The organism is Paracoccus sp. R12_2 (genome assembly GCF_017744015.1).
Taxonomy (GTDB): domain Bacteria; phylum Pseudomonadota; class Alphaproteobacteria; order Rhodobacterales; family Rhodobacteraceae; genus Paracoccus.
Window position 1 is genome coordinate 56617 of record NZ_JAGHRA010000003.1, and the last position, 230686, is coordinate 287302.

At 63.9% G+C, this 230686-nt stretch carries 209 protein-coding genes, 3 tRNA genes, 1 other RNA gene, 2 pseudogenes and 2 riboswitches (1 of these 217 cut by a window edge); of the genes and pseudogenes, 96 read left to right on the forward strand and 119 right to left on the reverse strand.

All coding sequences use genetic code 11. The annotated features are described in order from the left end of the window. The first annotated feature begins 89 nt into the window (after positions 1-89). The gene (locus J7359_RS04660) at positions 90-1133 is read left to right on the forward strand and encodes a homocysteine S-methyltransferase family protein (protein ID WP_209055388.1); all 1044 of its coding nucleotides are present in this window, start codon (positions 90-92) and stop codon (positions 1131-1133) included. Further along, positions 1126-3834 (forward strand): methionine synthase, encoded by a 2709-nt coding sequence (gene metH, locus J7359_RS04665; protein WP_209055389.1) that lies wholly within the window; start codon positions 1126-1128, stop codon positions 3832-3834. The genes J7359_RS04660 and metH overlap by 8 nt, the downstream gene beginning before the upstream one ends. A 37-nt stretch (positions 3835-3871) precedes the next feature. On the opposite strand, the gene J7359_RS04670 is transcribed toward metH, so the two are convergent. The 5 genes from J7359_RS04670 to xdhA all read right to left on the reverse strand — a co-directional run bounded on the left by J7359_RS04670 (position 3872) and on the right by xdhA (position 11271). After that, positions 3872-5305 (reverse strand): mannose-1-phosphate guanylyltransferase/mannose-6-phosphate isomerase, encoded by a 1434-nt coding sequence (locus J7359_RS04670; RefSeq protein ID WP_209055390.1) that lies wholly within the window; start codon positions 5303-5305, stop codon positions 3872-3874. 197 nt (positions 5306-5502) lie between these two features. Next, complete coding sequence (gene guaD, locus J7359_RS04675; protein ID WP_209055391.1) at positions 5503-6786, reverse strand: guanine deaminase; 1284 nt, start codon at positions 6784-6786, stop codon at positions 5503-5505. Next, positions 6774-7514, reverse strand: coding sequence for a xanthine dehydrogenase accessory protein XdhC (gene xdhC, locus J7359_RS04680; RefSeq protein WP_209055392.1), 741 nt, complete (start codon positions 7512-7514; stop codon positions 6774-6776). The genes guaD and xdhC overlap by 13 nt, the downstream gene beginning before the upstream one ends. Continuing rightward, entirely contained in the window at positions 7511-9817 is a 2307-nt protein-coding gene (xdhB, locus tag J7359_RS04685) for a xanthine dehydrogenase molybdopterin binding subunit (protein ID WP_209055393.1), read from the reverse strand. Before xdhB ends, xdhC begins: the two co-directional genes overlap by 4 nt. Before the next feature lie 2 nt (positions 9818-9819). Further along, positions 9820-11271, reverse strand: coding sequence for a xanthine dehydrogenase small subunit (xdhA, locus tag J7359_RS04690; protein WP_209055394.1), 1452 nt, complete (start codon positions 11269-11271; stop codon positions 9820-9822). Between the two features lie 112 nt (positions 11272-11383). On the opposite strand from xdhA, the gene J7359_RS04695 reads away from it, so the two are divergent. After that, positions 11384-12277, forward strand: a complete 894-nt coding sequence (locus tag J7359_RS04695) for a LysR family transcriptional regulator (protein ID WP_209055395.1) — start codon at positions 11384-11386, stop codon at positions 12275-12277. Between the two features lie 40 nt (positions 12278-12317). Here J7359_RS04695 and J7359_RS04700 read toward each other — a convergent pair whose 3' ends face one another. The 10 genes from J7359_RS04700 to bhcA form a co-directional block, all read right to left on the reverse strand. Then, entirely contained in the window at positions 12318-13748 is a 1431-nt protein-coding gene (locus J7359_RS04700; protein WP_209055396.1) for a PepSY domain-containing protein, read from the reverse strand. Positions 13749-13823: 75 nt separating this feature from the next. Continuing rightward, a complete protein-coding gene (locus J7359_RS04705; RefSeq protein WP_209055397.1) occupies positions 13824-14183 on the reverse strand; it encodes a hypothetical protein in 360 nt (119 codons plus the stop codon). 58 nt (positions 14184-14241) lie between these two features. After that, positions 14242-15492: a urate hydroxylase PuuD gene (locus J7359_RS04710; RefSeq protein WP_209055636.1), complete on the reverse strand. Its 1251-nt coding sequence runs from the start codon at positions 15490-15492 to the stop codon at positions 14242-14244. Positions 15493-15498: 6 nt separating this feature from the next. Further along, the gene (uraH, locus tag J7359_RS04715) at positions 15499-15852 is read right to left on the reverse strand and encodes a hydroxyisourate hydrolase (protein WP_209055398.1); all 354 of its coding nucleotides are present in this window, start codon (positions 15850-15852) and stop codon (positions 15499-15501) included. A 242-nt stretch (positions 15853-16094) separates the two neighbouring features. Beyond that, positions 16095-17447, reverse strand: coding sequence for an 8-oxoguanine deaminase (locus J7359_RS04720; RefSeq protein WP_209055399.1), 1353 nt, complete (start codon positions 17445-17447; stop codon positions 16095-16097). Further along, positions 17431-18921 (reverse strand): nucleobase:cation symporter-2 family protein, encoded by a 1491-nt coding sequence (locus J7359_RS04725; protein WP_209055400.1) that lies wholly within the window; start codon positions 18919-18921, stop codon positions 17431-17433. The genes J7359_RS04720 and J7359_RS04725 overlap by 17 nt, the downstream gene beginning before the upstream one ends. Positions 18922-18956: 35 nt before the next feature. After that, a complete protein-coding gene (bhcD, locus tag J7359_RS04730; protein ID WP_209055401.1) occupies positions 18957-19919 on the reverse strand; it encodes an iminosuccinate reductase BhcD in 963 nt (320 codons plus the stop codon). Beyond that, positions 19919-21082 (reverse strand): 3-hydroxy-D-aspartate aldolase BhcC, encoded by a 1164-nt coding sequence (bhcC, locus tag J7359_RS04735; RefSeq protein ID WP_209055402.1) that lies wholly within the window; start codon positions 21080-21082, stop codon positions 19919-19921. Before bhcC ends, bhcD begins: the two co-directional genes overlap by 1 nt. 12 nt (positions 21083-21094) lie before the next feature. Then, entirely contained in the window at positions 21095-22057 is a 963-nt protein-coding gene (bhcB, locus tag J7359_RS04740) for a beta-hydroxyaspartate dehydratase BhcB (RefSeq protein ID WP_209055637.1), read from the reverse strand. Further along, on the reverse strand, positions 22057-23247 hold the full coding sequence (gene bhcA / locus J7359_RS04745) for an L-aspartate--glyoxylate aminotransferase BhcA (RefSeq protein ID WP_209055403.1): 1191 nt from the start codon (positions 23245-23247) through the stop codon (positions 22057-22059). The genes bhcB and bhcA overlap by 1 nt, the downstream gene beginning before the upstream one ends. A 187-nt stretch (positions 23248-23434) precedes the next feature. On the opposite strand from bhcA, the gene bhcR reads away from it, so the two are divergent. After that, a complete protein-coding gene (gene bhcR / locus J7359_RS04750; protein ID WP_209055404.1) occupies positions 23435-24241 on the forward strand; it encodes an HTH-type transcriptional regulator BhcR in 807 nt (268 codons plus the stop codon). Between the two features lie 111 nt (positions 24242-24352). Here bhcR and J7359_RS04755 read toward each other — a convergent pair whose 3' ends face one another. Continuing rightward, positions 24353-25654, reverse strand: coding sequence for an NCS2 family permease (locus tag J7359_RS04755; RefSeq protein WP_209055405.1), 1302 nt, complete (start codon positions 25652-25654; stop codon positions 24353-24355). Between the two features lie 219 nt (positions 25655-25873). Between J7359_RS04755 and puuE the strand changes: the two genes are divergently transcribed. Together puuE and J7359_RS04765 are read left to right on the forward strand one after the other, a co-directional pair. After that, positions 25874-27280, forward strand: a complete 1407-nt coding sequence (gene puuE / locus J7359_RS04760) for an allantoinase PuuE (protein WP_209055406.1) — start codon at positions 25874-25876, stop codon at positions 27278-27280. A gap of 43 nt (positions 27281-27323) precedes the next feature. Then, entirely contained in the window at positions 27324-28217 is an 894-nt protein-coding gene (locus J7359_RS04765) for a bifunctional allantoicase/(S)-ureidoglycine aminohydrolase (protein ID WP_209055407.1), read from the forward strand. A gap of 260 nt (positions 28218-28477) precedes the next feature. Here J7359_RS04765 and J7359_RS04770 read toward each other — a convergent pair whose 3' ends face one another. From J7359_RS04770 to J7359_RS04810, 9 genes are all read right to left on the reverse strand, one after another. Further along, positions 28478-28906: a hypothetical protein gene (locus J7359_RS04770; RefSeq protein WP_209055408.1), complete on the reverse strand. Its 429-nt coding sequence runs from the start codon at positions 28904-28906 to the stop codon at positions 28478-28480. Between the two features lie 16 nt (positions 28907-28922). After that, positions 28923-29213 carry a YrhK family protein gene (locus J7359_RS19865; RefSeq protein ID WP_247740198.1) on the reverse strand — a complete coding sequence of 97 codons (291 nt, stop codon included), beginning with the start codon at positions 29211-29213 and terminating at the stop codon, positions 28923-28925. Further along, the gene (pheS, locus tag J7359_RS04780; protein ID WP_209055639.1) at positions 29210-30289 is read right to left on the reverse strand and encodes a phenylalanine--tRNA ligase subunit alpha; all 1080 of its coding nucleotides are present in this window, start codon (positions 30287-30289) and stop codon (positions 29210-29212) included. The genes J7359_RS19865 and pheS overlap by 4 nt, the downstream gene beginning before the upstream one ends. A 102-nt stretch (positions 30290-30391) precedes the next feature. Further along, on the reverse strand, positions 30392-31798 hold the full coding sequence (locus J7359_RS04785) for an alanine/glycine:cation symporter family protein (protein ID WP_209055409.1): 1407 nt from the start codon (positions 31796-31798) through the stop codon (positions 30392-30394). A gap of 81 nt (positions 31799-31879) precedes the next feature. Then, entirely contained in the window at positions 31880-33229 is a 1350-nt protein-coding gene (locus J7359_RS04790) for a cytochrome P450 (protein ID WP_209055410.1), read from the reverse strand. An 80-nt stretch (positions 33230-33309) separates the two neighbouring features. After that, positions 33310-33981, reverse strand: a complete 672-nt coding sequence (locus tag J7359_RS04795; RefSeq protein WP_209055411.1) for a DUF1523 family protein — start codon at positions 33979-33981, stop codon at positions 33310-33312. 13 nt (positions 33982-33994) lie between these two features. Then, positions 33995-34276, reverse strand: a complete 282-nt coding sequence (locus J7359_RS04800) for a hypothetical protein (RefSeq protein WP_209055412.1) — start codon at positions 34274-34276, stop codon at positions 33995-33997. Positions 34277-34374: 98 nt separating this feature from the next. After that, positions 34375-36294 carry an ATP-binding protein gene (locus J7359_RS04805; RefSeq protein WP_209055413.1) on the reverse strand — a complete coding sequence of 640 codons (1920 nt, stop codon included), beginning with the start codon at positions 36292-36294 and terminating at the stop codon, positions 34375-34377. Further along, entirely contained in the window at positions 36295-36831 is a 537-nt protein-coding gene (locus J7359_RS04810) for a putative glycolipid-binding domain-containing protein (protein WP_209055414.1), read from the reverse strand. Positions 36832-37047: 216 nt separating this feature from the next. Between J7359_RS04810 and J7359_RS04815 the strand changes: the two genes are divergently transcribed. Continuing rightward, a complete protein-coding gene (locus J7359_RS04815; protein ID WP_209055415.1) occupies positions 37048-38325 on the forward strand; it encodes an acetylornithine deacetylase/succinyl-diaminopimelate desuccinylase family protein in 1278 nt (425 codons plus the stop codon). An 88-nt stretch (positions 38326-38413) separates the two neighbouring features. After that, positions 38414-40612, forward strand: a complete 2199-nt coding sequence (locus J7359_RS04820; protein WP_209055416.1) for a hypothetical protein — start codon at positions 38414-38416, stop codon at positions 40610-40612. Positions 40613-40615: 3 nt separating this feature from the next. On the opposite strand, the gene J7359_RS04825 is transcribed toward J7359_RS04820, so the two are convergent. From J7359_RS04825 to metZ, 4 genes are all read right to left on the reverse strand, one after another. After that, positions 40616-41677: an STAS/SEC14 domain-containing protein gene (locus tag J7359_RS04825; RefSeq protein WP_209055417.1), complete on the reverse strand. Its 1062-nt coding sequence runs from the start codon at positions 41675-41677 to the stop codon at positions 40616-40618. A 31-nt stretch (positions 41678-41708) separates the two neighbouring features. Then, positions 41709-44087, reverse strand: a complete 2379-nt coding sequence (locus J7359_RS04830) for a UvrD-helicase domain-containing protein (RefSeq protein WP_209055418.1) — start codon at positions 44085-44087, stop codon at positions 41709-41711. Between the two features lie 139 nt (positions 44088-44226). Further along, the gene (folE2, locus tag J7359_RS04835; RefSeq protein ID WP_247740210.1) at positions 44227-45186 is read right to left on the reverse strand and encodes a GTP cyclohydrolase FolE2; all 960 of its coding nucleotides are present in this window, start codon (positions 45184-45186) and stop codon (positions 44227-44229) included. A gap of 135 nt (positions 45187-45321) precedes the next feature. Further along, complete coding sequence (gene metZ, locus J7359_RS04840; protein WP_209055420.1) at positions 45322-46509, reverse strand: O-succinylhomoserine sulfhydrylase; 1188 nt, start codon at positions 46507-46509, stop codon at positions 45322-45324. A 319-nt stretch (positions 46510-46828) separates the two neighbouring features. On the opposite strand from metZ, the gene J7359_RS04845 reads away from it, so the two are divergent. Next, positions 46829-47863 carry a hypothetical protein gene (locus tag J7359_RS04845; RefSeq protein WP_209055421.1) on the forward strand — a complete coding sequence of 345 codons (1035 nt, stop codon included), beginning with the start codon at positions 46829-46831 and terminating at the stop codon, positions 47861-47863. 80 nt (positions 47864-47943) lie between these two features. Here J7359_RS04845 and J7359_RS04850 read toward each other — a convergent pair whose 3' ends face one another. The 4 genes from J7359_RS04850 to J7359_RS04865 all read right to left on the reverse strand — a co-directional run bounded on the left by J7359_RS04850 (position 47944) and on the right by J7359_RS04865 (position 52101). Further along, positions 47944-49269, reverse strand: coding sequence for a sigma-54 dependent transcriptional regulator (locus J7359_RS04850; protein ID WP_209055422.1), 1326 nt, complete (start codon positions 49267-49269; stop codon positions 47944-47946). 21 nt (positions 49270-49290) lie between these two features. Next, positions 49291-51006, reverse strand: a complete 1716-nt coding sequence (locus J7359_RS04855) for an ATP-binding protein (protein ID WP_247740211.1) — start codon at positions 51004-51006, stop codon at positions 49291-49293. Between the two features lie 141 nt (positions 51007-51147). Next, positions 51148-51816, reverse strand: a complete 669-nt coding sequence (gene purQ, locus J7359_RS04860; protein WP_209055423.1) for a phosphoribosylformylglycinamidine synthase subunit PurQ — start codon at positions 51814-51816, stop codon at positions 51148-51150. Between the two features lie 78 nt (positions 51817-51894). Then, positions 51895-52101, reverse strand: coding sequence for a DUF2061 domain-containing protein (locus tag J7359_RS04865; RefSeq protein ID WP_209055424.1), 207 nt, complete (start codon positions 52099-52101; stop codon positions 51895-51897). 114 nt (positions 52102-52215) lie between these two features. Here J7359_RS04865 and J7359_RS04870 point away from each other — a divergent pair, with 114 nt between their 5' ends. After that, a complete protein-coding gene (locus J7359_RS04870; protein ID WP_209055425.1) occupies positions 52216-53070 on the forward strand; it encodes a helix-turn-helix transcriptional regulator in 855 nt (284 codons plus the stop codon). A 68-nt stretch (positions 53071-53138) separates the two neighbouring features. Here J7359_RS04870 and J7359_RS04875 read toward each other — a convergent pair whose 3' ends face one another. Beyond that, entirely contained in the window at positions 53139-54350 is a 1212-nt protein-coding gene (locus J7359_RS04875) for an NADP-dependent isocitrate dehydrogenase (protein ID WP_209055426.1), read from the reverse strand. A 212-nt stretch (positions 54351-54562) separates the two neighbouring features. Between J7359_RS04875 and J7359_RS04880 the strand changes: the two genes are divergently transcribed. Beyond that, positions 54563-55714 (forward strand): Hint domain-containing protein, encoded by a 1152-nt coding sequence (locus J7359_RS04880; protein WP_247740199.1) that lies wholly within the window; start codon positions 54563-54565, stop codon positions 55712-55714. A 90-nt stretch (positions 55715-55804) separates the two neighbouring features. Here J7359_RS04880 and J7359_RS04885 read toward each other — a convergent pair whose 3' ends face one another. The 3 genes from J7359_RS04885 to J7359_RS04895 form a co-directional block, all read right to left on the reverse strand. After that, positions 55805-56248, reverse strand: coding sequence for a hypothetical protein (locus J7359_RS04885; protein ID WP_209055427.1), 444 nt, complete (start codon positions 56246-56248; stop codon positions 55805-55807). Positions 56249-56342: 94 nt separating this feature from the next. Then, positions 56343-57470: an HD domain-containing protein gene (locus J7359_RS04890; RefSeq protein WP_209055428.1), complete on the reverse strand. Its 1128-nt coding sequence runs from the start codon at positions 57468-57470 to the stop codon at positions 56343-56345. Between the two features lie 3 nt (positions 57471-57473). Then, complete coding sequence (locus J7359_RS04895; RefSeq protein WP_209055429.1) at positions 57474-58136, reverse strand: alpha/beta hydrolase; 663 nt, start codon at positions 58134-58136, stop codon at positions 57474-57476. A 168-nt stretch (positions 58137-58304) separates the two neighbouring features. Between J7359_RS04895 and J7359_RS04900 the strand changes: the two genes are divergently transcribed. The 5 genes from J7359_RS04900 to nrdF all read left to right on the forward strand — a co-directional run bounded on the left by J7359_RS04900 (position 58305) and on the right by nrdF (position 62892). After that, positions 58305-58763: an Rrf2 family transcriptional regulator gene (locus tag J7359_RS04900; RefSeq protein WP_209055430.1), complete on the forward strand. Its 459-nt coding sequence runs from the start codon at positions 58305-58307 to the stop codon at positions 58761-58763. Positions 58764-58816: 53 nt separating this feature from the next. Then, positions 58817-59003: riboswitch (cobalamin riboswitch) on the forward strand. 93 nt (positions 59004-59096) lie between these two features. After that, complete coding sequence (gene nrdH / locus J7359_RS04905) at positions 59097-59318, forward strand: glutaredoxin-like protein NrdH (RefSeq protein ID WP_209055642.1); 222 nt, start codon at positions 59097-59099, stop codon at positions 59316-59318. Between the two features lie 7 nt (positions 59319-59325). Continuing rightward, on the forward strand, positions 59326-59739 hold the full coding sequence (nrdI, locus tag J7359_RS04910; protein ID WP_209055431.1) for a class Ib ribonucleoside-diphosphate reductase assembly flavoprotein NrdI: 414 nt from the start codon (positions 59326-59328) through the stop codon (positions 59737-59739). Continuing rightward, the gene (nrdE, locus tag J7359_RS04915; protein ID WP_209055432.1) at positions 59724-61847 is read left to right on the forward strand and encodes a class 1b ribonucleoside-diphosphate reductase subunit alpha; all 2124 of its coding nucleotides are present in this window, start codon (positions 59724-59726) and stop codon (positions 61845-61847) included. Before nrdI ends, nrdE begins: the two co-directional genes overlap by 16 nt. A gap of 76 nt (positions 61848-61923) precedes the next feature. Beyond that, entirely contained in the window at positions 61924-62892 is a 969-nt protein-coding gene (nrdF, locus tag J7359_RS04920; RefSeq protein ID WP_209055433.1) for a class 1b ribonucleoside-diphosphate reductase subunit beta, read from the forward strand. A 15-nt stretch (positions 62893-62907) separates the two neighbouring features. Here the strand turns inward: nrdF and J7359_RS04925 are convergent, their stop codons facing one another. Genes J7359_RS04925 through J7359_RS04945 form a run of 5 tightly spaced genes read right to left on the reverse strand, consistent with a single transcriptional unit; the run spans position 62908 to position 70340 of the window. After that, entirely contained in the window at positions 62908-64608 is a 1701-nt protein-coding gene (locus J7359_RS04925; protein WP_209055434.1) for an ABC transporter ATP-binding protein, read from the reverse strand. A gap of 8 nt (positions 64609-64616) precedes the next feature. Then, positions 64617-65384 (reverse strand): ATP-binding cassette domain-containing protein, encoded by a 768-nt coding sequence (locus J7359_RS04930; RefSeq protein ID WP_209055435.1) that lies wholly within the window; start codon positions 65382-65384, stop codon positions 64617-64619. Further along, on the reverse strand, positions 65381-67357 hold the full coding sequence (gene fhuB, locus J7359_RS04935) for a Fe(3+)-hydroxamate ABC transporter permease FhuB (RefSeq protein ID WP_209055436.1): 1977 nt from the start codon (positions 67355-67357) through the stop codon (positions 65381-65383). The genes J7359_RS04930 and fhuB overlap by 4 nt, the downstream gene beginning before the upstream one ends. Then, positions 67354-68259, reverse strand: coding sequence for an iron-siderophore ABC transporter substrate-binding protein (locus J7359_RS04940; protein ID WP_209055437.1), 906 nt, complete (start codon positions 68257-68259; stop codon positions 67354-67356). Before J7359_RS04940 ends, fhuB begins: the two co-directional genes overlap by 4 nt. Then, a complete protein-coding gene (locus tag J7359_RS04945) occupies positions 68256-70340 on the reverse strand; it encodes a TonB-dependent siderophore receptor (protein WP_209055438.1) in 2085 nt (694 codons plus the stop codon). The genes J7359_RS04940 and J7359_RS04945 overlap by 4 nt, the downstream gene beginning before the upstream one ends. Positions 70341-70863: 523 nt before the next feature. Here J7359_RS04945 and J7359_RS04950 point away from each other — a divergent pair. Both J7359_RS04950 and J7359_RS04955 read left to right on the forward strand, forming a co-directional pair. Then, a complete protein-coding gene (locus tag J7359_RS04950) occupies positions 70864-72939 on the forward strand; it encodes a hypothetical protein (protein ID WP_209055439.1) in 2076 nt (691 codons plus the stop codon). A gap of 33 nt (positions 72940-72972) precedes the next feature. Further along, positions 72973-74016 (forward strand): TAXI family TRAP transporter solute-binding subunit, encoded by a 1044-nt coding sequence (locus tag J7359_RS04955; protein ID WP_209055440.1) that lies wholly within the window; start codon positions 72973-72975, stop codon positions 74014-74016. Here the strand turns inward: J7359_RS04955 and J7359_RS04960 are convergent, their stop codons facing one another. After that, on the reverse strand, positions 74017-75846 hold the full coding sequence (locus tag J7359_RS04960) for an AAA family ATPase (RefSeq protein ID WP_209055441.1): 1830 nt from the start codon (positions 75844-75846) through the stop codon (positions 74017-74019). Between the two features lie 39 nt (positions 75847-75885). Here J7359_RS04960 and J7359_RS04965 point away from each other — a divergent pair, with 39 nt between their 5' ends. The 6 genes from J7359_RS04965 to gndA all read left to right on the forward strand — a co-directional run bounded on the left by J7359_RS04965 (position 75886) and on the right by gndA (position 80427). Then, the gene (locus tag J7359_RS04965; RefSeq protein ID WP_209055442.1) at positions 75886-76098 is read left to right on the forward strand and encodes a hypothetical protein; all 213 of its coding nucleotides are present in this window, start codon (positions 75886-75888) and stop codon (positions 76096-76098) included. Positions 76099-76272: 174 nt separating this feature from the next. Then, positions 76273-76827: a biotin transporter BioY gene (locus tag J7359_RS04970; RefSeq protein WP_209055443.1), complete on the forward strand. Its 555-nt coding sequence runs from the start codon at positions 76273-76275 to the stop codon at positions 76825-76827. 78 nt (positions 76828-76905) lie between these two features. Further along, on the forward strand, positions 76906-77586 hold the full coding sequence (locus tag J7359_RS04975; protein WP_209055643.1) for an MOSC domain-containing protein: 681 nt from the start codon (positions 76906-76908) through the stop codon (positions 77584-77586). After that, complete coding sequence (gene pdxY / locus J7359_RS04980) at positions 77583-78431, forward strand: pyridoxal kinase (protein WP_209055444.1); 849 nt, start codon at positions 77583-77585, stop codon at positions 78429-78431. Before J7359_RS04975 ends, pdxY begins: the two co-directional genes overlap by 4 nt. Positions 78432-78502: 71 nt before the next feature. Further along, positions 78503-78964 carry a PaaI family thioesterase gene (locus tag J7359_RS04985; protein WP_247740200.1) on the forward strand — a complete coding sequence of 154 codons (462 nt, stop codon included), beginning with the start codon at positions 78503-78505 and terminating at the stop codon, positions 78962-78964. Between the two features lie 68 nt (positions 78965-79032). Continuing rightward, complete coding sequence (gene gndA / locus J7359_RS04990; RefSeq protein WP_209055645.1) at positions 79033-80427, forward strand: NADP-dependent phosphogluconate dehydrogenase; 1395 nt, start codon at positions 79033-79035, stop codon at positions 80425-80427. Positions 80428-80449: 22 nt separating this feature from the next. On the opposite strand, the gene J7359_RS04995 is transcribed toward gndA, so the two are convergent. Beyond that, positions 80450-80956: a MarR family transcriptional regulator gene (locus tag J7359_RS04995; RefSeq protein WP_209055445.1), complete on the reverse strand. Its 507-nt coding sequence runs from the start codon at positions 80954-80956 to the stop codon at positions 80450-80452. Between the two features lie 236 nt (positions 80957-81192). On the opposite strand from J7359_RS04995, the gene ectA reads away from it, so the two are divergent. Genes ectA through J7359_RS05015 form a run of 4 tightly spaced genes read left to right on the forward strand, consistent with a single transcriptional unit; the run spans position 81193 to position 84912 of the window. Further along, complete coding sequence (ectA, locus tag J7359_RS05000) at positions 81193-81729, forward strand: diaminobutyrate acetyltransferase (protein ID WP_247740201.1); 537 nt, start codon at positions 81193-81195, stop codon at positions 81727-81729. A gap of 55 nt (positions 81730-81784) precedes the next feature. Continuing rightward, positions 81785-83071 carry a diaminobutyrate--2-oxoglutarate transaminase gene (gene ectB, locus J7359_RS05005; protein WP_209055447.1) on the forward strand — a complete coding sequence of 429 codons (1287 nt, stop codon included), beginning with the start codon at positions 81785-81787 and terminating at the stop codon, positions 83069-83071. A 5-nt stretch (positions 83072-83076) separates the two neighbouring features. Continuing rightward, on the forward strand, positions 83077-83469 hold the full coding sequence (locus tag J7359_RS05010) for an ectoine synthase (RefSeq protein WP_209055448.1): 393 nt from the start codon (positions 83077-83079) through the stop codon (positions 83467-83469). 3 nt (positions 83470-83472) lie between these two features. Next, entirely contained in the window at positions 83473-84912 is a 1440-nt protein-coding gene (locus J7359_RS05015; protein ID WP_209055449.1) for an aspartate kinase, read from the forward strand. A 220-nt stretch (positions 84913-85132) separates the two neighbouring features. Here J7359_RS05015 and J7359_RS05020 read toward each other — a convergent pair whose 3' ends face one another. Further along, a complete protein-coding gene (locus J7359_RS05020) occupies positions 85133-85819 on the reverse strand; it encodes a fumarylacetoacetate hydrolase family protein (protein ID WP_209055646.1) in 687 nt (228 codons plus the stop codon). Then, complete coding sequence (locus tag J7359_RS05025) at positions 85819-86232, reverse strand: VOC family protein (protein WP_209055450.1); 414 nt, start codon at positions 86230-86232, stop codon at positions 85819-85821. The genes J7359_RS05020 and J7359_RS05025 overlap by 1 nt, the downstream gene beginning before the upstream one ends. Before the next feature lie 112 nt (positions 86233-86344). Between J7359_RS05025 and J7359_RS05030 the strand changes: the two genes are divergently transcribed. The 4 genes from J7359_RS05030 to J7359_RS05045 all read left to right on the forward strand — a co-directional run bounded on the left by J7359_RS05030 (position 86345) and on the right by J7359_RS05045 (position 88419). Beyond that, positions 86345-86800 (forward strand): DsrE family protein, encoded by a 456-nt coding sequence (locus tag J7359_RS05030; protein WP_209055451.1) that lies wholly within the window; start codon positions 86345-86347, stop codon positions 86798-86800. Positions 86801-86803: 3 nt separating this feature from the next. Next, positions 86804-87159: a transfer-messenger RNA gene (ssrA, locus tag J7359_RS05035) on the forward strand. 141 nt (positions 87160-87300) lie between these two features. Then, entirely contained in the window at positions 87301-87786 is a 486-nt protein-coding gene (locus tag J7359_RS05040) for a ClpXP protease specificity-enhancing factor SspB (RefSeq protein WP_209055452.1), read from the forward strand. 63 nt (positions 87787-87849) lie between these two features. Beyond that, positions 87850-88419: a methyltransferase type 12 gene (locus J7359_RS05045; RefSeq protein ID WP_209055453.1), complete on the forward strand. Its 570-nt coding sequence runs from the start codon at positions 87850-87852 to the stop codon at positions 88417-88419. On the opposite strand, the gene J7359_RS20225 is transcribed toward J7359_RS05045, so the two are convergent. Beyond that, positions 88414-89193, reverse strand: coding sequence for a LytTR family DNA-binding domain-containing protein (locus J7359_RS20225; protein WP_209055454.1), 780 nt, complete (start codon positions 89191-89193; stop codon positions 88414-88416). The genes J7359_RS05045 and J7359_RS20225 overlap by 6 nt on opposite strands. A 104-nt stretch (positions 89194-89297) precedes the next feature. On the opposite strand from J7359_RS20225, the gene J7359_RS05055 reads away from it, so the two are divergent. The 8 genes from J7359_RS05055 to J7359_RS05090 all read left to right on the forward strand — a co-directional run bounded on the left by J7359_RS05055 (position 89298) and on the right by J7359_RS05090 (position 94491). Then, the gene (locus J7359_RS05055; RefSeq protein WP_209055455.1) at positions 89298-89783 is read left to right on the forward strand and encodes a DUF2306 domain-containing protein; all 486 of its coding nucleotides are present in this window, start codon (positions 89298-89300) and stop codon (positions 89781-89783) included. A 70-nt stretch (positions 89784-89853) separates the two neighbouring features. After that, positions 89854-90747: a dihydrodipicolinate synthase family protein gene (locus tag J7359_RS05060; RefSeq protein ID WP_209055456.1), complete on the forward strand. Its 894-nt coding sequence runs from the start codon at positions 89854-89856 to the stop codon at positions 90745-90747. 79 nt (positions 90748-90826) lie between these two features. Then, positions 90827-92221 carry a class II fumarate hydratase gene (gene fumC, locus J7359_RS05065; protein ID WP_209055457.1) on the forward strand — a complete coding sequence of 465 codons (1395 nt, stop codon included), beginning with the start codon at positions 90827-90829 and terminating at the stop codon, positions 92219-92221. A 35-nt stretch (positions 92222-92256) separates the two neighbouring features. Continuing rightward, positions 92257-92601 (forward strand): VOC family protein, encoded by a 345-nt coding sequence (locus J7359_RS05070; protein WP_209055458.1) that lies wholly within the window; start codon positions 92257-92259, stop codon positions 92599-92601. Further along, positions 92598-92777, forward strand: coding sequence for a DUF4169 family protein (locus tag J7359_RS05075; protein WP_209055459.1), 180 nt, complete (start codon positions 92598-92600; stop codon positions 92775-92777). Before J7359_RS05070 ends, J7359_RS05075 begins: the two co-directional genes overlap by 4 nt. A gap of 10 nt (positions 92778-92787) precedes the next feature. Beyond that, the gene (locus J7359_RS05080; RefSeq protein WP_209055460.1) at positions 92788-93051 is read left to right on the forward strand and encodes a ribbon-helix-helix domain-containing protein; all 264 of its coding nucleotides are present in this window, start codon (positions 92788-92790) and stop codon (positions 93049-93051) included. 15 nt (positions 93052-93066) lie between these two features. Continuing rightward, positions 93067-93516 (forward strand): acyl-CoA thioesterase, encoded by a 450-nt coding sequence (locus tag J7359_RS05085; protein WP_209055461.1) that lies wholly within the window; start codon positions 93067-93069, stop codon positions 93514-93516. 96 nt (positions 93517-93612) lie between these two features. Then, a complete protein-coding gene (locus J7359_RS05090; protein WP_209055462.1) occupies positions 93613-94491 on the forward strand; it encodes a CHAD domain-containing protein in 879 nt (292 codons plus the stop codon). Between the two features lie 23 nt (positions 94492-94514). Here J7359_RS05090 and J7359_RS05095 read toward each other — a convergent pair whose 3' ends face one another. The 3 genes from J7359_RS05095 to J7359_RS05105 form a co-directional block, all read right to left on the reverse strand. Then, complete coding sequence (locus tag J7359_RS05095) at positions 94515-96137, reverse strand: long-chain fatty acid--CoA ligase (RefSeq protein ID WP_209055463.1); 1623 nt, start codon at positions 96135-96137, stop codon at positions 94515-94517. A 66-nt stretch (positions 96138-96203) separates the two neighbouring features. Continuing rightward, on the reverse strand, positions 96204-96590 hold the full coding sequence (locus J7359_RS05100) for a PaaI family thioesterase (RefSeq protein WP_209055464.1): 387 nt from the start codon (positions 96588-96590) through the stop codon (positions 96204-96206). A 144-nt stretch (positions 96591-96734) separates the two neighbouring features. Continuing rightward, positions 96735-97601 carry an NAD(P)-dependent oxidoreductase gene (locus J7359_RS05105; protein ID WP_209055465.1) on the reverse strand — a complete coding sequence of 289 codons (867 nt, stop codon included), beginning with the start codon at positions 97599-97601 and terminating at the stop codon, positions 96735-96737. Between the two features lie 182 nt (positions 97602-97783). Here J7359_RS05105 and J7359_RS05110 point away from each other — a divergent pair, with 182 nt between their 5' ends. Continuing rightward, a complete protein-coding gene (locus J7359_RS05110; RefSeq protein WP_209055466.1) occupies positions 97784-100198 on the forward strand; it encodes a penicillin acylase family protein in 2415 nt (804 codons plus the stop codon). Between the two features lie 550 nt (positions 100199-100748). Here J7359_RS05110 and lpdA read toward each other — a convergent pair. The 3 genes from lpdA to queA all read right to left on the reverse strand — a co-directional run bounded on the left by lpdA (position 100749) and on the right by queA (position 104619). Next, entirely contained in the window at positions 100749-102140 is a 1392-nt protein-coding gene (lpdA, locus tag J7359_RS05115; RefSeq protein WP_209055467.1) for a dihydrolipoyl dehydrogenase, read from the reverse strand. A gap of 79 nt (positions 102141-102219) precedes the next feature. After that, on the reverse strand, positions 102220-103482 hold the full coding sequence (locus tag J7359_RS05120) for an MFS transporter (protein ID WP_209055468.1): 1263 nt from the start codon (positions 103480-103482) through the stop codon (positions 102220-102222). Between the two features lie 90 nt (positions 103483-103572). Next, positions 103573-104619 (reverse strand): tRNA preQ1(34) S-adenosylmethionine ribosyltransferase-isomerase QueA, encoded by a 1047-nt coding sequence (gene queA / locus J7359_RS05125; RefSeq protein ID WP_209055469.1) that lies wholly within the window; start codon positions 104617-104619, stop codon positions 103573-103575. Positions 104620-104762: 143 nt separating this feature from the next. On the opposite strand from queA, the gene J7359_RS05130 reads away from it, so the two are divergent. Together J7359_RS05130 and bfr are read left to right on the forward strand one after the other, a co-directional pair. Further along, a complete protein-coding gene (locus tag J7359_RS05130; protein WP_209055470.1) occupies positions 104763-105056 on the forward strand; it encodes a (2Fe-2S)-binding protein in 294 nt (97 codons plus the stop codon). Then, on the forward strand, positions 105004-105489 hold the full coding sequence (gene bfr, locus J7359_RS05135) for a bacterioferritin (protein ID WP_209055471.1): 486 nt from the start codon (positions 105004-105006) through the stop codon (positions 105487-105489). The genes J7359_RS05130 and bfr overlap by 53 nt, the downstream gene beginning before the upstream one ends. A 205-nt stretch (positions 105490-105694) precedes the next feature. On the opposite strand, the gene J7359_RS05140 is transcribed toward bfr, so the two are convergent. Further along, positions 105695-106408: an HAD hydrolase-like protein gene (locus J7359_RS05140; RefSeq protein ID WP_209055472.1), complete on the reverse strand. Its 714-nt coding sequence runs from the start codon at positions 106406-106408 to the stop codon at positions 105695-105697. A 129-nt stretch (positions 106409-106537) separates the two neighbouring features. Between J7359_RS05140 and glmU the strand changes: the two genes are divergently transcribed. The 5 genes from glmU to J7359_RS05165 all read left to right on the forward strand — a co-directional run bounded on the left by glmU (position 106538) and on the right by J7359_RS05165 (position 113353). Next, positions 106538-107881, forward strand: coding sequence for a bifunctional UDP-N-acetylglucosamine diphosphorylase/glucosamine-1-phosphate N-acetyltransferase GlmU (glmU, locus tag J7359_RS05145; protein WP_209055473.1), 1344 nt, complete (start codon positions 106538-106540; stop codon positions 107879-107881). Continuing rightward, entirely contained in the window at positions 107881-109698 is a 1818-nt protein-coding gene (gene glmS / locus J7359_RS05150; RefSeq protein WP_209055474.1) for a glutamine--fructose-6-phosphate transaminase (isomerizing), read from the forward strand. The genes glmU and glmS overlap by 1 nt, the downstream gene beginning before the upstream one ends. Before the next feature lie 115 nt (positions 109699-109813). After that, positions 109814-110473 carry a glutathione S-transferase family protein gene (locus J7359_RS05155; protein WP_209055475.1) on the forward strand — a complete coding sequence of 220 codons (660 nt, stop codon included), beginning with the start codon at positions 109814-109816 and terminating at the stop codon, positions 110471-110473. 121 nt (positions 110474-110594) lie between these two features. Then, positions 110595-112556 carry a DNA topoisomerase IV subunit B gene (parE, locus tag J7359_RS05160; protein ID WP_209055476.1) on the forward strand — a complete coding sequence of 654 codons (1962 nt, stop codon included), beginning with the start codon at positions 110595-110597 and terminating at the stop codon, positions 112554-112556. A 14-nt stretch (positions 112557-112570) separates the two neighbouring features. Next, on the forward strand, positions 112571-113353 hold the full coding sequence (locus J7359_RS05165) for a hypothetical protein (protein WP_209055477.1): 783 nt from the start codon (positions 112571-112573) through the stop codon (positions 113351-113353). An 11-nt stretch (positions 113354-113364) separates the two neighbouring features. Here the strand turns inward: J7359_RS05165 and J7359_RS05170 are convergent, their stop codons facing one another. The 3 genes from J7359_RS05170 to J7359_RS05180 are packed head-to-tail and all read right to left on the reverse strand — an operon-like array spanning position 113365 to position 115790. Further along, on the reverse strand, positions 113365-113772 hold the full coding sequence (locus tag J7359_RS05170; RefSeq protein WP_209055478.1) for a cytochrome c: 408 nt from the start codon (positions 113770-113772) through the stop codon (positions 113365-113367). 49 nt (positions 113773-113821) lie between these two features. After that, positions 113822-114496: an ABC transporter ATP-binding protein gene (locus J7359_RS05175; RefSeq protein ID WP_209055479.1), complete on the reverse strand. Its 675-nt coding sequence runs from the start codon at positions 114494-114496 to the stop codon at positions 113822-113824. After that, positions 114489-115790 carry a lipoprotein-releasing ABC transporter permease subunit gene (locus tag J7359_RS05180; RefSeq protein ID WP_209055480.1) on the reverse strand — a complete coding sequence of 434 codons (1302 nt, stop codon included), beginning with the start codon at positions 115788-115790 and terminating at the stop codon, positions 114489-114491. Before J7359_RS05180 ends, J7359_RS05175 begins: the two co-directional genes overlap by 8 nt. Positions 115791-115915: 125 nt before the next feature. Here J7359_RS05180 and trpC point away from each other — a divergent pair, with 125 nt between their 5' ends. The 4 genes from trpC to lexA all read left to right on the forward strand — a co-directional run bounded on the left by trpC (position 115916) and on the right by lexA (position 119191). Next, on the forward strand, positions 115916-116719 hold the full coding sequence (trpC, locus tag J7359_RS05185; RefSeq protein ID WP_209055481.1) for an indole-3-glycerol phosphate synthase TrpC: 804 nt from the start codon (positions 115916-115918) through the stop codon (positions 116717-116719). Further along, a complete protein-coding gene (gene moaC, locus J7359_RS05190) occupies positions 116716-117189 on the forward strand; it encodes a cyclic pyranopterin monophosphate synthase MoaC (protein ID WP_209055482.1) in 474 nt (157 codons plus the stop codon). Before trpC ends, moaC begins: the two co-directional genes overlap by 4 nt. Beyond that, on the forward strand, positions 117186-118370 hold the full coding sequence (gene glp, locus J7359_RS05195; protein WP_209055483.1) for a gephyrin-like molybdotransferase Glp: 1185 nt from the start codon (positions 117186-117188) through the stop codon (positions 118368-118370). The genes moaC and glp overlap by 4 nt, the downstream gene beginning before the upstream one ends. Positions 118371-118459: 89 nt before the next feature. Then, the gene (gene lexA / locus J7359_RS05200) at positions 118460-119191 is read left to right on the forward strand and encodes a transcriptional repressor LexA (RefSeq protein WP_209055484.1); all 732 of its coding nucleotides are present in this window, start codon (positions 118460-118462) and stop codon (positions 119189-119191) included. Between the two features lie 207 nt (positions 119192-119398). Here the strand turns inward: lexA and hemC are convergent, their stop codons facing one another. After that, positions 119399-120340: a hydroxymethylbilane synthase gene (gene hemC / locus J7359_RS05205; protein WP_209055647.1), complete on the reverse strand. Its 942-nt coding sequence runs from the start codon at positions 120338-120340 to the stop codon at positions 119399-119401. Positions 120341-120416: 76 nt separating this feature from the next. Between hemC and hemE the strand changes: the two genes are divergently transcribed. Further along, positions 120417-121445: a uroporphyrinogen decarboxylase gene (gene hemE, locus J7359_RS05210; protein ID WP_209055485.1), complete on the forward strand. Its 1029-nt coding sequence runs from the start codon at positions 120417-120419 to the stop codon at positions 121443-121445. Beyond that, complete coding sequence (locus tag J7359_RS05215; protein WP_209055486.1) at positions 121442-122320, forward strand: DMT family transporter; 879 nt, start codon at positions 121442-121444, stop codon at positions 122318-122320. The genes hemE and J7359_RS05215 overlap by 4 nt, the downstream gene beginning before the upstream one ends. A gap of 18 nt (positions 122321-122338) precedes the next feature. Here the strand turns inward: J7359_RS05215 and hemF are convergent, their stop codons facing one another. Then, positions 122339-123193, reverse strand: a complete 855-nt coding sequence (gene hemF, locus J7359_RS05220) for an oxygen-dependent coproporphyrinogen oxidase (RefSeq protein ID WP_209055487.1) — start codon at positions 123191-123193, stop codon at positions 122339-122341. Between the two features lie 74 nt (positions 123194-123267). Between hemF and J7359_RS05225 the strand changes: the two genes are divergently transcribed. Beyond that, positions 123268-123684 (forward strand): hypothetical protein, encoded by a 417-nt coding sequence (locus J7359_RS05225; protein ID WP_209055488.1) that lies wholly within the window; start codon positions 123268-123270, stop codon positions 123682-123684. A 3-nt stretch (positions 123685-123687) separates the two neighbouring features. On the opposite strand, the gene J7359_RS05230 is transcribed toward J7359_RS05225, so the two are convergent. Genes J7359_RS05230 through clpS form a run of 3 tightly spaced genes read right to left on the reverse strand, consistent with a single transcriptional unit; the run spans position 123688 to position 125831 of the window. Beyond that, on the reverse strand, positions 123688-124494 hold the full coding sequence (locus J7359_RS05230) for an SDR family oxidoreductase (RefSeq protein WP_209055489.1): 807 nt from the start codon (positions 124492-124494) through the stop codon (positions 123688-123690). Then, entirely contained in the window at positions 124491-125498 is a 1008-nt protein-coding gene (locus J7359_RS05235; RefSeq protein ID WP_209055490.1) for a class I SAM-dependent methyltransferase, read from the reverse strand. Before J7359_RS05235 ends, J7359_RS05230 begins: the two co-directional genes overlap by 4 nt. A gap of 3 nt (positions 125499-125501) precedes the next feature. After that, a complete protein-coding gene (clpS, locus tag J7359_RS05240; RefSeq protein ID WP_209055491.1) occupies positions 125502-125831 on the reverse strand; it encodes an ATP-dependent Clp protease adapter ClpS in 330 nt (109 codons plus the stop codon). A gap of 299 nt (positions 125832-126130) precedes the next feature. Between clpS and J7359_RS05245 the strand changes: the two genes are divergently transcribed. Then, complete coding sequence (locus J7359_RS05245) at positions 126131-127795, forward strand: D-alanyl-D-alanine carboxypeptidase family protein (protein ID WP_209055648.1); 1665 nt, start codon at positions 126131-126133, stop codon at positions 127793-127795. Between the two features lie 77 nt (positions 127796-127872). After that, on the forward strand, positions 127873-128031 hold the full coding sequence (locus tag J7359_RS05250; protein ID WP_209055492.1) for a hypothetical protein: 159 nt from the start codon (positions 127873-127875) through the stop codon (positions 128029-128031). 190 nt (positions 128032-128221) lie between these two features. On the opposite strand, the gene J7359_RS05255 is transcribed toward J7359_RS05250, so the two are convergent. After that, a tRNA-Tyr gene (locus J7359_RS05255) sits at positions 128222-128305 on the reverse strand. A 122-nt stretch (positions 128306-128427) separates the two neighbouring features. On the opposite strand from J7359_RS05255, the gene rlmB reads away from it, so the two are divergent. From rlmB to J7359_RS05270, 3 genes are all read left to right on the forward strand, one after another. After that, positions 128428-129231 carry a 23S rRNA (guanosine(2251)-2'-O)-methyltransferase RlmB gene (rlmB, locus tag J7359_RS05260; protein WP_209055493.1) on the forward strand — a complete coding sequence of 268 codons (804 nt, stop codon included), beginning with the start codon at positions 128428-128430 and terminating at the stop codon, positions 129229-129231. An 85-nt stretch (positions 129232-129316) separates the two neighbouring features. Continuing rightward, the gene (locus J7359_RS05265) at positions 129317-129730 is read left to right on the forward strand and encodes a YHS domain-containing (seleno)protein (RefSeq protein ID WP_209055494.1); all 414 of its coding nucleotides are present in this window, start codon (positions 129317-129319) and stop codon (positions 129728-129730) included. 214 nt (positions 129731-129944) lie between these two features. Beyond that, positions 129945-130376: a CoA-binding protein gene (locus J7359_RS05270; RefSeq protein ID WP_209055495.1), complete on the forward strand. Its 432-nt coding sequence runs from the start codon at positions 129945-129947 to the stop codon at positions 130374-130376. An 81-nt stretch (positions 130377-130457) separates the two neighbouring features. On the opposite strand, the gene J7359_RS05275 is transcribed toward J7359_RS05270, so the two are convergent. The 6 genes from J7359_RS05275 to J7359_RS05300 form a co-directional block, all read right to left on the reverse strand. Continuing rightward, positions 130458-132485 carry an OmpA family protein gene (locus J7359_RS05275; RefSeq protein WP_209055496.1) on the reverse strand — a complete coding sequence of 676 codons (2028 nt, stop codon included), beginning with the start codon at positions 132483-132485 and terminating at the stop codon, positions 130458-130460. A 200-nt stretch (positions 132486-132685) separates the two neighbouring features. Next, positions 132686-133528: a ferredoxin--NADP reductase gene (locus tag J7359_RS05280; RefSeq protein WP_209055497.1), complete on the reverse strand. Its 843-nt coding sequence runs from the start codon at positions 133526-133528 to the stop codon at positions 132686-132688. 52 nt (positions 133529-133580) lie between these two features. Next, positions 133581-133967: a DUF934 domain-containing protein gene (locus J7359_RS05285; RefSeq protein ID WP_209055498.1), complete on the reverse strand. Its 387-nt coding sequence runs from the start codon at positions 133965-133967 to the stop codon at positions 133581-133583. Next, complete coding sequence (locus J7359_RS05290) at positions 133964-134695, reverse strand: phosphoadenylyl-sulfate reductase (RefSeq protein WP_209055499.1); 732 nt, start codon at positions 134693-134695, stop codon at positions 133964-133966. Before J7359_RS05290 ends, J7359_RS05285 begins: the two co-directional genes overlap by 4 nt. Next, positions 134688-136346 (reverse strand): nitrite/sulfite reductase, encoded by a 1659-nt coding sequence (locus tag J7359_RS05295; RefSeq protein WP_209055500.1) that lies wholly within the window; start codon positions 136344-136346, stop codon positions 134688-134690. The genes J7359_RS05290 and J7359_RS05295 overlap by 8 nt, the downstream gene beginning before the upstream one ends. Next, a complete protein-coding gene (locus J7359_RS05300) occupies positions 136339-136668 on the reverse strand; it encodes a DUF2849 domain-containing protein (protein ID WP_209055501.1) in 330 nt (109 codons plus the stop codon). Before J7359_RS05300 ends, J7359_RS05295 begins: the two co-directional genes overlap by 8 nt. A gap of 100 nt (positions 136669-136768) precedes the next feature. Here J7359_RS05300 and J7359_RS05305 point away from each other — a divergent pair, with 100 nt between their 5' ends. Both J7359_RS05305 and J7359_RS05310 read left to right on the forward strand, forming a co-directional pair. After that, a complete protein-coding gene (locus tag J7359_RS05305; protein ID WP_209055502.1) occupies positions 136769-137287 on the forward strand; it encodes an Lrp/AsnC family transcriptional regulator in 519 nt (172 codons plus the stop codon). 292 nt (positions 137288-137579) lie between these two features. Beyond that, complete coding sequence (locus J7359_RS05310; protein ID WP_209055503.1) at positions 137580-138911, forward strand: integrase family protein; 1332 nt, start codon at positions 137580-137582, stop codon at positions 138909-138911. Positions 138912-138925: 14 nt separating this feature from the next. Here J7359_RS05310 and J7359_RS05315 read toward each other — a convergent pair whose 3' ends face one another. Both J7359_RS05315 and J7359_RS05320 read right to left on the reverse strand, forming a co-directional pair. Next, positions 138926-139408 carry a hypothetical protein gene (locus tag J7359_RS05315; RefSeq protein WP_209055504.1) on the reverse strand — a complete coding sequence of 161 codons (483 nt, stop codon included), beginning with the start codon at positions 139406-139408 and terminating at the stop codon, positions 138926-138928. A gap of 53 nt (positions 139409-139461) precedes the next feature. Continuing rightward, the gene (locus J7359_RS05320; protein WP_209055505.1) at positions 139462-139773 is read right to left on the reverse strand and encodes a hypothetical protein; all 312 of its coding nucleotides are present in this window, start codon (positions 139771-139773) and stop codon (positions 139462-139464) included. Between the two features lie 411 nt (positions 139774-140184). Between J7359_RS05320 and J7359_RS05325 the strand changes: the two genes are divergently transcribed. Both J7359_RS05325 and J7359_RS05330 read left to right on the forward strand, forming a co-directional pair. Beyond that, positions 140185-141201 (forward strand): NotI family restriction endonuclease, encoded by a 1017-nt coding sequence (locus J7359_RS05325; protein ID WP_247740202.1) that lies wholly within the window; start codon positions 140185-140187, stop codon positions 141199-141201. Positions 141202-141279: 78 nt separating this feature from the next. Further along, the gene (locus J7359_RS05330) at positions 141280-142407 is read left to right on the forward strand and encodes a DNA cytosine methyltransferase (RefSeq protein WP_209055506.1); all 1128 of its coding nucleotides are present in this window, start codon (positions 141280-141282) and stop codon (positions 142405-142407) included. Positions 142408-143127: 720 nt separating this feature from the next. Here the strand turns inward: J7359_RS05330 and J7359_RS05335 are convergent. The 3 genes from J7359_RS05335 to J7359_RS05345 form a co-directional block, all read right to left on the reverse strand. Continuing rightward, entirely contained in the window at positions 143128-145122 is a 1995-nt protein-coding gene (locus J7359_RS05335) for an ATP-dependent helicase (RefSeq protein ID WP_209055507.1), read from the reverse strand. Between the two features lie 225 nt (positions 145123-145347). Beyond that, positions 145348-145680 (reverse strand): hypothetical protein, encoded by a 333-nt coding sequence (locus tag J7359_RS05340; RefSeq protein ID WP_209055508.1) that lies wholly within the window; start codon positions 145678-145680, stop codon positions 145348-145350. Further along, positions 145680-146327 (reverse strand): SOS response-associated peptidase family protein, encoded by a 648-nt coding sequence (locus tag J7359_RS05345; protein WP_209055509.1) that lies wholly within the window; start codon positions 146325-146327, stop codon positions 145680-145682. The genes J7359_RS05340 and J7359_RS05345 overlap by 1 nt, the downstream gene beginning before the upstream one ends. A gap of 153 nt (positions 146328-146480) precedes the next feature. On the opposite strand from J7359_RS05345, the gene J7359_RS05350 reads away from it, so the two are divergent. From J7359_RS05350 to J7359_RS05370, 5 genes are all read left to right on the forward strand, one after another. Further along, complete coding sequence (locus J7359_RS05350) at positions 146481-147236, forward strand: damage-inducible protein (RefSeq protein WP_209055510.1); 756 nt, start codon at positions 146481-146483, stop codon at positions 147234-147236. After that, positions 147157-148626 carry a DNA polymerase Y family protein gene (locus J7359_RS05355; protein WP_209055511.1) on the forward strand — a complete coding sequence of 490 codons (1470 nt, stop codon included), beginning with the start codon at positions 147157-147159 and terminating at the stop codon, positions 148624-148626. Before J7359_RS05350 ends, J7359_RS05355 begins: the two co-directional genes overlap by 80 nt. Beyond that, positions 148623-151844, forward strand: a complete 3222-nt coding sequence (locus tag J7359_RS05360) for an error-prone DNA polymerase (RefSeq protein WP_209055512.1) — start codon at positions 148623-148625, stop codon at positions 151842-151844. The genes J7359_RS05355 and J7359_RS05360 overlap by 4 nt, the downstream gene beginning before the upstream one ends. 599 nt (positions 151845-152443) lie before the next feature. Then, positions 152444-154339 carry a DUF927 domain-containing protein gene (locus tag J7359_RS05365; RefSeq protein WP_209055513.1) on the forward strand — a complete coding sequence of 632 codons (1896 nt, stop codon included), beginning with the start codon at positions 152444-152446 and terminating at the stop codon, positions 154337-154339. 151 nt (positions 154340-154490) lie between these two features. Then, entirely contained in the window at positions 154491-155537 is a 1047-nt protein-coding gene (locus tag J7359_RS05370) for an IS5 family transposase (RefSeq protein ID WP_209055650.1), read from the forward strand. 209 nt (positions 155538-155746) lie between these two features. On the opposite strand, the gene J7359_RS05375 is transcribed toward J7359_RS05370, so the two are convergent. After that, positions 155747-156070, reverse strand: coding sequence for a septum formation initiator family protein (locus J7359_RS05375; RefSeq protein WP_209055651.1), 324 nt, complete (start codon positions 156068-156070; stop codon positions 155747-155749). A gap of 224 nt (positions 156071-156294) precedes the next feature. On the opposite strand from J7359_RS05375, the gene J7359_RS05380 reads away from it, so the two are divergent. Beyond that, a complete protein-coding gene (locus tag J7359_RS05380) occupies positions 156295-156930 on the forward strand; it encodes a hypothetical protein (RefSeq protein ID WP_247740203.1) in 636 nt (211 codons plus the stop codon). A gap of 366 nt (positions 156931-157296) precedes the next feature. Here J7359_RS05380 and chrA read toward each other — a convergent pair whose 3' ends face one another. Continuing rightward, on the reverse strand, positions 157297-158664 hold the full coding sequence (gene chrA, locus J7359_RS05385) for a chromate efflux transporter (protein ID WP_209055515.1): 1368 nt from the start codon (positions 158662-158664) through the stop codon (positions 157297-157299). Further along, the gene (locus J7359_RS05390) at positions 158664-159485 is read right to left on the reverse strand and encodes a sulfurtransferase/chromate resistance protein (RefSeq protein WP_209055516.1); all 822 of its coding nucleotides are present in this window, start codon (positions 159483-159485) and stop codon (positions 158664-158666) included. Before J7359_RS05390 ends, chrA begins: the two co-directional genes overlap by 1 nt. Positions 159486-159884: 399 nt before the next feature. On the opposite strand from J7359_RS05390, the pseudogene J7359_RS19875 reads away from it, so the two are divergent. The 3 genes and pseudogenes from J7359_RS19875 to J7359_RS05405 form a co-directional block, all read left to right on the forward strand. After that, positions 159885-160010: pseudogene (locus tag J7359_RS19875) on the forward strand (transposase domain-containing protein); the annotation flags it as partial. 83 nt (positions 160011-160093) lie between these two features. Beyond that, positions 160094-160297: a hypothetical protein gene (locus J7359_RS05400; protein ID WP_209055518.1), complete on the forward strand. Its 204-nt coding sequence runs from the start codon at positions 160094-160096 to the stop codon at positions 160295-160297. Beyond that, a complete protein-coding gene (locus tag J7359_RS05405) occupies positions 160290-161009 on the forward strand; it encodes a hypothetical protein (RefSeq protein ID WP_209055519.1) in 720 nt (239 codons plus the stop codon). The genes J7359_RS05400 and J7359_RS05405 overlap by 8 nt, the downstream gene beginning before the upstream one ends. Before the next feature lie 218 nt (positions 161010-161227). Here the strand turns inward: J7359_RS05405 and J7359_RS05410 are convergent, their stop codons facing one another. From J7359_RS05410 to J7359_RS05425, 4 genes and pseudogenes are all read right to left on the reverse strand, one after another. Next, positions 161228-167062, reverse strand: coding sequence for a DEAD/DEAH box helicase (locus J7359_RS05410; RefSeq protein WP_209055520.1), 5835 nt, complete (start codon positions 167060-167062; stop codon positions 161228-161230). Next, positions 167055-169094, reverse strand: coding sequence for a hypothetical protein (locus J7359_RS05415; protein ID WP_209055521.1), 2040 nt, complete (start codon positions 169092-169094; stop codon positions 167055-167057). The genes J7359_RS05410 and J7359_RS05415 overlap by 8 nt, the downstream gene beginning before the upstream one ends. A gap of 2 nt (positions 169095-169096) precedes the next feature. Next, the gene (locus J7359_RS05420; RefSeq protein WP_209055522.1) at positions 169097-171715 is read right to left on the reverse strand and encodes a hypothetical protein; all 2619 of its coding nucleotides are present in this window, start codon (positions 171713-171715) and stop codon (positions 169097-169099) included. 252 nt (positions 171716-171967) lie between these two features. Then, positions 171968-172447: pseudogene (locus tag J7359_RS05425) on the reverse strand (IS3 family transposase); the annotation flags it as partial. Positions 172448-172896: 449 nt separating this feature from the next. Here J7359_RS05425 and J7359_RS05430 point away from each other — a divergent pair. Further along, positions 172897-173208: a hypothetical protein gene (locus tag J7359_RS05430; protein ID WP_209055523.1), complete on the forward strand. Its 312-nt coding sequence runs from the start codon at positions 172897-172899 to the stop codon at positions 173206-173208. 394 nt (positions 173209-173602) lie between these two features. Here J7359_RS05430 and J7359_RS05435 read toward each other — a convergent pair whose 3' ends face one another. From J7359_RS05435 to J7359_RS05520, 18 genes are all read right to left on the reverse strand, one after another. Further along, the gene (locus J7359_RS05435) at positions 173603-174097 is read right to left on the reverse strand and encodes a hypothetical protein (RefSeq protein ID WP_209055524.1); all 495 of its coding nucleotides are present in this window, start codon (positions 174095-174097) and stop codon (positions 173603-173605) included. Between the two features lie 15 nt (positions 174098-174112). Beyond that, on the reverse strand, positions 174113-175636 hold the full coding sequence (locus J7359_RS05440) for an AAA family ATPase (protein WP_209055525.1): 1524 nt from the start codon (positions 175634-175636) through the stop codon (positions 174113-174115). Between the two features lie 416 nt (positions 175637-176052). Continuing rightward, positions 176053-176144, reverse strand: a tRNA-Ile gene (locus J7359_RS05445). A gap of 16 nt (positions 176145-176160) precedes the next feature. After that, complete coding sequence (locus J7359_RS05450) at positions 176161-176424, reverse strand: hypothetical protein (protein WP_209055526.1); 264 nt, start codon at positions 176422-176424, stop codon at positions 176161-176163. A gap of 353 nt (positions 176425-176777) precedes the next feature. After that, a tRNA-Phe gene (locus J7359_RS05455) sits at positions 176778-176853 on the reverse strand. A gap of 85 nt (positions 176854-176938) precedes the next feature. Next, positions 176939-177106, reverse strand: coding sequence for a DNA gyrase inhibitor YacG (yacG, locus tag J7359_RS05460; RefSeq protein ID WP_209055527.1), 168 nt, complete (start codon positions 177104-177106; stop codon positions 176939-176941). Next, positions 177103-178155, reverse strand: a complete 1053-nt coding sequence (locus J7359_RS05465; protein ID WP_209055528.1) for a ribonuclease E/G — start codon at positions 178153-178155, stop codon at positions 177103-177105. The genes yacG and J7359_RS05465 overlap by 4 nt, the downstream gene beginning before the upstream one ends. 2 nt (positions 178156-178157) lie before the next feature. Continuing rightward, the gene (locus J7359_RS05470; RefSeq protein WP_348524336.1) at positions 178158-178727 is read right to left on the reverse strand and encodes a nucleoside triphosphate pyrophosphatase; all 570 of its coding nucleotides are present in this window, start codon (positions 178725-178727) and stop codon (positions 178158-178160) included. A gap of 58 nt (positions 178728-178785) precedes the next feature. Next, complete coding sequence (gene infA, locus J7359_RS05475; protein ID WP_010397442.1) at positions 178786-179004, reverse strand: translation initiation factor IF-1; 219 nt, start codon at positions 179002-179004, stop codon at positions 178786-178788. Positions 179005-179092: 88 nt separating this feature from the next. Continuing rightward, positions 179093-180295 carry a FliM/FliN family flagellar motor C-terminal domain-containing protein gene (locus J7359_RS05480; protein ID WP_209055530.1) on the reverse strand — a complete coding sequence of 401 codons (1203 nt, stop codon included), beginning with the start codon at positions 180293-180295 and terminating at the stop codon, positions 179093-179095. 60 nt (positions 180296-180355) lie between these two features. Beyond that, positions 180356-183028 carry an ATP-binding protein gene (locus J7359_RS05485; protein WP_209055531.1) on the reverse strand — a complete coding sequence of 891 codons (2673 nt, stop codon included), beginning with the start codon at positions 183026-183028 and terminating at the stop codon, positions 180356-180358. Beyond that, the gene (locus J7359_RS05490; RefSeq protein ID WP_209055532.1) at positions 183018-183341 is read right to left on the reverse strand and encodes a hypothetical protein; all 324 of its coding nucleotides are present in this window, start codon (positions 183339-183341) and stop codon (positions 183018-183020) included. Before J7359_RS05490 ends, J7359_RS05485 begins: the two co-directional genes overlap by 11 nt. Before the next feature lie 31 nt (positions 183342-183372). Then, positions 183373-183732, reverse strand: a complete 360-nt coding sequence (locus J7359_RS05495) for a response regulator (RefSeq protein WP_209055533.1) — start codon at positions 183730-183732, stop codon at positions 183373-183375. Between the two features lie 102 nt (positions 183733-183834). Beyond that, entirely contained in the window at positions 183835-185109 is a 1275-nt protein-coding gene (locus J7359_RS05500; RefSeq protein ID WP_209055534.1) for a helix-turn-helix transcriptional regulator, read from the reverse strand. A gap of 163 nt (positions 185110-185272) precedes the next feature. Beyond that, positions 185273-186130 carry an ATP-binding protein gene (locus tag J7359_RS05505; protein ID WP_209055535.1) on the reverse strand — a complete coding sequence of 286 codons (858 nt, stop codon included), beginning with the start codon at positions 186128-186130 and terminating at the stop codon, positions 185273-185275. Continuing rightward, positions 186127-187014 carry a twin-arginine translocase subunit TatC gene (tatC, locus tag J7359_RS05510; RefSeq protein WP_209055536.1) on the reverse strand — a complete coding sequence of 296 codons (888 nt, stop codon included), beginning with the start codon at positions 187012-187014 and terminating at the stop codon, positions 186127-186129. Before tatC ends, J7359_RS05505 begins: the two co-directional genes overlap by 4 nt. 1 nt (position 187015) lies before the next feature. Then, positions 187016-187531 carry a Sec-independent protein translocase protein TatB gene (gene tatB / locus J7359_RS05515; RefSeq protein WP_209055537.1) on the reverse strand — a complete coding sequence of 172 codons (516 nt, stop codon included), beginning with the start codon at positions 187529-187531 and terminating at the stop codon, positions 187016-187018. 22 nt (positions 187532-187553) lie between these two features. Further along, on the reverse strand, positions 187554-187793 hold the full coding sequence (locus J7359_RS05520; protein ID WP_209055538.1) for a twin-arginine translocase TatA/TatE family subunit: 240 nt from the start codon (positions 187791-187793) through the stop codon (positions 187554-187556). Between the two features lie 157 nt (positions 187794-187950). Here J7359_RS05520 and J7359_RS05525 point away from each other — a divergent pair, with 157 nt between their 5' ends. The 8 genes from J7359_RS05525 to J7359_RS05560 all read left to right on the forward strand — a co-directional run bounded on the left by J7359_RS05525 (position 187951) and on the right by J7359_RS05560 (position 193599). Beyond that, positions 187951-188568 carry a MarC family protein gene (locus J7359_RS05525; RefSeq protein ID WP_209055652.1) on the forward strand — a complete coding sequence of 206 codons (618 nt, stop codon included), beginning with the start codon at positions 187951-187953 and terminating at the stop codon, positions 188566-188568. Then, positions 188568-189137 (forward strand): TIGR02281 family clan AA aspartic protease, encoded by a 570-nt coding sequence (locus J7359_RS05530; RefSeq protein ID WP_209055539.1) that lies wholly within the window; start codon positions 188568-188570, stop codon positions 189135-189137. Before J7359_RS05525 ends, J7359_RS05530 begins: the two co-directional genes overlap by 1 nt. 33 nt (positions 189138-189170) lie before the next feature. After that, positions 189171-189275, forward strand: a riboswitch (TPP riboswitch). Between the two features lie 47 nt (positions 189276-189322). Beyond that, entirely contained in the window at positions 189323-190126 is an 804-nt protein-coding gene (gene thiD / locus J7359_RS05535; protein ID WP_209055540.1) for a bifunctional hydroxymethylpyrimidine kinase/phosphomethylpyrimidine kinase, read from the forward strand. After that, on the forward strand, positions 190123-191115 hold the full coding sequence (gene thiO / locus J7359_RS05540; protein ID WP_209055541.1) for a glycine oxidase ThiO: 993 nt from the start codon (positions 190123-190125) through the stop codon (positions 191113-191115). The genes thiD and thiO overlap by 4 nt, the downstream gene beginning before the upstream one ends. Continuing rightward, a complete protein-coding gene (thiS, locus tag J7359_RS05545; RefSeq protein WP_209055542.1) occupies positions 191084-191281 on the forward strand; it encodes a sulfur carrier protein ThiS in 198 nt (65 codons plus the stop codon). The genes thiO and thiS overlap by 32 nt, the downstream gene beginning before the upstream one ends. A 1-nt stretch (position 191282) precedes the next feature. Next, positions 191283-192053 (forward strand): thiazole synthase, encoded by a 771-nt coding sequence (locus tag J7359_RS05550; protein WP_209055543.1) that lies wholly within the window; start codon positions 191283-191285, stop codon positions 192051-192053. Beyond that, on the forward strand, positions 192050-192646 hold the full coding sequence (locus tag J7359_RS05555; RefSeq protein ID WP_209055544.1) for a thiamine phosphate synthase: 597 nt from the start codon (positions 192050-192052) through the stop codon (positions 192644-192646). Before J7359_RS05550 ends, J7359_RS05555 begins: the two co-directional genes overlap by 4 nt. Then, positions 192643-193599 (forward strand): HesA/MoeB/ThiF family protein, encoded by a 957-nt coding sequence (locus tag J7359_RS05560; protein ID WP_209055545.1) that lies wholly within the window; start codon positions 192643-192645, stop codon positions 193597-193599. The genes J7359_RS05555 and J7359_RS05560 overlap by 4 nt, the downstream gene beginning before the upstream one ends. Before the next feature lie 83 nt (positions 193600-193682). On the opposite strand, the gene J7359_RS05565 is transcribed toward J7359_RS05560, so the two are convergent. From J7359_RS05565 to J7359_RS05600, 8 genes are all read right to left on the reverse strand, one after another. Then, positions 193683-195104 carry an alkaline phosphatase D family protein gene (locus tag J7359_RS05565; protein ID WP_209055546.1) on the reverse strand — a complete coding sequence of 474 codons (1422 nt, stop codon included), beginning with the start codon at positions 195102-195104 and terminating at the stop codon, positions 193683-193685. Between the two features lie 107 nt (positions 195105-195211). Beyond that, positions 195212-196693, reverse strand: coding sequence for a phospholipase D-like domain-containing protein (locus J7359_RS05570; RefSeq protein WP_209055547.1), 1482 nt, complete (start codon positions 196691-196693; stop codon positions 195212-195214). 86 nt (positions 196694-196779) lie between these two features. After that, positions 196780-197733 carry an ABC transporter permease gene (locus J7359_RS05575; protein WP_209055548.1) on the reverse strand — a complete coding sequence of 318 codons (954 nt, stop codon included), beginning with the start codon at positions 197731-197733 and terminating at the stop codon, positions 196780-196782. A 6-nt stretch (positions 197734-197739) separates the two neighbouring features. Next, on the reverse strand, positions 197740-199038 hold the full coding sequence (locus tag J7359_RS05580; RefSeq protein WP_209055549.1) for an ABC transporter permease: 1299 nt from the start codon (positions 199036-199038) through the stop codon (positions 197740-197742). Between the two features lie 56 nt (positions 199039-199094). Continuing rightward, the gene (locus J7359_RS05585; protein WP_209055550.1) at positions 199095-200177 is read right to left on the reverse strand and encodes an ABC transporter substrate-binding protein; all 1083 of its coding nucleotides are present in this window, start codon (positions 200175-200177) and stop codon (positions 199095-199097) included. A gap of 96 nt (positions 200178-200273) precedes the next feature. Beyond that, positions 200274-201344, reverse strand: a complete 1071-nt coding sequence (locus tag J7359_RS05590; protein WP_209055551.1) for an ABC transporter substrate-binding protein — start codon at positions 201342-201344, stop codon at positions 200274-200276. 95 nt (positions 201345-201439) lie between these two features. After that, positions 201440-202513 carry an ABC transporter substrate-binding protein gene (locus J7359_RS05595; RefSeq protein ID WP_209055552.1) on the reverse strand — a complete coding sequence of 358 codons (1074 nt, stop codon included), beginning with the start codon at positions 202511-202513 and terminating at the stop codon, positions 201440-201442. An 18-nt stretch (positions 202514-202531) separates the two neighbouring features. Next, a complete protein-coding gene (locus J7359_RS05600) occupies positions 202532-203632 on the reverse strand; it encodes an ABC transporter ATP-binding protein (RefSeq protein ID WP_209055653.1) in 1101 nt (366 codons plus the stop codon). Positions 203633-203657: 25 nt separating this feature from the next. On the opposite strand from J7359_RS05600, the gene J7359_RS05605 reads away from it, so the two are divergent. Continuing rightward, positions 203658-203900: a hypothetical protein gene (locus J7359_RS05605; protein WP_209055553.1), complete on the forward strand. Its 243-nt coding sequence runs from the start codon at positions 203658-203660 to the stop codon at positions 203898-203900. 49 nt (positions 203901-203949) lie between these two features. Here J7359_RS05605 and J7359_RS05610 read toward each other — a convergent pair whose 3' ends face one another. After that, positions 203950-204963, reverse strand: coding sequence for a substrate-binding domain-containing protein (locus J7359_RS05610; protein WP_348524337.1), 1014 nt, complete (start codon positions 204961-204963; stop codon positions 203950-203952). Positions 204964-205144: 181 nt separating this feature from the next. Here J7359_RS05610 and iolG point away from each other — a divergent pair, with 181 nt between their 5' ends. The 10 genes from iolG (at position 205145) to J7359_RS05660 (ending at position 216661) form a co-directional block, all read left to right on the forward strand. Beyond that, the gene (iolG, locus tag J7359_RS05615; protein ID WP_209055554.1) at positions 205145-206137 is read left to right on the forward strand and encodes an inositol 2-dehydrogenase; all 993 of its coding nucleotides are present in this window, start codon (positions 205145-205147) and stop codon (positions 206135-206137) included. Between the two features lie 133 nt (positions 206138-206270). After that, positions 206271-207191, forward strand: a complete 921-nt coding sequence (locus J7359_RS05620; protein WP_209055555.1) for a sugar ABC transporter substrate-binding protein — start codon at positions 206271-206273, stop codon at positions 207189-207191. 58 nt (positions 207192-207249) lie between these two features. After that, positions 207250-208356 carry an ABC transporter permease gene (locus tag J7359_RS05625; RefSeq protein WP_209055556.1) on the forward strand — a complete coding sequence of 369 codons (1107 nt, stop codon included), beginning with the start codon at positions 207250-207252 and terminating at the stop codon, positions 208354-208356. Position 208357: 1 nt separating this feature from the next. Further along, positions 208358-209137, forward strand: coding sequence for an ATP-binding cassette domain-containing protein (locus J7359_RS05630; protein WP_209055557.1), 780 nt, complete (start codon positions 208358-208360; stop codon positions 209135-209137). 68 nt (positions 209138-209205) lie between these two features. Continuing rightward, entirely contained in the window at positions 209206-210336 is a 1131-nt protein-coding gene (locus J7359_RS05635; RefSeq protein ID WP_209055558.1) for a Gfo/Idh/MocA family oxidoreductase, read from the forward strand. After that, a complete protein-coding gene (iolC, locus tag J7359_RS05640; protein ID WP_209055559.1) occupies positions 210323-212242 on the forward strand; it encodes a 5-dehydro-2-deoxygluconokinase in 1920 nt (639 codons plus the stop codon). Before J7359_RS05635 ends, iolC begins: the two co-directional genes overlap by 14 nt. A 56-nt stretch (positions 212243-212298) precedes the next feature. After that, positions 212299-214137, forward strand: a complete 1839-nt coding sequence (gene iolD, locus J7359_RS05645; RefSeq protein WP_209055560.1) for a 3D-(3,5/4)-trihydroxycyclohexane-1,2-dione acylhydrolase (decyclizing) — start codon at positions 212299-212301, stop codon at positions 214135-214137. Positions 214138-214144: 7 nt separating this feature from the next. Next, on the forward strand, positions 214145-215041 hold the full coding sequence (iolE, locus tag J7359_RS05650; protein WP_209055561.1) for a myo-inosose-2 dehydratase: 897 nt from the start codon (positions 214145-214147) through the stop codon (positions 215039-215041). An 11-nt stretch (positions 215042-215052) separates the two neighbouring features. Beyond that, the gene (iolB, locus tag J7359_RS05655; protein WP_209055562.1) at positions 215053-215847 is read left to right on the forward strand and encodes a 5-deoxy-glucuronate isomerase; all 795 of its coding nucleotides are present in this window, start codon (positions 215053-215055) and stop codon (positions 215845-215847) included. Between the two features lie 34 nt (positions 215848-215881). After that, positions 215882-216661 carry a TIM barrel protein gene (locus tag J7359_RS05660; protein ID WP_348524338.1) on the forward strand — a complete coding sequence of 260 codons (780 nt, stop codon included), beginning with the start codon at positions 215882-215884 and terminating at the stop codon, positions 216659-216661. Positions 216662-216678: 17 nt separating this feature from the next. Here J7359_RS05660 and J7359_RS05665 read toward each other — a convergent pair whose 3' ends face one another. The 11 genes from J7359_RS05665 to coxB form a co-directional block, all read right to left on the reverse strand. After that, positions 216679-218319 carry an FMN-binding glutamate synthase family protein gene (locus J7359_RS05665; RefSeq protein WP_209055563.1) on the reverse strand — a complete coding sequence of 547 codons (1641 nt, stop codon included), beginning with the start codon at positions 218317-218319 and terminating at the stop codon, positions 216679-216681. Positions 218320-218391: 72 nt separating this feature from the next. Next, a complete protein-coding gene (locus J7359_RS05670; protein ID WP_209055564.1) occupies positions 218392-219801 on the reverse strand; it encodes an FAD-binding oxidoreductase in 1410 nt (469 codons plus the stop codon). Positions 219802-219867: 66 nt separating this feature from the next. Beyond that, positions 219868-220449, reverse strand: coding sequence for a GNAT family protein (locus J7359_RS05675; protein ID WP_209055565.1), 582 nt, complete (start codon positions 220447-220449; stop codon positions 219868-219870). Beyond that, on the reverse strand, positions 220449-221726 hold the full coding sequence (locus J7359_RS05680; RefSeq protein WP_280637483.1) for a pitrilysin family protein: 1278 nt from the start codon (positions 221724-221726) through the stop codon (positions 220449-220451). The genes J7359_RS05675 and J7359_RS05680 overlap by 1 nt, the downstream gene beginning before the upstream one ends. Next, a complete protein-coding gene (thrC, locus tag J7359_RS05685) occupies positions 221723-223099 on the reverse strand; it encodes a threonine synthase (protein WP_209055657.1) in 1377 nt (458 codons plus the stop codon). Before thrC ends, J7359_RS05680 begins: the two co-directional genes overlap by 4 nt. A 10-nt stretch (positions 223100-223109) precedes the next feature. Further along, positions 223110-223781 (reverse strand): SURF1 family protein, encoded by a 672-nt coding sequence (locus J7359_RS05690; protein WP_209055566.1) that lies wholly within the window; start codon positions 223779-223781, stop codon positions 223110-223112. A gap of 71 nt (positions 223782-223852) precedes the next feature. Continuing rightward, positions 223853-224683, reverse strand: coding sequence for a cytochrome c oxidase subunit 3 (locus J7359_RS05695; RefSeq protein WP_209055567.1), 831 nt, complete (start codon positions 224681-224683; stop codon positions 223853-223855). A gap of 37 nt (positions 224684-224720) precedes the next feature. Then, on the reverse strand, positions 224721-225284 hold the full coding sequence (locus tag J7359_RS05700; protein ID WP_209055568.1) for a cytochrome c oxidase assembly protein: 564 nt from the start codon (positions 225282-225284) through the stop codon (positions 224721-224723). Further along, the gene (locus tag J7359_RS05705; protein WP_209055569.1) at positions 225281-225508 is read right to left on the reverse strand and encodes a hypothetical protein; all 228 of its coding nucleotides are present in this window, start codon (positions 225506-225508) and stop codon (positions 225281-225283) included. Before J7359_RS05705 ends, J7359_RS05700 begins: the two co-directional genes overlap by 4 nt. 5 nt (positions 225509-225513) lie before the next feature. Then, entirely contained in the window at positions 225514-226434 is a 921-nt protein-coding gene (gene cyoE / locus J7359_RS05710) for a heme o synthase (RefSeq protein ID WP_209055570.1), read from the reverse strand. Positions 226435-226461: 27 nt separating this feature from the next. Next, positions 226462-227367 carry a cytochrome c oxidase subunit II gene (gene coxB, locus J7359_RS05715; protein WP_209055571.1) on the reverse strand — a complete coding sequence of 302 codons (906 nt, stop codon included), beginning with the start codon at positions 227365-227367 and terminating at the stop codon, positions 226462-226464. A 197-nt stretch (positions 227368-227564) separates the two neighbouring features. Between coxB and tldD the strand changes: the two genes are divergently transcribed. The 3 genes from tldD to topA form a co-directional block, all read left to right on the forward strand. Then, the gene (tldD, locus tag J7359_RS05720; RefSeq protein WP_209055572.1) at positions 227565-228986 is read left to right on the forward strand and encodes a metalloprotease TldD; all 1422 of its coding nucleotides are present in this window, start codon (positions 227565-227567) and stop codon (positions 228984-228986) included. 73 nt (positions 228987-229059) lie between these two features. Beyond that, entirely contained in the window at positions 229060-230238 is a 1179-nt protein-coding gene (dprA, locus tag J7359_RS05725; protein ID WP_209055573.1) for a DNA-processing protein DprA, read from the forward strand. An 82-nt stretch (positions 230239-230320) separates the two neighbouring features. Beyond that, positions 230321-230686, forward strand: partial view of a type I DNA topoisomerase gene (gene topA / locus J7359_RS05730; protein WP_209055574.1) — the 5' end (the start) only. 2295 nt of this gene lie beyond the right edge of the window; the window shows 366 of its 2661 coding nt (coding positions 1-366); it begins with the start codon at positions 230321-230323; its stop codon lies beyond the right edge, outside the window.

Below are 230686 nucleotides of genomic sequence, written 5' to 3' on the forward strand. Positions count from 1 at the left end.
GAAATGGCTCATCATCTTCTGGAAAATTATGAATTTGCGCACAGCGCCGCCGATCTCTATGTTCCGGCTTTCCCAGCAAGAGTGTGACCATGACCGGCAAACTGAAACAATCCGCTGCCTTTCGGGACCTGAATAGGCTTGCCGCCGAACGCATCCTGATCCTAGACGGCGCGATGGGCACGCAGATCCAGAATCTTGGGCTGGACGAGGACGACTATACCGGGCGCGGATCCGGCCATGCCTGTCGGCATCATTCCGAGCACCCGCAAAAGGGCAACAACGATCTTCTGATCCTGACCCAGCCCGAGGCCGTCGAGCAGATCCACTACAACTATGCCATCGCCGGGGCGGATATCGTCGAGACCAACACGTTCTCCTCGACGACGATCGCGCAGGCCGACTACGGGCTTGAACAGGCAGTCCACGACCTGAACGCCGAAGGCGCGCGGGTGGTCCGGCGCGCCCTGGACCGTGCCACGGCAGAGGATGGCCGGCCGCGTTTCGTCGCGGGCGCGCTTGGCCCAACGAACCGGACCGCGTCGATCAGTCCGGATGTGAACAATCCCGGCTACCGTGCCGTCACGTTCGAGGAATTGCGCGTCGCCTATCTGCAGCAGGCGACCGGGCTGATCGAAGGCGGCGCGGATATCCTGCTGATCGAGACAATCTTCGACACGCTGAATGCAAAGGCTGCGATCTTTGCCTGCCTGCAGGCGATGCAGGCGCATGGTCAGGCGCTGCCCCTGATGATCTCGGGCACGATCACTGATGCATCGGGCCGTACCCTGTCCGGTCAGACGCCGACCGCATTCTGGCATTCTGTCCGCCACGCGCGGCCCTGGACGGTCGGTCTGAACTGCGCACTTGGCGCCGCGGCGATGCGCCCACATTTGGCGGAACTCTCGGGTGTGGCTGACACGCTGATCTGCGCCTATCCGAATGCCGGCCTGCCCAATGCGTTTGGCGAATATGACGAGGGTCCGCAGGACACCGCCGTTCAGGTCGCCGAATTCGCCCGCGAGGGTCTGGTGAACGTGGTCGGCGGCTGTTGCGGCACGACGCCCGACCATATCCGCGCCATCGCCGAGGCGGTGGCCGAATTCAGCCCGCGAAAGGTGCCCGAATATGCCTGAACGTCAGCTTCGCCTGTCCGGCCTGGAACCCTTTGTGCTGACCTCCGACATTCCTTTCGTGAATGTGGGTGAACGCACGAACGTCACCGGCAGCGCCCGGTTTCGCAAGCTGGTCAAGAACCGCGACTACGCCGCCGCGCTGGAAGTGGCGCGCGATCAGGTCGAGAACGGTGCCCAGATCATCGACATCAACATGGATGAGGGCTTGATCGACAGCCGCGCCGCCATGGTCGAATTCCTGAACCTGGTCGCTGCCGAACCAGACATCGCGCGGGTCCCGATCATGCTCGACAGCTCAAAATGGGAGGTGATCGAGGCTGGTCTGCAATGCGTGCAAGGCAAGCCGGTCGTGAATTCGATCAGCATGAAAGAAGGCGAGGACCAGTTCCGCGAACAGGCCGGGCTTTGTCTGGCCTATGGCGCCGCAGTCGTGGTCATGGCCTTCGACGAACAGGGTCAGGCCGACACGGCGGAACGCAAGATCCAGATCTGCGCCCGCGCCTACAAGATCCTGACCGAAGAGGTGGGCTTCCCCCCCGAGGACATCATCTTCGACCCGAATATCTTCGCCGTCGCCACCGGGATTGAGGAACACAACAACTACGGCGTCGATTTCATCGAGGCGACGCGCTGGATCCGCCAGAACCTGCCCCACGCCCATGTCTCGGGCGGGGTGTCGAACCTGTCCTTCAGTTTTCGCGGCAACGAACCCGTGCGCGAGGCGATGCATGCGGTGTTCCTGTATCACGCCATCCAGGCGGGCATGGACATGGGCATCGTCAATGCCGGGCAGCTGGCGGTCTATGACCAGATCGATCAGGAACTGCGCGACGCCTGTGAAGACGTGGTTCTGAACCGCCGCGACGATGCGACCGAACGGCTGCTGGAGATCGCCGAAAGGTTCCGGGGCGATGGCAGTGGACAAAAGCGAGAAAAGGACCTGTCCTGGCGCGAACTGCCGGTCGAAAAGCGGCTTGAACACGCGCTGGTCAACGGCATCACCGAGTATATCGAGGCCGACACCGAAGAGGCCCGTCAGCAGGCCGACCGCCCGCTGCACGTCATCGAGGGACCGCTGATGGCTGGGATGAACGTCGTCGGTGACCTGTTCGGCGCCGGCAAGATGTTCCTGCCGCAGGTGGTCAAGTCCGCGCGCGTGATGAAACAGGCCGTCGCGGTGTTGCTGCCTTACATGGAAGAGGAAAAACGCCTGAATGGCGGGACGGAACGTGAAAGTGCCGGAAAGGTACTGATGGCCACGGTCAAAGGCGATGTCCATGACATCGGCAAGAACATCGTCGGCGTCGTTCTGGCCTGCAACAATTACGAGGTGATCGACCTTGGCGTGATGGTGCCACCGCAGAAGATCCTGGAAACCGCGCGGGCGGAAAATGTCGATGTGATCGGTCTGTCCGGACTGATCACGCCATCGCTGGACGAGATGGTTCACGTCGCCGCGGAAATGGAACGCGAAGGCTTTGTCTTGCCTTTGCTGATCGGCGGTGCGACGACCTCGAAGATCCATACCGCAGTCAAGATCGCGCCGCGATATCACAAGGGCGCCGCCGTCTATGTCACCGATGCCAGCCGTGCCGTCGGGGTCGTGTCCTCGCTGCTCAGCCCGGCGCAGCAACAGGCCTATGTTGACGGAATCCGTGCCGATTACGCCGATGTCGCGGATCGCCATGAACGCGCCGAGGCCGCGAAAAGCCGACTGTCCCTGCAGGCGGCGCGCGACAATGCCTACAAGGTGGACTGGACCGGCTGGCAGGCGCAGACGCCACGATTCCTGGGAAGTCGCGTCATCGACGACTGGGATCTGGCCACGATCGCGGACTATATCGACTGGACACCGTTCTTTCAGACATGGGAGCTGAAAGGCGTCTATCCGCGTATCCTGGACGACGAGAAACAGGGCGAGGCTGCGCGCAACCTTTTCAGCGACGCCCAGGACATGCTGGCCCGCATCATCGAGGGCAAGTGGTTCCGTCCGCGCGCGGTTGTCGGTTTCTGGCCCGCCAATACGGTGGGCGACGACATCCGGCTTTTCACCGGCGACGACCGCAACGAACCGCTGGCCACGCTGCACACTTTGCGCCAGCAGGTGACCAAGCGCGGTGGCCGGCCGAATGTCGCGCTGTCCGATTTCGTGGCGCCCATAGGCAGCCGCGACTATGTCGGGGCGTTCGTCGTGACCGCAGGCCCCGAGGAAAACGAAATCTCGGCACGCTACGAACGCGCAAACGACGATTACGGTGCGATCATGGTCAAGGCGCTGGCAGACCGCTTTGCCGAAGCGATGGCCGAGATGCTGCATGAACGTGTGCGCCGCGAATACTGGGGATATGCCCCGCAAGAACGGTTCAGCCCATCGGAGCTAATCGCCGAGCCCTATGACGGAATCCGCCCCGCACCCGGCTATCCTGCGCAGCCGGATCACACGGAAAAGACCACCCTGTTCCATCTGCTGGACGCCGAGGCCGCGACCGGAGTCACCCTGACGGAAAGCATGGCGATGTGGCCGGGCAGTTCGGTCTCGGGTCTCTATATCGGTCACCCCGAGGCGTATTACTTTGGTGTGGCCAAGATCGAAGAGGATCAGGCCCGCGATTACGCCGCGCGCAAGGGAATGACGCTGGAAGAGACCGAGCGCTGGCTGGCACCGGTGCTGAACTATACCAGGACGGTCAGCGCGGCCTGATCGCCGCGCACCGCCTGGCCCGTCATCCTTTCAGGGACTAGTCCTTGCTGTCGCGGGCATAGACATCCTCATAGCGGATGATGTCGTCCTCGCCCAGATAGCTGCCGGTCTGCACCTCGATCAGGACCATCGGAACCTTGCCGGGGTTTTCCATCCGATGAACGGCCCCAAGGGGCACGTAGATCGACTGGTTTTCCGTCACCAGTGTCACGGTTTCGTCCACCGTGACCCGTGCGGTGCCGCTGACCACGATCCAGTGTTCCGACCTGTGCACATGGCTTTGCAGCGACAGCGCCGCGCCGGGTTTTACAACGATCCGCTTGACCTGGAATCGGTCGGCCAGGGCCAGCGTCTCGAACCAGCCCCAGGGGCGGTGATCGCGCGGAAACGCCACGGCCTGTTTGCGGTTCTTCTTCTTTAGTGCGGTCACCGCCTGACGCACATCCTGCGCACGCGACCTGTCCGCAACCAGCACCGCATCGCCGGTCGCCACCACCATCACATCCCGCAACCCGATGCCGACGACCTGCAGATCATCGCTGTCCGAACGAAGCAAGACATCGTTGCAATCGATGGCGGTCGAGTTCTGATCCGCAACCACGCCCTCGTCGGACGGATGGCGACCCAACTCCTCGCGCCAGACCGCATCCCAGCCGCCCAAGTCCGACCAGCGCCCGGAAAACCGCACGACGGTCAGGTTGTCGGCCTTTTCCATCACCGCGTAGTCGATAGAATTGTCCGGCAGCTTGTCCCAGGGATCGCGCGCCAACCGCAGGAACCCGATATCGGTTCTTGCCTGGTCAAGCGCCGCTTGCACCAGATCCAGGTATTCCGGCGCATGAGCCCGAAACGCGTCGATCATCGCCTTGGCGCTGAACAGGAAGATCCCCGCGTTCCACAGGAAATTACCCTGATCCAGCATTTCGGCCGCGCGTGCGGCATCGGGTTTTTCGACGAAACGGGCAAGAGGTTGCGGCCCTTCGCCCTGACCGGCCAGTTCCAGATAGCCGTAACCCGTCTCGGGCCTGTCGGGCGCGATTCCAAAGGTCACGATCCGCCCTTCAAGGGCCGGCGTCGCCCCGGCCTCGACCGCGGCGGCAAACGCCTCGGCATCGGGAATGACGTGATCGGAAGGCGCGACCAGAAGCAGCCTGTCCGGATCCTCGGCGGCGACCATCAACGCGGCGGCCAGAACCGCGGGCGCGGTGTTGCGACCGGAAGGCTCGATCGCGATCGCGCCCGGCGCAATGCCGATCTGGTCCAACTGCTCGGCGACGATGAAGCGGAAATCGGCATTGGTCATGACGATCGGATCGGTATAGCCCGCACCCGACAACCGCTTGGCCGAGGCCTGGAACAATGTTTCCTCGCCGATCAGCGGGGCGAACTGCTTGGGAAAGCTTTTGCGCGAAACGGGCCACAGACGGGTGCCAGACCCGCCCGCCATCAGAACCGGTGTAATCTTACTCATTCAAAGACCCCTCGAACACGCCCCGCGCGCCCCCTTTTGCCACACGCCGCCGATTCCGACGACATTCCCAAGGACGATTCGCCTGCAGGCTGTGCGATCCGTCGTGCCAATGCACGACGCGCCCCGCATGCCTTGTCCCGTTTCAGGGATAGCCGATGCAACGGGACCCGCCAAGAGAGAGGCGCGCGCGATTTGATCTAGTCGGGTTTTTTCATGGGCTTGCCGGCCACATAGGTCTGCGCGACGGCGCGATCGTCGCCCATGATCTGAAGAATGAACAATTCCTCGGCAAGGGTTTCAGCACGTTCGGAACGCAGGGCCATCGCCGGTGTGGCGCGCGCGTCCAGAACCACCAGATCGGCGTCGCTGCCTGGCGCAAGCGTGCCGATCCGATCCGCCATGCCCAGTGTCAGCGCATTTCCTCGCGTGGCCCAGTGCAACGCCGTCAGGGGATGCAGTTTCTGGTTGCGCAGCTGCAGGATCTTGTAGCCTTCGTTCAGGGTCTGCAGCATCGAATAGCTGGACCCGCCACCGACATCGGTGGCGATGCCGCTGATGATGCCCGCCGCACGCAACCCGGCCTCGTCGAACAGGCCCGATCCCAGAAACAGGTTCGAGGTCGGGCAGAACACGGCCCGGCTGCCGGATTCCGACATGCGGGCGATTTCGCGTTCGCGCAGATGGATGCAGTGCCCCAACAGCAACCTGTCCGAAAGCAGACCGTATGATTCGTAGATATCCAGGTAGTCCCGTGCCTTGGGATAAAGGCTCAGGGTGAAATCGATCTCGTCCAGATTTTCCGACATATGGGTCTGGACATGGCAATCGGGATGCTCGCGAACCAGCGCGCCGGTCGCCTCCATCTGTTCGGGGGTCGAGGTGATCGCGAAGCGCGGGGTGATTGCATAACGCTGGCGGCCGCGCCCATGCCATGTCTGCAAAAGGCGCTTGCTGTCGTCATAGCCCTGCTGCGGTGTATCCTGAACCTCGGGAATGGCGTTGCGATCCATCATCACCTTGCCCGCCACCATCGCCATGTCGCGTGCCTCGGCAGCCGCAAACAGGGCCTCGACCGAAGTCGCGTGGACCGAGCAGAAGGCGACGGCCGTGGTCGTGCCATGCGCCGTCAACTGGTCAAGAAACAGGCCCGCCATCCGGCTCGCATGTGCGGGATCGGCAAATCGTGCCTCTTCGGGAAAGGTATAGGTGTTCAGCCAGTCCAAAAGCTGCGCACCCCAGCTGGCGATGACCTGCACCTGCGGAAAATGGATATGCGGGTCGATGAACCCCGGCAGGATAAGGTTCGGCCGGTGGTCGATCTCGGCCAGATCAGGCCGCGCCAGCGTGGTGTAGTCATCCACCGCAAGGATCTTGCCATCCTCGATCAGGATTGCCCCGTCCTCAAGGAAGCGATGATTGTCCTGCGTTTCGGCAGGATCGGCGTGAAAGTCGAGGACGCGGCCCCGGATCAGTTGTTGCATGTCTGCTTCTTTGACGAAATCGTTGCGGTCAGCCGGGCCATCAGCTCGGCGGCGGTATAGGCGGCGATCACCGCCGGGCGTTTGTCGGGTGAAAACCCCGCGCCGATCGGGGAGGTCAATGGCGCGGGGTCAAGGCCACGTTCACGCGCGAAACGGGCAAATTGCGCGCGCTTGGTGGCACTGCCGATCATGCCCACATAGGCCAGATCGTTTCGGGCAAGGGCTTCGGCGGTCAGCAAGAAATCCAGCGCGTGATCATGGGTCACGATCACCACCGCGCTGCCGGGGGCGACCTCGCGGATCTGGGCCTCGGGCAAGGCGGTAAGCAGCGTGTCCAACCCCGGCGCCGCCTGGGCCAGTTCCTCGGGGCGGGTATCGATCAGCCGGGCATGCACGGGCAATGGTTGCAACGCCAGCGCCAGCGCGCGTCCGACATGACCTGCGCCGAAGACCAGCACCTTGGGGTGCGCTTCGGGTGTCGGCCCCTGGCGGTCCAGCAGCAACTGCACCCGGCCGCCGCAGCACTGGCCGATCTCGGGGCCAAGCGGGATGTCCATGCTTGCCTCGGCCTCGCCGCGCGCCAGCATCTGCCGGGCGCGGTCGATGGCCATGTATTCCAGCTGGCCGCCACCGATGGTGCCGGTCACCCGGTCTGCCGCAACGAACATTTCGGCGCCGGCGTCGCGCGGGGTCGACCCGCGCGCCGATATGACCCGGACCCGGATCATCCCTTCAGCCGGTTCACGGCCATCAGGACCCGCTCAGGCGTGGCGGGCGCATCCAGACGCGCGGGTTCGCGGTAATCCGCGACCGAAGCGACCGCCATGTTGATCGCCTCGAACACCGAGATCCCCAACATGAAGGGCGGCTCGCCCACCGCCTTGCTGCGCTTGATCGTGCGCTCGGCGTTTTCGGACCAGTCGGCAAGATTGACGTTGAAGATGCGCGGCTTGTCCGAGGCCAGCGGGATCTTGTAGGTCGAGGGCGCATGGGTGCGCAGCCGGCCCTTGTCGTCCCACCACAATTCCTCGCAGGTCAGCCAGCCGGTGCCCTGCACGAAGGCGCCCTCGACCTGTCCCCGGTCGATCGCCGGGTTCAGGCTGCGTCCGACATCATGCAGCACATCGGCCCGGTCGATGACATATTCGCCGGTCAGCGTGTCGACCGAAACCTCGGCGACCGCCGCGCCATAGGCATAGTAATAGAACGGCCGGCCCCGACCCGTCGCGCGGTCCCAATGGATCTTGGGCGTCTTGTAAAAGCCCGCCGCCGACAGATGGATCCGCGCCATATAGGCCGCCTTGATGACTTCGTCGAAGGGAATCTCGTGATCGCCAGCGCGGATATGGCCGGGCACGAATTTGACCTCGTCGCGCGGCGCCTGCCAGCGTTCGGCGACGAAGTCGATCAGCCGCGCCTTGATCTGGTCGGCCGCGTCCAGCGCCGCCATGCCGTTTAGGTCGGTCCCCGACGATGCCGCCGTGGCCGAGGTGTTTGGCACCTTCTCGGTGGTGGTGCGGGTGATCTTGATGCGGCTGATGTCGCACTGGAACGCCTCGGCCACGACCTGCGCGACCTTGGTGTTCAGCCCCTGCCCCATCTCGGTTCCGCCATGGTTCAGCGCGATCGAGCCGTCGGAATAGATATGGATCAGAGAGCCGGCCTGATTGTACCAGGTGGCGGTAAAGCTGATGCCGAACTTCACCGGGGTCAGTGCGATGCCTTTGCGGATCGTGCCGCCCTTCGCGTTCCAGTCCAGCACCGCCTGACGGCGGGCGTGGTAGTCGCTGCTGGCTTCCAGATCCTCGAAGATGCGCGGCAGGATCTGATCCTCGACCTCCTGATGATAGGGGGTCAGCTGGCCGTTCTGGTAGAGGTTCAGCTTGCGGATCTCCAGCGGATCGCGGCCAAGCGCATAGCCGATCTCCTCGACGATCCGTTCGGCAACGATCACCCCCTGCGGACCGCCAAAGCCCCGGAACGCGGTGTTTGAGACGGTGTTGGTCCGCATCGGATGGCTGCGCAATTCGACATCGGGATAGAAATAGGCGTTGTCGGCATGGAACAGCGCGCGGTCGGTCACCGGTCCCGACAGGTCCGAGGAAAAGCCGCAACGCGCATACCAGTCGCCCGAGACCGCGAGGATCCGGCCGTCATCATCAAAGCCGACCTCGTAATCGACCACGAAATCATGGCGCTTGCCGGTCGCGGTCATGTCGTCGTCGCGGTCGGGGCGGATCTTGACGGCGCGGTTCCAGCGTTTCGCCGCGGCCGCCGCCACGCAGGCGAACAGGTTCATCTGCGTTTCCTTGCCGCCAAACCCGCCGCCCATCCGCCGGACATTCACGACGACCGAATGGCTGGGCACGCCAAGGACGTGCGCGACCATGTGCTGCACCTCGGTCGGGTGCTGGGTCGAGACGTTGATCAGGACATCCTCGTCCTCGCCCGGCACGGCCATGGCGATCTGGCCTTCCAGATAGAAGTGATCCTGCCCGCCGATCTCGAAGCGTCGCTTGATCCGATGGGGCGCCTTGTCCATGGCCGAGGCCGCATCGCCGCGCCGCAGGGTCAACGGTTCGGTGACATAGCCATGCCCGGCCTCGCGCGCGGCGATCGGGTCCAGCGCGTGGGGCAGCGCGTCATAGCTGATCTTGGCCTTGTGCGCGCCCCGGCGGGCCTGGTCGCGGGTCTCAGCGATCACGGCAAAGACCGGCTGGCCCCAGAAATGCACCTCGCCATCGGCAAAGACCGGCTCGTCATGCTTGCCGGTGGGCGAGACATCGTTGACGCCCGGCAGATCCTCGGCGGTCAGCACGCCCAGAACGCCGGGTTGTGCCAGCGTGTCAGTGAAATCCATACCGGTGATGCGGCCATGGGCACATTGCGACAGGCCCAGATAGGCGTGGATCAGCCCCGAAGGTTCGGCCAGATCGTCGGTATATTCGGCCCGACCGGTGACATGCTTGATGGCGCTGTCATGGATGGTGTCGCTGTGGGCGACGCCGCGAATGATGGTTTCGTCTTTCATGGTCATTCTCCCACCGCGTATTTCAGCCGCACGGGCAGATCGGGATCGGATTGTTCCAGCCAGAAACGCCGGAACAGGTTCGCAGCCACCGCGCTGCGATATTCGGCGCTGGCCCGCCAGTCGGAAAGCGGCGTGAAATCATCCGCGACGGCACGCGCCGCAGCCTCGAAGCTTTCGGCGGCAAAGGGCTGGCCGGTCAACGCGGCTTCGGCCCTGGCCGCGCGTTTGGGCGTCGCGGCCATTCCGCCAAAGGCCACCCGCGCCTCGGTGATGGTGCCGTTCTCGATACTCAGGCAGAAGCCCGCGGCAACCGCCGTGATGTCGCTGTCGCGGCGCTTGCTGATCTTGTAGGCGGCAACAATGGCGTTCTGCGGGATCGGAATGATCAGCTGTTCGACGAACTCGCCCGGTGCCCGGTCCTGCTTGCCATAGTCGATGAAGAAATCCTGCAATGCCACCTCGCGCCGCACGTCGCCCTTGCGCAGCACGATCCGCGCACCAAGCGCGATCAGCAACGGCGGCGTGTCGCCGATGGGCGAACCATTGGCGATATTCGCGCCGACCGTGCCCATGTTGCGCACCTGCCAGCCACCGATTCGCAGCCAATAATCCAGCGCGGCCGGGATATGTTCGGCGATCAGCGGCGCGGCCTCGCTGTAGGTGACGCCCGCGCCAAGGCGGATCTCGCCGTCGCGGACCTCGACGCCTTTCATCAGATGGCCGATGAATACCGCCGGAGAGATGTCGCGCATGAATTTCGTCACCCACAGCCCGACATCGGTTGCGCCGGCAACGATCGTCGCCTTGGGATTGTCGGCCAGCACGGCGGCCAGCTCGTCCGCATCGGCGGGAATGATGGCGCGTTCGTCGCCCTTGCGCAATTCGACCCGCTGGCCCTGCATCGCGCGCAGCCGGGCAGCGACGGCGTCGCGTTCCGCAGCCAGCGCGTCCTGCGCCTGCCCGCCCGCGCGGCCGGCGGCCAGTGCCGCCTTGATGATCGGCTCGTAGCCGGTGCAGCGGCACAGATTGCCCTGCAGCGCCTCTTCGATCTGGGTCACCCCGGCGTCGGGGTTGGTCATCCACAGCCCGTACAGCGACATCACGATACCCGGCGTGCAGAAGCCGCACTGGCTGCCGTGATGTTCGACCATCGCCGCCTGGATCGGATGCAGCCCGCCATCGGGGCCCCGCAGATGTTCGACCGTGACGACATGGCAGCCGTGGCACGAGGCCAGAAAGCGGATGCAGGCATTGATCGGCTCGTAGACCAGACCCTTCTCGGTCACCCGACCCAACAGGACCGTGCAGGCGCCGCAATCACCCTCGGCACACCCTTCTTTGGTGCCGGTCAGGCGGCGGTCGATGCGCAGGAAATCCAGCAACGTATCGGCGGCGCCGACCTCGGTCAGCCGGATTTCCCGGTCATTCAGCAGAAAGCGCAACTCGGGCGTCATGGCATTCCCTCTTGGCTGTGAACCCGTCTGGAAGAGTAGGTTGTAAAAAAGGATTGCGAAATCGGTCGCGACACGGAAGACTTTACACGAAACATTGAAAGCGGGGGAGAAAATGTCTTATCTGGAAAGCCTGCGGGTCTTCGTCCGGGTGGTCGAACTGGGGTCGATCACCGCCGGAGGGCGGGATCTGCGGCTGTCCCCCGCCGTGGCGTCAAACCGCATCAAGGATCTTGAAAATCGCTTCGGGGTCCGGCTGCTGAACCGGACCACCCGCAAGCTGACACCGACCGAGATCGGGCGCGCCTTCTATGACCATGCCCGGCGCGTCATCGACACGCTGGACGAGGCCGAGGCGATGGTCAGCAGCTTTTCGGGCAAGCCGCAGGGCGTGATCCGCCTGACAGCGCCGCTGGGGTTGGGCCGACGACTGATCGCACCGCTGATCCCGCCTTTTTGCGACGCGAATCCCGGCGTGGATTTCAGGCTGCGATTATCCGACCGCAACGTGAACATCGTCGAAGATGCCATCGACCTCGCCTTTTTTCTGGGAGAGCCGGCCGATTCCGCGTTGAAATGGCGCAAGATCGCGGATGCGCCGCGCGTCCTGGTCGCCTCGCCGGAATATCTTGCCGAACACGGAACGCCGCGCAAACCCGAGGAACTGGCGGATCACAACTGCCTGCTGCTGCGCTATCCCCGCAGCCCCGAATATTTCTGGGTACTGCAGACCGATCAGGGACAGCAGAAGATGATGATCAACGGTCGCTATGACACCGATGACGGCGATGTGCTGCGGTCCTGGGCACTTGGCGGACATGGCATCGCCAATCGCCCTTTGTATGAAGTGTCCGAGGATCTGGCCTCGGGCAGACTGATAAAGATCCTGCCCGAGGCGCCGCCCCTGCCCGCGCAGTTCGGTTGCCTGACGCCGCATCGCAGGCTGCAGGATCCGAAGGTGCGCATGTTCGCAGATTTCGCGGTCCGCGAGTTGAAGAAGATCTTCTAGTTCAGGTCATGCCGCGATCCCGGGATCACGGCATGACCGATCAGGCAAATGCCCGTTTCAGCGCCGGCACCCGCGACAGGATCAACCAGTCAACCAGCAGAACGGCTGCAAGCGTGATCCCGGCCATCGGGAAGGCCAGCGACACCACCAGACCGACCGCCACGGCGCCCTGCCACAACGGCATGTCGGCAGGCATCGGGGGGGCGGCCAGACGCAGCTGTCCCGCCGGGCGGCGCTTCCACCACATGACCACGCCCGACATGCACAGGAAGATCACCGACAGGCAGAACGCGGTGTTCGCCAGCACGCTCCACAGTCCCAGCGTGCCCATATGCAGGGCAATTCCGACCGCCATCGCCTTGCCCATCCAGGAATAGTCGGAAAAGCGGATATCGGCCAGCACCTTGCCGCTGAACTGATCGACATGCACCACGCGGTCGCTGGTCGGATCGACGCTGTCGGTGCTCATCGAATCGCGGCTGAGGGTCCAGACGCCGGTGTCGCCTTGCGGAAGGTTCAACTGGTATCGTCCGTCATATCCAATCCGGCGGGCCAGCGCATCGACGCCGTCGATATCGACCGTGCCAGTGACACCGGACTGTCCCGCTTCGGATCCCGACGCGGGCATCGGCGTCTGTTCCAGGGCCCAGGGCACTTCTTTCGGACCGTGGTTCATGGTCGCATGAACGTCGTCGGACAGCGGAATATCGCCATACTTTCCCGGAGGAAAGCTGGACCATGCCTGCACCAGCTTTTCACCCCAGACGCCCGACCATGACAGACCCGAAATCAGGAAGAACAGCAAGAAGACCGAGATCCAGATGCCGACCGTCCCGTGCAAGGATTTCCAGAACGCGCGCCCCTTCGCCTGCAAGCGTGGCACGAAGGCGCGTGCAGCCCCGCCGTCGCGCGGCCACCACAGATACAATCCGGTCGCCAGCAGGACGATCCCAAGCGACGCGGCGGTCTCGACCACCCGATCGCCCATGACACCCAGCCGCAGGCCGCCATGCATCTGATCGGCCCAGTCATACCAGCCGCTGCGGCGGGGAAACTGTTCAAGCACGGCGGCGCGATACGGATCGACCACGACCATCTGCGCGGCACCGTCGGCATCATCGACGCGGAAGATCGCGGCAAGGTCGGGGGATCGCGGCGCGACATACTGAACCAGTTGCCCGCCCGGAACCGCAGCAACCGCAGTATCGGCCTGAACCGACACCGCAACCGGTGCGCCCTGCGGGACCACGGCGGTCCTTTCGCCATCGCGACCATCGATCCATGCAATCCACAGCATCATCATGCCGGTCACCGCAAGGATAAGGAAAAACGGGATCACGAAGACCCCGGCATAGAAATGCCAGCGCCACGCGGCGCGATACAGCCTTGTCGCCCGGCCGGGATCGGCCGCGGACGCCGCGCCCCCGGTCGTGGCCGCCGCAGACTGCGGCGCAGAAGTTTCATATGTCATCATTCATCTCCGGTCACACCCGAAGCCGCCTCATGCGGCAGGTGCAGGTTTCGCTGTTCTTGATCGTGAGAAGGATCAGCCGCGCGGTGGTGCGCGGGCGAAACAGGTCGGCGCGTGATGATCGCCCGACCAGAGATGGGTGGTTTCAACGTGGTGAAACTCGCGCGCTAGTGTGATCCACACCGGCAGCGCAGCCTGGGACACACTGTCCAGCGCGTGCACCAGAAGACAGGGCGCTTCCTCATGCGGCGCCGGCGCCTTCGCGGGTGTTCCTTCGGAGGACAGCGAAATCTCTTGCAGGCCGTGGCCGGTGCAGATCACCACTGTCTCGCCGCCGGACAATCCCAGATCGGCCAGTGCCGCCGATGTTTTCGGCAGCACCACGCCAAGGATCACCCCCAGCAACAGGACAAGGCGCAGGATTCGCATCGACATCGCGATCCTGTTACCGATTCGCGCGTGATCCGTTAAGCGAAAAAATTCCGACCGGCATCTACATGCCGGCCAGATCGGCCCCGCCGGCCTCGCGGAACCAGCGGATCACCTGCCGCCGTTCGTCGGCTTCCATGAAGCTGACATTCGCGGGCGGCATTGCATCGGTCAGTCCGGCCTGCACATAGATTTCGCGCGCGGCGCGCGCGATGTCGGCGGGGGTCTCGAGGAAGACCCCCTTCGGCGCATGATAGATGCCTTCGTACACCGGTTCGCGCGCATGGCACATCGAACAGCGCCCCATGACGATGTCACTGACCTGATCAAACCCCTCTGCGTCGGCAAAGCGCTGCTCGATCGGCGACAGGACACGCGCCTCGGATTCCTCGTAGCTGTCCTGGTTGAGACCGATCGAGCTGAGCCACATCACCATGATGAACAGCACCGCCGTCACCGCCCATGTCCACCAAAGGTCGCCCTTGCGGGCATGCATGGTGTTGAAGAAGTGCCGGATCGTCACGCCCATCAGGAAGATCAGCGCCGCGATCAGCCAATTGTACTGGCTGGCGAAGGCAAGCGGATAGTGGTTCGACAGCATGAGGAACACGACCGGCAGGGTCAGGTAGTTGTTATGCGTCGAGCGCAGCTTGGCGATCTTGCCGTATTTCGGATCGGGCGCCCGCCCGGCCTTCAGATCGGCAACGACGATCCGCTGGTTCGGCATGATGACCAGAAACACGTTGGCGGTCATGATCGTCGCGGTGAACGCACCCAGATGCAGCAGCGCGGCGCGTCCGGTGAAGACCTGGTCGTACCCCCAGCCCATCACGACCAGCGCGACGAACAAAAGCAGCATCAGCGTGGTCGGCGTCTCGCCCAGCTTGGACTTGCACAGCGTGTCATAGATCAGCCAGCCGATCGCCAGCGATCCGCCCGAGATCGCGATCGCCTGCCAGGTCGCCAGGTCCATCTTGGCCGGGTCGATCAGATACAGGTTCGCGCCGGCCCAGTAGGTGACCATCAGCAGCGCCGCGCCCGACAGCCAGGTGGCATAGCTTTCCCATTTGAACCAGGTCAGATGCTCGGGCATCCGTTCGGGCGCGACCAGGTATTTCTGGATGTGATAGAAGCCGCCGCCATGGACCTGCCATTCCTCGCCATGCGCGCCCTTGGGCATGTTGGGGGCCTTGGTCAGACCAAGATCCAGCGCGACGAAGTAGAAGGAACTGCCGATCCACGCGATGGCGGTGATGACATGCAGCCAGCGGATCGCGAAGGCCAGCCATTCCCAGATGACGACATAATCGGGAATCATCGCTCAGCTCCCCCGATAGGTCGAAAACCCGAACGGCGAAATCAGCAGCGGGACGTGATAATGGTCCTGCTGCGACATGCCGAAGCGGATCGGGATGATATCCAGGAAACGCGGAGTTTCGGCCGGCACGCCGGTCTTGTCCATCCACGCGCCGGCATGGAATTCCAACTCGTATGTGCCGGTCCGGAACTGGTCTTCCGGCAGGATCTGCCGGTCGGTGCGGCCATCGGCATTGGTCGTAAGCCGCGCCAGTTCGGTGCGGTTGTCGCCGTCGCGGCGGTACAGGACCACCTCCATGCCCTCGGCAGGTGTGCCGCGGGCGGTATCAAGAACATGGGTTGTCAGGTAACCCGGCATCTGCGCCTCCCCTGATTATCGCTGCCAGATTGATAACCGATCCGTGGCCACAGGCGAGATAGCCCGTAAGCAAGGCAGTCTTAAGATTTCGTGGAAAATCCCGTCTGGCAACGGATGGAATTGCCGCCTGTTGTCGCGAAACAGCAAGACCCCCGCCAATGGCGAGGGTCTGTCGTGCCATGATCCGTGGGCAGCAAAGATCGTCGGTCGGTGCGGTCGCGATAGGGCGCCGCATCTGCATTTCAGCCTGCCAGCCGTGCGACCGCGCTTTTCGCGCGGCGTTGAAGATCGCGGGTATCGGCGGTCAGAAGACGATGATCATCGACCACCGCCCTGCCCCGCACATAGACCGCACGCGGGCGAACCGGGGCACAGAAGACCAGAGCGGCGACGGGGTCCCATTGGCCGGCGGCCGCAAGTTCGCCGACATCCCACAGCACCAGATCGGCCTGCATTCCGGGCATCAAGGCACCGATATCGCGGCGCCCCAGGACGCGTGCCCCGCCGCGCGTCGCGATCTCCAGCGCCTCGCGCGCACCAAGTGCGCCGGGCCCGTCGCGCAGACGCGCAACCAGCATCGCCTGCCGAGCCTCCAGCCCCAGATGGCTGCAATCATTGCTGGCCGATCCATCCACGCCCAACCCGACCGGCACACCCGCATCGCGCATCGCGCGGACCGGGGCGATGCCGCTGGCCAGACGCGAATTGGAACAGGGGCAATGCGCGACACCGGTGCCCGTCCGCGCGAACAGGCCGATCTCGTCGCCCGACAGCTTGACACAGTGGGCATGCCAGACATCCTCGCCGGTCCAGCCCAGGCTTTCGGCGTAATCGCCCGGCAGCATGCCGAAATTCTCCAGCGAATAGCGGATATCCTCGTCATTCTCGGCCAGATGGGTGTGCAACCGCACGCCCTTCTCGCGCGCCAGAACGGCGGCGTCACGCATCAGTTCGCGGCTGACCGAGAACGGCGAGCACGGGGCCAGCCCGACCTGAACCATCGCCCCCTCGGCTGCATCGTGATAGGCATCGACGACACGTTCGCTGTCCTTCAGGATCGCGGTCTCGTCCTCGACCAGTTGATCGGGGGGCAAGCCGCCCTTGCTTTCGCCGATCGACATCGCGCCGCGCGTGGCGGTGAAGCGGATGCCGATATTCGCGGCCGCCTCGATGCTGTCATCCAGCCGCGACCCGTTGGGGTACATGTAGAGATGATCCGACGAGCAGGTGCAGCCTGACATCGCCAGTTCTGCCAGCCCGATTTCAGCGGACAGGCGGATGTCGTCGGGCGTCATCCGCGCCCAGATCGGGTACAGCGTCTTCAGCCAGCCGAACAATGCCGCATCCTGCGCCGCAGGGACCGCGCGGGTGAGGGTCTGGAACAGATGATGATGCGTGTTGACCAGTCCGGGCGTCACCACGCAGCCCTCGGCCTCGACCACCTGCGCATTGTCGCGCGGCAGGCCCTGGCCCGCCGCGACGATCTTTCCGTTCTGGATCAGGACATCGCCATTCGCGATCTCGCGGCGGTCGTCGTCCATGGTAACGACGACCTCGGCGCCCCTTATCAGCAGCCGATCAGATGTCGGCTGCATGACCCGCCTCGCGCATTTCGGCCTCATCGACACTTGGTGCGCCATTGTAGAACCAGTTCAGCAGCACCGCAGTGATCGCGGCCAGCAGGATGCCCGAATGGATCAGCGGATGGATCGCGTGCGGCATCCACTGGTTGAAATGCGGCGCGATCATCGGGATCATGCCCATTCCGATCGAGATCGCCACGATGAACAGGTTGTGGCGGTTGCCCGCGAAATCCACGCGGCTGAGGATGCGCACCCCGGTCGCCGCAACCATGCCGAACATCACCAGCCCGGCGCCGCCCAGAACGGTGGTCGGCAGGCTTTCGACCAGCGCCCCCATCTTCGGGATCAGTCCCAGCACGATCATGATCGCGCCCCCCGCCACGCAGACATAGCGCGAGCGGATGCCGGTCACCCCGACCAGCCCGACATTCTGGCTGAAGGACGTATAGGGAAAGGTGTTGAACAACCCACCGATGGCCGTCCCCAAGCCGTCCGCCCGCAGACCGGCGGCCAGCGATTTCTGGGTGATGGGTTTCTTGCACATGTCGCCAAGCGCCAGGAACATCCCGGTGGATTCGATCATCGTGACCAGCATGACCAGAAGCATGGTCAGGATCATGATCGGATCAAAGGTCGGCATCCCGAAATGCAGCGGCTTGATCAGCGCGAACCATTGCGCCGAGGCCACCTTGTCGAAATGCATCATGCCCAGCATTGCCGCCGCCACGCCGCCGACCGCGATACCGACCAGAACGGCGATATTGGCAAGAAAGCCCTTGGCATAGCGCGACACGACCAGAATCGTGCCCAGCACCAGCAACGCGATCAGGATATTGCGGCCCGACGCGTAAAGCGGGTTCGGTACCGTCGCGGCCAAGGCCACGCTGGCGGGCACGTCGCCTGCAGCACGCGCGCTTTCCAGCCATGCGGCGGCTTCCGGATCGACGACATTTGGCGCGGTGGGACCGACCTGAAGCCCGAAGATCCAGTTGATGCCGATCGGCATCAGGCTGATCCCGATCGTCAGGATCAGCGTGCCTGTCACGACCGGCGGAAAGAACCGCAGCATCTTGCTGATGACCGGGGCGATCAGGATGCCGATGATCCCTGCCGCGATGATCGATCCGAACAGCGCCCGCGCGCCCTCGTGACCGGGCATCGAGGTGGCGATGGCCACCATAGGCCCGACCGACGCGAAGGTCACACCCATCATCACCGGAAGCTTGATGCCGAAATACTGCGTCGCGCCAAAGCTTTGGATGATCGACACGATTCCGCAGACGAACAGGTCTGCCGAGATCAGGAACGCGACCTCCTCGGGGGGCAGGTTCAGCGCCCGCCCGACGATCAGCGGAACCGCGATCGCGCCCGCATACATGACCAGCACGTGCTGGAAACCAAGGGTGATGAGCTTGGGTGCCGGCAGCACCTCATCGACGGCGTGAACCGTCGCCTCTCTACCGGCGTCATAGCTTGCATCAGACATAGCGGACCTCCCTTTCCACGAATGTCGGATTGAAATCAGATCTCGACTTCGATGGCCTTTCCCTGTTGTTTCGCCAGTTCGACAACAGCGCCCGCGACCGCAAGATCCTGCAGACCGACGCCGGTGCCGTCAAAGATGGTGACTTCCGCATCGCCACGCCCCTCGTGATCGCCGGTGATAACCCGGCCTATCGCGGTGACGTCGCTGTCGGAAATCGTTTTCTGCGCCGCGGCGTGCTGGAATTCACCGATGCTGACCGATTGGGCAACCTCGTCAGTGAACAGCCGCGCCCGCCCGACCAGCGCCGGGTCAAGTTCCTGCTTGCCCTTGGTGTCGGTGCCCATGGCCGCGATATGGGTCGAACCCTCTACATGCGCGTCCATCAGCAGCGGTTCGAACGCCGAGGTGATCGAGATGATCACGTCGGCCTCGGCCCCCAGGCGAGGCAGTTCGACCGCCTCGAAAGGCAGGCCCAGATCAGCCGCCGTATCGGCAAGGCGGGACAGCATCTCGGGATGCGGATTCCAGCCGATGACCTTCTCGAAGGTGCCGGTGCGGGCGGCTGCCCGCATCTGGAACGCGGACTGGTGTCCCGCGCCGATCATGCCCAGCACCTTGGCGCCCTTGGGTGCCAGATGCTTGATCGACACGGCACTGGCCGCCGCCGTGCGCAAGGCTGTCAGCAGGTTGCCCCCCACCGCTGCCGCGACACGACCGGTGTCGGGATCGAACAGGAACACGGTGGACTGATGGTTGATCAGCCCGTGTTTCTGGTTGTTCGGCCAATAGCCGCCCGCCTTCAGCCCCAGCGTCTTGCCCGCGCGGTCGAAACCGCCCTTGAAGCCATACAGCGCGTCTTCATACCCGATGGCCTCGCGGACCACCGGGAAGTTGTAGGCGTCATCCGAGGCCATGGCGGCGAAGACCCGCTCGACCGCGTCGAATGCCGCTTCGGGCGTCATCAGCCCGGCGATTTCCTTCTCAGGGACGACCCACATCAGTAAGCCTTCCCGCGCGCGCTGACCGGCCACAGGGTCTCGACCTTGCCGTTGCGCACGCCGACATACCAGTCGTGCACATTGCAGGTCGGGTCACAATGGCCCGGCACCAGCCGCAGCTTGTCATTGACCTGCAACACGCCCTGCGGATCGTCCACGACGCCGTGTTCGTCGCTGCACTTGATGTATTTCACGTCGTCACGGCCATAGATGAAGGGCAGCCCGCTATCGACCGACTGGGCCTTCAGACCGGCGTCGACGATGGCCTTGTCGGCCTTCGCATGGCTCATCACCGAGGTCAGGATGAACAGCGCGTTTTCCCATTCGCCCTGGTCGATGCGGTTGCCGTCCTTGTCCAGGATGCGGCCATAGTCGGCATCCATGAAGGCATAGCTGCCGCACTGCAATTCGTTGTAAACGCCCGAATTGCTTTCAAAGTAATAGCTGCCGGTGCCACCGCCCGAGACCAGTTCCGGCTCCAGCCCGGCAGCCTTCAGCGCGTCCACGGCTTCCTTGACTTGCGCGATGGCAGCGTCCAGCTTGGCCTTGCGGTCGTCAAAGCTGTCCATGTGCTGCATCGCGCCCTGATAGGCTTGGATGCCGGTGAATTTCAGCCCCGGCGCCGCATCGACGGCACGCGCGATCTCGACGACCGCATCGGCTGTCTTGACCCCGCATCGACCTGCGCCGCAGTCGATTTCCACGAACACCTCGATCTGGGTGCCGTGCTTTTCCGCCGCCGCCGACAGATCGGCGACATTGGCCACATCGTCCACGCAGACGATGATGCGGCTGCCCAGCTTGGGCAGGCGGGCCAGACGGTCGATCTTCGCCGGGTCGCGGACCTGGTTGCTGACCAGCACATCCTTGATGCCGCCGCGCACGAAAACCTCGGCCTCGCTGACCTTCTGGCAGCAGACGCCAATGGCGCCGCCCAGGGATTCCTGCAGCTTCTGGACATCGACAGATTTGTGCATCTTGCCGTGGCTGCGGTGACGCATGCCGTGGGCCTTGGCATAATCGCCCATCTTCCTGACGTTCCGCTCCAGCGCGTCCAGGTCCAGGATCAGGCAGGGCGTCTGGATGTCCTTTTCATCCATGCCCGGCAGCGCGGGCACGTCGAAGCCGACCTCGAGACCTTCGAAATTGGTGGGTGCGTTCATGGATAGCCCTCCTCAGATCCAGGGCAGCTTGTCGAGATCGACATTGCCGCCGGTGATGATGATGCCGACACGTTTGCCGGCGAATGCGTCGCGGTTCTTCAGGATCGTGGCCAGCGGCACTGCGCTGCTGGGTTCCATCACCACGCGCAGATGTTTCCAGGTCAGTTTCATCGCCTCGATGATCTCGGCATCCGAGGCGGTGTAGATCTCGGACACGTGGTTGCTGACGAAATGCCAGGTCAGGTCCTTCAGCGGCACCAGCAGACCGTCGGCGATGGTCTTGGGCGCGTCATCGGCGATGATGTGCCCGGCCTTGAAGCTGCGATAGGCGTCGTCCGCCTGTTCGGGTTCAGCCGCGATCACCTGCGTTTCGGGGGCCAGCGTCGCCAGCGTCAGGCAGGTGCCCGAGATCATCCCGCCACCGCCGATCGGGGCTACGACCATGTCCAGACCGTCGGTCTGTTCCATGAATTCCTTGGCGCAGGTGCCCTGCCCCGCAATCACGCGCGGGTCGTTATAGGGATGCACGAAATCGCCGCCGGTCTCGGCCTGGACCTGCGCAAATGTCGCCTCGCGCGAACTGGTCGAGGGATCGCATTCGGTGATCTTGCCGCCATAGCGGCGAACCGTGTCCTTCTTGGCCTGTGGGGCAGTGCGCGGCATCACGACGTTGCAGGGAATGCCCCGCCGCATCGCCGCATAGGACAGGCAGGACGCGTGGTTGCCCGAGGAATGCGTCGCCACACCCTTGGCGGCCTGCGCCTCATCCAGCCCGAACACCGCATTGCTGGCGCCGCGGACCTTGAAGGCCCCAGGCTCCTGGAAGTTTTCGCATTTGAAGAACAGCTGCGCACCGGTCAGATCGTTGAGGTAGTCCGACACGCGCACCGGGGTCCGCCGGATATGCGGCTTGATCCGTTCATGCGCGGCCAGCATGTCCTGGTAGGTGGGAATATACATCTCGGCGTCCTTCATCACGCGGCGGCCCGTTCTGCGCCCGCAACGCTTTGGCGGTAATGTTCCTGCGCGGCGGCAACGCCGCTGCCCAGGGTGATCGGCAGGCCCAGATCGGCCATGACCATTTCCGCCGTGGCGATCCCCGACAGCGCCATGACATCGGTCAGGCTGCCCAGATGGCCGATGCGGAACACCTTGCCGGCGACATCGCCCAACCCGGTGCCGAATGCCACGCCATAGCTGTTCAGCGCGTGGCTGACGATCTTGTTGGCGTCAAAGCCCTCGGGGACGCGGATCGCGCTGACGCTGTCGGAATAGAGGTCGGGCCGGACGGCGCACAGCGACAGCCCCCAGGCGCCGACCGCCTTGCGCACACCCTCGGCGATGCGGTGATGACGGGCAAAGACGTTTTCCAGCCCCTCGTCCAGCAGCATGTCGCAGGCGACGTTCAGCCCGTTCAGCAGGCCGACCGGCGGCGTATAGGGAAAGCCGTTGGCGGCATAGCCCTTGGCCATGTCGCGAATGTCGAAGAAGGTGCGCGGCAGCTTGGCCGTCTCGACCGCGGCCATCGCCTTGGGCGAAAAGCCGACGATGGCCAGTCCCGGCGGCAGCATGAAGCCCTTCTGACTGCCGGTCACGGCGATATCGACACCCCATTCATCCATGCGGAAATCATAGCAGGCGATCGAGCTGACGCCGTCCACGAACAGCAGCGCCGGATGACCGGCTGCGTCCAGCGCGCGGCGGACCGCGGCGATGTCGCTGCGAACGCCGGTCGCGGTCTCGTTATGCGTGGCCAGAACGACCTTGATCTCGTGGTTCTTGTCGGCGGTCAGGATTTCCTCGAAGCGGTCGGCGGGAACGCCGTCGCCCCATTCTGCCATGACGACCTGCACGTCCAACCCGTGGCGCTGGCACATGTCGATCCAGCGATGGCTGAACATGCCGTTGCGCGCGGCCAGAACCTTGTCGCCGGGCGACAACGTGTTGGTCAGCGCGGTTTCCCAGCCGCCGGTGCCGGTCGAGGGGAACACGAAGACCTGGCCGTCGGTGGTTTTCAGGACCTTCTTGACGCCTTCCAGCGCTGGATGAAGGATCTTGCCGAACACCGGGCTGCGATGGTCGATCGTGGGCATGTCCACGGCCTTGCGCAGCACTTCGGGAATGTTGGTCGGGCCGGGAATGAAAACGGGATTCTGGCTGGTCATGGCGACTCCTCCTGCGGGTTATTGACGAATTTACGCGCTGCGGCGCAATGTCACAATTTTTCTGGAAACGTTTTTCGATAAGCGGAAAGATGCTGGAAAATCACGCCTAAACATGGGCTTGCGTTTTTCCACTTGCGATCCGGCATTTTCGCTGGAATCAGGATGCATTCTTAACCGGGGGGATAAAATGGCTGAACCTCAACGCAAACGCGGCCGCCCGCGCAGTGCGCCCGAGGCAGCGGGCACCATCCAGGCATTGGATCGCGCGCTGGATATCCTCGACCTGCTGGCCGCGCATCCCGGCCTGACGCTGTCCGAGATCGCCGAAAAGATGCAGCAGTCGCCATCGACCGTGCATCGCGTCCTGCACACCTTGGCCGCGCGCGGCGTGGCCGAAACTGATCTGGCCACGCAGACCTGGCATATCGGCCCGGCGACCTTCCGGCTGGGATCCGCCTTCATGCGCCGGTCTGGCATCGTGGAACGCGCCCGCCCGGTGCTGCGCGCCTTGATGGAACACACCGGCGAGACGGCCAATCTGGGCATCCTGAATGGCGATGCCGTGCTGTTCGTCAGTCAGGCCGAAACGCACGAGACGATCCGAGCGTTCTTTCCGCCCGGCACCCGCTCGCCTCTGCATGCCTCGGGGATCGGCAAGGCGTTGCTGGCGTTCGGTCGTGCCGATACGCTGCGAATGTTGCTGGACCATGTGCCGCTGAAACGGTTCACCGACCGGACCCTGACAACGGCCGAGGCGTTGCAGGAAGACCTGTCGCGGATCAGGCATCGCGGCTTTTCCTTCGACGACGAGGAAAAGACCCGCGGCATGCGCTGCATCGCGGCCCCGGTCTTTGACCTGACCGGCGAGGCCGTCGCCGGGATCAGCGTCAGCGGCCCCAGCCACCGGATCGGGCATGAACATGTCAAGACGCTGGGGGCGGCGGTGGCCGCTGCGGCGGGCGAGCTGTCACAGGCGTTGGGCGGACAGGGCTGAGGCTGGTCGTCAGGCCGGATCGCAAGGATCCTGCCACGCCCTTCCGAAAACGATAAGGGCCGCCGGAACAACCGGCGGCCCGAACTATTGCCTGGATCGCAGTCCTGGGTGTCAGTGGCCGCCGAAGAAGGCGAACTTGACGACGAACAGGGCAGCCACGATCCACGTCGCCGCGTGAACCTCGCGGGCGCGGCCGGTCAGCAGCTTGATCAGCGCATAGCTGATGAAACCGAACGCAAGTCCCGTGGCGATCGAGTAGGTGAACGGCATGGCCAGCGCGGTCAGCACGGCGGGTGCCGTCTCGGTCACATCGTCCCATTTGATCTCTGCCAGTTCGCGCACCATCAGCGTGGCCACATACAGCAGTGCAGGCGCCGTCGCATATGCGGGCACCGCACCGGCAAGCGGCGCGAAGAATGTCGCCAGCAGGAACAGGCCTGCGACGACCAGCGCGGTCAGACCGGTCCGACCGCCCGCCTGAACGCCCGAGGCGCTTTCGACATAGGCGGTGGTCGAGGAGGTGCCCAGAAGCGAACCGGCGGTGATCGCGGTGGAATCCGCCATCAGGGCGCGCGACAGCCCCTTGTTCTGATGGACCGGCCCCTCGGTCAGCAGCCCGGCCCGCTTGGCCACGCCGATCAGCGTGCCGGTGGCGTCGAACACCTCGACCAGCACCATCACCAGGATGACGTGGAAGATGCCGTAATGCAGCGCCCCCAGCAGATCCATCTGCAGGAAGGTCGGCGCGATCGAGGGCGGCATCGACATCACGCCCCTGAACTCGCTGACGCCAAGCAAAATCGAGGCGATGGTGATGACGAGAATACCGATCAGGATGGATCCCTTCACCTTCAGCGCGTCCAGCGCCACGATGATGAAGAAACCGGCGATGGTCAGCAGCGTGCCCGTATTGGTCAGATCACCCAGCCCGACCAGCGTCGCAGGGTTGTCCACCACCAGCCCCGAGCTTTGCATCGCGATGATGCCCAGGAACATCCCGATCCCGGCGGCAACCCCGCTGCGCATCGACATCGGAATGCCGGCGATCAGCCAGCGACGGATGCCGGTGGCGGACAGGAACAGGAAGATCAGGCCGCTGATGAAGACGGCACCCAGCGCCTGTTGCCAGGTAAAGCCCATCGCACCGACCACGGTGAACGCGAAAAACGCGTTCAGGCCCATCCCCGGCGCCATGCCGATCGGCCAGTTCGCCCAGAGCCCCATGATGGCCGAGCCGATGGCGGCGGCCAGGCAAGTGGCAATGAAGACGGCATCCCGATCCATCCCGGTCGAGGACAGGATGTCGGGGTTTACGAAAATGATATAGGCCATGGTCAGGAAAGTCGTGATCCCGGCGATCACTTCCGTCCGGACATTGCTGCCATGCTCGGCAAGCTTGAAGTAGCGTTCCATTGATAATCCTCCGCGCGGCTCTCCCTTGCCGCCATTGCCAAACCTTATGGGCGACGAGAGCCCGCTCACAATCAGCGCCAACCCGCAAGTCTTTCAATGGCAAATTGAAACAACGCCGGATCTTCGTCGATTCGTTGATACAGAATTTTGCTTCTGCCCGCTTGCCCGGCAAGCCCTTGCGCGGTTTGCTGTCATCGAACAAAGCCGGAGGAGAGGCAGATGCGCTACAGCCGCGACATGCGAGGATATGGCGAAACCACCCCGGACCCGAAATGGCCCGGCGGTGCGAAGATCGCCGTGCAGATCGTCATGAACTACGAGGAAGGCGGTGAGAACAGCATCGAGCACGGCGACAAGGCGTCCGAGGCTTTCCTGTCCGAAATCATCGGCGCCCAGCCCTGGCCCGGTCAGCGCCACTGGAACATGGAATCGATCTACGATTACGGCGCACGGTCGGGGTTCTGGCGGCTGCACCGGATGCTGAAGGATATTCCGATCACGGTCTACGGCGTCGCGACCGCATTGGAGCGCGCGCCCGAGCAGGTCGCCGCGATGCAGGATGCAGGCTGGGAAATCGCGACTCATGGCCTGAAATGGATCGACTACAAGGACGTCCCGCGCGAGGTCGAGGCCGATCATATCGCGCAGGCGGTCGCGCTGCACACACAGATCACCGGCGAACGACCCTATGGATTCTATCAGGGCCGCACCTCGATGAACACGGTCGAACTGGGCTGCGAGGAAGGCGGCTTTGCCTATCTGGCCGACACCATCGCCGACGACCTGCCCTATTGGCATGTTCATCAGGGCCGGCCGCAGTTGATGGTGCCCTATACGATGGACGCCAACGACATGCGGTTTTCCAGCGGCCAGGGCTTCGGGACCGGTGTCGAGTTCTTCGACTATCTGTGCGACAGCTTCGACATTCTTTATGCGGAAGGTCAGGCGGGCGCACCCAAGATGATGTCCATCGGGCTGCATTGCCGCCTGGCGGGGCGACCGGGCCGGGCGATGGCGATCCAGCGGTTCCTGGACCACTGCCGCGCGCATGAGGGGGTCTGGTTCGCCTCGCGCCTCGACATCGCGCGGCACTGGGCCGAAACGCATCCGCACCGCGAACGGCTGCAACCCTCGAAGATGGATCGCGATGATTTCGTGGCCAAGTTCGGCGGCGTCTATGAGCATTCGCCCTGGGTTGCCGAACGGGTCTGGGATGCCGAAATGGGCGCCGTTCACGACAGCGCCAAGGGGCTTGCCCGGCGGATGGCGCAGATCTTCCGCAGCGCCGACGATCAGGACCGTCTGGGCGTGCTGGTCGCTCACCCCGATCTGGCGGGCAAGCTGGCCGCGGCAAAGCAGCTGACGGCTGAAAGCACGTCCGAACAGGCCAGCGCCGGGCTGGATGCGTTGACCGATGAGGAACGCGCCGAATTCACCCGCCTGAACGACGCCTACACGGCCAAGCACGGCTTCCCGTTCATCATCGCGGTGCGCGACTATGACAAGCGCGGCATCCAGGATGCCATGCAGGCGCGGATCGACAACGACACCACGACGGAACGCGGCAAGGCCGAACAGCAGGTCACGCGCATCGCGGAACTGCGGCTGAACGACATCCTGAAATGAACGGTCCATCCCGCAGGGATCGTTGCCAGAATCGAGGTTAACCATGACCCATACTCCGCCGCATGGCGCCCCGACCGGCGATCCTGCATCCGTCACCACGGCCCCGCAGCAGGCAGGCTCTTACGCGGGTCCGGTTGCCGGACTGCCGCCGCAGACCGGGCTGACGACCGATACCGCCGTCTTCACCGAGGCCTATGCCGTCATCCCGCGCACCGTCATGCGCGACATCGTGACCAGCTATCTGCCCGGCTGGACCGGCATGCGGATGTGGATGCTGGCCCGGCCGCTGTCGGGCTTTGCCGAGACGTTCAGCCAATACATCGTGGAACTGGCCGAGGGCGGCGGCAGCGACGCGCCCGACGACGACCCGCAGATCCAGCACGCGATCTTCGTGACCGGCGGCGAACTGCGCGTTACCATCGCCGGCAAGCAGCATCTGCTGCGTCCGGGCGGCTTCGCCTATGTGCCGGCGGGCACCGAATGGTCGGTCCGCAACACCACTCCGGGCGAGACCGGCTTTCACTGGTGGCGCAAGCGCTGGCAGCCTTGCGCGGGCGTGGACAAGCCCGATCCGATCGTCGCGCAGGAACAGGACATCGCGCCGTCGCCGATGGTCGACACCGACGGGGCATGGGCCACGACGCGGTTCATGGATCCCGCCGATCTGCGCCACGACATGCATATCACCGTGGTCACGTTCAAGCCGGGCGGGTCGATCCCGTTTGCCGAAACGCATGTGATGGAACACGGGCTGTTCGTCATCGAGGGCAAGGCGGTCTATCGGCTGAACCGCGACTGGGTCGAGGTCGGTCCGGGCGATTTCATGTGGCTGCGCGCGTTCTGCCCGCAGGCCTGCTATGCGGGCGGGCCGGGGCCGTTCCGGTATCTGCTCTACAAGGACGTGAATCGGCACGCGCCGATGTGGCCCAACCGGTGATCCGTTAATCCCTGCCCCGCCGCCCCCGCGCAACGCCTGCGCAACGCCACCGTGCGTTGCGCGAGGACGCTGCGCGGGGGCAAAGCCGTTTCGGCCAGCAAATGCTTCAAGTTCGGCTGCACAGCGCGTGCACCGAGGCGGCACCGGCCGTGCACAGCGCGTACACAGCTTGCGAACCGTCGGGTAAGGGATGTTGCACGCAGGCTCAGGCAGAACCAATTTGAACCAAGTGGCTTTCTCGGATCCCGACGCTAACTCTCTCAGCTAATCGGAAGAAGATTGCTATACTCGTGCCGGTCAATCGCCGTGCTCTCAAAAACATCCTCGCGCATCGCCCTTAAGACATCGGCTAACAACAAATTATACTGCCTCGGATCACGGGGATTTCCAGTTCCGCTATTGGTAGAGGCGCAGTATTGATTGTACGGTCCTAAAGCGCGCAGGACTGCATCAGACGCGATGACCCCTGCCTCGATCCGACTTCTCAAATGTGCTTCTCCATCGCTGCCTACAGGATCAACGATGCTCAGCAAAAACTGCTGGTACAGGCGCCGTCGCTCGTGACGCAACGCGTTTCGTTCATCGGCCTCTTTCTGCCTTCTGTAAGCTATCGAACCACCGATTACCGTGATTAGTGCCGCGACAATCGTTGCAAGGCCACCAACTAGTGGAGCGTATTGCGCCAACATATGTGCAACTCCCTAGTCAACCCAACCGATCCGCCAGCGTCTCGGTCTTGCCCATCCGGTACAGCCGGATCTCTCGCCACAGTTTCAGGGTCGGCTTCATCGCGAAGAACACCGAACCGATGGTAAAGAACCATGTGGCGGGGGTCATCCAGGCGTCGGAAAAGAACATGATCGATCCGATGATGAAGCACAGCGCCGCCATGAAATCGACGACGGTGTGGGCAATCTCGAACCGGGCATAGAGACGGCGCGAGGCGGGGGTCGCCTCGCGGCGGTGGTGAGAGAATGCGCCGCGCCAGAAGCTCAACGGTTCAGGCCGCCCGCGACGCTTGGCACGTCGCCCGGCATGAAGCCGAAATGCCTGAGCCAGCGCAGGTCGGATTCGAAGAAGGCGCGCAGGTCGGGGATGCCGTATTTCAGCATCGCGATCCGGTCGATGCCCATGCCGAAGGCAAAGCCCTGCCATTCATCCGGGTCGATCCCGCCCGAGCGCAACACATGCGGGTGGACCATGCCCGAGCCCAGCACCTCGAGCCAGCCGTCGCCCTCGCCCACCTTCAGCGTGCCGCCTTGCCAGGAACACTGGATATCGACCTCGGCCGAGGGTTCGGTGAAGGGGAAATGGCTGGCGCGGAACCGGGTCTTCACGCGGGTGCCGAAATAGGCCGAGAAGAATTCTTCCAGCGTCCATTTCAGCTGCGCCATGGAAATGTCGCGGTCGATGGCCAGCCCCTCGATCTGGTGGAACATCGGCGTGTGGGTCTGGTCCATGTCCATCCGGTAGACGCGGCCCGGCGCGATGACGCGGATCGGCGCGCCCTGATCCTGCATGGCGCGGATCTGCACGGGGCTGGTATGGGTGCGCAGCACATGCGGCGGGCGGTCGTCGCCCGGCGCGCGGTGCATGAAGAAGGTGTCGTGTTCCTGCCGCGCAGGATGTTCGGGGGCAATGTTCAGCGCGTCGAAATTATACCAGTCGGTTTCGACCTGCGGTCCTTCGGCGACGGCAAAGCCCATATCGGCGAAGATCGCGTTCACCTCGTCCATGACCTGGCTGACCGGGTGGATGGTCCCCTGCGGGCGCGGCCGGCCGGGCAGTGTCACGTCCAGCCATTCGCCCGCCAGCCGGGCTTCCAGCGCGGCATCGTCCAGCGACGCCTTGCGGGCGCGCAGGGCTGTGTCGATTTCGTCGCGCAGGGCATTCAGCGCCTTGCCGGTGGTCTGGCGTTCCTCGGGGCTCATCTTGCCCAGTTCGCGCATCTTCAGGCTGATCTCGCCCTTCTTGCCAAGCGCGGCAAGGCGCACCTCTTCGATGGCGGCCGGGTCGGCGGCGTCCTTGATGCGGTCAAGCCATTGCTGGCGCAGGGGGGTCAGATCGTCCATCGTCATGCCTTCGGGTGCCGTGTCGGCGCCTGACTTAGCATTGTGGCGCGCGTTCGGAAAGGCCGTGAAAAAGGGGGCGATTGCCCCCTTCCCCGTTTGTCGTCAGTTCCAGATGTCGCGGTTCACGCCCGGCGCGATGTCGGGATGTTCCGAGATGTGGAAACGCGGTTCCTGCCCGGCCTTGCGCTGCCGGATATAGTCGCGCGTCACATAGGCGATGGTTCCCGACAGCAGCACGATGGCGATCAGGTTGATCGTGGCCATCAGCCCCATGCTGGCATCGGCGAAGTTGAACACCGTCGACACGGCCTGCATCGCGCCCCAGATCACCATCGCCAGCGCCGCGACCCGCAGCACCAGAATGCCGGTCGTGCCGCCGCCCAGAAACACCACCGCGTTCTCGGCATAGGAATAATTGCCGATGATCGAGGTGAAGGCGAAGAAGAAGATCGCGATGGCCACGAAGATGCCGCCGAACCCGCCGAAATGGTCGGTCAGCGCGGCCTGGGTCAGGTTCACCCCGGTCAGTTCCGCGGATGGAATGACATCGGCCAGCAGGATCATCACCGCCGTCGCCGTGCAGATCAGCAGCGTATCGATGAAGACGCCAAGCGCCTGCACGAAGCCCTGCGAGCTGGGGTGATGCGGGTCGGGCGTGGCCACCGCCGCGATGTTGGGGGCCGACCCCATCCCGGCCTCGTTCGCGAACAGGCCGCGCTTGATGCCGTTCAGCATCGCCGCCATGACGCCGCCGGCGACGCCGCCCACTGCCTCTTGCAGGCCGAATGCGGATTTGACGATGCCGATCAGGATGCCCGGCACCTCGCCGATATTCATGATCAGCACGATGATCGCCGCCAGCAGATACAGCCCCGCCATCGCCGGGACGACCTTTTCGGCCACGCGCGCGATCTGCGGGATGCCGCCGAAGATGATGATCCCCGCCAGAACCGCCAGCACGACGCCGACGATCGCCTTGTTGATCCCGAACGAGCGTTCGACGGCCTCGGCGATCGAGTTGGCCTGGACTGCGTTGAAGATCAGCCCGAAGGACGCGATCAGCGCCACCGAGAACAGCGCCGCCAGCCATGGCTGTTTCAGCCCGTGGGCGATGTAATAGGCCGGGCCGCCACGATACATGCCGCCGGGGCCGTGGATCTTGTAAAGCTGGGCCAGCGTCGATTCGGCATAGGCCGTGGCCATGCCGACCAGCGCGACCATCCACATCCAGAAGATCGCCCCCGGCCCACCCAGGGTCAGCGCGACCGCGACGCCGGCGATGTTGCCGGTGCCCACCCGGCTGGCAAGGCTGACGGTCAGCGCCTGAAACGGCGAGATCCCGTCGCGGTCGGTTTCACCCGACCCGATGACGCAGCGCCACATCTCGGCGAAATGGCGGAACTGGATGAAGCCCAGCTTGATGGTAAAATAGATGCCGACGGCCAGAAGGCCGTAGATCAGCACGTATCCCCAGAAGATGTTGTTGAGAAAATCAATGATCGCGTTCATGCGTCAGCCTCCTGAAAGCGCAGTGGCCTCAGACTGTAACGGAAGCGTGACCACCGCAAGCGCGAAGAACGCGGCCCCGCCTCAGCGGGCTGCGACATCCAGAACGACGCCGCCATGCGGGCGCAATGTCAGAATCATGCGCGGTTCCGGCGCGCGACCGGGCAGTGCGCGAAAACGGAACCGGACCAGCAGGGTGGCGAGGATGACCACCGCCTCTTGCAGGGCGAAGCTGGCGCCGATGCAGATGCGGGGGCCGGCCCCGAAGGGCAGGAAGGCATAGCGGTCGGGCGCGGTCCCGAAGCGGTCGGGGTCGAAGGCGTCGGGGCGATCCCATAGCAGGTGGTGGCGGTGCAGCGCATAGATCGGCAGCATCACCGTGTCGCCGGGCCGCACCTCGCGCCCGCAAAGACGGTCATGCGCCTGCGCGGTGCGCGACAGGAAGGCGGCGGGCGGATAGAGGCGCAGCGTCTCGTTCACGATCCGGGTGACAAGCGGCAGCGCGCCCATATCGTCCGCGGTCGCCGCGCGGTCGCCCAGTGCGGCCTGCGCCTCGGCCGCGGCGCGTTCCTGGATATCGGGATCGAAGGCGCACAGGTAAAGCGCCCATGCCAGCGTCAGGGCGGTCGTCTCGTGCCCCGCGACGATGAAGGTCAGCAGGTTGTCGCGCAGTTCCTGACGGCTCATGCTGCGACCGGTTTCGGGATCTGCGGCGTCCAGCAGCAGGTCCAGCAGGTCGGGCGCGCCCGACCGCGCCGCGCCGGCACGCGCCGCGATGGCCTGATCGGCGACGCGCTTCATCCGCCCCAGATCGCGACCCGAAACGACCCTGCCCGGCCGCGGCAGCCATGCCGGCAGGCCCAGCACGTCCAGCAGCGAGACCCTGGCCGTCTGCGAGATATAGCCGTTGATGGCGTGGTGCACCGCCGCCCGGTCAAAGCTGTCATCGCCGGACAGGGTCACGTCCGAAATGACCTCGAAGGTCGCGGCCACGGTTTCCTCGAACATGTCGACCGGACCAGTGGCGGCGGCCAGACGGCGGCAGGACGCCTGGGCGGCGGCGGTCATCACCGGGCCCAGCGCGGTGACATGGCGGTGAGCGAAGGCGGGCGCCAGCGCGCGCCGCTGCCAGCGCCAGTTCGCGCCCTCGGCGATGAACAGGCTGTCGCCGATGGCGGGTTCAAGGATCAGCTTGGTGGTGACCGATTTCGGATAGTCCTCGACCCGGTCCTTCAGGATGCGGCGCAGGCTTTCGGGGTCCATGACCATGTGCCAGCGGATGCCGGTCTTGCCCGACACGATCGGCTGTCGCAGCGCCAGTTCGGGAATGATGCCCAGAACGTTGCGTCGCGCGATCATCACGGTCTGCAGGATGCCCGCCGGCTGGGTGGCCAGCGCGACCTTGGCGGGTTCGCGATGCGGCAGGTCGGGCATGCAATCTCCTGTTATATGGGCTCCTGTGACATGGGCACAGGCTGGTGATCGCGCGCGCCCGGTTCAAGCCTGCCCGACCGCTACTTGCGCGGCCTGCCCGCCAGTTTCTGCCACCAGCTGCCGATCCGGCCGCGCGCCTGGGCCGAGCTTGCGCCGACGCGGTCGGTGGTGCGGTCCCAGCCGTCATCGACCGACTTGATCGCCGGATCGATCGTGCGTTCGCGGAACTGCGCCCACATCCGCCAGATCAGCGCCAGAAGGATCAGCAGCACGCCGCAGATCACCATCGCCGCCCAGTTGCGCGGGCGTTCGTTCGGATTGGCCAGCGTGTCGATGGAGATGGCGTTGGGATAGGCGGTCAGCCACGGCAGACGCCAGCCATAGGCGGTCACGCTGACCCATGTCGGGGCGGCCGAGGTCGATTGCAGGTTCGTCGCCTCGGCATGCAGGTTGGCGCTGTCATATTTGAAATAGGGCGGCCAGATCCAGCCGGTATCCTCGTTGCGATAGACGAAGACCTTACCGTTGGGGCGCACCGTCTCGATGAAGCGCACGTCACGCTGACCGGCCGCGTTTTCCACCGTTCCGGCATCCTCGGACGCATAGAAGATCGAATTGGACGAGGTGACGGCCGTCAGCCGGTTATAGGTGTTGGTGATCCGGACGGTGTTCTTGGACGGCAGCGAATAGTCCAGAAACAGGAACACCACCAACCCCAGCAGCACCCCCAGAACGACCTTGACGTAATACATGTGCGGCGGCCCCTTACTGCCAGTTGACCCAATAGACGATCCCCATGATCGCCAATGTCGGGATGATGAAGACCAACCACAAGAGCCGTGACTTCAGCGACTTATCGAACCCGACCATCGACTTGCGGACAAACTCGTCCCTGGCGCGGTTGTTCCCCGCCATGTCGGGATGGCGTTCGTCCCAGATCTCTTCCAGCCTCTCGCGCCTGAGCGAGCGGATATAGATCCGCAGCAGCAGGTAGAACATCACCTCGACCAGAAAGACCAGCACGATCAGGCGCAACAACGCAGCCATGTTTTCCCCTTTTCCCGCGTCACGATCCTTGGGGATTAAAGCCTAGCACGCAGCGGGGACGAAGGCACCCGGCGGCCGGACGGGCCGGGGACACCGCCTTAGTCGCCACGTTCGAAGCGGCGTTTCGCCTCGGCCATGCGCTGCATGCCGCGCACCGTATCGGTGATGGCGGTTTCATCCGCGCTTTCGGAATAGCGCCATTCGCTGTCGGCGTATCGGTTGATCTCTTGCAGGACCATTTCGGGCGTGATGGGGCGGCGCAGTTCCTCGATCATGTCGATCTTGCGCTGATAGGGCTGGTGCAGGAACGTGCCGGGCCGGTCGAACCAGTCATCCGGCATGTCGAAATCCATCGCGCGGGCCTTCACCGCATCGGTGATGTTCTTGATCGCGCGGCCCGTGAAACGCGGATCGGCCTGCGCGATGGCAAACAGATAGCTGCCCAGATCCGAGATATTCTGCAGCGGCCCGTGCCGATACGAGACGTCTGCGAAGATGGCGCTGATCGCCGGGGCCTCGGGGCGTGCATGGCCGGCATAGCTGTCGGACACCGCCTGCTGCAGGATGCGGCCGCGGGATGCATCGTGAGTGCCGAACGGGATGTCGTGCCGGCGTCCCATGAGCAGGCCCAGTATCTCGATATAGTCGGCCTGCGTGCGCGGCCCCTCGATCAGCAGCCGCGCGCCGGCGCGCTGGCGCAGCGCGTCGTCGATATTCTCGGCGTGGTTCGAGAACATGCCGAAGGTCGCATTGCCGCGCACCACGGTCGAGGCACCGGCGAAGGCCTCCATCAGCACGGCGGTGATTTCCTGCTGCCCGGACGAGGATTGCCGGTCGCCGCGCCGCCCGGCGATCTGGTCGATGTCGTCGATGGTGCCGAAGCCGATCACCCGAGGGTCGATGATCGCGTTGACGAAGGCCCGCGCGTTCTGGCCCGACTTGCCCTGATAGCTGTCCACATTGTCGACCGACAGGTTGCGATAGCGGAAGGGATAGCCCGCAACCCCGCAATAGTCGTGGATCAGCCCGGCCATCATCTGGATCAGCGTGGTCTTGCCGGTGCCGGGACGGCCATCGCCCAGGAAGGTGAAGGCAAAGCCGCCAAGTTCGACGAACGGGTTCATCATCCGGTCGAAATCATAGGCGACCAGCATCCGCGCCAGCCGCATCGCCTGATGCTTGGCGATGGTGTTGCCGATCACCTCCTCGGGGCGCTTGAATTCCATCGCGGCGGGACCGCCCTTGGCGCGGGTCGGCGGGGCGAAGCCCGCGATCGGCAGATCGTCGGCGGCCACGCGCCAGGCGGCACCGGTAAAGGCGCGAGCCATCGGCGCCTGCTCGCCTTGCGCCGAGACCGCGGCCGACAGCGATTCGGCCCAGGCCATCGCGGTGGCGATCAGGCTGTCGTCATCCTTGGCGTGCTGCGCAAGATTCCGGTCCAGTTCCCACAGCGCGCCCTGCAGCGCGACGATCGGATTGTCGGTCAGGATCTCGTCCGCACTGGCGTCGGCCACCGATCGTGCCCCGGCATGTTCGGACAGCAGAAACGCCGTCGCATTGGCCAGCACCGACAGCGCGGCCAGCGATTCCACCGCGACAAGCTGGGCGAAATCGTCGTGACGGTCATGGGGCAGATGATGTTCGGTATTGCGGCGCTTCAGCGTGGCTGCGCCCGAACGCGCGGCGACCTCGTCGGCGACGGCCAGCGCGATGGCGGTGGCGCGGCGCAGCACCCGCGCCATGGTCGCCGCCGCCGGGGTCAGCAGATCATCGCCGCCCGCATTCTCGATCCGTTCAAGCAGCCGCACCCGGTCGGTCCGCGTCGTCGCGCCATGGGCGAAACCGGTGGCGGACTGGCGGCCCGCAGGCCGCGCCGGCGCATCGTCGCCGCCGGTCCCGGACTCTGCCTCACGGACCAGCCGGGGCGCGTGGTCAAACCCGCTGAGCAGCGACAGCGCCTGCCGATAATGGCGCCGGATCGCATCTTCGGGCAGTTCCATCTCGTTGCGGGCGTCCATTCAGTCCTCTTGCATCCAAAGGCCGGGATAGTCGGTCACGAAGCCGTGCCGGTTCACGGTCAGCGTTGTCTGAAAATCGGTCTCGGCGCTGCGATAGCACCATGAGCCGTCGGGGGCGAGGCGATAGCCCTGATGCAGCGGCTTCAGCGTCCAGTCCCCATCGTCAAGCCACAGCGCGGCGCTGTCGCCGCCACCGTGGGGCCCGAAGCGGTTCAGCGGGATGGTGTTGGTGGCGGGCGTGAAGCCCAGATCCAGATCCATAAGCCGGTGGCTGTCGGGAACCTCGTCCCCGTTCGCGCGCCATTCCCCGCCGGCACCGCGCCGGATCGACAGGCTGATGGCGCGGCCGCCGACATTGCCCTGCAGCCGCGCGGATCGCGCGACCCAGTCCTGATCGCAGATGATGTCATAGCCGATCCGCGCGGGGCCGCGCCGGTCGCCCCAGACCGCCGCGCCCTGAAGATGCCACTGGCCCGCGTCAAGATGCAGCGCGCAGGCATCGTGACCGGGCATGTCCAGCCGACGCCACAGGATCATCTGGCGCGACATCGCATCCCCCCGCCGTCTTGCAAGGGCGCCGCCAGCATCCGCACTGACTGATCGTCCCTGCCCTGGTGATCGCGCGCCGCCATTTCGGTCCCCTCTGTCTCGGTGCCGAATGTTAGGGCCCGTGCCGATCCGCGCAAGTGGTTGAACTGCCTATGCCGCGTGAACCCCGTTGCCAGCCTTCGCCGCACCGCCTAGCATCGGCACATGAACAGACTTCGCGACGCCATCGACGACCGCCGCGATCAACTGGTCGCGCTGACCCAGGACCTGATACGCATTCCGACCCTGAACCCGCCGGGGCGGCATTATCTGGACATCTGCGAATATCTGCAGGCACGCCTGTCCCGACAGGGCTGGCGCTGCGAGATGGTTCGCGCCACCGGCAGCCCCGGCGACAGTGAAACCTATCCGCGCTGGAACATCGTTGCGCGCAGGCAGGGGGCGCGGCGTGGCGACTGCGTGCATTTCAACAGCCATCACGACGTGGTCGAGGTGGGGCACGGCTGGACCCGCGATCCGTTTGGCGCCCAGCTTGACGGCGACCGCATCTATGGCCGCGGTTCCTGCGACATGAAAGGCGGGCTGGCGGCCAGCATCATCGCCGCCGAGGCCTTCGTCGCCACCTATCCCGACCATGCCGGCAGCATCGAGATCAGCGCAACGGCGGACGAGGAATCGGGCGGCTATGGCGGTGTGGCCTATCTGGCGCAGCAGGGCGCCTTCGCCCATGTCGATCACGTCATCATCCCCGAACCGCTGCACAAGGACCGGATCTGCCTGGGCCATCGCGGCGTGTGGTGGGCCGAGATCGAGACGCAGGGCCGCATCGCCCATGGCTCGATGCCGTTTCTGGGCGATTGCGCGGTCCGCCACATGGGCGCGGTTCTGGCCGAGATGGAGGCGACGCTGTGGCCGCTGCTGTCGGGCAAGCACACCGAGATGCCGGTGATCCCGGAAGGGGCGCGGTCCTCGACCCTGAACATCAACAGCCTGCATGGCGGCGCGGCCGAGCAGGATACGGGCTATACCGGCCTGCCCACACCCTGCGTGCCGGACCGATGCCGGATCGTGATCGACCGGCGTTTCCTGATCGAGGAAGACCTGACCGAGGTGAAGGCCGAGGTGACCGCGCTGCTGGAACGGGTGAAGGCGCAGCGGCCCAGCTTTCGCTATGAGGTGCGCGACCTGTTCGAGGTCGTGCCTTCGATGACCGACAAGGACGCGCCGGTCGTCACGACCACGGCCCGCGCGATTCAGAACGTTCTGGGCCGCGAGGCAGGCTATGTCGTCAGCCCCGGCACCTATGACCAGAAACACATCGACAGGATCGGCAAGCTGAAGAACTGCATCGCCTATGGCCCCGGCGTGCTGGACCTTGCGCATCAGCCGGATGAATGGATCGGCGTGCAGGACATGCTGGACAGTGCCAAGGTGATGGCGCTGGTTCTTGAGGAACTGCTGACCGGACAGCCGCCGGGCTGACGGCTGGCGACCGGTCAGGTCCGATGGCTCAGACAATCGCGCGGATCGTGCTATTGTCGGGATCAATCAACGAGTTCGGGACAGGTCGGTGCAGCGCAATCTGGTACTAGTCGTTCACGGGATCGGCGAACAGACCCCTGGTCAGACGATCGACGCGCTGACCGGCGGTGCGATCCGCGAGCTGGGCCTGCCGGGCCCGGTCGAAAGCCGGACCGAGATGATCGCCGAGGACCGCCCCGGCGACAGGCAGTTGCGACTGTTTCCCTGCCATATCCGGCGCACCACCCTGCCCGCAGGCCATGTGGGTCAGGCCGAGGAACAGGAGGTTCTGGCCGGCGAGGTCTATTGGTCCGACCTGTCGCCCGCCCCGCGCGGCGCGGTCGCGACCGGGCTGGACCTGCTGCGCACCGTGCTGACGCTTGGCTATCTGGCGCTGGACAATGTCTCGCAAAGCGTCGAACCCGCGCATCGCTGGATCCGCGCCCTGGTACATCTGTTCGTCTGGATCTTCTATGCGCTGATCGCGCCGATGAACGCGCTGCTGCTGCTGGGGTCGATCCTGATGCTGACCGACAGCTTCATCATCCGGCTTGGCCCCGACACGCTGCAGGGGGCGACGCTGATGGCCATGCTTGGCGCGATCGCGGTGGCCCTGCATCTGGTGTGGCGATACCGGCTGCGGCGGCCCGAAAGCTCTTACCTCGAACGCTGCTTCATGGCGGGCATCGGCGGGCTGGGCGCGCTGACGCTGATCGCGGGGCTGATGGTGCGGCTGGCCTTGCCCGACCGGCCGGAACTGGCGGTGATCGACCTGAACAACCCGCAGGCCTACATGCCCGCGATCCCGCGCGAGCCGCCATTCTGGCTGGACTGGCTGCGCAAGGCATCCTGCGGGTCGGTCGATCTGACGGCCTGCTGGAACCCGGCCTATCAGGACATCGCGGCCTTGCTGTGGGCGTTCACGATGCTGATGGCGCTGACCTGGCTTGCGGCGGTGGCGGTTCTGCTGGCGATGTTCGTGATCTCGGCCGTGACCGATATCGGCGGGCTGCGCACGGCGGCGCTGGCGGGGGTGCCGCTGTCGGTGATCCTTGCCATCCAGCTTTCGCCTGACCTGCCCCGGTTGCTGCTGTTGCTGGCGCTGCTGATCGTGGCGGGGGCGGTCTTCGCGGCCTGGGTCGCGCGTCAGGGCGGCGACGCGCTTGGCCGGATGACGCGGCTGTTCGGACGGCGCGCGCGGATCTATCTGCCGATCTGCAACGCGATGCTGTTCCTGTGGATGCTGATTTCGGCGGCGATCTGGTCGATCTTCGCGGAACTGATCCACAAGCTTGACGGTCCGCAGGGCGGCCAGACCCTGCTGAGCCAGCTTTATGCCGATTATTCCGGACTCGCGACCAGCACCATGTCCTATATCGTCTTCGGGGTCGCGGGGCTGATCGTCGCGGGCGTGGTGCCGCTGCTGATCCGCCAGCGCCGGAAAGAGGCGCTGGCGCTGGACCCCGACAGTTGGCTGGACGTGTGGTGCGGACGGATCATCCTGAACCCGGTGCTGAACCTGCTGTTGATGTTCCTGATCCTGTGGATCGCCTTTGGCGGCGCGCTGCAAGCGGTGCGGACCGGGTTCGACGTGCTGGGCATCGCCTATCGGCCCTGGAACAGCGACACGCTGATCGGCGGGCTGATCCGGTTCCACGAGACGATCAAGACCTATAACCCGATGGCCATCGCGCTGGTCGGCATGGCCGGGGTGGCGGCCTATCGCGCCGCCGATTTCGTGTCATCGGCGCTGGGGGTGGCGCGCGACATCTCGGTCTATTCGGCGCGCACGCTGGCCTACAGCCCGGACACCCCCGAGGGGCGCAGCGCCTATGCGTCGCGGCAGCGGATCAAGGCGCGGTTCCACACCGTGCTGGCGCATCTGTCGCGGCAATATCCGCATGACCGGCTGATCGTCATCGCCCATTCGCAGGGCACCGTGATCGCCGCGCAGGCGCTGCAAGAGGTTGGGCCGACCGAAACGCCCACCTTTCTGGTCACCATGGGATCGCCCCTGACGCATATCTATGGCCAGTATTTCGCGAACGGCTTCGACATGGCCGACCTGCCCCGGCAGACCCGCCGCTGGATCAATATCTATCGCTGCGACGACTTCGTGGGCACCGAGGTTCGGCTGCCCGGCGACAGGGTCGAGAACCACCGCGTCGCGCCGGGTGGCCATACCGGCTACTGGACCGACGCCCATGTCTGGATGACGGTCCGCAAGATCCTTGGCATCACCGGCTAGGCGTCAGTTGTCCGGCGTATCCGACGACCGCGGCGCGGCCTTCGCCGATGGTTTGCGCCGTGTTGCAGGTTTTGAGGTCGCGGCTTTCGGGGCGGCAGCGGACTTGGCCGTGGCGGCTTTCGCCGGGGCAGACCCCGACGCCGAGGCGCCACCCGCCTTGCGCGATGCAGATCCTGTCGCAGCCCTGGATTTCGCGGAGGGCTTGGCCGCAGGCTTCGGCCGTTCCGGCGTGGGCTTCCGGTCGGGTGCGGCCGCAGCAGGCTGTGATCCGGCCTGCGGGGGCGCATCGGCCCGTGCCTCGGGCGGGGGCGCGGCATCCGCACCGCCTTCGCAGATCCATGCCCTGGCCGCATCCATCGCGTCCGTGGGGAATACCGCGACCTCGCCCGGCATCAGCGGCGCGAACATCTTCATCCCCCGCGTGATCCAGCCGATATCGCTGACCACCGCCACGCGGTCGAAGCTGCGCCAATGGGTCAGTCCCAGCCGCGCATCGTCCCACATCGCACCGGCGGTGTAATTCTCGAAATCGGGGCCAAGCTGCATCAGCAACCGCAGGCTGCCATGCGCGGCCTCTCTCTTGCGCACCAGCGGGATCAGCCGATCCTCGTAATCGCGCGAGGTCACCTCGCCCACCGCGCGGATCGCGATGACATTGTCGGGATAGCCGTCCAGAAGCACATATCCTTCGGGTTCCTTCTCGGGCGATCCGGCCCATGCAATCGCCTCGTCCTCTTGCCGGACGTCGAAATGGCGCACGCGGGCGCGCACGAAGATGTCGGCAAGATTCGGCAACATCGCCAGCCCCATCCGATCGGTCACGATCGCGACGCGCGGCAGGACCATCGCATGTTTCCGCACGACATCGAAATGCGCCTTCATCGCGGAAAGACCCTGCCAGTGCGGCAGCCCCTTCAGATGCACGACCAGCCCCGGCATCCGGTCATGGTCGTTCGCATAGTCGTCGATGGTCTGTCCCATCGCCTCGAACTCCGAGGCCGGGATCGTTCCCTCGGGCCGGGCCGTGACGACGTTTCTGGTGGCGTCCACTTGGATATTCAGCATTGGCTTGCTCCGCTTGCGGCCGCCCCGAAGATCAGAACGGCACGTCGTGGTCCTCTTCCGCCGGCCGAACATAACCGGCCTTGATGGTCTTGAAACCCGCCGCGAACTGCACGGTCAGCGTATCTTCGGCGATGCCCATGATCTGACCTTCACCGAACTTGGCGTGCACGACCTTGTCGCCGACCTTGAACGTCGTCGAGGGGGTCGCGTCGATGGTGACGGGGGCGCGGTGGACGGGGGGCTTTCGTTCGGCGGCGCGCGCCTGCATCCGCTTCCATCCAGGCGAGTTGTAGACATCGGCCTTGGCCGCGCGATCATGCATGTCGGTGCCGGCATTGGCCCCCGCGAAAGCCATCGCGGCACCGTAGCCGCCGCCGTAAAGACCGGGCGGCGTCAGCACCTCGACATGCTCCTCGGGCAGTTCATCGACGAAGCGCGACGGCATGCTGGATTGCCACTGGCCATAAAGCCGCCGGTTGCCCGCAAAGCTGATCGTCGCCAGCCGTTCGGCGCGGGTGATGCCGACATAGGCCAGCCGGCGTTCCTCCTCCAGCCCCCGGGTGCCCTGTTCGTCCATGGCCCGCTGGTTGGGAAACAGCCCGTCTTCCCATCCCGGCAGGAAGACGACCGGGAATTCCAGCCCTTTGGCGGCATGCAGGGTCATGATGCTGACCTGATCGACCGTCTCGCCCTCGTCGCGGTCCATGACCAGCGCGACATGTTCCAGAAAGCCCTGCAGGTTGTCGAATTCCTCCAGCGCCTTGACCAGTTCCTTGAGGTTGTCCAGTCGCCCCGGCGCATCCGGGGATTTTTCGTTCTGCCACATCGCCGTATAGCCGGATTCGTCCAGCAGGCGTTCGGCCAGTTCGACGTGACTGACGGTGCTGTCCAGCGCATCGGCATGCCAGCGCCCGACCCCGTTCACGAAGTCGCGCAGATTGGCCAGGCCCTTGCCGCCCAGTTGCTTGTCCTCGACCACGATCCGCGCGCCTTCCAGCAGGCTGACGCCATTCTGCCGCGCCACTGTCTGGATCGTCTTCAGGGCCTTGTCGCCCAGGCCACGCTTGGGCGTGTTCACGATCCGCTCGAACGCCAGATCGTCTTCGGGGCCGACGACCAGCCGGAAATAGGCCATCGCGTCGCGGATTTCCTGCCGTTCGTAGAAGCGTGGGCCGCCGATCACGCGGTATGGCAGGCCGATGGTCATGAAGCGATCCTCGAAGGCGCGCATCTGGTGCGAGGCGCGGACAAGGATGGCGATGTCGTTCAACCCGACCTGCCCCAGCGCGGCGCGATGCCCGCCGTGGAACGCCTCGATCTCTTCGCCGATCCAGCGCGCCTCGGCCTCGCTGTCCCAGTGCCCGATCAGGCGCAGCTTCTCGCCCGCCTCGGCATCGGTCCACAAGGTCTTGCCCAGCCGCCCCTGATTGGTCGCGATCAGCCCCGATGCCGCCGACAGGATCTGCGGGGTGGACCGGTAATTCTGTTCCAGCCGGATCACCTGCGCACCGGGGAAGTCGGTCTCGAAACGCAGGATGTTGCCCACCTCGGCACCGCGCCAGCCATAGATCGACTGGTCGTCATCGCCCACGCAGCAGATGTTCCTGTGCGCCTGCGCCAGCAGCCGCAGCCACATGTACTGCGCCACGTTGGTGTCCTGATACTCGTCCACCAGGATATAGCGGAACCGGTCCTGCCAGGTTTTCAGCACATCGGGATGGGCCTGGAACAAGGTGACGCAATGCATCAGCAGATCGCCGAAATCGACGGCATTCAGCGCCAGCAAGCGGTCCTGATAGGCCTGATAAAGACGCCCGCCCCAGCCGTCGAAGGCCGCGGCCTCGCCCTTGGGCAGCTTGCCGGGTGTCAGGCAGCGGTTCTTCCAGCCGTCGATCAGATGCGCCAGCTGCCGGGCGGGCCAACGCTTCTCGTCCAGGTTTTCGGCCTGGATCAGCTGTTTCATCAGCCGGATCTGGTCGTCCTTGTCCAGAATGGTGAAGCCGGGTTTCAGATGCAGTTCACCATTGCCGATCAATTCGGCATGGCGCCGCAGGATCTTGACGCTGATCGAATGGAACGTGCCCAGCCACGGCATCCCCTCGACCGTCTCGCCCAGAAGCCGCCCGATCCGGGTCTTCATCTCGCGCGCGGCCTTGTTCGTGAAGGTCACGGCCAGGATCTGCCCCGGCCGCGCCTTTCCCAGCATCAGCAGATGCACGATCCGCGTGGTCAGCGCGCGGGTCTTGCCGGTCCCGGCCCCCGCCAGCATCAGCACCGGCCCGTCCAGAACCTCGACCGCGGCGCGCTGCGCGGCGTTCAGCCCGTCCAGATACGGCGCGGGCCGTGCGGACATGGCCCGCTGCGACAGGGGCACGCCATCGAAATCGTCGGAATCGTCCAGAAGCTCCATCCCGTCAATCTAGGCGTGAAAGGCGAACAAGGGAAGTCTTCGTTCCCGCTTCGTTCCGATCCGGTCGATTTTCTTCTTGGCCCGAATACCCCGCGGGGGTCCGGGGGCAGCCAGCCCCCGGCCGTCGCGGGACGCAATCTCAGGCGCGCAGCCCCGCGAAGGTCATCGGGTCCAGCGAGGCCTGCGCAAAGGTCGGACCATCGACCAGCAGGCTGACCGCGTCGTGGGAATGCAGCGATTCCTGATGGCTGGCGATGACGCGGAAATCGCCGATCCGCGGATCGGCCTGCAATTCATGCGCAAAGGCGCGGACAGCGTCCTCGACGAAAATCGGGTTCGAGGCATTCAGTTCGGCAAAGGCCTGTTCGTCCTCGCGCTTGACCATCACCTGCGTCTCGGTCGGAACGGCGCGGCGGCACAGTTCGACCAGATCCTCGAACCAGATCTTGTCGGGGCCCTTCATCACCGCCGAAATCCGCGCGACCGAACGCTGGCTGTGGGGCGTCGCCAGCCGCGACCGCGTTTCGCGGGCATGTTCGGAAAGTTCCAGCGAACAGGGGCAGGTCGAGGAATAGACATAGTCGAAATGCACGATCCGCAGCCGGGCCCCGCGATGTTCGACCACCTCTTGCGCGATGTCGTAATATTGCCAGCCCGACAGGCCCGAGCGCAGCGAATCGACCCGGATCGGATAGGAAAACCGCATCTGGATGCGTGCGTCGAAGGCATCCAGATCGGCCTTGTAGTCGTCCAGCGCCGCCTCGAGCACCTTCAGGCTGAACAGGTGATCGGAATGGGCATAAAAGGACCGCATGATCCGGGACATGTTGATGCCCTTGCGGTCGGCGTCCAGGCTGACCGTGCCGGTCACGCTGGTCTCCAGCGCGATCTCGCCCCCGCGATGAGAGGAATCGGGGCGGGTCTGGTACCGGATCGGCAGCCGGAAATTCGAGATCCCGACATGCTGGATCGGCGCCCGCGCGCCGACGATCAGGCTGGCCGGCCCGTTCTGAAGATCGGGCAGCCCGGCGCGATAGGATTCGTCTGCGCGGAACTGGGAATCATAGTCGCGGATCAGCGCCGGATAGGCCGGGACCATCGGACGGGCTTCGGTCATGCGGTCATCCTCCATGGGACAGCGGACGCCAATATGGGGGCGTTTCGGCTGTTTCTAAAGAACAGGACCGCACAAATCATCCCAAAATACGGCGCAAGCCCACGCTTTTGCGCCGCCCTAGCCCGCCAGCGCCCCGGTCAGATCGTCGATCAGATCCTGAGCATCCTCGAGCCCGATCGAGATCCGCAGCAACCCCGGCGTGATTCCCAGATGCGCCTTGGCCTCGTCCGACAGGCGCTGATGGGTGGTTGTCGCGGGGTGGGTGACGATCGACTTGGCGTCGCCCAGATTGTTCGAGATCCGGATGATCCGCAGCCGGTCCAGCGCGGCGAAGGCCGCATCCTTGCCGCCCGCGACCTCGACCGCGATCATCGTGCCGCCCGAACCCATCTGCGCCATCGCCAGATCGTGCTGGGGATGGTCCGGCAGTCCCGGATAGATCACCCGAGACAGCCCCGGATGGTCCTGCAGCGCGCGGGCGATCGTCAGCGCGCTGTCGGCCTGTGCCCGGACCCGCAGATCCATTGTCGCCAGCCCGTTCAGCATGATCCAGCTGTGGAACGGGCTGATCGCGCCGCCGGTATGCTTCAGATACGGCTCGACCGTGTTGCGGATATAGTCGCGGGTGCCGCAGATCACGCCAGCCAGCGCGCGACCGCCGCCATCGATATGCTTGGTGGCGGAATAGACGATCACATCCGCGCCCTGATCGACCGCGCGCGAAAAGACCGGCGTGGCGAAGACATTGTCCACCACGACCGTAGCGCCGACGGCATGGGCCATGTCGGCCACCGATTTCAGGTCGATCACCTCAAGCCCCGGATTGGACACCGATTCGAAGAACACGGCCCTGGTGCCGGGGCGCAGCGCGGCCCGCCACTGGTCCAGGTCGGTGCCGTCCACATAGGACACCTCGACCCCGAATTTCGCCAACAGGTCCAGAACATAGAGGCAGGAGCCGAACAGGGCCCGTGCCGCCACGACGTGATCGCCGGGCGCGCACATGGAGAACATGGCGCCGTTGACGGCCGCCATGCCGCTGGCCGTCGCGAACGCATCCTCGGTCCCCTCCAGCGCGGCGATCCGATCCTCGAACATGCGGCTGGTGGGGTTGCCGTAGCGGGCATAGATGAATTCGTCGTCGCCCGTTCCCTGGAACCGAGCCTCGGCCTGTTCGGCGCTGTCATAGACGAAACCCTGCGTGAGAAAGATCGCTTCGGCCATCTCGCCATACTGGCTGCGGCGGGTGCCGTGATGGACGGCCTGCGTGCGGGGGTGAAGACCCTTGGCGGATGTCACGCTCATTCCTGAAGTCCCTTTCTGCGGTGGCAGAGGGTTAAACCTGCGGCAAACGCCGCGCAAGCCTTTGGCGGCCGCAAAGGGCCTGGATGCACGTCGCCCGACCATGCGCGAAAGATTGCCAACGCTTGCGAGAACCCGACGCCAACGACCATCATGCTGCGTCAGAAAATCGCGTTAATTCGCCCAAAAGTATTGCGGAAACGTCATAAAAACAATAATAATCAAAGCGATATCAATCGCCCAAAACTGACCAAAAGGACAAGTTGCCCGGAAAGGCTGTGGCGGTATTTTGCCGATCACCTGCATTTTGAGGAGATTGGTAATGAGTTTCGGCCGCTATTTCGCGTCTTTCGGTAACAAGTTTTCTTCGCATCACAACCGCCATGATTCCTGGTGGGGTCACGGTCGTGATCGCGATCACTGCGCGGACGATGACACCGCGCCGCAGCCATCGGTGGATGGCGGGCAGGTGAACTGGACCCTCAGCGGCAAGGGCGTGACCGTCAATGTCAGCGCCACGCAGAACGCCGACGGCAAGATCGTCTTCACCTACGAACAGGTCAAGGGACATGCGGATCTGACCGGTTTCTTCGTGGATGCGGGCAATGACGGCGGCAAGATCGGATCGGCCGGCCTGTTCAACAGCATGCGGGGCCGCGACACCGACGGCGACAAGTTGGACGGTTTCGACTTCGCGCAGAAGATCGGGTCCGTGCATGGCTGGGATGCCGACAATCGGGACGGCGAAGTGACCGTTTCGCTGAAGGATCTGGGCGTCAGCAGCCTTGCAGAGCTGGCAGAGGCCGAAATCGGCATTCGTGCCGGTGGGATCGGCTGGTGCGGCCTGGAAAGCGCCAAGCTGGCCGGAACCGGCACCTACACGCCGCCCGCATCGACCCTGCCCGACGAGCAGATCGACCTGAATTTCCCCGGCACCGGTGCCGGAGCGTCCTCGCTGACGCTGGTATTCGGGGCGACCTACGACGCCGCGACCAACACCTGGAACCAGCCCGAGGGGGACGTGAACGCCGACTGGCTTTACAGCGTCAAGCTGGACACCGGCACGGCCAATCTGCCGACGGATCTGGACAGCTATATCGACACGCTGCTGGCGGACCTGATCGAAGCCGATCCCAACGTGTCCGCCGGATCATCGCTGAAAGGTGTCTTCATCCAGGCCGAGGGCGAAGAGACCCAGTTCTATTATCACAGCGAATTCAATGCCAACGGCGAGATGCCGGACGAGATCCCCGGCGATTTCGAGGTCGATCCGATCACCGGCGACCTGACGCCGCCGGAAGCCATCGACATGGCCTACAACACGACGATCAGCGGCGACGAATTCATGTTCGCCTGATTGATCAGACACGACAGGAAAAGAAAGGGCGGCCGCCATCCGATGATGGCGGCCGCCTTGTTCATTCCCGGCGATGATCGTTACAGATAGTCGCTGCGCTGCAGACCGTATTTCGCCATCTTCTCGTTCAGGGTCCGGCGCGGCAGGCAAAGCTCTTCCATGACGGCGGCGATGCTGCCCTTGTGCCGGCGCATGGTGTTGTCGATCAACATCTTCTCGAAGCTTTCGACATATTCCTTCAGCGGCTTGCCCTCGGTGGTCGTGGCTTGCTGATTGTCCTCGCCATCCGCCATCAGAAGCGAGGCGATGGACCCCGATCCGCGGCGGTTCTGCAGCACCGCGCGTTCGGCCACGTTGATAAGCTGGCGGATATTGCCCGGCCAGGGCGCCTGCAGAAGCTGCGCGGCCTCTTGCGCGCTGACCTGAGGCGGCTCGCAGCCATATTCCTCGGAGAATTGTTCGGACATCCGGGTGAACAGCGCCAGGATATCCTCGCCCCGCGCCCGCAGGGGTGGCAGCGTGATCTTCAGCGCGGACAGGCGATAGAACAGATCCGGCCGCAGCGAATCCTCGGCCTTGCGCCCCTCGCCCCGCGCATTCGAGATGGCGATGATCCGGGTTTCGGCGGGCGTGCCCTGATCGCTGATGAAGGCCAGAAGCCGGGCCTGCAGCGGCTCGGACATGGCCTCGACATCTTCCATGCACAAGGTGCCGCCGCGGGCTTCCTCGACCGCCGGCAGGCCTTCTTCGATGGGACCGAAGAGGCGCGCGGACAAGGCCTCGTCGTTATAGGCCGCGCAGGACACGGGCACGAATTTCTTGGTCGCGCGGGGGCCGACCGCGTGCAGGGCATGGGCGACCAGGGTCTTGCCGGTGCCGGTCTCGCCGTCGATCAGGACGTGACCATCGGCCTGCCCCAGATCCAGGATATCCTCGCGCAGGCGATCCATCACCGGGCTTTGGCCGATCAGCTTGGACATCACCTGCTGCCCCTCGGACAGGTCGCGACGAAGCGTGCGGTTGTCCAGCGTCATCCGGCGCGCCTGTGTCGCCTTCTTGGCAAGCTGGGTCATCTTGTCGGGATTGAAGGGCTTTTCCATGAAATCCATGGCCCCAAGGCGCATCGCCTCGACCGCCATCGGCACATCGCCGTGGCCGGTGATCAGGATGACGGGCAAGGCGGAATCAAGTCCCATCAGGCGCTTGAGCAGCGCGATCCCGTCCATTCCCGGCATCCGGATATCCGACACGACAACACCCGGCCAGTCCGGTCCGATCACCTTCAGCGCGTCTTCTGCGCTGGCGAAGGTCTCGGTCTCGAATCCGGACAGGACCAGCCACTGGCTGATCGATTCCCGCATATCCGGTTCGTCGTCGACAATCGCGATCTTCAGCTTGCGGGACATTCTTCTAACCTCTCTCGATAATCATTCCGCGGCCAGTGCCTCGCGGGTTTCGCCGGGCCGGTGTAGCGGCAGTTCGACATGGAAGACGGCCCCGCCTTCGGTTGCGTTATGGGCGGTCAGGCGACCTCCGAAATCCGCCACGATGCTGGACGAGATCGCCAGCCCAAGTCCGGTGCCCTCGCCGGGCTTCTTCGTGGTCCAGAAGGGTTCAAACAGTTTTTCCAGATCGGAAACACCCGGACCGTTGTCGCGGACGGACACATGGGCGTGAGCCCCGGCCTCGACGGTGATCTCGATGGCGGCATCGCGACGATCCTTGACCGCATCGACCGCGTTCCGCAACAGGTTGATGATCACCTGCTCAAGACGGATGCGATCGGCAAGGACCATGATCCGGCCGCGCGGCGCGTTGCGGCTGACGCGGATCGTGCGGCTGCGCAGCTGCGGCTCCATCATGGTCAGGGCGGAACTGACGGCCGCGCGCAGATCGACGGGTTCGACCGCATCCCCGCCCTTGCGGGCATAGGATTTCAGCTGTCGGGTAATCGCCCCCATCCGTTCGATCAGGTCGTCGATCCGCTGAAAGCTGGACAGTGCCTCTTCGGGCCGGTTGCGCTGCAGCAGCAGCCGCGCGCCGGCCAGATAGGTCTTCATCGCGGCCAGCGGCTGGTTCAACTCGTGGCTGACGCCCGCGGACATTTCGCCCAGAGCGGCCAGTTTCGAGGATTGCTGCACCGTCTGTTCGGCAACACGCAGTTCCTTCTGGACGCGTTCGCGTTCGGCGATCTCGCTGGTCAGACGCGCATTCAGCGCGCGCAGATCCGCAGACTCGCGCATGTAGGCCGCCGATTGCATCCGCGCACGCCGCGACAACAGCCAGAACGCGCCCGCCAGAAGGATCGCGAACCCCATGATCTCCAGCGCCAGGACCGCGTTCACCCGTTCCCGGGTCGAGGCATAGGTGGTGAACCCGACCATCTTCCAGCCCCGGAAGGTGATGCGATATTCGCTGCGCATCACCGCGCGCCCCTTCAGATAGGCGTCGGCGGGCGGCGCGGCCCAGTCGGTGGTGACCTGAAAGGCGCGCTGGATCGCGGAGGGGGCGGATCGCACCTCAAGCGCTTCGGGAATGGTCAGGCCGCGCCAGCGCGGTTCGGTCGACAGGATGATCCTGCCTTCGCTGTCGGTCACCACGACGGCATCGGCGATGCCCGACCATCGCCGTTCCAACTGGCTGAGATCGGCCCCGACCACGATGATCCCAAGGGTCTTGCCGTCGGCGACGATGGCGCGGGAATGATTGAACTCATAGGCGCCCGCGTCGTTGGTCGAGACCGTGAACACCGTATCCCGAGAGCGAAGCGCCTCGACGAAATAGGGCGATGACACGACATTGGCGCCGATCTGGTAACGATCGGTGGACCCCACGGTCCGCCCCGATGCGTCCAGAAGCCGGATCGAGGCCGCGCCGATCTCTTTCTGGGCGGCGATCAGACGTGCTGATGTGGTCGAGAAATCGCCGCTGCTCAGCGCTCCGATCAGCGCCGGGTCGCGCGCCAGCAGAAGCGGCACGACCTCGTTTCGATCCAGCTCGGCGCGCAGGTTTCCGGTATAAAGCTCAAGCCGAAGCTCGGCATGGACGCGGGTATTTTCCGCGAACCGCTCGGTCAGCCAGGCGTTGGTGATCCAGATCGCCGCAAGGGCGCCCACGAAGATCAGCCCGATGGCAGAGCGCAGCCACCAGGGACTGGCCGGTTGCGGCCCTGCCCGCCCGGTCCGTGCCGATCTGCCGTGTTGCCCCTGATCCTCGATCACCCCGTCAACCCGAAATAATCCGTCAACTGACGCAATCTAGGCCCGGAATCATATTCGCTCAAGTCAGGCGTTCTGCAAGCTGCCGACCAGCGCAGAAAACAGCGGCGCACCATCGCTGCCGCCAAGCGCCGGATCTGCGGCCCGTTCCGGATGCGGCATCATCCCCAGAACCCGACGGTTCTGGGACAGGACACCGGCAATGTCGGCGACCGATCCGTTGATCGACGGGGCATAGGTGAATGCGATCCGGTCCTGATCGCGCAGCCGCGCCAGGTCGTTCTGCGTGACCTGATAGTTGCCGTCGTGATGGGCGACGGGAATGGTGATCTTCTGGCCCCGCCCATAGCCACGGGTAAAGTCGCTGGCGTCGGTCGCGACGCACATCGAGACCGGGCGGCAGATGAAGGTCAGTCCCTGGTTGCGCATCAGCGCACCGGGCAACAGCTTCAGCTCGGTCAGCACTTGAAACCCGTTGCAGATCCCCAGGACATAGCCTCCCTTTTGCGCATGCGCGCGCAGCGGGCCGGCGATCGGCGAATGGGCCGCGATCGCGCCGCAGCGCAGGTAATCGCCATAGGAAAACCCGCCCGGAACAGCCACCAGATCGATGCCCACGGGCAGCGCGTCATCCTTGTGCCAGACGCGTGTGACCTGTGCGCCAGCCTGTTCCAGCGCGACGGCCAGATCACGGTCGCAATTCGATCCGGGAAAGGTGATGACGGCGGCTTTCATGGCGCGGGCTCCGGCGGCAGGGAATGCTTGTGCCGCCGATAGCCGATTCCACCGGGTTTGGAAAGCGCCCGCAGCCGCTCAACCCGCGATGCGGCCCCAGCGGATATGCTGCCACAGCCTTTCATAGCCCAGATACAGCACCAGCCCCAGCGCGGCGTTGATCAACGCCATGCCGCCGCCCACCCGAACCGATCCCGTCAGCGCGAAGCCGACCAGCGTCATCACGACAAGACCAAGTATCTGCCACAGAACAGCCTTGAGAACCGATCGCTTGCGGGTGTCCATCCTGCCCTTTCCTCTTGCTGACGGGAAACTGGGCCTTTGCTATCAGAACCAACTGCTGCGCAGAATTCTGAACATCGTTAGCAATTTCGCGCATGTGATGATAAATATCACCGTATGAGAGAAATTAACGACAAGCGCGATCTTGCGGCCGGGCTTCGCGACCGGCTTTCGCAGATCATGGCCGACAGCGGCGAAACCCAGTCCGGGCTTGCCCGCGCGATCGGCGTGGACCGCTCGACCGTATCGCAGCTTCTGACCGATGCCGGCGGACGGATGCCCGGTGCGCATCTGGTCGCCGCCGCCGCGCGACATTTCGATGTCAGCGCCGACTGGCTGCTGGGTCTCAGCGAACATCAACAGATGGCCAGCGATCTGGTCGACGCCTCGCTGCAGGTCACCGCGGCCACGCGCGCGCTGATCGACGACCAGTTGTTCCAGTGGCATCAGCAAGCGGCCGGCTACAAGATACGTCACGTTCCGACCGGCCTGCCCGACATGCTGAAGACCCACCAGGTGCTGCGCTGGGAATACGCCAACCACCGCAACCGCAGCACCGAACAGGCGATCGATGCATCGGAACGTCGGCTGGACTGGATGCGCCAGACAAGTTCGGATCTGGAGATCGCCCTGCCCCGGCAAGAGATCGAATTGCTGGCCAGCGGCGAAGGCTATTACCGTGACCTGCCCGCCGACCTGCGCCGCGCGCAGCTGGATCACTTTGCCCAGGTCACGGATCAGCTTTATCCGGCGCTGCGGGTCTGCCTGTACGATGCGCGGCAGCTGTTTTCGGCGCCGCTTACGGTGTTCGGGCCGCTGATGGCGGCGATCTATATCGGGCAGAACTACCTGGTCTTCCGCGACAGCGATCGGGTCCGGATTCTGACTGCGCATTTCGACCAGCTTGTCCGGCAGGCCGAGACCGGCGCGCGGGAACTGCCCGCCCTGCTGAGCAAGCTTCAGAATGGATGAAGCCGCGCGGGGCGACCGCGCGGCTTCCTCTTAGCCTAGAATACAGGCCGGGGCCGGCCTTCGACGACTCAGGCCAGGGCCTTGTTCAGATATTCGTCGACCTTTTCCAGATAGCCCATCGTGGTTAGCCATTTCTGGTCCGGCCCGACCAGCAGCGCCAGATCCTTGGTCATGAAACCGTCCTCGACGGCCTGCACAGTGACTTTTTCCAGCGTGGTGGCAAAGGTCATCAGCGCATCGTTGCCGTCCAGTTTCGCGCGGTGCTTCAGACCGCCCGTCCAGGCAAAGATCGACGCGATCGAGTTGGTCGAGGTCGCGTTGCCCTTCTGGTGTTCGCGGTAGTGGCGCGTGACGGTGCCGTGGGCGGCCTCGGATTCGACGATCTTCCCGTCCGGGGTCATCAGGACCGAGGTCATCAGCCCCAGGCTGCCGAAGCCCTGCGCGACGGTGTCCGACTGCACGTCGCCGTCATAGTTCTTGCAGGCCCAGACATAGCCGCCCGACCACTTCATTGCACTGGCCACCATGTCGTCGATCAGGCGGTGTTCATAGGTGATGCCTGCCTTCTTGAACTTGTCGGCAAACTCGGCGTCGAAGACCTCCTGGAACAGATCCTTGAAGCGGCCGTCATAGGCCTTGAGGATGGTGTTCTTGGTGGACAGATACACCGGCACGCCGCGCGACAGGCCATAGTTCATGCTGGCACGGGCAAAGTCGCGGATCGAGTCGTCCAGATTGTACATCGCCATGGCGACACCTGCGCCGGGCGACTGGAACACCTCATGCTCGATCGTCTCGCCGTCATCGCCGACGAACTTGATGGTCAGCTTGCCCTTGCCGGGAAACTTGAAATCGGTGGCGCGATACTGGTCGCCGAAGGCGTGGCGGCCGACGATGATCGGCTGGGTCCAGCCCGGAACCAGGCGCGGCACGTTCTTGCAGATGATCGGCTCGCGGAAGATCACCCCGCCGAGGATGTTGCGGATGGTGCCGTTGGGCGACCGCCACATCTTCTTCAGGCCGAACTCTTCGACGCGGGCCTCGTCGGGGGTGATGGTCGCGCATTTGACGCCGACACCGTATTGCTTGATCGCCTCGGCGGCATCCACGGTGATCTGGTCGTCGGTGCGGTCACGCTCTTCGATCCCGAGGTCGTAGTATTTCAGGTCGATGTCCAGATAGGGCAGGATCAGCTTCTGCTTGATGAAATCCCAGATGATCCGCGTCATCTCGTCGCCGTCAAGCTCGACGACGGGGTTCTCTACCTTGATCTTCGACATGGTGGTTCCCTTGGCGTTGGTTGCGTGCTGACCGGGCTATATCCGCATTCGGCGCGGAATGAAAGACAGTATGCCATGGTATGCACTGCTGAATTGTCAGCGCGTCCGGATCGGCCGGATTCGATTAAAATTGACCAAATGAACAACTTCTCCGATCACTGAAACTCGGCTATCGAACTTGCGTAGCCTTTTCAGTTTGCTGGATTTTTCAGATGCCCATTTATCGCATGATCTACCTCGGCAATTACGCCGATATCGACCCCAATGAATCGACGATCAATTCCGAGGCCTCGACCGGAATTTTCGCGAATCGCAGCATCGGCGGTACCGATCAGCCGCTGCATGCACAGGTGCTTGAGGTGTCGATGAACGACACCAATGGCGACGGCATGATCTATCACAACAACTACAGTGGTACGCAGGAACGCATCAGCTATGAGCTGGGCGATCCACCGGTCGGTCACAGCCACGAAATCGACGGTGCCTTCCTTGCAAGCGGCACCCAGGTCACGCGGCTGCTGCCGGATGGCAGCACCGATACCGTGACCACGACCGTGCGCGTCTTCCAGGACACCTCGGGCAATACGTTCATGATCCCGCCACCCGTCAGCGGGGGCGTACCGGGCGAGGTCGATGCCGTCACCAGCCATCCGATCATCGGGATTCGCTTGCCCCCGGCGCAGAATTTCACAACCGAACTGGGTGTCGCAAGTTCGAACCGCTTTGATCTTCAGGGCTTTGTTCCCTGTTTCGCCCTCGGGACGATGATCCTGACCGAATCCGGAGAGCGCGCGGTCGAGGAACTGTCGGTCGGCGACAGGGTCTGGACGCGCGACAACGGCTTTCAACCGATCCGCTGGTGCGGAAGGCGCCGCCTGTCGGCGACCGATCTTGCCAGCAATCCCAAGCTTCGTCCCATTCGCATTCGTGCCGGCGCCCTTGGCAAGAACCATCCGCAGAGTGACCTGACCGTTTCGCCGCAGCATCGGATCCTGATCTGCTCGAAAATCGCTCAGCGGATGTTCGGAACACAGGAATTGCTGATCGCGGCACGCCACCTGACAGAGATCGAGGGTATCGACGAAGTCTTCGACGCCAGCGAAGTGACCTATCTTCACCTGATGTTCGACCGCCACGAGGTCGTGATGTCCAACGGCGCCGAGACCGAGTCGCTTTATCCCGGCCCACAGGCGCTTGCGGCGCTGGGTGCGGCTGCGAGGGACGAGATTTTCACGCTGTTCCCCGAACTGCGCGAGGGCGTCACAAGCTTTCCCGGTGCGCGACCGTTTGCGCCCGGCAAGCGTGCCCGCGCCATGGCGCATCGCCATTTCCTGAAGGGCCAGCCGCTGATGTTGTCTCACTGACAAGAAAACGCCGGACGACCCGTCCGGCGTTTCCTTTTTTGCAGAGGTAGCGCTGCGACAACAACTATCGTGCCACATCTGGTGCGATGATCACATTCCGGCTGCTTCGCAATCGGCCAAGGTGATCTGCTGCAGATTGACCGACGGAACATCCGTCTCGGCGTCGGGATTGCCCGAGTTACCCTCAGGTTCAAGTTCGGTCTCGGATACCATGCCTTCGGCAGCCTGGTTCTCATCCGTCTCGCCGGCGTCGGGATTCCCCGCGTTGCCGGCAACAGCGTCTTCGTTGGACGCAGAACCGAAATCGGTCGCATCAGGCTTGGGTTCCATGCCGTCCGTATCGGGATTGCCCGAATTCCCCATCGTCGCCATGTCGCTTTCCGTGCCGCCCGAAGCAAGCATTTCGCAATGTGCCTGAACAAACGCAACGTCGGACTTCGACACCTCTTGTTCACCGATCATCGTCTGGCCGAAGGCCGTTCCGCCGATTGTCATGGCCATTGCGGTCGTCATCGCCAAAGCTTTGAATTTCATCACATTTCCTCCTCGGATATGTCTGTTTCCAGTATGGCATCCCAACACGCGAGCGAGACGATCGTTCCAGAAGCACGACGATTTTTTTCTGGCCTCAGCGGAAATGATCTCGCAGCCGCAGGTCCAGCCAGTCCCACAGCGCCGGTGCGCCGGGGCGGACGCGTGCCCCGACCCGCGTCACCAGATCCGCGTAGTTGACGGAATATTCGCGCCAGCCGACGCCGCCCGAACGAAGATTCTGCACGGCGGGCTGACAGCGATCCAGCGATTTGGCGAAGATCGCATCCGGTGTCTGCGCTGTCTCGAACTCTTGCCACAGCGACAGGTAATCCGCCCCTTGCGAGGTCGGAAGCAGGCCGAAGATGCGTCGCGCCGCCCGCGCCTCGGCAGCCTGGATGCTGGCCGAGCCATGCGCCTGCCCCTGCGCGGAATGCAGCGGCACGTCACCGACATCGATCTCGACCAGATCGTGCAGCAACAGCATCCGGATCACGCGGCCGATATCCACCCCGTCCTGCGCATGTTCGCGCAGGACCAGCGCGTACAACGCCAGATGCCAAATATGTTCGGCGCTGTTCTCGCGCCGGGACGCGTCGATCAGCACATTCGCGCGGATCACGGATTTCAGTGCGTCCGCCTCGGCCAGAAAGCCCAGTCGCGCGCCAAGATCACCGGTCGGCGCGGTTCCCTGATCCAGAAGCGACCGGGCCGCATGTATCGCCTCGGGCCATTCCGCGTGCAATCGGGCCGCGCGTCCCCGGTCCAGATTGTCGCGCACGATCTGAACATGCTGCGGCAGGGGGTCGCGCGTCAGCAAGACCTGAAACAGCGGCTGGCAGTGATCCATCCGCTTGGCGAAGCGGGCATCCGGTGTCAGACCGGCCTCGAATTCGCGCCAGAGGCCCAGCCAGGTGCCGCCCTCGGGCAGCAGGCCGAAGATGCGCGTGGCCGCCCGCAATTCGGCCTGCATCAGGGCGTCGGCATCGTGGGCCAGGTGAATGGGCTGATCGCCGACATCGATCTCGACCAGATCGTGCAGCAGCAGCATGGCGATGGTCCGGTCCGAAGCACCGAAAACCATCGCCCATAACGCCACGTGCCAACTGTGTTCGGCGCTGTTTTCGGCGCGCGACAGATCCATCAGCACATTCGCGCGATCGACCGATTTCAGCCGGTCGGCCTCGCACAGAAAATCGATCTGTGCCGCAACCCGGTCCGTCATGGATCAGCGCGTGCTTTCGGTCAGCCGCCGCCGGACATAGTTCTGAACCATGCCGATCATCGGCTTCATATGCGCCTCGTCGTCGCGGAAGAAATGGTCCGCGCCGTCGATTTCCTCGTGGGTGATGGTGATGCCCTTCTGTTCGCGCAGCTTGGAGACCAGCGAATGCGTATCCTTTGGCGGCGCGACGCGATCGGCAGTTCCGTTGATGATCAGCCCCGAGCTTGGGCAGGGCGCAAGGAAGCTGAAATCATACATGTTGGCGGGCGGCGACACGCTGATGAAGCCGGTGATCTCGGGGCGGCGCATCAGCAACTGCATCCCGATCCACGCGCCGAAGCTGAAACCGGCGACCCAGCAATGCTTCGAATTGGGGTTCATCGCCTGCAGGTAATCCAGCGCCGAGGCGGCATCGGACAATTCGCCCACACCCTGATCGAACTCTCCCTGGCTGCGTCCCACACCGCGGAAATTGAACCGCATCACCGTGAAACCCATGTTGTGAAACGCGTAGTGCAGATTATACACCACGCGATTGTTCATCGTGCCACCGTACTGGGGATGGGGGTGCAGGACGATGGCGATGGGGGCGTCGGGCTTGCCCGGCTGGGGGTGATAGCGGCCTTCGAGGCGGCCTTCTGGACCGGGAAAAATAAGCTCTGGCATCGTCGTCCTTCACAGCTTGTTGGTTGCTTGACGAGGTCGCGTCAGGCTTCTAGACCATCTGATCTGGGAAGCTGGCGCCGATTACGCAAGAAACGGGCCTCGGCGGCATAGCGCAGCCACGCGCCGCCCGTCAATGCGACGCGAGATGCGCAGACAGGGGGATGTGCGATGAAACTGTCGACCAAGGGCCGCTACGCGATCATCGCGCTGACCGATCTGGCCATCGCCAAGCAGGGTGAACTGACATCTCTGGCCGAAATCTCGAAGCGTCAGGATATCTCGCTGCCCTATCTGGAGCAGTTGTTCGTGCGCCTGCGCCGCGCCGAACTTGTGGCGTCTGTCCGGGGACCGGGCGGCGGCTACAGGCTGGCCCGCGCACCCGAAACCATCCGCGTCTCGGAAATCCTTGAGGCGGTCGATGAAACCGTCAGCGCCATGCATGTTGGCGCAGGTGCGTCGGGCGGCATATCCGGATCGCGTGCGCAGACCCTGTCGAACCGGTTGTGGGAAAGCCTGTCGGCCCACGTCTATGTGTTCCTGCACAATCATTCCCTGGCTGACGTGGCCCGCAACCAGTTGCTGCCCTGCCCGGCATTGCCGAAAATCCTGAATGTCGTAGACGACTGAAGAAATCTTCACGGCAGTCGACACCACATATTGACGCCGCTTGACCTAATATGCCTAAATGATGTGGCTATGGTGCCGCTGACTCGGGTCAGGGTGAATAGGGAAGCCGGTGAAGATCCGGCGCTGCCCCCGCAACTGTAAGCGGTGTGCACGGCTGAACATGCCACTGGAGCGTTCCGGGAAGGCCAGCCGCGCAAGACACCGCAAGCCAGGAGACCTGCCATGGCGACGACGACGACACCGGGCGGTGGGTCCGGCGGCGTGGCGCCTTCGCAGGATCATGCGCAGGGCCATTCCGCGCCCTCTGCCGCCCAAACGACAGGAGCAGAGGCCATGACAATCACCGTTTATTCCAAACCTGCCTGCGTGCAATGCACCGCCACCACCCGTGCGCTGGACGCGCGCGGCCTGGATTACAGCATTATCGACCTGACCCAGGACGAGGATGCGATGCAGCGCGTAACCGCGCTTGGCTATCGGCAGGTGCCGGTGGTGGTCGCGGGCGAGGATCACTGGGCGGGCTTCCGGCCCGACATGATCGGTCGCTTGGCCTGAGCAGGTCATGGCGGGTCTGGTCTATTTTTCATCGGCCTCGGGCAACACGGCGCGGTTCGTCGCGGCGCTGGGGCTGGCGGCGGATCGCATTCCGATCCGTCCGGACGAGCCGATGCCCCGCCCCGCCGCGGACCACGTGCTGATCTGCCCGACCTATGCCGACGGCATGGGACGGGGCGCGGTCCCCAAGCAGGTGATCCGCTATCTGAACGATCCTGATCGTCGCGCCGGGTTGCGCGGCGTCATCGGCGCGGGAAATCGCAATTTCGGCGCGACCTTCGCGCTGGCGGCCCGCGTCATCTCTGAAAAATGCCATGTTCCGGTTCTGTATCGCTTTGAACTGGCGGGAACCGAAACCGATCTGGCCCGCGTGCGGTCGGGGCTTGCAAAATTGATGGGGCTGGAATGCTTGACGCCATAAAACCGGATCTCGACTATCACGCGCTGAACGCGATGCTGAATCTGTATGATGCGGATGGCCGGATCCGGTTCGACGCCGACCGCATGGCCGCGCGCCAGTATTTCCTGCAGCATGTGAACCAGAACACGGTCTTCTTCCACAATCTGGATGAAAAGCTGCGTTATCTGGTCGATGAGGGCTATTACGAGGCCGCCGTGCTGGACCAGTATTCCCGTAACTTCCAGCGCGAGATCTGGGACGCCGCCTATGCGCGAAAATTCCGCTTTCCGACATTCCTCGGCGCGTTCAAATACTATACCAGCTACACGCTGAAGACCCGCGACGGCCATCGCTATCTTGAGCGTTACGAGGATCGGGTCGTGATGGTCGCCCTGGCCCTTGCGCGCGGCGACGAGGCGCTGGCCCTGCGTTTCATGGATGAAATGCTGTCGGGCCGTTTCCAGCCCGCCACGCCGACCTTCCTGAACGCGGGCAAGAAATCGCGGGGCGAGCTGATTTCCTGTTTCCTTCTGCGGATCGAGGACAACATGGAATCGATCGGCAGAGCCATCAATTCCTCGCTGCAATTGTCCAAGCGCGGCGGCGGGGTCGCCCTGATGCTGACCAATATCCGCGAATCCGGCGCACCGATCAAAGGCATCGAGAACCAGTCCTCGGGCGTCATCCCGGTGATGAAACTGCTGGAGGACAGCTTCAGTTATGCCAACCAGTTGGGGGCGCGGCAGGGCGCGGGGGCGGTCTATCTGAACGCCCATCACCCCGACATCCTGCGCTTTCTGGATACCAAGCGCGAGAACGCGGACGAAAAGATCCGCATCAAGACGCTGTCGCTTGGCGTGGTGATCCCCGACATCACCTTCGATCTGGCCAAGCGCAACGAGGATATGTACCTGTTCTCGCCCCACGACATCCAGAGGGTCTATGGCGTGCCTTTCTCGGACATTTCCGTGACCGAGAAATATGCCGAGATGGTCGATGACAAGCGCATCCGCAAGAAGAAGATCAACGCCCGCGAATTCTTCCAGACGCTGGCCGAGATCCAATTCGAAAGCGGCTATCCCTATATCATGTTCGAGGACACGGTGAACCGCGCCAACCCGATCGACGGGCGCATCACCATGTCGAACCTGTGTTCCGAAATCCTGCAGGTGAACGAGGCGTCGCAGTTCAACGACGATCTCAGCTATGCACATATGGGCACCGATATTTCCTGCAACCTGGGATCGCTGAACATCGCGAAGACGATGGACGGGCCCGATTTCGGCGCCACCGTCGAGGCCGCGATCCGCGCCCTGACCGCCGTTTCGGAAATGTCGGCCATCGATTCCGTGCCCTCGATCCGCAAGGGCAACGACGAGGCGCATGCCGTGGGTCTGGGGCAGATGAACCTGCACGGGTTTCTGGCGCGCGAGCATATCCATTACGGCAGCCCGGAGGGCGTCGAATTCACCAGCGTCTATTTCGCCGCGATCGCCTATCACGCGATCCGCGCCTCGATGCTGCTGGCGCGTGAAAAGGGCGCAACCTTCAAGGGCTTCGAGAAATCGACCTATGCCGATGGCAGCTTCTTCGACAAATATACCGACCGTGACTGGCTGCCCGGCCTGCCCGATGTGGCCCGTTTCTTTGACCACATCACCCTGCCCACACGCGACGACTGGGCCGCGCTGAAGGTTCAGGTGATGGAACACGGGCTTTACAACCGCAACCTGCAGGCCGTGCCGCCGACAGGGTCGATCAGCTATATCAACAACTCGACCAGTTCGATCCACCCCATCGTCAGCAAGATCGAGATCCGCAAGGAGGGCAAGATCGGCCGCGTCTATTACCCGGCCGCCTATATGTCGAACGAGAATCTGGAATATTACCGCGACGCATACGAGATCGGCCCCGAGGCAATCATCGACACCTATGCAGCAGCGACCGAGCATGTCGATCAGGGCCTGTCCCTGACCCTGTTCTTCCCCGCCGAGGCGACGACCCGCGACATCAACCGCGCCCAGATCCATGCGTGGAAGAAGGGTATCAAGACGATCTATTACATCCGGCTGCGGCAAACCGCGCTGGAGGGCACCGAGGTGCAGGGCTGCGTGTCCTGCACGTTGTAGGCAGGCGATGACCGGGGGTTTCACACCTCGGACCCCCGTGGGGGGGATCTGGACAAAGAAGAAGGGGATTGGCGCGATGCGGGACATGGTGACGGGTGTGGCCAGGGCGATCAACTGGAACCGGCTGGAAGACGAGAAGGATCTTGAGGTCTGGAACCGGCTGACGGTGAATTTCTGGCTGCCCGAAAAGGTGCCGTTGTCGAATGATGTTCAAAGCTGGGCGACATTGCGCCCCGAGGAACGGCAACTGACCATCCGGGTCTTCACCGGGCTGACATTGCTGGACACGCTGCAGAACAGCGTCGGCGCGCCGGTGATGATGCCCGACGCGATCACCCCGCACGAAGAGGCGGTGCTGTCCAACATTGCCTTCATGGAGGCGGTTCATGCGCGGTCCTATTCGTCGATCTTCTCGACGCTGTGTTCCACGAAAGAGGTCGACGAGGCGTTCCGCTGGTCCGAGGAAAACCCGCATCTGCAACACAAGGCCCGGCTGGTCCTTGACGAATACAAGGCGGACGCCGATCCGATGCGGCGCAAGATCGCCAGCGTGTTCCTGGAAAGCTTCCTGTTCTATTCCGGCTTCTATCTGCCGATGTACTGGTCCAGCCGCGCCAAGCTGACCAACACCGCGGACCTGATCCGGCTGATCATCCGCGACGAGGCGGTGCATGGCTACTATATCGGCTACAAATACCAGCGCGGGCTTGAGAAACTGGACGAGGCCGAGCGCGCGGCGCTGAAGGATTTCGCCTTCTCGCTGATCTTCGATCTCTACGACATCGAAGCAAGGTACACGGCCGAGCTGTATGACGGGATCGGGCTGACCGAGGATGTGAAGGCGTTCCTGCACTATAATGCCAACAAGGCGCTGCAGAATCTGGGCTATGAGGCGCTGTTCCCCGCCGCCGCCTGCGAGGTCAATCCGGCGATCCTTGCCGCCCTGTCCCCCGACAGCGAGAACCATGATTTCTTCTCGGGATCGGGGTCGTCCTATGTGATCGGCAAGGCGGTCGCCACCGAAGACGAGGACTGGGATTTCTAGGCGGCAGACGCCCGGTCAGGCCGCAAGCGCCGCATAGATGCCGCCCTGCGACAGAAGCTGGGCGTGGCTTCCGATTTCCGCGATGCGACCGTCTTGCATGACCACGATCCGGTCGGCGTTGCGGATCGTGCCCAGTCGATGCGCGATGATCAGCGTCGTGCGCCCGACCGCCAGCGCATCCAGCGCCGACTGGATCTCGCGTTCGGTCTGGCTGTCCAGCGCGCTGGTCGCCTCGTCCAGGATCAGGATCGGCGGGTTCTTCAGGAAGGCACGCGCGATGGCGACGCGCTGTTTCTGACCGCCCGACAGCATCACGCCGCGTTCGCCGACCACCGTGTCCAGCCCTTCGGGCAAAGACGCGATCAGCGATGTCAGCTGCGCCTGTGCAGCGGCCTTGCGTATCTCGTCTTCGCTGGCGCCAAGGCGACCATAGGCGATGTTCTCGCGCAGCGTGCCGCCGAACAGGAAGACATCCTGGCTGACCAGCCCGATCTGACGCCGCAGGCTGTTCAGCCGCATCCGGTCCAGCGGCATCCCGTCCACGATGATGCGCCCCTCGGTCGGCTCGTAGAAGCGCGGCAACAGCGCCAGAAGGGTCGTCTTGCCGGCACCGGAATGGCCGACAAAGGCGACCGTCTCGCCGGCCCGAACGGACAGGTCGATGCCCTGCAGGATCGGGCGGCCCTGATCATAGGCGAAGCCCACCCGGTCAAAGTGGATATCGCCGCGCAGCACGGGTGCCTCGGTCGCTTCGGGCGCGTCGGCGATTTCGGGATCGGTGGCCAGCAGTTCCTGATAGCGGCGGAACCCGGCGATGCCGCGCGGATAGGTTTCGATCACGGCGGCGATCTTTTCCAGTGGGCGGTAGAATACGCCCACCAGCAACAGAAAGCCGACGAAGCCCCCGGTGGACAGGCTGCCTGACAGCACGAAACCGGCGCCCACGACCATCACGATCACCTGCACCAGCCGCAGGCCCATATATTGCAAGGCCGACGACGCCGCCATGACCCGATAGGCGTCAAGCTTGGCCTGCCGGTAACGCGCGTTATCACCGGCAAAGAGATGGCTTTCATGGCTTTCATTGCCGAACGCCTGCACGACGCGGACGCCGCCAAGGGCCTCTTCCAGGCGAACATTGAAATCGCCGACACGCGAATAGATCGCGCGCCATGTCCGCGTCATCCGCCCGCCATAGACGATCACAAGCGCCAGCATCGCCGGCACGATCAGCGCGACGATCAGCGCCAGTTGCGGGTTGATCCAGAACATCAGCGTAAAGGCCCCGACAAAGGTCATGATCGCGACCACGGCATCCTCGGGACCGTGATGGGCGACCTCGCCGATCTCTTCCAGGTCGCGGGTCACGCGGGCGACCAGCTTGCCGGTGCGGGCGCGGTCATACCAGCGCCAGGAAAGCCGGGTCAGGTGGTCGAAGGCGCGGGCCCGCATCTCGGTCTCGATGTTGATGCCCAGCTTGTGCCCCCAGTAGATCACCACCGTCAGCAGGCCCGCATTGATCGCATACAACAGCAGCAACCCGACGGCAGCGGCGATGGTCAGCGACCAGTCGCCCTGCGGCAGCAGATGGTCGATGAAGCCGGTGATCGCCAGCGGAAAGGCAAGTTCCAGCAGTCCCGACAGAACCGCGCACCCGAAATCCAGCCAGAACAGGCCCATGAACGGGCGGTAATAGGAAAAGAATTCGCGCAGCATCGGTATCCTCAGGCAGGAATGGCAATGGGGGTGCCGTCATCACGGGTCAGCACCTGCATCGGCAGGCCGTATATGTCTTGCAGCGTGGCAGGACGCATCAGGTCGGCGGGACTGCCCTGCATCGCCAGACGTCCGCCCTTCAGGGCAACGACATGGTCGCAGAACCGGGCCGCCATGTTCACCTCGTGCAGCACGATCACCGCGCTGCGGTTTTCGGCATGGCACATGCGACGAACCAACGCCAGCACCTCGACCTGATGGGCGATGTCCAGCGCGCTGATCGGTTCATCCAGAAGCAGCGTCCCGGCCTCTTGCGCGACCATCATCGCAAGCCAGACCCGCTGCCGCTCGCCGCCGGACAGGGTATCCACCAGCCGGTCCGCAAGGGCCGCGACCCCGCATTCGGCCATGGCGCCAGCAACCGCCGCGTGATCCTGCGGCCCGAAGCGCCCCAGCGCACCGTGCCAGGGATAGCGGCCAAGCGCGACCAGTTCGCGCACCAGCATCCCCTCGGCCGGGGGGGTAGTCTGGGGAAGAAACGCCAGGCGGCGGGCATAGTCGCGAGCATGCCAGTCGCCAAGCGCGCGACCTTCGAATGCGACACGGCCAGAGGCAGTGATCTGCCGTGCCAGCACCTTCAGCAGGGTCGATTTTCCCGACCCGTTATGGCCGATCAGCGCGATCACCCTGCCCGCGGGCAGGTCCAGCGTGATCCCGTCCAGAAGTCGGCGGCCGGGAACATCCACGACCAGATCTTCGATAGCGAACAGGCTCATCGCACGGACCTCATCATCAGCCAGATCAACCATGGCGCACCGATCAGTGACGCGAACAGGCCAAGCGGCAGTTCATAGGGAAACCCGGCCATCCGGGCGCCGAAATCCGCGGCCAGCATCAGCGCGGCCCCGATCAGCGCCGTCCCGGTCACATGATCCCGGGGACGGGCCAGGCCCACACGCCGGGCAAGATGCGGGGCCATCAGCCCGACGAAGGATAGCGGGCCGACCAGAACGGTCGCCGCGCCGGTCGCCACCCCCGCCAGCAGGATCAGTATCAGTCGCGCCCGCCGCAGCGGCAGGCCAAGCCCCCCCGCGACGTCCGCACCAAGCGGCAACACCCCAAGCCATCGCCGCGCCGCCAGCGTGAATCCCAGCAAGGCGGCGGCCAGCGCCGCCAGAGCCATCGCCGCCGGCATCGTCACCGCCGAGGACGACCCGCTGAGCCAGTTCAGGATCGCCCAGGATCGCGCATCGCCCACCGCCATCATCGCCGACAGCACCGCCGAAGCCAGCGCCGACACCGCGATCCCCGCCAGCAGGATCCGTTCGGCCGGCATGTCGCGGCGACTGACGAAGGACGCGACCAGCGCCAGCGCAACGGCGCCGCCCGCCATCGTGCCAATCGCAAGCAGCGCGGCGCCCGGCGCGGTCGCAAGAAAGATCACCGCCGCATAGCCAAGCGACGCGCCACCCGACACGCCCAGCACCTCGGGCGAGGCCAGCGGGTTCGCGGTCAGTCGCTGCAGGATCGCACCGGCCAGTGCCAGCGCCGCCCCGGCAGAGGCAGCGGCGATCAGCCGCGGCGCCCGCATCGGCAGGAAGGCGCGAAAACTATCCCAGTCCAGCACCGCCCATCCCCCCGGCACCCGGCCGATCCAGATCAGCACCAGCGCGGCCAGCACCAGCCCGATGCCAAGCGCCACCAGCAACCGGCCCGGCCGCACAAGGCGTGGCGCCGGTCCTTCGGCGGCCTCGGTTCCGGGCGGGGTCGAGCCGCGCAGACGTGGCAGAAGCCAGATCAGCAGCGGACCACCGATCAGGCCGGTCAGGGCGCCGGTGGGAAACATCTCGCCGCCCTGCCCCGCGATGGCCAGCACCAGCCCGTCGCAGACCGACAGGATCAGCGCGCCGATCGGCGGCGACAGCGCCAGCAATTGCCCGATCCCGCGCGCGCCCGCCGTCCGCGCCAGGGCAGGTGCGGCAAGCCCGACAAAGGCGATCAGCCCCAGCTCGGCCGAGACGCTGGCGGCGATCCAGACGGCCAGCGCGACCGCGGTGACACGCACCACCGCCACGTTCAGCCCCAAACCACCCGCGCCTTCGACGCCAAGCGACAGCACCCGCAGAGGCCGGGCCAGCAGCGCAGCGCCGATCCCGCCCGCCGCCAGCACCAGCGCCAGGGCTTGTACCCCCGACCAGTCCTGCTGGACCAGAGATCCGCCATTCCAGATCACCAGCGACAGAAGATACTGCCCCTGGGACAGCGTGACAGCGGTCGCGATGGCGCTGGCGGTCATGCCGACCAGCATCCCGGCGATCACCATCGTGACCGGCGCGAATCCCCGCCTTGCACCGATGGCAAGAACCAGCGCGGCCGCCAGTCCGGCACCGGCCATCGCCACCGGCCATCGTCCCCACGTCAGCAGACCCGGTGCAAGGATCGTCGCCAGCACCAGCGTCAGCTGCGCCCCCGCCGAAATCCCCAGCGTCGTCGGATCGGCCACCGGATTGCGCAGCACGGCCTGAAGGATTGCCCCCGACAGACCCAGCGCAGCCCCTGCCAACAGCGCGATCACACCGCGCGGCATCATGCCGAAAGCCATCAGGATCTGATCCAGGCTCATTGCCTGAGGATCAAAGGGCGGCGCGGGCCATTGTGCCACTGGCAGCATCCGCGCGGCCAGCGCCAGCCACAACGCGACGCTGAAGACCGCCGCAAGCGGCAACCACAGGCGCAGCACGGGCCTCATGACCAGCCGATCGGTCCGGACGCGAATGCCCCGGCCAGCAACCGGGCGAAACGCAGGGCGGCCGGGATGCCGCCAAAGGCATTCACATCGGGCAATTGATACAGGCGGCCCTCGGCGACGGGGGCAAGCGCCTGCCACAGGATGCTGCGCCGCAGGGCGCGGTGCGCCGCGACGGGGATATCGCCGACAACCACCAGCCGCGCCTCGGGCATGGTGGCAAGCCGCTCGATCGGAACCGGCGCCAGAAAGCTGAACCGGGTGCCCTCGGTCCAGGCATTGCGCAGGCCAAGCCGGGCCAGAGTGCTGCCGAACAGGCTGTCAAAGCCAAAGGCCCGCAGATGCCGGGCATCGCCGATATTGACCAGCGCGACAGGCCGATCCGAGAAGCCACGAAGACGCGCGGCCAGATCGTCCAGCTCGGCCTCGGCCCGTGCCGTCGCCTGCCCGCCTGCATCCGGATCGCCGACCGCAGCCGACAGCGCATCAACCGCGGCGAATGCCTTGGGCAGCGGCGCTTCACCGGGAATATAGAATGGCAGGTTCAGCACCGGCGCCAGCGACTCCAGACGGTCCTGATAGCGCGTGTAGTAGGGCGAGGTCAGGATCAGGTCGGGGCGGGTCAGTTGCAGCAGTTCGAAATTCGGCGCACCGCGCAGCCCCAGGTCGACGACCTTCGCCGGGACCTTCGGCTGTATCGCATCCTCGCGATAGCGGATCAGTTCGCAGGCCGCGACGGGCATGTGGCCGATCAGGATCGCGGTCTCCAGCATCGCCCAGTCGATCGCCGCAAGCCGCGGCTGCGAGGGCAAGGCCCGCAACGGCGATGCCGCCGCCAGCCACAGGCCGGCGGCGGTCAGGATGGCACGGCGATCAGGCCCGGACTTTGCGGCCCGTCCGGTCACCACTTGTAAGTGACTTTTGCGCTGACGGTGCGCCCCTCGCCGTAGGAGCAATATGAAAATCCGCAGGCACTGACATAGACTTCATCGGTGATGTTGGTCAGGTTCAACGACATCTCGACATTGTCGCGGCTGTAGGCGGCACCCAGATCCACCAGGGTCACGCTGTCCAGTTCGGCCGAGTTGGCCGCATCGATGAAGCGTTCCCCGATGTAGCGAACACCGCCTCCGACACGCAGGCCATTCGCAAATTCGCGATCAAGCCAGATACTGGCGATATGGTTCGGGGCGTCCGCCAGCTGGTTGCCATTCAGCGGATCGCCCTCAGGTGCGACCTGCTCGGTCTTGTTGTAGGCGTAGCCGGCGCGCAGCTTCCAGGCATCTGCGATTTCGGCGGTCGCCTCGATCTCAAGGCCGCGCGACTTGACCTCACCGATCTGCCGGATGCCGGAGATCCCGCCTTCCAGCACAGACCTGTTCACATTCTTCTGGCGCAGATCATACAGCGACGCGGTGATCAGCCCGTCAAACGCCGTCGGCTGGTATTTTACCCCAAGCTCCCACTGCTCGCCCTCGGTCGGACGCAAGGCGTTTCCATCAATATCCTGCCCAGCCTGCGGATCGAAGGATGTCGAATAGCTGGCATATGGCGTAAGGCCATTGGCCATGACATATCCAAGGCCGATGCGACCGGTTACCTTGTTGTCCTTGTACTCGGACACGGTTCCGTAACGTTCGCCGGTCTGTTCCACCCAGTCATAGCGCAGGCCAAGGGAACCGCGCCAGTTCCCGTACTCGACCTCGTCCTGGGCATAGATGCCGACCTGACGCAGCTTCGAGTCACCCGCATTCGGATCGCCTGGGAACGTGCGCCCACCGGCATAATAGTCTGGATCGCGCCAATTCAGATCGCTGGCGGTGCCAAACTGGCTGCTTTCATAGGCGTCGTACTGTCGAACATCCACGCCGAACAACAGCTTGTGCAGGGCTTGACCAGTCATGGCCTCGCCCGACAAGCGGGTGTCGAGGCTGATCGTTTCGCTGTCTTCTTCTTGGCGACTGGAGCCCCGGCTGAACGTGTCCGCCCCGGTGACCGCAATGGCGTAGGTACTGCGATAGTCCCAGTCCAACTTCTCATAGCGGAACCCTTGACTAAGCCTCCAGCCATTGTCGAACTCGTGGCTCAGTTCAAGGCTGAAGCTGGACGATGTTCGGTCGCTGTCGTCCCAATCCTTCTGACCCGTGTACAGGTCGCGCAGGTAATCGCCATCCGCGCTTTGTGTCAGTGCGAAAGGCACTCCGGTCGGGGACAGGGGCGAATCCTTGGTGTAGTTCGCCATGATGTCGATGGTCGTCGCGGCATCGGGCGACCACCGGACCGCACCTGCCAGATAGCCGCGCTTGTTGGTCAGGTCATCGATCTGCGTGTTGTCGTCGCGGCCGATCCCGGTAAGCCGCCAGGATAGCGTTTCGGACGGCGCACGATTGACATCGAAGAACAACTGCCTGCTTTGGTTGCTGTCATAGCCGACACCGGCTTCACCGAAATCATAGGCTTGGGCACGCTTCTGCACCTGATTGATCACACCTAGCGGAGAACCTGCTCCGTAAAGCGAGGATGACGGCCCGCGCAGTACCTCGATCTGCTGCATGCCGTAGAGTTCTTGGCCAATCGCGCCGAAATATCGTCCCTGGCGCAGTCCGTTCACATACTGGGCGTTGTCGGCCCGGAAGCCGCGGATATAGGGCGTGTCGAACCGCGGATCTATTCCGAACGGCTGCGCGTGGACACCCGCCGTATAACCCAATGCCTGACCCAGATTCTCTGCACCCTGATCCTTGACCTGATCCGTCGTGACAACGGACACGGATTGCTGCATCTCGGCTATCGGCGTGTCTGATTTGGTAGCCGCCTGAGAGTATTCACTGACATACCCCTCGGGCTGGACGCTGACATCCGTCGTCGCGGTCAGCGTGATCGCATCCAGAACGATGGGCTGCTGCGCCTCTTGTGCAAAGGCGGATGCCGACAGGGCGAGAACGCTTGCGCTGGCAAGCCATGTGATTCTGAATGCGGTTTTCATGATTGCCTGCTGAGTTCTGTTCGCGACCAGAAGGTGCCTGACTTAATCAGTCGGAATTGTCAATCGCCATCAGACCAACCCGCATTCCAGAAATAACCGACGCGACATCGCGGCGGCACGCTGCAACGTCGGAAGGAGATTTTCGCGATGAAGTTAAATCGCGCGACGCGGCGAGAAATATCCGAGGGAACGCTGAGCAGGCTCAGAAGAAATCACACCGACTCTTGGAGGGACAAAGATCAACAAAACATCTTTGGGTTGCATTCAAAGGTGAAAAGCAACCCTGTGGGATATTGGAGAACTCGCCCAGAGCGTACCTGAAAGGCTTTCCCTCCAACCGTCCACGGTAAAAAATGGAACGAATCAGGGGCCTTCACCAAGCCAGATTGTACCATTCGGCGATTTTGATAAGCATTATCGAGGACCGACCTGGATCGATCGCAGATTATTGTGATTCAATTCGCTGAAAAGTTGACAAGAAGTCCTGAATCAGCATCCTTGATATTACTGCAAGGAGAAATCCGTGGCACGTTTTATCTGGTCAGTTTGTTCAGCGATCGTTTTGCTTGTGGTTGCCATTTCGGCGCCTGTTTCGGCGCGCGCACAGCAAGACGAGACGCAGCGCGCGCATGCCTTGCGTCAGATCATCGCGACGATGGATGCAGAGGTCGCGCAGCTTGAAGCCCGTTCGGAACAGGCACAGACCAAGCTGGACGAACTGAACGCGGACATTCCCCAGGCCGAAACAAGATTGCAGGGCTTGCGGTCCGAGATTGACGATCTGACCGCGCGGCGCGACGAACTGGACGCGCGAATCGGTCAGGCGGACGCGCAGGACGAACAGCAGCAGCAACTGGACGCCGACATCGCCGAGAAGCAGGCATCGGCCGAGGCGCTGGCAGAAACCCTGTCTGCCCGACAGGCCGAACTGGACGCCTTGCAGCGCCAGATCGACGACGCCGCGGCGAAGCGTCAGGCATTGCAGTCCGACATGGCCGAGGCCGAGGACATGAAGGCGCAGCGCGACAGTCTTGCGGCAGAACTGGACCAGCAGCAGCAAGAAGCCGAGACGCTGCAACAGATGATCGCGACGCGGCGCGAGGAGGCCGAGGCGCTGAACGCCCAGGCGACCAGCCTTCGCGCCGAGATCGAAAAGCTTGGCGCCGAACGCGAAAGCCTGCAGGCCGACATCGACACCGCACGCAGCTCTGCCGAGGCTGAGAAAGCGACGCTCGGCGAACTGACCGCGCAGGCCGGGGCAATGCGGACGCAGATCGCAGAACTGACGTCGGAACGTGACGAGGTGACGGCGGCGCAGCAGACCGCGCAAGCCGCCTTGCAGGATTTGCAGCAGCAGGCGGACCAGCAACGCGCCGATATTGAGAACCTGACCGCGCGCCGGGACGAGTTGCAGGCCGAAATTTCCGAGGGTGGCGAGATCGCCGACCAAAAACAGCTTGCTGCCAGTCTGGCGGAAACCATCGCCGCACGCCGTCAGGAATTGACCGATCTGGAAGCCGGAACCGCCAAGCTTGCGGAACTTGAACAGTCCATCGCCACGCGGCAAGGCGAGATGGACGAACTGACAGGCCAGGCGCAGCAACTGCGCGACGAGGTGGCGTCACTGAGCGAACGCCGCGACACGCTGCAATCTCAGACCGAACAGGGCGAGGACGCAGTACAGCAACAGGCCGACGCCGACGCGCTTGCCCAGACGATCGCGGAGCGCCGCGAGGAAATCGCCCGGCTTGATGCACAAAGCACCGAGCTTCGCGACGGGATCGCAGAGATGACCACGCGGCAGCAGGATCTGGAAAGCAGCGTCGCGCAGCAGACCGAGTTGGCTGAGAAGCTGCAGGATCAGCAGGCAAGTTCGGCGCGTCTGGATGAGGAACTGGCCGGCCGCCGCGCGGAACTAGCTCAGATGACCGAGCGTGCGCGCGAGCTTGAAGAGCAACTGGCCCAGATGTCCGAGGAACGTCAGTCACTGCAGTCCGAGACCGAAGCCGCCCAAAGCGCCCGCGCCCAGATGTCCGACAGCATCGAACAACTGCAGGCTGAACAGGCCGAGGGCGAGGACACACTCGCAGATCTTCGCGCCGAGATCGAAGCGATCACGGAGCAACGCCGGGAACTGTCGCAAGAGGTCGAAAGCCTGGCGGAGTTGCAGGCCGAGCGCGAACGTGTCGCGCAGGCTGTCAGCGAACAGCAGTCCGCCCGCGATGCACTGGCATCCGAGGCCGAAAGCCTGCGCGCCGAGATCGCGACCTTGCGTGATCAACGCGAGGCACTGACGGCCACCCAGTCGGAAGCTGCGGAATCTGCCCCTGTCGCGGCGGCGCAGGCGGCAGACCCGATACAATCGGAAATCCAGCCCGAACCAGCGGCAGCCCCCGCTGCATCCCGACCCCGCGACGCGGCGGATGTTGATGCGGCGCTTGCTTCGGCGCCGGGGCTTCCGCCCGATGCGGCGCAGCTTTCCCGCCTGCGCATCCTGCTGATCGAAGGCGCATGCGCGCCCGACGCGCTGCGCCAGGTGCAGAACCCGATCAACCGGCAGACGCTGCTGGCCCTGATGTCACGCCTGGAGCGTTGCTGAATGGCCCCACGTCGTTTCCAAGGAGAGAGTATCATGCGTTTGTCCAAGATCTTGCGGGGCGCCGCGCTTGTCGCAGGCTTCATCGGGGCGGCGGCCCTGCCCGGCCTAGCGCAGGAACCGCGTATCAACATCATGACCGGCTCGGCGACGGGCACGTATATTCAGTTCGGTCGCGACATGCAGAACCTGATGGCAGGTTGCGGCCAGCAGATGGGCGTGGTCGAATCGGCCGGTTCCCTCGAGAATTTCCTTGCGGTGCGTCAGCGGCGGCACACCCAGTTCGGCATCGTCCAGAACGACGTGCTGGAATACATGCAGACGTTTGCAAGCCAGGATCCTGTCGTCGCGCGGGCCATTCAGGGCGTCCGCATCGCCTTTCCCCTGTATGAGGAAGAGGTCCATATCCTTGCCAAGAAGGACATCACCAGCCTTGCCGATCTGGCCGGAAAGCGGGTCGGCGTCGGGGACGAGGACAGCGGGACGTTCCTGACATCGTCCCTGATGCTGTCGCTCAGTGGGATAGAGCCTGCGGAACGTCTGCCGCTGGGACCGAAGGAAGGGCTGGATGCGCTGAATGCGGACCGCGTCGATGCCTTCATCTATGTCGCAGGCGCGCCCGCTTCGCTGTATTCCGAAGGCAACATCGACGGCGACCGCTTTCACCTTGTCCCGATCTCGGATGACACGCTGACCAGCGTCTATACGCCCTCGACCCTTCCCGCCAACACCTATCCGTTTCAGACCGAGCCCGTCGAGCTGGTCGCGGTAAAGGCGGTCTTGATGACCTACGAATACAACATGCGCGGCAACAGCTATCACCGCGATGCCTGTACCGCCGTCTCGGACCTGTCGTCCCTGATCCTGACGCAATTGGAACAGTTGAAGGCACGCGGCCATCCGAAATGGCAGGATGTGGATCTTGATGCGATCCCGCCGGGTTGGAGCATCGGCGCCTGCGTCAATCGCGGCATCAGTCCAGATTACGTCGCGAACTGCACCGCACCGACGATGAGCGATCCCGAAAGCGACGCGAACGCCGCCTATCGCCGCAGCATCTGTGCCGTCATGGGGTGCTGATCAACCGTCGGAATCGGGGGCCGCGAACCAGTCGGTCGCGGCCACATCCTCTCCATCGGCGCCGATCGTGACAAAGCGCCACCGCGCCGGCACATTTTCCAGCAGAACGGCGGAACGATCCGTGATGATCCGCTGTATCCGTGCGACACCCTGATCTGTGACGTCATCGGATTCGGTTTCGATCGCGAAGGTCGCGGGGCTTTCGCCCTCGGCCGCCCGCCAGTGCAGCTCCAGCTGTCCCGAGGGCAGGATCGCCTGCAGGACCGGGACGGGTGCCGATGCCGCAGCCTGCACCACGGGTTGGTCCGACAGACCTTCCAGACGGTCTGTCGCACCCCAGATACCCTCTGCCGTGTCATACCAGCTTCGCGCCCGGTTCGGATCGGCATTCACGCCTTCGCCGATCTCGAAAGCCTGCCCCAGATAATAGGCCGCGCGCGCACTGCCGTGGATCGCCGCACGTTCATACAGCAGCGCCGCATCTTCCGGTTCATCCTGCCCGATGGAAAGGGCCTCTGCCATCAAAGCTGCGGGGTCGGGCATGGACACCATCCGTTCGACCTGTGCGACCGGCGGCAGCTCCGGATTCTGGGCGAACTGGGTAAATGCACTGGGCGGCAGGTCGTCCGGGTCCGGACGCAACTGCGCGGGCTGTGTGTCGGTGTCGGCAATGGTCGTCAGGTCCGGATTGCGTTCACGGATCTGCCACCAATACAGCGCCCCCGCAGCGCCGGCGATCGCCAGCACGAAGGCCGCGCGCGAAAGGCCCGGCGAAGATGATGCCGATTTTTCCGCCCGTACCGGCTGCGAGGTCAGGACCGGCAGGCTGCGCGTCGTGGACACCGGCTGGTCCCCATCGATCACCGGCGGCATCTCGTGGCGCGGCACAGTCGATGATGGGGGGGCGGTGGTCGGCGGCGGCGCTGCACGTACAGGCAGTTCCACGACGGGCTGTCCCGGTTCCACCGAAGGCACGTCCTGCCTGTCGGCCACGCCCGCGCCCGGCCGCGCCTTCAGGCCACGCTCTCGCAGGCAGGTATCGACAAACTCCGCGTCCAGCCTGTCGCGGCCAGCGGCCTGCGCCTGACGCAGGCATTGCCGGGCCATTTCGTTCATCGCCTCGGGAACGCCGCCGGCCCAATGGTGCAGCACCCTGACACTGCCATGTTCAAAGGGCGATACACCTGCGTGGCATTCGCAGCCCGCGACGGCAAACCGGTGGTCGATATAGGCCCGTGCCTCGTCCACGCCCAAGGGCGGAAGGTCGAAATATCCCGAGATCAGCCGATACAATCCACGATGCTGCGGATCTGTCAGTCGGGCACGAAGATACGGCGCACCCGCCATCAGCAACGGCATCGTGTCCGCGCCACGCCCGCCCGGATCGCTTAGCCCGCGCAGATCCTCAAGGGCGTCGGGACGACACAGATGCGCGTCGTCCACGAACAGGATCGCCGGTCGGCCCTGACGGTTCTGATCGCCAAGAAATTCCTGCATGCGCAGCAGGACATCTCCCGCGCCGGCCCCGGGAATTTTCAAGCCGAACGCCGCGGGAACACTGGCAAGCGGATCACGCAAGGCACCCTTGGTTGCGTCAATCCAGCCCACGGTGAATTCGTTGCGCAGTTCCGCGGCGACGACCCGCATCGACAGCGTCTTGCCGGTGCCCGTGTCGCCCGTCAGAAGGGTCAGCCGATGGCTGGATTCGGCACCGTGAAACAGCACCCTGACGGCCTGACTGTGCCCGGCCGATGGAAAGAACCAAGCCGGGTCGTGAACCGCGCGAAACGCGGGACAGGGCTTGCCCGAGGCTGGTCTGTTTTCGATCATCGGCCCGGCCGGTCAAGCGTATCGGCAAGCCGCAGACAGATGGCTGGCGGCGCGACGGGCGGAGCTGCGATCACTGAGCGGGAAATCCTCATCGGCGTTACCATGCCACGGTCAACAGACTACACCCATCACGCTATCCGCTTCGTCGATGCCGTTCAAGGAAACACGCCGGAAACCGGACCGAGTCGTTTCGATTCGGACAATCCATGGTGCAACCGGACAAGAAACCTGTGGGCGATCACCTGCCTCTGATGCCGAACAAGGCTGCTGGTGCAGCGCACTGCCGCAAGTCGCGGCACCGCGGCGGCACCGGACGAGCGTCAAGGTTGCACCCATCATCGAAGCCGGTCCATAACCTCGGTATCGAGATATATGCGCGAAGGGCAGACCCGGTTCTGATTCGCGATCCATCCGGAGGGATTTCCCATGCAGCTTACCAATCGTCAGACACTTGGCCTCAGCCCGGCCCGCGCCATCGGCATCAGCCTGGTCGCCGCCGCCCTGATCACGCTGAGCGCCAAGACCCAGGTTCCGTTCTGGCCGGTCCCGATGACGCTGCAAACCATGGCGGTCATGGCGATCGCGGCGGCGCTGGGGCCACGGCTGGGGCTTGCCGCCTATCTGACCTATCTGGGCGCGGGGCTTGCGGGCTTGCCGGTCTTCGCCGGATCGCCCGAACGCGGCATCGGGCTGGCATATGCGCTGGGTCCGACGGGCGGCTTCCTGATCGGCATGGCGCTGATGGCGTTGGTGACCGGGTGGCTGGCGCAGGGCCGCGCATTGGTCGGGTGCATGGTCGCGATGCTGGCCGGGATCGCGTTGGTCTATGCCTGCGGGCTTGCATGGCTGTCGGCCTTTGTTCCCGCCGACAAGCTGCTGGCCGCAGGCTTTACCCCGTTCATTCTGGGCGATCTGGTCAAGATCGTGCTGGCCGCCCTGCTGATCGAAGGCGGGCTGCGCCTGCGCGCCCTGCGCCGCTGATCCCGCAATCAGGCGATGGCAGTCAGGCGCGGGTCCGATCGGCCCGCGCCTTTTTATTGACCAGCCCCGGAACACATGATGGCATCCCCGACCCTGCTGACCGGCAAGGCCAGCCCGCTGCCCGGAAGCAGACTTCTCAGCGGAATCGCGAAGATCCCCGCAACTGCGCCGCTGACACTGACCCCGACAGGGTTCGAGGGCGATCAGCAGGCAGACCTTCGCGTGCATGGCGGCCCCGAAAAGGCGCTGCACCACTATCCACGCGATCACTATGCGACATGGAACGACGAGATCGGCCCCCTGCCCCTGTTGAACGCAACGGGCGCCTTCGGCGAAAACATCTCGCTGACAGGGATGACCGAGGCCGATGTGGCAGTGGGCGACATCTTCCGGATAGGCACAGCGCTGGTGCAGGTCAGTCAGGGGCGGCAGCCTTGCTGGAAGCTGAACCTGCGTTTCGGGGTTCCCGACATGGCCCGCAGGGTCCAGCGCACAGGACGGACGGGCTGGTATTACCGGGTGCTGCAATCCGGAATCGTTGCACCGGGCGATCGGCTGAAACTGGTCGACCGGCTTGCGCCAGACTGGTCCATCGCGCGACTGTGGCGGGTGATGTATGTCGACCGGATAAACGCGCAGGATCTGGCCGCGATGGCGGATCTGGATGTTCTGGCCGATGGCTGGCGCCGCCATGCCGCCAGACGCCTTGAACGCGGCCGCGTCGAGGACTGGACTGCAAGGCTTGAGGGACCGCAATGACCGACCATGACCGCCCGCCGCTGGTGATCTCGATTCAAAGTCAGGTGGTGCACGGCCATGTCGGCAACTCGGCCGCGGTGTTTCCGATGCAGGCCGCGGGCCTTGAGGTCGCGGCAATCCCCACGGTGCTGTTCTCGAACACCCCGGATTACGAGACGCTGCGCGGCGCGCCGCTGCCTCCCGATCTGTTCGCGGACCTGCTGCGTGGCGCGGAAGAACGCGGGTTGCCGGATCGCGCGGCATGGCTGGTCACAGGCTATATCGGATCGGTGGACGTGGCCTTGATGACGGTCGAGTTCGTTGCGCGGTGCAAGACCCGCAATCCCGCGCTGCGCTATCTGTGCGACCCGGTGATGGGCGACCACGCGCCGGGGCTGTACGTTCCACAGGCAATCGCGGAAGTCCTGCGCAAGCGGCTATTACCGCTGGCCGATCTGGCCACGCCGAATTCCTTCGAACTGGGGTATCTGACAGATCAACCGATCGACACGTTGGACGATCTTCACGCGGCAGCGCGGTCCCTGTCATTGGCTGAACGCGCCCAGCTGGTCGCCACGGGGTGCGAATTGCGCGATACCGCAGCCGGACAACTGGAAAGCGTGATCCTGGGGCCAGAGGGCTTCAGCCGGCATCCGACGTCGATGTTGCCCGTGTCCCTCCCCGGAACCGGAGATCTGTTCGCGGGGCTGATCGTGGCGGCACTGGGGCGCGGATACACGCTGATGCAGGCTGTTGATCAGGCGCAGGCGCTGACCGGGATGGCGATGTCGCATGCCGCCCGCATCGGCGCGCGAGAGGTCGTCCTGTCCGCGCCCGAATTTCGTGGCGCCCTGCTGCGGATGTGACCCTGCGTCACGCTTTGCATCATCCAGGCCGACCGCCACACTTCTCCAAGGAACAGGGGGGACACATCGGCATGACGGACACCGAACTGGACCGGGCGGTCATCCGCAAGATCCGCGAAAGCTTCGATCGCCAGGGCCTGATGCGCCATCTTGGCGCGCGGATCGCGGAAATCAGCGCCGGGGTTGTGACCCTGCACCTGCCCTTTCGGAAGGAACTGACCCAGCAGCACGGTTTCTTCCATGCGGGTGCGACATCGGCCATCGCGGATTCGGCTGGCGGATATGCCGGTTTCACGCTTTTCCCCGAAAACACCGAGGTTCTGACGACCGAATTCAAGCTGAACCTCATCAACCCGGCACGCGGCGATCTGCTGGAGGCCACGGGGCGCGTCATCAAGGCCGGTCGTACGCTGACAATCTGCCAGCTTGATGTCTGGGGCGTGACGGGCACCGCCAGAACGCATTGCGCGACAGGCCTTCAGACATTGATCCGGGTGCAGGCGAACCCGCCGGGCGGCGCAGATCGCGGCTGACCCCGTGACAGCGCCCGGCCGGTGGCCTATGGATGGCGCTAACACAATCAAGGCACGAGGCGCAGGATATGGGCGAGGCAAGGATCGGATTGATCGGGCTGGGAACGATGGGCGCGGCGTTGGCGATGAACATCGCAGAGAAGGGCTTTCCCATCGCCGTCTGGAACCGCACGTCCAGCGTCACGCAGGATTTCCATTCTAATGCCGGCGATCTGGCCGACCGGATCGTGCCGACCCGGACGCTGGCCGAGTTGGTGGATGCGATTGCGGCACCGCGCACCATCATCCTGATGGTGCCCGCCGGACAGCCAGTGGATGAACAGCTGGAGGCCCTGTCACCGCTGCTTGGCGCCGATGATCTGGTCATCGACGCGGGCAATGCCGATTTTCATGACACCACGCGCCGCGCGAATTCGGATCTGCCCTTCGGCTTCATGGGCATGGGCGTGTCTGGGGGTGAGGAAGGGGCGCGGCACGGCCCGTCGATCATGGCAGGCGGCACACCGGAACAATGGGATCGCGTCGCGCCCGTCCTGACCGCCATCGCCGCCAAGGCCGAGGACGGGACAGCCTGCGCCGCGCGGATGGGCGTCGAGGGCGCAGGCCATTTCGTCAAGATGGTGCATAATGGCATCGAATACGCCGACATGCAGATGATCGCCGAAATCTATGGGCTAATGCGTGACGGCATGACGATGGATGCGGCCGCGATCTCGAAGGTCTTTGACGGCTGGAACGACGGCCCGCTGCAGTCCTATCTGATCGAGATTTCGGCCAAGGTCACGGCTGCGAAGGATCCCCATGGCGACATGCCGATGGTGGACATGATCCTGGATCGTGCGGGGCAGAAAGGCACCGGGCGCTGGACCGCCATCGAGGCGCAGCATCTGGCGGCGCCGATCCCGGTGATCGAGGCGGCGGTGATGGCCCGCAACGTTTCGGCCCGGCTGGAGGATCGGCGGGCGGGCGAAGACCGGTTCGGCGCCGCGCCCGGCCCGTGCGGCTTTGCCCCCGCGACGATGGAACAGGCGCTGATCGCCGGGAAGATCCTATGCTATGCGCAGGGCTTTTCCATGATCGCCGCGGCGTCCGACAAGTTCGACTGGTCGCTGCCGCTGCCGGAAATCGCGCGGATCTGGCGGGCGGGATGCATCATCCGGTCGGCGATGCTGAACGACATGGCTGACGCGCTGGCCGATCATCCCGACCGAAATCTGGTGATGGCGCCGCATTTCGCCGAACTGGTCGAGGCCGCGCTGCCGGCGCTGCGGCAGGTCGTGTCGCAAGGACTGGCCGCGGGCCATGCCCTGCCCGCCCTGGCAAACGGCCTGATGTGGTTCGACATGATGCGCACCGCACGCGGCACCGCCAACATGATCCAGGCACAGCGCGACTTCTTCGGTGCCCACGGTTTCGAACGAACGGACGGAAACCCGGACAAGCACGGCCCCTGGAGCGCGTGACGGACGGACCGCTTGCCCCCGGTCAGGCCCGGGGGCGGCCCATTCGGATATCGCCGGTCGCCAGCACCGGCGCCGCGTCGATGCCTTCGGCGTTCAGCATCGCCGCGACACGTTCCAGACTGGCGATCATCATGGCCTGTTCCCAATCGGCCATCGCCCCGAAGCCTTGGACGAACTGCTGCTGCAGCGCATTCGGCGCAGTCCGCAACGCCTCGGCACCCTCGGGCGTGATCACCACATCTGTCTGCCTGCGGTCGGATGCGGACCGATGCCGCGCGACATAACCGCGCCTGACGAGTTGATCGACCAGCGCGGTGACGGTCGCCTGACTGACCCCCATCTGATGGGCCAGCGCCGTGGGCGTCGCACCGTCGCGATCACGCAGGGCCAACAGCTGCAGGACACGCAGCTTCGCCGGCGTCAGACCCACCGACTGCGCCAGATCGCGTTCATACAGCTCGGTCGCGCGCAGGATACGCCTTAGCGCAATCAGCGCGTCGTCAATGCGATCAGGATCGGTCTTGCTCATGCCGGAATGATGCCCATGACGCGAATTTAGTTCAATCCACAAAGCAAACCGGGGCAAATAATTTGCTTGACTAAGCGATTTTTCGGCACTCTCGGCGCCAAACAGCTACAAAACCCTTTTGTTCATAGCTATTTAGCTGATTTAGGGCATTATTTCACGATTCGGTTGCAACCTGAGGGCGGCTTTACTAGTTAGTTAGCCGAAGCAATTGAGGATCAGATCGCATGCCCAAGGACATGGCTGACATTGAAACGCTGCGCCCCCGGACGCTGACACTTCGCAAACCAACCAGCGAGGACGGCTCTGCAATCTGGGATCTTGTTCGTTCCTGCAAGCCGCTGGACGAAAATTCCATGTACTGCAATATCGTGCAGGCCGAGCATTTCAGCGACACCTGTGTCGTCGCCGAACTGGAAGGCGACATCGTCGGCTGGATCTCGGGACACATGATCCCGAACGAGGACGCATTGTTCGTATGGCAGGTGGCCGTCAGCCCCAAGGCGCGTGGTCTTGGTCTGGGCCGCAGAATGCTGCAACATCTGATCGGCCGCGAGGCCTGCGCCGAAGCCAACCAGCTGAACACGACGATCACCAAGGATAATGAGGCATCGTGGGCGCTGTTCCGCAGCTTTGCCAAGCATGTTGGCGGCGATCTGTCCGATGAGGCGCATTACAAGCGCGAAGAGCATTTCGACGGCAAGCACGCCACCGAACACATGGTGACGATCACGCTGCCCGAAGAGGATGATACCGATAGCGCGGACGCCGCCTGATCGATCCTCGAACCACTGAAATTCTAGAACGCACCACGGTGCGAAAGGAAAACCTATGCCTAAGGACATGGTTGACATGACCGACATCTTCACTCGACGCGAAAGCGAAGCGCGATCCTATTGCCGCGGCATTCCCGCCGTCTTCACCAAGGCAAGCGGGTCTGTTCTGACCGGCAATGACGGCACGGAATACATCGACTTTCTGGCCGGCTGTTCCTCGTTGAACTACGGTCACAACGACCCCGACATGAAATCGGCGCTGGTCGAGCACATCACCGGTGACGGCATCGCCCACGGGCTGGACCTTCACACGACCACCAAGGCCGACTTCCTGAGTGCATTCGACAGTCACATCCTGACACCGCGCAACATGGACCACCGGGTCATGTTCATGGGGCCGACCGGTGCGAACGCGGTCGAGGCCGCGATGAAGATCGCCCGGAAGAAGACCGGACGCACGAATATCGTCGCCTTCACCAACGGCTTCCACGGCGTCACCATGGGCGCGCTTGCGGCGACCGGCAATGGATATCACCGCGGCGGCGCCGGCATGGATACGCAAGGCGTGACCCGCATGCCCTATGACGGCTTTGCCGACGGGGTGGACGGCGCGGAACTGCTGGACCTGATGCTGTCGGACGCCTCGGGCGGGATCGACGCACCGGCTGCGATCATGCTGGAAACCATCCAGGGCGAAGGCGGGCTGAACGCCGCCTCCGGCGACTTCGTGCGCAAGATCGCCGACATCGCCAAGAAACACGGCGCCCTGCTGATCATCGATGACATTCAGGCCGGTTGCGGACGCTCTGGCACGTTCTTTTCCTTCGAGGAGATGGGCGTGACGCCGGACATCGTCACCATGGCGAAATCAATCTCGGGCTTTGGCCTGCCCCTGGCCCTGCTGCTGGTGCGTCCCGAACATGACGTGTTCGGCCCGGCGGAACACAACGGCACCTTCCGTGGCAACACCCATGCCTTCGTGACGGCCCGCGTCGCGATCGAGAAATTCTGGGCCGATGACGCGTTCCAGAAGGAACTGGCCAACAAGGCCAAGCTGATCGAACGTCGCCTGACCGAGTTGGCGGGTCTGATCCCCGGCGCCTATCTGAAGGGCCGCGGCCTGATGCGGGGCGTCGACGTCGGGTCCGGCGAGTTGGCCGAAAAGATCTGCGGCCGCGCCTATGACAAGGGTCTGATCATCGAGACCTCGGGCAGCGAGGACGAGGTGGTCAAGGTTCTGGCACCACTGACAACACCGGTCGAGACCTTCGAGAAGGGCTTCGACATCCTGATGGATGCGGCCCGCGAAGTTCTTGCAACCACCAATATCGCTGCGGAGTAACAGACATGATCGTTCGTGATTTCAACAAACTGAAAGACACCGACCGGTCGGTGTCGGATGCGAAATGGAATTCGGTGCGGATGCTGCTGGCCGATGATGGAATGGGCTTTTCGTTCCACATCACCACGCTGCAGGCCGGGTCGGAACATACCTTCCACTACAAGCATCACTTCGAAAGCGTTTATTGCATGTCCGGACGCGGCTCGATCACCGATCTGGCCACCGGCCAGACCCACGAGATCAAGCCGGGTGTGATGTACGCACTGAACCTGAATGACAAGCACACGCTGCGGGCCGAAGAAGAACTGGTCATGGCCTGCTGCTTCAACCCGCCCGTGACCGGCAACGAAGTCCACCGCGAAGACGGCTCTTATGCCCCGGTGGAAGAAACGGCGTAAGACATGGCAGACACCCAGAAACATCATACGGTCGAGAAGATCGGCGGCACGACGATGTCGCGGGTGGACGAACTGCGTGACACGCTGCTGATCGGCGATCGTGAGGGCAGCGACCTGTATAACCGGATCTTCGTCGTATCGGCGTTCGGTGGCATCACCAATTTGCTGCTGGAACACAAGAAATCCGGGGAAGCGGGCGTTTATGCCGCCTTCGCAAATTCTGACGGCGACCATTCCTGGCATCAGGCGCTGGACCGTGTCGAGGCCGAGATGATCGCGGCGCACAAGGCGGTGCTGGATCATCCGGGCGACATCGAACGCGCCGATGCGTTTGTCCGCGACCGCCTGCTTGGCGCACGCAACTGCCTGATCGACCTTCAGCGCCTGTGTTCCTATGGCCATTTCCGTCTGTCAGAGCACATGCTGCAAACGCGTGAACTGTTGTCCGGGCTGGGCGAGGCGCATTCAGCCTTCGTCACATCGCTGATGCTTCAGCGTGCCGGCGTGAATGCCCGATTCGTCGATCTGTCGGGCTGGCGCGACGAGGGCGACGTGACCCTGGACCAGCGGATCGAAGGCGCCATGTCGGGCGTCGATCCCGCGACCGAGATGCCTATCGTCACCGGATATGCGCAATGTGCCGAAGGTCTGATGCGTGAATTCGACCGCGGCTATTCCGAGGTGACGTTCTCGCGTCTGGCCGCCCTGACCGGCGCGCGCGAGGCGATCATCCACAAGGAATTCCATCTCAGCTCGGCGGATCCGAACCTGGTCGGTCAGGATGCGGTGCGCAAGCTGGGTCGCACGAACTATGACGTGGCCGACCAGTTGTCGAATCTGGGGATGGAGGCGATCCACCCGAAAGCCGCCAAGACCCTGCGTCAATCGGGCGTTCCGCTGCGCGTGACCAACGCATTCGAACCCCACGATCCGGGCACGTTGATCGACGACCAGCCGGCCGAGAGCCCGGCCGTCGAAATCGTCACCGGGCTGGAACTGTTCGCGCTGGAAGTGTTCGAACAGGACATGGTGGGCGTGAAAGGCTACGACGCGACGATCATCGACATCCTGACGCGTCACGATGTACGCATCGTGTCGAAGGTGTCGAACGCCAATACGATCACGCACTATGTCGACAGCAGCCTGAAAGTGCTTCGCCGGGTCGAGAAGGATCTGCAGGCGAAATACCCGTCTGCCGTCATCACCTCGCGCTCGATCGCGATGGTGGCCGCTGTTGGGCGCGATCTGGACACGCTGGCCGTTCTCAGCCGTGGCCTCAACGCTCTGGCCGAGAACGGGCTGGAGGCGATCGGCGCCACGCAGGGCCCTCGCCCGGTCGATGTCCAGTTCATCGTCGAACGCGAGATCATGAAGCCGGCGATCAAGGCGCTGCATCGCGCGCTGGTCGAATCCGACGCGCGGACGGTGCAGAAAGCCGCCTGATCGCAAAGGACGCAAGATGCGGAAAAGGCCCCGGCGACGGGGCCTTTTTCATCCGACCAGAGGTCGGGGTTCACTTGGTCCACGACGTCAAGCACGCAAGTTCTGCTGGTTGGGGCGGCGAGCCGCAAAGGATACCCGAACGACCACACGGCGTTGTATGCCATATCGTGAATGTTGCGAAGTTCGCGGCTCGTGATACCCGCGGTCGACGGTCGCCGCCTCAGACGATCCGCGTCTCCAGCGGGGACAGCCCGTCGATCTCGACCCGCACAACCTGCCCTCGTTTCACCGCACCGACACCTGCCGGGGTGCCGGTATAGATCAGATCGCCCGGCGTCAGCGCGACCAGTGACGACAGATGCCCGACCACCTCGGGCACCGACCAGATCATCTGCGCCAGATCGCCATCTTGGCGGATGATCCCATCCACCGTCAGCCGGATCGCGCCGCTGTCACGCGCTCCGATGCTGGACACCGGATGGAGAATGCCACAGCCCGCCGATTGATCGAATCCCTTCGCCATGTCCCAGGGCCGACCGGCCTTCTTCGCCTGCGCCTGCAGGTCCCGTCGGGTGAAGTCGTTGCCGGTCGCATAGCCCCAGACATGGCCCTGCGCGTCAGCCGGCGCGATGTCGCGACCGCCGTGGCCAATCGCCACGACCAGCTCCGCCTCGAAATGCAGATCGGCGGTCTGCGGCGGATAGCGCAGATCGCCGCTATCCGTCAGCAGTGCATCGGCGGGCTTGGTAAAGAAGAACGGCGGCTCGCGGTCGGGGTCATGGCCCATCTCGCGCGCATGTTCGGCATAGTTGCGGCCCACGCAAAAGATCCGCCGCACCGGAAAACGCGCAGCCTGCCCCGCGACCGGCACAGACGGCAGCGAGTTTGGGGCAAAGACATAGTCCATCATGATGCGAACAGCCCGTCGAAGTCTCGGAAACCCTTGATCTCGATCGGGTTTCCGGACGGATCGAAGAAGAACATCGTGCGCTGTTCGCCCGGCTGATCCTGGAACCGGATCACGGGCGGAATGTCGAAGGCGACCCCCTTCGCTGCAAGCCGGTCGGCCAGGGCCAGCCAATCTGGCAGCGGCAGGACCACGCCCATATGCGGCATCATCACCATGTGGTCGCCGACCTTGCCGGTGCGGCTGGTGCCGAACGGCCGGCCCAGATGCAGAGAAAGCTGGTGTCCGAAGAAATCGAAATCGATCCAGCTATCGGTCGAGCGTCCCTCGGCGCAGCCCAGAACCTCGCCGTAGAACTGACGCGCCGCCTCCAGGTCGGTGACATGAATTGCCAGATGAAACAGTGATCGCATGGTGTCCTCCTGTGCATCAGCTAGCCGATCGATTCGCCCTGCGCCATGGAAAAGCTTGCATCACACCCCTTCGACATGCCGATAATGGAATGCGAACAGGAGGAGACGCGCAATGAAACTGATCGGAACACTCATCGTGGCGGCTGCCGCGATCTGGGCGCTGGCGAGCGGCCCGGTCGTCGCACAGGACGGCTATGCGCCCCAGAAGGTCGTCTATCACATCAATGAAACCGGCGGCGATGACGGCAGCGGCTACAAGGGTGCGCTTGGCAATATCCGCAATCACATCAAGGCCGTCGGAAAGGACAATCTGGACCTGCGCGTCGTCATGCATGGGGATGGGTTGGACCTGCTGGCGAAGGCCAGGGACAACCAGCAACTGCAGGGCCTGATCTCGGGCCTCAAGAATGATGGCGTACGTTTTCTTGTCTGTAACAACACCCTGGAAGGTCGCGACATCGACGCAGAGACAGATCTGTTCGATGTCTGGCCGGAAGACATCGTGCCGTCCGGGGTGGCGGAACTGGGCAAGCTGCAAATGGAAGGTTTTGCCTATATCAAACCCTGACACCGCCTTGCGGCGCACCGGGTCCGCCCCTATATTGAGAATGTTCGGCGCAAGCCGGACTATGGACATAAACGCGCTCGTAATAAGCGGATCGGACCCGGGGGCGGTACCCGGCGGCTCCACCAAAAATCACCTCGTTGGGGGATCATGGGGCCGAAACAGGATCGACGAACGTCTAAAGGGGTTTGCTTTGTCCCGGTGAGCTACCACCGTTATCGGTGCGAAATGTACAGTTGCCAACGACAACCGTGCTCCGGTCGCTCTGGCTGCGTAAGCAGCTCGGGTAACCGAAACCTAACTCCTTGCGCCTAGCAGCGTAAGGCGGGGCCCGCAGGAGCCTTGCAACAGAATCCTGCACCTTCACCCCTTTTATCGATTGGCTTGCAGCCGCCGCGACAGATCGCGGCCGGTCGGCACATTTGCCCGGCAGGCGCGAACACGCCCCCTTTTCATCGCCCGTCAGATCCCTATGCTTGGCGCCAATCAGCAGAGGTGACGGCATGGCGCGGTCAGGGATCGACTACGGTGGAATGATGCATCGCGCGATGCAGGGACTGATCGCGCGCGTGCTGGAAGGCGTGGCCCGGGACGGGTTGCCTGGCGATCATCATTTCTTCATCACCTTCGATACCCGTGAAGATGGCGTCGAGATGGCCGACTGGCTGCGCGAACGCTATCCCGAAGAAATGACCATCGTCATCCAAAGCTGGTTCGAAAATCTGATCATCGACGATGAGGGTTTCGATATCACGCTGAATTTCGGCAACTCGCCCGAACCCTTGCGGATCCCGTTCGACGCGCTGCGGACCTTTGTCGATCCTTCGGTCGAATTCGGCCTGCGTTTCGAAACGCAGGACAGCGATGACGACGAAGAGGACGAGGACGCCGAGTACCAGCTTGACGACGATCAGGGCAGCGACGACAGCCCCGACGACATTCCCCCCGGCGGTGGCGAGGTCGTTCAGCTGGATCGCTGGCGCAAGTAGCCGTCACACGTCTGTAACCCGTTTGAAATAGGTCGGACTTCGGCATACCAGCAGGAGTCCGCCATGTCAGACCTGTCGTTGTTCTTTCGCCAGTTCATCCGGCACCCATCCGAGATCCGAGCGGTTGCGCCGACCGGACGCGCTGCTGCCCGTGAAATGGCGCGGGTGATCACGCCGGACATGCGTGCGGTGGCCGAGATCGGGGCAGGCACGGGCACCATCACGCGCGCCATCCTTGGGCGTGGTCTGCCGCCAGAGGCGCTGGAACTTTACGAACTGAATGCGGCCTTCTGCGACAGGCTTCGGACCCTGTATCCCGGCACCCGCGTCCACAACCTGCCTGCGCAGGAGATGGTCAATGTCGGGCGCGCGAATCTTGACGCGGTGATCTCGGGTGTGCCGACGCTGCCGATGCCGGATGCGTTGCAGGCGGCCATCGTCGGCGCGGCGCTGCAGATGATGCGGCCGGGCGCGGCCTTCGTGCAGATCACCTATGGCCCGCTGCCGCCGCTGTCGGAAAGCGTGCGGCGCCAGTTCGGGCTGCGCCACGAACGCAGCCGGCGCATATGGGCCAATCTGCCGCCCGCACGTGTCTATGTCTTCCGACAGGACCGTGCGACACCCGGCCTATGATCCCACCCTGCTGCGCACATCTGCCAGGTAGCTGCGGCTGACAGGGATCTGCGCGCCGTCGGCGGTCCTCAGCATCAGCCGGGCGTTCCTGCCGGACGACCGAACCGTCTGAACATCATCTCGCAGCGCGATCCAGTGCGAACGATGCACCCTGATCCCCGGCGCCGGATCGGTTTCGGCGATGGCGTCCGAAAACCGCATCAGCAGCATCTCGCGGCCCCGGTCGGTGACGACGAGGACATAGTGATCCTGCACCTCGATCCGGATCAGCGCGCCGCGCGCCGACGCAGGCAATCGCCACAGCAGCGCGGGCGTTGACACCGTGTCCGAGGATGGTGGTTCCGGTTGGTCCAGCGCCAGCCAGTTCAGCGCGCATACCGCGACACTGACAGGCAGCGCATGCACGACACCCAGCACGATGCCGGGCATGTCGATCATGTCACCAAGGATGACCCGGTCGACCAGCGTCACCATGACCCCGATCGGCAGCGCAGCGATGGCCCCGGCGATCAGAAGGCGGATGAATGCGCCGGGAACGACGCGCTGCAGAAGCGATCCTGACAGGACTGCCGCGGCAAGGGCGAACAGCCACGCCAGCGCCTGCACGATCAGCCAGTATCCCAGCCGTGCGGCGGGGGGCAGCCGGTCATATGTCCCGAACGGTCCGGTCACGGCGAACAGTCCCACCACCACCGCGAACACGATCCACAGACGCGGCAGCGACAAGTTGTGCTGCAACTCGCGAAGCGCGGAATGCAGGTCTTTTGCGTTCACGCATTTCTCCGGTCGGGCGGCGCAGGCCGCGTTGATGATCCGCCCCAAGAATGGCCAGTTGCATGGGCAACCGCAACCGACGCCGCCCGGAAGGAGGCCCGACCATGTTCGACCCGCTGATCCACGCCCCGATTGCGATCCAGATCCATGTCGCGGTGGTCATTCCGGCCGCTTTGCTGGGTGTCGCCCTGCTGCTGGGGCGCAAGGGCACGAACCGGCATCGCTTCTGGGGCAGGATCTGGATCATCCTGATGGTGGTCGCGGCGGTCTCGTCCTTCTGGATCCAGACGATCCGCGTGATCGGGCCCTTCTCGCCGATCCATCTCCTGTCTGCCCTGACGCTGGTCCTGTGCGTGCGTATCCCGATGCTTGCGCGCGCGGGTCGGATCACCGCACACCGCCGCAGTGTGACGCAGCTTTTCTGGTTCGCGCTGGTGGGCGCCGGCGCCTTCACCTTCCTGCCGGGCCGGATCATGCATCACGTCGCGTTTTCGGCGGGGCAGTCCTGGGGCCTGGCGTTTCTGGGCCTTCTTGCGGCAGGGTTGGTCTGGCTGGCGATCCATACCCGCGCCGCGCGGGAATTCAGGTAAAATCGCGGCTGACATCTTGCCTTCCGCGTCCATCCATGGCGATCTTCCCGCGCAAGCGAAGGAACCGCCCATGACCCTTTTCCAAGGCATCTCGGCCTTCCCGATCACCCCGGCAGATGCCGATGGCTGCGCCGATCCTGCCGCGTTGCGGCGGCTTCTGGACCGGCTGGTCGCCGCGCGGGTCGATTCGGTCGGTCTTCTGGGCAGCACGGGCGGATATGCCTATCTTGGGCTGGCCGAACGTCAGCGCGTCCTGGACCTGGCTCTGGCGCGGGCCGGCGGACAGGTTCCGGTTGTCACCGGCGTCGGTGCCCTGCGCACGGCCGATGCCGTGGCATTGGCGCGGCACGCCGAACGCGCCGGTGCCAACGGACTGCTGCTGGCGCCCGTCAGCTATACGCCGCTGACCGAGGATGAAGTGTTCCAGCACTTCGCAACAGTGTCCGAGGCCGCGGGACTGCCGCTGTGCATCTACAACAATCCGTCGACCACGCATTTCAGCTTTTCCGTGCCGCTGCTGGCCCGCCTCGCGCAATTGCCCAATATCTGCGCGGTCAAGATGCCTCTGCTTGTGGATGGCGATTTCGCGGGCGAGATCGGTCGTCTTCGCGCTGCCCTGCCTCCGGATTTCGTCATCGGCTACAGCGGTGACTGGGGTGCGGCGCCCTCATTGCTGGCCGGGGCGGATGCGTTCTTCAGCGTCGCCGCCGGATTGCTGCCCGAACCATTCCTGCGGCTGGGGCGCGCCGCGATGTCGGGCGATGCGCCCCTGACCGGGCGGATCGATGCGGCCTTCGGGCCGCTGTGGTCCCTGTTTCGCGAGTTCGGCAGTCTTCGGGTCGTCTACGCCGCCGCCAATAAGCTGGGACTGTCCGACGCCCAGCCACCCCTGCCGATCCTGCCCCTGCCAGCGACACAACAAGACAGGCTTCGCGACGCGCTGGAGGCGCTGCCGCGGCCGTAACGGCATACGACTGCATACGAATTGCCAATCAGGCCACCGGGCGGTAGAACCGCCGCGAAACCGCGAGGGAGCCATCATCATGACCAAGACCCGCACCGAAACCGACAGCTTCGGCCCGCTGGAGGTGGATGCCAGCAAATATTGGGGCGCCCAGACCCAACGCTCGATCATGAATTTCCCCATCGGCTGGGAACGGCAGCCGGTCGCGATCATTCGCGCGCTGGGGGCGATCAAGCTGGCCGCGGCACGGATCAACATGGCTGAAGGCAAGCTGGACGAACGCATCGGTCGCGCCATGGAACAGGCCGCCACCGAGGTCTTCGAAGGCAAGTTCGACGACAACTTCCCGCTGGTCGTCTGGCAGACCGGGTCGGGCACGCAGTCGAACATGAATGCGAACGAGGTGATCAGCAACCGCGCCATCGAGATCCTCGGCGGCGAGCTGGGCAGCAAGGATCCCGTTCACCCCAACGACCACTGCAATATGGGGCAGTCCTCGAACGACACCTTCCCGACCGCGATGCATGTCGGCATCGGCATGATGGCCCGCGACGTGCTGATCCCCGGCCTGGAAAAGCTGCACAAGGCGCTGGAAGAGAAGTCACGGGAATTCAAGGACATCATCAAGATCGGTCGCACCCATACCCAGGACGCCACACCGCTGACCTTGGGCCAGGAATTCGGCGGCTACGCCCATCAGGTGAAGATGGGGATCGAGCGTGTGCGGATGTGCCTGCCGCAGATCTACGAACTGGCACAGGGCGGCACCGCCGTGGGCACCGGGTTGAACACCAGGAAGGGCTGGGACACCGCCATCGCGGCCGAAATAGCCAAGATCACCGACCTGCCCTTCGTCACCGCGCCGAACAAGTTCGAAGCGCTGGCCGCCCATGATGCGATGGTGTTTTTTTCCGGCGCGCTGAAGACGGTCGCCGCATCACTGTTCAAGATCGCGAACGACATGCGTCTGCTTGGCTCGGGGCCGCGTTCGGGTCTGGGCGAACTGATCCTGCCGGAAAACGAACCGGGATCGTCGATCATGCCCGGCAAGGTGAACCCGACCCAAGCCGAGGCGCTGACCATGGCCTGCGCGCATGTGATGGGCAACGACGCCGCCGTCACGTTTGCGGGATCGCAGGGGCATTTCGAACTGAATGTCTATAACCCGATGATGTCCTATAACGTCATGCAGTCGATGCAGCTTCTGGGCGATGCTGCCAGCAGCTTTACCGACAACATGGTGGTCGGCACCAAGGCCAATATCGAGCGGATCGAAAAGCTGATGAAGGAATCGCTGATGCTGGTCACGGCGTTGGCCCCGACCATAGGCTACGACAACGCCACCAAGGTCGCCAAGACCGCACACAAGAACGGCACCACGCTGCGTCAAGAGGCGATCGCGCTTGGCTTCGTGGATGGCGAAACCTTTGACCGGATCGTGCGCCCCGAGGACATGATCGGTCCAAAGGATTGACGGCGGCTACGCCGCAACTGAAACTTCGGGGCGCGGTGGCTGATGCCGTCGCGCTCTGGTCCCTCGCCTTCCCGGACATGTCGGCCGAACCGGCCGGCGCGGACGACCCGCCGGCGGCGCAGCGGGTCGAGATCGCCGGCCAGCCGCTGATCCTGACCGATGGTACGCCTGAAGACGAACCCGCCGATGCGCGGCCGTTCTGCCTGTTGATCCGCTGCGACAGCGCGACCCGGATGGACCGGATCGCCCGGATCCTGGCGACCGGCGGAGATATACTGATGCCGCTGGGTGAATATCCCTTCGCGCCGCGCTATACTTGGCTGGCCGACAGGTTCGGCGTCAGTTGGCAGATCGCGCTGGCATCAGGGGAAAGCGGATGACCACGATCATAAATCTGCGTCAGGCGCGCAAGCAGCGCGGTCGCATGGCCAAGCGCGCCAAGGCCGACGCGAACGCCGCAAAATTCGGCGAGGCCAAGAACCAGCGTCAGGCACGCGAGGCCGAGGCAAAGCGAAACGACCGTGCCCACGACGCCCACGAGCGCGATGACGGCTGACCTGCCTCCGATGACGCCGCCGATCAAGCGGTCGGTCACCATCGACGGGCATCGCACGTCGGTTTCCCTGGAAGATCCGTTCTGGACGGCGCTGGGTCGCGCCGCGCGCGCCCGTGGCACGACGCGCGCGCTGCTGATCGGGCAGATCGACCATGCCCGACCCGCCAATGTCGGCCTGGCCACCGCCATCCGCCTGTTCGTTCTGGCCGATGTGCAAAAAGCCGAACGGGACAGCCGAGAGACAAGCCTCAACCAGCCCGACCGCAACGACTGAAAGCACCCAGAAAGCATGTCCCCGCGAAAGACCCCGCGCAGCCGCGACGCCTATGCCATATTCCAGCCGATGCAGACCCGCTGGAACGACAACGACCAGTTCGGGCATCTGTATAACGCGACATATATCGCGCTTTTCGACGAAGCGACGAACATGACTTTGATGGGGATGGGCCTGCTTGACCATCGCGGGCCAGGTCCGATCCAGGTCGTGGTCGAAAATGGCTGCACCTATTTCCGCGAGGTCGCCCATCCGGACCGCCTGCAGATCGGACTTCGGGTCGAGGCACTTGGAAACAGCTCGATCCGGATCGAACTGGGGATGTTTCGCGAAACGGATCAGGCCGAATCCGCGCGCGCCTTTTTCGTTCTGGTGACCGTCGACAATGACACCCGCAGACCCATCCCGACACCCGCGCCGCAGCTTGATGCGTTCCGGTCCCTGCAGGCCGCCCCGCAGTACTGACGTCATCGCGACTGCTGAAACCTGCCTGGCTTGCCCACGTTATGCGTTACACTGATGCAAAAGACACCCTGCCCCACCTGACACCACGGATATGACATGACCAGCAAACCCAAGGCGAAGAAGATGGTGAAATCCGCAGGCATTGCGCCCGAGACGACCGGGATCGACGCCTTGCGGCGCCTGTTGCGCGAGGGTGCAGCGATCTACGAGGCGCGCCGTGTGGGCATCCTGGAATCGGACGATCCCGAGCATGTCCATCAGGCACGGGTTGCGCTGCGGCGGCTGCGGTCGCTGGTTCGCGGCTTTTCGGACATGCTGACCGGCAAGACCGCGGATCGGCTGAGCGATCTTCTGAAGTCCCGATTTCAGGCATTGGGGCCGCTGCGCGACGCCGACGTACACGCCGAGGCGCTGAGCCAGACCGACCACGCCGAGGCGGCGTCCCGGGAAGCCGCCAGTCTGCGTGCCGATATTCGTGAACGGCTTTCGTCGGACAAGGCACTGTCCCTGAAGACCGAGATCGAGGCGCTGTTGCACGATACCAACGCTGCGATGCGTGGCGCGCGGCGCCAGCGTCTTGCCGCGTCGCCGGTGGGCGTGATGGCGTCGCGCGCATTGCAGACCGCATGGACCGAGCTTCTGTCCTTCGGCCCCGACCTGCGCCGCCTGCCGCGCGGCGAATTGCACGAATTCCGCAAGCGGGCCAAGGACATGCGCTATCTTTCCGAATTTTTCGGCCCGGTCTTCGCAGATGATCCGAAGACCATGTCGAAAAGGATGGCCGGCATGCAGGACGCACTGGGCATCGTGAACGATATCGACACCATGCGCGCCGCCGAGGCGTCAGACGAGACGGCCCCGGGCCTGCCGCCAGACGCCGATCAGATCGAGGCAGACGCTTTGCGCGACGCCCAGAAGGCCTGGAAGAAGCTGCGGCAGATCCCGCCATGGTGGACGGGTGCGCCTCTCTCCTGAGCCGCAGGCTAAGCTGGCGAAGACTATGGCATCACATGGTCGCGAAACTGTTCGCGCAGCTTCAGCTTGCTGACCTTGCCTGTCGCGGTCAGCGGCAATTCGTCCACGAAAACCAGATCGTCGGGCAATTGCCACTGGGCCAGGTGCGGGGCAAGGACTTCATGGATTTCGCTCAGGTGCGGCCGATCATCAGCGTTCTCGGGTTTGACGATCATCAGCGGACGCTCGCCCCATTTCGGGTGCGGCATGGCGATGACCGCGCACTGTGCCACCTTGGGATGGGCCAGCGCGCAATTCTCGACATCGATCGAGCTGATCCATTCGCCACCCGACTTGATCAGATCCTTCGCCCGGTCGCGCAGGGTCAGATATCCGTCGGGGCTGATCGAGGCGATATCGCCGGTGGCAAACCAGCCCTCGGCATCGATCACCTTCCGACTGGCTTCTTCATTGTTGAAATATCCGCTGGCGATGGTGTTACCACGAACGAACAACTGCCCCATCGCGTTGCCGTCATGGGGCTGTCGCTGGCCGGCATCGTCCACGATCTTCATCTCGACGCCGAAGACCCGACGCCCCTGCGTGGCCTTCAGCGCCATGCGCGCTTCGAAGGGTTCGGCGCGGCTGCTAACGGGTAAGGACCCGTGGCTTCCAAGCGGCGAGGTTTCCGTCATGCCCCAGGCGTGATTCACCTCGATGCCCAGTTGCTCGAAACCTTCGGTCAGGCTGCGCGGCATCGCACTGCCGCCGACGACGATATGGCGCAGCGCGTCGGGCTTGGCGCCGCGGCGACGGATTTCGGCGTAAAGCCCTTGCCAGATCGTCGGCACGCCCCAGGCGCTTTCGACCGCTTCGTCTTCGCAAAGCTGCCACAGGCTGGACCCGTCCAGCTGCGGACCCGGCATCACCAGCGACGCGCCCATCAACGGCCCGGCGAATGGCAGCCCCCAGGCGTTGACGTGAAACAGCGGCACCACCGGCAGGATGCGCGGCTGCGGCCCAAGATCGGCGGACAGGCAGACCACAACGCTCATCGCATGCAGCATGTTGGACCGATGCGAATACAATGTGCCCTTGGGATCCCCCGTCGTGCCCGACGTATAGCACAGCCCCGATGCCGTGGTTTCGGGAAACTCGGGCCAGTCCCGGTCCGAGGGCTGCCCCTGCAGAAGATCTTCGTAGCACAGCGCATCGAGGCTGTTTTCCGGCATGTTGGCCCGATCGGTCATCAACACATAGCGCATTTGCGGCAACTGATCCTTCAGCCGCTCGACAATCGGCAGGAAGGTCAGGTCCAGAAACAAGACCTTGTCGCCCGCGTGGTGCGCAATGAAGATCAGTTGCTCGGCCGACAGGCGCGGATTGATCGTGTGGCAGATCGCGCCAATACCCGGTGCCGCATAATAAATTTCGAAATGCCGATAGCCGTTCCACGCCAAGGTCGCCACGCGGTCGCCCGCGCCAATGCCCATCTGCTGCAGCGCGAAGGACAGCTGGACCGCCCGCATCCTTGCGACACCGTAGGTCTGTCTGTGGAGATCGCCCTCGACCCGTCGCGATACGATCTCGGCGTCGGGAAAGCTGTCGGCGGCATAGTCCAGAAGCCCGCTCTGGATCAGCGGGCGATGCATCATCAGGCCGTCCATCCGTCCTGTCCTCCCTTGGTTCGGATCAGATTGCAGCCAGCGCCCGCGCGGATCAAGTCACGGTGTTCAGCGGTGCGTGCCCAGATGGGTCGAGGTCAGGTCCAGCAGAACCTTGCCGCTTTCATCGGTCACTTGGGTCCGCACGGTCGAGACGCGCCGCCCCCGACGCAGCCAGACGGCCCGCGCAGCAAGGCTGCCCTGCTTCTGATTGGCCAGAAGCTGCGCGTTCAGAGTGATGGCCACCGGAAAGCTGTCCATGCCTTCGGTGACCTGTTCGCCCCCCATGACAAGATTGGTCGCCACGACGTCTGCGAACCAGATCAGCGCACCCGCGTGGACGGTGCCGACGGGGTTCAACATGCCGGGCCCGATCTGCATCTCGCCCTGAGCTTCGGTCTCGGATACAGCTGTGACATCGAACTCGACCTGTCCGGTCAGGGTGCGGTTGGCCATAATGGCCTCCTGTCTGCTAGCGCGCCGAGCAATAGGCCGGCGATTCCTTGTAGCCCATGGTAAACGCGGCGAGACCATCCGGCGTTCCGGCCTTGCGTTGCGATAATCCCGCGCAACGCGTCCAGACCGGACGCCAGAACCGGGCTATCGGGTCAGCCGCGCGATCAGCGACGAGGTGTCCCAACGCCCCCCGCCCATCACCTGCACGTCCTTGTAGAACTGATCGACCAGGGCCGTGACAGGCATCGACGCCCCGACCTCGTCGGCAGCCGCAAGGCAGATCGACAGATCCTTGCGCATCCAGTTGACCGCAAAGCCGTGTTCGAACTGACCTGCGGCCATGGTCTTGTGGCGATTGACCATCTGCCAACTGCCCGCAGCGCCCTGGCTGATGACTTCGACCACCTTCTCGACATCCAGCCCAGCCTTCTGTGCGAAAGCCAGCGATTCGGACAGGCCCTGAACCAGCCCGGCAATGGCGATCTGATTGCACATCTTCGTCATCTGCCCGGCACCGACATCGCCCATCCGGCGGCAGATCTTGGCATAGGCGTCGATAACCGGGGCGGCGCTGTCGAAATCCTGCTGATCGCCGCCACACATCACCGATAGCTGACCGTTTTCGGCGCCGGCCTGTCCGCCCGAGATCGGCGCATCGACATAGCCGATCCCGTGCTCGTGGGCGATACCGGCCAATTCTCGCGTCACAGCGGCGGATACAGTGGTGTGATCGACAAAAATCGCGCCTTTCGCCATGCCCGCGAACGCGCCGTCTTCGCCAAGACAGATCGACCGAAGATCATCGTCGTTGCCGACGCATGCCATCACCAGGTCAGCACCTGACGCCGCCTCGCGCGGGGTCGGCGCCGATGCGCCGCCATGTTGGGCCGCCCAGGATTTCGCCTTTGACTCCGTGCGGTTATAGACCGTGACCTCATGGCCCGCGGCCTTCAGATGCCCGGCCATCGGATACCCCATCACCCCAAGGCCCAGAAACGCCAGTTTCGCCATATTCCATCCTCCAGTGTTGCCGCGCCCCGACAGTCGCAGCGGTTGTGACCTGCGCCACCGCTCGCGCGTTGAAATGACAACGCGGCTGTCCTATGCAACACACCACCATTCAAGCGCGCCATGGTCAAGCACTGGCACGCCCTTTCAAGGCTAGCAGCCCTGCAGATGAACGACGTCCTCTCATGCTGACCCTATTCCGCTGGCTGCTTCGGCTGACCGTCGTTCTGATCGCCCTTCTGGTGCTGGCCGCGCTGCTGGCCTGGTATTTCGCCGTCCGGTCCCTGCCGGACTATGGCGCAAGTTACCGGATGGAGGGTCTGTCCGCCCCGGTCGAGATCGTCCGGTCGACCGAGAATGTCCCGCATGTCTTCGGCCAAAGCGATGCCGACATGTTCTTCGCACTTGGCGTCGCCCACGCGCAGGACCGGCTGTTCCAGATGACAGTGCTGCGCCGCGCCGCACAGGGCCGCCTGTCGGAAATCGTTGGCGCGCGCGCCTTTGGCAGCGACAATCTGGCCCGGCGGCTGGAACTGTACCGCACTGCCTCGGCCTCGCTTGAGGCGCAGGACAGCGACACGCGCGCCGCGCTTGACGCCTATGCCGCCGGGGTGAATCAGTGGATCGCCGAGGTGAACCAGAATGCGCTGGGACGCGGCGCACCCGAATTCTTTCTGGTTCCCGGACAGATCTCCTATTGGCAACCCGAGGATTCGCTGGCGGTCCTGAAACTGTTCGCCGCCGCATCCAGCAACGCCGCAACGGAAGAGGTTCTGCGCGCGCGCCTGTCGCTGGCAGCGCCCGAACACGGAACCGAGGTGCTGGACGGCGCCAGCCTGCCTGGCCTTCCGGCCTATGCGACGCTGTTTCCCGGCACCAGGCTTGGTACGCCGCGCGCGCATGTCGACCCAGATCAATCCCGCGATCCGCTGGCCTTCCTGCGCCCCGGACAGGGCCTTGGCGCGAACGGCTTCGCCGCTGCGTCGGATCGCACGGCGGTCGGCGGCGCATTGCTGGCCAACGACCCGCATGTACCGCTGACGGTGCCGTCGCTGTATTATCTGGCACGGCTGCAACTTTCCTCGGGCGGGGTGATCGGGGCAACCATTCCGGGAATTCCCGCGATCCTGTCAGGGCGCAACCCACGGCTGGCGTGGGGGATAACCCCGGCGCCCGTCGACGATGCCGATCTTTTCATCGAAGAGCTTCAGCCGGGCAACTCGGCCCGGTATCGCGGCAGAAACGGCTGGACCGAGTTCCAGACACGGCAGGAGGTCATTCGCGTTCTGGACGGTCAGGACCAGTCGATCACCCTGCGGCGGACCGAGAACGGGCCGCTGGTCCCCGGCTTCGATCCCGGATTGCCCGATATCACCCCGGCTGGCCATGTCGCGGCCCTGAACTGGACCGGGCTTTCCGACACCGATCGCACCATGTCCGCCCTGATCGGTCTGATGCGCGCGCCCGACACCCAAAGCGCCAGTTCCGCGCTGGCCAAGGTCGTCGCGCCCGCCCTGACGGTAACGCTGGCCGACGAGGACGGCGTGCGGCAGATCACGGCCGGTGCCATGCCGCGCCGTGCCAAAGACCACCCGACCGGCGGGGCTCTGCCGGTGCCGGGTTGGCTGGACAGCACCGGCTGGCAGGGCGCCGAGCCGGTGACCACCGACCTCAGCCCGTCCGATGGCATTCTGATCGCCACCGAGGAACGCGATGCCCCGGCGCTGCGGCGCACGCGGCTAGGCCGGTTGCTGCAGGATCGCGAGGTGCATTCGCGCGACAGTTTCATCGCCACGCAGCTTGATACGGTCAGCCCGGCGGCGCGCGCGCTGTTGCCGCCGGTCGGTGCCGATCTGTGGTTCACGGGCGAGCCCGCAGCGCCCGGCACGCCCGAGCGTCAGCGTCAGGATGCCCTGAATTTGCTGGCCGAATGGGACGGCGAGATGAGCGAGCACCTGCCCGAGCCGCTGATCTATGCGGCGTGGATGCGTGCGTTGCAGGACCGGTTGATCCGGGATGAGCTTGGGCCGCTGGCGGATGACATCACGATGCTGCAGCCGGGCTTCATCGACGCGGTGTTCCGCAACAGGGACGGCGCGGCGCGGTGGTGCGACATTGTGCAAAGCGCGCCGGTCGAGGACTGCACGACCATCGCCCGGCAGGCGCTGGACCGGGCGATCCTGGACCTGACCGAACGCTTTGGCCCGAATGTCACAAGCTGGCGATGGGGCGACGCGCATCAGGCCCGGCACCTGCATCCGGGCCTGGGCGATCTGCCGGCGCTGGGATGGATCGTCAACCTGACGCAATCCGTCTCGGGCGGGGATTTCACCATCGCGGTCAGTGGCTTGCTGGGCGGTGGTGCGGAACCTTTCGAGGCGGCGACGGGCGCGGGATATCGCGGCGTCTATGATCTGGCCGATCCCGACAGTTCGGTCTTCATCACCTCGACCGGCCAATCCGGGCATCCGTTTTCGCGCCATTACGACGACCTGGCGGGGCTGTGGCGGCGGGGCGAATATATCGGCATGTCGCTGGACCCGGAACTGGCACGCGCCGCCGCATTGGGCGTCACGCAGCTGATTCCGGCAGAGGAATAATCTGGCGCAACGGCAACGCGCGTTGCATGAGCACACGCAACAGATGCCACGCCAGGCGCGGCCAGCAAATGCCGGGATTTTCGCTGCACAAGCCGTGCACCGAGGCGGCGCAGCGCGTGCACAGGCTGTACACAGCTTGCGAACGGTGGTGTTGCGTGGGGCGCAGGAAAGGTGCCTGCGACCACGCACCACGAGAGGTGGATTTAACGGGTTTCACCCCACCACCAAGACATGGTGGCCGGTGAGAAAGTGGTCTGAAAACTGACCCTACGATCAACCATGCCCACCAAGCTCAATCGGAAACGCTTCAGATCGCGATTCGGCAGCTTTGCGCCACAGCGACGGCGGTTGCGCCCATTGCGCCCCAAAGCGCACCCAGACCATTCAACCGCGACTGAGCCGACAGGGTATCGACAGCTTCAACAGGTTGGCCATCAGAGTTTTTCGAGCCGATCGCAACAGTGAACCATCCATGCTCTTTAGCAGAATGCTCCTGTTCAGGAACCGGCCCGTGGTGAGGCCGGTTTCCGAATTTTCCCACGCTTCCCGTTCAGAAATGGATCGCCCGGCCATAGGCGTCCAGCACCGCCTCGTGCATCATTTCGGACAGGGTCGGGTGCGGGAAGACGGTTTCCATCAACTCGGCCTCGGTCGTTTCCAGCGTGCGACCGACGATGTAGCCCTGGATCAGTTCGGTCACCTCGGCGCCGATCATGTGGGCGCCCAGAAGCTCGCCGGTCTTGGCGTCGAAGACGGTCTTGATGAAGCCCTCGGGTTCGCCAAGCGCGATGGCCTTGCCGTTGCCGATGAAGGGGAACTTGCCGACCTTGATGTCGTAGCCCTGTTCCTTGGCCTTGGCCTCGGTCAGCCCGACCGAGGCGACCTGCGGCTGGCAATAGGTGCAGCCCGCAATGCTGGACGGCTTGACCGGGTGCGGATGGCCGCCATTGATCAGTTCGGCGATCATCACGCCTTCGTGGCTGGCCTTGTGCGCAAGCCACGGCGCCCCCGCCACATCGCCGATGGCATAGACGCCCTCGACCCCGGTGCGGCAATATTCGTCGGTGACGATATGGGTGCGATCCACCTTGATGCCGGCCTCTTCGAGGCCCAGCCCCTCGGTATTGCCGACGATGCCGACGGCCGAGATCACGGTGTCGAATTCCATCGTGTCGGTCTTGCCCGCTTTCTCGATATGTGCGGTGACCTTGTCGCCCTTGCGGTCCAGCTTCTTGACCGACGCCTTCTCGATGATCTTCATGCCTTGTTTTTCAAAGGCTTTCTTGGCGAAGGCCGACACTTCGGCATCCTCGACCGGCAGGACGCGGTCCATCACCTCGACCACGGTGGTATCGGCACCCAGAGTGTTGAAGAAGCTGGCGAATTCGATGCCGATGGCGCCCGATCCGATGACCAGCAGCTTTTTCGGCATATGCGGCGGCTTCAGCGCATGCTTGTAGTTCCAGACCAGCTTGCCGTCGGGTTCCAGCCCGGGCAATTCGCGGGCCCGCGCGCCGGTGGCGATGACGATGGATTTCGCCGTTACCTCTTCGGTGCCCTTGTCGGTCTTGACGGTGACCTTGCCCTTGCCCGACAGGGTTGCCGCGCCCATGATGGTGGTCACCTTGTTCTTCTTGAACAGGTGACCGATGCCGCCCGACAACTGCTTGGCGACCCCGCGCGACCGATCCACGACCTTGTCCAGGTCATAGCCGATCTTGTCCGCGGACAGGCCGAAATCCTTGGCCCGTTCCATCAGGTGAAAGACCTCGGCCGAGCGCAGCAGCGCCTTGGTGGGGATGCAGCCCCAGTTCAGGCAGATGCCGCCCAGGTGTTCGCGTTCGATGCAGGCCACTTTCAGGCCAAGCTGCGCCCCGCGGATCGCGGCGACATATCCGCCAGGCCCCGCGCCAATCACCACCATGTCGAAATTCTGGGCCATCGCGTCCCCCGCTTGCTGAAGATAGTTCAGCGTTAAACCATTTGACCGGGGTCAGCAAGCAGGGGGCGGAGGGCGCAGATCAGCCTTGCGCGGCAGGTCTTTCGGCGTCGTCAGGGGATTGTGCGTCGTCCAGCGCGGCCTCGACCGCAAGGACCGTCGCGCTGGGGGTGACGACGGCGTAGTTGCCCTGATCGGCGGTGGGCAGCGCGGCGCGGCGCGTCATCCGCCAGCCGGCATAGGCACTGAGCGCGGCCATCAGCACGCCCATATAGACCCAGAACCCGTCCGGGCCGATCAGCCCCATCAGCCAGCCGGTGATCAGCGGCCCGGCCATCGAGCCCAGCCCGTTGATGAACAGCAGCCCCGCCGAGGCGGCGGCCATGTCGGACTGGTCCAGATAGTCGTTGGTATAGGCCAGAAGCAGGCCATAGACCGGGTTGGCGACGCCGCCGATCAGCGCACCCGCGACCGTCAGCCACATGATGCCCGGCTGCAGCGCCACGGTCGCCACGACAACCAGCGTGCCGGCGACAGACAGCGCCAGCACCAACTTGCGCCGGTCCATCCGGTCCGACAGCCAGCCGATCGGGAATTGCAGCAGCAGCCCGCCCGCATAGATCGCCGCGACGAAGATCGAGATGTCGCGGACCGACAATCCCTTGGCCGACCCCCAGACCGAGGACATGCCGAACATCGCCGAAAAGACGCCGCCCATCAGGAAGATGCCGATGCAGCCCAGCGGCGAGGCACGATAGAGACGCCCGAAGGACATCCGCTTGATCGTCTCGAACGCGGGCGCGGGCTGGGCCGACAGCAGGATCGGGGTGAAGGACAGCGACACCAGAACGGACGGGATGATGAACAGCAGAAAGCCCGCCGGATCGCCGGTGTTCAGCAGAAACTGCGCGATGATGATGCCCAGCATCTGCACGATCATGTAGGCGGCCAGCGCCTGTCCGCGCGTCTTGTTGGTGGCGCTGGCGTTCAGCCAGCTTTCCGCGGTGATGTAGACGCCGCAGAACGAGAACCCGATCAGGAACCGCATCACCGACCAGAAGATCCAGTCGGGCGCCACCGCATACAGCACCAGCACCGCCGAGATCAGCGACCCCAGCGCGGCGAACACGCGCACATGGCCGACGCTTTGGATCATGCGCGGCGCGACGAGGCTGCCCAGCAGGAAGCCGCCGAAATAGGCCGCCATCACGACCGACATCTGCGACGTCGGGATCCCCTCGATCCCGCCGCGAATCCCCAGCAGCGTGCCCTGCATCCCGTTGCCGACCATCAGCAACAGAATCCCCAAAAGCAGCGGCCAAGAGCTGCGCATCACCGAAGACATTCGGCACCCCATTCCATCAAGATTTGACTGATCAGTCAGTTTGTCTGCCACTACGTCCGGCAGCGTGCGGATGCCAGCCGGAATCCGCCGTCAGGGTATCAGAAGCGACGCATCGCCGTAACTGAAGAAGCGGTATCGTTCCGCAACGGCATGTGCATAGATCCGTTCGATATTTTCGGATCCCATCAGTGCCGAGACCAGCATCAGCAGCGTCGATTTCGGCAGGTGGAAATTGGTCATCAGCCCGTCGGTCACCCGGAATTGATGGCCGGGATAGATGAAGATGTCGGTGGTCCCTTCAAACGGGCGCATCGTGCCGTCGGCGTCCGCCGCCGATTCGATCAGCCGCAGCGCGGTGGTCCCCACCGGGATCACCCGCCGCCCCTGCGCGCGGGCGGCGTCGATGCGTGCGGCGGCGTCCGGCGTCACCTCGCCCCATTCCGCGTGCATCCGGTGCGTCGTCACATCCTCGACCTTGACGGGCAGGAAGGTGCCGGCGCCGACATGCAGCGTGACATGAACGAATTCGACGCCCCGCGCAGCCAGCGCCTGCAACAGCGGCGCGTCGAAATGCAGGCTGGCGGTGGGCGCGGCCACGGCCCCCTGCCGGTTCGCCCAGACGGTCTGGTAATCGTCGCGGTCCTGCGCGTCGGGCGCACGCAGGCTGGCGATATAGGGCGGCAACGGCATCGCGCCGACCGCGTTCAGCGCCGCATCGAACGCCTCGCCCGTGGCATCGAATCGCAACCGCAGCCCGCCATCGTCGATCCGGGTCACCTCGGCCGACAGCGCATCACCGAAGCGGATCACCTCGCCCTCGCGCAGCTTGCGCAGCGGCTTGGCCAGCGCCTGCCAGCCATCGGCGGCGGGTTCCAGCAGCGTGACCTCGATCCTGGCGACCGCCTCGCCCTGCCCCGTCTGACGGGTTCGCGTTCCGGTCAGCCGTGCCGGGATCACCCGCGTGTCGTTCAGCACCAGCAGATCGCCCGCACGCAGGATCTGCGGCAGGTCGCTGACACGCCGATCCGCGATCGCGCCGCCTTCGGCCAGCAGCAGACGCGCGGAACTGCGCGGCCGCGCCGGGCGGGTGGCGATCAGATGCTCGGGCAGGTGGAAATCGAAATCGGACAGTTTCATGGCCCGGGCTTCTGCGCCCGCGCGCGCGACAGGTCAAGCGAGACTCGTCAGGCGACACTCGCCCACATGTGTTTCCCAATCGAAAACCTTGGTCTTTACTTATCCGACAAATTCGCTAGGGTCCGCCCAGTTCCGGAGGCTTCATGATCGTCTGCCACTGCACCCAGATTTCCGACCACGAGATCCGCGCCGCCATCGACTGGATGCGCGCATCTGACCCGCACACGATCATCACCCCCGGCAAGATCTATCACGCCCTTGGAAAGTCAGCAGATTGTGGCGGCTGCATGCCGCTGTTTCTGGACACCATGCGCGGTTGCGATAGTCTGGGAGTAGCCCCGCCGATCTTGCGGGCGAAAACAGGCAATACGAAAGGCAACCGGAATGAAGGGCGACGCAAAGGTCATCGAATATCTCAACGCGGCACTACGCTCTGAACTAACGGCGGTCAGCCAGTACTGGCTGCATTACCGCCTGCAGGAAGACTGGGGTTATGGCCACGTGGCCGACAAGTCGCGGGCCGAATCCATCGAAGAGATGAACCATGCCGACCGGCTGATCCAGCGAATCATCTTCCTGGAAGGTCATCCGAACCTGCAGAAGCTGGATCCGCTGCGGATCGGCCAGAACCTCAAGGAAGCGCTGGAGGCCGATCTGGCCGGTGAACATGATGCGCGGACCCTGTATGTCGAGGCGCGCGACCACTGCGACAAGGTCGGCGATTATGTCAGCAAGAACCTGTTCGAGGATCTGATCGCGGACGAGGAAGGCCATATCGACTTCCTGGAAACCCAGCTGGAACTGCACGACACGATCGGCGCCCAGCAATACGGCCAGTTGAACGCCAAGCCCGCCAGCGAGGCGGAATAGGCTCAGGATTTGCGTGTCCCGCCCCTGCCGACTGGCAGATCTGGCACGGGCGGGACACGCTGCCTGATTTGCGGGCGGCGCCTCTGACCGCCCGCATCGGAACCGTTAACGCGGAACGGTTAACGAAGGCTTAACGCCGATTTCTTCTTTGCAGGAATATCCTGAAGGGGCAGTCCCGGCACGGGACGGGCTCGGACCGCCCCCTTTACCGCGCGAAACCGTGACCGGGATCCTCCGGCCCCGATGACCGCAGCCAGCGATGCGCCAAGCCGTGCAGCTCGTCGTAATGGCCGATCAGCGCCTCGGGGGCCAGCCGCGCGATTGCCTCGCCCTCGGGGCCAAAGGACACCAGTGCCACCCGAACCCCGGCGGCCTGACCGGTGCGGCGGTCGGTTTCCGTGTCCCCCAGCAGGAAGGACTGTCCGACCTTCCCGCCGGCCGCCTCGACCGCCGCCCGGTAGGGGCGCGGATCGGGCTTGCGGACCGGCAGCGTGTCGGCCCCGATCAGCGCGTGAAACACGCCTGCGATGCCCAGCTCGGCCAGCAGCGTTCGGGCCAGCGCCTCGGGCTTGTTGGTGCAGACGGCAAGCCGGAACCCGTCGTCCTGCAGCCGGTCCAGCGCCGCCGCGACCCCGGGATACAGCCGCGTGTGGACGGCGATGTTGCGTCCGTAGTGATCCAGAAGCCGGGGATAATCCTCATCCTCGGCCGCCGGCGGCAACAGCGTGTCGCCATTGATCCGCCCGTATCCCGCCCGCAACATCGCGCGGCCTCCGTGAAAGGCGATCAGCGCGTCCGCCACCGGGTCCAGCAGCGCGCCAAGGCCGCGCGCCTCGAAACAGGCGTTCGCCGCGGCGACCAGATCGCCCGAGGTATCGGCCAACGTGCCGTCCAGATCGAAGACCACCGTTCCCGTCATGCGCCATCCTGTCTTGCGAAATGTTCCGTAAACAAAGGTGAACGCGCCCGGGCCGACAGGGCCTTTCCAGCGCGCCGTGCCCGGACTAGAACGCTTTGCAAGCAAAATGAACAGGTAATGAGGGCAGAGATGGCGGATGTTCCGATAGCGGTGGTGATCCTGGCGGCGGGTCAGGGCAGCCGGATGCAGTCGGATCTGCCGAAGGTGCTGCACCGTCTGGGCGGGGTGCCGCTGATCGGTCACGCGCTTGCGGGGGCGCGCAGCCTTGATCCGGAACAGGTCATCGTCGTCGCGGGCCATGGCGCCGATCTGGTGCAGGGGGCCGTGGCGAGGCTGGATCCCGAGGCGCGGATCGTGCTGCAGCGCGAACAGCTTGGCACCGGCCACGCGGTGCGCCAGTCCCTGCCCGAGCTGGAGGGGTTCGAGGGCAAGGTCGTCGTGCTTTACGGCGACACGCCCTTTATCGGGGCCGACACGCTGGCCGCGCTGGCCAGCCACCCCGCCGATCTGGTGGTGTTGGGCTTCGAGGCCGAGGATCCGGGTCGCTATGGCCGGCTGGTGGTCGGTGCGCGCGGGCTGGAACGGATCGTCGAATACAAGGACGCGGACGCAGCCACCCGCCAGATCGCCCTGTGCAACAGCGGTGTGATGGCGCTGGACGCGGCGCGGCTGCGGCAACTGATCGGGCGGCTGGGCAACGACAACGCGGCGGGCGAATACTATCTGACCGACCTGGTCGCGCTGGCCCGTGCCGAGGGGCTGCGCGCCGATGTCGTGACCTGCGACGAGGAAGAGACGCTGGGGATCAATACCCGCGCCGAACTGGCCGCCGCCGAGGCCGCGTTCCAGGCCCGCGCCCGCGCCGAGGCCCTGGAGAACGGCGTCACGCTGAGCGATCCGGGCACCGTCTGGTTCGCGCTGGACACCTGTATCGGTCGCGATGCGATCATCGGCCAGAATGTCGTCTTCGGACCGGGCGTGACGATCGAATCCGGCGCCGAGATCCTGCCCTTCTGCCATCTCGAAGGCTGCCATGTCTCGGCCGGGGCGACGGTCGGTCCGTTCGCGCGGCTGCGTCCGGGGGCCGAGCTGGGCGGGGATGCCCATGTCGGCAATTTCGTCGAGATCAAGAACGCGGTGCTGGAAGAGGGCGTCAAGGTCGGCCACCTGACCTATCTGGGCGACGCGCATGTGGGCGAGCACAGCAATATCGGTGCGGGCACGATCACCTGCAATTACGACGGCGTCGGCAAGCACCGCACCGAGATCGGTCCCCGCGCCTTCATCGGCAGCGACACGATGCTGGTCGCGCCGGTGCGTGTCGGCGCCGAGGCGCTGACCGGATCGGGATCGGTGATCACCCAGGACGTGCCGGACGGGGCGCTGGCGGTGGCGCGGGCGCGACAGGCCAACAAGCCCGGCCTTGCGGTGCGGTTGATGGCCAGCCTGCGCGCCGCGAAGGAGAAGAGATAATGTGCGGCATCATCGGCATTCTGGGGAAGCACGAGGTCTCACCGCAGCTGGTCGATGCGCTGCGGCGGCTGGAATATCGCGGCTATGACAGCGCGGGCGTCGCGACCGTGGACGCGGGCGGGCGGCTGGACCGCCGCCGCGCGGTCGGCAAGCTGATCAACCTGTCCGACCGCCTGGTGCACGAGCCGCTGCGCGGTCACGCCGGGATCGGCCACACGCGGTGGGCCACCCACGGCGCCGCGACCGAAGCGAACGCGCATCCGCATCGGCACGGGCCGGTCGCGGTCGTCCATAACGGCATCATCGAGAATTTCCGCGATTTGCGGGACGAACTGATCGCCGCCGGCATTCAGCCGCAATCGCAGACCGATACCGAGACCGTGGCCCTGATGACGGGCCGGCACATGGAACAGGGCCTGTCCCCGGTCGAGGCCGCACGCGCGACGCTGGCCAGGCTGCGCGGCGCCTTCGCGCTGGCCTTCCTGTTCCAGGGCGAGACCGATCTGATGGTCGTCGCCCGCAAGGGCAGCCCGCTGGCCATCGGCCATGGCGCGGACGAGATGTTCGTCGGCTCGGACGCGGTGGCGCTGGCCCCCTTTACCGACCGCATCACCTATCTTGAGGACGGCGACCACGCCGTGCTGACCCGCGCCGGGGCGCAGGTGTTCGACGGCGACGGGAGCCCCGTCGCCCGCCGCGAGACCCGCATCGACGTGGGCGCGACCGCGATCGACAAGGGCGGCTACCGCCATTTCATGGCCAAGGAGATCGCCGAGCAGCCGGTGGTGATCGGCGATGTCCTGAATCACTATGTCAAGGGCGACCGGATCGTGCTGCCCGACGGGCTTGATTTCGCGGGCGTCGACCGTATCGCGCTGGTCGGCTGCGGCACGGCGCATCTGGCCGGACATGTGGCGCGATACTGGTTCGAACAGTTGGCCGGACTGCCCTGCGACATCGACGTGGCGTCCGAGTTCCGCTATCGCGAACCGCCCTTGTCGGCGCAAAGCTGGTTCGTCGCGATCAGCCAGTCGGGCGAGACAGCCGACACGCTGGCCGCGCTGCATTACGCGCGCGACCATGTGGCGCGGACCGTCGGGCTGGTGAATGTCGGCACCTCGGCGATCGCCCGCGACAGCGATATCGCGCTGCCGACGCTTGCCGGGATCGAGGTCAGCGTGGCGTCGTCGAAGGCGTTTACCTGCCAGTTGACGGTGTTGGCGATCCTGGCGCTGAAGGCCGCGCATGACCGGGGCCGGATCGACGATGCGGACCTGGCCCGGCACCTGGCCGACCTGCGCCGCATCCCCGGCCTTCTGCAACAGGCGCTGGACCTGTCGGATGATTGCCGGGTGCTGTCCGAATGGCTGTCGCAGGCTCAGGACGTGCTGTATCTGGGACGCGGCGCCCTGTTCCCGGTGGCGCTGGAAGGCGCGCTGAAGCTGAAGGAGCTAAGCTATATCCACGCCGAGGGATACGCCTCGGGCGAGTTGAAGCACGGCCCCATCGCGCTGATCGACCGCGACGTGCCGGTGATCGTGCTGGCCCCGCATGACGCGCTGTTCGAAAAGACCGTCTCGAACATGCAGGAGGTGATGGCCCGGCACGGCCAGATCCTGCTGCTGTCGGACCGCGCCGGGATCGCGGCTGCGGGCGACGGCCCCCACGCGACGCTGTGCCTGCCCGAAGGCGGCGGGATCTTTCAGCCGATCCTGTATGCCATCCCGATGCAGTATCTGGCCTATCACAGCGCCGTCGCGAAAGGCACCGACGTCGATCAACCCAGAAACCTTGCAAAATCCGTGACGGTCGAATGAACCGGGACGGTCGTACCGGCGCGGGTTCCTGAACCCTACCCGATGATGCCGCTTTTCGTCGCCCCGCCGCGCGGCTAACCTGCGCGCCGCAGATGCTGGACCAAGGAGCCCGCCCATGCTGACCATTCACGGCGTCACCCGATCGCGCGCGTCACGGATCATCTGGCTGTGCCACGAGATCGGGCTGCCGTTCCGCCAGATCCCGGTGATCCAGGCCTATCGCCTGCCCGACCCGATGGCTGCGGATGCGCCGCTGAACACGCGGTCGTCTGCATTCCTGCGGCTGTCGCCGGCAGGTGCGATCCCGGTCATCGAGGATGACGGGCTGCGGCTGAGCGAGTCGATGGCCTGCACCCTGTATCTGGCACGCAAATATGGCCAGCCCTTCGGCCCCGCCGATGCGGCCGAAGACGCGCTGATGATGCAGTGGAGCTTCTACGCCGCGGCGACGATCGAGACCGATGCCCTGACGCTGCTGTTCCTGCATGCGCCCGGCCGGACCCCGTCGGCCAACGAGGCCGCCGCCGTCGAGGTGGCCGCCGAACGCCTGATCCGTCCGCTGAGCGTGGTCGAGGACCACCTGACCACGCAGGGGAACATGGTGGGGCGGCGATTTACCGTCGCCGACATCAACATGGCCGAGGTGCTGCGCTATGCGCAGGGCTACCGGCCATTGCTGGACCGGTTTCCCGCGATCCGGGCATGGCTGGAGGATTGCCAGTCCCGCCCCGCCTTCCGCAAGATGTGGGAAGCGCGGCTGGCCGAACCGGAATAGAGGCAGGCCGGGCCGACGCTAGGGGATGTGGACGTATCTGCGGTCCACCACAAACCCTTGCCGCCGCAGCCTTCGCCATGAGATAGTGCCACCAAAGCGATACAAAGAAAACGAGCAGCCCATGGCCGACGATCTTCTTTCCGCCGCCGACGCCGGTGCAGACAGCTATTCCGCCTCGTCGATCGAGGTTCTGGAAGGGCTGGAACCTGTCCGCAAGCGGCCTGGCATGTATATCGGCGGCACCGATGAACGGGCACTGCATCATCTGGTCGCCGAAATCCTCGACAACTCGATGGACGAGGCCGTGGCCGGTCACGCCAGCCGCATCGAGGTCGAACTGCTGGCCGATTTCAGTGTCGTGGTGCGCGACAACGGGCGCGGCATTCCGATCGACCCGCATCCGAAATTTCCCGGCAAGTCCGCGCTTGAGGTGATCCTGTGCACGCTGCATGCGGGGGGCAAGTTCTCGGGCGATGCCTATGCCACCTCGGGCGGTCTGCACGGCGTCGGCGCGTCAGTCGTCAACGCGCTGTCGGACAGCCTTGTCGTGCAGGTGGCGCGCAACAAGGAATTGTTCGAACAGCGCTTTTCGCGCGGTGTGCCCGAAGGCCCGGTCGCCAGGATCGGCGCGGCGCCGAACCGGCGCGGCACCACCGTCACCTTCCACGCCGATGAAGAGATCTTCGGCCATCACCGCTTCAAGCCCGCGCGGCTGATGAAGATGGTGAAATCCAAGGCCTATCTGTTCTCGGGCGTCGAGATCCGCTGGAAATCCGAGATCGACGACGGCGAGACGCCCGTCGAGGCGGTGTTCCATTTTCCCGGCGGGCTGGCCGACTATCTGTCGGAAACGCTGAATGGCGCAAGCAGCTATGCCGACCGCCCCTTCGCCGGAACGGTCGATTTCAAGCGATTCAACGTGCCGGGCAAGGTCGATTGGGCGATCAACTGGACGCCGTCGCGCGACGGGTTCATCCAGTCCTATTGCAATACCGTGCCGACGCCCGAAGGCGGCACCCACGAGGCGGGGTTCTGGGCCGCGATCCTGAAGGGCGTGCGCGCCTATGGCGAACGGGTCAGCAACAAGAAGGCTGCGCAGATCACCCGCGAGGATCTGCTGACCGGCGGCTGCGCGCTGGTGTCGTGCTTTATCCGCGAGCCGGAATTCGTCGGCCAGACCAAGGACCGGCTGGCCACCAGCGAGGCCGCGCGGCTGGTCGAAAATGCGGTGCGCGACCATTTCGACAACTGGCTGGCCTCGGACACCAAATCGGCGGGGGCGATCCTTGATTTCCTGGTCCTGCGGGCCGAGGAACGTCTGCGCCGCCGCCAGGAAAAGGAAACCGCCCGCAAGACCGCGACCAAGAAGCTGCGCCTGCCGGGCAAGCTGGTCGATTGCAGCGCCACCAACCGCGACGGCACCGAACTGTTCATCGTCGAGGGCGACAGCGCGGGCGGGTCGGCCAAGGCCGCGCGGGAACGCCAGACGCAGGCGCTGCTGCCGCTGCGCGGCAAGATCCTGAACGTGCTGGGCGCGGCCAGTTCGAAACTGGGCCAGAACCAGGAGATCAACGATCTGTGCCAAGCGCTTGGCGTCGGGATGGGATCGCGCTTCAACATCGACGACCTGCGCTATGACAAGGTCATCATCATGACCGACGCGGATGTGGACGGTGCCCATATCGCGTCGCTGCTGATGACGTTCTTCTTCAGCCAGATGCGGCCGATGATCGACAAGGGCCATCTGTATCTGGCCTGCCCGCCGCTTTACCGTCTGACGCAGGGCGCGCATCGCGTCTATGTCGCCGACGATGCCGAAAAGGACCGACTGCTGGCGAAGGGTCTGGGCGGCAAGGGCAAGGTGGACATGCAGCGGTTCAAGGGTCTGGGCGAGATGGACGCCAAGGACCTGAAGGAAACCACCATGAACCCGAAGACGCGCAAGCTGATCCGGGTCAGCATCGACGACGACGAGGGCGGCGAAACCGGCGATCTGGTCGAACGGCTGATGGGCAAGAAACCGGAACTGCGATTCGAGTATATCCAGGAAAACGCCCGGTTCGTGGAAGAGCTGGACGTGTGAGACGGTGAGCGGAGATGATGCAGTCAATTGTCTCCGCCATCATCGAACATCAGCTGCCGATCATTCTGGGCTGCTTTCTCAGCGGGCTTCTTGGCATGGCTGTGGTCATGCGCCACAGCCGTCACAGCCGCTGGTGGCGCATCGCGGATCTGGTCTGGGTCGCGCTTGGCGGTCTGGGTGTGGTCACGGCGCTGCTGGCCGGGGTCTATGCCGATGACAGCAACCGGCTGAAGCGGCAAATCGACCTGAGCTTTTCGGCATCCGACAGCTTTGATCGCGATGCGGCGCGCTTTCGTTTGCGATATTGCGCGGCCCAGCCTGCCCCGGCCGTCCTGATCCTGTGTGACAAGGTCGAGTTCCTGTCGGCCTCGACCGCGATCAACGCCGATCTGCCGTTTTTCGCGGATGTCGCCCATGCCAGCGCACCGCTGCGAGCGTTGCGCCCCCTGATCGGAGAACCGATGCATCCGGACGGCGAAGGCCGGGCGGATTATGCCGACAAGCTGACCCGTGTCCAAGAGTTCGACATGGCAAGGCTGGTCGCCTTTGATCCGCTTGATGCGGAGGTGGTCATGGCGATCAAGACCGCCGAAATCGCAACACCCGAGATCGCCGCCGATTTCCGGGTTCTGGCCATGACATATCGAGATCTGATCGAATCGCTAAGGCGCGTGAAGGCCGACTGGGAATTCCTGCAAAACAATTCGCTGTTCGTGCTGTTTCAGGTGCTTGCACTGTCGCTGATCGCCATTGCGGCGCCTTTCCGGCTGGGAAAGTCGCTGGTCGAGCTGCGCTGAACGGCAACGACCTATTCCTGCAGCCCCTCGACATATTCCAGCATCGCGACCAGACGCGCGGGCGTGGGCGTCGGAATGCCGTCGCCGCTGTCATACATGACCGTCCTGCCGTCCATCAGGTCGCCGAATTGCGGCATCGGCGATTCGCTGCGGCCCGGGGTGAAGCCGTAGATATGGCTCATTACCCGCGCCTTCGGCAGGACGCCGCCATTGTCGCGGGCGATTCGGGTGATGTCCACGGGCCTGGGCGTCATACCCTCGGCCAGCGGGCCGTCGCCCTTGCCGCCGGGGCCATGGCAATCGGCGCACAGCGTCACATAATCCTCGGCCGCGCTGGACGCCTGCGTTTGCGGTGCGCAGGCGGCGATCAGCCCCGCCAGCCCCACACCTGCCAAACCTGCACAGAATAACGGTTTCATCGCTGCCACCTTGGGTTGCCTGTGCGCAAGCTTGCATCGCCAGCAAGCCTCAGGCAAGCCTTTCGTCAAGCCGGATCACCCGGTCCATCCGCGCGGCAAGATCGTGGTTATGCGTCGCGATCAGCGCCGACAGTCCGGTATCGCGCACCAGCCCCATCAGCACGCCGAAGACCCGGTCCGAGGTTTCGGGGTCCAGATTGCCGGTCGGCTCGTCCGCCAGCAGCAGGGCCGGGCTGTTGGCCAGCGCCCGGCAGAACGCCACCCGCTGCTGTTCGCCGCCCGACAGTTCCGCCGGGCGGTGATCGGCACGCGGGCCAAGCCCCACACGATCCAGCAAGTCGGCGGCCCGCAGCCGGGCCTGCCGTGCCGGAACCGCATTCGCCAGTTGCGGCAGAACGATATTCTCGGCCGCGGTGAATTCGGGCAGCAGGTGGTGGAACTGATAGACAAAGCCCAGCTCGCGGCGCCGCGCCTGGGTTCGCGCCTTGTCCCCCAGCCCGGTCATGTCCCGACCGTTCAACACGACCCGCCCCGAATCCGGCGTGTCCAGAAGCCCCGCGATATGCAGCAGCGTGGATTTCCCCGCCCCCGAAGGCGCGACAAGCGCCACGACCTCGCCGCGCGCCACGGTCAGGTCCAGCCCATGCAGCACCTCGACCGGCGCGGGGCCGTCCTTGCCATAGGTCTTGCCGACCGCTTCCAGACGCAGAACCTCGTTACTCATAGCGCAGCGCCTCGACCGGGTTCATGCGCGCGGCACGGCGCGCGGGAAAGATCGTCACGATGAAGGACAGCCCCAGCGACAGCGCCACGGCCCGGAAGATGTCCCAGGCCCGCAGTTCCGCCGGCAGGCGATAGATGCCGCGCACCTCGGGTTGCCAGGCCCCGCCCCCTGTCAGCGCATTGATGCCCGCCATGATGTGATCCACGTTCAGCGCCAGCAGCACACCAAGGATCACCCCGGCGATGGTCCCGATGATGCCGGTGAACGCCCCGCACAGGAAGAACACGCGCAGCACCGCGCCCTGGGTCAGGCCCATCGTGCGCAGGATGCCGATATCGCGGCCCTTGTTCTTGACCAGCATGATCAGCCCCGAGGTGATGTTCATCGACGCGATCAGCACCAGCACCGACAGGATCACGAACATCACGTCGTCTTCCATGTCCAGCGCGGACAGGAAGGAGCCCGAGGCGTCGCGCCAGCTCCAGACCTGGGCGCCCTCGCCCGCTGCGCGCAGCAGTGGCAGCGTCCAGTCATCGACATTTTCGGGATCGTCCACGAAGATCTCGATCTCGTCGGCGACGCCTTCGCGGTTGAAATAGCTTTGCGCCTCGGCCATCGGCATGTAGATGCGCGTGCGGTCGATGTCATAGCGACCGGCGCTGAAGACATAGACCACCTCGTAGGCGTTGACGCGCGGCGTCGTGCCAAAGGCGGTGCGCGCGCCCTCGGGGGCGATCAGCCTGACCTTGTCACCGATCCGAAGGTTCAGTTCGCGCGCGATCCCGGCGCCGATGGCGACGCCGTTGCCGAAATCCGCGATGTCGCCGGTGGCCGTGGAGGGATCAACGATCCGAGGCATTTTCTTTAGGTTTTCAACGGTTATCCCGTAAACTTCAGCGACGTTTGAACTGTCGTTGGCGGTCGCCATGACCTGCCCGCGGATGACCGGCGCGGTCCGTTCCACGCCGGGGATCTGCGCCAGGCTGGCCGCCATCTGATCGTAATCCGCGATCCGGCCCGGCACGACATAGACATCATCGGTGAATTCGTTCTCGACCCGCTGCGGCGCCATGTAGACGGTGGTATGCGCGTTGGCGCCCAGGATCGTGTCCACGAATTCGGCGCGGAAGCCCGCGCGCACCGACAGCGTCGCGATCAGCGCCATCACCCCCAGCGCGATCCCGATCAGGCTGATCCAGGTCATCACGCTGACCCCGCCCTCGGCCCGTCTTGCGCGCAGATAGCGCCAGGCGATCATGAATTCGTATCGAGAGAACGGCGCGGGGCTGGACATGCGTGAACCTTGCGAAAATCGCGCAGACCCTGACCCCGCGCGCCGGGAAGTTCAAGCCGACAATGGCGTGAGCGGCGCGTGCCCGCCCCCTTCCCTCGGCGCGCGCACGGCGCTAGAAACGGGGCATGGATATTCTGGACAAGATCAAGGCCTACAAGCTGGACGAGATCGCCGCCGCCAAGGCCGCGCGCCCTCTGGCGGATATCGAGGCCGCCGCCCGCGCCGCATCCGCGCCGCGCGGCTTTGCCCGCGCGCTGGACGCCAAGGCCGAAACCGGTCCCGCGCTGATCGCCGAGATCAAGAAGGCAAGCCCGTCGAAGGGCCTGATCCGTCCGGATTTCGACCCGCCGTCGCTGGCCCGCGCCTATCAGCAGGGCGGCGCGGCCTGCCTGTCGGTTCTGACCGACGGCCCCAGCTTTCAGGGCGCGCCCGAGTTTCTTGGCGCCGCCCGCGAGGCTTGCGATCTGCCGGCGCTGCGCAAGGATTTCCTGTATGACACCTATCAGGTCGCCGAAGCGCGCGCGTGGGGTGCCGATTGCATCCTGATCATCATGGCGTCGGTCGATGATACTCAGGCGGCCGAGCTTGAGGACGCGGCGCAGCACTGGGGCATGGACGCGCTGATCGAGGTTCACGACGCGGCCGAGCTGGACCGCGCGCTGCGCCTGAAATCGCCGATGATCGGCATAAACAACCGAAATCTCAAGACGTTCGACGTCACTCTTGATGTCACGCGCGAGCTTGCGCCGCGCATTCCGGCCGATCGGCGGATCGTGTGCGAAAGCGGGCTGTTCAGCCCCGATGACCTGACAGCGATGATGCATGTCGGGGCGCGACGTTTCCTGATCGGCGAAAGCCTGATGCGGCAGACCGACGTGGCCGCCGCGACGCGCCGCATCCTTGAAATCGCCCCGGCGGGGGCAGCATGAGCCTGACCCATTTCGACAGCGCCGGTCAGGCACATATGGTCGATGTCTCGACCAAGGACGTGACGACGCGCGAGGCCACTGCTGAAGGCTGTGTCCTGATGACGGCAGAAACCCTTGCGCTGGCGCAAGGCGGCGCGGCCAAGGGCGATGTGCTGGGCGTGGCACGGCTGGCGGGGATCATGGCAGCCAAGCGGACCTCGGACCTGATCCCGCTGTGCCATCCCCTGCCCCTGTCGCGCGTTGCACTGGACCTGACGCCGGATCACGAACTGCCGGGAATTCGCGTGACCGCCACGGTGCGCACGACCGGGCGCACCGGCGTCGAGATGGAGGCCCTGACCGCCGTTTCGGTAGCCTGCCTGACGATCTATGACATGTTGAAGGCGGCGCAGAAATCCATGCGTATCGACGCGATCCGGCTGGTTGCGAAAAGCGGCGGGAAATCGGGCGACTACAGGGCAGAGCCATGATTACTGTCGTCGAGGCCCTTGCCCATGTGCTTGCGCTGGCCGGCGCGCCCCGGCCAGAGACGGTTCGCCTGGATCAGGCAGCGGGACGTGCGCTGCTGCTGCCTGCAACCGCAAGACTGACCCAGCCCCCCTTCGATTCCGCGGCGATGGACGGCTATGCGCTGCGATCCGAGGATCTGAACGGCGGGCTGACCGTCATCGGCGAGGCCGCGGCAGGGCATCCATGGTCGGGCAAGGCCGCGCCCGGCACCGCAATCCGCATCTTCACCGGTGCTCCGGTCCCTGCGGGTTATGATCGGGTGATCATGCAGGAAAATGCCCGACGCGAGGGTGATCGCCTGACCGTGACCGAGCATGGCGAGGCCACTCATATCCGCCCGCGCGGCGGGGATTTCGCCACCGGCGACCAACTTGCCCCCGGACGGCGGCTGAACGCCGCCGATATCGGCCTGCTGGCCGCGATGAACGTGCCCGAGGTCACCGTCGCTCGCCGTCCTCGTGTCGCGATCCTTGCGGGCGGGGACGAACTGATCCGGCCGGGTCAGACGCCGAAGGACGGCCAGATCATCAGTTCCAACGATCTGGCCATCGCGGCACAGGTGGCCGAGGCCGGTGGCATCTCGAAGATCCTGCCGATCGCCCGGGATACGCTGGAAAGCCTGCGCGACGGCTTTGCCGCCGCGTCCGACGCCGACCTGATCGTGACCATCGGCGGCGCCTCGGTCGGCGATCACGATCTGATCGCCAAGGTCGCGTCCGAACTGGGGATGCAGCGCAGCTTCTACAAGATTGCCATGCGTCCCGGCAAACCGCTGATGGCCGGGAAGATCGCCGACCTGCCAATGCTTGGCCTTCCGGGAAACCCCGTTTCGGCAATGGTTTGCGGAATACTGTTCATGCAACCCCTGATCCGCGCGATGCAAGGGCTTGGCGACGGCATCGCGCTGCGGCGCGCACGGCTGGACCGCGATCTTGCTCCCGAAGGGCCGCGCCAGCACTATCTTCGCGCCGGGCTGCGGGACGGCGACGACCTGCCGCTGATCCGGCCTTTCGCGGATCAGGATTCGGCGCGGCTGTCCCTGATGTCGCAGGCAGACGTGTTGCTGGTGCGTCCTGCTGCGGACCCGGCACGCGCTGCGGGCGACATCGTGACCTACCTGCCGCTGCCACGTCAGGCTTAACCGTTTCTTCACCCCGTTTTGTTCTGCTGATTGACGCGATTCGCGATGCAGGCTAGAACATTAACGGAACATATGGTGAGGACAAACCAATGCTGACCAAGAAGCAGATCCAGCTGCTTGAATTCATCCACAAGCGGATGGCGCGCGACGGCGTCCCCCCCTCGTTCGATGAGATGAAGGATGCGCTGGACCTGCGCTCGAAGTCCGGGATCCATCGGTTGGTGACGGCTCTGGAGGAACGCGGCTTCATCCGCCGCCTGCCGCACCGTGCGCGGGCGCTGGAAATCGTTCGCCTGCCCGATGCGCTGTCCGGTCTTGCGGCGCCCGGTCCAAACCCAAAGGATTCCGAACATCATGGCACCGGGTTCCGTCCACGCGTGATCTCGAACGACCGTCCGGCGCGGCCGCGAGGCGCCGTCAGCATCGTCGACAGCCCGGCCGTTGAACTTCCGCTGATGGGCCGCATCGCGGCCGGCGTTCCGATCGAGGCGATTTCCGAGATTTCGCACCATATCTCGGTGCCCGGCACGATGCTGTCCGGGCGCGATCATCACTATGCGCTGGAAGTCCGGGGCGATTCGATGATCGAGGCCGGGATCAATGACGGCGACGTCGTGGTGATCCGTGAACAGAGTACCGCAGACAACGGTGACATCATCGTCGCTTTGGTCGAAGGGCACGAGGCGACACTGAAAAGATATCGCCGCAAGGGTGCGATGATCGCGCTTGAGGCCGCCAATCCCGCCTATGAGACCCGCATCCTGCCCGAAGAAAGCGTGCGTATCCAGGGGCGGCTTGTCGGACTTATCCGCAGCTATTGATCGGGTCGCGGCAGGCGGCCAGCCTGCCCGGCGAACACTGCAATTGCCATTCATGTAAGACTGGTGCGCCGCCTGCGCGCCATGATCGGTCCGCAGTCAACTGCGGCGCAGGATCTTAAGCCGCTGACGACCGGGAAGGCGCAGTCTGAGATGGGAGGGCACCACGATCTGCCAAGATGCCATCGGGTCACGTTTCGCGACGTTGGATCAGATATGGTCGAAGAATCCCGGACCGGCCTTGGCCAGCAATTCCTCTGCCAGATCATGCCCCATCGCCGGCCCGTCGGCGATTTCGCCATCGCGCCGGCCGCTGATCTCGATGGTCCCGTCCGGTAGCAGGATCTGGCCGCGCAACAGCAGCCTTCCGTCGATCAGTTCCGCCAGCGCGCCGATCGGCGTTTCGCATGACCCGTCCAACCTGGCCAGGAACGCCCGTTCGGCGGCAATGCGCTGGCCGGTCTCGACATCATGGATCGGTCGCAGAAGCGCCGCCGTCATCATGTCATCGTCGCGACGCTCGATCCCGATGGCGCCTTGCGCCACGGCAGGCAGCATTTCGGCGGGATCGATGGCGCTGCGCGCCACATGCAGCATGTCCAGCCGGCGCAATCCCGCCATGGCGAGGAAGGTCGCCACCGCCACGCCGTCCTGCAGCTTTTTCAACCGCGTCTGCACATTGCCGCGGAACTCGACCAGTTTCAGATCGGGCCTGCGATGCGCCAGCTGCGCGCGCCGCCGCAGGCTGGACGAACCGACCACGGCGCCTTCAGGTATCTCGGCGATCGAGGCTACATGCGGGCTGACGAAAGCGTCGCGTACATCCTCGCGCGGCAACAGGCAGTCGATCAGCAGGCCGTCCGGCTGGACCGTCGGCATGTCCTTCATCGAATGCACGGCGATGTCGATCTCGCCCTGGGTCAGCGCCTCTTCGATTTCCTTGGTGAAAAGTCCCTTGCCGCCGATTTCCTTCAGGGGGCGGTCGGTCACGCGGTCGCCGGTGGTCTTGATGACCACCACCTCGAACGCCTCGGCAGGCAGGTCATGGGCAGCCATCAGCCGGGCACGCGTCTCGTGCGCCTGCGCCAGCGCCAGGACCGAGCCGCGCGTGCCGATTTTCAGAGGACGGGTGGGATCGGGCATCTGTGTCATGGCCCTGCCATAGCTGGCGGCCGCGTCCTTGACAACGCCTGCCGCCTCGCCTTCATGGGCCGGGCAAGGAGGCCCCATGACGAAACTGCTGCTGCGTGCCCTGGCCGGAGAGACCCTGCCGACGCCCCCGATCTGGATGATGCGCCAGGCCGGACGCTATCTGCCCGAATACCGCGCCACTCGTGAGAAGGCCGGCGACTTCCTGTCGCTGTGCTACAATCCCGAGCTGGCCGCCGAGGTGACGTTGCAACCGATCCGGCGTTTCGGCTTTGATGCCGCCATCCTGTTCGCCGACATCCTGCTGGTTCCGCAGGCGCTGGGGGCGGATCTGTGGTTCGTCAAGGGCGAGGGTCCGCGCCTGTCCACCATCACCGATGCGGCCGGGGTCTCGGAACTGAGACCCGCCGAGGACGTGCACGAGACGCTGTCGCCAATCTACGAAACGGTGCGGATCCTGTCGCGCGAACTGCCCGCAGATGTGCCGCTGATAGGTTTCGCCGGCGCCCCCTGGACGGTCGCGACCTACATGATCGCCGGCCGCGGCACGCCCGATCAGGGCCCCGCGCATCAGTTCAAATCGGCCGACCGTGCAGCATTTTCCGCGCTGATCGACCGCATCACCGAAGCGACGATCCTGTATCTGTCCGCCCAGATCGATGCGGGCGCCGAGGCCGTGAAGCTGTTCGACAGTTGGGCCGGCAGCCTGGTCGGGCGCGATTTCGATGACTTCTCGGTGGCCCCGGCCCGCAAGATCATCGCGACGCTGAAGGCGCGCCATCCTGGCATCCCGATCATCGCGTTCCCGCGAGAGGCGGGCGAACGCTATGTCGGCTTTGCGCAGGCGACGGGGGCAGACTGCGTGGCGCTGGACAATTCGGTCGGCGCGGAATGGGCGGCCAAGAACGTGCAGACCCAAGGCTGCGTGCAGGGAAATCTTGATCCGCGCCACATGGTCACCGGCGGACCCGATCTGGTTTCCGAGGCGCAACGCATCACCCGCGCCCTGCGCGGCGGACCGCATGTCTTCAACCTGGGCCACGGCATCACGCCCGACGCCGATCCCGACAACGTCGCGCGAATGATCGAGGCTGTCCGGACAGCATGATCTGGGTCGCCGCCACCCTGATCGCTGCGGTGGCGCAGACCGCGCGAAACGCCGCGCAGGCCGGTCTGACCGCGCGGATCGGCACGATCGGCGCGACCTCGGTCCGGTTCATCTTCGGGCTGCCCTTCGCGGCGCTGGCCTTGCTGTGCCTGTCGGTCCTTGCCGATCTGCCGCCGATCGGCCCCCGCACGCTTGCCTTCACGGCGCTTGGCGCAGCCGCGCAGATTGCCGCCACGGCATTCATGCTGCTGACCATGCGCGGCCAAAGCTTTGGCATCGCCACCGCCCTGATGAAGACCGAACCCGTGACCCTGGCCATCATTGGCGCGGTCGTGCTGGCCGAGCCGCTTGGCCCGGCACGAATGACCGCCATCGCGATGGCGACGCTGGGGGTGGTTCTTGGCAGTGGCGCCAGATGGTCTCGCGCGGGGCTGGGCCCGGTCCTGACCGGGCTGGTGGCGGGCGCGCTGTTCGGCCTGTCGGCGGTCGGTTTCCGCGGCGCGCTGCTGTCGCTGCCGCCCGGCGGCTATGTCGTGCACGCGCTGACGATCCTGGTCCTGACACTGGCTCTGCAATCGGCGGCGATGCTGATTTGGCTGGTCATGGCTGACCGTGCCGCGTTGCACGGCATCGTCGCGGAATGGCGGGTATCGCTGTCGGCAGGGGCGCTTGGCGCCTTCGCGTCGCTGTTCTGGTTCATCGGTTTCGCGCTGACGCCGGCGGCGAATGTGCGGACGCTGGCGCTGGTCGAGGTGGTGTTCGCGCAGATCGTCTCGGGTCGGGTGTTCCGTGAACGGACCTCGAAGCGGCAACTGGCGGGCATGGCATTGATCGTGGCCGGGGTCGGGTTGCTGCTGGCGGTCGCCACGACCTGATCCCGTCTCACGCGCGCATCAGGTCCATTTCGCCAGCGGGGGCAGGCTCATCAGGACCGCATCCGGATTGTGCCCCGTTTCAAGCCCGAACCGGGTTCCGCGGTCATAGACAAGGTTGTATTCGGCATACAGTCCGCGATGCACAAGCTGCGTCTCGCGGTCGGCGTCGTCCCATGGCTGCGACATGCGTGCCTCGGCCAGCGGCAGGAAGGCCGGCAGGAATGCGGCGCCAACGTCGCGTGTGAAGGCGAAATCCGCCTGCCAGTCGCCGCTGTTCAGATCGTCATAGAAGATCCCGCCGACGCCACGGGCGCGGCCGCGATGCGGGATGAAAAAATACTCGTCGGCCCATGCCTTGAAGCGATCATAGTATTCGCTGCCATACGGCGCGCAGGCATCGCGAAGCGTCTGGTGGAAATGGGCCGTATCCTCGGGGTATTCGATGCAGGGGTTAAGGTCCGATCCGCCGCCGAACCACCAGGCGCCGGGGGTCCAGAACATCCGGGTATTCATGTGCACGGCTGGGGCGTGCGGGTTCTGCATATGCGCCACGAGACTGATCCCCGAGGCCCAGAAGCGCGGATCCGTGTCCATGCCCGGCACACCGCGCGCGGCCATCGCCGCCTGGGCCTTGGGGGCCAGCGTGCCATGGACCTCGGACCAGTTGACACCGACCTTCTCGAAGACCCGGCCGCCGCGCATCACCGACATCAGCCCGCCACCGCCATCCTCGCCGCGCTGCGTCGGCGTGACGACGAAACGGCCGGGCATGCTGGTTCCCGGACCGCGATCCTCCAGCGCCTCGAAGGCCAGCACGATCCGATCGCGAAGTTCCCGAAACCAGCTTGCGGCGTGGCGGCGTTGGTCCAGCATTCAAACCTCATCGTGAGTTGCCAAGCGGGCCGCCCGGCAGATAGCATCCGCTGACACGCTTAATGAGACAGGCCATGCCCCGCAACACCACCCTTGCCGTGATCGTCCTGCCGCTGGTCCTTGCCGCCTGCGGCACACCGCAGGATCGCTGCATCAGCCGCCATACCGGCGAATACCGCACCGTCAGCCGCCTGCTGGCCGAGGTCGAGGGCAATCTGTCGCGCGGCTATGCGTGGGAGGAACGCCAAGTCGTCCGCGACCGTCTGACCCAATGCCGCGACGTGTATCGCGACAAGGACGGGAACGCGCAGGTCAGCTATACACCCTGCTGGCGGGATTATGTCGATACAGAACGCTATCGCGTGCCGATCGATCCGGCGGCCGAACAGCGCAAGCGTGACGGCCTGGCGGCACGCAAGGCCGCGCTGAGCGATCGGGCCGCCGCCTATGTCCGCGCCTGCAAGGTGGCCTTCCCCGAGGATGGGCAATAGCGGCTACAGATCCTGCGCCGTGACCGGGTCGGCAAGGCTGCGCCCGCCATCGACCGTGACGATCTGCCCGGTGATGAAGCGCGCGCCTTCGCTGGCCAGATAATGCACCGTGTCGGCCAGTTCGTCAGCCGACGCGATGCGGCCCAGGGGCGTGCCGTCGATGATCTGCTGACGCATATCGGCGTCCTCCTTCAGCGCACATTTCAGTTCGTGCGACATGATGCTGCTGAAACGCACTCCGTTCACCCGGATCCGGTGCGGCGCCAGCGCCAGCGCCAGCCCGCGCGTCGCCTGTTCCTGCGCCGCGCATGCAATGGAATAGCCCAGCATCGCGGGCACCGGGCGCGACGCCGCCAGCGTCGAGACATTCACGATCGATCCGGCCTGCACGATATCGGGCTGGCCTTCGCTTTGCTTGATCATCCGCTTGGCGACCATCTGCGACAGCCGCAGCCCGGCGATCATGTTCTGGCGCAGCATTTCTTCCAGAATTCCGGGATCGGTGTCCAGCGGGTCCGATCCCTTCACGAAACGATGCGCGTTCACAAGGATATCGACACGATCATAGGCATCCAGCGTCGCCGACAGCAGGTTGGCCATGACCAGTTTTTCACAGATGTCGCCGGGAAAATCCAGAACTTGCGGATTGTCCTTGCCATGGTCCGACACCACCCGGTCCAGACCTTCCTCGTCGGCATCGGTGAAGACGACATTCGCGCCGCGTTCGACAAGGTTCTGGGCGACGGCAAGGCCGATGCCCCGGGCCGCGCCGGTGACGATGGCGGTCTTGCCCTGAATGGACAGGCTCATTTCCGGCCTCCCTTGCGGTTTGCCGGGCGTCCGGCACCGCTGGCTTCGATGACCTTGAAGCGATTGTCGCCGCCGATCTCTGCGATCTGCGCGAAATGATCGGCAAGCACGTTCTCGTACGGCAAGTGACGGTTCGCGACCATCCACAACCGGCCCGCGCCGGTCAGCAATCGCGCCGCCGACGCAATGAACGCGGCGCCCAGTCTGGGATCGGCGTCGCGCCCCAGATGAAACGGCGGGTTCATGATGACCCCGTTCACCGGTTCGGGCAGCACGAAGTCGCGTGCGTCGGCCCAGTGAAACCTGGCGCGCGGATCGTCGATATTGTCGCGCGCAGATTCCAGCGCATCGTGATCGGCCTCGACAAGATGCACGATCTCGACACCGGAATGGGACAGGGCCTGCGCGGCAAGCCAGCCCCAGCCCGCGCCCAGATCGACCAACCGCGTCGGCAGCCTGTCGGGAAGATGCCTCGCCAGCAGCGCCGAACCCGGATCGATGCCGTTTGCCGAGAAGACACCCGGTCGGGTGACAAAGCCCGGCGCGGCCTGATGTGGTTCCGCGGCCCAGTCCGCAGGCAGCCAGTCGCCCTGCGGCACGGTCACCCGGAAGATCTTGCCATGCGCCTTGCTGTGAACCTCATCGACATCGGCAAGCCCGCGCATCTCCTTCAGCATCGAATCGATGCCATCCGTCTTCTGCCCGTCGATCCACAGCGATGCGCCTGCGGGAAGGCCGCTGGCGGCGTCCGCGATCCACGCACGCGCCTGCGACTTGGCGCGGGGCAGCACGACGATGGCCGTGTCGAATTCCCCCTCGACCTGCGGCGACACCTGCCAGCCCTGCGCGGACAGCGCCCGGTGATCCGGGAAGTGTCCCTGCCGGATCCGCGTCGCGGAAGGATCAAGGCCCGCAAGGTCGCTGTCGGCACGGGCGCCAACGACCAGAACCCTGCCCTCGGGGCTGCCGGCCGGGAAGGCCAGCGCGAATCTTGATCCCGACACGGGTTACTCTTTTTCCATGGTGCATTGCAGCGGGTGCTGCTGGCGGCGCGCAAGTTCCATGACCTGAGCCACCTTGGTTTCCGCAATCTCGTGCGAGAACACACCGACCACCGCGACACCCTTGCGATGCACGGTCAGCATGATCTCGATGGCTTGCGCGTGGGTCATGTTGAAAAGCCGTTCAAGAACATGGACGACGAACTCCATCGGTGTGAAGTCATCATTCAGCATCAGCACCTTGTACAGGGGCGGCCGCTGCGGTTTCGTGCGCGGCTTGACGGCCAGTTCGATCTGGTCGTCGGGCTTGTCGCTGTCGGTCATCCAATGCGTCATCGCGTCATGTTCCGGCCGTCTTGGGGCCTGCTGCAAGAATTTCCGGGCCGCGACCAGGGCAGCCCGTTCGCGTTGAAATATAGTCGATTCTGCCGTGGATGAAAGCCCCGCAACTGCCGCAGGCGCCCACGGACGGCACGCAGGCAAAATAAGTCAAATGCAAGGTTTCACGCGCAATATACTCATGCTATTATCGTTTTATCAACGACGGGTGTGCGACAAAAGATACACCTGCACGAGGCAGAGAGACCGCGACAGTGACCCGATTTCCCCTGACAGCCCGGCTGTGGGCATTCATCATGCTGGCCGTCCTGATGCCGGTCAGCCTTTCGGCGGCACCGTTTGCCGCCTATGTGATGGACGCACGCACCGGTCAACCGATCTACAAGCAAAACGCCGATACCAAGCTTCATCCGGCGTCCCTGACAAAGATGATGACCCTGTATCTGGCGTTCACCGCGATCGAACGCGGCCAGGTGCGTCTGGATTCGAAGTTCCCGGTGTCGTCCAACGCCGCGGCCGAGCCGCCCTCGAAGCTGGGCCTCCGGGCCGGGCAGAAGATCGAGCTGCGCTATCTGCTACGCGCCGCCGCGATCAAGTCGGCCAACGACGCAGCGACAGCGATCGGCGAGGGTCTGGCCGGATCCGAAACCGCGTTCGCGCAACAGATGACGGCGATGGCGCGGGCACTTGGAATGCGCAACACGCAATTCAAGAACGCGAACGGCCTGACGCAGGAAGGCCACTATTCGACCGCCCATGACATGAGCATTCTGGGGCGGCACCTGTTCTACGATTTTCCCCAGTATTACAACCTGTTCTCGCGCCGCTCGGCCGATGCAGGGATCGCCAAGGTCTCATCGACGAACAAGCGTTTCCTTGATGCCTATTCCGGCGCGGACGGGATCAAGACAGGCTATACGCGCGCCGCCGGCTTCAACCTGACCGCCTCGGCGCAGCGCGGCAAGAAAAGACTGATCGCAACAGTCTTCGGGGGCACCTCGACCGCGCAGCGCAATCAGACAATGGCGCAGCTGCTGGATTCGGGCTTCAGCCGCGTTCCCAACCGTGTGCGCGAAACCCGCCCCGCCCCGCCCAAGCTTGTGGCGCAGCAGAAGGTCGTGCGTCGTGCGCAGGTCCAGCCGAAACCGGCAGCGACACAACCCCAGACGCAACGCCTGGTCCTGAACTCGTCGGAACCGCCGGCTCCGGCAAGCCGTGGCTCGGCGTCAACGGCTGCGGTTGCGACACGCGACGCACTTGCCGCTGCGATGCGCGAGGCGACGAAGGCCGCGCCGTCGCCTGCAGCATCGGCCAGCCGCCTTGCTCTGGCGTCCAGCATCCGGCCTAGGCTGCGGCCAGCCGCTCAGGGGGCCGCCGTGGACGAAGCGGTTGCCAGCGCGGTTGCCTCGGCCGCTGAGCCTGCTGCACAATCGGCCAGCCTTGCCGCACCCGTGCTGGAAGCGTCGATGCGCCCCGCGCGCGCCCCCCGCAGCCGCGAGTCGCAAGGCTCTGCCAGCGTTGCGGCAGTCCAGCCCCGCGACGACGGGCAGGCGGACGCTGTCGCACAGGCGGTCGCCGAGGCGACCGGGCAGGACAACAATTCCCTGTCGCTTCTGGCATCGCCCGCGCCGAAACCCCGATCCGAGACGGTCATCCTGGCGGCGATGGGCGAAGGCGACATCGCCGAACCCGAAGCGCTGGAGATCGTGTCCCGACCGGCAGACAGCGGGCGGCACTGGGGTGTCAATCTGGGCCTCTACCGGTCGCATACGGAAGCCGAAAAGCTGCTGTTGCAAACCGCCCTGCAAGACGGAACGGTGCTTGAAGGGGCAAATCGCCGCATCGCCGACACGCTGCGCGGTTTCGAGGCGAACTTCGTGAACCTGTCGAAATCTGACGCGCAACTGGCGTGCGAGCGACTGAAGGCCCGTTCGCAGACCTGCCGCGTGGTTGGCCCCTGATCCGACCGGACTGTCGTTCACAAAATCAAAGGGGCGTCGCGATGCAAATGCGCGGCGCCCCTGTCATATAGAAGGCCATGAAGCCTTGGCTGATCATCGCGACGCGACCAGCCGCCTCCAGCCCATCAATCCACGCATTTCCACAAAAACGATGTCTGCAAGTGCCGTGGCATGACCCGCAGCGGATCATGCGAATGCTCGGTGCCGGCTTTGAAAAAAGAGATGCGCGTGCCTGACGAGACGCGGTCGTCCTGACATCTTCGTGCAGCGTTTCGACCCGACATCGGCAGAACGAGATCGAACGTCGATCACCGCCCGCGGAATTGGAAGAACCTGCGATGCTATAGATTGGCCGGGGATAACGCTCTGGCAAGTTGCTGATCTGTGGCGTCAGACCACCAGATTATCCTATCATTTCAAGGATAATGGTGGGCGACCCTGGAATCGAACCAGGCATGGGTCTCCCCGGCGGAGTTACAGTCCGCTGCCGCACCTTGCAGCACGTCGCCCGCCGAACGCCGTCGGCGTGGGGGCGTGATTAGCTGCCTCGGTCGGGGGCGTCAAGCGGATTTCCGGGTCTTGCGCGAACGCGTCTGCACGCGCAGAGAGGAAGGCGACAACAGGAGATTTCGATGGCAGGCAAAGAGTCGAAGCCGCAGAAACCCGCATGGGTGATCGACAAGGAACGAAGCCGGCGCGCTGCGGCCGCCGAGACGGTCTGGATGTTCGGCCTGCACGCGGTTCGCGACGCGCTTGCCAACCCGGCCCGTCAGAAACTGCGCCTGGTCGTGACGCGCAACGCGCTGGACCGGTTGGGCGATCTGTTCGGCATGACGCCCGAAATCACCGATCCGCGCGTCTTCGGCAAGACCGTGCCCCTTGCGCCCGACAGCGTGCATCAGGGCGCGGCGCTTGAGGTGCGGCCGCTGAAATGGGGCAGTCTCAGCGAAGTCGTCCTGCGCGAGGTGCCGGGCGAGACCCGGCCGCTGCTGGTTGCGCTGGATCGCGTCACCGATCCGCACAATATCGGTGCGATCCTGAGATCCGCAGAGGTGTTCGGCGCACGCGCCGTCATCGCGCCCGCGCGGCATTCCGCCCCGGAAACGGGCGCATTGGCCAAGACCGCCTCGGGCGCGCTGGAACGGCAGCCCTATCTGCGGGTGCCCAACCTGGCCGAGGCGCTGTCGCAGCTGAAAGGCATGGGATTCACGCTGATCGGCCTTGATGGCACTGCGACCGACACCCTTCCCGACCTGCTGTCCGACCTGAAGGGGCGCGCGATCTGTCTGGTCATGGGATCCGAGGGGCCGGGAATGCGCGACCTGACGATGAAGAACTGCGATCATCTTGCCCGTATCCCGTTCGCGGCCGATTTCGGGTCGCTGAACGTCTCGAACGCCGCGGCAGTCGCGTTGTATGCCGCCGGCCGATCCTAGCATCACTTCGCTGCGACATCGGCATGGCGACGTTGAGAATCACCTTCGGGCCTGCCATTTAGGCTGATAGCCCGAAAGTACCCGCATGAAGACCGCTGCCCTGTCACTTCTGATCACCCTGCTGAGCCCGCCCGTTGGCGCGATGGCGCAGGATTGGGCGTTAGGCGGCTTTGACGCGGTTGCATCCCGTGGCGCGGGCCACGCGGTTCCCGGCCGAAGCGATGTCGTGACGATGTGGAAGGGAAAGCTGTGGCATTTCGCGACCGAGGACAATCGTGCACGATTCGAAGCAGACCCACGCGCCTACGCGCCCGGATTCGCAGGGTTCTGCCCGATGTCCCTGTCCGAGGGACGGCGCGAAAAGGGCAATCCCCGGCATGTCGTGGTGATCGGCAAACACCTGTATCTGATGCGATCAGAGGCAGCCGCGCGCAGAATACTTGCCGCCCCGCGGAAGACGCTTGAGAAAGCAAAGCAGAACTGGCGAAAACTGAAATGACAATCGTGAACCCGTGATTCAGAATCACGAATTCGCGACAGATCTGGAACTTTGGGCGGGTGATGCTCATTTGTCTAACAGAACATGACCCCGGAACGGTCATGTTCGGATCACTGTCCCTCGTTCCGCGACTTGCGCCCGGCCGGATTTCTGGACCGGGCGCCTTTTCTATGTCAGGTTGCTGCAACCTGTGGATGAGGTAGGGAGGCTCGCCATGGACATTGATCTTGACGACGACGAGGACATCGCGCGGATTGCGAGATCCACGAAAGTCATTGCGATGGTTGGCCTTTCACCCAGGGAAGATCGGCCAAGCTGGGGCGTTGCGCGCTACCTTCAGGCGCAGGGCTATCGGGTCATTCCGGTCAACCCGAATCATGCGGGAACGAACATTCTGGATGAACGGGTCTATGGCGATCTGTCTGACATCCCGGCTGACGCCGGCGTCGAGATGGTAGATATCTTTCGCCGTTCAGAGGCGGTCGCGGGGATCGTGGACGAAGCCCTTGCCTGCCTGCCCGATCTGCGGGTGATCTGGACGCAGTTGGGCGTCCGCGATGACGCAGCCGCCGCCAAGGCGGTCAAGCGGGGCATCACGGTCGTTCAGAATCGCTGCCCGAAGATCGAGTTTCCGCGACACCTCTGACACAACGCCCGATCGCAGATAGAAAAGGCCCCGACAGGATCTGCGGGGCCTTCGTGATGTCTGGGGTCGTTCCCCGTTGCGCTAGCGGCTGTCGGCGACCTGCAGCAGGTCGGTGACGCGCCGCACGGCGACGCGGCGATTGTCCCTGACATCCCCTTCGGCGCGCACCTTGAGAAACTGTTCTCCGTAGCCCTGCACGACAAGGTTTTCCGGCGGGACATCGAAATACTCGGTCAGTGCAAGCGCCACGGATTCGGCGCGCCGATCGGACAGGGCAAGGTTCACGACGTCGGGACCGACGGTATCGGTGTATCCCTCGATCATGAAGATCTCGCGCGGGTTCTCGGCCACCGCGGTGCCGATCGCCGCCCCCAGTGAGGACAGCTGCGCGGCCTGATCGGGACGAAGCGCCGCAGATCCGGTGTCGAACGTGATCGCATCCAGATCAAGCGGCGCGGCAAGCGAACGAACCTCGGGGATGTTCCGGATCTGGCCCAGTGTGAAGCGCCGATCGATCGACGTTTCCCGGCGCAGCGCCTCGCGCAGCGCGGCCTGATCCATGTCGGCATCGTTGCGCGAGGCAGGGGCCGGAACGGGACGCGGCAGAGAGGCGATATCGACGGGTGGAACCGTCTCGGTGTCGTCGATCAGCCGTGTGCTGCGACCATCCGCCGAAATCAGCGTTCGGCGCAGGATACGCAGATCCGCGTCACGGATCGTCACGACCTTGCTGCCATCCGGACGCGTCACGATGGTCCTGGAAGACCCGTCGTCGAAATTCTCGGTCGTCACGTTCGATCCAGGCTGCCGCAGCAGGACCGTTTCGTCCTTGACCACTTCGTGACTGCCGTCAGGACGCGTAAAGACGACCCGATCCGGGCTGCTGAGTGCGACCTGACGATTGTTGTTCAGCATCGATCCGACCGCCAGGGCCCCTGCCCCCAACAGCAACGCCTTGACCAGATCGTTGTCGTCGTCGTCATCCTTGCGCGCGCGATCACGCGGCGCCTGTCCCGAGGTCTGCGCCAAGACATCGCGCAAACTGGTCGAGAAATCCTGAGAGGAACTGCGCCTGTTTTCCCGGGTGATCCGCTGTTCCCTGAAGTCACGCCGTGTCTGCCAGTCATCCAGCGCCTGTGCCAAGGCTGCGCGGGTCTCTCTGGCGGCTTCTTTCGCGGCCTGATTGCCGCGTCGGTCGCTGTCGTTCGACCCGCGCGCCACCATCTTTCCATCGCCTTCGGCGCGATAGGTCTGGGCGTTCTTCGGTGCAAGGCGATAGCCGTCGCCATCCCGTTCCAGAACGACGCCGCGCGGCGTCATGACCCGCGTGCCCCGCGCGCAGGGAAAGCTGCCGCCCGACACGCAGGACAAACGATCCTCGGTCAGACCCGACGCGATTTCCTGATCCAGAACCTTGCTGAGACCGGCCATCTGACCGGCGCGTTGCTTGGCGGACTGCGATCCGGCGCGACCGACCCGGCTGTTCGCCGCGGCAGCCTTTCGCCGATCATCGCGGTCCCGGGCACGTTCCGCTTCGCGGGCCTTTTCCCGGGCCTTGTCTTCCTGACGCTGCGCCTGTTGCTTGCGCTGCTTGGCCTTTCGCGCGGCCTCGACCTGAGCATCTTTCTTCTTTCCCGCAGATGCCTTGTCGCGCCGATCCTCTTTCGGCTTCGTTCCCTTGCCTTCCTTGACCTTCTGGCGTTCGTCGTGCTTCCCGTTGCCCGAATGCTGCTTTGCGGGCTTCGCGTTCTGGTCACGGTCGGGCCGGTCGGCGTGTTTCTTACCCTGGCCTTCGGACTGCTGCTTGGCTTTCTTCTTGCCGCCGTCCTTGTTCTTGTCAGCCTTGCCCTTGTCGCGTGACTTGGCCTTTTCGGCCTTGGCCTTGGCGGCTTCTTCCTTCTTCTTGCGCTCGGCCTTCATCAGCTGCTTGCGCAGATCCTCGTCGATCCCCTGAAGATCCTTCGCCGACTGCGCCAGCAGCACGGGCTCGCCGGCGGCGGTGATCGGCGCCGACGGGGCCGAAGGCCATCCCTGGGCCTGCACAAGCTGCGGCGCGATCATTGAAAGACATGCGGCCAATGCCGTCGTGTTGTGAACAAGCTTGCGCATGGGTCCCCCTGGCCTATCCCGGAAGTCGGCTTCCGCATTCCTGATCTTCATAACAGGTCGGTCTGGCGTAGGTTCCAAACAACTGCGTGAAGCCCACAGGCAGATAAGCGAAAAAGGGCGAGGCCGTTCTGACCACGCCCGCAATCTGGATCATCTCTGCCTGCCGGGACCGGTCCATCGGTCACAACGAGGTCTTCAACTCAAACGCCGTCTCCGACAAACGCCTTTTCGACGACAAATTCCTTTGGGTCCGAGTTCGCGCCCTCGCGCAGCCCGAAACCCTCCAGCACCGCCTTGACATCGACGTTAAAGGCCAGGCTGCCGCAGATCATCGCACGGTCGGTCTCTGGCGAAATCGGCGGCAGACCCAGATCCTCGAAAACCTTGCCCGAGGTCAGGTTATCGGTGATCCGGCCCATGAAGGGCGATTGTCCGCGCGTGGTGGTCGGGTAATACAGCAGCCGCTTGGCGAAATCCTCGCCATACAGCTCACCCAACAGCGGATCGTGCTTCAGGTTCTCGACCAGTTCCCGGCCATAGGTCAGTTCGTCTGCGTTGCGGCAGGTATGCATCATCACGACCTGCTCGTACCGCTCATAGGTCTCGGGGTCGCGCATCAGGCTGGCGAAGGGTGCAACGCCCGTGCCGGTGGCCAGAAACCACAGACGCTTGCCGGGCAGCAGTGCATCAAGGACAAGCGTGCCGACCGGCTTTGGCCGCAGGATGATCTGGTCGCCCGGCTGGATATGCTGCAGGCGGCTGGTCAGCGGCCCGTCCTGAACCTTGATCGAATAGAACTCCAGTTCGTCGTCCCAGTTCGGCGAGGCAATCGAATAGGCCCGCAGGATCGGCTTTCCATTGTCGCCCGGCAGGCCGATCATCACGAATTCACCCGACCGGAAACGCAGACTGGCAGGCCGCGTCACCCGGAACGAGAACAGCTTGTCCGTCCAGTGCGTGACCGAGGTCACGGTCTGCGCGTCGGGAATGGTCTTCTTGGTCGTGTTCGGTGCGGCGTCGGCCACGGTCAGGTCCAGCGTCATGTCTTATTTCCTGAATGTCTTAGGCGATCTGCGGGCGATGTGAAAGGGTCGCTCAGCCGGCAAGGCGCGACCGATGGTCCCACGCCTGCCAGTCGGCACGTGCCAGCCATTGATCCTGCGGCTGGCGTGCGGCGATGTCCGGCGCAACCTCGACCTCGTCGAAACCGACGCGCCGGGCCATTGCATACTGGTCGGCTATCAGCCGGCCGGTGGCACGCAGGCGGCCCCGATACCCCAGTTCACGCAGGCGACGGGCCAGGCTGAATCCGCGCCCGTCCGTGAAGGCCGGGAAGTCAATCGCCAACAGCGCGCAATGCAGATGATCGGCCAGATCCTCGGGCGCCGTGTCCGGGGCAAGGGTGATTTCCGCCTCGCTGTCCAGCGGATGAAACCCGTCATCGCGGACAACGATCCGCTGGCTGTTCAACTGATCGGTCATGCCGAAACCTTTCCGCGGACCATGCGCCCGCCGATGAAATGAATGCCGCATTCGGTCTTGTCGCTGCCACGCCAGCGACCGGCGCGCGGGTCCTCACCCGGCTTCACCGGCGAGGTGCAGGGCGCGCACCCGATCGAAGGATACCCCTTCGCGACCAGCGGATGGCGCGGCAGGTTGTTCTCGATCATGTATTCCTGCACGTCCTCGGGCCGCCAATGGGCCAACGGATTGACGCGCAGGCGAGTGGGCGGCTCGGGCTCAAAGAACTCCAGCGCGGCACGCTGGCCGTTCTGGAACCTCTTGCGGCCGGTGATCCATGCATCGAACCCCGACAGCGCCTGTTCCAGCGGCACCGTCTTGCGCAGGTCGCAGCAGGCATCCTGATTGAACTTGTGCAGCGTGCCATCAGGGTCATGGCGCGCGACCTCGGCCTCATCGGCCCTGATCACGCGCACATCGGTCAGCCCCAGCTTCGCCGCGACCTCGCGCTGATAGGCCAGCGTCTCGGGGAACAGCATCTGCGTGTCGATGAACAGGACCGGCAGCCCGGGTGCCACGACGCTGACCATATGCAGCAGAACCACCGATTCGGATCCGAAAGACGACACCAGCGCGACGCGACCCAGATCCGGGTCGCTGACGGCGCGGCGCAGTACCTCGGTCGCGGCATGATGCCGGTAGCGGTCGTTCAGCCGCCCCGCCCGTGTGTCAAGGCTGCCATCAAGCATCGGTCGTCTCGGGATACAGCGCGGCCTTGAAGGGCGCGGGGCCAAGCCTGCGATAGGCGTCAAGGAAGCGTTCGGATGCATCCTCGCGCACCTCAAGATAGGCACGCAGCAATCGGTCGATGGCAGGCGCGACCTCTTCGGCCGGGAAGCCCGCACCGGCGCGCTGGCCGATGGCCGGGATGTCGTAGCCGTCACCACCAAGCGTGATCTGATAGTTCTCGACCCCGGCGCGATCCAGGCCAAGAATGCCGATATGGCCCAGATGGTGATGCCCGCAGGCATTGATGCAGCCCGAGATGCGGATGTTCAGATTGCCGATCTCGTCCTCCAGGCCGACCGCGCGGAAATGCTCGGCGATCTCTTGCGCGATTGGGATCGACCGTGCGGTCGCCAGCGTGCAGTAATCCATGCCCGGGCAGGCGATGATGTCGCTGGTCAACCCGGCATTCGCAGTCGCCAACCCGGCTTCGCGCAGCGCCAGATACAGCGACGGCAGATCGGATTTGTGCACATGCGGCAGCGCCACGTTCTGGTCATGCATGATGCGCAGATCGTCGTGTCCGTATCTTTCCGCCAGATCTGCCAAAAGCCGCATCTGATCGGCACTTGCATCGCCCGGCGTCGCGCCCGGCGCCTTGAACGTCACGATGACGCTGGCATAGCCGTCGATCCTGTGCGCGTGCAGGTTGGTGTCGGTCCAGCTGCGGAAGGCCGGGTTTGCCTGGCGTTCCGCCTCATAGCCCGCGGCGGGCGCGTTGCGGAACGCCGGGGCGGTGAACCGATCCCTGAAGATCGCCAGCGCCTCGCGGTCCGCACCGTTGAAATCGCGGCGGCGGTGCTGGAATTCCTCTTCGGTCTCGGCCTTGAACACGTCCAGGCCACGTTCGGAGACGGTGATCTTGATGCGCGCCTTGTATTTGTTGTCGCGGCGTCCGGACAGGTTATAGGTGGCGATGATCGCCTCGATATAGGGCAGCAGATCCTCTTCCGGCAGAAAATCCCGGATCACCTGACCCAGCATCGGCGTGCGACCCAGACCGCCCCCGACCCAGACCTCGAACCCGGTCTTTCCGTCCTTTTCGACCAGGCGCACGCCGATATCGTGGGCGGCGACCAGCGCACGGTCGCGCGCACCGCCGGAAATGGCGATCTTGAACTTTCGCGGCAGGAACTGGAATTCGGCGTGGTCCGTGGACCAGCTGCGCAGCAGTTCGGCATAGGGGCGCGGATCGGCAACCTCGTCGGATGCGGCACCGGCGAAGGCGTCGGTCGTCACGTTGCGGATCGTGTTGCCCGAGGTCTGGATGGCGTGCATCCCGACCGAGGCCAGGTCGTCCAGCATGTCCGGGATGTCGACCAGCCGGGGCCAGTTGAACTGGATGTTCTGGCGCGTGGTCCAATGGCCGTAACCCTTGTCGTAGGTCGAGGCCAGATGGGCCAGCATGCGCATCTGATCAGGGCTGATCGTGCCATAGGGAATCGCCACCCGCAGCATGTAGGCATGCAGCTGCAGATAGACCCCGTTCATCAGGCGCAGGGGACGGAATTCCTCTTCCGTAAGGCTACCATCCAGGCGGCGGGCGACCTGGGCGCGGAACTGGGCCGCACGGTGGCGAACATAGTCGGTTTCGACGGGACGGACATCAAACATTGGCGGCCTGCGTTTTGTCGGACTGGATTCCGTGGAAATAGTTGGACGGACCTTTCTGGCGGAAGGCCTCGCGGAAATGGGTGGGCTCGGGACCGTTCGGGCCACGCCGGGCCTCGACGATATAGGGGCCCACGACCCGATCCGATTGCCCGATCGCCTTCAGCATCGCCAGTTCGGCGATGGCTTCGTCCTCGAACAGCGTCGCCTGCGCGGGATCGACCGTCCAGTCATCGTCGCACATCCAGACGTTATGGCCTTCGCGCAGATCGTTCGCGGTGATGACGCCGGGCTTCGCGGCCGTCGGAATGAAGGCTTTGCTCATGGGTTCGGACCTTTCCGTTGGTCCCATCAATATAGAATTTTGTTCTGGCATTTCGCGATAGGGTCAGCAAAATAAGGACAATCAGTCAGAAGAGAGCAGTATGACGGAACAGATTTCGCGCGACGCCACCAGCCCGCAAACGCCTGTCCGCCTTGACGAGGTGGATCGGAAAATCCTGTCCCTGCTGCAGCAGGATGCCAGCCTGTCGCTGGACCAGATCGCCGAGCGTGTCGGCGCATCCAAGACCCCGGTCTGGAACCGCATCCGCAAGCTGCGCGAGGCCGGCGTGATCCGCAGGCAGGTGGCGATTCTGGACCCCGAGGCGCTGGGGCTGGAGGCGTGTTTCTTCGTGCTGATCCGCACCGCCGAGCACGACAAGGATTGGGCAGCGCGCTTTCTGAAGGCCCTGCGCGAACGCCCCGAGGTGATCGAGGCGCATCGGCTGGCGGGCGATATCGACTATATCCTGAAGGTGCAGGTCCGTAACGCCCGCGCCTATGACCGCTTCTACCAGTCACTGATTTCGCAGGTCAGGATCCACAACGTCACCGCCCTGCTGTCGATGGAGGAAATCAAGGCGACATCGGCCCTGCCGATTGGCGAGGCCGGACGAGACTAGAGAATGCGGAGAAATGGTGCCCGGAGGCGGATTCGAACCACCGACACGCGGATTTTCAATCCTGCCATCGCGTTCATGCTGTGGAATGAGAAATCCGGAGGACTCTTTCTAGGGAATGAAAAATATACTTGTAATCAATGCACTACGGATGTTGGTCGCGACGTGTCAAGCGCATCGCCGTGCCGGGTCGGACTGCGGGTGGTTATTTTGGGGACAAAGTCCGGCGCTGTCTGGTGTCCCCACGGTGTCCCCGATATGCTTCCGTCCATAGTGAAGAGCTGAGGGGCAAGGCGTGGCAAAGGTGGATTTGACGGATCACATGATCAGAAGGCTGGTTGTCGAGACCAGGACGGACTACCCGGACGCCAAGGCCCCGGGGCTGTCCCTGCGCGTCACACCGGCAGGCGCGAAGACCTGGGCCGTCCGTGGGACCTCAGCGGACGGAGCGAAGCAACGGTTGACGATCGGCACTTACCCCGACATGTCGCTTCGAGATGCGCGCGTCCGGGCGGCGTCGGTCCTGGCGGAGATCCGAGGTGCATCGGGAAATCTTAATGCCGCGAAGCGCGAGGCGGCGACCGCGCGGTCGGGAGACCCGACATTGGGCGAGTTGATCGCGGAATACGAAGCTGGCCCCGGTGTTAGCAAAGCGACCTGGGCCAGGACAAAACGCGATTTCGATTCCGAAGCCAGAAAGCGCATCAAAGCCGTCTTCGCGGGTCTCCTTGATCGACGAGTGACCGACATTCCTGATGACGATTTCGCCGATGCGATGATGACGTATGCCCCGAAATCGGGGGCGGAAAAGGCAAATGGCCAGGTTTCGAAAGCCCGGGCCTACTTGATGCCGGTCCTTGACTGGTCGGCGGGCCGCGGAAAGTTCCGGGTGGCCGGAAAGCGTAGACGACCGGTGTTGGACGTGGCTGATATAAGGGACACCCTCGACCCGGCATCGGATGATGAAGAGATTACGGGCACGCGCGACCGGGCGCTGCGCGTCGATGAGCTCAAGAGGATCTGGCCTCTGCTCGTCTACCCCGCTCCCGCGGAGCTCGAGATGAAGGCGCATCCGGATCTCGACATCCGGCCGCTCGCCGTCCGGTTCATCCTGTTAACTGGAGCCCGGTTGGCGGAGGTCTGCGCGACTCGCTGGCGGCACATTGACCGCGATGCGAAGACCTGGTTCAAGCCGAGGGTCAAGTCTGTGCGCGGCGGACTCCGGACGCAGCTGCTGCCCATCCCGGACGCGGTCATCCAGCTGCTCGATGAGATCCCAGATCATCTGGGGCAGGATCCAGATGATCTCGTCTTTCCAAGCTTGGCGGGGACCGAGTTGGGCAACTGGTCACGGATCACCAGCGCCATCATGAAAGCCTCAAGGACGGCAGACTGGCATCGGCACGACCTGCGCCGGACCGCCGCGACAATCATGCGCGCGGCCGGAGTTGAGCTGTCCACAATTGACCGGATTCTGGCGCATCAAACGGACCACCGCCGCGAGGAATCGAGTCGCGCGATCGATGCCTACCTTGCAGACATCGACCTGTCCGGCATCGCCGAGGATCCGCAGCGCAAGGCGCTGGAGCGTCTTGCCGACATCTACGATCGGATCAGCCGGAGCTGACCGGTTGATCCTGGTCAGTCTGCGTTGGCGATGGCCTGTCGGACCATCTCCGGGGTCACGTGCAGCAGAACGATCTCGTGCTCCGCCCGGTCATCGCAGCAGAGCGCGACATCCTCGGGCCGCACGGTAATCTCGTAGACGTAGGGGTCATCGTGCCTGACGCCCCGGTGCCCCTGCGCGAAGCCCTCCGCGACCCGCCTGTCCGTGGTCCACGCCAGGCCGAAGGCATCACAGGCGTCCTGGCCACGAAAAATCCGGATTTTCTCAGGAAGGTGCTCGATGAAGCCGGTCGGGCGGCTGGAACGGAATCTACGGAAAAACTGGGCGAAGCGGACGTGATCGATGGCGTCGAAGCCGCTCCATTCCTTCACTAAGGCGGACCAGAAGGCGGATCCGGCGGCTTTCGTGCGCGGCAGGGATTCTGCCCAGGCGGCGAAGGCGGTCGGGCGTTCGGCACTGCTGTAGTGCCGGAGGAAGTCGGGAAGATCGGGCAGCATGTCGGATTCCAGAAAGAGAAAGCCCCGCCAAACTGGCGGGGCCTTGCAGGGGGTCACGCGGCTTCGTCACCTTGGTCGACTTCGCCATGGAACTCGGTCCAGTCGTCATCCCACGCGTCGGCATAGCGCTCGGCCACCTCTTCGGCCTTGCCGTCGCGGATCAACGTGAGATCGCTGGCGGCCTCTTCGCCATTCATCCAGTTCGTCATGCTGTCTTCGTAGCATTCGTAGATCGCGGCGGTCCACCACTCGAAACCATCTTCATCTTCGTGAAGCTGGATGCTGATGTGCGCGTCGTCGGCATCACCATCATAAGCGTCGGCAGCATCAACCAGAGCTTCGGCGAGAAGGGAAACAGCAGTCATTGTATCAATCCTTTCCTGGGCGGCTCCAGTGCCGCTCTCGATGACTCAAAGATACCCCACCGACTCCTCCCAATCAACAACTTTAAGGTTACAAATCTATATCTATCAATGGCTTAGGAAATACTTTATCCGATGACGGTGGTGTTGGATGATCCGTGAAAACTCAATGGTCGCTGGGCATTTCGGACTTGTTCGGGGCGGGTCTGGAAAAAATAATGTGCAAACATGACGCCTCAGCCCCGGAGTAAGAAACCCCGTGAGGGGTTGGTCCGCCGGCATGGCGCCGGTGAAAGGCATATAATCGGTCTGGGAAAATCCGGGAAATTCATGGCTTTCCGCTAGATGGCGTTGACCTCCGCCGTTTCGGCGGGTCAGTTGTGCCTATTGGATTTCGAGCGAGCGAGGATGTGCATGCCAGAATATCACATAGCGGAATGGTATGGTCGTCCTTTCGAGCGAATTACCCCACAGGAGCGAATACGCTTGGCAAATCATAGGGTCACGAAGCCCGCGATCAACAAGCAGGAAATCGAACGACTGATGGTGCTTGAGCAGCGGGAAGCCCTGGGTGCGCTGACTGCGCGCGAGGAGGCACGTCTTGACGTTCTCCGCGAGAAACTGCGCGAGACGATGCATGACCAGCTCCCGTGCCCGTTCAAGACTGGCCCGTATTCGGTTTGCACGAAGCGAAACGGGGTTTGTTCGCTGCGACTCTACGAGGAAGATGCGGGTGCCGTTCAGCCGGTGGTTGGCAATCGCGGTAATATCCGCGCTTTGTGTCCGTTCCGTCTGCACCAGGATGGGGTTGCCTTCAGGCAGATAGGTGAACTGATCCTCGATGATCCGGACCCGCTCATGGCTGGCGAGGTCGGCTTCTTGGAGGGCGACGGCGGGCTGGACATGGATGAAGGCGAAGACGTCGGTCGCATTGACATGATCATCGTGAAGAACAACGCCCCGGTCGGCTGGCCGATGGAATGGGCAGCCGCTGAAGTTCAGGCCGTGTATTTCTCGGGCGCCGAGATGGCCATGGAAGGTCGGCACGTGATCGACAACCACGGCGACCTGGTCATGCCCGTCGGGCGGCGGAAGCCGGACTATCGCAGCAGCGGCGTCAAGAGGCTCATGCCTCAGCTTCAAACGAAGATCCCCGCGCTGCGCCGGTGGGGGAGGAAGATGGCGATCATCGTCGACCGATCATTCTACGAGAACATGGGCGCGATGCGACCGATCGACGAGCTATCGAATGCCGACATTGCGTGGATCTTGATGGATTTCGATTGGGATCCTGCTGCTGATATGTATCGCGCCCGGGTCGGTGAAGTGGTATGCGTCACCCTAGAGAGCGCAATCGAAGGGCTTACCGGAGGCCGACCGGTGTCAAAAGCCGCCTTCGAAGACCGGATACGCGGAAAAATCTTGCCCTGAATCGTTGCATGATTCATGGTCTGGTGATAACGCGCGCGTTTTAAACAAAATAAGAACAAATCGGCATAGGCAGACAGAATGACCCTGACAGCAATCGATCTCTTCTGCGGCGCGGGCGGCCTGTCTGCAGGCTTGGAGATGGCTGGGTTCAAGGTGCTGGCCGGTGTTGATCTCTTCGAAGCGGCCGGGAAGACCTTCGAGAAGACGCACAAGCATGCGACCTTCATTGGCAAGCCCATCGAGGACGTAACCATCGAGGAGCTAATGGCGAAGACCAGCCTGAAGAAGGGTGAACTAACCGTCTTGGCTGGGGGCCCTCCGTGCCAAGCATATTCCGTCTACAATCACCAGCGCGGCATGCACGACGAGCGTGCTGTCCTCTTCAAGCAATACCTGCGGATCGTCGAAGGCATGCAGCCGGAATGGATCGTGATGGAAAACGTCATGGGCATCTATTCGATCGGCGGGGGCGAAGCTGTTCGGGCAATCAAGGCTGAACTGAAGAAGCTGGGCTATGATGTTGAAGAAAAGGTTCTGAAAGCCGAAGAATACGGCGTGCCGCAGGAACGACGCCGGGTCGTCTTTATCGGCAACCGCATCAAAGCGCCTATTCGTCACCCAGAGCCCACTCACGGGCCCGGTCGGGAGCCTTTCACTACGATCCGGGAGGCTATTGGCGACCTGCCTGCGCTGGAGAACGGCGAAGATGGTGGGACCGTGAAATATGCCACGGCCGCACAAGGCTCATTCCAGTCGTATGTTCGCGGCAGGCAAAGGGCGGTTGAGAACCATGGCGCTCCACGCCTTGGGTCGGTTAATGTGGAACGCCTGAAGCACATTCCGCCAGGGGGAAGCTGGCGCGATATCCCGTACGACCTACTGCCCGCGGGCATGAAGCGTGCGAAGCGGTCCGACCATACGAAGCGATATGGCAGGATGACGTGGGACGGCTTGTCCTGCACCGTCCTGACGAAATGTGACATTCACTGGGGTGCCTACATCCACCCCGAACAGGATAGAGCCGTTTCGGTGCGTGAGGCTGCCCGCCTTCAATCATTCCCGGACTCGTTTGAGTTCCTAGGGTCGAAGACCGATCAATATGTCCAGGTCGGCAATGCGGTGCCTCCGCTCTTGGGTCGCGCGATCGGTAGGACGATCCTCGAGATCATCGACGAGCAAGCTCAGCCGAAAATCGCCGTAGCATAACGGGAGCCTCGCTGTTTCGGTCGGGCATTGCTGTGGTTTCGGCGGTCAAGTGGCGCGGGCTCAATTTCCGGGCAATGAGAATCAGGCCCGGGTTGCGAGCGTCGATCATGACTCATGACAAGATCCGCTAATCCTGATTCGAGCTATCCTTGGTTTGGGCGAGGCCCTGCGCGGTCGGGGTTATAGGGTCGTTATGAGCGCTGCCCAGGAAGGGTGGCGCGGTGGAACAGGCAGTCAGGCGTAGCGGTCGTATGCGAGGCCGATCTTAATCTGATGCAGCTCGATGACAAAGGCGACGTCTAGGCGCGCGGCGAGGTCCCGGATCGGGCGTGTCGGCAAATTGACGATCTTGGACCTAATAGTGCAACGGCATCTTCGCCTTGGACGTTGAGCTTTGCGAACAGAAGGGCGCGCCGGTTATCCGATCAGAATAAAACCTGCGCAGGTCCGGTGCATCCTGTCCCCAGCAGGCTGCATAATGCTATTGCATTGGGTCCGAGCCGAAAGACGCAACTTTTGTTGCTCGATTACTGCGAAATAAAATTCAAACACCTTATTATCGAGCCCAGAATAGTCTGTCGGAGGCACGGCTGCATGCCGCCTGAGCCGAGGACGAAACGCTGGGGAATGTGCGTGATTGAGAGCGGCTGGGACTGCGGGCGGTCGAAGAGCAGCTTTCCAGCGTGCATTGCCGACCGGCAGCTATGTTCTTGATTTGCGTCATCCCCACATCCCACGCAACCCTGCCGCGACGTCGACCTTTCCAAGCGCGGGTGCTGCCGTCTGCCCGACTATCGGCGGCGCCCAATGGCTTACATCGAACCGTTCCAACATCCCGCGTGTGATGAACCGCGTCCGTGCGGCAAACATGTGGCGATCACCGCGCTTTGTCTGCTGGATGACGAAGAACCGCAGCGGCACGCCGATGGTCAGCTGGTCCTTTGCGCGGGTCATTGCGACATACAAAAGCCGCCGCTCCTCCTCGATATCCGCCGTCTGGCCGGTGCCGAGGTCCGAGGGGATGCAGCCATCCACTGCGTTGAGCAGGAACACCGCCTTCCACTCCTGACCTTTGGCGGAATGGATCGTGGACAGGATCAGGTAGTCGTCGTCCTTCAGGGGCACGCCCGCCTCGGCGCTGGTGGCATTGGGTGGATCGAGGGTGATGTCGGTCAGGAATGTCTCTCTTGACGGATAGGTCATCGCGATCTGCTCCAGTTGCAGCAGATCGGCACGGCGGAATTCGGCATCCTCGTGGATGCGGTCCAGATGCGGTTCATACCATGCGCGCAGACAACCGAGCGCCTCGGGCCAGCCGGTGGGGGCAAGGGCGGCGACCAGATCGGGCCAGCCTTCGACCTTCGGGGGCACGGTCACTTCGGCCATCGGCATCGTGGCAATCCGGTCCAGCACCTTCGCCGCCGTGCTCGGTCCAAGGCCCGGCAGCACTTGCAGCACCCGGAACCCTGCCACGCGGTCCTTCGGGTTCTGGGCGAACCGCAGCGCCGCCAGCAGGTCCTTCACATGCGCGGTGTCGAGGAACTTCAGCCCGCCGAACTTCACGAAGGGGATATTGCGGCGGGTCAGCTCCACCTCCAACTGCCCCGAATGGCTGGAGGTGCGGAACAGCACCGCCTGCTGCTTCAGGGTCATGCCGGTTTCGCGGTTGGCCAGCACCTGATCGGCGACGAAGCGGGCCTGATCGGTCTCGTTCGGCAGGTTCACGAGGCGGGGTTTTTCGCCCAAGGCGCGGTCGGTCCACAGATCCTTGGTGAACCGCTCCCGCGCCTCGGCGATCACCGCGTTCGCGGCGGCCAGGATCGGCTGGGTGGAGCGGTAGTTGCGGTTCAGCGTCACCACCTGCGCGGGCGGGGCGAAGGCCGCCGGAAAGTCGAGGATGTTGCGCACCGTCGCGGCGCGGAAGGCATAGATCGACTGCGCATCATCGCCCACCACCGTAAGCCCCTGACCCGAGGGCTTCAGCGCCAGCAGGATGCGCGATTGCAGGGCGTTGGTGTCCTGATACTCGTCGATCAGCACATGATCCCACATCGCACCGACATGGGCGGCAAAGCCGGGATCGGCCATCACCTTCGCCCAGGCCAACAGTAGATCGTCGTAATCCAGCACGTTCTGCGCCTGTTTCGCGGCGGCATAGCTGCCGAACAGCCGCTTCAGCTCAGCCTCCCACATCGCGCACCACGGATAGTGATCCCGCAGCACCTCGGCCAATGGCGCGCCGGAGTTCACAGTGCGGGAATAGATCGCAAGGCAGGTGCCCTTTGCCGGAAAGCGCTTCTCGGTTTTGGAGAGCCCCGCATCGTGCCGGCACAGGTTCATCAGGTCGGCGCTGTCCTCGCGGTCGTGGATGGTGAAATCGGGACTCAGGCCGATCTGCAGCGCCAGATCGCGCAGGATGCGCGCGCCGATGCCGTGAAACGTCCCCGCCCATGTCAGCGCCTCGGCCGCATAGCCCGCGCCCATGACGCTCTCGGTGATCCGCGAGACCCGCCGCGTCAGCTCCGCCGCCGCCCTTCGCGAAAAGGTCATCAGCAGCACCCGCCGGGGATCGGCGCCTTGCTTCAGCCGATGCGCCACCCGATGCGCCAGGGTGTTGGTCTTGCCGGACCCGGCACCGGCGATGATCAGGAGCGGTTCCGCCACATGCTCCACCGCGCGGCGCTGCTGGTCGTTCAGGTTCTGAAGATATCCCATGCCATGCCCCCCGAGTGGTCAGGAAGGATTAACGCATCTGGAACACAATGAGAACACGGTATGAGCTAACGGAGCCAACTTCGGTGTATAGAGCCCCGTTAACCCGTTAACATCTTCGAATTTTCGTAAAATTCGACGAACCCCTACATCAGAGGCATCGGATCCGGTTGGTTGCTGTGTATTCACTGGCGAGGTGTTTCACTGTGCCGGATCCGTTAATCCCCCTCAGCTGTCGTCGCGCGCCTCAACGGTGAGGCCGTCATACCACGCGGCATAGCCGGTGTTCCTGACCATCTTGCGGTTCAGATCGGGCGCGCCGTCCGTCCACCATACCGCCCCCCGCTCACCGAGGGCGTGCTTTGCCGCGTCCACTGCGCGATGCGCTGCGTCCTCGGCATCCCTGTCCGACTTTGACCTCGCCGCCTTCACTGCACGGCGGGCATTCATCAAATCCTGCACCAGCCGCTGCCGTTCCTCCTCGGTCAGGTTCGGGTCCGTCGTCCGCCACAGTCGCCCGCGCACGACGATGTAGCGGCCGTCCGGCGTGCGCAGCGGCATCACTCCACCTCGATCAGCACGTCATCGTCCAAAGGACGCTGCAGACGGCGCGCCTCGGACCAATCCGCCGTCAGCCAGATCTCGATCTCCGATTGCTGCGTCAGGATTACCGGCATGGCTTTGGGATGCACCCGACCAACCACAGCGTTGGACTCGCAGGACAGGAAGGCGAAGAGTTCGTGATCGCCGGTGCGTGGTGTGCGCATCGATCCGCGCGTGCCCTGCCACGGTGTCCAGATCCCGGCGAAGAAGAACAGGGGCCGCGTCTCGGCCAGCGCGAACCAGTGCAGCGGCTTGCGCTTCGTCACCGGATCAGGCCGCGCCCCGTATTCAGAGAAGGCTGTCGCCGGCACGATGCAGCGATGGCCGACCCCGAGCCAGGGCCGCCAGTGCGGGCTGGCGGTGTTGCGGATGTTCGTCACACCGGTATCGGGCGCGTCTGGGGCTTTCAGGAATTGCCGCGGCGTCGGCATGCCCCAGGTCAGGGATGCCAGCTCGCGACCTCCTTGGGTATTGCGGATCACGGGTGCCGGCCGGTCCGGATAGACATCCAGAGATGGTTCGAGGTTGCCGAGGCTGTCGGACATCACCTCGACGATGTCGCGGATCGCTTGCTGGTTCGACGTCAGATTATACAAGTTGCACATGAGCTTGGCTCCTCCGTCCGCGTTCATCCCGAACATATGGCTTGCGTCACGCCGATCACAAATGGGGTGCGAGCGATTGACTCATCGCCCGAATAAGAACAAAGAATGAACATATGGCATTGAGTCCCGTCCGAACAGGAGCCCGACACTGCCATGTCCGCGCCTCTCTCCGATCCGGCTCTCGCAGCGCTGCGGCATCGGATCGCGGCGATCGAGGGCGACCATGGCCCGCAGCAAGCGGTGCTGCCTTTCGGTGTGCCCGAACTCGATTGCCGCCTGCCGAGGGGCGGGTTGGCGGTCGGCTGCCTGCACGAGGTTGCAGGCGGCGGCAACGGTGCCGTCGATGGTGCGACGGCGGCCTGCTTCGCGGCGGGGATTGCTGCGCGGCTGCCCGGTCAGGTGCTGTGGTGTGTCACGCAGGCCGATCTGTTTGCGCCGGGGCTGGAACAAGCGGGCCTGCCATCCGACCGGGTCATCCATGTCGAAGCGGGCGACGATACCGCGGTTCTCGCCTGCATGGAGGAGGGTTTGCGACATGGCGGGCTGGCCGCCGTGGTGGCCGATATCGCGCGGCTTTCGATGACCGCCTCGCGACGGCTGCATCTGGCCGCCAAAGGCTCGGGCACCACGGGCATCGCCCTGCGGCGCTGGCGCAGGCAGGCGGAGGCCAGCGACTTCGGCCAGCCGACGGCGGCGATGACGCGCTGGCGGGTCTCGGTGCTGCCTTCCGCGCCGCTGCCGGTGCAGGGTGTGGGCCGCGCGCGCTGGCTGGTGGAACTGCTCCGCGCGCGGGCTGGCGAGAGTTTTGATATCGAACTGGAGGCATGCGATGGCACGGGTCATCTCGGTCTTCCTGCCGATGTGGCCGCTGGATCGGCTGCGACGGCAGGACGACTCGCCTTCGGATAGGCCGCTGGTGCTGGCGGGGCGCATCGGCAACCGCCGCGTGCTGACGGCGGTGGATGCCGGCGCGGCAGGCCTTGGCCTTGCGGCGGGCATGCCGGTCAGCAAGGCGCAGGCGCTGGTGCCGGATCTGCGGATCGAGGCCGGGAACCCGCAGGCGGATCTGGCCAGTCTGGAGCGTTTGGCCTTCTGGGTGCTGCAACGCATCGCACCCATCGTGGCCGTCGATCCGCCGGACGGGATCGTGATCGACAGCACCGGCGCCGACCACCTGCATGGCGGCGAGGAAGCTCTACTGGAGGCGCTGACCGGCCGCCTTGCACTGTCGGCCGTGACGGCGCGGACAGCGGTGGCGGACACTTGGGGCGCGGCGCATGCGCTGGCGCGGTTCGGCGGCGATCTGGCGCAGATGCCGCCCGAGGCGCTTCGTTTGCCCTCCGCCACCGTTGCGGGTCTGCGCGACATGGGCTTTGCCACCATTGGCGACCTCATGACCGCACCCCGCGCCCCGCTGACCCGACGCTTCGGCCCGGAACTGATCCGCCGCATCGACCAGATGTTCGGCGCGGCCTCCGAACCCATCGACGCCCTGCGCCCCGCAGGCCTGATCGAGACCCGCCGGGCTTTTGCTGAACCCATCGGCGCGGCCGAGACCATCGCGCGATACATCGGCAAGCTGGTGACAGCCCTCTGCGCGGAACTGGAAACGCACGGCCTCGGTGTCCGCCGTCTGGACCTGATCTGCCACCGCGTCGACCGCGAGCTGCAGACCGTCCGCATCGGCCTCGCCGTGCCGCAGCGCGATCCGCAGCGTCTGACGCGGCTCCTTTGCGACAAGATCCCCACCATCGCCCCCGGTTTCGGGATCGAGATCATGACCCTGACCGCCACCATCACCGAACCCTTGGCCGTGCGGCAGGTCAGCACCCTCGCGCCCGAGGCACCGGACCTGTCCGGATTGATCGACACCTTGGCCAACCGCGTCGGTCCCCGCGCCATCTACCGCATCGCCCCCGTCGCCAGCGACGTGCCCGAACGCTCCATCCGCCGCATCCCCGCGCTGGCCGAGCCGACCACCGAAGGCTGGCCCGACCACTGGCCCCGCCCCACGCGCCTGTTCGCCCGCCCCGAGCCCATCCAGACAATGGCCTTGCTGCCCGACCAGCCCCCCGTCTGGATCGCATGGAAAGGCATCCGCCGCCGGATCAAACGGGCCGACGGCCCCGAACGCATCTTCGGCGAGTGGTGGACGCGTGAGGCGGAGCGCATCGCCGTGCGCGATTATTTCCGCATCGAGGACGAGGCAGGTGAGCGCCTCTGGATCTTCCGCGCAGGCGATGGCAAGGATGCCGCCACCGGATCACACCGCTGGTTCATCCACGGGGTGTTCGGATGAGATATGCCGAGCTGCAGGTCACCACCGACTTCTCGTTTCTGCGCGGGGCGTCCAGCGCGGAGCACCTGTTCGCTACGGCGGCAACGCTGGGGATCGAGGCGTTGGGCGTGGTGGACCGTAACTCGGTCGCGGGCATCGTGCGGGCATGGGAGGCGGCGAAGACCACCGGCATCCGGCTGGTCGCGGGTTGCCGTCTGGACCTGATCTGCGGCATGTCGGTGCTGGTCTATCCGATGGACAAAGCGGCATGGTCGCGGCTGTGCCGGTTGCTGACCTTGGGCAAGGGCCGCGCAGGCAAAGGCAAATGCCATCTGCACTGGTCCGATCTGACCGACCACGCCGAGGGGCTGATCGCCATCCTGATCCCCGACCAGCCCGACGACACCTGCGCCCTGCACCTGCGCCGGATGCGCGAGACCTTCGGCGACCGCGCCTACCTCGCCCTGACCCTACGCCGCCGCCCGAACGACCAGTTGCGGCTGCACGATCTGGCGCAAATAGCGCAGCAGGCCCGCGTCCCGACGGTCGTCACGAACGACGTCCTGTTCCACGAACCCGCCCGCCGCATCCTTCAGGATGTGGTCACCGCCATCCGTCACAACTGCACCGTCGAGGCGCTCGGCCACCGCCGCGAGCGCCACGCCGACCGCTACCTGAAGCCGCCCGAGGAAATGGCTCGCTTGTTCGCCCGCCACCCCGAGGCGCTGGCCCGCACGGTCGAGATCGCAGAGCGTTGCACCTTCGATCTGAGCCACCTCGAATACCAATACCCCGAGGAGCGCGACGACCCGCGCCTCTCGCCGCAGGACACGCTGGCCCGCCTGACATGGGAGGGCGCAGCAACCCGCTATCCCGAAGGCATTCCGCCCGAGGTCACCAAATCTCTGAACCACGAACTGACCCTGATCGGGCGGCTGGACTACGCCCCCTATTTCCTGACGGTCCACAGCATCGTCCGCTACGCCCGTTCGCAGAACATCCTTTGTCAGGGACGCGGCTCGGCTGCGAACTCGGCGGTCTGTTATGTCCTCGGCATCACCTCCATCGATCCCGGCCGCAACGATCTGCTCTTCGAGCGTTTCGTCAGCGAGGAGCGCCGCGAGCCGCCGGACATCGATGTCGACTTCGAACACGAGCGGCGGGAGGAGGTGATCCAGTGGATCTACAAAGCCTATGGCCGTGACCGCGCCGCCCTGACCGCCACCGTCACCCGCTACCGCGCCAAGGGCGCGCTGCGTGATGTCGGCAAAGCGATGGGCTTGCCCGAGGATCTGATCACCGCATTGTCGTCCCTGATCTGGGCTTGGTCCGAGGAGGGCGTGAGCGACGCCCAGCTGGCCGAACTGAACCTGAACCCCTCCGACCGCCGTCTGCGCCTGACGATCGAGCTGGCCCAGCAGCTGATGGGCGCGCCGCGTCACCTGTCGCAACACCCCGGCGGCTTCGTGCTGACCCATGAACGTCTGGACGATCTGGTGCCCATCGAGCCCGCGGCGATGGAGGATCGCCAGATCATCGAATGGGACAAAGACGACATCGACGCCCTGAAGTTCATGAAGGTCGATATCCTCGCCCTCGGCATGCTGACCTGCATGGCGAAAGGGCTGGCGCTGGTGGCCAAGCACAAGGACGCCCACTACGACCTCGCCAACATCCCCGCCGAAGACCCGCGCACTTATGCGATGATCCGCAAGGCCGACACGCTCGGCACCTTCCAGATCGAGAGCCGCGCGCAAATGGCGATGTTGCCGCGGCTGAAGCCCTACACCTATTACGATCTGGTGGTGCAGGTCGCCATCGTCCGCCCCGGCCCGATCCAGGGCGACATGGTCCATCCCTATCTGCGCCGCCGCGCGGGGCTGGAACCGGTCGAATATCCCAAGCCTGAACTGGAGAAAGTGCTCGGCAAGACCCTCGGTGTGCCGTTGTTTCAGGAACAGGCCATGCGCGTTGCCATCGAATGCGCGGGCTTTACGCCGGGCGAAGCGGATATGCTTAGGAAGAGCATGGCGACCTTTAAGTTCACCGGCGGCGTCTCCGCCTTCCGCGACAAGTTGATCGACGGGATGGAAGAGCGCGGCTATGCTCGCGATTTCGCCGAGCGGACCTTCAAGCAGCTCGAGGGCTTCGGCAGCTACGGCTTTCCCGAAAGCCATGCCGCGAGCTTTGCCCTCATTGCCTATGCCTCATCCTGGCTGAAATGCTGGCACCCTGATGCCTTTTGCGCCGCGCTCTTGAACAGCCAGCCGATGGGGTTCTATGCCCCCGCGCAGATCGTGCGGGACGCCCGCGAACACGGGGTCGAGGTGCGGCCCGTCTGCGTGAACGCCTCGGGATGGGATTGCACGCTGGAAGGGGCGGGAGGGGATCCGGACCAGATGTGCGGGAAATTCGCCGTTCGGCTTGGCCTGCGGATGGTGAAGGGACTGGCCGAGGCGCATGCCGCAGCCATCGCCAAGGCCGCGCCCTTCAGCTCGATCGAGGATCTCTGGCGCCGCGCGCGCGTGCCGACCGCCGCCCTGACCCGCATCGCCGAAGCCGATGGGTTCCACAGCTTCGGCCTGTCGCGCCGTCAGGCCGTCTGGCCGATCAAGGGGCTGCCCGATACCGACCTGCCGCTGTTTGCCGCTGCCGAGGCCATCGAGCCCACCGTGCATCTGCGTCCGATGACCGCAGGGCGTGAGGTGGTCGAGGATTACAGCCGCACCGGCCTGTCTCTGCGCCAGCATCCCGTCGTCTTCCTGCGCGGCGATCTGGCGAAGCGACGCATCCAGACTTGCGCGCAGGCAATGGCGCTGCCGAACCGGCGTTGGGCTGAGGTGGCAGGGCTGGTGCTTGTCCGCCAACGCCCCGGATCGGCCAAGGGCACGATGTTCATCACGCTTGAAGACGAAACCGGCATCGCCAACCTCGTCGTTTGGCCCAAAACCTTCGAGGCCAACCGCCGCACCATCCTCTCCGCCGGCATGATCGCTGCCCGTGGCCGCATCCAGCGCGAGGGCGATGTGGTGCATTTTGTCGTCCAGCATCTGACCGACCTTTCTGCTGCACTCGGCAGCGTCGGAAGCCGCGGCGTCTTCCCGCTGCCGCATGGTCGCGGCGACGAGTTCCATCACGGCAGCCCCACACCCGATCCGCGCCATCCGAAGCCGCGCGACATGTTCATCCGCGATCTGCATCTCGACACGATCCGCGTGGAGACGCGGGATTTTAGGTAAAATCAGATGCCGAAAGGAAAGGATTCTTCAGGGAATAATTATAAATAGCAGCGGCCGCACTCCGCACGTTTCGGCTATGACGCATACAATCACAGGAGGCGTCGACCTGCGCAACTGACCTTTGTTCCCAGTGTTCCAACCGTTCCCTCAGCTCTCGGATGAAAGGCTCTAAGTAGGGAAATGGTCCGAATGTTGATGGATAGTTACTACGCAACCTCTTCTTTCAAAGTTAGGTGGTGGGAACAGTGGGAACATTTTTTCTCTAATAGAATCATAGAAGCCTGAACCTATCAGGTTTCGAGCCAGTGCCGCCGGAGGAAGCGAAGGCTGGGAGGCACGGGGTGGCGAAGGCACGAGCGCAGAAATAACGCGCGCCGGCAGGGGAGGTTATCCACATACTTGATAGTCAGTAGTGTAAAGACCTTTTGCCATTTTCGCCATCAAAAGCGAAAATGGTGCTTGAGACGCTTAGTGCTTGAACCTGAAGCCGCGCGGAAGGCGAAGTCCATCGGCATCAGGTGTAGATGTTACACAAAGCCTTTCGTCTCACAAATTAACCGGCGGCGCAAGCCCACCATGAGTCGAAGAGGAAGATATTTATGAAGCACATCGTGCCGAACGAACACGATGCCGAGCCGTTGCATTTCGATGATGGCCCGACTCCGGAACCCCCCCGTGAAGCTTCGTCCCACAAGCACACGGAGGAACTGATGCTCGAGGTCGAAGAGCCGAATGACCAACTGTTCGAGGGGTTCATGCGCGCGGACGGGCATATCTACAAGCGCGAAACTACCTTTGAGGGCCGCGCAAAAACGCCCAGGACCACGAAAACTTATGTCTGTAGCGACATCAAGCTGCTCGGAAAGGGCGCTACCCCTGATGGTGAATGGGGTAAGTTGATCGGCTTCAAAGACCCCTTCGGGATGCGGCGTCTCATCGTGATCCCGTTCCGCCATCTGGCCGGGGATGGAAAGGATGCTCGCTCGATTTTGCTTTCCAATAGTATCATGACTGCGACCGACAAACCCGGACGTGAAGCGCTGGCTCAGCTTCTGGCGTTCGGTGGGCGGGACACGATCTATTATCTCGCGGATCGTCTGGGCTGGCATCGCGGCCATTTCGTTTTGCCTGCCGGAGTGATTTCGCCGCCTGACCCCGAACACATGGTGGCCTACGACCAGCATGGCGGTGAACACCCTTTCCGCTCGAAGGGTGACCTGGCTGAATGGCAGCGGGTATGCAAAATCGTTCAGAGTATCCCCTATGCTGTTCTGGCGATTTCTGCTGCGTTCGTTGGGCCGCTCTTGCAGCTTATGGATGCGGAATCGGGTGGCATTCATTTCTACGGGCCGTCCTCACGCGGCAAAACCACTTATGCCCGCTTGGCTGGGAGCGTCTGGGGTGCGCCCGACGAAATTGTCCGCCCTTGGAACGCCACGATCAATGGGATTGAGGCAAGGGCGGCGGAAGCCAGTGACACTCTCCTCATTCTTGACGAGATTGGGCAGAGCGACGCCTCGAGCACGAAATCCGATATCGCAAAAATCACTTACATGCTGGCGAACGGCGTAGGTAAAGCGCGCGCAGACAAGAATGGTGGGCTTCAGCACGGATCGTCGTGGCGCGTCCTCGCGATCTCGACCGGAGAGCACCCGATTTCCGATCTGGTCCGGGATCATCATGGCGCCTCAAGGATGACGGGCGGCGTGGGCGTGCGAATGATTGATCTGCCGATTCATCCTAAGAACGCATCCCTCAGCGAAAGTCATGATAATTCCGAGAGTGCCGGACAGGTAATAGACACCGCCCGTTCTGTCATCTCCGACCATTACGGCCACGCCGGACCGGCCTTCGTCCGTCGCCTGATCGCGGAACCCGAAATAGCTATCGAAAAAGTCCAGCGCAGCATTTCCAGATTTATGGAAATGGCCGGTGGGAACGCGGACGATCCTCAAGTTACCCGGGTCGCGAAACGCATAGCGCTTATCGTTGCGGCAGGAGAGCTGGCAGAGGAATATGGAATTCTGACCTGGGAACCTGGATCCTTAGAGGGGTTCGGCCTTATCGCGCTGACGGCGTGGCTCGAGGAGAGGGGATCCCGTTCCTCCCTTGAAGAACTGAATGCAATGAAAACGGTCCGGCTGTTTTTGGAAACGCATGGTGAGGCGCGTTTCCGGCCCGTTAACGCAATCGAGGAAGACGATTGCGATGTTGACGGGCGGGAGGTCGAGCGCCCGATCATCAACCGTGCAGGCTTCCGGACGACGACCAAGGATGGGGATTCCGTTTGGTATATCTTCCCGGAAGTATGGCGTTCCGAGGTCTGCAAAGGACAGAACCCGCAGTTGGTCGCGAAAGTGCTGAAGGAGCGGGGTGTTCTGATGTCCGGCGAAGAACGGCATTACGCGAAGAAGGTTCGCATTCCCGGGATGGCAAACTCATCACGGTTCTATTGCATCTCGGCGAAAATCTTCGAGGAGAGCAATCTGGACTAGTCCTTGCCCGTCGGCCATCCAACAGGATCTTTGGGTGGCCGACGGCCCGAGAGTGATGAACAGGTTCATCTGTTAAGGGCACCTCGAAAAATTGTCCGGACGTGGTCACCGAGGTAAGAAGCTACAGGTGTTTGACAGGCGGAGTGTGACGATGGCACAGCAGATGGGTTTCTTTGATCTTTCAGATCGCTACGCGAGCCTGGACGCCAAGAAGGACCCGTTGGTCGAGATCGATGCCGTCGTGCCCTGGGAAGAATTTCGCCCGGTGCTGGAGCGGGTCTGGCGCAAGCCCGCGGCGGAGCGCAAGTCGCGGGCCGGGCGCAAACCGATGGACGCCGTGGTGATGTTCAAGACGCTCGTTCTGGGGGCGCTCTACAACCTCTCGGACGACCAGATCGAGTATCAGGTGCGCGACCGGCTGTCCTTCATGAGGTTCCTCGGCCTCGGGCTGGCGGACCGGGTGCCCGACGCCAAGACCGTCTGGCTTTATCGCGAGGGGCTGGCGCAGGCGGGCGTGGTCGAGGCGCTGTTCAAGCAGTTCGACGGCCATCTGGCGCGGCAGGGCTATATCGCGCGCGGCGGGCAGATCCTCGATGCGTCCATCGTCGCGGTGCCGAAGAACCACAATACGCGGGACGAGAACAAGGCGATCAAGGCCGGTGAGGAGCCGGAGGGCTGGGCCGACAAGCCCGCCAAGCGGTCGCAGAAGGACATGAATGCCCGTTGGACCAAGAAACACGGGAAATCCCACTACGGCTACAAGAATCATGTGAACGTGGACCGCCAGCACAAGCTGGTCCGCCGCTATCATGTCAGCGATGCGGCGCTGCATGACAGCCAGGCTGTGGATCACCTGCTGATGCGGGGCAACACGGGCTGCGGCGTCTGGGCGGATTCTGCCTACCGGTCCGAGGAGATGGAGGCCAAACTGCGCGCCCGGGGGCTGAAAAGCCGCATCCAGCGGAAAGGCAAGCGGGGCAAACCGCTCAGCGAACAAGCCAAAGGCAGCAATCGGACGAAATCCTCGGTGCGCGTGAGCGTCGAGCATGTTTTCGGCGCACAGGCCAACGACATGGGCGGCACCCTGGTGCGAACGATCGGCGTGGTGCGGGCGACTGCCAAGATCGGGATGAAGAACCTCGCCTACAACATGCGCCGCCTCGTTCAGCTACGCCGCCTGAACCCATGCCCGGCGTGACCCGGGGCCCGAAAGTCAGGCCGGAAGGGCCAAGACACGCCGCGAATTGGCGGAAAGCTCCGCGGTCACACTTCGAAGCACATCAAGGAGCCGCTTCCCGCAGGCGTCAGGCCGCCAAACCGGACCAGAACAGCGGAAACGGTGATAAATCGAGGTGCCCTAAAATGATCAAGCCCGCCAATGTCGCGCGAGGGTGCCGCCCTATGCGCTTAGCCCGCCTTGCCCGGCATGTTCGCGGTACGGTTCAGAGGTTGCATTCGATTATCAGCATTTGGTGTGACCCTCTTATCGATCACGACTTCATCGGGCCTGATCAGGCCAAGGACTTTGCGCGCCCGCTCATCAAGCAGATCAAGGTCGAGGTAGTCGTTGGACAGTCGTTTTGTCAGGTTCTTCAGTCGGTCGACGCGCGCCTGAAGGCCTGCCCTCTCGACCTTCGCGGCCTCGATCTCGTGAAGAACCTGGACACGGACGAGAACACCGTAGGGCCCGTTGATGGCGGCATGCGCAAAGTAGATCGCCAAGCCCGACATGACGAAGATGAAGAGATAGGCCCGAAGCCAATTTCGTCCAGTCACTTCAATACCTTTTATCAGAACCTCCCAAAGTCTCTCATGGAGAAGCTTTTCGCGAAACCCTTCGCCCCCTCAACGCTGCGTGAGAACACGGGTGCGCCAGCCATGCGAACCATTCCGATAAGCGAAGTCGTGCCATGAGGTCGCTGCGCATTCTCATAGGTTGCGAGACCTCGGGCGTGATGCGCCGCGCCTTCTCTGCGCGAGGACATGATGTCTGGTCCTGCGATCTGCTGCCGGCCGAGGATGGCAGCAATCGCCACATCGTGTGTGATGTCCGCGACCTGCTGGATGATGGATGGGATCTGCTCGCCGTCATGCATCCGCCCTGCACCCGGCTGTGCCGGTCCGGCCGGCGCTGGATGTCCGGGCCAGGCAAATGGACGCCGCCCAAGAAGCTGCCCAGGGGCCGGACGGTGGAAGATCTCCGCGCCGAATTCGAGGAAGGCGTCAGCCTGTTCATCGACTGCTGGCGCGCGCCGATCGTGTGCGTGGCCATCGAGAACCCGGTGATGAACGATCTCGCGCGCGACCGGATGCCGGTCGACCTGCCCGCGCCGCAGATCGTCCAACCGTTCTGGTTCGGAGAGCCGGCGTACAAGGCGACGGGCTTCTACCTGCGCGGCCTGCCCGAGCTGACCGAGACCAACCGACTGCCCGAGCCAGAGCGCGGAAGCGACGAATGGAAAGCATGGTCGATCGTCCACCGCGCCCCGCGCACGGCGGATCGCTGGAAGATTCGCAGTCGAACATTCGAGGGCGTTGCCGAGGCCTGCGCCGACCAGTGGGGCGAATATGCGATCAAGGAGGCAGCATGAGCACCCCCCCCGTCCACCAAGTCCCTGTTCCGCGCCATTAGTGGCAAGGGAGCCGCGGATAAAGAGCCGCTGCCGCTGCTGCCCGATGACCTTTATGCCGATATCGGCATAAGACCCATTATGCCGGAAGCCAGATTATGCCGACTTCGCAAGCGCTCTGCTGAAATTGCAGGCCATAGTCCTCTTTGCGCTCGGCATAAACTGACGCCCAAACGAAACTCAAGGGCGCTGAGGAATCCGGTTAGGGGTTAGCGTGCCCACGATCCGATTGTCCGGGTGGGGCTTTGACGAAATGCGGCGTTGTCCCCTTATCAATCTCGTCATGGGCCCTTTGGCTCTCATTTGGATCGCGAGAGCGGATCACCGTTATGCAATGTTGGCCATCCTAAAAACCAGACCAGCCGCTGCGCACCCGGCGAGAACCGTCACTGGGCCGAGCTTGAAGCGAAACACCGCGACAAGCGCGGCAAGGACCAACGCCGCAGCAGACAGGTTCATTGTGGACCAGACGGGCACATCGAGATCGAGGCCGAAAGACGTGATCGTCTGCACCTCATCGAAAACAACATGCAGACCGAACCAGGCCGCAAGATTCATGATCACACCCACGACGGCAGCCGTGATGGCCGTCAGGGCTGCTGTCAGCACTTTGTTGTCGCGCAAGCGCTCGATGAACGGGGCACCTAGGAATATCCAGAGGAAGCAGGGTGTGAACGTAACCCATGTCGTCAGAAGCCCGCCCAGCGTTCCCGCCATCAGCGGCGACAGTCCGCCCGTATCGCGGAAGGCTCCCATGAAGCCCACGAACTGCGTCACCATGATTAGTGGCCCGGGCGTAGTCTCGGCCATGCCGAGCCCGTCCAGCATCTCGCCGGGGACGAGCCAGCCGTAGTTCTGAACTGCTTCCTGCGCGACATAGGCAAGGACCGCATAAGCGCCACCGAAGGTCACCACGGCCATGACGCTGAAGAAGCCTGCGATCTGGGCAAAAACGTTGGCCGGACCGAAGACGGCGAACAGCAGGGCGACCGGGACCAACCAGAGCACGAGGAACGCTGCCGAGACGCGAAACGCCCACCCTCGGTTGACCTGTGTGTGAGCCGGCGACTCTTCGCCGAGCAGGGTATCGGCGTCATCGACCTGGACCTTGCCCACCTTGCCGTGTCCGCCGCCGCCATGAAATGCAGGCAGTCCCGCACGCGCACCGAAGAACCCGATCAAGCCAGCAATCAGGATGATGAGCGGGAAAGGGATGGCGAAGCCAAAGATCGCTACGAAGGCGGCGGCGGCGATGGCGACCATCGCGCCATTCTTCAGTGCACGCGAGCCGATGCGGATGACCGCCTGCACCACAATGGCCAGCACCGCGGCCTTGAGCCCGAAGAACAGCGCCTCGACTGGCCCGACATTGCCGTAAAGCGCATAGATCCAGCTCAGCGCCATGATCGCCACGACGCCGGGCAGCACGAAGAGGACGCCCGCGATGATGCCGCCGAGGGTGCGATGCATCAGCCAGCCGATATAGACGGCGAGTTGCATGGCTTCCGGTCCCGGCAGCAGCATGCAGTAGTTAAGCGCGTGAAGGAACCGCTTCTCGCCCAGCCAGCGCTGCTCTTCGACGAGGATGCGATGCATGAGCGCGATCTGTCCTGCGGGACCGCCAAAGCTCAGCAGGCCAATGCGAGCCCAGATGCGGGTGGCCGAAGCAAGGGTTGGATATGCGCGGTCCTGCATCAGTCTGCCTTCGGCTTGTTGGTGGGCCAGTTGTGGGTCTCGTCGGTCGCGTCCCGTGCCCATCGATAAAAGGCGTCATAGAGGAGCATCCCGGCCTCCAGTTGTTCCAGATCGTCGGAATACATCCGCGACAAGCCGAGCGAAGCGGCAAGCAAACCGGCCGCTTCGGGTGCGAGGTCGAGGCGGGCGGTATCGGCACCGCGAACGATAGCGGCCAGGCGGTCGAGGGCGGGAATGCCTAGTCCGAACTCGGCCAGCATCACGTCGAAGGTGCAGAGTTCGCCCCGATGGCTCCAGAACACGCCCTCGATGTCGAAGGGCGCGGCATTGTAGCGCTCGGCGACACCCACCACTTCGGCGGGGGCAACGAACAGGATGATCGCACGGGGATCGAGAAAGCGCCGGATCAGCCAAGGACAGGCGATGCGGTCGATTTTGGGGCGGGAGCGGGTGACCCAAATGGTGCGGCCCTGCGCGTCGCGCGCGGGAAGCTTCGCCGGATCGATCAACGGCAGTCCGGCCGCTCGCCAAGCGTCGAACCCGCCCTCGAGATATTCCGAGGAGCAGCCTTCGGCGCGAAGCCAGGCAGCCGTGCCCTGACTGCGCCGATGGCCGGCTTGACAGACGGCAATCGACGGCTGCCCGCCGAGTTGCGACGCGAGCGCGGCGAGCGCCTGGTCATCGATCCGGGCGGCGCCAGGGAGCAACCGTGGATCGGTCGCGAAATCCTCCTCGGACCGAACGTCGAGTAAGAGCGGCGCTCGAGGGGTTCCGATGATGCGGGTGAGTTTATCGAACGAAATGGCATTGGGCGCAGGCATGTGCGTTCCTCCGTCGCCGGGGTTGAACAGGAACGCGATCTTCGGCTGGCGCCTCGTGGGGAGCTCGCAATCCCCATAATTTTAGATACGAAAGACCGGGTAGCCACGTCAAGAACTCTATATGCGGGTCAGCGTTGAAGAGGTGACGTCGAAATATTGTCTTGGCCGCGCGTGCCCTCAGATGGAGATCGACTGGTCACAAAGCGGGGATTTGGCGCGAAGTTCATTGCTCCACCAACATGGAGCACAGAAATGGAAAAATCCGATCATACATGCCTTGATCAGTATCTCGCATCATTCGAAGAAAGCCTTGCATCCAGAAACTACAAGCCGGATACGCTGAAAAATTATCGTTATTTGCTTCGGCGCTTCGGTCGCCTGCTCGATGACGAGGCCACCCTGATCGAAACGGCCAAACTCAACACCGTCGATCCCCACGCCTGGCTCGCCAACACCCTCGCCCGCATCCCGGACGACAAGATCACCAAGGTCGGCGACCTGCTGCGTTGGCGCTGGTACGGGTAGCGGTCAGACCGGACGCTTACTTTCGTAATCCTGGACGAACTGGACTATCTGCCCTTCGCCCGGTCGACCGAGGTCGCTCTTTCATGAGCTACGGCTACGCTGATCCTGATATATGGCTGACCCGTGAAAATCCGAAGCGATGCGTTGTAGAATTTTTCTCAAAATGTTCTGCAACCGGACCGGCGGAGCAGGACCCTGAACCAAAATGCCAAGAGATTATCGTTGTAGAAAATTATCGAAAACTGGTGACAATGCCGAAGAGCGGGCACTGGGGGCGACGTGGATAAGATCGACGAATTCTTTGACGACAGAAACAGGGCATGGTGCATTCACTGTAGCGGCGTTCTGGCGAACATGGTGACCACCGAGGACCATGTCCCGACGCAGAGCTTCCTGAGAAAGCCGCGTCCTCATCATTTGCCTAAGGTGACAACGTGTTTTGACTGCAACAACGGCTTCTCTAAGGACGAGCAATATGTCGGGGCGTTCCTCAGCTGTGTCGTGTCCGGCACCATCGACCCTGACAAGCAGTTTAACGCAAGTGCCGCGTCTGCACTTCGGAAAAGCCCGGCTCTTCGGTCAATGATCGATCAGTCCAAGACGGAGAGGCTTACCGAAACCGGTGAGGCCCAGATCGTTTGGATGCCTGACCGCGATAGAGTGAACCGAGTCGTCGTTAAGAACGCAAGGGGACATTCATTCTTCGAACTTGGGGAGCCAATGATGAACGATCCGGACATCGTCTGGACGTATCCTATCGGACTCCTGACGCCTGAGCAGAGGGCCGAGTTTGAGGGGGAGAACGAGGTTGGTGGGCTCTCAGTATTCCCTGAAGTGGGGAGCAAGATGATGACCAGGATCATGACTGGCCAAGATCTGGATGGTAGCTGGGTCATCGTTCAAGATGGCATATACCGATATGAGGTCAATTTTGACGTTGGCGTCCGCGTCAGGACGGTCATCTTCGATTACTTGGCGACTGAGGTTTTCTGGAACTAAAGCGAACAGTGCCGTAAGTGGTGTGCCGATGACCTGACGTCGCTCGAAGCGCGCCTGACGCTTGCGCCACCTGATGCCAACGTGCCCGGCGCGCTTGCCATGACACAGCCCCACGGCTACCAATCTCAAATCGGCAGACTCTGATTATTAGCGAGGGACCCGCGGGGGGGAGGTCACTCGGGGGCCGGCGCGGTTGGCGCGCTTGTTACAGGCTACGTTCACGCATCTGGCGCAAATCGCGTGCGATCCACTGTTGCCAGAAGTCTGCGGGACGCCTCAAACGTATCTATTAGATAGAGTGAACAGCCCGCGTCCAGATGCTCCTTCAGATAGTTGGACAGCATGTTTGGATCCCAGAGGGGATGAACAATGACGAAAGCTTCTCTCCGTCCTTCCTCGCAAAGCACGATGGGCAGGGCATTCGGGCCGATATGATCGATACGCCGAGTTGAAGGCGACAAGCGGTGCAGATCCCCGGCGGCACGGTCCGCAAGTGTCCTCCAATCCAACAGCTCCGGTGCAGAGAAGTCTCCGCTAAAGCCGACATCATGCTCGGGGTCGGTCAGACAGCGCAGGAAGCTCATCCCGAGACGCCAGTCCAGAAGGCCGTGATAGTGTCGGTTCCCATATCTCTGCATGCAATGATAGCAGGCGAGACCGCAGTCTCGTCGGTGGGTGTCGGCGAGGAATCGCGAGGTCAGGGGGTCTTCTGAGTCGTCCAGCATCGATTGGATCAGCGCAGTGACAAGGGGACCCTCTTCGATGATCTCGGCTAGCCGACGACAGAAGCCGGCGCCGTTGACCAGAACATCTGCGATTTGAAGGACCGGGTGACCATCGTTCGATCGCGGTTCCAGAGGCTCAAACTCGTCGGGGTCGATATCGAAGCTCAGGGATGCGCGCTGGATCAACATATGGGTTGCACTGATCGCCGTCGCCCGCAAGCTCGTTCCGGTGACGTCCTTCCGGTTACCGCCAATTCGCTTCAAAGCGAGTCTGGGGTTCACCTGTTGCATCGTAATCGTTAGCGCATCCGTTCTTTTGCGCGAGAAGAGCCTGACGGAACGGGGTGCGAAACCGTCCTGCTCCTCGAACCATGAGCCAGACTGACGCGAGGTGGTCTCTAGGATTGCCTGATGCGGCATATGCGATACTTTCTGTGATCTTCCATCCTCCATTTCAAACCACGTCTGCCCCTGTGTCCGGGAAACCAGCGGATAAGGTTCTGGCGTGCCATCCTTGCCGAGTGGACCACGATTCCGCCGGATGATTTGCGCTTCCGACCCCGAAGAGAGAGTCATGTTGGTGCCTTGAACAGGCCGTAACGTCATAGGTGCAATGATGGAGGCTGTTTCTCGGCGGAGCAGCGGGGGAAACTGCTCCATCCCATCCGATCTCTGCGGCTTGAAATCCGTCCGGAACGCCGCAGGGGAATGATAGGTTTCCATTGCGTCGCCGGAGAGAGGATGGCCGCACTCGGCGCAGGTCAGCTCGGAAGAGACCTGACCTGCTTGGATCATCGTGACGCCATTGCACTGCGCGCAATCCGCAATCGTCTGTATCTCGCTCCACCACTCCTTCGTTGGGGCGGGCGTGATTTCCCATTCTCTCTGCTTACCCTGACGCAGAAGGCCCAGAGGCGAGGTAAATCCGACCGGGGTATGTAACAGCTTGTCTCGCGCCAGCGTCTGACCAGGGGCAAACTCGTAGATCGCGAGATCCATTTCCCGGTCCACGGTGTCCCAGCCGACCGCATCCCGAGACGTTGCCTTCGGGCCAACGTAAAGGTTGCGCACGCGGGTTGGCATGCCGAACATCGGCAACAACCCGGCTTCGGCGAGGTGCTCCGCGAGACCCTCGGACGCAGTCCCCCCTACTGGTGGACGCGTGGCCTCGATGGCGTCGATCAGCTCATCCGGAGACAGGCTCATCAGGAACTCGGATGCGCGGCCTGGGTAGCCGGCGCCGATGCTGGCTGCCAGCCGATCTCGTGTGTCGATGGACCGCTCGAGTGCTTTACGCAGAAGTTTCTGCCAGCCGCCCCCCGTCGCGAAATAGGCAACGACCGGGACATATTCGCCGTGGATGTCGTGCTGCGTGTCACCGGGATAGCCCTCGCCCTGTGCCGCACGCAGGTCCGCGAAAGCCGCGGCAAGCCAGCCCTTTCGTATCAGACGCCGACCGATATCAAGGTGATCCTGTGTCAGAAATGGTGGCGGCGGCGCATCTCCGGTGATGGCCCTCGGATTACGGAAGTAGTGCAGGTCATGGCTGCGCCCACGGCAGAGTGTCAGCGCGATTGAATACGCCTGACCGCGCCGGCCCGCTCTCCCAACTCGCTGCTGGTAATTGAAACGCTGGGGTGGCATGTTGGCCTGATAGACCGCCTGCAGAGAGCCGATATCAATACCGACTTCCATGGTCGTGGTCACCGATAGCATGTCGATCTCTCGCGCCCGCCGCACAAGGCTATCGGGAGCAGCATCAACGAAAATCCCCTTGAAGCGCCTTAACCGGTCAGCAGGCGAGCCGGTTTGACCGGTTAACTCCTCACACCGGAGCCGGAATACGCCCTGATCTTCACGCAGTGCGGTCTCGAGCCTGCGCGAGATGTAATTGCGCTCTCGGATATCCCTCGCGTTTGCATTGGCCGCCTGTGGAAGCGGAGCATGACATCGGGTGCAGATTCCGAATCCTTTATGCAGATGGGCACGATGGCAGGTTTGGCATTCGAAAACCGGCGCATCGGGAGGCACGACCTTTACGAAAAGCCGCTCGATCCGGATGATGCCGCCGCTGTGGCCGAGCCCCTTCAACCCATCCAGTAGCCCTGTGATCTCGTCCTCCGACAGGTCGAGCGCGTCGAGGAAGGCACGAACGCGGCGGCTCCGTATATCCTGGGCCGCGTGCCATTCCTTGACGCCGTCAGGCACCCATTTATTGGCCTGAACCCGGTAGCTGTCGGCAAAGACGCGCAGCAGCGCATCGAGCCGGTCACTATGAGTATCCGCTCTACCCGTCAGGCAAGGAAAGCCAATCCCGGTTTCCTCAAGCGCGAAATAGTTGCGAGAGAAAATTACATCCTCAACCAATGTGCGTTGTTCGCCTGCAACCTGGTTGCGCGCAGCACCCACATCCTGAACGTCCACGTTACGTGCCCAAGTGGGTATACCACCAGGCTCATCGAAAAGCTCGAACCAGTCGTAGAAGCGGCGCGAGCCGTTCTCTCCCCCCTTCAAGCGTTCGATCCCGGTGTCGTCCGTTGGATGCATGCCGATGCGGACCATGCCCGCAAGTAGCCGCCCCGCCGATGATTTGCCGGAGTCGGCGATCTCGATAATCTCGGAAAGCGGGACACGATCGGCATCTCTTGTGTTTCGCGCCTGTCTAATCTGCTCGTTCAGATCATCCACGAGATCGTCATTGCCGGCATCCTCCGCCTCGTCTCGCAACCGGCGTAAGCTCTTAACGTCCAACGCTGGAGTGTTTGCGATGGCCCGCATTTCCTCCACAAGCAGGCGCCTGCGGATGTCATCATGATGCCCACGCTCAACGTTGATGGCCGCGCGCGCTGCATCCTGGCGGCTGTCCGAAAACACAACCGCCTTGGGCTGGGTGCCGGACCGTTTCAGGAGTTCGAGCAGTTCGGAAGCTAGTAGTTGCGAGGTTTTGGCAAACCCCGTGCGGAAGCTACGGATCGGTGACTTACGAAATTTCTCACTGCGGCGGAAATAATCAACTCCACAGCAAGGGCAACCATTGGGGCCGGCGGAGCGGGGGCGTCGGGCAGCCTGCCCATTAAGAACGAAGATGCGACCTGGAATACATCCGTCTTGCGCAGCCGGCGCCGTATCGAGAAGCTGGGCATTGGAAGGATTTAGCCAGGCATCTTGCCACTGCTCATCCCCGTTTTCACCGAATTGCACTTTTGTGCGCCTAGGTAAGAACAGCACAAACTGTTGATGGCTCAGCGCTTCGTAATCTGTTTCGCCGCCGATTTCGGGCAACCCCTCTAGATCGCTCGTCGTCGGTAGAATTTCCGTCCGAGCCGTAAAATCTGATGTCTTTCCACGCCTTCCGCCAATGAATTCGGTGTGGCAGACTTCGCAGTAGTAGAGCTCGAACATCCTCTGCGTTCCGCGCGAGGTCTCCGCATGACTCGCGCCACGCTCGACGGTCAGGTTCTCGTATTTCAACTTGCCCGCATCATTCAGCGTCGGGCTTAGAAAAAGACCTTCAAGATTTCGCAGGAAGAGATGTAGCCGGAAGGCTGGGACATCGCCGGGCATATTGTCGATCTCGTCTCCCATCCCCCGCAAGATGGTCAGTCCGCGCAGAGGCAGCAGACCCGCCACCGGGCCAAAAAGAGACGCGCCGATCTGGCTCGCCGGAGCGGCTTTCAATGCGCCGTTCTTGTTCACACATGCGGCGGCCAGACGCCGTCCCGCCTGCGCGACGACATCGGTGAAGGCGTCGCTCGGAGTCCCCAGGGCTCGTCCGCAGCGGGCTATAATCTCGTCCAGGGCCGGCTTATCGCCCGGCTTGTAACTCAGCGCTCCGGTGAATCGCCCTTCGGGGCAGAGAAGACGTGCGAGATCCGAGAAGGGCACCGGATCAAGCAGCCCGGTCTCACATTCCGCAAGCTGCATCGTGCCGGGCACCACGCAATCGGCCCAGTCTTCGGGGCTCGTCGCTCCGTTCTCGGCCCCGGCGGAATGGGTGCCGAAGGGACCGAAGAAATCAAACAGGTATTTCAGGCTTTGCTCCCGTTCGGCGCCCTCGAGTGGCAGCGACGCGGAAGACGAGAGGATACGCAGTTTGTGCCGGAGCTCTGGCCGGTCCAGCCCGAGCCTGGTGATCAGCAGGCGCATCAGCGCCGCGGTTTCGGTCCCTGCGGAGCCGCGGATAAGATGCAGCTCGTCTAGAACAAGGTAAAAGTATGCATCGTCTTGCTGTGCCAGCCATTCTCGAGTGGCGTCGAAAATTGGTGCCTCAACCTCGCGCGACAGCATTGCGCTGAGCATCGAGACGTTCGTGACCAGGATGTCCGGCGGCGTCTGTTGCATGTCCCAACGGCAAACGAGTTCCGCCCCGTCGATAGAAGGGAACAGGTAGCGCGTAGGATCTTGGTCCGGATTTTGTTTATCGTAGGTGCGGGCGAGTTCCTGATCCGCAGCGATCTGGCGCAGGATTCGCGCAGCCTTGCGTTTGCGGTTCGCTGCAGCGTTTTTCTCACTTTGATCGGTCCGCCGCGGGTGCCTCAGATGGCCAGGAACTGGCGTTGCAGACGTGTAGCGTCCGAAGAAGATCCGGTTGCCGCGCGCTCTTCGGTCCAGCGTCGCCTTCGCCTCCGGGCTATCGAGCATTTTGCGCAGCCGGACCATCTGATCTTCAACCAGAGCATTCATTGGATAGAGCAGCAGCGCGCGCAATGCAGCAGGTCTTCCCGTCCCTTCCGCCGCCCTATGCGGAGTGAAATCGGGAGTCATCTGCCGCGTATTTCCATCTACCTTGCTCGTCTCGTTCCGTGATCCCTCCCACCAATCGGTATGGCAATACCCGACCGCCGGGGCTGGCCAGCGGGTCGCCTCTGCCGTAATGCTGGCGAGGATTGGTAATAGGAAAGACTCTGTCTTACCCGAACCAGTGCCTGAAGTGACGATGCCGGGTTGTCCTGGGCGGACGCCGCGGGTGAGCATCTCTACCTGGTGGGTGTAGGGCGCGAAACGGGAGCGGCGTGCCAATCGGCCATCACTCTCGTCTCCTGGGAAGAGGCCAGAGAGAAACATCTCCACGATCGCCCGACGTTCTTCCTCTGAGAAGCCGCACAACGGGGAACCTGCCCCTGCTGTCACCATTTCCTCGAAGCTCATATCGGATGCACGATAGCGCGGCACCGGCTCCAGAAACGGCTCCGGCATAAGTCCATCCGGTGCTGCAAGCAACTCTCGACGGGCTTCTGTTAGATCAGATCGGCCTATCCGGTAGGCTGTGTCGAGATAGGACAGAAAGAGATTCAGTATCTCGCCGTGGGCGCCGAGGGGATCAAGCATTTTCTTGCTCCTTTAGAAGGCCGTTCAGCCATGTCTCACCAGCGCGGCGCAATCCGCTCAAGCGTGTCACACGCGTCGAAATAGTCTCGTCCGACACGCCAAATAGGCAGGCTGCACGGTGGAGTCCGATCTCGAATGCCAAGTCCACGGGCGTCCCGACTTCATTCTCTGAGATGCGGTCTTCGAGCGCGTCCTTTTCCAGAAGATCGTGGGGTGCGTGGGGCAGGAAATAAAGTTGCCGCGCACGTCCCGAAGCCTCTCGCAGCAAGCTCCCAGCCGCGGCGACCCGGAGAGCCGGAGCGAGACAGAGAGCAGACTGGGGCAATTCGGACCAAGTCATGCTAGGGTCTGCGGGCCGTGCAGAAAGGCTAATTCCGATCAGTAGGTTGCGGGGGCGCTGTGGGCCGCGCAGAATGTCGAGCAGACTAGGCAGCCATAGTTTCATCGGCGCCATGTCGAGCCCATCAAGCCAGAGTATGTGATACCGCTCAGGTGTGCGCCGTGCCGCCGTCCATGCCATCCGCAGCCCACCAGGCTCCCCGTTGCCAGGGCGTGTCCAGAGGTCGTCCAGAGCGATTGTGCCGGGGCCGATCACATCTCGGAAGATCTCTCCCCCAGAAACTAGATGCGCATAGCCAGGCATCATTCTCTCCGCTGCCTGCGTAGGCAACACCGCACATGCCCCCGAACGCAAAGCGAGGTCGAAATACTCGAAATCATCCTCGCTTATGCCGATCTCGTTCGCGGTCCGCTTAAGCTTTTTCCCAAAGGCCTCGACGGAAAGCGGCTCTGCGCCGACGCGACGTGGTGCAATCCAGGGGGGGAGGGTCGGGTCGGTCGGAGTTAGAGTCGCGGCATTGGCACCTACTACCGACCGAAACCGGTCCAACATGGCTTCGAAGGTTTCGTCATGCTCCATGCTCGCATCCTCCAGTGCCCCCCCGAGCGCCACGATCTCTTCAGCGATTTGGCTCCGGAGTGTGGCCTGTTGGTCGCGCAGTTCATCCGCCTCCCGACGACAGAGCTCCAGTAGCGCCTCTTCTTCTGCAAGTAGTCCTTCGATCTCGGCACGACGCGCGGCGAGTCCCGCCTCCGCTTCGACCAGCTGCTCCTCAAGCAAGGCCTTCCGGAACTCGAGATCTGACATTTCAGAGGAGAGGGCCGCCCGGATCTCTATCCTCATCCCATCTTCAAGCTCTTTCGTCCGAGCAATCACGCTGCTTTCCACCTGCGCGCGCACTTCAGGCGTCTCCAGCAGATGTTCTGCGATTAGCGGAATGGTCGTCATATGATCTCGGATTCGCCCAATGAATCCGATCGTCCAGTCGAGCCACTCGGTATCGGCCCACGTTTCTTTCTGGAAGGCTTCCATGGCTACAAGTTGCCGGATGATGTTCTCTTCCTCACGTCGCGACGGACCATTTGAGCTCTTCCGGAATTTCTTCAGCAATTCCTCCAGAAGGCTACGGTCATCCAGCCACTTGATATGCTTAATTTCGATACCGACTGTTTCACCGGGGATTTCTCTCCAACGTCCGTTCAAGCGCTTGCCCTCGAACAGGCGGTCATCGAACATATGGATCTTGAACGTTCCCGGTTGCGCGACAAGCCTGTTCGTCAGCACATCGGGTGCAAGTCGGACGGGAACGCATTCGGTCGGGCTCAGAGCCAGGATGAGCTCTTCGGTGCCGCAGGGTAGATTATCAAATCCGGTAGCGAGAACCTTGAAACGGATTTCTTCCAGAGGCACCCCCCGCATATCGATGACCTCGCGCGGGGTCGAATGCTGGTCGACGATAAACTTGTCGCGCTCCGCGTCGACAGGGCGCGGATTGGGCTTGGCGGTAACGGCGAGATACTGCCCCTTGCGTGCAAGGGGCAAGGATGGCGCAAAGACTTTTCCAAGGGGCGGCAGGAAGCGCTCCATCTCGGCGTTTTGCCAGCCCCCATTCTTTGCAACAGCCTCGCAGATGATCCGCGTGTGATTGCAGGGCTCGTATTCGCAGTAACCGATAAAAAGTAAGTCAGACACGTTCAATGACCTCGAGGAAACAGGTTGGGGCGTAGGCCGCGGCGGCGGGCGTCCCCAAAGGAGTGCAATACGGAACGGCCCGGTCGACCTTGGGACCGGCCGCTGCCAGAAAGGGCAGGTCCATAGACATGGCACAGGGCAGCAAAATCGGTGGTGCTGACAGGATAGTGATAGGTCCACGTTCCGTCCGCTCGCAGGACGGGACCGGTCTGAGCAGCATGCCCTCGCCGCAGGAAGATGGCCAGATCCAAAGGCAGGTGGCCGTCCTTGCAAATCCGCTCCAGCCATTCACCATTTTGTTGGAACAGGGCGATCCTGCTCCGGCGGTGGTGCTCGAGGATCGCCGCCACGCGGGACTCCAACATCAGGTCGGCGCCCGCGCCCGTGAGACGGTAGAGATCCTGATCATCATCGCGCCCGAGACGCTCCAGAACCGGGCCGTTGACAGCAGGGGCTTCCTCTGCAGGCAGGAAATGCCCGTGCTTCGCGGACCATCGACCGACCACCTGATGCCCGATCCCTTCCCGGCGATCCGGCAGCCAGCAGTCCGGGGCCGCGGTGAGGGGCATTTGATCGGGGGCTGTTTCAAAGGCCCATCTGCCAATGGCCGCAAGGCGGTCTAATCCGCGCCCTTCGAGATGGACGAGAGGTGCAGACCAAGGAGCAGACCGAATTTGCGTCATTCTGATGCCGCGTTCGGTCGACAGGGCGTCTAGCTTTTCGAGCTCCGCCTCGCCCCAAGCCCCCTCGCACACCGCGGCATTCTCCGAGATCGCTATAATCTGCGGCGGTAGCAGGCGCCATTTCCGGCCCCGCCAAGTGCGGTTTACATCTCGCTCCAGCCAGCGAGCCTCCTCGAGCGATCGCAGCACGTCCCATAGCATGCGCGCCTCAGGTAGCACCCGGGAGAGTAGATCGACTACCTCTCCCTCGCTCCGCGCTGCCTTGCCACGACAGTAGAGCGCTTCCAGCGCGTGGGTCAGGGGAGACTCTGATCCTTTGCAGTCAGAGACAGATACGACTTTGAATAGCAAAGTCGTCACCGGCTGCGCGACATCTGCCTGCATGTCCTTTAGCTCTCGTGCCGTCTCTGCCCGGGCGGGCCAATCCGCCCTAATCGTGCTGCGAGACATCAGGCGCAGAGGCAGCTCATCCGGCTGTTTGTTCCGGCTCAACGTCCAGATGCCATGTATTGGTTTCGACGAGACGATCCTGAAGACACCGTCTTCCGCAGTCTTCTCGAAGGTTAGGGGTCGCTGCTCCTGCTCTTCCGGCGTCGTGACGGTGGGAGGGAGGCTGCCGGACAGATGCACTGTGGGGAAGAATCCCGGGCGACCGAGCAGGTATCCATCGGGCAGGCGTATCCCGCCCTCTAGACGTAGTGGCGGCTGCGCACTTTCGGCGGCATTCGGCACCATGGCCCGTGGGTCGCGTAGAGCACGCGCTTCCTGTAGTCTCATGGGTCTGGTCGCATGCCAGCCTCCGCCCACAGGTATCGTGTGACAGGCAGAGAGGATGCGGGGAAGTCGTGTGAGTAGCAGCGTCAGAAGGTCTTCGCGCGGAGGGCGGTGCCCGACCGTCCAGGAGGCGCCGCCGGCCTGCTGGAAAAGGACGACACCGGAGTTCCACAGGGCCTGCACACGGCTGTCGGCAGTCATGTATCTGTTCAGGTCGGCTGTGCCGATGTCTCTGGTCCAGACCGGCTTGGCAAGATCCGCCTCCCCCATGCCGCGCGCGAGTTGGAGGTCCACTTGGTCGCCGTCCCACCCTGAGAAGATGGCCGTAAGCTGCCACAGCGGCGCGCGCCGCTTCTCTCCGCTCTTCAGCATGTCCGAAGCTATACTGGAAATCAGTTGCCACGTCGCATTGCCGAAAAGCGAAGCGGGCACGGCGCGGTAGTTCTTGTGCAGCTCTCTAACCTCGTTCTTCAGCCACAAGGGAAGCTCCGCCTGGCGGGCGTGTATGGCATCGAGCAGAGTGAACCTGTCTTCGAAGGTTCTTTCTGGAAAGCTCTGCATGACAGCGCGCAGCGCGCGACGGTCCGCCCAGCTCGGCTTGGCCAGGCGCAAGGCATGTCCGATGAGGGTTTCCCGTCCGGGATCGGGGAGCACGATCCGGCGCCATGGCTCACCCTGTTGACGCTTGCGATCTATAGCGGACGCAAGAGCGCGCCACATCTGGTTCACGCCGCTGACGCCCTGCTCAGGGTCGCCCCCGTCAAGAAGCTCACCCAGACGGATCCGGAAGTTTTGCGTCTCTCCCGCCCCATGCGAAGTTGCCGTGACATGGCAGGTTAGGATGAAGAACCGCAGCGCACGCAGCGCACGGTGCCCATCGAAAGAGGAAGCATCAGTGGGGAAGAAATTCCTGACCTTCTCACGGGTGAACAACCGGCAGAAGGCTTGGGCGACCTGCTCTGAAGAGAGATCCTCCCGACCGATCGCCTGACGCAGCTCCTCCGGCGTCGCATCCACAGATCGCATCGGCGTGTCCCCGTAAGGACCCAAGGTCAAAAAATAGTGCCTCTTGAGCTTACTTTCCCAAAAATGCACGTCTCCGAGAGAGTCTCTCTCGAGTATCGTCGAGGCCTTCTTTGAAACCCGGCCTTTTACGACTGCCATTTCAGGCCCGCGGCTTTATCTCGTTGCGTCATGACTGCACACATTTTTTTCAGCTGAGGAGTGACCTGCCCCCTGTTGGTCCCTCATTCATAACAAGAGTCTGTAGGTTGGATTTGGGTATTCGGCTTTGTCATCTGGCGCAAGCGCGCCGGGCGCGGAGCCCTCAAATGCTCAAGAGTTCGGCGTCTGGTTGGCCATCTCAATGCCGCCATACTGGACCTGCATCGGTTCTGTTCCGGTCAGGTGCTCACGTTAAGCGGCCCTCTGCTCGAAGGCCACGGGTGATTTCCAGCCGAGGGCTGAGTGTTTGCGGCGTGGGTTATAGAAGCCGTTGATGTATTCGAAGAGGGCGATCTCGACGTCGCGCCGGGTGTGCCAGTTGCGTCTCCAGACCAGTTCGGACTTCAGGGACTTGAAGAAACTTTCGACGGCCGAGTTATCATAGCAATTGCCTTTGCCGCTCATTGATACGTTGAACCCGTTTTTGCGTAGAAGCTTCTGGTAGTCATGGGCGCAGTATTGCGCGCCGCGATCCGTGTGGTGAATACAGCCGGGTGGCGGTCGTCGCAGGGCAACCGCCATGTTCAGCGCCCTGATCGCCAGATCCTGCTTCATCCGGTTGCTGATGGCCCAGCCAATCACGCGCCTCGAGAACAGGTCGATGATGACGGCCAGGTAAACCCAGCCCTCGCGCGTCCAGATGTAGGTGATGTCTCCCGCCCACTTCTGGTTCAGCGGTCACAATCAATATGCCGCGACGGCCTGCCCGGGGTTCCGGGTCCCGGACTGGAATCCGGAGGCGCGCGAGCATTTTATCCGAGCCGCGACCGCGACCCGGAATCCGGCTCAGACCGCCGCCAGTTCCGGCTCGAAAAGCCCGGACAGTAAACCCACGATTTTCGGGGTGATCCGGAAACTGCTCGGCGCGAAGGGGTAATCCGGATGCAGAAACCGCAGGAAGATAAGCAAGACGCGGGCAAGCGGACGTTTACGAAGCGCCTCGTATCCGGAAGCGTCGTGGCCTCCTGGTGCTCGATATGGCTCGGAATATATGCGGGCCAGGCCGCTGCGGTGGTGGCCCCGATGTGCGGTCTGATTGTCGGCCTGATCGGAATCTATTCTGGGACGGGGCATATGGACTACCGCGCATTCCTCAGCGGCCGCACCCGGAGTCCGGATCAATGATCAGCTGGTTGTGGATCAATCGGGGGCTTTCCGGGTCGCTGCTGCTTGCGGCCCTGGTCGCGGCGGCGGCGGTCTATGTGATCTCGCTGCGCGCAGACAACGCGGCATTGTCGATCCGGGTCACGGATGCCGAAAGCCGGGCGGCGGACGCCGTGGATGGCGCGGAGCGGATCCGGAGGCAAGCCGAGGCGCTGGTCGCGTCCAAGGATGCCGCGGCCGCGGAATATGCGGAAGCGCTGGACCGGATCCGTCGCGCCCAGGATGCATGCCTCGATCAGCCGATCCCTGCTGAGCTGCTCGATAAGTAAGAGCGCCCGCCTGGGTGCGTTGAGATCTCAGAGCCGGCGGGCCGGCGTTGAGATGGGCCTTCCGGCCCAGGATTCTTTGAAAAAGGAAAGTGTGGAATGGGGTGGAAAGTGGGGGTGGTGCTGTTGGCCCTGGCAGGGTGTGGTCAAGTGGTGAGAGATGAGATTCCGCTCCCGCGGCTTGAGATTGCATGCCCTGATCCGGAAGACCGGGCGCGGTTGGCTGATGGTGCGACATATCGAGATCTGGCGGCGAGCCGTGTGGAGGCGGTGAGCGGCTGGCGGCAATGTCACGATGCGCTTGCCATCGCCCAGAAATGACAGGGCCCCGCCTCGGCGGGGCCAATGTTACCTGTAGGGTTCACTATCCGGGTTAAGGTAACCTGTGTGGGACATTTCAGCTCCTCCACCGCGCATCGTGCTGCGCATGCCGACGGCGGATTTCGCGATCCTCTTGATCAACGACCACGAAAAATGCCAGGCCGTAGCCCGCCACAGCGGTGCCGATTAGGGCTCCGATGATCGTCAGCATCATGACCCAGTTTGCCGCGATGAAGATCGATCCGCCGAGGATCCCCAAGAGTGAAAGGCTGAGCACGAAAAGAAAGAGGCCGGGGATCGCGTGAAACGGAAGGAGCGAGATGATCCAGACGTGGACCGCATATTGCCCCGCCGCGCAGATCGCCACGGCGCTCGCTGCAATATGGATGCCGAACGCGATCCACATCGCCTTGCGATAGTCGCCCGGCATAGGGTCATGTGGCGTCAGCGGATACGGCGGCATGTTCGCAAATTCTTTCGCTGTCGAATAGAAGTCGATGGCGGCCAGGACCGACACATAGATGCACGCGGCGACAATGGCGAGCCGAACAAAGATTTCGATATTACGCATTTATATTACCTCCACTTAGTTCAAGACAGGCTGGCGCATTACTTCGCGCAGCCGCATTTCAATACGATCAAGAATTCGCAGCGTATGCCGCCCGGCTTCAATTTCGGTGTGAACTTTATCAATTACCTCTTCGCTCGCACCGCATTTACTGAGTCGCCGCTCAATTAAATCGCGCAGTTGTTTCCCGCGCGGATAGCGGACTTCAAAGACCCTCACGCGGTCCAAGAGCGGAGCAGGAATTGGCCAGATCTCATTCGCGGCGAATACATACGAGACGAAAGACAAGTCTACGCGCGCGGAAAGCGATTGGTCGAAAAAGGTCTTCGCGGTATCGCGCTGGAGCAGCGGCAGCAGCGCATGATGCGGATCCGAGGCTCCGTGATTCTTTTTGGCCTTTTCGATTTCATCGATGAAAAACAAAGGATTCGCGCAGCCAGTTTGCGCAATCGTTTCGACGATCGCGCCAGGCCTAGAGTTGCTCCACCGCGCATCAGTTCCCGCAATCGACATGCCACCCTCGACGCTTGAATAGTCCAGTCGCCGATATTGGACACCCGACAATTCTGCGAGCCGCGACAAGAAATGCGTTTTCCCGCAGCCGGGCGGACCCCAGATTAAAATTGGCGGAACTTGAAACCAAGGTCGACCGTCCTCAATTGCGTCCTGGCGACGTTTCCAGATATAATCGAGCGGCTCCGAAAACCAGGAGTGCTCCCCATACACGATCGAAATCGCCTCCGTGGCCTCGCTTTCCGTTGCAACGCCGCGCAGTTCCAATTTCTTTTCGAGACGTTCGGAAGTTTGTGCCCTGGCGTCATCGCTGCGTGTGAATTTTTGCGCCGCTTTGTAAATGCGGACCGTCGGAATTTCGCCTGGGATCACCTCGCTAATGCCGGGCTCATCAGAAATAGTTTTTCCGAAGTGCTCGTCGTCGAGCCAGTTCAGCAGGCCATCGTCCTCCGCCGCCTTCTGCTGTTTTTCCTTTTCTTTTTCCGATGCGCGCGACTGCACAAGCTTGGACAGCACCTGGTCCTGCGGCTTGTCATGATCGTAATATGCCGCGACATGCGCCGACGTCAGCGCCCGGGCGCGCGCCTCCTCGGTTCCTGGCAGCGGCTGCCCATCGGCCGCGAAGATCCCGTTCCTGGACAGTTGCACGAGGACGGTGCGTCGACATTCGGCTGCGAGAACGCGCGGATCGACGCCGTCGTCACGGAGTTCGCGGCAGATACGATGATACTCCGCCTCTGCGGCGGCGGCGGTCTCCAGTGCCGTCCACCGAACAAGCAGCTGAGCGTAGTCCATACATTGCCCATCACTTTTGATCAGCGCGATCTGACGAGCATGGACGTGGTGCTGCTCCAGTCGTGCGGCTCGGACCGCCGCCCAGGCGATCCGGACATTGTTCGGTGTAAATTCCACACCGAAATAGCTCATGATATGGTGGATCCGCGCGCCGTGATGCATTGATGCGCCGGCGGCCTTGATGGACCATGCCGGCAACGACGAGGTGCTGCTCGACTCGGGATTTTCCGTCATATCGCGCCCCTTTAGCAGTTCTTGATCGATGGATTTCCGGCGCTTCCGGACGTAAGCGCGCGGCCTGTGATCCAGTCTGGATGATGCACCGAGACGCACTCTCCGGAGTTCGCGGACGGCGTCGCGACCGGGTGCGGAGCACATCGACGCGAACATTGTGACATGCTTGCTAAGGACGCCATCGCTCCGTCCGATCGCCAGCTGCTGAGCCGCAGTATGATGAGATTCAGCCCGAGCCGACTCGATTCTCGACCACAGAATCCGCAGGTTCTGCGGCGTTAACTCGATGCCCTCGCCCGCCCGGGCCGCCCGCAGTAAATTCGGCCGCTCCAGGATTCTGCTGCTCAGCGCTGCCCGCACGACCGGCGACCACCACCGCCTTTTTCTCGGCGCTGTCATATTGTTTTCCGATTTTTTGGTAGGAGCCGCCGGAGTCGAACCGGCCCGTCTACGCTGATCTGGCGCACCCGGGGGTATAAGACCCAGCCGCACACCGGTGCTGACTCCCGGAATTTGTCTGGTGATTATTCCGCCGCGACGTCGATGGTGACCGGCATCGAGACGCGGATCGTCATCTCGAGCTGGCCGTCGGCCTCACGAACATCGCGGATGACGGTCGGCGGGATGCACCCGTCCTCGACGCCAGCGTCCAAGTAGTCTGCCACGATCGCGAAAAACATCGCGTTCTGGTCGTCCGACAGCATGATGCCGTCGGAAAACCGTTCCGGATGCGGAAAAACGTTGGGAAGAGCGAGCGCTACGCCGAGCGCTTCGATGGACCATGCCATGATCTTTGACCTTTCTATCTGAGATCACCAATCAAAAGGCAGGTGTGATCTGGCAGATGCTATTATCGATACGCACGACATCCGTGCCGCCGGGGGCGGGTCAGGATATCGAGCGTATGATCAGCGTATGGGCCATGGAGCGAATAATGATTCGAGGCCGGGAAAAGGTCAACAGATTTATTCGGGAATCTTTAACTGATCCGGGCAAGGGGTCACCCGGAGGGAGGACGGGTCTAGCCGGGGCCAAGACAGGTGCGGAAGGGGTCAGTGTCCCCAAAGTGTCCCCGAGCAATGCGGGTTCCCGACACCTGGCAAGGAGCGTCTAGCAAGCACCTGTTTTTCTTGGAGAAAAATGGTGCCCGGAGGCGGATTCGAACCACCGACACGCGGATTTTCAATCCGCTGCTCTACCAACTGAGCTATCCGGGCGCCTTGCGCGACGTTCCGTCGCCGGGCGTGACGCGGGTTTTACGGATGCTTGAAGGGGGTGTCCAGTCCCAAAAAGCGGATTTCTTCACTGCGTCTCGTCGTCGTCTCCGGGAACCTCATCAAGAGGCTCGCCGGGGATCCGGTATTCCCCGCGCAACCAGCGCGCCAGGTCGACATCCGCACAGCGCTTCGAACAGAAGGGCCTGTAGGATGGGACACTTGGCTTGTCGCAGATCGGACATACGGCAATCATGCGCGCGCCCCCACCGCCAGACGCGACAGTGAAACCCGATCACGCTTGCGGTTCAGTTCATAAAGCCCCATCGCCGTCCATCCGATTAACGTCGTCTCGGTGCCTTCTCCCCGGAATACGGATCGCAGCACCTGATCCAGCGTGGCGCGGTCGCGCTTGGGCATCGGCGCGAAATCGGCGACCACCTGCCCCCCCAGCCCACGAAGACGAAGCTGGCGCGGCAGGTCGCGTGCCAGTGCGATATTGGCCTTGAGGGCAGCGGCGGGCGACGTGTCGCTGCCTGTATTCACATCGACGGCCACCAGGGCGCGGGTCGGCTCGATGAACGCGCTGGCGCCGGCCGGCAGGTCGATCCGGGCGCGCAGCAATGCATCGACGGCATCGGTCACGCCAAGCCGATCAAAGCTGTCGGGACCGTCTTCGACAGCGTCAGGCGCCGGGTCCGCCCAGTCCATCCAGGACTGTTCCCAGGGGTCCGGCGCGTCCAGCAAAAGCTCGGGCTGTCCATCCGTCTCCGACAGGATCCGGTCGGCCAATTCCACCAGCGGTTTCAGTTCGCCGATGATCTCGGCGGTGTCGGCCTGCGCGGCGACACTGCGCATGATAAGTCCGTGGGACCGCCCGTCCAGGATGCCAAGGCCGGTCGCCTCCAGCATCTCACGCGTTTCGCTGTCCCGCACCCGACGCGAGACGTTCACACCCGGCGCACCGGGCGTAACCAGCCCATGACGCCCGCGGAACAGAAGGCGCGGCGACAATGGGACAGCCTTGCCGTCTTCCGCCACACCGGCGATCTGAACCAGCATTGCCTGGCCTTCGCGAAGGCCAGAGCGGTCGCGAAGGAAACCACGCTGCCCTTCGGGCAGACGCACGAAGACGCCGCCCTGCCCCTTCATCAGTCGTTCGGTGACACCCCGGCAGATCGCGCCCGGCGCCAGCGGCGCCAACGCGCGCGAATCGGCGATCAGATCCTGAAGCTGTCCATCAATCATCAGTGCCGCCGCACGCGCGTCGGCCAGATATCCCAGAACGACCTGACGTCCCTTCATGTCTATTTCACCTGCTGCTGTGCGGTTATGCCTATCGCGGCAAGCATCGCGGCCGTCTCGGACAATGGCAGACCGACCACCGCGGAAAACGATCCCTGGATCCAGGGGATGTATGCGGCCGCGGCGCCTTGGATCGCGTAGCCGCCTGCCTTGCCCTGCCAGTCGCCGATCTCAAGATATTGCTCAAGATCACGGGCGGACAGCGGTCGCATGCGGACGGTCGTCTGGACCAGGCGCTGTCGGATCCTGCCGTCATGGCGAAGTGCCACGGCTGTCAGCACCTGATGGCGCCGCCCCGACATCAGCCGCATAAAGCGGGCCGCTTCGTTGCGATCCTCGGGCTTACCCAGAATCCGGCCGCCCACCGCGACGGTCGTGTCGGCGGTCAGAACGGCCTCATCCTGCGATGGGGGCAACGCTTCGGCCTTTTCCACCGCCATGCGCCGCACATAATCGCGCGGCGTCTCTCCGCGCATCGGAGTTTCGTCGATATCCGCTGCGCGCAAGGCGTCGGGCACGATCCCGATCTGGTAAAGCAATTCCAGCCGCCTTGGGCTGGCGGATCCCAGCACTAACGACGGTTTGTTGCGGCAACGCATCAGGTCGGTATCGGATATGGGTCGCGTCGGATCACTTGAAGCGATAGTTGATACGCCCCTTGGTCAGGTCGTAGGTGTTCATCTCGACCTGCACCTTGTCGCCGGCCAGAACACGGATGCGGTTCTTGCGCATCTTGCCTGCCATATGCGCGATGATCTCATGGCCGTTTTCCAGCTCGACCCTGAACGTCGCATTCGGCAGGAGTTCCTTCACGACGCCGGGGAATTCGAGCATTTCTTCCTTGGCCATGGTCACTCCGTAATAGGCGTCCCGCAGGATTCGGGACGGAGGTTAGATGCGACCAAGTGGCGCGGAATTCAAGGGGAAAGCGCGTCGCCTAACCGTTACTTGCCGGTTTCGGTATGGTCTGGACGCTTCTGACGACATCCTGAGAGGTCTTCGAGGTCGAAGCAAGCCGGAATTCGTCATCCGTCCGAAGATCGTCGATCGGCGGCTCGGGGACCGCAAAGCCGGGACGCCCGGTCGCGGTATCCGCCGCCCCCGCATCCGGTACCGGAGCATCGCGAACCTTGGACCGGGTTTCTGCCAGCAAGGGATCGCGCAGCCGGATCGCATGACAGCCGTCAGCCTCGCCGAACTTGCCGATTGCGATCAGTTGCCCCCTTGCCGTCTCGATCCGCGCCTCGGACAGGCTAACCCGTGGAAGGGACAACAGCTTCCCCGCGGACAGGCCACGCAACTCGCCCAACCTCATCCGGCGGCGGCACAGCACGCCCGTCAATTCGATCGGGGCGCCCCTGACCACCTCCGACAAAGATGCGGGGCCGCATGTATCGGCGGCGTTGCGTTCGGTCGCCGCGGCGTCGGAAGCGGTCACCCGTTGCGGCAAGGCCTTCGAAACGCCCGGGTTCTGGTCGATGCCAGAGGCCAGGGGAAGCGCCAGAAAGATGTTCCCCACACGCGTTTCCGCCGCGCCCAACCGCAGCTCGAACCGCAGGCTGCGATAGGACCGATCCTCCAGCATCAGTGCCAACGGTCTGGGATCGTCCAGATAGCTGGCATAGCGATATCCCGCGATCCCGGCGAACCCGTCAACGCCTTCCATCTCGGAGGCCAGATCGGCCATCAGCGCGTTGATGAAGTCGGCGCAGATCATCGCATCGCTGCGGGTCGGACGACGGCGTTCGGCAGGCCTTGCCGTAATGCGACCCAACGTCTGAACCTCGATCAGCGCCGTGACAGTTTCCGGGCACAGCGCCATCATCCCGATCAGGTCACCCGGCCCCTGCAGCACCGCAAGCAGCGCCGGGTCGGGCAACAGCTCGGGCAGTTCGGCCAAGGCCAGCGCGCCCGGCGTCACGGCGATCGGCTGCACGCCGAGCCGATACAGCCGGTCCGCCGCCCGACCGACGGCGATCGCCGCCGAGCGTGACGGCGTCGGCGGCGCTGACCGTGGCAGTTGCGGCAGCCGCTCGGCCTCGGGCGTGGCCGTTTCACGCGCGCGAAGCAAGCGGCGCAAGACAGCGCCATGCGCCAGCCGGTTTCCAGAAGCCATCGCTGTATCGTCATCATGTGACATGTGCTGTCCGAATCACCGTTATTCCTAGGGCAATCTGGCAAAGACAGGTTGAGAAAGCGTTTATTCCTGCCCCGGCAAGGTCCCCCGCAGGGTGCCGCCTGGTGGTCTTGCGGGCAGAGTGATCCGGAACGCCGCACCTCCCTGCCCCGGCAGATAGGCGATATCGCCACCCAAAACGGCCATGATCTCGCGACAGATTGCAAGCCCCAGACCGGCACCCCCGGCGCGCGACGGATCGTTGAGACGCGCGAATTTCTCGAAGATCAGCCCCTGACGTCCGGCCTCGATCCCCGCACCGTTGTCGTAGATGTCGATCTGCGCGCCGCCGGGGTACAGGCGAAGCACGCGGATCCCCAATACCGGCCGCGCGGCATCGCAATATTTGCGGGCGTTGGACACGACATTGATCAACACCTGCAGCAGGCGGTCGGCATCGGTGATCACCGCCACATGCTCGGACGGCAGGTCACGGTCGATGGTGAAGACACGTTCGGGGCGGGTCGCAGAGGCGGCGTCCAGCGCCCGGTCGATCAGATCGTGAAGATTTGCGACGCCCAGCTGCAACTGCGTGCCGCCGCTTTCCAGCACCGACAGATCCAGCAGATCGTCAAGCAGCCGGGTCAGGCGTCCTGCCTCGGCATGGATGATCCCGGCAAAGCGCGCACGCTCTTCCTCGGACAGATCGGGTGTCATCAGGATCTCGGAGAAGGCCCGGACCGAGGTCATCGGCGTCCGCAATTCGTGGCTGATCTGACCCAGGAAGGCATCCTTCTGCACGGAAAGCGCCGTCAGCTTGTCATTCGCCTCTCGCAGTTGGGTGGCCGTGCGCGCCAGTTCGCTGGTCGCGTTTTCAAGGCGCTGGGTCTCTTCCTTCGCCCGCTGCGCCTCGTCGGCGACCTCCAGCAGGTCCGACACGGTCAGCGCCACACCCCCTGCCACGCGGTCGATCATCGCGTGTGCGGTCGCCGCGCCGATCGATCCGGCCAGCCGACGTTCCAGCCGGGTCAGGAAATCGGGTGTCAGATCGGGCAGATAACCAGATTTCCCCTGCGCCGCCGCCTCGGCCTGAAAGAACCGCAGGGCCGCGTCGGCGCCCCAGACGCGGCGCGTCATCGCCAGCAGCGGCTCGGCCCGGTCGTCGCCACGCATCATCCGGCTGTGCCGGATCGGCTCGACCGCGCTGACGAAGGACAGGCCCTGCAACCGCTCGACCGGGTCGGGCAGTCCGAAGATCGACACCACGATGAAGGCCACCGTGTTAAGCGTCAGCGACACAAAGACGCTGAAGGCCAGCGGATCGACCCCCTGCGGCAGTTCCGGCACATGGCCGATCCCGACCGATGGCAGAAAGATCAGCAGCATCCACAGCGCAAAGCCGATCCCGAAACCCGCATAGGCGCCATGCCGGTTGGCACCTCGCCACATCAAGCCACCCAGCATCACCGGCAGAACCTGCGCCATGCCGGTAAAGGCCACCAGCCCCATCGCCGCCAGCGCCGCCGCCCCGCCCGAGGCTTCGTGATAGACCCACCCGGCACCGACAACGGCCAGGATCGCAAGCCGGCGTGCGTTCAGGACGAAGCCGCGCAGATCCTCGGTATCCTCGCCTGCCGGACGTCGGCGCAGCCCCAGCCAGAATGGCACGATCCAATGGTTCGAGATCATCGTGGCAAGGGCGATGGCGCATACCACCACCATCGAGGTCGCGGCCGAGAACCCGCCGAGGAAGACCAGAAAGGCCAGAAGGTTCTGCCCGGACGCGGCGGGCAGCGTCAGGACAAACAGGTCGGGATTGGCATCGGCGGGAAGCAGTTCGCGGCCCATCACGGCGATCGGCAGCACGAACAGCGACATCGCGAACAGATAGGCCGGGAACGCCCATCCTGCGACATGCAGCCGGTCTTCGTCGGCGGCCTCGACGACCATCACCTGAAACATGCGTGGCAAGGTCACGACCGCCGCAGCCGCAACCAGGATCAGCGCGGTCCAGCGATCTGGCTTCAGCAACCATCCCTCGGCAATCACAGGATCGTCGGTCGCGCGCGCGATCCGCGCCAGCATGTCGGCGGGACCGTCGGCAAGCCCCCACACGACGAAGATCCCAAGCGCCAGAAAGGCCAGCAGCTTGACCAGCGCCTCCAGCGCGATCGCCGTCACGACGCCGTGATGACGTTCGTCCGCGGCCAGGTTGCGGGTGCCGAACAGGATGGTGAACAGCGCCAGCCCGGCCGCAACCCACAGCCCGGTTCCCCCGGCGACGCCGTTCAGTGCCGCATCCGGGGCGTCATCGGTCGCGAACACCTCGAAGGACAGACGCACGGATTGCAATTGCAACGCGATATAGGGCGTCGCCGCGATCACCGCGATCAGCGTGATCAGTGCGGCCAGCGGGTTAGATTTCCCGAAACGGGCCGAAATCAGATCCGCGATCGAGGTGACATGGTGCATCCGCGCAACGCGGACAAGGCGGCGCAGTCCCCACCATGCGCCCGCGAAGACCACCGTCGGCCCCAGATAGATCGTTGCGAACTCCAACCCCGACCGGCTAGCATAGCCGACCGCCCCATAAAACGTCCAGGCCGAGCAATAGACCGACAGCGACAGCGTATAGATCAGCGGATGATCCAGCCACCGCACCCGACCGCGCGCGGCCGCGCGGTCGGCGGCAAATGCGACCCCGAACATCAGGACGACATAGGCCAGACAGCCGGCGACCAGCGTCTCAAAGGGCATCGCCGTTCCTTTCGGCTTGCTCTTCCCGCGCGGTCCTGGCCGCCCCTGCGGCATCGGCGACCTCGGCCTCGGCACGCAATGTGGCTGCCTCTGCGCGCAGCAATGCGCGATGCAGCAGCCAGACCGCAAGAATCATCGCCGCCCACAAGCAGAACAGCCAGACAGCCCCCGAGGCAAAGCTGACCTCGCGCGGCATCCACCAGACCGGCACCAAGACACTCAGCACCGCGATGACGGGCAGCACGCGCGCTGCGTCGCCCAGACGGCGACGCCGGAACGAGGCGCGCTCCAGAAACAGCGGCCGGTCCGGCATCAGCACGCAACTTTCGCGGGGCGGTGTGGTGTCATGCCAGCATCCGGCGCACCATGGCGCGAAGTTCATCGTTGGCAAAAGGCTTGGGCAGCACGGCATCCGCCTGTGCGGCGGCACTGGCCGTATCGCCCCGTGCGGTCAGCATCAGCACAGGCATCGCGGCCAGCACCGGATCGGATTCCGCGCGCAGATCGGCCAGTATCTCGGTACCCGAACGGTTCGGCAGCATCAGATCAAGGATCAGCAGCCGCGGCCTGCGGTCGCGAATCGCCTCGATCCCGCCAAGCCCGTCGGCATGCAGCGCCATCCGCCAGCCGTCGCGGTCCAGAATGAAACGCACCGCCTCGGCGATGTTCGGTTCATCCTCGATCATCAGGATATCCAGCACCATCGGCTCTGCCCGGCCTCCCCCCCATGCAGATGCAGCGGATCATGGGCCGGAAGCGCCGCGCCTGTCAAAGCCCCATTCCATTTCGGAACCGGCACAAAGGTCCTATCTGGCGAGCAGGATCGAGGGCTCGCGTCGCGCGGCGCAATCGGAGCGCGGGCAGATGCGGCATGATGGGCCGATGGGAATTTCCGGCAGCGCCGGCGCGGATGCGGGTGTCGGGGCGGGTTGAATCAGCATCTGGGCACGGCCCAGCACCGGCCCGCCAATCCCGGACGGCTGGCTGCGCGTCGCATAGCTGAGCGTCGTGAATCTGCGTCCTTCAGGGGTCACCACCAGATGCGCCATCGCCGTCTGGGGCGCTGCAAGCGCCTGATATAACGGCCAAAGCGGGCAAGCATCGCCGGGACGCGGCAACGGAAACCCCGGCGCCGGGCGGCGCAGCGTCAACGCCCCCGAGCCGTCGCACACCAGCAGCCCGGCACGGGCGAAGCCTTCCGGGCGCAATGCCGCAAGCCGGCGCATGACCAGATCCAGCGGCGCACCCAGACGCGCCGCGATCGAAACGGCATCGGCCTGATCCACCGAGGCTGCGGACAGGTCGGCATCGGGCAGCCGTTCACGCTCTTCCTCGAGTCGTGCAAGATGCGTCCGCGCCAGTTGCCGCGCGGCGTCCGAGGCCAGATCGCCTGCCTCGTCCACCGGCGGCGTGTCTGCGGCCATCCACGCCTCGACTTCTTCCTGCGGCGTGAAGATCGGGCTCTCGGCCTCGAAACTGTCCAGATACGCCACCAACGCCTGCGCCGTAGTGGACAATCGCTGGCTGTCCTGATCGAGATTTGCGTGAAATCGGTGGCGCCAGTCGTCAGGAATCTCGCCCTCATCGGCCAGGATCGACGCGGTCGACCGGACCGACGTCACCGCCGACAGGATTTCGTGCAACGTGGTCAGCAGATATGGATCCTGCCGCATCCGGTCGGAAAGATTGACCAGTTGCCGCTCAAGCGCCTCGGACCGGCGCGCGGTCGCCATCAGCGCCTCGGCCCAACCCGGAAAGCGGGCAAGGAATTCCGGCGCCTGATCAAGTTCAGGCGGCGACCCCGACACGATCTCGGGGGCGCGGGATGCCGCGTCCCGCAGCGCCGCGATCCGGGCCTCTTCCCGTCCTTCCGCAAGATCCTCGGACGGCACCTGAAGCACCTCGGCCAGCCGCTGGACCAGGTCGGCTCCGACGGGCCTGCGGTTATGTTCGATGAGGTTCAGATAGGCGGGCGAAATTCCAGCCGCCCTGGCAACATCGGCCTGCCGACGCGACAACGCAAGGCGTCGTTCGCGAATGCGGGTTCCGGTCAGGACATGGGGCGCGCCGCGCTGGGTCATGGAAACGATGAAACCGCGCGGCGAAGATCAGCGCAAGCCGGTTCGGGCGGCATGGATCGAAACGAACCGCGAGGGGGTGCCGACCTTGCGGTCGGCGTGCTGCCGCCCCGGCCGGGGGCGCGCCGCTGACGCGGCGCGCGGACGGCATCACGGCAAGGCAGCATCACACCGGGATGCCGTGCCTGCCCGCAAGATCCGTGAAGAGTTGCCACGCGACACGGCCCGACCGGCCGCCGCGAGTCGCCTGCCATTCGACGGCTTCGGCGCGCAGAACCTCGGGCTCGATCGGCAGGTCATAGGCGTCGCAATAGCCCTGAACCATCGCCAGATATTCATCCTGCGAACAGGGATGAAAGCCCAGCCACAACCCGAACCGGTCCGACAACGAGACCTTTTCCTCGACCGCCTCTCCGGGATGGATCGCGGTCGAACGTTCGTTGTCGATCATGTCGCGGGGCATCAGGTGCCGGCGGTTCGACGTGGCATACAGGATCACATTCGCCGGCCGACCGTTGATGCCGCCATCCAGCACCGCCTTGAGTGACTTGTACTGCGTATCGTCATGGCTGAAGGACAGGTCGTCCGAGAACAGCAGAAAGCGCCTGTCGCGCGCACGGCCAAGGATCGCCAGCAGACGCCCGACCGAGCCCAGATCCTCTCTTGCGATCTCGACCAGCACAAGCGGCAGTCCCTGTGCCACCGCCTCGGCGTGAACGGCCTTGACCAGGGACGACTTGCCCATTCCGCGCGCGCCCCATAGCAGCGCGTTGTTGGCGCCATAGCCGCGCGCGAATTGCAGCGTGTTGGCCAGCAGTGTGTCCTTGGACCGGTCGATCCCGATCAACTGCACCAGATCGACGCGATTGACGATCTCGACCGGTTCCAGACGATCGGGGTCGGGATGCCAGACATAGGCGGTCGCTTCGGTGAAGCTGGGCACCGGCGCGGGTGGGGGGGCCAGACGTTCAAGCGCCTCGGCGATCCGGGTCAGCGCGCAGGTATCGTCGCCCTCTCCCCTCATGCGCCGTCCTTTTCGTCTTCGTCGTCATCGACCCACAGCCCCTGTGCCCGCAGTTCGGCCTCGCGCCGCTTCTGGATCCGGCGAACCAGCTGGATCGAAATTTCGTAGAGGCCGTAAACCACCGTGAACAGCACCACCTGGCTGACGACGTCAGGCGGCGTGGCGACGGCGGCCAGCATCAGGATCGCGACCACGGCGTATTTGCGCACCGAGCCAAGCCCCTCGGCGGTGACCAGCCCGGCCTTGCCCATCAGGGTCAGAAGCACGGGCAACTGGAAACTGAGCCCGAAGGAAAGGATGAACTTGGTCGTCAGCGACAGGTATTCGTCGACCGAGCCCTGAAAGACGATCGCCGCCATCGGATTGTCGGCGGCGGCCTGCGCGGCCTCGCCCGAGCCGTCATCGGGCAGTGCAAGCGGCCCCTGCTGAAAGCCCAGGAAGAAATCATAGGCCATCGGCAGGATGATGTAATAGGCGAAAGCCGCGCCCATGAAGAACATCACAGGCGAGGCGATCAGGAATGGCAGAAACGCGCTTTTCTCGTTGCGATACAGGCCCGGCGCTACGAAACGCCACATCTGATAGGCGATGATCGGAAAGGCCAGCGCAAAGCCGCCAAGCAACGAGATGCGGATGGCGACGAAGAAACCTTCCTGCAGTTTCAACAGGATCAGGCCGCATTCCTGGCCGCGCAGTTCCAGCGCGTGGCAAATCGGCCTGGTCAGGAAATTATAGATCGGGTTCCAGACCGTATAGCACAGCACCATCGCCACGATGAACGCCAACAGCGACCAGATGATCCGGGTGCGCAGCTCGGCCAGATGTTCGATCAGCGGGGCCGAGCTGTCGTCAAGCTCGTCGTCCGGAAGGGTCTTGCTGGCCAATTCAGTCGTCTTTCATGTCGCTGCGACGCACTGCGTGCAATCGCCTTGCCCCAGCGCCCGGGGTGGTCGCCGATTGTCCGTCGGTTTCGGTTTCGCCGGTTGCGGTCCCAGTCTTTGACGTCGCCGCCGATGCCGCACTTGCCGCGGTCGCACCGTCGCCGGCCGGCTTCGACGCCGCACCAGGATCCGCGCCGGGGTCGCGTTGCGCCTTGCCGCGCGAATCCGGCACCTTGGGATCCCATTTCTCGAAACGATCGGCAGCACGATCCAGCGCATCCAACCCCAACGACTTTTTCGAGGTCAGGGACTTCAACTCGTGGATGCTGTTCGATGCCTCGTCCAGACCCGACCCCTTGGCCGCGTCCTCCATCGCCGAGGTGAACTCGCGCGCCATGCTGCGCGCCTTCGCCGTAAACCGCCCCAGCGAGTGAAACAGGTGCGGCAGATCCTTGGGACCGACGACGATCAGCGCCACGACGCCGATCAGCAGCAGTTCGGTCCAACCGATATCCAACATGATGCGCCGCGCCCTTGCCCGATCAGCTGCGGTCGGTGGTGTGCGGCGTCACGTCGCGCGCCTTTTCGCCGGGCACATCACGTGTCTCGTCGTCGGTGGCGGCGTTCTCGATCTCTTCCGAGCCGTCCTTGACGCCCCTCTTGAAGGCCGTGATGCCCTTGCCGACTTCGCCCATCAGGGACGAGATCTTGCCGCGCCCGAACAGGACCAGCACGACGACTGCGATCAGAAGAAGGCCGGGAAGGCCGATATTGTTCAGCATGCGAAACTCCCTTGCCGGACGGGCCGACCGTCCGCGCGACAGATTTAGGGCCTCGCCGCCCGGATTGCAAAGCCCGAATGCAGGATCACGCAAGCGTTTGGATCCGGTCGCCGTCGTCCCGCTTGGCACCGCGGGCGGGGCGGGCGATAAGGGGCGGATGGATATGTCGCCCTATATCACGGCTTTCGTCACGCTGTTCGTGGTCATAGACCCGGTCGGCCTGGCGCCGATCTTCATTGCGCTGACGCCCGGCATGGACAGTGCGCAGCGCCGCCGGATCGGTTTCCGCGCCCTGGTCATCGCGGCGGTGCTTCTGACCATGTTCGGCCTTGCCGGCGAGGCGATCCTGTCGGGGATCGGCATCTCGATCTCGGCCTTCCGAATCGCCGGCGGGCTGCTGCTGTTCTTGACCGCGCTGGACATGCTTTTCGAGCGGCGGACCGAGCGGCGCGAGGGTCAGGGCCATGACGACCCGTCCGACCATGATCCCTCGGTCTTTCCGCTGGCCATGCCACTGCTTGCCGGGCCGGGCGCGCTGGCGACGATGATCCTGCTGGCCGGGCAGCAGCCCGGCTGGGGTCATATCGTGCTGGTGCATCTGGTCATGCTGGCGGTGCTGGCGATCGCGATGATCCTGTTCCACCTGGCGACACCGCTGGCCCGCGCCCTGGGCCGGACCGGCACGATGGTCGTCACTCGTCTTCTGGGCATGCTTCTTGCGGCGCTTTCGGTGCAGTTCGTCATCGACGGCCTGAAGGGCTCGGGGCTGCTGTGATGGCCGGTGAAGACGGGATGCAGCTTGCCTACTATATCGTCCTGCTGGTGGTGATCGGCGGTGCGATGCTGTTCGAGTTGTCGGGCCGTGGCGGTCAGGCGTTGCGTCAGCTTGTGCTGTGGGTTGTCATCTTCGCCGGCGCGATCTTCGCCGCCGATCTATGGCTGGATGGCGGCGGCCCGCGGCAGCAGGTCATGCAGGGCGGCCGGATCGAGATCCCGGTCGGCCGCGGTGGCCATTTTCATCTGACCGCCGAACTGAATGGCGTCGACGTGCGGTTCATCGTGGATACCGGCGCCTCGACCATCGCCCTGGGCCCCGAGGACGCGCGCCGCATCGGCATCGAACCCGACGATCTGGCCTATGTCGGACGGGCGATGACCGCCAATGGCGAGGTTCAGACCGCGCCTGTCACGATCGACGAATTCGCCATCGGCGACATCGTGGATCGCAATGTGCGCGCCTGGGTGATCGGCGGAGATCTGGACGGCTCGCTTCTGGGCATGTCCTATCTGCGCACCTTCGCGCGCGTCAGTTTCGAAAACGATCTTCTGATCCTCGAACGCTGACTTGAATCCCGCTCGCACCGGGTCTAGGCTTTCGTCATTCCGTTGGGGTGCCCCGAGATCCGGGGCTGAGAGGTCGCGTGCCAACCCATCGAACCTGATCCGGGCAATGCCGGCGTAGGGAACGGAGTTTCGGGGCCAGACGCGCCCCCTCCCCCCTTCATGTCGCAACCCATCGGAGGAACGACATGGCAGGGGTTCCCACACTGCTGATCATCGCGGGCTCGGACAGCGGCGGCGGCGCCGGCATTCAGGCCGATCTGAAAACCGCGTCGGCGCGCGGCGCCTATGGCACGACCGCGATCACGGCGGTCACGGCGCAGAACACCCGCGGCGTGCACGGGGTGGAACTGCTGCCGCCCGAACTGGTCGCCTTGCAGATCCGCGCGGTGCTGGACGATATCGGCGCCGATGCCGTCAAGATCGGAATGCTGGGTTCGGTCGCCATCGTGAGGGCGGTGGCCAATGCGCTGCGCGACTATCGTGGCCCGGTTGTCCTGGATCCGGTGATGATCGCGAAATCGGGTGACGCGCTGCTGGACGACGACGCCATCGCGGCGCTGCGTGATGATCTGCTGCCGCGTGCGGCGTTGCTGACCCCCAACCTGCCCGAGGCCGCGCGGCTGACAGGCCGGGACATCGCAAAGCATCAGGACGACATGCGTGCGCAGGGTGCCGCACTGATCGCGCAAGGTGCAGGTGCGGTGCTGGTCAAGGGCGGTCACGCCCGCGGCGATACCTGCACCGACTGGCTGGTGACCGGGCAATCATCCCGGTCCTATACCGCGCCGCGCGTCCACACGGCGAACACCCACGGCACCGGCTGCTCCCTGTCATCGGCCATCGCGGTCGAACTGGCCAGGGGCGCATCGCTGCCCGATGCGACGCAGCGCGCGCATCACTGGCTGCACGGCGCAATCCTGGCGGCGGACCGGCTGAATATCGGCGGCGGGCATGGGCCGGTGCATCATTTCCACGAGGTCTGGGCATGAGGGAGCGGATCACCGTTCTGGGCGCGGGCGTGACCGGTCTGGCGGTCGCGACCGAACTGACGCGGCGCAAGGCCCCGGTGCGCCTGATAGATCCGCACGGCGCGCCGGGCGCGCATGGCTGTTCGTGGTGGGCGGGCGGCATGCTGGCCCCGTTCTGCGAGGGCGAAAGCGCCGAAGAACCCATCACCCGGCTGGGGCAAGAGGCCGCCGATTGGTGGCAGGCAGCCGGCGTGCCGGTCACGCGCCAGGGATCGCTGGTCGTCGCGCTGGGACGCGACCGGGGCGAACTGGACCGGTTCGCCCGACGCACCACGAATCACGTCGCACTGGATCGCGCCACGCTTGGCGAGACCGAGCCCGCCTTGGCTGACCGCTTTGATCGCGCTTTGCTTTTCCCGACCGAGGCCCATATCGCGCCGCGACAGGCGCTGGCGACCCTTGCCGCCGGGCTGGCTGACCATGGCGTCACGATCGAAAACGCCCTGCCGCAAGGCCCGGTGATCGACTGCCGGGGGCTGGCCGCGCGCGACCGGTTGCCGGACCTTCGTGGCGTGCGCGGCGAAATGGCCGTGCTGCGCGCGCCCGGTGTCACCCTGACCCGGCCCGTCCGCCTGCTGCATCCGCGTCATCCGCTGTATATCGTGCCGCGCGGCGAGGGCATATATATGCTGGGTGCGACGCAGATCGAGACCGATCATCGCGGCCCGGCCACGCTGCGATCCGTGGTCGAGCTGCTGAACGCCGCATACGCGCTGGACCCGGCTTTCGCCGAGGCCGAGCTGCTGGAAACCGGCGCGGACGCCCGCCCGGCCTTTCCCGACAACCTGCCGCGCATCCGCCGGCAAGACGACCGCATTTTCGTCAACGGCCTGTATCGACACGGCTTTCTGCTTGCCCCCGCGCTGGCACGAATGGTGGCCGGGTTGGTCCTAGATGGAAGAAAACCGGAGGTGATGGATGAAGATCACGGTAAATGGCACGCCGCATGAGGTGACCGCCGCGACGCTGGAGGCCGCGTTGGCCGAACTGGGCTATGGAGATCAGCGCGTAGCGACGGCGGTGAATCAAAGCTTTGTCCCAGCGGCCCGGCGCGGCGCGCAGGCGCTGCAGCCCGGCGACCGGCTGGAAATTCTTGCACCTATGCAGGGGGGCTGAGATGCCGGTCTTCTATGGTACCGAAATCGCGTCGCGGCTGATGCTGGGAACCGCGGGTTACCCCTCGCCCGCGATTCTTGCCCGCGCGTTTCGCCGCTCGGGCGCGGGCATCGCCACGGTTTCGCTGCGGCGCGAGGGTGCAGGCGGTGCCGGCGCCGCGTTCCGGGAACTGATCCGCGACCTGAACGTGCCGGTCCTGCCCAACACGGCGGGCTGTCACACGGTGCGCGAGGCGGTCACCACAGCCCACATGGCGCGCGAGGTTTTCGACACCGACTGGATCAAGCTGGAGGTGATCGGCCATCCCGACACGCTGCAACCCGACCCGTTCGGGCTGGTCGAGGCCGCGCGTATCCTGACCCAGGACGGGTTCCGGGTTTTCCCCTACTCGACCGAGGATGGCATCGTCGCCGACCGGCTTTTGCAGGCTGGATGCGAGGTTCTGATGCCGTGGGGCGCACCGATCGGAACAGGGTTAGGCCTGAACAACCTATATGGCCTGCGCACCCTGCGCGCACAACATCCCGAGGTGCCGATGGTGATCGACGCTGGTCTTGGCCTGCCCAGCCACGCCGCAGCGGCCATGGAGATGGGGTTTGACGCCGTGCTGCTGAACACGGCGGTCGCCAAGGCGGGCGATCCGGCGGCGATGGCCGAAGGGTTCGCCCGCGGCCTTGAGGCCGGGCGTCTGGCCTTCGAGGCCGATCCGATGCAGCCGCGCGACATGGCTTCGCCCTCGACCCCGGTGATCGGACTGGCGGAGCTGGCATGACGCTGGATCGTTTCTATCCGATCTTCGATCATCCCGACTGGCTGCGCCGCGCGCTGCCGCTGGGGGTCAAGCTGGTGCAACTGCGCATCAAGGACCGCCCTGCCGCCAAGACCCGCGACTTGCTGAAAGAGGGGCGCGATCTGTGTCGCCGGGCGGGCGCGGTGATGGTGGTCAACGATCACTGGCAGGCAGCCATCGAACTTGGCTGCGACTGGCTGCATCTGGGACAAGAAGATCTGGAGGGCGCCGACCTTGCCGCGATTCGCCGGTCAGGACTGCGGCTGGGGATATCAACGCATGACCACGCCGAACTGGACCGGGCACTGGCCCTGGAACCCGACTATGTGGCGCTGGGGCCCGTCTGGCCGACCATCCTGAAAAAGATGAAATGGCATGAACAAGGACTCGAGCGGTTGGCCGAATGGCGACATCTGGTCGGCGGGGTACCGCTTGTCGCCATCGGCGGTTTGTCTGTCGCGCGCGCGGCGCCGGCCTTTGCAGCCGGGGCCGACATCGTGTCAGCCGTGACCGACATCACGCTGAACCGCGACCCCGAGGAACGCATCCGCGAATGGATCGGGGCGACAAGATGACACGGTATGCAAGACAGCTGGCCGTGATCGGCCCCGACGCGCAGAACCGGCTGGACAAGGCGCGGGTCCTGATCGTCGGCGCGGGCGGTCTGGCCGCGCCGGTCCTGCAATATCTGGCAGGTGCCGGGGTGGGACGACTGCGACTGGTCGATCCCGACATCGTCGAGGTCACCAACCTGCATCGTCAGACGCTGTTTCGCATCGACGACCTCGGACAGGCAAAGGTTGTGGCGGCGGCTGCCTGCCTGGACGGGCTGAACCCGGATTGCACGGTCGAGCCGATCAAGGAGCGACTGGATCCGGCGAATGTCGCGGCACTTGCTGAGGGGTGTGACCTGATCCTGGATTGCGCGGACAGTTTTGCCGCAAGTTATGTGCTGTCGGATCATGCGTTTCAGTCCGGGGTTCCGCTGATCTCGGGGTCGGTGATCGGGCGGCAAGGTTATGCCGGCGGTTTCTGCGGTGGTGCGCCGTCCTTGCGTGCGGTGTTTCCGGATCTGCCGGACCGCGCCGGAAGCTGCGCGACCGAGGGCGTCATCGGATCGGTCGTGGGCGTGATCGGCAGCCTTCAGGCAGACATGGCGCTGAACTGGCTGGCGGGGCTGGCGCCATCGCCCCTTGGCCGGATCGTCAGTTTCGATGCCGCGCGCCAGCAATTCGGCGGCTTCGGCTTTGCCGATGCACCAGAACCGATGGATCGGCTGCGCTTCATCGCGCCGATGGATCTGCGGCCAGCCGACCTGCTGATCGACCTGCGCGCGCCCGAGGAAGGCCCCCCGGTCCGCGAGGCGACGCTGCGCTGCGGCCCGGACAGGATCGGTCCTGATCTGCCGCAGCCCGGGCCGGGAGGCCGCACCGTGTTGTGCTGCAAATCGGGCCTCCGCGCATGGCGCGCGGCAGAGAAACTGGCGGACACCCGCGCCGGAACGCTTGTCTTGCTGGCCACCGGATGACCGATCCCGTGGAAGGGCGCGGGCCGGGCAAAGCCCTGCCCGGTCGCTGCCGCTAGGCCGCAGGCCGCGCTGACGCGCGGCGATCAGTCCAGCGGCAAGGGCTGTGTCTGACCGGAATGTTCCAGATGCCAGACCGCCTGCCAACGTCTGCCATGACGATCCAGCGTCAGGAAATTTCGTTCCGCGATATATCGCTGCCTGTGGCCGGGAAGCGGGCGGACCGTGATCGGGTGCCCTGCCAGCGGCGCCTCGGCCAACCCGGCCAGCCATCCCAGCGCGCGCGCGTACAGCGACGGCGGGGCGCGATGCGAAATGCCAGACGCCACAAGCTGATGGATCAGGCTGTCTTGCGACCCCATCTCGGCCCGGGTTGCCAGATGGATTTCGCCCGACAGCACCGTGACCGGCCCGGCCTCACGCATCCGCAGCACCTGGCGCAGCATCCGCCGCCATTCCTCGCGATGCGCGTGGCTTTGCCACTGGTCACGCAGATCGTCTTCATAGTGCTGCATCCGGGGGATCAGCCCCATCACGCTTTCCAGCAGCGACAGGCGCGGCCCCAACAGCGGCACGCTGGACACCATCAGTGTGTGCCCCCCTGCCTCGGGGCGGATGCTTTCGACACCCTGCCAGCCCGGCTCGCCCATCACACGCCTGCGGCGCCGCTCGGATCGCAGATCCGGCGCGAAGATCGTCAGCCCCGGCAGGTCGCGCCGCCACCCGAGGTTCTGGCCCGAAGGATCGAAAAACAGATCAGGAATATCCGCCTCGGTCGCGCCATGCTGAAACAGCAGATACATCTGCCGCGCGACCCGAAACAGCACCCGTCCGACGCGCGAATCCGTCGCGGCCTCGGGCAACGACCCCCAGCCATCGCAGATATCATGGTCGTCCCAGATCGACAGCGCGGGGACCGAGGCAAACAGCCCGGCGCAGTCCGGCGCGGCAAGGACCGACAGGTATCTTTCCAGGAAACCTGCGCGCAGGTGATCCTCAAGACCCGCCAGGGCCGCCGCATCGGGATCGGCGACGACCCGATCCGGCCACTCGTTGCTGAGAGGGTGCCCCTGTGTGGCCTCATCGGCATAGATCTGATCACCGCCCTGCAGCAGCAGCGCAAAGGGCGCCCGCGCATGTTCATCCGCCAGCCGCGACCACATCAGGTTGCGTTCCGGGCCGTCGCGATCCAGATCGCCGTGTTCTTCGCCATTGCACGACACGAAGGCGATCCGCATGTCGTCCGTCAGATCGGTCACGACCGGATGAAATTTCGCGCCGAACCCATAGCCGCCCTCGCCCCGCGCCAGGCGGAAGTCGTGGCGCCAGACCGACATCTCACCAACCGTGGCAATGCGGCAGGGCGCGATTTCGTCCTGCGCGGTTCGCACGGTTGGCGGCGGTCCCACATGCGAAGGCCATATGTTGATCGCCGCAAGCCGGACTCCGTCGTCATCCTGTCCGCGAAAATGCAGGATCGGGCCTGCCTGCTGTTCAGCATTTTTCATATACGCCCCGGTCGCCTTTTCCTGCCAGAACTGTCCAGATAGGTGCGGGGTGCGGCATTTGCACCGCCATGGATCGCAGCCCAGATCCGATTGCGGGAATCCGCCGGTTACCTGTGCCGGCGAAACCGGTTGCGCAGGCGTTCCCAGCCCCGGAACAGGCCACGCTTCTCGACCTGTTCGAAGATCATGTCAGGGCCCTCGGGGTCCAGGATCTCGTTGTCGGCCAGCCATTCCTCGGCCCCGTTCAGATCGGGAAGACGATAGTCGCGCAGCGTCCGCCCCTGCCCCTCGTCCACGCGCAGCCTGTCGATTGTCTGGATCAGCGATCCCGTCTGGTCCAGCATATCGGCAACCTGATCGGCGGAGACGCCCAGATGTTCGGCGATCAGGTCGTTGCGAATCGCGGCGATCCGTTCTTTCGCGTCCTCGTTTCCCGGCTCGTCCGCCGCCAGCACCACATCGCATTCGGTGTCCAGCCGCATCGACCGGTTGTTGAAGTTCGACGATCCGACGCGCAACCAGTGATCATCGACGATCATCACCTTGGCATGAATATAGATCTCGGCCCCGCCATCGGTCAGCGCATGCAGGACACGCAGCCGGCCGTGACGGTCAAGACGGCGCAGCGCCTCGATCAGCCGTGCACGCGCGGAATCCATCGCCTTGCTGCGCAGCCAGCCCTCTGCGCTGACCGGATTGACGATCACGATCTCGGGGCAGTCGGGTTGGGTCAGACGCTGTGCGATGGCGCGCGCCACCCGACGCGAGGCGAAATACTGGCTTTCGGCATAGATCGTCTGCCGGGCGCGACCGATCAGATCCAGATACATCGTCTCGATCTCGTGGATCGGGCTCACGTCGTCCATTTCGGGACGCGTCCGGGCAATGGCAAGACGCACGTCACGGAACGACGGGGTCAGCGCTTCGGGCCAACAGCCGGCATGACAGGTCGCGGGCTGCAATTCCTGACCGGTCGCGATCTTCCAGCGCTGACGCGCAAGATCGCCCATGGCCCGTGCTGCCGCGCCGTCAAAGGCGCTGGTCGCATCGTGCCAGGGTGGATGCGGTGCGCCGTCTGGACCGCGCCGCTGAGGGTCGTCGTCCAGATGCGCGCGACGGTCCCAACGCCCCTCGGTCATGTCGATGCCGCCGCAGAATGCGATGCTGTCGTCGATCACGACGATTTTCTGGTGATGCGAGCTTGCAATCGGATGATGGGCATCAAGGCTGAGCGTGATGCGCGGATGTGCCTTCCAGCGCAGAACCGTCAGCAGGGTATTGCCCCGCAACATGGCCTTGAACGCACCCGTATCCCAGCGCAGAAGACGAATTTCCAGCGACGGGGTGCGGTTGGCCAACCAGGTCACGAATTCACCCAGACGCGCCGGCCCTTCATCGGCCTTGCCGATGTCGATTCTGGGGTCGAAATCCCACCCGATCATCAGGATGCTGTGTCGGGCCTGCAGCATCGCCTGACGCGCCGCCGCGAAATAATCGTCGGCGTCGACGATGAACGTAAATCGGTTCGAGGATTCGATTCGCCAGCAATTGCTGCCTGGCTGCAAAAGTTTTCCGCTATCCGCAGCCATGAAGTCCCTGCTTGTGCTGTCCCACGCAGATCAAACCCTTCAGGCGGCCACAGGTTCCCTGCCCCGGCACCGCAGCCGGGGCAGCATCAGTGCGGGGTGATGCCACGGATCCGCTCTGACCGGCGGCGCAGCAGTTCAACGGTGGTCAGCAGCGCGATCGAAAAGATCACCAGCAGCGTCGCGACGGCCAGGATCGCCGGACTGATCTGTTCACGGATGCCGTTCCACATCTGCCGTGGGATGGTCTGCTGGTCCGGACCGGCGATGAACAGCACCGCCACCACCTCGTCGAACGACGTGACGAACGCGAACAACGCACCTGAAATGACGCCCGGCAGGATCAACGGCATGGTGATCCTGAAGAAGGTCGTGCGAGGATTGGCGCCAAGGCTGGCCGCAGCCCGGTTCAGCGACTGATCGAAGCCCACCAGCGTCGCTGTGACGGTGATGATCACGAACGGAATGCCAAGCGTGGCGTGCGCCAGGATGACGCCCAGATAGGTCCCCGCAAGTCGGCCGCATTGCGGATCCAGCCCGAACAGGGTCAGCAGTTCGCAGGGATTCGAATAGAAGAAGAACATGCCCGTCGCCGTGATGATCAGCGGCACGATCATCGGCGAGATCAGCGTCGCCATGATCGCCCGCCGGAAGGGCATTTCCGGGCGTGACAGGCCAAGCGCTGCAAGCGTGCCCAGCACGGTAGCCAGCACTGTCGAGAAGAACCCGATGATGATCGAGTTCTTGGCGGCATTCACCCATTTGGCGTTTGCCCAGGCATCCGCCCACCACGATGCATCGCGCGGCGCGTCGGGGCTGAGCATCCCGAATGTCAGCAGGCTGTCATACCAGCGCATCGAATACCCTTTCGGGTCGAATTCCAGCATCCGGTCGGTAAAGGTGAAATAGGGTTCGGCGTTGAACGACAGCGGGATGATGACCACGATCGGCGCGATCAGGAAGAAGAAGATCAACCCGCAGATCACCAGATAGGCATAGTGCCAGCTGCGCTCCAGCGGGGTTGCATAGGTCGGGACTGCCATTCGCGATTACCCCAGCTTCAGATTGTCGATGCCGACCATGCGGTCGTAGAGCCAGTAGAGGATCAGGACCGAAGCCAGCAGCAAGGCCGCCAGCGCCGCCGCCATGGACCAGTTCAGCGTGTCGGTCATGTGCATGGCGATCATGTTCGAGATCAGCTGACCCGAGGAACCGCCGACCAGCGCGGGCGTGATGTAGTAGCCAACGGCCAGAATGAACACCAGCAGCGCCCCCGCCCCCAGCCCCGGCAGCGTCTGTGGGAAATAGATGCGGCGGAACGCGGTCCAGCTGGTCGCGCCCAGGCTGCGCGCGGCGCGGACATAGGATGGGTTGATCGTCCGCATCACCGAATACAGCGGCAGGATCATGAACGGCAGCAGGATATGGGTCATCGCGATGATCGTGCCGGTCTGGTTGTAGATCATCTGCAACCGCCCGCTGCCGCCGATGACGCCCAGCCAGACAAGGATGTCGTTGATCACGCCCTGCTGCTGCAGCAGCACCATCCAGGATGTCGTCCGAACCAGAAGAGAGGTCCAGAATGGCAGCAGCACCAGGATCATCAGAAGGTTCGATTTGCGCATCGGCAGCGTCGCCAGAAGATGCGCGACCGGAAAGCCCAGCACGAATGTCAGTCCGGTGATCAGCAGCGACAGCCAGAAGGTGCGCATAAACAGCATCACATAGACGCGCTGACGTTCCTCGACCTGCTGGATGCTGCCGTCATCGGCACGGGTCCGGTCCACCGAGGCAAGGTAGAAATTGCCGGTATAGGGGGTCGATGCGTCGCGCATCGCGGCCCACAGGGTGGAACTGCCCCAGTCCTCGTCCATCTCAAGCAGCGCCTGTTCATAGGGCGGCTCGATCCCGCGCCGGACCTTGCGGCCGGTCGAGGTGAACAGCGACCTTGTGCCGGGCACGTCATAGTTGATCCTGGTGCCGACGACGCCGATCGTGCGCGCCTCGGCAGATACCTGCAGATCGTTGGCAAGCGCGGTCCATGCGGCCTCGTCCGGATCGGTGCCGCGCGGGTTTTCGGCGAACCATTGCGAGATCTGCGGCATGTTGGCCGAGAAACCGTCATTGTAGAACGACCGCTGCAGCATCTGCCCGATCGGCACCACGAAGGTGATCAGGATGAAGGCCAGAAGCGGCAATACAAGAAGAAAGGCACGGCGTTTGGCCCTGCGCTGGCTGCGCGCAAGGGCGCGCGACAGCGGCTTGCCGTCGGCGGTGGTCAGCGTGCCATCCGTCTCGCCCGAGGCGGTGGTCACGATGGCGGCATGTGGATCAAGAGCGTTCGCCATGATGTCCCCGGCAGTTAGGTCGCCGCCCCCGCGCCTGCGGAGGCGGCAGGATCAGATCACGAACCGGCCAGCCAGCTGTTGAAGCGTTCGGTCAGTTCGGCGTCGTGGTCGGCCCAGAATTCCGGGTCGTCCATCACCGCAGAGGTCATGTGATCCGGGTTGGTGGGCATGTGCGGCGCCATTTCGGTCTCGCCATCCTGATACATGCCAACCAGCGCGGCCGAGGATTTGCGCGCCGGTCCATAGGCGATGTATTTCGCTTGATCGGCAAGACGCTGGGTATCGGTGGCGAATTTCAGGTACTCCATCGCCGCCTCGGGGTTGGGCGAGTCCTTCGGGATCACGAACATGTCCAGATCCATGTACTGGCCGTCCCAGATGATCTTGAAGGGCTTGCCCTCGGCCACCATCGCGTCGAAGAAGCGACCGTTATACCCGGTCGCCATCGTGACCTCGCCATCGGCCAGCAGCTGCACGGGTTGCGCACCTGCTTCCCACCAGACAACCTCGTCCTTGATGGTGTCCAGTTTCGCAAAGGCCTGTTCGACGCCCTCATCCGAACCCAGCTTGTCATAGATCTCGTCCGCGGGCACGCCATCGGCGATCAGCGCCAGATACAGGGTGCGCTTGGGGTTCTTGGGCAGGCCACGCTTGCCGGGGAACGCCTCGAGATCGAAGAAGTCGGCGGCGGTCGATGGCGGATTCTCCGCGAACTTGGTCTCGTCGAAGGCGATGACCGTGCCCCAGAAGATGTTCGCCACGGCGCAGTCCAGCAAAGCGCCGTCAAGGAAATCTTCCTCGGCCGGGGTGCCGTCCGGGGCGGCCGGCAGGACCGCCGGATCGATCTCGACCAGCGCGCCTTCGTCGCACAGCCGGATGGCGTCGGACACTTCGACATCGAACACGTCACCGCTGATGTTCCTGGCCTCGACCTGCGCCTTCAGTGGCGTGGCAGGGTTGTCGGCGGCGATCATGTTCACCTTGATGCCGGTCTGTTCCGTAAAGGGCGCATTATACGCCTCGACCTGCGAACGTTCATACGCGCCCCCCCAGGACACGACATTGACCTCGCCTTCGGCGGCAACTGCAGCCGACGCAAGACCCGCGATCGCGGTGGTCAGAATAAGGGTCTTTTTCAAGATTTTCTCCCGTTGGATATTGCGGCTTTCGGCCGTCTCGTTGCTTGCCCGTGTTCGGGCCGGCGGACGCAGCCCTCGCCGCGTCCGCCGCTTTCCTCAACCGGCAAGCCAGCTGTTGAAACGCTCATTCAATTCGGCATCGCGATCGACCCAGAAATCCAGATTCGATCCAAGCGCGTTGGTCATGTTCGCCTCGGTCGTGGGCAGGTTCGGACCCATCGGCTGATCGGTTCCCTCGATATTGCCGACCAGTGCCGCTGCCGAACGACGCGGCGGACCATAGCTGATGAATTCGGCGGCACGCGCCTGCTGCTTCGATGCCGTCGAGAATGCGACGAATTTTTTCGCTTCCTCAAGATTCGGCGCGCCCTTGGGCATCACCCAGCCTTCCATCTCGTAGATCTGACCATCCCAGATGATCTTGAAGGGCTTGCCCTCGCCCTGCGCCGCGTTGAAGATCCGGCCGTTGAACGCATAGGCCATGGACACTTCACCATCGGCCAGCAGTTGCGGTGGCTGGGCACCGGCCTCCCACCAGATCACGCTGTCCTTGATCTCGTCCAGCTTGGCAAAAGCCTGATCGACGCCCTCAGCCGTTTCCAGCACCTCATAAACCTGATCGGCGGGCACGCCGTCGGCCATCAGCGCCAGTTCCAGGTTGAACTTGGCGCCCTTGCGCATGGTGCGCTTGCCGGGGAACTTCTCCAGATCGAAGAAATCCGCAGGTCCGGCGGGCTTTGCGTCGGTGAATCTGGTATCGTCATATGCCAGCACCATCGAATAGACATCGGTGCCGACGAAACAGTCGGTGATCGCGCCTTCGATGAAATCATCTTCCGCAGGCGTTCCATCTGGTGCCGCTTCCAGCATCGACACATCGATCATCTCGACCAGCCCCTCGTCGCACAGCCGCACCGCGTCGGCATATTCGACCGAGGCCACGTCGGCCGTGACATTGCCCGCTTCGACCATCGCCTTGATCGGCGTGGCGGGGTTGTCGGCGTCCGCCATGTTCACCTTGATGCCGGTCTCGGCCTCGAACGGCTTGGCATAGGCTTCCAGGTGGCTGTTGCCATAGGCGCCGCCCCAGGACAGCAGGTTGACATCGGCAAGCACCGGCGACGCCACAAGGCCAAGCGCGGTGGTCAGTATCAGGGTTCGGGTCATCGCTTTCTCCAACTGCACGGTTCTCGCGGCGCCTTGGCCGTCATTCTTGGCCCTTGCGGGCAAGCGGCGCCGGACCCGAAGGCCCGGCGACGAAATCAAGAGGCCAGCCAGGCCGCAAAGCGTTCATTCAGCTGCGACATGTTATCGACCCAGAAATCGTTGTCGAACGCCAGCGCGTTGCCCATGTTCTCGGGCGAGGTCGGCAGGTTCGGCGGCATCGGAATATCGGTGTCCTTGTAGTTTCCGACCAGTGGCGCCGAACTTTTGCGCGGCGGGCCATAGCTGATCTGCATGGACGCGCGCGCAAGCGATTCCGCGCTTGTCGAGAACTTGAGATATTCCATCGCATTCTCGGGGTTCGGGCCGTCGATCGGCATGACCCAGCCTTCCATCTCGTAGATCTGGCCGTCCCAGACGATCTTGAAGGGTTTGCCCTCGTCCACGGCGGCGTTGAAGATGCGGCCGTTATAGGCCTGCGTCATCACCACCTCGCCATCGGCCAGCAATTGCGGAGGCTGGGCGCCCGCGTCCCAGAAGATCGCGTGTGGCTTGATGGTGTCCAGCTTGGCAAAAGCGCGATCCAGTCCCTCGGGCGTCGAGAGAACCTCGTACACCTCATCCGCGGGAACACCGTCGGCCATCAGCGCCATTTCCATGTTGAAGCGCGGCTCTTTCAGCACGCCACGCTTGCCGGGAAAGGCCTCGACATCAAAGAAATCAGCGATGCTGGAGGGCGGGTTGTCGGGAAAACGGCTTTCGTCATAGGCGACGATGGTCGCGTAGACATCCGTTGCGACAAAGCAGTCCGACAGCCCGCCTTCCAGAAAATCTTCCTCGGCCGAGGTTCCGTCGGCGGCAGTAAGCAGATCGGCGGGGTCGATTTCCTGCAACATCCCCTCGTCGCACAAACGGGTCGCATCGGAATAGCCGATGCTCGCCACGTCGGTGCTGACATTGCCCGCCTGCACCTGCGCCTTCACCGGCGTCGCCGGATTGTCGACATCGGTCATGTTGACCTTGATGCCCGTCTCGGCCTCGAACGGCTTGTTGTAGGCATCGATCTGAGACTGAGAGTAAGCCCCGCCCCAAGACATGACTTCGACCGTGCCCTCGGCCATCGCCCAGGATGGCGAGACGAGAGCAGTGCAGATCAGTATGGTTCTTTTCATTGGCTTACCTCTTCCTGTTCAGATCGGGTCCAGGGCGCGTGCATCCGCCGGATGCCAGCCGACCTTGATCTTCTGGCCCGGCTCAAGGTGCGTCTGGCCCTGGGTGTTGCGCATCTTCATGACGAAATCATCCGCCCCCGCCACGTTCAGGCGGGCACGAAGGATGTCGCCCATATAGATGACCTCGACGACGGTCGCGTCGATCATGTGCGCGTTGGGCGGCATCATTTCCGGCTTGAACTCGACCCGCTCGGGCCGGATCGACACAAGGGTCTGCTGCCCTTTTTCCGTGACATTCACCGGGGTCGCGTCGATCAGTTCGCCCGATGACAGGCGCACAAGGGCGTTCTCGCCGCTCAACTGCTCGATGGTTCCCGGCAGCTTGTTGTTTTCACCGATGAACTGCGCGACGAAGCTGTTTTCCGGACGTTCATACAGATCGGCCGGTGCGGCAAGCTGCTGGATGCGGCCGTCGTTGAACACCGCAACCCGGTCCGACATGGTCAGAGCCTCGCCCTGATCGTGGGTCACATAGACGACCGTGATGCCCAGTCTCTCGTGCAGGTGCTTGATCTCGAACTGCATGTGTTCGCGTAGCTGCTTGTCCAGCGCACCAAGCGGTTCGTCCATCAGCACTAGCTGCGGATCGAAGACCAGCGCACGCGCCAGCGCAATCCGCTGTTGCTGGCCACCCGACAGTTGCGCGGGACGGCGACTTGCGAAGCTGCCCATCTGAACCATGTCCAGCGCGCGCTTGACACGGGTTTCGCGTTCGACCTTGTCCATCCCCCGCACTTCCAGCGGAAAGGACAGGTTTTCACCCACCGTCATATGCGGGAACAGTGCATAGTTCTGAAACACCATGCCGATGCCGCGCTTGTGCGGGGGAACCTGGTTGATCGGCTTGCCCGCCAGGCGGATTTCGCCATGGGTCGCGGTCTCGAAACCTGCCAGCATCATCAGGCAGGTCGTCTTGCCCGATCCCGACGGCCCAAGCATGGTCAGGAATTCGCCCTTGCCGATCGCAAGGTTCAGGTCTTTGACGACAAGTGTCTGGCCGTCATAACTTTTTTGCACATGCTCAAAGGCGACGTAAGCGTCGCCAGTGCCTTGATCCAGCAATGAGCGCTCTCCCTGTTTTGATATGGTTATTCAGCGCGAGGCCGAGGTTACGCGCGCTATCGGCGCGCTGGCAACACAATTTGCGACATTTCTTTCGCAGGATGCGTCGGCTGATTACAGCGACATCACGCCGTGGCTGCGAACCCGCCAGCCGGAACATGCCAAGGTTGCGAGAAATCCTGCTGCAAGGGGTAATTCGGCCCTTCAGGAACGCGTGGCGCCGGTTGGGGAAGGGTCCGACGATCCTGCGTACTTGATGCCGTGACGACGGCGTAAAGCGCCGAATCCACCTGTGATCTGCGGCAATTGCTGCCTCAAGCGCTGTCTCGAACCACCATAGCACCGAGAAACTTGCGATCCAGATTGGTCGTGTCGGGGCTTTCAAGCACATCGACCAGATAGTTGGACATCTGGGTAAGCGGCTGGCGATAGGTCGTCAGACGATAGTTCGGGCTTGCGGCCTGGGGCACGTCGTCGAACCCGATCACGGCGATATCTTCCGGAACACGCAAGCCAAGCCGGTGCCGGATCGTATCGACGACCCCAAGCGCAAGTGCGTCGTTCTCGCACACGATCACATCCGGCAGACTGGCCGCGTCACGCCCCTGCAACGCCTCAAGCGCCACTTTCTCGGCAAGCATCGCATCGTATCTGGCGACCGAAACGCTGTCCGGCACCACACCGAACCGATGCTGCCAGATCGTCGCGAATGTTTCCTTGCGCAGCAGATGCGCGGAAACCGTCTCTGGTCCCGCCATGTATAGCGGGCTGCGATAGCCCTTCTGGATCACATAATGCGCGATCTCGCGGGTGGCGGCCTCATCGTCGACGGCGATCGAAATGGTGTTGGGGTTCTGCGAAGTACGGGCAAAAATGATCAGCTTCTTGAAGCGGCGGGCGCCAAGTGCCGTCGCCAGAACTTCGTCGTCGAACTGGATCCCGATCAGGATCGTCGCATCCACGCGGCGCTGGCTGGCATTCATCAACGCAGGCGCCGTGTCCTCGCGGTCCAGAGTGTTGACCAGCAACGTATCCCACCCCCGACTGCGCAGCGCACGGGTCAGACGTTCCAGCATCACCAGCTTGTGGGGATTGGCGAAATCATCGACCAGCAGTGCGACAAGGTTCGATCGCGTGGAGGCCAGGGCCGCCGCACTCAGATCGGGCACATAGCCCAGTGACTGCGCCGCCGTGATGACCCTGGCCCGCGTCTTGGGTGAGATCGAAGCATCTTTCTTGAACGCCCGATTGACAGTCCAGCGCGAAACTCCGGCTGCAACGGCAACATCATCGGCGGTGACATTGTCGAAGCTGTCTGGTTTCGGCACGGCGCACATCCTGTTCACGATTGGCGGCCCATTCGGGCCTGTCCCTGTCAGCATAGCTGCGCAAGCGGCCGAATGCACCTAAAATGCACGCGGGTGCAAAAACTGTTTGCACGCGCGTGCAAATCATGTATCCCTATCGTCGCAAGCGCAGAAAACAGCGCCGCAGATTCGGGAGGTGAAGATGTTGAGGGTAGGATTGCTGGGCGCGGGTAGGATCGGTCAGGTTCATGCAGTGAACATCGCCGGAAACGCCCGTTCGTCGCTGGTCGCGGTATCGGATGTCGACCAGAACGCCGCAACCAGACTGGCATCGACCCATTCGGCAGAGCCACGCAGTTCCGAAGATATCCTGGCCGATCGGGATATCGACGCCGTGCTGATTGCGACGTCGACGGACACGCATTCCAACCTGATCGAAGCCGCCGCCCGCGCGGGCAAGGCAGTGCTGTGCGAGAAGCCCGTGGATCTGTCGCTGGAACGCGCCCGGCAATGCCTCAGCAGCGTCGCAGACACCGGCGTGCCGATCATGATCGGGTTCAATCGCCGTTTCGATCCGAATTTCGCGACGCTGAAGACCTCCATGTCGCGGGGCGAGATCGGCAACCCGGAACTTTTGTCCCTGACCTCGTTCGACCCTGCCCCGCCGCCGCTGGCCTATATCAAGGTGTCGGGCGGCCTGTTCCGCGACATGATGATCCACGATTTCGACATGGCCAACTTCCTGATGGGGGAAACGCCGGTTGCGGTGCGCGCCGTGGGCAGCAGTGTTGTGAACCCGGAAATCGGCGCGGCCGGCGATGTCGATACGGCTGTCGTCACGCTGACATACGCCGATGGCCGGATCGCGGTCATCAAGAACAGCCGTCGCGCCGTTTACGGATATGACCAGCGGGTCGAAGTGCTGGGATCGGACGGGCTGCTGCAGGCCGGAAACATGCTTGAGAACACCGTCGTCAGATCGACGGCGGATGGCGTCGTCTCGGGCAAGCCCACCTATTTCTTCCTTGAACGCTACATGCCCGCCTATGCCGCCGAGTGGGAGGCATTCCTGGCCGCAACGCTGGACGGGTCCGACATCCCGGTGACGCTGCAGGACGGAATCACGGCACTTGCTATGGCCGAAGCCGCAACGGAATCGGCCAGGACCGGCCAGGCAGTCGCGATGGAGGAATAACCGCGATCGAGATGTCGCCGCCCCGGAGGAGCGGGTGCGTCGACCTTCACGGCATCCGGCTGGCTGCAATGCCGGAAGACCAGCAGTGACGACCAAGGTCGCTGCGCAAAACAACCCAAAGGGAGGGGAAATCATGAAGACAGTTCTAGCCTCGATCGCCACCGCGGCGACATTGGCAGCAATGCCTGTCGCGGCCGCCGACATCATTGTCGTGGCCCACGGACAGGCGAATGATCCGTTCTGGTCGGTCGTCAAGAACGGCGTCCAGAAAGCGGGCGAGCATACCGGCGCGAATGTCGAATTCCGTTCGCCCGAAACCTTCGACATGGTTCAGATGAGCCAGTTGATCGACGCCGCGGTGAACCAGGAACCCGACGGGCTGGTGGTATCGATCCCCGACGCCGACGCGCTTGGTCCCTCGATCCAGCGCGCGGTCGATGCGGGCATTCCGGTCATTTCGATGAATTCGGGCGGCGACGTGGCCAGGGATCTGGGTGCATTGCTGCATGTCGGCCAGTCCGAATACGATGCCGGCAAGGCCGCCGGAGAGAAGCTGGCCGAAATGGGCGGCTCCAAGGGCATCTGCGTCAACCAGGAGGTCGGCAACGTCTCGCTGGATCAGCGTTGCGCAGGTTTCGCCGAAGGCTTCGGCAACCAGGTCGATGTGGTACCGACCATGAACGACCCGACCGAAGTGCAGTCCAAAGTTCGGGCGGCGCTGGAATCCGACCCAGATGTCGATACCGTCCTGGGCCTTTCCGCACCGCTGGTGGGCGAACCTGCTGTGGCTGCAGTCAAGGCCCTTGGCCGCGATGACGTCCTTATCGCAACCTTCGATCTGTCGGCAGGTTTCCTGCAGGCCGTCGCCGATGGCGATGCGGCCTTCGCCATCGACCAGCAGCAGTTCCTGCAGGGCTATCTGCCGGTCACCTTCCTGGCACTGAATGCCGAATACGGACTGGTGCCGGGCGGTGACGTGCCCTCGGGCCCCAACCTGGTCACCCAGGATGCTGCGGCGCAGGTGATCGACCTGTCGGCGCAGGGCATTCGCTGACACCTGAATAGCAGGGTCGCGCGCTTCCGCGCGGCCCCCGTCCGAACCGGAGGTGATCATGTCTGCAGATAATCTCTTGCAGCAGGATGAGCGCGTGCGCGCGGAATCCCTTGCGACCAAACTGATGAAGAAGCCCGAACTGGGCGCGATCGGCGGCGTGGTGCTGGTGACGCTGTTCTTTCTGTCCACGGCGGACGGAGCGATGTTCACGCTGTCGGGCATCATGAACTTCATGACGCCAGCCGCACAGTTGGGAATACTGGGCATTGCGGCCGCGATGCTGATGATCGGCGGAGAGTTCGACCTGTCGATCGGCTCGATGGTGGCCTTTGCGGGCATGATCTTTGGCGTTCTGACCGTCAATCTGGGACTGCCGCTGATCTTCGCCATCCCGCTGACCATGGCCTTCGCCGCATGCATCGGCGCGCTGAACGGCGCCATCGTGCTGCGCACAGGGTTGCCGTCCTTCATCGTCACGCTTGCGGGGCTGTTCATCCTGCGCGGCGCGGCGCTGGTGGGGTTGAAGCTGTTCACGGGCGGTTCGACCCAGCTGCGCGGCATTCGCGACGCGGTCGAGGGCGACTGGCTTGCACCGATCTTTTCGGGCGACGCCTTTACCGGGCTGTTCGGATGGCTGGCCGGTATCGGCGTGATCGACAGCTTCAGTTCCGGCATGCCCAAAGTGCCGGGCATCCCGGTCGAGATCATCTGGTTCGTCGTCTTCGCCCTGGTCGCGACCTATGTCCTGGTCCGCACGCCGGTCGGCAACTGGATCTTCGCAACGGGGGGCGACACCAATGCGGCCAAGAATTCGGGTGTGCCCGTTCGCGGCGTCAAGATCTCGCTGTTCATGCTGACGGCCTGCGCGGCGTCGATGGTGGCGATCATCACCGTGATCGATGCGGGTTCGACCGATGCCCGGCGCGGCTTCATGAAGGAATTCGAGGCGATCATCACCGCCGTGATCGGGGGCTGTCTGCTGACCGGCGGCTACGGCTCGGCCATCGGCGCATTCTTCGGCGCGATCATCTTCGGCATGGTCACGATCGGGCTGACCTACACGAATTTCGATCAGGACTGGTTCCAGATCTTCCTGGGCGGAATGCTGCTGCTGGCGGTCGTGTTCAACAACGTCATCCGCAAGCGCGTGACGGGAGAACGGTAAGATGACCCAACCGATCATCCACATGGAAAACATCACCAAGCACTTTGGCAATGTCATCGCGCTGAACGGTGTGACCTTCGACGTGACCCCCGGCGAATGCCACTGCCTTCTGGGCGACAACGGCGCCGGAAAATCGACCTTCATCAAGACCATGTCGGGCGTGCACAAGCCGACCTCGGGCGAGATCTTCTTCGAAGGCAAGCCCCTGTCCTTTGCCAGCCCGCGCGAGGCGATGGAGGCCGGCATCGCCACCGTCTTCCAGGATTTGGCGATGATCCCGCTGATGTCGGTGACGCGCAACTTCTTCATGGGTCGCGAACCGACCAAGGGCCGCGGCCTGACCAAGCGCCTGGATATCGAACGCGCCAATCAGATCACGATGGAAGAGATGCGCAAGATGGGCATCAACCTTCGCGCGCCAGATCAGGCCGTGGGCACGCTGTCGGGCGGTGAACGCCAGACAGTCGCAATCGCCCGCGCGGTCCATTTCGGGGCCAAGGTGCTGATCCTTGACGAACCGACAAGCGCGCTTGGCGTGCGCCAGACCTCGAACGTGCTGTCGACCATCGCGCGGGTGCGCGAACAGGGCGTCGGCGTCGTGTTCATCAGCCACAATGTCCGACACGCGCTGGCAGTGGGTGACCGGTTTACCGTGCTGAACAGGGGCCAGACCCTTGGCACGGCGGTCAGGGGCGAGATCACGTCATCCGAACTGCAGGATCTGATGGCCGGAGGTCAGGAGATGGCCCAGTTGGAAGGCTCGCTTGGCGGCACGGTCTAGGACTTGCGGGCAAGCGGCCTTGCAGGCCGCCTGCTCTGTTTGATCACGACATCCGAAGGCACGGGAACATGGTTCACGGAACTGACAAATCGCTTGGCGTAGCCCTGATCGGAACGGGGTTCATGGGCAAGTGCCACGCAATGGCATGGCGGAATGTGGCGACTGTCTTTGGCGGCGTGCATCCGACCCTGGAACTGCTGGTCGACATTCCCGACCGCGCGCAGAAGATGGCCGGACAGTTCGGCTTTGCCCGCGCCAGTGACGATTGGCAGGCCGCCGTCACGGACGACGCCGTCGATGTCGTGTCGATCACCACGCCCAACGGCCTGCACCGTCAGATGGCCGAAGCGGCGTTGCGGGCGGGCAAGCATGTATGGCTGGAAAAGCCGATGGCGCTGACCCTGGCCGATGCGCGGTCGATGGCGGATCTGGCCGCCGCGCATCCCGAACAGGTGACGCTTCTGGGCTATAACTATCTGCGCAATCCGGCCTTTCAGGCCGCGCAGCAGATGATCCGGGCGGGCGCAATCGGCCGACTGCTATCCTTCCGCGGTGTCTACGACGAGGATTACTGCGCCGACCCGGATCTGCCATGGTCGTGGCGCATGACGCACAAGGACGGCGGCCTGGGCGCGCTTGGCGATCTGGGCTGCCATTTGGTCAGCGTGATGACCGCGCTGATGGGGCCCGTGGCCGAGGTCACGGCAATGACCCAGATCTCCATCCCCGCGCGGCCGTCAGCCGAGGGGCCACGCCCGGTCGAGAACGAGGACAGCGCCTTGGCGTTGATCCGATTTGCCAGCGGGGCGCAGGGGTCCTTTGCCACGTCGCGCGTGGCACGTGGGCGGAAATGTCGCCTGCAATGGGAAATTCACGGCAGCGATGGCACGATCGTCTTCGATCAGGAACACATGAACGAATTATGGGTGCACCGCAGCGGTGAGGCAGGCTTCGTCCGCCATGTCAGCGGGCCGCAGCAGCCCGATTTCGCCCAATTCTGCCCCGCACCGGGACACGGATTCGGGTTCAACGAGCAGAAGGTCATCGAATGCCGCGACCTGATCCGCGCCATTCGCGAAGGCCGTCCCGCGACACCGGACTTCGCGCAAGGCCTGCAGATAGAAAACATTATCCACGCAATGGCGCAATCGAACGGACGCCCCATTCGGATCGAGGAGGCAAGCCATGCAACCGCTTGACGTGATCACCATCGGCCGTGCGGGTGTCGATCTCTATGGGGATCAGGTCGGCGGGCGGCTTGAGGATATGGGATCCTTTTCGAAATATATCGGCGGGTCTCCGACCAACATGGCTTGCGGCACGGCACGGCTGGGATTGCGGTCGGGGCTGATCACGCGGGTCGGCGACGAGCATATGGGCCGCTTCATCCGCGAGGAACTGGTTCGCCATGGCGTCGACGTGACCGGGGTCGCCACCGATCCCGACCGGCTGACCGCATTGGTGATCCTGGGCATCCGGGACGAAGACAGCTTTCCGCTGATCTTCTATCGCGAGAATTGCGCCGACATGGCCCTGTGCGAGGATGACATAGACCCGGACTTTATCGGCCGATCTCGCAGCGTGGTGGCGACGGGGACGCATCTCAGCCATCCGCGCACCGAGGCCGCCGTGCTGAAGGCGCTGCGGATTGCGCGCGACAAGGGCCTGCAGACCGCGCTGGACATCGATTACCGCCCCAATCTGTGGGGCGTGGCCGGGCATGGTGACGGCGAAAGCCGCTTTGTCGAAAGCGCGAAGGTAACGTCGAAACTTCAGGAAAGCCTGCATTATTTCGACCTGATCGTGGGCACGGAAGAAGAGTTTCACATCGCGGGCGGCAGCACCGACACCATCGCAGCCTTGCGCGCGGTGCGCGCGGTCTCGGACGCGGTGCTTGTCTGCAAGCGTGGCCCGATGGGCGCGGTCGCATTCAGTGGCGCCATCCCGGACCGTCTGGACGCGGGCGAATCCGGGCCCGGCTTCCCGATCGAGGTGTTCAACGTGCTGGGCGCGGGCGACGGCTTCATGTCGGGCCTGCTGAAGGGCTGGCTGGACGGCGAGGACTGGCCCACCGCGCTGACATACGCCAATGCCTGCGGAGCCTTCGCAGTCAGCCGCCACGGCTGCACGCCCGCCTATCCAAGCCTTGCAGAACTGCGGTTCTTTCTGGATCGCGGTGTCGTGCGCCCCGATCTGCGCAACGATGCGGAACTGGAACAGATCCATTGGGCCACCAATCGCCACAGCCGGAACACCGGCGACTGGTCCGAAATGCGCGTCTTTGCGTTCGACCACCGCATCCAGTTGGAAGAAATGCCTGGCTATACCGTGGCAAAGGGCAGCGCGTTCAAGGAATTGTGCCTGAATGCCGCGCTGCGTGTCGCGGATGGGCGCCCCGGTTTCGGCATTCTGTGCGATGATCGCATCGGACGAACGGCCCTGCACCGCGCCAGCGGCTCGGGCCTGTGGATCGGACGACCCTGCGAATGGCCAGGTTCGCGCCCGCTGGATCTGGAACCCGATCTCGGGACGGATTGCGGCGGACTGCAATCCTGGGCGCGCGAGAACGTGGTCAAGGTGCTGTGCTTTTGCCATCCGGACGACGACGATGGCATGCGCGCGCATCAGGAATGGAAAGTGAAGCAGTTGTTCACCGCCGCGCGCCGCAACGGACTGGAATTCCTGCTCGAAGTGATCCCCTCGAAGGTTGGACCGGTCGACGACACGACCACCGCAACGCTGATCCGGCAGTTCTATGCAGCGGGGATCTGGCCAGACTGGTGGAAGCTGGAACCGATGACGCGCCGAGCCGGCTGGTCCGACGCCATCGCCGCGATAGAGGAACATGACCGCCACACGCGCGGGATCGTGGTGCTGGGTCTGGACGCCCCCGAAACCGAACTGCAGGCCAGCTTCGAAATCGCGGTAGGCTTCGAACTGGTTCGTGGCTTCGCCGTGGGCCGCACGATCTTCGGTTCCGTGGCGCGAGACTGGATGCAGGGCCGGATCGCTGATGATGACGCCGTGGACCAGATGGCCCGCCGCTATGCGCGCCTGTGCGAGGTCTGGGACAAGGCAAGAAAAGCCGCTCGTGCGGCGACTTGAGAAGCTTTCCGGCGGCAGCAGCCGGGATATTGGAACAAGGAAGATGAGGCCAAGCGATGGGTGAGACGATCCGGTTGACCGCGGCGCAGGCGATGGTGCGCTGGCTGTCGGTGCAGATGACCGAGGATGATCAGCGGTTCATCGAGGGTATTTGGGCGATCTTCGGTCACGGCAACGTGGCCGGGCTGGGCGAGGCGCTGCAGGGGCTCGGTGACGCCCTGCCGACCTGGCGCGGCCAGAACGAACAGACCATGGCGCATGCCGCCATCGCCTTTGCCAAGGGGCATGCGCGGCGCCGGGCGCAGGCGATCACCACCTCGATCGGACCGGGTGCCACCAATGCGGTCACGGCGGCGGCCCTGGCGCATGTGAACAGGCTGCCCCTGCTGATCATCGCTGGCGACGTCTTTGCCAATCGCCGCCCCGATCCGGTGCTGCAGCAGATCGAGGATTTCGACGACGGCACGGTGTCCGCGAATGACTGCTTTCGCCCGGTCGTCCGGTATTTCGACCGTATCACCCGCCCAGAACATCTGCTGACCGCCCTGCCGCGCGCGATGCGGGTGATGACCGATCCGGCGAATTGCGGCCCGGTTTGCCTGTCCTTCTGCCAGGATGTGCAGGCCGAGGCCCATGATTGGCCCGACGCGTTCTTCCAGCCGCGGGTCTGGCGTATCCGCAGGCCCGAACCCGACGCGCAGGAACTGGCCGAGGTTACGGAGCTGATACGTGCCGCCAGCGCGCCGGTGATCGTCGCAGGCGGTGGTGTCGTCTACTCGGGTGCCGAACAGGCCCTGGCTGATTTCGCGACCCGCCACAACATCCCGGTGATCGAGACACAGGCCGGCAAGTCGGCTTTGGCACAGGCTCATCCGATGAATTTCGGGGCTGCGGGCGTGGATGGTTCAGCCGCTGCCAATGCCGCCGCCAGCGCGGCCGATCTCGTGATCGCGCTTGGCACGCGCCTTCAGGATTTCACCACCGGTTCGCGCACGCTGTTCGGCGATGCCCGGATCGCGGCGATCAATCTGCAGCCCTATGACGCGGCCAAGCACGGCGCCGCCAGCCTTGTGGCTGATGCGCGCGTGGCGCTGGAACGACTATCCGCGAAGCTTGGCGGCTATCGCGCCGAGAACGCCGACGCCAATGCGCGCGCCTCGTGGCTGGCGGCGGTCGATGCCCATTGCGCGGCACCGGCCGAAGGCAACGAGTTGCCCACCGACGCGCAGGTGATCGGGGCCGTGCAGCGCGCCACCGGTGAGGACGCGATTGCCATGTGTGCCGCCGGCACCATGCCCGGCGCGCTGAAACTGCTGTGGCAACCCGGCCAGGGCGGCTATCACATGGAATACGGGTTCAGCTGCATGGGATACGAGATCGCAGGCGCGATGGGGCTGAAGCTTGCGCGGCCCGACCGCGAGGTGATCTGCTTTGTCGGCGATGGCAGCTACATGATGGCCAATAGCGAACTGGCCACGGCAGTCATGCGGCGTGTGCCCTTTACCGTCGTGCTGACCGACAATCGCGGCTTCGGCTGCATCAACCGCCTGCAACAGGGCTGCGGAGGCGAGCAGTTCAACAATCTTTACAAGGATTGCAATGTCGAGGTGCAGCCGCAGATCGACTTTGTCGCCCACGCGGCCAGCATGGGTGCGCATGCGGTCAAGGCCAGTGGCATTGCGGACCTTGAGGCGCAGATCGCCGCCGCACGCGACCGCGACATCCCGACCGTGATCGTCATCGACACCACCGCCGCCCCCGGTCCGGGCGACGGGTTGAAGGGTGCGGGTCATTTCTGGGATGTCGCCGTTCCCGCCGAAGCTGGCACCGAAAAACTGAAACAGACCTATGCGCGCTATCTGCAGCAGATCGCGCGCCAGGTTACCGTGAATTGAGGCAGAGATGATCAAGTTTGGCACCAACCCGATTGCCTGGGCCAACGACGACGACCAGACGATCGGCGCCGATATCCCGACCCAGCGTATCCTTGAAGAGGCTGGCCATCTGATCGGCTTTGATGGGATCGAGAATGGTCATCGCTGGCCGCAGGACGATCCGCAGGCATTGATGGAACTGCTGGCCGGATATGGGCTGGCCTTCGTGTCCGGCTGGCATTCGATGCATCTTTTGACCCATTCGGTCGAGGATGAGAAACAGGCGATCCAGCCGCATCTGGACAAGCTGAAGCACAATGGCTGCAAGGTGTGCATCGCCTGCGAGACCTCGAACAGCATCCAGGGCCAGAACCTGCCGCTGAGCGAACGCCCAGTGCTGGATGTTCAGGGCATGAAGGATTTCGGCGCCAAGGTGGAAGAAATCGCGCGGTACTGCGAAGATCAGGGCATCGCGCTGGTCTATCACCACCACATGGGCACGGTCGTGCAGTCGCCCGATGATATCGATGCCTTCATGGCCGCGACCGGACCGGCGACCAAGCTGCTGTTCGATGCCGGGCATTGCTATTTCGGCGGCGGCGATCCGGCCGAAATTCTGGCCCGTCATGTCGCCCGCGTCGCGCATTTCCACGCCAAGAACGTGCGTCCCGCGATCCGCGCACGGGTCGAGGCCGAGGGCCTGTCCTTCATGGACGGCGTGCGCGCGGGCGTCTTCACCGTGCCCGGTGACCAGGAAGGCGGGATCGATTTCGAACCGCTGCTGCGCATCCTGAAGGGCCATGGCTATGACGGCTGGATCGTGATCGAGGCCGAACAGGACCCCGATCAGCGCAACCCGTTGCTGTATCAGACGCTTGGCCTGCACACGCTGAAGCGGATCGCCCGCGAAACCGGACTGATCTGAAAGGAAAGCCGATGCCCGATCTTCTGAAACGCCCCTTCGGCACCCATGGCAAGGTTCATCAGATAACGCCCCAAAGCGCGGGCTGGCGCCATGTCGGGTTCGACCTGATCCGCCTGCGCGCGGGCGAAAGCTGGACCGAGTCCACCGGCGAATGCGAAATCATCATCGTCATGGTCGAGGGTCGCGCAAGGGTCACCGCCGCCGGTCGCGATTGGGGTGAACTGGGCCAGCGGATGAATGTCTTTGAAAAGACCCCGCCGCATTGCCTGTATGTTCCCAACGGCCAGGACTGGTCGCTGGAGACCACCACCGATGCGACCATCGCGATCTGCAAGGCGCCGGGACGTGGCGGCCATCAGGCGCGGCGGATCGGGCCGGATGGGATCACCCTGACCCAGCGGGGCGAAGGCACGAATGCGCGCTTCATCAACAATATCGCGATGGAGGCCGAGGATTTCTGCGACAGCCTGCTGGTGACCGAGGTGTTCACCCCGGCAGGCAACTGGTCATCCTATCCCAGCCACCGCCATGACGAGGATGATTTCCCCCGCATCACCTATCTTGAGGAAACCTATTACCACCGCCTGAACCCCGCCAATGGCTTTGGTATCCAGCGCGTCTATACCGACGATCTGTCGCTGAACGAAACCATGGCAGTCCATGACGGCGACGTCGTCTGCGTCCCGCGTGGCCACCATCCCTGCGGCGCCCCCCACGGGTTCGAGATGTATTACCTGAACGTGATGGCGGGTCCGCGCCGGAACTGGCGCTTCGTCCCCGCGCCTGAAGTCGAACACCTGATGTAGCGCCGCCCTGCCCCCGTGTGTCGGAGACCATCCAGTGACCCAACCCTTTCAACTTGCCGCCTGCGCTGAAATGCTGTGGCGCGACCGTCCGATCGAATGGCGCGCCGCACGCCTGACCGAGATGGGACTGGGTGTCGGTCTGTGGAACTGGCCCGATCACGATCTGGCCAAGCTGCAGGCAGTCGGCGCAAACTACACCATCATGAACGGGTATCTTCAGGGGCGGCTGGCCGATGATGAGGGGGCCCAGATGCTTCTGGCCTCGGCGCGCGAAACCGCGCGGGTCGGCAAACGACTGGGCGTTGCGCGGTTGAACCTGCACGGCACCGGCCTGGGCGACGGCGGCATCCCGATCCGGCAGCACGAACAGATCAGCGGCGCGATGTGGCTGAAGGCGCGGGACACGTTGCACCGGATCTGCGATCTGGCCGAGGAAGAAGACGTGATCTTCGCATTGGAAAACCTGAACCAGATGGATCATCCGGGCTGCCCTTTTGGCTCGACCGCCGATGTGCTGGCGCTGGTGACCGCCATCGACCGGCCGCAGCTGCGCATCAACCTGGACCTGTATCACACCCAGATCGGCGAGGGTGATCTGATCCGCTGGTGCCAGAAATGCCTGCCCTGGATCGGCGAAATCCAGGTCGCAGACAATCCCGGCCGGTTTGAGCCTGGCACGGGCGAGATCAACTATCCCAAGATAGCCGTTGCACTGGCCGCGATGGGCTATCGCGGTACCGTCGGCATGGAGGCCTTCGCGGCAGGCGAAGGCGACACGGCCGTATCGGCCTTCATCGATGCCTTTACCCTCTAGACGCCACGTCAGAGAACTCAGCTTGCGGGCAGCATCTTCCAGTCGTCGATCCCGGCCCGGTCCCAGTATTTCGCGAAGGCCGGATGGACCACCTTGCCCGCCAACAGCGCGCCCGGCTGGATCCAGTCGTAAAGACTGGCAGCCGATCGAACCTCGCGCGGGCCGGTGCGGATCATCAGGTGATGGGGCGTGAACTCGTCGGGATGGGTCAGCCCTGAACTTTCACAAGCCTCTTTCAGCGCGTACATTGTCGCGCGATGGAAATTCGCCGCGCGCTGCGCCTTGTCGGGTACGACCAGCGCGCGATACCGGTCGCGATCCTGGGTCGTGATGCCGGTCGGACATTTTCCGGTATGGCAGGCCTGGGCCTGGATGCAACCGATCGCGAACATGAAGCCGCGGGCCATGTTCACGCCGTCCGCACCCAACGCCGAGATCCGGCAGATGTCGAAGGCCGTGATGATCTTGGCTGACGCGATCAACTTGATCCGATCCCGGATACCAAGACCCACTAGGGTGTTGTGGACCAGCATCAACCCATCGCGCAGCGGCGCGCCCTTGTGATCCGCGAATTCGACCGGTGCGGCGCCCGTTCCACCCTCGCCGCCATCCACAACGATGAAATCGGGCGCGATTCCGGTCTGATGGAACGCCTTGGCCATGGCAAACCATTCCCACGGGTGGCCGACGCACAGCTTGATGCCCACAGGCTTGCCGCCGGACAGGTCTCGCAGCAGCTTGATGAAATCGCACAGCCCCCGTGGCGTCGAAAAGGCCGAATGCGACGACGGGCTGACGCAGGCGACGCCGACCGGCACGCCGCGCGCCTCGGCAATCGCTTCGGTCACCTTGGGACCGGGCAAGATGCCGCCGTGGCCCGGCTTGGCCCCCTGGCTCAGCTTGATCTCGATCATCTTCACCGCATCGTCGGCGGCGACCTTCTGGAACAGGTCGGGAGAAAAACCGCCGTCATGATCGCGGCAGCCGAAATAGCCCGACCCGATTTGCCAAACCAGATCGCCGCCCATCCGGTGATATCGCGAGATCGAGCCTTCCCCGGTCGTATGTGCGAACCCGCCGGCCAGCGCGGCGCGGTTCAGCGCCTCGATCGCGTTCGGGGACAGCGCACCGTAGGACATGCCCGAGATGTTGACCACCGAACTGTCATAGGGCTTGCGACAATCGGGCCCCCCGATCCTGATCCGGAAATCCTGTCCATCCAGATGCGGAGTGGCCATCGAATGGTTCAGCCATTCGTAACCATCGCTGTAGACGTTCCGAAGCGTTCCGAAGGGTCGAACGCCCTCGATCCCCTTGGCGCGGCGATACACGACGGCCCGCTGCTCGCGAGAGAACGGCGTTTCGGCGTGATCGTCCTCGACGAAATACTGACGGATCTCGGGGCGGAAATGTTCAAGAACATAGCGCATCCGCGACGACAGTGGATAGTTCCGCATCAGCGCGTGACTTGTCTGAAACAGATCGCTGATCCCGATCAGCGTCCCGACCAGACCCAACAATGCGATCAAAACCCCCAGGATCGGTGCAGACCCCAGCAATGCAAGCCCCAGCGGCATCATGCAGATGGCAATCACAAAGGGAATATAGCGTTCGTAATAGCGAACACGTTCGGACAGGCGCGTATAACGCAGGCGCATCGTCTCCTCCCTCCGCTCGAAGACAGTCATCAACTAGCACGGAAATTGTAACAGAAACAGCGGCGAAGATGCCTATTGCGACAGCACGGCGCCCGGATTCATGATCCCCAGCGGATCGAGGGCCTTCTTGATCGCGCGCATCGCGTTCAGGCGGGCGGGATCACCCCAGCGCGCCAGATCGCCCGTCTTCAGACGACCCACGCCGTGTTCGGCGGAAAAGGAACCACCGCGCGCCATCACCATTTCATGGATGCGCCGGGACAGGGCCTTGCGGACATTGTCATATTCCTCGCGCGCCCGCCCGCTTGCCGGGAACAGGTTGAAATGCAGGTTGCCGTCGCCAAGATGTCCGAAACAGTTCACCCGCATGTCGCCTTCGCCATCCAGCATCCGGCCCGCCTCGGCAATGAACCCTGCAACCTCGGACAAAGGCAGGCTGATGTCATGGCTGGCGATCGCGCCGACCGCCCTGTTGGCCAGCGGAATATGCTCGCGCAGCGCCCACAGATCGGCCGCCTGCTGGCCCGATCGGGCGATCACGCCGTCGGTCACAAGCCCGGCCTCGGCGCCATCGACGAACATCCCTTCAAGCGCATCGTCGGCCTTCAGCCCCTCGGGCAGGCCAACCTCGACCAGCGCAAGCCAGGCCGGAATCGGCGAAAACGGCTGCCGCATCTGCGGGAAATGTTCGGCCAGGAACCGAAGCCCCTGCCCCGACAGCAGTTCGAACGCGGTCACGCCACCCGCCATCCGGGACTGTGCCATGGCCAGCAATCGCAGCGCGGATGCAGGATCCTGAACCACCAGCAGGGCGACCCCTGTTTCGGCGGGCACGGGGGCCATGACCAGCGACGCGGCCGTGATGATCCCAAGCGAGCCTTCGGCCCCGATCAGCAGATCCCGAATGTCGTAGCCGGTGTTGTCCTTCCGCAGGCGCTTCAGGTCGTGCATGATCTGGCCAGATGGCAGCACCGCCTCGACCCCAAGACACAGCGCGCGGGCGTTGCCATGGCGCAGCACATTGACGCCGCCCGCATTCGTCGCCAGCACACCACCGATCTGCGCGGTCCCCTGCGATGCCAGCGACAATGGAAACTGCCGCCCCGCCTCGGCCGCCGCATCCCGCGCCGCCTGCAGGGTCACGCCCGCCTCGGCGACCATCACACCCTCATCGGCATGAACGTCGCGGATCGCCGACATCCGTTCCAGCGACAGGATCAGCGGCGGCGGACCGTCGGGCATCACCTGTCCACCCACCAGCCCCGTCCCGCCCCCTCGCGGCACGACCGCCACCCGCGCGGCGGCACAGGCGCGAATGATTGCCGCCGTTTCCTCGGCGTCGCGCGGCGCCGCGATCAATCCTGCATGCCCGCTGAACCGCCCGCGCGGCTCTTCCAGATATGAGGGTGCTATCTCGCGGATCACGCCCTGAGGCAGTTTCGCCGCAAGTCGTTCGTCCGCCGGGTTCAGATCAGATGTCATCGTCGCGTTCCGAAGATGTTTGCCGGCCAAGGACCGGATGCTGGGTCAGCAGGGTTGCGCAAGACCCTATCGCGCCTCGCTGCGTCCCCTGCGATCGCCGCGCAGATTGGCATACAGTACATGGTTTCGCCACCGGCCATTGATCTGCAGATAGCTTTGCGCGACGCCTTCATACTTGAAGCCAGCCCGTTCAAGAACCCCGCGCGAGGCGGCGTTTTCAGGCAGGCATGCGGCTTCGACACGGGACAGGTCAAGCGTGCTGAAGGCATGGTGGACCAAAGCCCCGATCGCTTCGCGCATATAGCCCTGCCGCGCGAACGGCTTGCCGATCCAGTAGCCGATGGTGCCCGATTGCGCCGGCCCGCGCCTGATGTTGTCCAGCGTGATCGCCCCCAGCAGCACACCGTCGCGACGCAGCAGAAACAGCGGCAGCGCGGTGCCACCGCGACTGGCCCGCGCGGCCCAGTATACCCGGTTGGTAAAGCTTTTCCGGGACAGGTGATCAGGCGACCAGACAGGCTCCCACGGGGTCAGGAACTCTCGGCTTTCGATCCGCAGGGCGGTCCACGCATTGAAATCCGAATGCGCCGGTAAACGCAGGACGATCCGCTCGGTTTCCAGCCGGACGGGGCGTCGGCGCGAAAACATCAGGCGGCAAGCCGCTCGGCCAGCGCCTCGCGCGATGGCGCGGACTTGACCGGCCCGTACAGCGCCAGCGCGGGACGCGCCTGCCCGATAAGCCGTTCTGCGTGGGTGCGCACGTCCGACAGCGTGACCAAGGAGATCCGTTCCGCCACTTCCGCAGGGTCCAGAACCCGCCCCCAGATCGCCAGCACCCGTGCCACACGCTCGGCCTGCGCCGACGGGCTTTCCAGCCCCATCAGCAGACCGGCGCGCAGTTGCGCCTTGGCACGCGCAAGCTCGGCCTCGGTCAGGTCCCCTGCGGCGCGCTTGATTTCATCGATGGTCAGATTGGCCAGGTCGGCGACGTCCTTGCCGCCGGTCCCGGCATAGATGGTCATCATGCCGGTATCATCGTGAAAGCCGGATTGCGCGAAGATCGTATAGCACAGGCCCCGTTCCTCGCGTATCTTCTGGAACAGGCGCGAGGACATGCCGCCTCCCAGCGCCGCCGAGAAGATCTGGGCGGCATAGAAATCAGGCGACAGATAGCCCGGCCCCTCAAGCGCCAGCGCGAAATGCGCCTGTTCCAGCTTCTTCACCCGACGCAGTTCCTGCCCCTGCCAGATCGCGCCCTCGCGCGGTTTCTGCAGGATCGGGGCCAGGTGCCCGAACGCCGCCTCGGCCAGCCGCACGATCCGGTCGTGATCGACGGCGCCCGATGCCGCGACGATCATCTGGCCGGGGCCATAATTCTCGGCCACGAACCCGGCCAGATCCTCGCGGCCAAAGCTGCTGACGCGTTCGGCCGGACCAAGGATCGGGCGGCCGATGGCCTGATCGGGATAGGCCGCCTCTTGCAGCCAGTCGAAGATGATGTCGTCGGGCGTATCCAGCGCCTGTCCGATCTCCTGCAGGATCACGCCGCGTTCGACCTCGATCTCGCGTTCGTCGAAAATCGGGTTCAGCACGATGTCTGAGATCACGTCAAAGGCAAGATCGACGTCCTGTTCCAGAACACGGACGTAATAGGCCGTGGCATCGCGCGAGGTATAGGCGTTGATGAACCCGCCGACATCCTCGATCGCTTCGGCGATCTGCAAGGCGCTGCGTGTGCTGGTGCCCTTGAACGCCATGTGTTCCAGAAAATGCGCAATGCCGTTCTGGTCGGCCCGTTCGTTCCGCCCGCCCGCGTTCACCCAGATGCCAAGCGCCGCCGAATGCAGGCCGGGCATGACGCGCGTCGCGACGCGCAATCCGTTCGGAAGGGTGGTCAGTTGCAGATGGGGGTCGGTCGTCGTCAATTCGTTCTCCGTTCAAGGATCAAGGCTTTCAAGGCGTCCACGTCGTTTTCAACCCGGCTGACGCGTTCAGGCAGATCGAACAGACCCGCCATGTGTGGCGGCAGTTCCGGGCGAACGCCTACGGCCCGTTCGACCGCATCGGGGAATTTTGCCGGATGCGCGGTGGCCAGCGTCACCATGGGAATGCCGGGTTCGACATGCTGTCGCGCGACGGCCACGCCCACGGCGCTGTGCGGGCACAGGATCTGCCCGGTTTCGTCGCGAACCGCGCGGATCATCGCCAGCGTGTCTTCCTCGCTGACGCGGCCCGACAGATACTGCTCGCGCAGGGATTGCAGGGCGCCCTGGCTGATCGTGAAGCCGCCCTGCTTCAGTTCGTCCATCAACTGCGACACGGCAGAGGCGTCGCCGCCATAGGCCAGATATAGCGCCCGTTCGAAATTCGAACTGACCTGGATATCCATGGACGGGCTGATCGAGGGATGCACCTCACCCACACGATATTCGCCGGTGGTCAGGGCGCGGTGCAGGATGTCGTTCTGGTTCGTCGCCACGATCAGCCGGCGGATCGGCACGCCCATCGCCCGCGCGATGCTGCCCGCGAAGATATCGCCGAAATTCCCGGTGGGCACGCAGAAATCCATCGGCCGCATGCCCAGGCTGGCAGCGGCGGTGAAGTAGTACACGATCTGCGCCACCACACGCGCCCAGTTGATGCTGTTGACACCCGCCAGCCCGACCCCGTCACGGAAATCGTGATCGTTGAACAGATCCTTCAGCCGCGCCTGACAATCGTCGAAATGCCCGTCCAGCGCCAGCGCGTGGACATTGGCGGCATCAGGGGTCGTCATCTGCCGGCGCTGCACCTCGCTGACGCGGCCATGCGGGAACATGATGAACACGTCCACATTGTCGATGCCCTTGAACGCCTCGATCGCGGCGCTGCCGGTATCGCCCGAGGTCGCCCCGACGATGGTGATCTTCTGGCCGGACCGTTTCAGCGCGATCTGGAACAGCTGCGCGATCAGCTGCATCGCGAAATCCTTGAACGCAAGCGTCGGCCCATGGAACAGTTCCAGCAGGTGATGGCCGGGCGCAAGCTGATGCAAAGGTGCCTTGGCGGTGTGTTCGATGCGGCCATAGGCACGGTCGATGGCACCACGCAGTTCGGCGTCAGAGAAGCTGTCGCCGGTGAACGGACGGATGACGCGGAACGCGATCTCTTCGTATGGCAGGCCGTCAAGTTCCGTGATCGCGCCGAAACCGGGCACGGCTTCCGGCAGATACAAACCGCCGTCGCGGGCCAGTCCCGACAGCATGGCCTGTTCGAAATTCAGCACCGGGGCCTGCCCCCGCGTCGAGACGTAGCGCATCGTCATTCCTTCAGTAGGTCCGCCGCCTGATACGCCAGATCAGAGCGACTGTCATCCCTGCCCAGACCGCTGCGATCATGAACCATTGCACGGCGTAGGACAGGTGATTGTTGGGGATGCCCTCGATAGCGACCGGGATCGGTTCGACCCCCTGCGCGTCGCCTTCGACAAGACTTGCGACAACCAGGACCGGCTGGGTATCAAGTTGCCGCGCCATGGCGGGCACATCGCGGGCAAACCAGATATTCTCGTCCAGATTGGGCTCGGGCGTGGCGCTAGCCTTTTCGTCGGGCCAGTGCAGGTTGCCGCGAATGGTCAGGCGCGTCGGGCCGCGTTGCGCATGCCGCGCCTGCTGCGGCACGAAACCGCGATCGACCATGATCGCGCGCCCGTCATCGGTCATGAAACGCGAGACGATCTGATATCCCCCGCCCTGTTCCTTGGTGCCGGACAGCACGTCGATCTCGTCCCCCGTCGTGGTCCCGCTGACGGTGACGGGCATGTATTTCATCGACGGATCGACCGTGTCCGGCAAGGGAACCGGTTCCGCGTCGATGCGGGTCTGGATCTGGCTCAGCATGCCTTGCTTCCATTCCAACCTGCGCAGCTGCCACGTCCCCAACTGGATCAGGATGGCACATCCGACGATGCCGAGGAGGAGGGGAAACAGATAGCGACGCATGGAACGGGAATGCCTGCCAAAAGAAAACGCGCGGGGCCAGCCCGCGCGCCAGAATGAAAACCGGCTGGGATCTAGCTGCCCCAGATATAGACGGCACCGAACAGGAACAGCCAGACGACATCGACGAAGTGCCAGTACCAGGCGGCGGCCTCGAAGCCGACATGCTGTTCCTGGCTCATCTGTCCGCGGGTAAAGCGGAACAGGCACACCGCCAGGAAGATCGTGCCGATGATGACGTGAAGGCCGTGGAACCCGGTCGCCAGATAGAACGCGCTGGCATACGAGGTGTCGGCAAGGCCGAAAGCCGCGTGGCTGTATTCGTAAGCCTGCAGAACCGAGAAGAACACACCAAGGACGATCGCCACGATCAGGCAGTTGATGGTGGTCTTGCGGTCGTTTTCATGCACCAGCGCGTGGTGCGCCCAGGTGACCGCGACGCCTGACAGAAGCAGGATCAGCGTGTTGATCAGCGGCAGGTGCCAAGGATCGAATGTCACGATGCCTTCGGGCGGCCAGACGCCATCCCTGATCGGGCTTTCCGGCCCCATCGGGTACAGCGCGTTCTTGAACCAGTTCCAGAACCACGCGACGAAGAACATCACCTCGGAGATGATGAACAGGATGAACCCGTATTGCAGGCCGATCCGCACGACCGGGGTGTGGTCGCCTTCCTCGCCTTCATGGATCACATCGGCCCACCAGCTATACATCGTGTACAGCACGCCGACGAAACCGATCAGGAACAGCCACGGACCCGAGACCGGAATCCAGAACAGATGCACCTCTTCTGCATGCATCCAGCCGACGGCACCATACAGCATCAGGAAGGCCGAGATCGCGCCGATAAAGGGCCAGATGGACGGCGGAAGAATATGATAGTCGTGGTTCTTAGCGTGCGCCATGGTCAGATCCCCGTCGGCTCCTCGTGCTAGCTTATGCTTAGTTGACGTTATCGGCCGGGGCAGCGTCAAGCGCCGCCTGCTTCGGCTCGGTCCGGTGGAAGGTATAGGACAGGGTGATGTCCCTGACCCAGCTTGCGTCGCGGTCGTTCACCAGTTCGGGATCGACGAAGAAGCTGACCGGCATCTCGACCCGTTCGCCGGGCTTCAGTGTCTGCTCGGTGAAGCAGAAGCACTGGATCTTGTCGAAGTAATACCCCGACACATCGGGCGCGACATTATAGCTGGCGGTGCCGGTGATCGTCTGGTCCGAATTGTTCACCGCCTCGAAATAGGCCATGGCGTTCTGGCCAATGTGCACATCCATGCGGGTCTGCATGGGGCGGAACGTCCAGTCCAGATTCTTGTCGACATTCGCGTCAAATCGCACCCGCACGACTTCGTCCAGGACCTCGTCGGGCGCTTGGGTCGACACCTGGGTCGTGCCGCCGAACCCCGTCACGCTGCAAAACCAGTTGTAGAAGGGAACGGCCGCCCAGGCCAACGCCCCCATGGTCAGCACAACCCCGACCAGCGCCACGACAGTTTTCGAATTGCGGTTCATTGCTGCACCTCTTTCGTCGTCGTTTCGGTTCCGCCGTCCTGCCCCTCTTCCGGCAGCACCGAAACGCGCGGCTGATGGTCATAGGCCTCCATCAGGTCGCCCTGGCGGACCTTGACCACCGTCAGGGCAAAGACCAGCGCGACGAAACCCGCCAGCACCAGACCCAGCCCGACATTGCGCGACCGACGACGGCGGTGCAGTTCGTGTTCGGCGTTTCGTGCCATCGCCATTACCATCCGACGCCGACCCAGTGCTGAACCAGCAGCGCTAGGAAATGCAGGAACGTGTAATACAGCGACAGCCGGAAGAACCGCCGTTCCACTGCATAGTTGTCGGCAATCGCCGCGTCCTCGTCGCGGCGCATGACGCGCCAGCCGCCCAGAATGAACAGGATGTTCAGCACCGCCGCGACCGCCATGTAAAGCGGACCGCCGACCGATGTCAGACCCAGCCAGATCGCGAACGGTGCCAGCACCAGCGTGTAGGCAAAGATATGGCGCCGCGTCACCGAGCGACCGTGTGTGACGGTCAGCATCGGCACGCCGGCCTTGTGATAGTCTTCCTTCATGAACAGCGCGAGCGCCCAGAAATGCGGCGGCGTCCAGAAAAAGATCAGCGCGAACATCAGCAGTGATTCGATGCCCACGCCACCCGTCGCACAGGCCCATCCGATCATCGGCGGGAATGCCCCGGCCGCACCACCGATGACGATGTTCTGCGGCGTCCAGCGCTTCAGCCACATCGTGTAGATGACGGCGTAGAAGAAGATCGTGAAGGCAAGGAAGGCGGCTGCGAACCAGTTGGCGACCAGACCCAGCATCATCACCGAGACGCCGGACAGCGCCAGACCCAACCCCAACGCCTCGCCACCTGTTACGCGTCCCGACGGGATCGGGCGCGACTGGGTGCGCCGCATCACCGCGTCGATATCGGCATCATACCACATGTTCAGTGCGCCGGACGCGCCGCCGCCAAGCGCGATGAACAACACCGAACAGAACGCGATGAACGGATGCACATCAATGGGCGCGACCGACAGGCCGACGAAGGCGGTGAACACCACCAGCGACATGACACGCGGCTTCAGCAGCGCCACATAATCGCCGAATTCAGCCTCGTGGGCACCCTCGTATGCGTTGATATCGGTCATTGCGCGTTCGTTCGTCCGGTTGTCGGATCAGTCGGCCTTGGCTAGCTGCAGCCGCGCGTCCTCGGGCAGGCCAAGCGCGGCCTGCTGCTGTTCGGGCATGGTGCCGCCCTGTTCGGCCACCCATGCGGCATAGACCTCGGGGCTGACGGCCTTGACCACGATCGGCATATAGGCGTGGTTGATCCCGCACAGTTCGCTGCACTGGCCGAAATAGACGCCCTCCTGATCGACATTGAACCAGGCCTGCGCGATGCGGCCGGGCACCGCGTCCTGCTTGATGGCAAAGGCCGGGATGGTCCAGCTGTGGATCACGTCATTGGCCGTGACCTGCAGCAACACGGTCTTGCCGACAGGCACAACCACGGCCGTATCGGTCGCCAGAAGATATTCGTCTTCGCTGTATCCGTAATCGGCAAGCTCTTCCTTGGTCAGCATGATCGAATCGAAGCTGAGGTCGTTGTCGGGATATTCATAGGACCAATACCACTGGTTGCCGATCGCCTTGATGACGATATCCGGGTTGGGCGGCATTTCCTGGCTGCGGAATAGCGCCGGCAGCGAGAAGGCCCCGATGGCGACAAGGATCAGCACCGGAACCAGGGTCCAGGCAACTTCAAGCGGAGTATTGTGGGTGAACTTCGCCGGGACGGGATTGGCGCGACTGTTGTAGCGGAAGATCACGATCAGCAGCAGCGCACAGACGAAGACCGTGACGACCGTGATGATGATCAGCACGAAGTGATCCAGCCACTGCTGATCATGCGCCAACTCGGTCGCGGCGGGTTGAAACCCCAGCCCCTTGGCGTGAGGTTTGCCGATCGTCGGCAGATCGCCCAATACATCCTGCGCCACAGCGCCGCTGGCTACCATTCCCGCGGTCGCCAGCCCCGAAGCTGCCGCGACTGCACGGCGAATCATCGCTTTTGCCATCATTCCATCCCGTTGCGTTGGCCCGGCCGCAATGGCCGAGGGGGCCGCTCTGGGCCGCCCCTTTCCCTTTCACATGGCTCGTTCTATGACCATATTACAGACTTACGGGCAAGTGATACCTAGGAAATAGGCACGAATTTCAGACGCCGTTCGCGTCGTGCAGACCAAAATTCCGGCCCGCAACCAAGGAGTCCCAACAGATGAGCCGCGACCGCTTCGACCCGTTCAGCCAGTTTCTGGATCGCGACCGGGCTCTGCGCATCTTGCGCGACGCGGTGACCGGCGCGGATGACGGAGAACTGTTCCTGGAGCGTTCCGTGGCCGAAACCCTGATCTTCGACGACGGCAGGCTGCGCAATTCGGGCTATACCGCCGAACAGGGTTTCGGCCTGCGGGCCGTGCGCGGCGAGGTGACCGGATACGCCCACTCGACCGAGATTTCCGAGCAATCCCTGCGGCGTGCGGCAGAAACGGCGCGGCTGGCGGTGGGTGCCGGGGGTGCACAAATGGCCGACGAGGCACCGATGCAGGCGACACCGCTTTACGGTGCGGCGGACCCTGCCGAGGGGATTCCGGTCGCCCGGCGGATCGAGTTGTTGCGTCAGATCGATGACTATGCGCGCCGTCTGGATCCGCGAGTCGTGCAGGTCACAGCCTCGATCGCCTCATCGCTGCAAGAGATCGCGATCCTGCGGCCCGAAGGCGGGCTTGTCACCGATATCCGCCCGATGGCGCGACTGAATGTCGCAGTCATCGTCGAGAACAACGACCGCCGCGAATCCGGAAGCCACGGCGGTGGCGGGCGCGTTTCCCTGGAAGGCCTGATGGATCCGGCCCACTGGCGCAACGCGGTGGACGAGGCGCTGCGGATCGCGCTGGTCAACCTGCGGTCCGTGCCCGCGCCGGCAGGGGTGATGGACGTCGTTCTTGGCCCCGGCTGGCCCGGCATTCTGCTGCACGAGGCCGTCGGCCACGGGCTGGAAGGCGATTTTAACCGCAAGAAGGCCTCGGCCTTTGCCGGTCTGATGGGTCAAAGGGTGGCCGCGCCCGGCGTCACCGTCGTCGACGACGGCACCATACCCGATCGACGAGGATCGATCAGCGTCGACGACGAGGGAACGCCCCCGGCCCGCAACGTGCTGATCGAGGACGGGATCCTTGTCGGCTACATGCAGGATCGTCAGAACGCCCGGCTGATGGGGGTCGCCCCCACCGGCAATGGCCGCCGCGAAAGCTTTGCCCATGCGCCCATGCCGCGGATGACGAACACCTACATGCCGGGCGGCGACACCGATCCTGCCGCGATCCTTGCCGACCTGAAGGACGGCATCTACGCCGTCGGCTTCGGCGGCGGACAGGTGGACATCACCAACGGCAAGTTCGTATTCTCCTGCACCGAAGCCTATCGCGTGAAGGACGGCATCGTGGGCGACCCGATTCGCGGCGCCACGCTGATCGGCGATGGCGCGACCGCCCTGCAACAGATCCGGGCCGTCGGAAACGACATGGCGCTGGACCCCGGCATCGGCAATTGCGGCAAGCAGGGCCAGTGGGTGCCCGTCGGTGTCGGTCAACCGACGCTGATGATCGGCGGATTGACGGTCGGCGGTTCGGCACCCTGAGACCGGCCCGGTCGGTAACCTTGTATTAACCACTGTTGCGCTATGCCTTGTCACGAGATGAGGCGGAGGCAGCATGGATACCGGTCATATTCCCTTCGGCACCCCCGGCACCCCACTTGCCGCGAAGGGCGACGATCTAGGCTTTCTTCGTCTCATCCGTTCCCGGCGCGTCGGCCCCGCGACGTTTCACCGACTGCTTGCCGAACATGGCAGCGCCGGTGCCGCGCTGGAGGCGTTGCCCGCCATCGCGGCGGCAGCCGGGGTCAATGACTATCAGGTCTGTCCCGAAGGCGTCGCGGCGGCGGAACTGGCGGCGGGCCGCAAGGCCGGGGCACGCCTGATCCGCTGCGATTCGCCGCTGTATCCCGACGCGCTGCGCCAGATCGACGGCGCGCCTCCGGTACTGTGGGTCCGCGGCGATCCGCATTGGCTGTCGCGCGATGCTGTCGCGGTGATCGGCGCGCGCAACGCGTCGTCGCTGGGGCTGCGCATGGCCCGCGGCATGTCGGCCGGTCTGGGCGAATGCGGCTGCACGGTCGTCGCCGGACTGGCGCGCGGGGTGGATACTGCCGCGCACAACGCCAGCCTTCCCACCGGAACCGTCGCCGTGATGGCCGGCGGTGTCGATGTGATCTACCCTGCCGAGAACGTCGTGCTGGCAGCCCAGATCGCGGAAAAAGGCGCCCTTGTTTCCGAACAGCCGCCGGGAACGGAACCCGCCGCACGGCATTTCCCGACCCGTAACCGCATCATCTCGGGCCTGTCGCGCGCGGTGGTGGTGATCGAGGCTGCGCATCGCTCGGGTACGCTGATCACCGCCAGGAACGCGCTGGATCAGGGGCGCGAGGTGATGGCGGTGCCCGGACATCCGATGGATGCCCGCGCGGCTGGCTGCAACCTGCTGATCCGCGACGGTGCTTTGCTGGTCCGCAGCGCCAGCGACGTGGTCGCGGCATTGGCCGAGCGCGGCGAGGCGCCCGCGACGCGAACCGATGATCCGGCGCCGCGCCACCGGCCTGGCACTGTCCCGCGGGCCAACGACGCGATCAGGAATGCGGTCAACCGGGATGCCGGCGGCCCCGTTCAACTGGAAGCCCGGATCCTGTCGCGCCTGACCCCAAGCCCGACTGAGGAAAACGACCTGATCCGCGATCTTGGCGTCCCCGCCTCAAGCGCCAGCGCCGCGATCCTGTCACTTGAACTGCAGGGACGCCTGACGCGGCTTGCGGGCGGTCGTCTGGCGCTCAGTTGAACGGCCCCGAATTCACCGACCGTTGACAGTCCCCTGCCCCGCACCCATGTTGCCGCCCCATTGAACGGTCCCTGAGGTGCAAATGCCCGTCGTCGTCGTCGAGTCCCCGGCCAAGGCCAAAACCATCGAGAAATATCTCGGCGGCGACTATCGTGTTCTGGCGAGTTTCGGCCATGTCCGAGACCTGCCGCCCAAGGACGGCAGTGTCGATCCGGACGCCGATTTCGCGATGAAATGGGAAGTCGCCAGCGACAGCAAGAAGCACCTGAAGGCGATCCGCGACGCGCTGAAGGACGATCAGAACCTGATCCTGGCCACCGACCCCGACCGCGAGGGCGAGGCGATCAGCTGGCACCTGCTGGAGGCCCTTGCCCCGGCACTGAAGAAGGGCAGCGAGGTCAACCGCGTCACCTTCAACGCGATCACCAAGACCGCCGTCAGCGAGGCG

Bases quoted from the DNA above. Each gene is read 5' to 3' on its own strand.
- J7359_RS04765 (WP_209055407.1), top strand. From the start codon at position 27,324: ATGACCCATACTCCGCCGCATGGCGCCCCGACCGGCGATCCTGCATCC.
- J7359_RS04875 (WP_209055426.1), bottom strand. From the start codon at position 54,350: ATGTCGAAGATCAAGGTAGAGAACCCCGTCGTCGAGCTTGACGGCGAC.
- J7359_RS05705 (WP_209055569.1), bottom strand. From the start codon at position 225,508: ATGGCACGAAACGCCGAACACGAACTGCACCGCCGTCGTCGGTCGCGC.
- J7359_RS05550 (WP_209055543.1), top strand. From the start codon at position 191,283: ATGCCGGTCTTCTATGGTACCGAAATCGCGTCGCGGCTGATGCTGGGA.
- J7359_RS04660 (WP_209055388.1), top strand. From the start codon at position 90: ATGACCGGCAAACTGAAACAATCCGCTGCCTTTCGGGACCTGAATAGG.
- J7359_RS05380 (WP_247740203.1), top strand. From the start codon at position 156,295: ATGCGCCGCGCCTTCTCTGCGCGAGGACATGATGTCTGGTCCTGCGAT.
- J7359_RS05280 (WP_209055497.1), bottom strand. From the start codon at position 133,528: ATGACGCTGGACCTGACCGTGGCCGACGCCGCACCGAACACGACCAAG.
- rlmB (WP_209055493.1), top strand. From the start codon at position 128,428: ATGGCAGGCAAAGAGTCGAAGCCGCAGAAACCCGCATGGGTGATCGAC.
- xdhB (WP_209055393.1), bottom strand. From the start codon at position 9,817: ATGAAAGACGAAACCATCATTCGCGGCGTCGCCCACAGCGACACCATC.
- J7359_RS05075 (WP_209055459.1), top strand. From the start codon at position 92,598: ATGACCACGATCATAAATCTGCGTCAGGCGCGCAAGCAGCGCGGTCGC.
- J7359_RS04810 (WP_209055414.1), bottom strand. From the start codon at position 36,831: ATGATCCTGTGGCGTCGGCTGGACATGCCCGGTCACGATGCCTGCGCG.
- J7359_RS05300 (WP_209055501.1), bottom strand. From the start codon at position 136,668: ATGAGCAAAGCCTTCATTCCGACGGCCGCGAAGCCCGGCGTCATCACC.
- J7359_RS05030 (WP_209055451.1), top strand. From the start codon at position 86,345: ATGAAACTGATCGGAACACTCATCGTGGCGGCTGCCGCGATCTGGGCG.
- chrA (WP_209055515.1), bottom strand. From the start codon at position 158,664: ATGCAGGACCGCGCATATCCAACCCTTGCTTCGGCCACCCGCATCTGG.
- J7359_RS05230 (WP_209055489.1), bottom strand. From the start codon at position 124,494: ATGAGCCTGTCCATTCAGGGCAAGACCGCCATCGTCACCGGCGCGGCC.
- thiS (WP_209055542.1), top strand. From the start codon at position 191,084: ATGAAGATCACGGTAAATGGCACGCCGCATGAGGTGACCGCCGCGACG.
- J7359_RS05015 (WP_209055449.1), top strand. From the start codon at position 83,473: ATGGCAGACACCCAGAAACATCATACGGTCGAGAAGATCGGCGGCACG.
- folE2 (WP_247740210.1), bottom strand. From the start codon at position 45,186: ATGGTCCCGGCCTATCCGGCGCTGATCCGCGACTATGATTCCCAGTTC.
- J7359_RS05265 (WP_209055494.1), top strand. From the start codon at position 129,317: ATGAAGACCGCTGCCCTGTCACTTCTGATCACCCTGCTGAGCCCGCCC.
- J7359_RS05155 (WP_209055475.1), top strand. From the start codon at position 109,814: ATGCTGACCATTCACGGCGTCACCCGATCGCGCGCGTCACGGATCATC.
- J7359_RS05590 (WP_209055551.1), bottom strand. From the start codon at position 201,344: ATGACCCGAACCCTGATACTGACCACCGCGCTTGGCCTTGTGGCGTCG.
- J7359_RS04670 (WP_209055390.1), bottom strand. From the start codon at position 5,305: ATGAGTAAGATTACACCGGTTCTGATGGCGGGCGGGTCTGGCACCCGT.
- J7359_RS05480 (WP_209055530.1), bottom strand. From the start codon at position 180,295: ATGTCACATGATGACGATACAGCGATGGCTTCTGGAAACCGGCTGGCG.
- J7359_RS05580 (WP_209055549.1), bottom strand. From the start codon at position 199,038: ATGGCGAACGCTCTTGATCCACATGCCGCCATCGTGACCACCGCCTCG.
- J7359_RS05635 (WP_209055558.1), top strand. From the start codon at position 209,206: ATGGTTCACGGAACTGACAAATCGCTTGGCGTAGCCCTGATCGGAACG.
- J7359_RS04785 (WP_209055409.1), bottom strand. From the start codon at position 31,798: ATGAACGCGATCATTGATTTTCTCAACAACATCTTCTGGGGATACGTG.
- iolG (WP_209055554.1), top strand. From the start codon at position 205,145: ATGTTGAGGGTAGGATTGCTGGGCGCGGGTAGGATCGGTCAGGTTCAT.
- glp (WP_209055483.1), top strand. From the start codon at position 117,186: ATGATTACTGTCGTCGAGGCCCTTGCCCATGTGCTTGCGCTGGCCGGC.
- dprA (WP_209055573.1), top strand. From the start codon at position 229,060: ATGGATACCGGTCATATTCCCTTCGGCACCCCCGGCACCCCACTTGCC.
- cyoE (WP_209055570.1), bottom strand. From the start codon at position 226,434: ATGACCGATATCAACGCATACGAGGGTGCCCACGAGGCTGAATTCGGC.
- J7359_RS04705 (WP_209055397.1), bottom strand. From the start codon at position 14,183: ATGTCGATGCGAATCCTGCGCCTTGTCCTGTTGCTGGGGGTGATCCTT.
- iolE (WP_209055561.1), top strand. From the start codon at position 214,145: ATGATCAAGTTTGGCACCAACCCGATTGCCTGGGCCAACGACGACGAC.
- J7359_RS05670 (WP_209055564.1), bottom strand. From the start codon at position 219,801: ATGACATCTGATCTGAACCCGGCGGACGAACGACTTGCGGCGAAACTG.
- J7359_RS05500 (WP_209055534.1), bottom strand. From the start codon at position 185,109: ATGACCCAGCGCGGCGCGCCCCATGTCCTGACCGGAACCCGCATTCGC.
- hemE (WP_209055485.1), top strand. From the start codon at position 120,417: ATGACGAAACTGCTGCTGCGTGCCCTGGCCGGAGAGACCCTGCCGACG.
- lpdA (WP_209055467.1), bottom strand. From the start codon at position 102,140: ATGGCCCAGAATTTCGACATGGTGGTGATTGGCGCGGGGCCTGGCGGA.
- J7359_RS05040 (WP_209055452.1), top strand. From the start codon at position 87,301: ATGGCGCGGTCAGGGATCGACTACGGTGGAATGATGCATCGCGCGATG.
- moaC (WP_209055482.1), top strand. From the start codon at position 116,716: ATGAGCCTGACCCATTTCGACAGCGCCGGTCAGGCACATATGGTCGAT.
- J7359_RS05330 (WP_209055506.1), top strand. From the start codon at position 141,280: ATGACCCTGACAGCAATCGATCTCTTCTGCGGCGCGGGCGGCCTGTCT.
- J7359_RS04725 (WP_209055400.1), bottom strand. From the start codon at position 18,921: ATGTCTGATGCAAGCTATGACGCCGGTAGAGAGGCGACGGTTCACGCC.
- J7359_RS05525 (WP_209055652.1), top strand. From the start codon at position 187,951: ATGGATATGTCGCCCTATATCACGGCTTTCGTCACGCTGTTCGTGGTC.
- J7359_RS05390 (WP_209055516.1), bottom strand. From the start codon at position 159,485: ATGCCTGCGCCCAATGCCATTTCGTTCGATAAACTCACCCGCATCATC.
- J7359_RS04870 (WP_209055425.1), top strand. From the start codon at position 52,216: ATGAGAGAAATTAACGACAAGCGCGATCTTGCGGCCGGGCTTCGCGAC.
- tatB (WP_209055537.1), bottom strand. From the start codon at position 187,531: ATGTTGGATATCGGTTGGACCGAACTGCTGCTGATCGGCGTCGTGGCG.
- J7359_RS04880 (WP_247740199.1), top strand. From the start codon at position 54,563: ATGCCCATTTATCGCATGATCTACCTCGGCAATTACGCCGATATCGAC.
- J7359_RS05225 (WP_209055488.1), top strand. From the start codon at position 123,268: ATGCCCCGCAACACCACCCTTGCCGTGATCGTCCTGCCGCTGGTCCTT.
- fhuB (WP_209055436.1), bottom strand. From the start codon at position 67,357: ATGAGGCCCGTGCTGCGCCTGTGGTTGCCGCTTGCGGCGGTCTTCAGC.
- J7359_RS05120 (WP_209055468.1), bottom strand. From the start codon at position 103,482: ATGTCTTCGGTGATGCGCAGCTCTTGGCCGCTGCTTTTGGGGATTCTG.
- J7359_RS04945 (WP_209055438.1), bottom strand. From the start codon at position 70,340: ATGAAAACCGCATTCAGAATCACATGGCTTGCCAGCGCAAGCGTTCTC.
- thiO (WP_209055541.1), top strand. From the start codon at position 190,123: ATGAGGGAGCGGATCACCGTTCTGGGCGCGGGCGTGACCGGTCTGGCG.
- J7359_RS04790 (WP_209055410.1), bottom strand. From the start codon at position 33,229: ATGCCCGACCTGCCGCATCGCGAACCCGCCAAGGTCGCGCTGGCCACC.
- pheS (WP_209055639.1), bottom strand. From the start codon at position 30,289: ATGGACGATCTGACCCCCCTGCGCCAGCAATGGCTTGACCGCATCAAG.
- J7359_RS05180 (WP_209055480.1), bottom strand. From the start codon at position 115,790: ATGTCCAGCCCCGCGCCGTTCTCTCGATACGAATTCATGATCGCCTGG.
- nrdF (WP_209055433.1), top strand. From the start codon at position 61,924: ATGCGGGACATGGTGACGGGTGTGGCCAGGGCGATCAACTGGAACCGG.
- J7359_RS04900 (WP_209055430.1), top strand. From the start codon at position 58,305: ATGAAACTGTCGACCAAGGGCCGCTACGCGATCATCGCGCTGACCGAT.
- J7359_RS05315 (WP_209055504.1), bottom strand. From the start codon at position 139,408: ATGCTGCCCGATCTTCCCGACTTCCTCCGGCACTACAGCAGTGCCGAA.
- gndA (WP_209055645.1), top strand. From the start codon at position 79,033: ATGGGCGAGGCAAGGATCGGATTGATCGGGCTGGGAACGATGGGCGCG.
- J7359_RS04955 (WP_209055440.1), top strand. From the start codon at position 72,973: ATGCGTTTGTCCAAGATCTTGCGGGGCGCCGCGCTTGTCGCAGGCTTC.
- yacG (WP_209055527.1), bottom strand. From the start codon at position 177,106: ATGATTGCCGTATGTCCGATCTGCGACAAGCCAAGTGTCCCATCCTAC.
- parE (WP_209055476.1), top strand. From the start codon at position 110,595: ATGGCCGACGATCTTCTTTCCGCCGCCGACGCCGGTGCAGACAGCTAT.
- J7359_RS05620 (WP_209055555.1), top strand. From the start codon at position 206,271: ATGAAGACAGTTCTAGCCTCGATCGCCACCGCGGCGACATTGGCAGCA.
- J7359_RS05520 (WP_209055538.1), bottom strand. From the start codon at position 187,793: ATGCTGAACAATATCGGCCTTCCCGGCCTTCTTCTGATCGCAGTCGTC.
- J7359_RS05285 (WP_209055498.1), bottom strand. From the start codon at position 133,967: ATGACCGATCAGTTGAACAGCCAGCGGATCGTTGTCCGCGATGACGGG.
- bhcD (WP_209055401.1), bottom strand. From the start codon at position 19,919: ATGTGGGTCGTCCCTGAGAAGGAAATCGCCGGGCTGATGACGCCCGAA.
- infA (WP_010397442.1), bottom strand. From the start codon at position 179,004: ATGGCCAAGGAAGAAATGCTCGAATTCCCCGGCGTCGTGAAGGAACTC.
- J7359_RS05080 (WP_209055460.1), top strand. From the start codon at position 92,788: ATGACGCCGCCGATCAAGCGGTCGGTCACCATCGACGGGCATCGCACG.
- J7359_RS05110 (WP_209055466.1), top strand. From the start codon at position 97,784: ATGCTGACCCTATTCCGCTGGCTGCTTCGGCTGACCGTCGTTCTGATC.
- J7359_RS05295 (WP_209055500.1), bottom strand. From the start codon at position 136,346: ATGTTTGATGTCCGTCCCGTCGAAACCGACTATGTTCGCCACCGTGCG.
- J7359_RS04805 (WP_209055413.1), bottom strand. From the start codon at position 36,294: ATGGACGCCCGCAACGAGATGGAACTGCCCGAAGATGCGATCCGGCGC.
- bhcA (WP_209055403.1), bottom strand. From the start codon at position 23,247: ATGACCAGCCAGAATCCCGTTTTCATTCCCGGCCCGACCAACATTCCC.
- guaD (WP_209055391.1), bottom strand. From the start codon at position 6,786: ATGCAACAACTGATCCGGGGCCGCGTCCTCGACTTTCACGCCGATCCT.
- ectB (WP_209055447.1), top strand. From the start codon at position 81,785: ATGCCTAAGGACATGGTTGACATGACCGACATCTTCACTCGACGCGAA.
- J7359_RS04850 (WP_209055422.1), bottom strand. From the start codon at position 49,269: ATGTCCCGCAAGCTGAAGATCGCGATTGTCGACGACGAACCGGATATG.
- hemC (WP_209055647.1), bottom strand. From the start codon at position 120,340: ATGACACAGATGCCCGATCCCACCCGTCCTCTGAAAATCGGCACGCGC.
- J7359_RS04845 (WP_209055421.1), top strand. From the start codon at position 46,829: ATGAGTTTCGGCCGCTATTTCGCGTCTTTCGGTAACAAGTTTTCTTCG.
- J7359_RS04985 (WP_247740200.1), top strand. From the start codon at position 78,503: ATGACGGACACCGAACTGGACCGGGCGGTCATCCGCAAGATCCGCGAA.
- J7359_RS05105 (WP_209055465.1), bottom strand. From the start codon at position 97,601: ATGGCGAAACTGGCGTTTCTGGGCCTTGGGGTGATGGGGTATCCGATG.
- queA (WP_209055469.1), bottom strand. From the start codon at position 104,619: ATGAAACTGTCCGATTTCGATTTCCACCTGCCCGAGCATCTGATCGCC.
- J7359_RS05630 (WP_209055557.1), top strand. From the start codon at position 208,358: ATGACCCAACCGATCATCCACATGGAAAACATCACCAAGCACTTTGGC.
- bhcB (WP_209055637.1), bottom strand. From the start codon at position 22,057: ATGAAGGACGCCGAGATGTATATTCCCACCTACCAGGACATGCTGGCC.
- J7359_RS05450 (WP_209055526.1), bottom strand. From the start codon at position 176,424: ATGGCATGGTCCATCGAAGCGCTCGGCGTAGCGCTCGCTCTTCCCAAC.
- bfr (WP_209055471.1), top strand. From the start codon at position 105,004: ATGAAGGGCGACGCAAAGGTCATCGAATATCTCAACGCGGCACTACGC.
- J7359_RS05025 (WP_209055450.1), bottom strand. From the start codon at position 86,232: ATGCGATCACTGTTTCATCTGGCAATTCATGTCACCGACCTGGAGGCG.
- J7359_RS04930 (WP_209055435.1), bottom strand. From the start codon at position 65,384: ATGAGCCTGTTCGCTATCGAAGATCTGGTCGTGGATGTTCCCGGCCGC.
- J7359_RS04895 (WP_209055429.1), bottom strand. From the start codon at position 58,136: ATGCCAGAGCTTATTTTTCCCGGTCCAGAAGGCCGCCTCGAAGGCCGC.
- J7359_RS05440 (WP_209055525.1), bottom strand. From the start codon at position 175,636: ATGACGGAAAATCCCGAGTCGAGCAGCACCTCGTCGTTGCCGGCATGG.
- xdhC (WP_209055392.1), bottom strand. From the start codon at position 7,514: ATGATCCGGGTCCGGGTCATATCGGCGCGCGGGTCGACCCCGCGCGAC.
- xdhA (WP_209055394.1), bottom strand. From the start codon at position 11,271: ATGACGCCCGAGTTGCGCTTTCTGCTGAATGACCGGGAAATCCGGCTG.
- J7359_RS05370 (WP_209055650.1), top strand. From the start codon at position 154,491: ATGGCACAGCAGATGGGTTTCTTTGATCTTTCAGATCGCTACGCGAGC.
- J7359_RS04925 (WP_209055434.1), bottom strand. From the start codon at position 64,608: ATGCTGCGCGAATTCTTTTCCTATTACCGCCCGTTCATGGGCCTGTTC.
- J7359_RS05625 (WP_209055556.1), top strand. From the start codon at position 207,250: ATGTCTGCAGATAATCTCTTGCAGCAGGATGAGCGCGTGCGCGCGGAA.
- J7359_RS05360 (WP_209055512.1), top strand. From the start codon at position 148,623: ATGAGATATGCCGAGCTGCAGGTCACCACCGACTTCTCGTTTCTGCGC.
- J7359_RS05490 (WP_209055532.1), bottom strand. From the start codon at position 183,341: ATGCCGGACCGGCCGCTGTTTCTGGAGCGCGCCTCGTTCCGGCGTCGC.
- J7359_RS05465 (WP_209055528.1), bottom strand. From the start codon at position 178,155: ATGAAGGGACGTCAGGTCGTTCTGGGATATCTGGCCGACGCGCGTGCG.
- J7359_RS05010 (WP_209055448.1), top strand. From the start codon at position 83,077: ATGATCGTTCGTGATTTCAACAAACTGAAAGACACCGACCGGTCGGTG.
- J7359_RS05340 (WP_209055508.1), bottom strand. From the start codon at position 145,680: ATGCCGCTGCGCACGCCGGACGGCCGCTACATCGTCGTGCGCGGGCGA.
- glmS (WP_209055474.1), top strand. From the start codon at position 107,881: ATGTGCGGCATCATCGGCATTCTGGGGAAGCACGAGGTCTCACCGCAG.
- hemF (WP_209055487.1), bottom strand. From the start codon at position 123,193: ATGCTGGACCAACGCCGCCACGCCGCAAGCTGGTTTCGGGAACTTCGC.
- J7359_RS05355 (WP_209055511.1), top strand. From the start codon at position 147,157: ATGGCACGGGTCATCTCGGTCTTCCTGCCGATGTGGCCGCTGGATCGG.
- thiD (WP_209055540.1), top strand. From the start codon at position 189,323: ATGGCAGGGGTTCCCACACTGCTGATCATCGCGGGCTCGGACAGCGGC.
- iolD (WP_209055560.1), top strand. From the start codon at position 212,299: ATGGGTGAGACGATCCGGTTGACCGCGGCGCAGGCGATGGTGCGCTGG.
- ectA (WP_247740201.1), top strand. From the start codon at position 81,193: ATGGCTGACATTGAAACGCTGCGCCCCCGGACGCTGACACTTCGCAAA.
- J7359_RS05570 (WP_209055547.1), bottom strand. From the start codon at position 196,693: ATGGCTGCGGATAGCGGAAAACTTTTGCAGCCAGGCAGCAATTGCTGG.
- coxB (WP_209055571.1), bottom strand. From the start codon at position 227,367: ATGATGGCAAAAGCGATGATTCGCCGTGCAGTCGCGGCAGCTTCGGGG.
- J7359_RS05495 (WP_209055533.1), bottom strand. From the start codon at position 183,732: ATGGTGCTGGATATCCTGATGATCGAGGATGAACCGAACATCGCCGAG.
- nrdI (WP_209055431.1), top strand. From the start codon at position 59,326: ATGGCGGGTCTGGTCTATTTTTCATCGGCCTCGGGCAACACGGCGCGG.
- J7359_RS05020 (WP_209055646.1), bottom strand. From the start codon at position 85,819: ATGGACTATGTCTTTGCCCCAAACTCGCTGCCGTCTGTGCCGGTCGCG.
- J7359_RS05700 (WP_209055568.1), bottom strand. From the start codon at position 225,284: ATGAACCGCAATTCGAAAACTGTCGTGGCGCTGGTCGGGGTTGTGCTG.
- J7359_RS05130 (WP_209055470.1), top strand. From the start codon at position 104,763: ATGATCGTCTGCCACTGCACCCAGATTTCCGACCACGAGATCCGCGCC.
- J7359_RS05560 (WP_209055545.1), top strand. From the start codon at position 192,643: ATGACACGGTATGCAAGACAGCTGGCCGTGATCGGCCCCGACGCGCAG.
- J7359_RS05290 (WP_209055499.1), bottom strand. From the start codon at position 134,695: ATGCTTGATGGCAGCCTTGACACACGGGCGGGGCGGCTGAACGACCGC.
- J7359_RS05175 (WP_209055479.1), bottom strand. From the start codon at position 114,496: ATGAGTAACGAGGTTCTGCGTCTGGAAGCGGTCGGCAAGACCTATGGC.
- J7359_RS04830 (WP_209055418.1), bottom strand. From the start codon at position 44,087: ATGGAGCTTCTGGACGATTCCGACGATTTCGATGGCGTGCCCCTGTCG.
- J7359_RS05305 (WP_209055502.1), top strand. From the start codon at position 136,769: ATGACGGAACAGATTTCGCGCGACGCCACCAGCCCGCAAACGCCTGTC.
- J7359_RS05165 (WP_209055477.1), top strand. From the start codon at position 112,571: ATGATGCAGTCAATTGTCTCCGCCATCATCGAACATCAGCTGCCGATC.
- nrdH (WP_209055642.1), top strand. From the start codon at position 59,097: ATGACAATCACCGTTTATTCCAAACCTGCCTGCGTGCAATGCACCGCC.
- J7359_RS05365 (WP_209055513.1), top strand. From the start codon at position 152,444: ATGAAGCACATCGTGCCGAACGAACACGATGCCGAGCCGTTGCATTTC.
- J7359_RS05250 (WP_209055492.1), top strand. From the start codon at position 127,873: ATGAAGCCTTGGCTGATCATCGCGACGCGACCAGCCGCCTCCAGCCCA.
- J7359_RS05485 (WP_209055531.1), bottom strand. From the start codon at position 183,028: ATGCCCTTTGAGACGCTGGTCGCCGGCTGTCTGGCCTATGTCGTCCTG.
- J7359_RS05430 (WP_209055523.1), top strand. From the start codon at position 172,897: ATGATCAGCTGGTTGTGGATCAATCGGGGGCTTTCCGGGTCGCTGCTG.
- J7359_RS05270 (WP_209055495.1), top strand. From the start codon at position 129,945: ATGGACATTGATCTTGACGACGACGAGGACATCGCGCGGATTGCGAGA.
- J7359_RS04965 (WP_209055442.1), top strand. From the start codon at position 75,886: ATGGCTGGCGGCGCGACGGGCGGAGCTGCGATCACTGAGCGGGAAATC.
- J7359_RS05675 (WP_209055565.1), bottom strand. From the start codon at position 220,449: ATGTTTTCGCGCCGACGCCCCGTCCGGCTGGAAACCGAGCGGATCGTC.
- J7359_RS05215 (WP_209055486.1), top strand. From the start codon at position 121,442: ATGATCTGGGTCGCCGCCACCCTGATCGCTGCGGTGGCGCAGACCGCG.
- J7359_RS04755 (WP_209055405.1), bottom strand. From the start codon at position 25,654: ATGGAACGCTACTTCAAGCTTGCCGAGCATGGCAGCAATGTCCGGACG.
- J7359_RS04890 (WP_209055428.1), bottom strand. From the start codon at position 57,470: ATGACGGACCGGGTTGCGGCACAGATCGATTTTCTGTGCGAGGCCGAC.
- J7359_RS04770 (WP_209055408.1), bottom strand. From the start codon at position 28,906: ATGTTGGCGCAATACGCTCCACTAGTTGGTGGCCTTGCAACGATTGTC.
- J7359_RS04700 (WP_209055396.1), bottom strand. From the start codon at position 13,748: ATGACATATGAAACTTCTGCGCCGCAGTCTGCGGCGGCCACGACCGGG.
- bhcR (WP_209055404.1), top strand. From the start codon at position 23,435: ATGGCTGAACCTCAACGCAAACGCGGCCGCCCGCGCAGTGCGCCCGAG.
- J7359_RS05085 (WP_209055461.1), top strand. From the start codon at position 93,067: ATGTCCCCGCGAAAGACCCCGCGCAGCCGCGACGCCTATGCCATATTC.
- J7359_RS05505 (WP_209055535.1), bottom strand. From the start codon at position 186,130: ATGAGGGGAGAGGGCGACGATACCTGCGCGCTGACCCGGATCGCCGAG.
- J7359_RS05595 (WP_209055552.1), bottom strand. From the start codon at position 202,513: ATGAAAAGAACCATACTGATCTGCACTGCTCTCGTCTCGCCATCCTGG.
- J7359_RS05375 (WP_209055651.1), bottom strand. From the start codon at position 156,070: ATGTCGGGCTTGGCGATCTACTTTGCGCATGCCGCCATCAACGGGCCC.
- J7359_RS04800 (WP_209055412.1), bottom strand. From the start codon at position 34,276: ATGGCTGCGTTGTTGCGCCTGATCGTGCTGGTCTTTCTGGTCGAGGTG.
- metH (WP_209055389.1), top strand. From the start codon at position 1,126: ATGCCTGAACGTCAGCTTCGCCTGTCCGGCCTGGAACCCTTTGTGCTG.
- J7359_RS05665 (WP_209055563.1), bottom strand. From the start codon at position 218,319: ATGCGCCTGCGTTATACGCGCCTGTCCGAACGTGTTCGCTATTACGAA.
- J7359_RS04695 (WP_209055395.1), top strand. From the start codon at position 11,384: ATGTCTTATCTGGAAAGCCTGCGGGTCTTCGTCCGGGTGGTCGAACTG.
- puuE (WP_209055406.1), top strand. From the start codon at position 25,874: ATGCGCTACAGCCGCGACATGCGAGGATATGGCGAAACCACCCCGGAC.
- J7359_RS05575 (WP_209055548.1), bottom strand. From the start codon at position 197,733: ATGGCAGTCCCGACCTATGCAACCCCGCTGGAGCGCAGCTGGCACTAT.
- J7359_RS04815 (WP_209055415.1), top strand. From the start codon at position 37,048: ATGAACAGACTTCGCGACGCCATCGACGACCGCCGCGATCAACTGGTC.
- J7359_RS05400 (WP_209055518.1), top strand. From the start codon at position 160,094: ATGAGCTACGGCTACGCTGATCCTGATATATGGCTGACCCGTGAAAAT.
- J7359_RS05605 (WP_209055553.1), top strand. From the start codon at position 203,658: ATGGTTATTCAGCGCGAGGCCGAGGTTACGCGCGCTATCGGCGCGCTG.
- fumC (WP_209055457.1), top strand. From the start codon at position 90,827: ATGACCAAGACCCGCACCGAAACCGACAGCTTCGGCCCGCTGGAGGTG.
- J7359_RS04865 (WP_209055424.1), bottom strand. From the start codon at position 52,101: ATGGACACCCGCAAGCGATCGGTTCTCAAGGCTGTTCTGTGGCAGATA.
- J7359_RS04720 (WP_209055399.1), bottom strand. From the start codon at position 17,447: ATGCAGCCGACATCTGATCGGCTGCTGATAAGGGGCGCCGAGGTCGTC.
- J7359_RS05170 (WP_209055478.1), bottom strand. From the start codon at position 113,772: ATGAAACCGTTATTCTGTGCAGGTTTGGCAGGTGTGGGGCTGGCGGGG.
- clpS (WP_209055491.1), bottom strand. From the start codon at position 125,831: ATGACGCATTGGATGACCGACAGCGACAAGCCCGACGACCAGATCGAA.
- J7359_RS05690 (WP_209055566.1), bottom strand. From the start codon at position 223,781: ATGCGTCGCTATCTGTTTCCCCTCCTCCTCGGCATCGTCGGATGTGCC.
- J7359_RS05695 (WP_209055567.1), bottom strand. From the start codon at position 224,683: ATGGCGCACGCTAAGAACCACGACTATCATATTCTTCCGCCGTCCATC.
- metZ (WP_209055420.1), bottom strand. From the start codon at position 46,509: ATGAGCGTGACATCCGCCAAGGGTCTTCACCCCCGCACGCAGGCCGTC.
- J7359_RS05555 (WP_209055544.1), top strand. From the start codon at position 192,050: ATGACGCTGGATCGTTTCTATCCGATCTTCGATCATCCCGACTGGCTG.
- pdxY (WP_209055444.1), top strand. From the start codon at position 77,583: ATGACCGACCATGACCGCCCGCCGCTGGTGATCTCGATTCAAAGTCAG.
- J7359_RS05245 (WP_209055648.1), top strand. From the start codon at position 126,131: ATGCTGGCCGTCCTGATGCCGGTCAGCCTTTCGGCGGCACCGTTTGCC.
- J7359_RS05095 (WP_209055463.1), bottom strand. From the start codon at position 96,137: ATGGACGGCCTGATGATGCATCGCCCGCTGATCCAGAGCGGGCTTCTG.
- J7359_RS05320 (WP_209055505.1), bottom strand. From the start codon at position 139,773: ATGACTGCTGTTTCCCTTCTCGCCGAAGCTCTGGTTGATGCTGCCGAC.
- J7359_RS05045 (WP_209055453.1), top strand. From the start codon at position 87,850: ATGTCAGACCTGTCGTTGTTCTTTCGCCAGTTCATCCGGCACCCATCC.
- trpC (WP_209055481.1), top strand. From the start codon at position 115,916: ATGGATATTCTGGACAAGATCAAGGCCTACAAGCTGGACGAGATCGCC.
- J7359_RS05100 (WP_209055464.1), bottom strand. From the start codon at position 96,590: ATGGCCAACCGCACCCTGACCGGACAGGTCGAGTTCGATGTCACAGCT.
- J7359_RS05350 (WP_209055510.1), top strand. From the start codon at position 146,481: ATGTCCGCGCCTCTCTCCGATCCGGCTCTCGCAGCGCTGCGGCATCGG.
- purQ (WP_209055423.1), bottom strand. From the start codon at position 51,816: ATGAAAGCCGCCGTCATCACCTTTCCCGGATCGAATTGCGACCGTGAT.
- J7359_RS05140 (WP_209055472.1), bottom strand. From the start codon at position 106,408: ATGACGGGAACGGTGGTCTTCGATCTGGACGGCACGTTGGCCGATACC.
- J7359_RS05325 (WP_247740202.1), top strand. From the start codon at position 140,185: ATGCCAGAATATCACATAGCGGAATGGTATGGTCGTCCTTTCGAGCGA.
- J7359_RS05060 (WP_209055456.1), top strand. From the start codon at position 89,854: ATGACCCTTTTCCAAGGCATCTCGGCCTTCCCGATCACCCCGGCAGAT.
- J7359_RS05530 (WP_209055539.1), top strand. From the start codon at position 188,568: ATGGCCGGTGAAGACGGGATGCAGCTTGCCTACTATATCGTCCTGCTG.
- lexA (WP_209055484.1), top strand. From the start codon at position 118,460: ATGCTGACCAAGAAGCAGATCCAGCTGCTTGAATTCATCCACAAGCGG.
- uraH (WP_209055398.1), bottom strand. From the start codon at position 15,852: ATGCCGGGTTACCTGACAACCCATGTTCTTGATACCGCCCGCGGCACA.
- J7359_RS04960 (WP_209055441.1), bottom strand. From the start codon at position 75,846: ATGATCGAAAACAGACCAGCCTCGGGCAAGCCCTGTCCCGCGTTTCGC.
- J7359_RS05055 (WP_209055455.1), top strand. From the start codon at position 89,298: ATGTTCGACCCGCTGATCCACGCCCCGATTGCGATCCAGATCCATGTC.
- J7359_RS04825 (WP_209055417.1), bottom strand. From the start codon at position 41,677: ATGCTGAATATCCAAGTGGACGCCACCAGAAACGTCGTCACGGCCCGG.
- J7359_RS05420 (WP_209055522.1), bottom strand. From the start codon at position 171,715: ATGGCAGTCGTAAAAGGCCGGGTTTCAAAGAAGGCCTCGACGATACTC.
- J7359_RS04885 (WP_209055427.1), bottom strand. From the start codon at position 56,248: ATGAAATTCAAAGCTTTGGCGATGACGACCGCAATGGCCATGACAATC.
- J7359_RS05335 (WP_209055507.1), bottom strand. From the start codon at position 145,122: ATGGGATATCTTCAGAACCTGAACGACCAGCAGCGCCGCGCGGTGGAG.
- J7359_RS04975 (WP_209055643.1), top strand. From the start codon at position 76,906: ATGGCATCCCCGACCCTGCTGACCGGCAAGGCCAGCCCGCTGCCCGGA.
- J7359_RS05410 (WP_209055520.1), bottom strand. From the start codon at position 167,062: ATGCTTGATCCCCTCGGCGCCCACGGCGAGATACTGAATCTCTTTCTG.
- glmU (WP_209055473.1), top strand. From the start codon at position 106,538: ATGGCGGATGTTCCGATAGCGGTGGTGATCCTGGCGGCGGGTCAGGGC.
- J7359_RS05565 (WP_209055546.1), bottom strand. From the start codon at position 195,104: ATGAAAAATGCTGAACAGCAGGCAGGCCCGATCCTGCATTTTCGCGGA.
- thrC (WP_209055657.1), bottom strand. From the start codon at position 223,099: ATGCGCTACGTCTCGACGCGGGGGCAGGCCCCGGTGCTGAATTTCGAA.
- bhcC (WP_209055402.1), bottom strand. From the start codon at position 21,082: ATGAACGCACCCACCAATTTCGAAGGTCTCGAGGTCGGCTTCGACGTG.
- iolC (WP_209055559.1), top strand. From the start codon at position 210,323: ATGCAACCGCTTGACGTGATCACCATCGGCCGTGCGGGTGTCGATCTC.
- J7359_RS04795 (WP_209055411.1), bottom strand. From the start codon at position 33,981: ATGTATTACGTCAAGGTCGTTCTGGGGGTGCTGCTGGGGTTGGTGGTG.
- J7359_RS05090 (WP_209055462.1), top strand. From the start codon at position 93,613: ATGACCAGCAAACCCAAGGCGAAGAAGATGGTGAAATCCGCAGGCATT.
- J7359_RS05275 (WP_209055496.1), bottom strand. From the start codon at position 132,485: ATGCGCAAGCTTGTTCACAACACGACGGCATTGGCCGCATGTCTTTCA.
- J7359_RS04970 (WP_209055443.1), top strand. From the start codon at position 76,273: ATGCAGCTTACCAATCGTCAGACACTTGGCCTCAGCCCGGCCCGCGCC.
- J7359_RS04995 (WP_209055445.1), bottom strand. From the start codon at position 80,956: ATGAGCAAGACCGATCCTGATCGCATTGACGACGCGCTGATTGCGCTA.
- J7359_RS05435 (WP_209055524.1), bottom strand. From the start codon at position 174,097: ATGCGTAATATCGAAATCTTTGTTCGGCTCGCCATTGTCGCCGCGTGC.
- nrdE (WP_209055432.1), top strand. From the start codon at position 59,724: ATGCTTGACGCCATAAAACCGGATCTCGACTATCACGCGCTGAACGCG.
- J7359_RS05345 (WP_209055509.1), bottom strand. From the start codon at position 146,327: ATGTGCAACTTGTATAATCTGACGTCGAACCAGCAAGCGATCCGCGAC.
- iolB (WP_209055562.1), top strand. From the start codon at position 215,053: ATGCCCGATCTTCTGAAACGCCCCTTCGGCACCCATGGCAAGGTTCAT.
- tldD (WP_209055572.1), top strand. From the start codon at position 227,565: ATGAGCCGCGACCGCTTCGACCCGTTCAGCCAGTTTCTGGATCGCGAC.